Source organism: Thermobaculum terrenum ATCC BAA-798, assembly GCF_000025005.1.
GTDB classification, from domain to species: Bacteria; Chloroflexota; Chloroflexia; order Thermobaculales; family Thermobaculaceae; genus Thermobaculum; species Thermobaculum terrenum.
Genome location: NC_013525.1, coordinates 57,672 through 288,357, shown reverse-complemented (window position 1 = coordinate 288,357; position 230,686 = coordinate 57,672). Strand labels below are relative to the sequence as shown.

215 protein-coding genes, 5 tRNA genes, 1 other RNA gene and 3 other annotated features (2 of these 224 only partly in view) are annotated in these 230,686 nt (G+C 47.1%); of the genes, 87 read left to right on the top strand and 134 right to left on the bottom strand.

What is annotated here, in order from left to right; translation table 11 throughout:
* The 4 genes in view from TTER_RS01340 to TTER_RS01325 are tightly spaced (at most 49 nt apart) and all read left to right on the top strand, a layout consistent with a single transcriptional unit that may run on beyond the window.
* A protein-coding gene (locus TTER_RS01340; RefSeq protein WP_012874227.1) for a C-terminal binding protein crosses the window boundary here: on the top strand, positions 1-404 show its 3' end. Its footprint begins 571 nt before the window's first position; only the last 404 of its 975 coding nucleotides appear in the window; its start codon lies beyond the left edge, outside the window; it ends in the stop codon at positions 402-404.
* Between the two features lie 16 nt (positions 405-420).
* Positions 421-1,263 (top strand): fumarylacetoacetate hydrolase family protein, encoded by an 843-nt coding sequence (locus tag TTER_RS01335; RefSeq protein ID WP_012874226.1) that lies wholly within the window; start codon positions 421-423, stop codon positions 1,261-1,263.
* 6 nt (positions 1,264-1,269) lie between these two features.
* A complete protein-coding gene (locus tag TTER_RS01330; protein WP_012874225.1) occupies positions 1,270-2,022 on the top strand; it encodes an SDR family NAD(P)-dependent oxidoreductase in 753 nt (250 codons plus the stop codon).
* A gap of 49 nt (positions 2,023-2,071) precedes the next feature.
* Positions 2,072-3,400: an L-fuconate dehydratase gene (locus tag TTER_RS01325; protein WP_012874224.1), complete on the top strand. Its 1,329-nt coding sequence runs from the start codon at positions 2,072-2,074 to the stop codon at positions 3,398-3,400.
* A gap of 69 nt (positions 3,401-3,469) precedes the next feature.
* Here TTER_RS01325 and TTER_RS01320 read toward each other — a convergent pair whose 3' ends face one another.
* The 8 genes from TTER_RS01320 to TTER_RS14475 form a co-directional block, all read right to left on the bottom strand.
* A complete protein-coding gene (locus TTER_RS01320; RefSeq protein WP_012874223.1) occupies positions 3,470-5,719 on the bottom strand; it encodes a spermidine synthase in 2,250 nt (749 codons plus the stop codon).
* 95 nt (positions 5,720-5,814) lie between these two features.
* A complete protein-coding gene (locus TTER_RS01315; RefSeq protein ID WP_012874222.1) occupies positions 5,815-7,347 on the bottom strand; it encodes an extracellular solute-binding protein in 1,533 nt (510 codons plus the stop codon).
* A 128-nt stretch (positions 7,348-7,475) separates the two neighbouring features.
* Complete coding sequence (locus TTER_RS01310; protein ID WP_012874221.1) at positions 7,476-8,399, bottom strand: carbohydrate ABC transporter permease; 924 nt, start codon at positions 8,397-8,399, stop codon at positions 7,476-7,478.
* Between the two features lie 24 nt (positions 8,400-8,423).
* On the bottom strand, positions 8,424-9,377 hold the full coding sequence (locus tag TTER_RS01305) for a carbohydrate ABC transporter permease (protein ID WP_012874220.1): 954 nt from the start codon (positions 9,375-9,377) through the stop codon (positions 8,424-8,426).
* A 117-nt stretch (positions 9,378-9,494) separates the two neighbouring features.
* The gene (locus TTER_RS01300; protein ID WP_012874219.1) at positions 9,495-10,718 is read right to left on the bottom strand and encodes an outer membrane protein assembly factor BamB family protein; all 1,224 of its coding nucleotides are present in this window, start codon (positions 10,716-10,718) and stop codon (positions 9,495-9,497) included.
* A gap of 17 nt (positions 10,719-10,735) precedes the next feature.
* On the bottom strand, positions 10,736-11,902 hold the full coding sequence (locus TTER_RS01295) for a hypothetical protein (protein ID WP_012874218.1): 1,167 nt from the start codon (positions 11,900-11,902) through the stop codon (positions 10,736-10,738).
* Between the two features lie 157 nt (positions 11,903-12,059).
* Complete coding sequence (locus TTER_RS16180; protein WP_012874217.1) at positions 12,060-12,188, bottom strand: hypothetical protein; 129 nt, start codon at positions 12,186-12,188, stop codon at positions 12,060-12,062.
* 66 nt (positions 12,189-12,254) lie between these two features.
* The gene (locus TTER_RS14475; protein WP_169302599.1) at positions 12,255-13,373 is read right to left on the bottom strand and encodes a site-2 protease family protein; all 1,119 of its coding nucleotides are present in this window, start codon (positions 13,371-13,373) and stop codon (positions 12,255-12,257) included.
* Positions 13,374-13,412: 39 nt separating this feature from the next.
* Here TTER_RS14475 and TTER_RS01285 point away from each other — a divergent pair, with 39 nt between their 5' ends.
* Positions 13,413-15,134: a cation:proton antiporter gene (locus TTER_RS01285; RefSeq protein WP_012874215.1), complete on the top strand. Its 1,722-nt coding sequence runs from the start codon at positions 13,413-13,415 to the stop codon at positions 15,132-15,134.
* Between the two features lie 2 nt (positions 15,135-15,136).
* Here the strand turns inward: TTER_RS01285 and TTER_RS01280 are convergent, their stop codons facing one another.
* Together TTER_RS01280 and TTER_RS01275 are read right to left on the bottom strand one after the other, a co-directional pair.
* Complete coding sequence (locus TTER_RS01280; RefSeq protein WP_012874214.1) at positions 15,137-15,757, bottom strand: acyltransferase; 621 nt, start codon at positions 15,755-15,757, stop codon at positions 15,137-15,139.
* Entirely contained in the window at positions 15,747-16,907 is a 1,161-nt protein-coding gene (locus tag TTER_RS01275) for a pyridoxal phosphate-dependent aminotransferase (RefSeq protein ID WP_012874213.1), read from the bottom strand. The genes TTER_RS01280 and TTER_RS01275 overlap by 11 nt, the downstream gene beginning before the upstream one ends.
* A gap of 90 nt (positions 16,908-16,997) precedes the next feature.
* On the opposite strand from TTER_RS01275, the gene TTER_RS01270 reads away from it, so the two are divergent.
* From TTER_RS01270 to TTER_RS01255, 4 genes are all read left to right on the top strand, one after another.
* Positions 16,998-18,206, top strand: coding sequence for a M20 family metallopeptidase (locus TTER_RS01270; RefSeq protein WP_012874212.1), 1,209 nt, complete (start codon positions 16,998-17,000; stop codon positions 18,204-18,206).
* Positions 18,207-18,265: 59 nt separating this feature from the next.
* Positions 18,266-18,778, top strand: coding sequence for a ferritin-like domain-containing protein (locus tag TTER_RS01265; protein WP_012874211.1), 513 nt, complete (start codon positions 18,266-18,268; stop codon positions 18,776-18,778).
* A 120-nt stretch (positions 18,779-18,898) separates the two neighbouring features.
* A complete protein-coding gene (locus TTER_RS01260; protein ID WP_083768742.1) occupies positions 18,899-19,984 on the top strand; it encodes a methyltransferase domain-containing protein in 1,086 nt (361 codons plus the stop codon).
* 104 nt (positions 19,985-20,088) lie between these two features.
* The gene (locus TTER_RS01255; protein ID WP_012874209.1) at positions 20,089-20,622 is read left to right on the top strand and encodes a flavin reductase family protein; all 534 of its coding nucleotides are present in this window, start codon (positions 20,089-20,091) and stop codon (positions 20,620-20,622) included.
* 13 nt (positions 20,623-20,635) lie between these two features.
* Here TTER_RS01255 and TTER_RS01250 read toward each other — a convergent pair whose 3' ends face one another.
* A complete protein-coding gene (locus TTER_RS01250) occupies positions 20,636-20,956 on the bottom strand; it encodes a hypothetical protein (protein ID WP_012874208.1) in 321 nt (106 codons plus the stop codon).
* Positions 20,931-22,106 (bottom strand): DUF429 domain-containing protein, encoded by a 1,176-nt coding sequence (locus TTER_RS14470; RefSeq protein WP_012874207.1) that lies wholly within the window; start codon positions 22,104-22,106, stop codon positions 20,931-20,933. The genes TTER_RS01250 and TTER_RS14470 overlap by 26 nt, the downstream gene beginning before the upstream one ends.
* A gap of 129 nt (positions 22,107-22,235) precedes the next feature.
* On the opposite strand from TTER_RS14470, the gene TTER_RS01240 reads away from it, so the two are divergent.
* Positions 22,236-23,147: an NAD-dependent epimerase/dehydratase family protein gene (locus TTER_RS01240; protein ID WP_012874206.1), complete on the top strand. Its 912-nt coding sequence runs from the start codon at positions 22,236-22,238 to the stop codon at positions 23,145-23,147.
* Between the two features lie 26 nt (positions 23,148-23,173).
* Positions 23,174-25,069, top strand: a complete 1,896-nt coding sequence (locus TTER_RS01235) for a S9 family peptidase (protein ID WP_012874205.1) — start codon at positions 23,174-23,176, stop codon at positions 25,067-25,069.
* Positions 25,070-25,084: 15 nt separating this feature from the next.
* Here TTER_RS01235 and TTER_RS01230 read toward each other — a convergent pair whose 3' ends face one another.
* Positions 25,085-25,558, bottom strand: coding sequence for a cupredoxin domain-containing protein (locus TTER_RS01230; protein ID WP_012874204.1), 474 nt, complete (start codon positions 25,556-25,558; stop codon positions 25,085-25,087).
* A gap of 175 nt (positions 25,559-25,733) precedes the next feature.
* Here TTER_RS01230 and TTER_RS01225 point away from each other — a divergent pair, with 175 nt between their 5' ends.
* Together TTER_RS01225 and TTER_RS01220 are read left to right on the top strand one after the other, a co-directional pair.
* A complete protein-coding gene (locus TTER_RS01225; protein WP_012874203.1) occupies positions 25,734-26,360 on the top strand; it encodes a sigma-70 family RNA polymerase sigma factor in 627 nt (208 codons plus the stop codon).
* Positions 26,357-27,070 (top strand): anti-sigma factor domain-containing protein, encoded by a 714-nt coding sequence (locus TTER_RS01220; RefSeq protein WP_012874202.1) that lies wholly within the window; start codon positions 26,357-26,359, stop codon positions 27,068-27,070. Before TTER_RS01225 ends, TTER_RS01220 begins: the two co-directional genes overlap by 4 nt.
* Here TTER_RS01220 and malQ read toward each other — a convergent pair.
* On the bottom strand, positions 27,054-28,568 hold the full coding sequence (gene malQ / locus TTER_RS01215; protein WP_012874201.1) for a 4-alpha-glucanotransferase: 1,515 nt from the start codon (positions 28,566-28,568) through the stop codon (positions 27,054-27,056). The two genes, TTER_RS01220 and malQ, sit on opposite strands and share 17 nt — an antisense overlap.
* Before the next feature lie 184 nt (positions 28,569-28,752).
* Between malQ and TTER_RS15710 the strand changes: the two genes are divergently transcribed.
* Positions 28,753-29,061, top strand: coding sequence for a sigma factor-like helix-turn-helix DNA-binding protein (locus TTER_RS15710; RefSeq protein WP_041424301.1), 309 nt, complete (start codon positions 28,753-28,755; stop codon positions 29,059-29,061).
* A 6-nt stretch (positions 29,062-29,067) separates the two neighbouring features.
* Here TTER_RS15710 and TTER_RS01205 read toward each other — a convergent pair whose 3' ends face one another.
* From TTER_RS01205 to TTER_RS14460, 15 genes are all read right to left on the bottom strand, one after another.
* Positions 29,068-29,544, bottom strand: coding sequence for a YtxH domain-containing protein (locus tag TTER_RS01205; RefSeq protein WP_012874199.1), 477 nt, complete (start codon positions 29,542-29,544; stop codon positions 29,068-29,070).
* Positions 29,545-29,591: 47 nt separating this feature from the next.
* Positions 29,592-30,524, bottom strand: coding sequence for a cobalamin-binding protein (locus tag TTER_RS01200; protein WP_012874198.1), 933 nt, complete (start codon positions 30,522-30,524; stop codon positions 29,592-29,594).
* A gap of 21 nt (positions 30,525-30,545) precedes the next feature.
* The gene (locus TTER_RS14465) at positions 30,546-31,112 is read right to left on the bottom strand and encodes a peroxiredoxin family protein (protein WP_012874197.1); all 567 of its coding nucleotides are present in this window, start codon (positions 31,110-31,112) and stop codon (positions 30,546-30,548) included.
* 22 nt (positions 31,113-31,134) lie between these two features.
* Positions 31,135-31,290, bottom strand: coding sequence for a CcmD family protein (locus tag TTER_RS16315; protein ID WP_012874196.1), 156 nt, complete (start codon positions 31,288-31,290; stop codon positions 31,135-31,137).
* Positions 31,283-32,002: a cytochrome c biogenesis protein CcsA gene (gene ccsA / locus TTER_RS01190; RefSeq protein WP_012874195.1), complete on the bottom strand. Its 720-nt coding sequence runs from the start codon at positions 32,000-32,002 to the stop codon at positions 31,283-31,285. Before ccsA ends, TTER_RS16315 begins: the two co-directional genes overlap by 8 nt.
* Before the next feature lie 4 nt (positions 32,003-32,006).
* Positions 32,007-32,678 (bottom strand): heme exporter protein CcmB, encoded by a 672-nt coding sequence (locus TTER_RS01185; RefSeq protein WP_012874194.1) that lies wholly within the window; start codon positions 32,676-32,678, stop codon positions 32,007-32,009.
* A complete protein-coding gene (locus TTER_RS01180) occupies positions 32,675-33,391 on the bottom strand; it encodes an ABC transporter ATP-binding protein (RefSeq protein WP_169302598.1) in 717 nt (238 codons plus the stop codon). Before TTER_RS01180 ends, TTER_RS01185 begins: the two co-directional genes overlap by 4 nt.
* A 64-nt stretch (positions 33,392-33,455) precedes the next feature.
* The gene (locus TTER_RS01175; protein WP_041424510.1) at positions 33,456-33,875 is read right to left on the bottom strand and encodes a cytochrome c maturation protein CcmE; all 420 of its coding nucleotides are present in this window, start codon (positions 33,873-33,875) and stop codon (positions 33,456-33,458) included.
* Between the two features lie 63 nt (positions 33,876-33,938).
* Positions 33,939-34,898, bottom strand: coding sequence for a YihY/virulence factor BrkB family protein (locus TTER_RS01170; RefSeq protein ID WP_012874191.1), 960 nt, complete (start codon positions 34,896-34,898; stop codon positions 33,939-33,941).
* A gap of 22 nt (positions 34,899-34,920) precedes the next feature.
* Positions 34,921-35,772, bottom strand: coding sequence for a class I SAM-dependent methyltransferase (locus TTER_RS01165; protein WP_041424300.1), 852 nt, complete (start codon positions 35,770-35,772; stop codon positions 34,921-34,923).
* A gap of 49 nt (positions 35,773-35,821) precedes the next feature.
* Positions 35,822-38,176: a YfhO family protein gene (locus tag TTER_RS01160; RefSeq protein WP_169302597.1), complete on the bottom strand. Its 2,355-nt coding sequence runs from the start codon at positions 38,174-38,176 to the stop codon at positions 35,822-35,824.
* Between the two features lie 141 nt (positions 38,177-38,317).
* Positions 38,318-38,581: signal recognition particle sRNA large type (gene ffs, locus TTER_RS15210), an RNA gene on the bottom strand.
* A gap of 105 nt (positions 38,582-38,686) precedes the next feature.
* Positions 38,687-39,502 carry an ABC transporter permease gene (locus TTER_RS01155; protein ID WP_012874188.1) on the bottom strand — a complete coding sequence of 272 codons (816 nt, stop codon included), beginning with the start codon at positions 39,500-39,502 and terminating at the stop codon, positions 38,687-38,689.
* On the bottom strand, positions 39,492-40,319 hold the full coding sequence (locus tag TTER_RS01150) for an ABC transporter ATP-binding protein (protein WP_012874187.1): 828 nt from the start codon (positions 40,317-40,319) through the stop codon (positions 39,492-39,494). The genes TTER_RS01155 and TTER_RS01150 overlap by 11 nt, the downstream gene beginning before the upstream one ends.
* Positions 40,319-41,467, bottom strand: coding sequence for an ABC transporter substrate-binding protein (locus TTER_RS14460; RefSeq protein WP_049822916.1), 1,149 nt, complete (start codon positions 41,465-41,467; stop codon positions 40,319-40,321). Before TTER_RS14460 ends, TTER_RS01150 begins: the two co-directional genes overlap by 1 nt.
* A 187-nt stretch (positions 41,468-41,654) precedes the next feature.
* Here TTER_RS14460 and TTER_RS01140 point away from each other — a divergent pair, with 187 nt between their 5' ends.
* Positions 41,655-42,716 (top strand): GntG family PLP-dependent aldolase, encoded by a 1,062-nt coding sequence (locus TTER_RS01140; protein ID WP_012874185.1) that lies wholly within the window; start codon positions 41,655-41,657, stop codon positions 42,714-42,716.
* On the opposite strand, the gene TTER_RS01135 is transcribed toward TTER_RS01140, so the two are convergent.
* The gene (locus TTER_RS01135; protein WP_241215208.1) at positions 42,658-43,734 is read right to left on the bottom strand and encodes a threonine ammonia-lyase; all 1,077 of its coding nucleotides are present in this window, start codon (positions 43,732-43,734) and stop codon (positions 42,658-42,660) included. The genes TTER_RS01140 and TTER_RS01135 overlap by 59 nt on opposite strands.
* Before the next feature lie 143 nt (positions 43,735-43,877).
* Here TTER_RS01135 and TTER_RS01130 point away from each other — a divergent pair, with 143 nt between their 5' ends.
* From TTER_RS01130 to murA, 3 genes are all read left to right on the top strand, one after another.
* Entirely contained in the window at positions 43,878-44,828 is a 951-nt protein-coding gene (locus TTER_RS01130) for a tetratricopeptide repeat protein (RefSeq protein ID WP_169302596.1), read from the top strand.
* A 413-nt stretch (positions 44,829-45,241) separates the two neighbouring features.
* The gene (locus TTER_RS01120) at positions 45,242-45,469 is read left to right on the top strand and encodes a putative signal transducing protein (protein ID WP_012874181.1); all 228 of its coding nucleotides are present in this window, start codon (positions 45,242-45,244) and stop codon (positions 45,467-45,469) included.
* A gap of 193 nt (positions 45,470-45,662) precedes the next feature.
* Positions 45,663-46,994, top strand: coding sequence for a UDP-N-acetylglucosamine 1-carboxyvinyltransferase (gene murA, locus TTER_RS01115; RefSeq protein WP_012874180.1), 1,332 nt, complete (start codon positions 45,663-45,665; stop codon positions 46,992-46,994).
* Positions 46,995-46,998: 4 nt separating this feature from the next.
* Here the strand turns inward: murA and TTER_RS01110 are convergent, their stop codons facing one another.
* From TTER_RS01110 to TTER_RS01100, 3 genes are read right to left on the bottom strand one after another with little or no spacing between them, the layout of a single operon-like run.
* Positions 46,999-48,183 (bottom strand): site-2 protease family protein, encoded by a 1,185-nt coding sequence (locus TTER_RS01110; RefSeq protein ID WP_012874179.1) that lies wholly within the window; start codon positions 48,181-48,183, stop codon positions 46,999-47,001.
* A 56-nt stretch (positions 48,184-48,239) separates the two neighbouring features.
* A complete protein-coding gene (locus TTER_RS01105; protein ID WP_012874178.1) occupies positions 48,240-49,535 on the bottom strand; it encodes a lipopolysaccharide biosynthesis protein in 1,296 nt (431 codons plus the stop codon).
* A 28-nt stretch (positions 49,536-49,563) separates the two neighbouring features.
* On the bottom strand, positions 49,564-50,625 hold the full coding sequence (locus tag TTER_RS01100) for a DUF2304 family protein (RefSeq protein ID WP_012874177.1): 1,062 nt from the start codon (positions 50,623-50,625) through the stop codon (positions 49,564-49,566).
* Between the two features lie 459 nt (positions 50,626-51,084).
* Between TTER_RS01100 and TTER_RS01095 the strand changes: the two genes are divergently transcribed.
* Positions 51,085-52,986, top strand: a complete 1,902-nt coding sequence (locus TTER_RS01095) for a glycosyltransferase family 39 protein (RefSeq protein ID WP_277422776.1) — start codon at positions 51,085-51,087, stop codon at positions 52,984-52,986.
* Between the two features lie 39 nt (positions 52,987-53,025).
* Here the strand turns inward: TTER_RS01095 and TTER_RS01090 are convergent, their stop codons facing one another.
* Positions 53,026-53,568, bottom strand: coding sequence for a nitroreductase family protein (locus tag TTER_RS01090; RefSeq protein ID WP_012874175.1), 543 nt, complete (start codon positions 53,566-53,568; stop codon positions 53,026-53,028).
* Positions 53,569-53,710: 142 nt separating this feature from the next.
* Complete coding sequence (locus TTER_RS01085) at positions 53,711-54,745, bottom strand: Gfo/Idh/MocA family protein (protein WP_012874174.1); 1,035 nt, start codon at positions 54,743-54,745, stop codon at positions 53,711-53,713.
* A gap of 146 nt (positions 54,746-54,891) precedes the next feature.
* On the opposite strand from TTER_RS01085, the gene melA (TTER_RS01080) reads away from it, so the two are divergent.
* The 11 genes from melA (TTER_RS01080) (at position 54,892) to TTER_RS01030 (ending at position 67,997) form a co-directional block, all read left to right on the top strand.
* On the top strand, positions 54,892-56,217 hold the full coding sequence (gene melA / locus TTER_RS01080; protein ID WP_012874173.1) for an alpha-glucosidase/alpha-galactosidase: 1,326 nt from the start codon (positions 54,892-54,894) through the stop codon (positions 56,215-56,217).
* Between the two features lie 66 nt (positions 56,218-56,283).
* On the top strand, positions 56,284-56,673 hold the full coding sequence (locus TTER_RS01075; RefSeq protein ID WP_012874172.1) for a hypothetical protein: 390 nt from the start codon (positions 56,284-56,286) through the stop codon (positions 56,671-56,673).
* A gap of 20 nt (positions 56,674-56,693) precedes the next feature.
* Positions 56,694-58,064 (top strand): dipeptidase, encoded by a 1,371-nt coding sequence (locus TTER_RS01070; RefSeq protein ID WP_012874171.1) that lies wholly within the window; start codon positions 56,694-56,696, stop codon positions 58,062-58,064.
* A 69-nt stretch (positions 58,065-58,133) separates the two neighbouring features.
* Positions 58,134-58,673 carry an HdeD family acid-resistance protein gene (locus TTER_RS01065; protein WP_012874170.1) on the top strand — a complete coding sequence of 180 codons (540 nt, stop codon included), beginning with the start codon at positions 58,134-58,136 and terminating at the stop codon, positions 58,671-58,673.
* Between the two features lie 129 nt (positions 58,674-58,802).
* Positions 58,803-60,257: an aldehyde dehydrogenase family protein gene (locus TTER_RS01060; RefSeq protein WP_012874169.1), complete on the top strand. Its 1,455-nt coding sequence runs from the start codon at positions 58,803-58,805 to the stop codon at positions 60,255-60,257.
* 6 nt (positions 60,258-60,263) lie between these two features.
* Complete coding sequence (locus TTER_RS01055; RefSeq protein WP_012874168.1) at positions 60,264-62,699, top strand: GH116 family glycosyl-hydrolase; 2,436 nt, start codon at positions 60,264-60,266, stop codon at positions 62,697-62,699.
* Positions 62,700-63,563, top strand: a complete 864-nt coding sequence (locus tag TTER_RS01050; protein WP_148211859.1) for an MBL fold metallo-hydrolase — start codon at positions 62,700-62,702, stop codon at positions 63,561-63,563.
* 2 nt (positions 63,564-63,565) lie between these two features.
* Positions 63,566-64,507: a U32 family peptidase gene (locus TTER_RS01045; protein WP_012874166.1), complete on the top strand. Its 942-nt coding sequence runs from the start codon at positions 63,566-63,568 to the stop codon at positions 64,505-64,507.
* 222 nt (positions 64,508-64,729) lie between these two features.
* Complete coding sequence (locus tag TTER_RS01040) at positions 64,730-66,094, top strand: ABC transporter substrate-binding protein (protein WP_012874165.1); 1,365 nt, start codon at positions 64,730-64,732, stop codon at positions 66,092-66,094.
* Positions 66,095-66,147: 53 nt separating this feature from the next.
* Entirely contained in the window at positions 66,148-67,155 is a 1,008-nt protein-coding gene (locus TTER_RS01035) for a carbohydrate ABC transporter permease (RefSeq protein WP_012874164.1), read from the top strand.
* Positions 67,152-67,997 carry a carbohydrate ABC transporter permease gene (locus tag TTER_RS01030; protein ID WP_012874163.1) on the top strand — a complete coding sequence of 282 codons (846 nt, stop codon included), beginning with the start codon at positions 67,152-67,154 and terminating at the stop codon, positions 67,995-67,997. Before TTER_RS01035 ends, TTER_RS01030 begins: the two co-directional genes overlap by 4 nt.
* On the opposite strand, the gene TTER_RS01025 is transcribed toward TTER_RS01030, so the two are convergent.
* The 9 genes from TTER_RS01025 to TTER_RS00985 form a co-directional block, all read right to left on the bottom strand.
* Positions 67,977-69,410 carry an MptA/MptB family glycosyltransferase gene (locus TTER_RS01025; RefSeq protein ID WP_012874162.1) on the bottom strand — a complete coding sequence of 478 codons (1,434 nt, stop codon included), beginning with the start codon at positions 69,408-69,410 and terminating at the stop codon, positions 67,977-67,979. The genes TTER_RS01030 and TTER_RS01025 overlap by 21 nt on opposite strands.
* A 38-nt stretch (positions 69,411-69,448) precedes the next feature.
* Positions 69,449-70,510 carry a glycoside hydrolase family 130 protein gene (locus TTER_RS01020; RefSeq protein WP_012874161.1) on the bottom strand — a complete coding sequence of 354 codons (1,062 nt, stop codon included), beginning with the start codon at positions 70,508-70,510 and terminating at the stop codon, positions 69,449-69,451.
* Positions 70,511-70,619: 109 nt separating this feature from the next.
* Complete coding sequence (locus TTER_RS14455) at positions 70,620-72,776, bottom strand: sensor domain-containing protein (protein WP_012874160.1); 2,157 nt, start codon at positions 72,774-72,776, stop codon at positions 70,620-70,622.
* Positions 72,777-72,926: 150 nt separating this feature from the next.
* A complete protein-coding gene (locus TTER_RS01010; protein ID WP_012874159.1) occupies positions 72,927-73,871 on the bottom strand; it encodes an LLM class flavin-dependent oxidoreductase in 945 nt (314 codons plus the stop codon).
* A 17-nt stretch (positions 73,872-73,888) separates the two neighbouring features.
* Positions 73,889-74,863, bottom strand: coding sequence for an acetylxylan esterase (locus TTER_RS01005; RefSeq protein WP_012874158.1), 975 nt, complete (start codon positions 74,861-74,863; stop codon positions 73,889-73,891).
* A gap of 82 nt (positions 74,864-74,945) precedes the next feature.
* Complete coding sequence (locus tag TTER_RS16310; protein ID WP_012874157.1) at positions 74,946-75,131, bottom strand: C2H2-type zinc finger protein; 186 nt, start codon at positions 75,129-75,131, stop codon at positions 74,946-74,948.
* Positions 75,132-75,133: 2 nt separating this feature from the next.
* Entirely contained in the window at positions 75,134-75,469 is a 336-nt protein-coding gene (locus tag TTER_RS00995) for a cupin domain-containing protein (protein ID WP_012874156.1), read from the bottom strand.
* Positions 75,470-75,489: 20 nt separating this feature from the next.
* A complete protein-coding gene (locus tag TTER_RS00990) occupies positions 75,490-75,984 on the bottom strand; it encodes a DUF421 domain-containing protein (RefSeq protein WP_012874155.1) in 495 nt (164 codons plus the stop codon).
* 1 nt (position 75,985) lies between these two features.
* Positions 75,986-76,504 carry a hypothetical protein gene (locus TTER_RS00985; RefSeq protein WP_012874154.1) on the bottom strand — a complete coding sequence of 173 codons (519 nt, stop codon included), beginning with the start codon at positions 76,502-76,504 and terminating at the stop codon, positions 75,986-75,988.
* Positions 76,505-76,665: 161 nt separating this feature from the next.
* On the opposite strand from TTER_RS00985, the gene ilvD reads away from it, so the two are divergent.
* A complete protein-coding gene (gene ilvD / locus TTER_RS00980) occupies positions 76,666-78,366 on the top strand; it encodes a dihydroxy-acid dehydratase (RefSeq protein ID WP_012874153.1) in 1,701 nt (566 codons plus the stop codon).
* A gap of 77 nt (positions 78,367-78,443) precedes the next feature.
* On the opposite strand, the gene leuD is transcribed toward ilvD, so the two are convergent.
* The 15 genes from leuD to TTER_RS00910 all read right to left on the bottom strand — a co-directional run bounded on the left by leuD (position 78,444) and on the right by TTER_RS00910 (position 95,837).
* A complete protein-coding gene (leuD, locus tag TTER_RS00975; RefSeq protein ID WP_012874152.1) occupies positions 78,444-79,037 on the bottom strand; it encodes a 3-isopropylmalate dehydratase small subunit in 594 nt (197 codons plus the stop codon).
* A 3-nt stretch (positions 79,038-79,040) separates the two neighbouring features.
* A complete protein-coding gene (gene leuC / locus TTER_RS00970; RefSeq protein WP_012874151.1) occupies positions 79,041-80,450 on the bottom strand; it encodes a 3-isopropylmalate dehydratase large subunit in 1,410 nt (469 codons plus the stop codon).
* Positions 80,451-80,481: 31 nt separating this feature from the next.
* Positions 80,482-82,080, bottom strand: coding sequence for a citramalate synthase (cimA, locus tag TTER_RS00965; protein WP_012874150.1), 1,599 nt, complete (start codon positions 82,078-82,080; stop codon positions 80,482-80,484).
* A 23-nt stretch (positions 82,081-82,103) separates the two neighbouring features.
* The gene (leuB, locus tag TTER_RS00960) at positions 82,104-83,225 is read right to left on the bottom strand and encodes a 3-isopropylmalate dehydrogenase (RefSeq protein ID WP_012874149.1); all 1,122 of its coding nucleotides are present in this window, start codon (positions 83,223-83,225) and stop codon (positions 82,104-82,106) included.
* 62 nt (positions 83,226-83,287) lie between these two features.
* The gene (locus TTER_RS00955; RefSeq protein WP_012874148.1) at positions 83,288-84,256 is read right to left on the bottom strand and encodes a branched-chain amino acid transaminase; all 969 of its coding nucleotides are present in this window, start codon (positions 84,254-84,256) and stop codon (positions 83,288-83,290) included.
* 25 nt (positions 84,257-84,281) lie between these two features.
* Positions 84,282-85,463: a 2-isopropylmalate synthase gene (locus TTER_RS00950; protein WP_012874147.1), complete on the bottom strand. Its 1,182-nt coding sequence runs from the start codon at positions 85,461-85,463 to the stop codon at positions 84,282-84,284.
* A gap of 9 nt (positions 85,464-85,472) precedes the next feature.
* Positions 85,473-85,616 (bottom strand): hypothetical protein, encoded by a 144-nt coding sequence (locus TTER_RS15705; protein WP_012874146.1) that lies wholly within the window; start codon positions 85,614-85,616, stop codon positions 85,473-85,475.
* Positions 85,617-85,651: 35 nt separating this feature from the next.
* Positions 85,652-86,707, bottom strand: a complete 1,056-nt coding sequence (ilvC, locus tag TTER_RS00945; protein WP_277422775.1) for a ketol-acid reductoisomerase — start codon at positions 86,705-86,707, stop codon at positions 85,652-85,654.
* Positions 86,682-87,206 (bottom strand): acetolactate synthase small subunit, encoded by a 525-nt coding sequence (gene ilvN / locus TTER_RS00940; protein WP_012874144.1) that lies wholly within the window; start codon positions 87,204-87,206, stop codon positions 86,682-86,684. Before ilvN ends, ilvC begins: the two co-directional genes overlap by 26 nt.
* Positions 87,203-88,933 carry a biosynthetic-type acetolactate synthase large subunit gene (ilvB, locus tag TTER_RS00935; RefSeq protein WP_012874143.1) on the bottom strand — a complete coding sequence of 577 codons (1,731 nt, stop codon included), beginning with the start codon at positions 88,931-88,933 and terminating at the stop codon, positions 87,203-87,205. Before ilvB ends, ilvN begins: the two co-directional genes overlap by 4 nt.
* Positions 88,934-89,182: 249 nt before the next feature.
* Positions 89,183-89,400, bottom strand: a binding site (T-box leader).
* 99 nt (positions 89,401-89,499) lie between these two features.
* Positions 89,500-90,405 carry a carbohydrate ABC transporter permease gene (locus TTER_RS00930; RefSeq protein WP_012874142.1) on the bottom strand — a complete coding sequence of 302 codons (906 nt, stop codon included), beginning with the start codon at positions 90,403-90,405 and terminating at the stop codon, positions 89,500-89,502.
* 4 nt (positions 90,406-90,409) lie between these two features.
* On the bottom strand, positions 90,410-91,402 hold the full coding sequence (locus TTER_RS00925) for a carbohydrate ABC transporter permease (RefSeq protein ID WP_012874141.1): 993 nt from the start codon (positions 91,400-91,402) through the stop codon (positions 90,410-90,412).
* 44 nt (positions 91,403-91,446) lie between these two features.
* A complete protein-coding gene (locus TTER_RS00920; protein WP_012874140.1) occupies positions 91,447-92,736 on the bottom strand; it encodes an ABC transporter substrate-binding protein in 1,290 nt (429 codons plus the stop codon).
* 213 nt (positions 92,737-92,949) lie between these two features.
* Entirely contained in the window at positions 92,950-93,546 is a 597-nt protein-coding gene (locus TTER_RS00915; RefSeq protein ID WP_012874139.1) for an O-methyltransferase, read from the bottom strand.
* A gap of 23 nt (positions 93,547-93,569) precedes the next feature.
* The gene (locus TTER_RS00910; protein ID WP_012874138.1) at positions 93,570-95,837 is read right to left on the bottom strand and encodes a glycoside hydrolase family 3 C-terminal domain-containing protein; all 2,268 of its coding nucleotides are present in this window, start codon (positions 95,835-95,837) and stop codon (positions 93,570-93,572) included.
* A 145-nt stretch (positions 95,838-95,982) separates the two neighbouring features.
* Here TTER_RS00910 and TTER_RS00905 point away from each other — a divergent pair, with 145 nt between their 5' ends.
* The 8 genes from TTER_RS00905 to TTER_RS00870 all read left to right on the top strand — a co-directional run bounded on the left by TTER_RS00905 (position 95,983) and on the right by TTER_RS00870 (position 104,714).
* Complete coding sequence (locus TTER_RS00905; RefSeq protein WP_012874137.1) at positions 95,983-96,462, top strand: GNAT family N-acetyltransferase; 480 nt, start codon at positions 95,983-95,985, stop codon at positions 96,460-96,462.
* A gap of 21 nt (positions 96,463-96,483) precedes the next feature.
* A complete protein-coding gene (locus TTER_RS00900) occupies positions 96,484-97,488 on the top strand; it encodes a phosphotransferase (protein WP_012874136.1) in 1,005 nt (334 codons plus the stop codon).
* Between the two features lie 121 nt (positions 97,489-97,609).
* On the top strand, positions 97,610-98,875 hold the full coding sequence (locus TTER_RS00895) for a M16 family metallopeptidase (RefSeq protein ID WP_012874135.1): 1,266 nt from the start codon (positions 97,610-97,612) through the stop codon (positions 98,873-98,875).
* Complete coding sequence (locus TTER_RS00890) at positions 98,859-100,115, top strand: M16 family metallopeptidase (protein WP_012874134.1); 1,257 nt, start codon at positions 98,859-98,861, stop codon at positions 100,113-100,115. Before TTER_RS00895 ends, TTER_RS00890 begins: the two co-directional genes overlap by 17 nt.
* Positions 100,116-100,236: 121 nt before the next feature.
* Positions 100,237-100,490: a binding site (T-box leader), on the top strand.
* A gap of 32 nt (positions 100,491-100,522) precedes the next feature.
* Positions 100,523-102,127 (top strand): methionine--tRNA ligase, encoded by a 1,605-nt coding sequence (gene metG / locus TTER_RS00885; protein WP_041424295.1) that lies wholly within the window; start codon positions 100,523-100,525, stop codon positions 102,125-102,127.
* A 65-nt stretch (positions 102,128-102,192) separates the two neighbouring features.
* A complete protein-coding gene (locus TTER_RS00880) occupies positions 102,193-102,786 on the top strand; it encodes a type 1 glutamine amidotransferase domain-containing protein (protein WP_012874132.1) in 594 nt (197 codons plus the stop codon).
* A 152-nt stretch (positions 102,787-102,938) separates the two neighbouring features.
* Positions 102,939-104,324, top strand: a complete 1,386-nt coding sequence (locus TTER_RS00875; protein ID WP_012874131.1) for a DUF7125 family protein — start codon at positions 102,939-102,941, stop codon at positions 104,322-104,324.
* Between the two features lie 30 nt (positions 104,325-104,354).
* Positions 104,355-104,714: a response regulator gene (locus TTER_RS00870; protein ID WP_012874130.1), complete on the top strand. Its 360-nt coding sequence runs from the start codon at positions 104,355-104,357 to the stop codon at positions 104,712-104,714.
* Between the two features lie 11 nt (positions 104,715-104,725).
* Here TTER_RS00870 and ftsH read toward each other — a convergent pair whose 3' ends face one another.
* Complete coding sequence (gene ftsH, locus TTER_RS00865) at positions 104,726-106,666, bottom strand: ATP-dependent zinc metalloprotease FtsH (protein WP_012874129.1); 1,941 nt, start codon at positions 106,664-106,666, stop codon at positions 104,726-104,728.
* 125 nt (positions 106,667-106,791) lie between these two features.
* Between ftsH and TTER_RS00860 the strand changes: the two genes are divergently transcribed.
* From TTER_RS00860 to TTER_RS00850, 3 genes are all read left to right on the top strand, one after another.
* On the top strand, positions 106,792-107,532 hold the full coding sequence (locus TTER_RS00860) for a DUF6062 family protein (protein WP_277422772.1): 741 nt from the start codon (positions 106,792-106,794) through the stop codon (positions 107,530-107,532).
* A 56-nt stretch (positions 107,533-107,588) separates the two neighbouring features.
* A tRNA-Glu gene (locus tag TTER_RS00855) sits at positions 107,589-107,665 on the top strand.
* 42 nt (positions 107,666-107,707) lie between these two features.
* Positions 107,708-107,781 (top strand) — tRNA-Glu (locus tag TTER_RS00850).
* Positions 107,782-107,797: 16 nt separating this feature from the next.
* Here the strand turns inward: TTER_RS00850 and TTER_RS00845 are convergent.
* A complete protein-coding gene (locus TTER_RS00845) occupies positions 107,798-108,988 on the bottom strand; it encodes a class I SAM-dependent RNA methyltransferase (protein ID WP_041424293.1) in 1,191 nt (396 codons plus the stop codon).
* A 23-nt stretch (positions 108,989-109,011) separates the two neighbouring features.
* A complete protein-coding gene (locus TTER_RS00840) occupies positions 109,012-109,941 on the bottom strand; it encodes a decaprenyl-phosphate phosphoribosyltransferase (RefSeq protein ID WP_041424292.1) in 930 nt (309 codons plus the stop codon).
* 62 nt (positions 109,942-110,003) lie between these two features.
* On the opposite strand from TTER_RS00840, the gene TTER_RS15700 reads away from it, so the two are divergent.
* Positions 110,004-110,168, top strand: coding sequence for a hypothetical protein (locus tag TTER_RS15700; RefSeq protein ID WP_012874125.1), 165 nt, complete (start codon positions 110,004-110,006; stop codon positions 110,166-110,168).
* Between the two features lie 6 nt (positions 110,169-110,174).
* Here TTER_RS15700 and TTER_RS14450 read toward each other — a convergent pair whose 3' ends face one another.
* The 3 genes from TTER_RS14450 to TTER_RS00825 all read right to left on the bottom strand — a co-directional run bounded on the left by TTER_RS14450 (position 110,175) and on the right by TTER_RS00825 (position 111,782).
* The gene (locus TTER_RS14450) at positions 110,175-110,675 is read right to left on the bottom strand and encodes a DnaJ family domain-containing protein (protein WP_012874124.1); all 501 of its coding nucleotides are present in this window, start codon (positions 110,673-110,675) and stop codon (positions 110,175-110,177) included.
* The gene (locus TTER_RS14445; protein ID WP_012874123.1) at positions 110,672-111,190 is read right to left on the bottom strand and encodes an NUDIX hydrolase; all 519 of its coding nucleotides are present in this window, start codon (positions 111,188-111,190) and stop codon (positions 110,672-110,674) included. Before TTER_RS14445 ends, TTER_RS14450 begins: the two co-directional genes overlap by 4 nt.
* 73 nt (positions 111,191-111,263) lie before the next feature.
* Positions 111,264-111,782: a shikimate kinase gene (locus tag TTER_RS00825; RefSeq protein ID WP_012874122.1), complete on the bottom strand. Its 519-nt coding sequence runs from the start codon at positions 111,780-111,782 to the stop codon at positions 111,264-111,266.
* A 42-nt stretch (positions 111,783-111,824) separates the two neighbouring features.
* Between TTER_RS00825 and TTER_RS00820 the strand changes: the two genes are divergently transcribed.
* Positions 111,825-111,898: transfer RNA gene (locus TTER_RS00820), tRNA-Leu, on the top strand.
* A gap of 8 nt (positions 111,899-111,906) precedes the next feature.
* Here TTER_RS00820 and TTER_RS00815 read toward each other — a convergent pair.
* From TTER_RS00815 to TTER_RS00795, 5 genes are read right to left on the bottom strand one after another with little or no spacing between them, the layout of a single operon-like run.
* Complete coding sequence (locus TTER_RS00815) at positions 111,907-112,812, bottom strand: ROK family protein (protein WP_012874121.1); 906 nt, start codon at positions 112,810-112,812, stop codon at positions 111,907-111,909.
* Positions 112,813-112,827: 15 nt separating this feature from the next.
* Positions 112,828-114,018 (bottom strand): pyridoxal-phosphate-dependent aminotransferase family protein, encoded by a 1,191-nt coding sequence (locus TTER_RS00810; protein ID WP_012874120.1) that lies wholly within the window; start codon positions 114,016-114,018, stop codon positions 112,828-112,830.
* A gap of 28 nt (positions 114,019-114,046) precedes the next feature.
* On the bottom strand, positions 114,047-115,390 hold the full coding sequence (locus TTER_RS00805; RefSeq protein ID WP_012874119.1) for a (Fe-S)-binding protein: 1,344 nt from the start codon (positions 115,388-115,390) through the stop codon (positions 114,047-114,049).
* Entirely contained in the window at positions 115,391-116,656 is a 1,266-nt protein-coding gene (locus TTER_RS00800; RefSeq protein ID WP_012874118.1) for an FAD-binding oxidoreductase, read from the bottom strand.
* Entirely contained in the window at positions 116,656-118,107 is a 1,452-nt protein-coding gene (locus TTER_RS00795) for an FAD-linked oxidase C-terminal domain-containing protein (RefSeq protein ID WP_012874117.1), read from the bottom strand. Before TTER_RS00795 ends, TTER_RS00800 begins: the two co-directional genes overlap by 1 nt.
* A 277-nt stretch (positions 118,108-118,384) precedes the next feature.
* Here TTER_RS00795 and TTER_RS15205 point away from each other — a divergent pair, with 277 nt between their 5' ends.
* Positions 118,385-118,705 (top strand): zinc-ribbon domain containing protein, encoded by a 321-nt coding sequence (locus tag TTER_RS15205; RefSeq protein ID WP_012874116.1) that lies wholly within the window; start codon positions 118,385-118,387, stop codon positions 118,703-118,705.
* A gap of 52 nt (positions 118,706-118,757) precedes the next feature.
* Here the strand turns inward: TTER_RS15205 and TTER_RS00790 are convergent, their stop codons facing one another.
* The 16 genes from TTER_RS00790 to TTER_RS00715 form a co-directional block, all read right to left on the bottom strand.
* The gene (locus TTER_RS00790; protein WP_012874115.1) at positions 118,758-120,110 is read right to left on the bottom strand and encodes a PQQ-dependent sugar dehydrogenase; all 1,353 of its coding nucleotides are present in this window, start codon (positions 120,108-120,110) and stop codon (positions 118,758-118,760) included.
* A gap of 27 nt (positions 120,111-120,137) precedes the next feature.
* Entirely contained in the window at positions 120,138-121,001 is an 864-nt protein-coding gene (locus tag TTER_RS00785) for an SDR family NAD(P)-dependent oxidoreductase (protein ID WP_012874114.1), read from the bottom strand.
* A 35-nt stretch (positions 121,002-121,036) separates the two neighbouring features.
* Positions 121,037-122,227 carry a Gfo/Idh/MocA family protein gene (locus TTER_RS00780; protein ID WP_012874113.1) on the bottom strand — a complete coding sequence of 397 codons (1,191 nt, stop codon included), beginning with the start codon at positions 122,225-122,227 and terminating at the stop codon, positions 121,037-121,039.
* Positions 122,228-122,262: 35 nt separating this feature from the next.
* A complete protein-coding gene (locus tag TTER_RS00775) occupies positions 122,263-123,261 on the bottom strand; it encodes a sugar phosphate isomerase/epimerase family protein (protein WP_012874112.1) in 999 nt (332 codons plus the stop codon).
* Between the two features lie 177 nt (positions 123,262-123,438).
* On the bottom strand, positions 123,439-124,056 hold the full coding sequence (locus TTER_RS00770) for a D-sedoheptulose-7-phosphate isomerase (RefSeq protein WP_012874111.1): 618 nt from the start codon (positions 124,054-124,056) through the stop codon (positions 123,439-123,441).
* The gene (locus TTER_RS00765) at positions 124,053-125,096 is read right to left on the bottom strand and encodes a GHMP family kinase ATP-binding protein (protein ID WP_012874110.1); all 1,044 of its coding nucleotides are present in this window, start codon (positions 125,094-125,096) and stop codon (positions 124,053-124,055) included. The genes TTER_RS00770 and TTER_RS00765 overlap by 4 nt, the downstream gene beginning before the upstream one ends.
* A 29-nt stretch (positions 125,097-125,125) precedes the next feature.
* Positions 125,126-125,869 (bottom strand): SDR family oxidoreductase, encoded by a 744-nt coding sequence (locus tag TTER_RS00760; protein WP_012874109.1) that lies wholly within the window; start codon positions 125,867-125,869, stop codon positions 125,126-125,128.
* Positions 125,856-127,163 carry a glycosyltransferase gene (locus tag TTER_RS00755; protein ID WP_148211858.1) on the bottom strand — a complete coding sequence of 436 codons (1,308 nt, stop codon included), beginning with the start codon at positions 127,161-127,163 and terminating at the stop codon, positions 125,856-125,858. The genes TTER_RS00760 and TTER_RS00755 overlap by 14 nt, the downstream gene beginning before the upstream one ends.
* A complete protein-coding gene (locus tag TTER_RS00750; RefSeq protein ID WP_012874107.1) occupies positions 127,160-128,104 on the bottom strand; it encodes a glycosyltransferase family 4 protein in 945 nt (314 codons plus the stop codon). The genes TTER_RS00755 and TTER_RS00750 overlap by 4 nt, the downstream gene beginning before the upstream one ends.
* A 13-nt stretch (positions 128,105-128,117) precedes the next feature.
* Complete coding sequence (locus TTER_RS00745) at positions 128,118-129,176, bottom strand: glycosyltransferase family 9 protein (RefSeq protein WP_012874106.1); 1,059 nt, start codon at positions 129,174-129,176, stop codon at positions 128,118-128,120.
* A gap of 18 nt (positions 129,177-129,194) precedes the next feature.
* Complete coding sequence (locus TTER_RS00740) at positions 129,195-130,241, bottom strand: glycosyltransferase family 9 protein (RefSeq protein ID WP_012874105.1); 1,047 nt, start codon at positions 130,239-130,241, stop codon at positions 129,195-129,197.
* The gene (locus TTER_RS00735; protein ID WP_012874104.1) at positions 130,238-131,323 is read right to left on the bottom strand and encodes a glycosyltransferase family 9 protein; all 1,086 of its coding nucleotides are present in this window, start codon (positions 131,321-131,323) and stop codon (positions 130,238-130,240) included. Before TTER_RS00735 ends, TTER_RS00740 begins: the two co-directional genes overlap by 4 nt.
* Positions 131,324-131,325: 2 nt before the next feature.
* Positions 131,326-132,813: a D-glycero-beta-D-manno-heptose 1-phosphate adenylyltransferase gene (rfaE2, locus tag TTER_RS00730; RefSeq protein ID WP_012874103.1), complete on the bottom strand. Its 1,488-nt coding sequence runs from the start codon at positions 132,811-132,813 to the stop codon at positions 131,326-131,328.
* Positions 132,814-132,840: 27 nt separating this feature from the next.
* Positions 132,841-133,455, bottom strand: coding sequence for a D-glycero-alpha-D-manno-heptose-1,7-bisphosphate 7-phosphatase (locus TTER_RS00725; RefSeq protein WP_012874102.1), 615 nt, complete (start codon positions 133,453-133,455; stop codon positions 132,841-132,843).
* Positions 133,445-134,041: a D-sedoheptulose-7-phosphate isomerase gene (locus TTER_RS00720; protein WP_012874101.1), complete on the bottom strand. Its 597-nt coding sequence runs from the start codon at positions 134,039-134,041 to the stop codon at positions 133,445-133,447. Before TTER_RS00720 ends, TTER_RS00725 begins: the two co-directional genes overlap by 11 nt.
* A gap of 113 nt (positions 134,042-134,154) precedes the next feature.
* Complete coding sequence (locus tag TTER_RS00715) at positions 134,155-135,315, bottom strand: PucR family transcriptional regulator (protein WP_241215207.1); 1,161 nt, start codon at positions 135,313-135,315, stop codon at positions 134,155-134,157.
* A gap of 157 nt (positions 135,316-135,472) precedes the next feature.
* On the opposite strand from TTER_RS00715, the gene TTER_RS00710 reads away from it, so the two are divergent.
* Together TTER_RS00710 and TTER_RS00705 are read left to right on the top strand one after the other, a co-directional pair.
* Complete coding sequence (locus tag TTER_RS00710; RefSeq protein ID WP_012874099.1) at positions 135,473-135,700, top strand: hypothetical protein; 228 nt, start codon at positions 135,473-135,475, stop codon at positions 135,698-135,700.
* 2 nt (positions 135,701-135,702) lie between these two features.
* Positions 135,703-136,137, top strand: a complete 435-nt coding sequence (locus TTER_RS00705; protein WP_012874098.1) for an HIT family protein — start codon at positions 135,703-135,705, stop codon at positions 136,135-136,137.
* A 6-nt stretch (positions 136,138-136,143) separates the two neighbouring features.
* Here TTER_RS00705 and TTER_RS00700 read toward each other — a convergent pair whose 3' ends face one another.
* The 5 genes from TTER_RS00700 to TTER_RS15695 all read right to left on the bottom strand — a co-directional run bounded on the left by TTER_RS00700 (position 136,144) and on the right by TTER_RS15695 (position 141,398).
* A complete protein-coding gene (locus TTER_RS00700) occupies positions 136,144-137,124 on the bottom strand; it encodes a carbohydrate kinase family protein (RefSeq protein ID WP_012874097.1) in 981 nt (326 codons plus the stop codon).
* Complete coding sequence (locus TTER_RS00695; protein ID WP_012874096.1) at positions 137,117-138,181, bottom strand: SIS domain-containing protein; 1,065 nt, start codon at positions 138,179-138,181, stop codon at positions 137,117-137,119. Before TTER_RS00695 ends, TTER_RS00700 begins: the two co-directional genes overlap by 8 nt.
* On the bottom strand, positions 138,182-139,138 hold the full coding sequence (locus TTER_RS00690; RefSeq protein WP_012874095.1) for a 1-phosphofructokinase family hexose kinase: 957 nt from the start codon (positions 139,136-139,138) through the stop codon (positions 138,182-138,184).
* A 66-nt stretch (positions 139,139-139,204) separates the two neighbouring features.
* The gene (melA, locus tag TTER_RS00685) at positions 139,205-140,524 is read right to left on the bottom strand and encodes an alpha-glucosidase/alpha-galactosidase (RefSeq protein WP_012874094.1); all 1,320 of its coding nucleotides are present in this window, start codon (positions 140,522-140,524) and stop codon (positions 139,205-139,207) included.
* 553 nt (positions 140,525-141,077) lie between these two features.
* Entirely contained in the window at positions 141,078-141,398 is a 321-nt protein-coding gene (locus TTER_RS15695; RefSeq protein ID WP_169302594.1) for a hypothetical protein, read from the bottom strand.
* A 97-nt stretch (positions 141,399-141,495) separates the two neighbouring features.
* Between TTER_RS15695 and TTER_RS15690 the strand changes: the two genes are divergently transcribed.
* Positions 141,496-142,107 (top strand): hypothetical protein, encoded by a 612-nt coding sequence (locus TTER_RS15690; RefSeq protein ID WP_241215206.1) that lies wholly within the window; start codon positions 141,496-141,498, stop codon positions 142,105-142,107.
* 9 nt (positions 142,108-142,116) lie between these two features.
* A complete protein-coding gene (locus tag TTER_RS00675; protein WP_012874092.1) occupies positions 142,117-142,875 on the top strand; it encodes an MBL fold metallo-hydrolase in 759 nt (252 codons plus the stop codon).
* Between the two features lie 3 nt (positions 142,876-142,878).
* Here the strand turns inward: TTER_RS00675 and TTER_RS00670 are convergent, their stop codons facing one another.
* Positions 142,879-143,421, bottom strand: coding sequence for a hypothetical protein (locus tag TTER_RS00670; protein ID WP_012874091.1), 543 nt, complete (start codon positions 143,419-143,421; stop codon positions 142,879-142,881).
* 124 nt (positions 143,422-143,545) lie between these two features.
* Here TTER_RS00670 and gcvPA point away from each other — a divergent pair, with 124 nt between their 5' ends.
* From gcvPA to TTER_RS00655, 3 genes are read left to right on the top strand one after another with little or no spacing between them, the layout of a single operon-like run.
* Positions 143,546-144,913 (top strand): aminomethyl-transferring glycine dehydrogenase subunit GcvPA, encoded by a 1,368-nt coding sequence (gene gcvPA, locus TTER_RS00665; RefSeq protein ID WP_012874090.1) that lies wholly within the window; start codon positions 143,546-143,548, stop codon positions 144,911-144,913.
* The gene (locus tag TTER_RS00660) at positions 144,914-145,216 is read left to right on the top strand and encodes a MoaD/ThiS family protein (RefSeq protein ID WP_012874089.1); all 303 of its coding nucleotides are present in this window, start codon (positions 144,914-144,916) and stop codon (positions 145,214-145,216) included. It begins immediately after the preceding gene.
* Positions 145,182-145,598: a molybdenum cofactor biosynthesis protein MoaE gene (locus tag TTER_RS00655; protein WP_012874088.1), complete on the top strand. Its 417-nt coding sequence runs from the start codon at positions 145,182-145,184 to the stop codon at positions 145,596-145,598. The genes TTER_RS00660 and TTER_RS00655 overlap by 35 nt, the downstream gene beginning before the upstream one ends.
* Positions 145,599-145,682: 84 nt before the next feature.
* Here the strand turns inward: TTER_RS00655 and TTER_RS00650 are convergent, their stop codons facing one another.
* From TTER_RS00650 to TTER_RS00635, 4 genes are all read right to left on the bottom strand, one after another.
* Complete coding sequence (locus tag TTER_RS00650; protein ID WP_012874087.1) at positions 145,683-146,804, bottom strand: DUF3048 domain-containing protein; 1,122 nt, start codon at positions 146,802-146,804, stop codon at positions 145,683-145,685.
* 161 nt (positions 146,805-146,965) lie between these two features.
* A complete protein-coding gene (locus TTER_RS00645) occupies positions 146,966-147,982 on the bottom strand; it encodes an inorganic phosphate transporter (protein ID WP_012874086.1) in 1,017 nt (338 codons plus the stop codon).
* The gene (locus TTER_RS00640) at positions 147,975-148,613 is read right to left on the bottom strand and encodes a DUF47 domain-containing protein (RefSeq protein WP_012874085.1); all 639 of its coding nucleotides are present in this window, start codon (positions 148,611-148,613) and stop codon (positions 147,975-147,977) included. Before TTER_RS00640 ends, TTER_RS00645 begins: the two co-directional genes overlap by 8 nt.
* Positions 148,614-148,685: 72 nt before the next feature.
* On the bottom strand, positions 148,686-149,723 hold the full coding sequence (locus tag TTER_RS00635; protein ID WP_012874084.1) for a zinc-dependent alcohol dehydrogenase family protein: 1,038 nt from the start codon (positions 149,721-149,723) through the stop codon (positions 148,686-148,688).
* Between the two features lie 127 nt (positions 149,724-149,850).
* On the opposite strand from TTER_RS00635, the gene TTER_RS00630 reads away from it, so the two are divergent.
* The 3 genes from TTER_RS00630 (at position 149,851) to TTER_RS00620 (ending at position 153,134) form a co-directional block, all read left to right on the top strand.
* Positions 149,851-151,284 (top strand): ABC transporter substrate-binding protein, encoded by a 1,434-nt coding sequence (locus TTER_RS00630; protein WP_012874083.1) that lies wholly within the window; start codon positions 149,851-149,853, stop codon positions 151,282-151,284.
* A 66-nt stretch (positions 151,285-151,350) separates the two neighbouring features.
* Positions 151,351-152,259 (top strand): carbohydrate ABC transporter permease, encoded by a 909-nt coding sequence (locus TTER_RS00625; protein WP_012874082.1) that lies wholly within the window; start codon positions 151,351-151,353, stop codon positions 152,257-152,259.
* A gap of 140 nt (positions 152,260-152,399) precedes the next feature.
* Positions 152,400-153,134 carry a carbohydrate ABC transporter permease gene (locus tag TTER_RS00620; RefSeq protein ID WP_169302592.1) on the top strand — a complete coding sequence of 245 codons (735 nt, stop codon included), beginning with the start codon at positions 152,400-152,402 and terminating at the stop codon, positions 153,132-153,134.
* Positions 153,135-153,163: 29 nt separating this feature from the next.
* On the opposite strand, the gene TTER_RS00615 is transcribed toward TTER_RS00620, so the two are convergent.
* Positions 153,164-153,445 (bottom strand): hypothetical protein, encoded by a 282-nt coding sequence (locus TTER_RS00615; RefSeq protein WP_012874080.1) that lies wholly within the window; start codon positions 153,443-153,445, stop codon positions 153,164-153,166.
* Positions 153,446-153,607: 162 nt separating this feature from the next.
* On the opposite strand from TTER_RS00615, the gene TTER_RS00610 reads away from it, so the two are divergent.
* From TTER_RS00610 to TTER_RS00585, 6 genes are all read left to right on the top strand, one after another.
* A complete protein-coding gene (locus TTER_RS00610) occupies positions 153,608-154,048 on the top strand; it encodes an OsmC family peroxiredoxin (protein ID WP_012874079.1) in 441 nt (146 codons plus the stop codon).
* A gap of 50 nt (positions 154,049-154,098) precedes the next feature.
* Positions 154,099-154,335 (top strand) — a binding site (T-box leader).
* Between the two features lie 47 nt (positions 154,336-154,382).
* Positions 154,383-156,173 carry a threonine--tRNA ligase gene (gene thrS, locus TTER_RS00605; protein ID WP_012874078.1) on the top strand — a complete coding sequence of 597 codons (1,791 nt, stop codon included), beginning with the start codon at positions 154,383-154,385 and terminating at the stop codon, positions 156,171-156,173.
* A 26-nt stretch (positions 156,174-156,199) separates the two neighbouring features.
* Positions 156,200-156,745, top strand: a complete 546-nt coding sequence (locus TTER_RS00600; protein WP_012874077.1) for a GNAT family N-acetyltransferase — start codon at positions 156,200-156,202, stop codon at positions 156,743-156,745.
* Between the two features lie 2 nt (positions 156,746-156,747).
* Positions 156,748-158,046, top strand: a complete 1,299-nt coding sequence (thrC, locus tag TTER_RS00595) for a threonine synthase (RefSeq protein ID WP_012874076.1) — start codon at positions 156,748-156,750, stop codon at positions 158,044-158,046.
* Positions 158,043-158,954 carry a homoserine kinase gene (gene thrB, locus TTER_RS00590; RefSeq protein ID WP_012874075.1) on the top strand — a complete coding sequence of 304 codons (912 nt, stop codon included), beginning with the start codon at positions 158,043-158,045 and terminating at the stop codon, positions 158,952-158,954. The genes thrC and thrB overlap by 4 nt, the downstream gene beginning before the upstream one ends.
* Before the next feature lie 83 nt (positions 158,955-159,037).
* Positions 159,038-162,013, top strand: coding sequence for a sigma factor (locus tag TTER_RS00585; RefSeq protein ID WP_012874074.1), 2,976 nt, complete (start codon positions 159,038-159,040; stop codon positions 162,011-162,013).
* 8 nt (positions 162,014-162,021) lie between these two features.
* Here TTER_RS00585 and TTER_RS14440 read toward each other — a convergent pair whose 3' ends face one another.
* The 8 genes from TTER_RS14440 to TTER_RS00545 all read right to left on the bottom strand — a co-directional run bounded on the left by TTER_RS14440 (position 162,022) and on the right by TTER_RS00545 (position 167,163).
* Entirely contained in the window at positions 162,022-163,446 is a 1,425-nt protein-coding gene (locus TTER_RS14440; protein WP_012874073.1) for a protein O-GlcNAcase, read from the bottom strand.
* A gap of 78 nt (positions 163,447-163,524) precedes the next feature.
* Positions 163,525-164,328, bottom strand: a complete 804-nt coding sequence (locus tag TTER_RS00575; RefSeq protein WP_012874072.1) for an alpha/beta fold hydrolase — start codon at positions 164,326-164,328, stop codon at positions 163,525-163,527.
* 62 nt (positions 164,329-164,390) lie between these two features.
* Complete coding sequence (locus tag TTER_RS00570) at positions 164,391-165,431, bottom strand: sigma-70 family RNA polymerase sigma factor (RefSeq protein ID WP_041424288.1); 1,041 nt, start codon at positions 165,429-165,431, stop codon at positions 164,391-164,393.
* A 183-nt stretch (positions 165,432-165,614) separates the two neighbouring features.
* Positions 165,615-165,698 (bottom strand) — tRNA-Leu (locus TTER_RS00565).
* Between the two features lie 6 nt (positions 165,699-165,704).
* A tRNA-Ala gene (locus TTER_RS00560) sits at positions 165,705-165,780 on the bottom strand.
* Between the two features lie 66 nt (positions 165,781-165,846).
* A complete protein-coding gene (locus TTER_RS00555) occupies positions 165,847-166,467 on the bottom strand; it encodes a uracil-DNA glycosylase (RefSeq protein ID WP_012874070.1) in 621 nt (206 codons plus the stop codon).
* Positions 166,464-166,823: a hypothetical protein gene (locus TTER_RS00550; RefSeq protein WP_012874069.1), complete on the bottom strand. Its 360-nt coding sequence runs from the start codon at positions 166,821-166,823 to the stop codon at positions 166,464-166,466. Before TTER_RS00550 ends, TTER_RS00555 begins: the two co-directional genes overlap by 4 nt.
* Before the next feature lie 4 nt (positions 166,824-166,827).
* Positions 166,828-167,163, bottom strand: a complete 336-nt coding sequence (locus tag TTER_RS00545; RefSeq protein ID WP_012874068.1) for a hypothetical protein — start codon at positions 167,161-167,163, stop codon at positions 166,828-166,830.
* A 110-nt stretch (positions 167,164-167,273) separates the two neighbouring features.
* On the opposite strand from TTER_RS00545, the gene TTER_RS00540 reads away from it, so the two are divergent.
* A complete protein-coding gene (locus tag TTER_RS00540) occupies positions 167,274-167,600 on the top strand; it encodes a gamma-butyrobetaine hydroxylase-like domain-containing protein (protein ID WP_012874067.1) in 327 nt (108 codons plus the stop codon).
* Here TTER_RS00540 and aroC read toward each other — a convergent pair.
* From aroC to TTER_RS00510, 6 genes are read right to left on the bottom strand one after another with little or no spacing between them, the layout of a single operon-like run.
* Positions 167,597-168,751 carry a chorismate synthase gene (aroC, locus tag TTER_RS00535; protein ID WP_012874066.1) on the bottom strand — a complete coding sequence of 385 codons (1,155 nt, stop codon included), beginning with the start codon at positions 168,749-168,751 and terminating at the stop codon, positions 167,597-167,599. The two genes, TTER_RS00540 and aroC, sit on opposite strands and share 4 nt — an antisense overlap.
* Positions 168,744-169,613, bottom strand: a complete 870-nt coding sequence (locus TTER_RS00530) for a shikimate dehydrogenase (RefSeq protein ID WP_012874065.1) — start codon at positions 169,611-169,613, stop codon at positions 168,744-168,746. The genes aroC and TTER_RS00530 overlap by 8 nt, the downstream gene beginning before the upstream one ends.
* 9 nt (positions 169,614-169,622) lie before the next feature.
* Positions 169,623-170,942, bottom strand: coding sequence for a 3-phosphoshikimate 1-carboxyvinyltransferase (aroA, locus tag TTER_RS00525; RefSeq protein WP_012874064.1), 1,320 nt, complete (start codon positions 170,940-170,942; stop codon positions 169,623-169,625).
* A gap of 59 nt (positions 170,943-171,001) precedes the next feature.
* The gene (locus tag TTER_RS00520; protein WP_012874063.1) at positions 171,002-171,874 is read right to left on the bottom strand and encodes a prephenate dehydrogenase; all 873 of its coding nucleotides are present in this window, start codon (positions 171,872-171,874) and stop codon (positions 171,002-171,004) included.
* The gene (locus tag TTER_RS00515; protein ID WP_012874062.1) at positions 171,871-172,197 is read right to left on the bottom strand and encodes a hypothetical protein; all 327 of its coding nucleotides are present in this window, start codon (positions 172,195-172,197) and stop codon (positions 171,871-171,873) included. Before TTER_RS00515 ends, TTER_RS00520 begins: the two co-directional genes overlap by 4 nt.
* 9 nt (positions 172,198-172,206) lie before the next feature.
* Positions 172,207-172,980, bottom strand: a complete 774-nt coding sequence (locus TTER_RS00510; RefSeq protein WP_041424473.1) for a dolichyl-phosphate beta-glucosyltransferase — start codon at positions 172,978-172,980, stop codon at positions 172,207-172,209.
* A gap of 224 nt (positions 172,981-173,204) precedes the next feature.
* On the opposite strand from TTER_RS00510, the gene dprA reads away from it, so the two are divergent.
* Positions 173,205-174,167 (top strand): DNA-processing protein DprA, encoded by a 963-nt coding sequence (gene dprA / locus TTER_RS00505; RefSeq protein ID WP_241215205.1) that lies wholly within the window; start codon positions 173,205-173,207, stop codon positions 174,165-174,167.
* A 2-nt stretch (positions 174,168-174,169) separates the two neighbouring features.
* On the opposite strand, the gene TTER_RS00500 is transcribed toward dprA, so the two are convergent.
* Entirely contained in the window at positions 174,170-174,400 is a 231-nt protein-coding gene (locus tag TTER_RS00500; protein ID WP_148211857.1) for a hypothetical protein, read from the bottom strand.
* Between the two features lie 271 nt (positions 174,401-174,671).
* Here TTER_RS00500 and TTER_RS00495 point away from each other — a divergent pair, with 271 nt between their 5' ends.
* Positions 174,672-174,965 (top strand): hypothetical protein, encoded by a 294-nt coding sequence (locus TTER_RS00495; protein WP_012874058.1) that lies wholly within the window; start codon positions 174,672-174,674, stop codon positions 174,963-174,965.
* A gap of 23 nt (positions 174,966-174,988) precedes the next feature.
* Here the strand turns inward: TTER_RS00495 and TTER_RS00490 are convergent, their stop codons facing one another.
* A complete protein-coding gene (locus TTER_RS00490) occupies positions 174,989-177,088 on the bottom strand; it encodes an ADP-ribosylglycohydrolase family protein (RefSeq protein WP_012874057.1) in 2,100 nt (699 codons plus the stop codon).
* An 89-nt stretch (positions 177,089-177,177) separates the two neighbouring features.
* Between TTER_RS00490 and TTER_RS00485 the strand changes: the two genes are divergently transcribed.
* The gene (locus TTER_RS00485) at positions 177,178-178,509 is read left to right on the top strand and encodes a glycerate kinase type-2 family protein (protein ID WP_012874056.1); all 1,332 of its coding nucleotides are present in this window, start codon (positions 177,178-177,180) and stop codon (positions 178,507-178,509) included.
* A gap of 107 nt (positions 178,510-178,616) precedes the next feature.
* On the opposite strand, the gene TTER_RS00480 is transcribed toward TTER_RS00485, so the two are convergent.
* From TTER_RS00480 to pdhA, 9 genes are all read right to left on the bottom strand, one after another.
* On the bottom strand, positions 178,617-179,903 hold the full coding sequence (locus TTER_RS00480) for an MFS transporter (protein WP_012874055.1): 1,287 nt from the start codon (positions 179,901-179,903) through the stop codon (positions 178,617-178,619).
* Between the two features lie 81 nt (positions 179,904-179,984).
* Complete coding sequence (gene lipB / locus TTER_RS00475) at positions 179,985-180,680, bottom strand: lipoyl(octanoyl) transferase LipB (protein ID WP_083768734.1); 696 nt, start codon at positions 180,678-180,680, stop codon at positions 179,985-179,987.
* 8 nt (positions 180,681-180,688) lie between these two features.
* Complete coding sequence (gene lipA / locus TTER_RS00470; protein WP_012874053.1) at positions 180,689-181,600, bottom strand: lipoyl synthase; 912 nt, start codon at positions 181,598-181,600, stop codon at positions 180,689-180,691.
* 12 nt (positions 181,601-181,612) lie between these two features.
* Positions 181,613-182,875 carry a dihydrolipoamide acetyltransferase family protein gene (locus TTER_RS00465; RefSeq protein ID WP_012874052.1) on the bottom strand — a complete coding sequence of 421 codons (1,263 nt, stop codon included), beginning with the start codon at positions 182,873-182,875 and terminating at the stop codon, positions 181,613-181,615.
* A 32-nt stretch (positions 182,876-182,907) separates the two neighbouring features.
* Positions 182,908-183,894: an alpha-ketoacid dehydrogenase subunit beta gene (locus TTER_RS00460; RefSeq protein WP_012874051.1), complete on the bottom strand. Its 987-nt coding sequence runs from the start codon at positions 183,892-183,894 to the stop codon at positions 182,908-182,910.
* Positions 183,895-184,929 (bottom strand): thiamine pyrophosphate-dependent dehydrogenase E1 component subunit alpha, encoded by a 1,035-nt coding sequence (locus TTER_RS00455; protein WP_012874050.1) that lies wholly within the window; start codon positions 184,927-184,929, stop codon positions 183,895-183,897.
* Between the two features lie 51 nt (positions 184,930-184,980).
* Positions 184,981-186,222 (bottom strand): dihydrolipoamide acetyltransferase family protein, encoded by a 1,242-nt coding sequence (locus TTER_RS00450; RefSeq protein ID WP_012874049.1) that lies wholly within the window; start codon positions 186,220-186,222, stop codon positions 184,981-184,983.
* A 32-nt stretch (positions 186,223-186,254) separates the two neighbouring features.
* Entirely contained in the window at positions 186,255-187,229 is a 975-nt protein-coding gene (locus TTER_RS00445) for a pyruvate dehydrogenase complex E1 component subunit beta (protein WP_012874048.1), read from the bottom strand.
* On the bottom strand, positions 187,230-188,210 hold the full coding sequence (gene pdhA, locus TTER_RS00440) for a pyruvate dehydrogenase (acetyl-transferring) E1 component subunit alpha (protein WP_041424467.1): 981 nt from the start codon (positions 188,208-188,210) through the stop codon (positions 187,230-187,232).
* A 334-nt stretch (positions 188,211-188,544) separates the two neighbouring features.
* Here pdhA and alaS point away from each other — a divergent pair, with 334 nt between their 5' ends.
* Both alaS and ruvX read left to right on the top strand, forming a co-directional pair.
* Positions 188,545-191,184 (top strand): alanine--tRNA ligase, encoded by a 2,640-nt coding sequence (alaS, locus tag TTER_RS00435; RefSeq protein WP_012874046.1) that lies wholly within the window; start codon positions 188,545-188,547, stop codon positions 191,182-191,184.
* 17 nt (positions 191,185-191,201) lie between these two features.
* Complete coding sequence (gene ruvX, locus TTER_RS00430; RefSeq protein WP_083768897.1) at positions 191,202-191,642, top strand: Holliday junction resolvase RuvX; 441 nt, start codon at positions 191,202-191,204, stop codon at positions 191,640-191,642.
* On the opposite strand, the gene TTER_RS00425 is transcribed toward ruvX, so the two are convergent.
* Positions 191,639-192,580: a P1 family peptidase gene (locus TTER_RS00425; protein WP_012874044.1), complete on the bottom strand. Its 942-nt coding sequence runs from the start codon at positions 192,578-192,580 to the stop codon at positions 191,639-191,641. The two genes, ruvX and TTER_RS00425, sit on opposite strands and share 4 nt — an antisense overlap.
* Before the next feature lie 10 nt (positions 192,581-192,590).
* Complete coding sequence (gene ruvA, locus TTER_RS00420; protein WP_012874043.1) at positions 192,591-193,169, bottom strand: Holliday junction branch migration protein RuvA; 579 nt, start codon at positions 193,167-193,169, stop codon at positions 192,591-192,593.
* Positions 193,170-193,280: 111 nt separating this feature from the next.
* Between ruvA and TTER_RS00415 the strand changes: the two genes are divergently transcribed.
* Positions 193,281-193,772, top strand: a complete 492-nt coding sequence (locus TTER_RS00415; RefSeq protein WP_012874042.1) for a deoxyuridine 5'-triphosphate nucleotidohydrolase — start codon at positions 193,281-193,283, stop codon at positions 193,770-193,772.
* Between the two features lie 45 nt (positions 193,773-193,817).
* Here the strand turns inward: TTER_RS00415 and dcd are convergent, their stop codons facing one another.
* The 7 genes from dcd to TTER_RS00380 all read right to left on the bottom strand — a co-directional run bounded on the left by dcd (position 193,818) and on the right by TTER_RS00380 (position 208,922).
* A complete protein-coding gene (gene dcd / locus TTER_RS00410) occupies positions 193,818-194,420 on the bottom strand; it encodes a dCTP deaminase (RefSeq protein ID WP_012874041.1) in 603 nt (200 codons plus the stop codon).
* A 27-nt stretch (positions 194,421-194,447) separates the two neighbouring features.
* Positions 194,448-201,170 (bottom strand): tetratricopeptide repeat protein, encoded by a 6,723-nt coding sequence (locus tag TTER_RS00405; RefSeq protein ID WP_012874040.1) that lies wholly within the window; start codon positions 201,168-201,170, stop codon positions 194,448-194,450.
* A 118-nt stretch (positions 201,171-201,288) separates the two neighbouring features.
* The gene (locus TTER_RS00400) at positions 201,289-202,599 is read right to left on the bottom strand and encodes an NAD(P)/FAD-dependent oxidoreductase (protein ID WP_012874039.1); all 1,311 of its coding nucleotides are present in this window, start codon (positions 202,597-202,599) and stop codon (positions 201,289-201,291) included.
* Between the two features lie 96 nt (positions 202,600-202,695).
* Entirely contained in the window at positions 202,696-204,810 is a 2,115-nt protein-coding gene (locus TTER_RS00395) for a sodium-translocating pyrophosphatase (protein ID WP_012874038.1), read from the bottom strand.
* A 75-nt stretch (positions 204,811-204,885) separates the two neighbouring features.
* Entirely contained in the window at positions 204,886-205,839 is a 954-nt protein-coding gene (secF, locus tag TTER_RS00390; protein ID WP_012874037.1) for a protein translocase subunit SecF, read from the bottom strand.
* A 20-nt stretch (positions 205,840-205,859) separates the two neighbouring features.
* The gene (secD, locus tag TTER_RS00385; RefSeq protein ID WP_012874036.1) at positions 205,860-207,407 is read right to left on the bottom strand and encodes a protein translocase subunit SecD; all 1,548 of its coding nucleotides are present in this window, start codon (positions 207,405-207,407) and stop codon (positions 205,860-205,862) included.
* A gap of 165 nt (positions 207,408-207,572) precedes the next feature.
* A complete protein-coding gene (locus TTER_RS00380; protein WP_012874035.1) occupies positions 207,573-208,922 on the bottom strand; it encodes an NAD(P)/FAD-dependent oxidoreductase in 1,350 nt (449 codons plus the stop codon).
* A gap of 133 nt (positions 208,923-209,055) precedes the next feature.
* Here TTER_RS00380 and gltX point away from each other — a divergent pair, with 133 nt between their 5' ends.
* The gene (gene gltX / locus TTER_RS00375) at positions 209,056-210,534 is read left to right on the top strand and encodes a glutamate--tRNA ligase (RefSeq protein WP_012874034.1); all 1,479 of its coding nucleotides are present in this window, start codon (positions 209,056-209,058) and stop codon (positions 210,532-210,534) included.
* Between the two features lie 2 nt (positions 210,535-210,536).
* Here gltX and TTER_RS00370 read toward each other — a convergent pair whose 3' ends face one another.
* Positions 210,537-212,537, bottom strand: a complete 2,001-nt coding sequence (locus tag TTER_RS00370) for a hypothetical protein (protein ID WP_041424285.1) — start codon at positions 212,535-212,537, stop codon at positions 210,537-210,539.
* Positions 212,538-212,628: 91 nt separating this feature from the next.
* Positions 212,629-213,111 carry a DUF456 domain-containing protein gene (locus tag TTER_RS00365; protein WP_012874032.1) on the bottom strand — a complete coding sequence of 161 codons (483 nt, stop codon included), beginning with the start codon at positions 213,109-213,111 and terminating at the stop codon, positions 212,629-212,631.
* 150 nt (positions 213,112-213,261) lie between these two features.
* Between TTER_RS00365 and recA the strand changes: the two genes are divergently transcribed.
* The 18 genes from recA (at position 213,262) to TTER_RS00280 (ending at position 229,244) form a co-directional block, all read left to right on the top strand.
* Positions 213,262-214,296 carry a recombinase RecA gene (gene recA / locus TTER_RS00360; protein ID WP_012874031.1) on the top strand — a complete coding sequence of 345 codons (1,035 nt, stop codon included), beginning with the start codon at positions 213,262-213,264 and terminating at the stop codon, positions 214,294-214,296.
* Positions 214,289-215,050, top strand: a complete 762-nt coding sequence (locus TTER_RS00355) for a regulatory protein RecX (RefSeq protein ID WP_012874030.1) — start codon at positions 214,289-214,291, stop codon at positions 215,048-215,050. The genes recA and TTER_RS00355 overlap by 8 nt, the downstream gene beginning before the upstream one ends.
* Positions 215,051-215,119: 69 nt before the next feature.
* Complete coding sequence (locus TTER_RS00350; RefSeq protein WP_012874029.1) at positions 215,120-215,767, top strand: MBL fold metallo-hydrolase; 648 nt, start codon at positions 215,120-215,122, stop codon at positions 215,765-215,767.
* Between the two features lie 19 nt (positions 215,768-215,786).
* Entirely contained in the window at positions 215,787-217,466 is a 1,680-nt protein-coding gene (locus tag TTER_RS00345) for a CTP synthase (protein ID WP_012874028.1), read from the top strand.
* 87 nt (positions 217,467-217,553) lie between these two features.
* Positions 217,554-217,817 carry an AtpZ/AtpI family protein gene (locus tag TTER_RS16305; protein WP_169302591.1) on the top strand — a complete coding sequence of 88 codons (264 nt, stop codon included), beginning with the start codon at positions 217,554-217,556 and terminating at the stop codon, positions 217,815-217,817.
* Between the two features lie 14 nt (positions 217,818-217,831).
* A complete protein-coding gene (gene atpB, locus TTER_RS00340) occupies positions 217,832-218,677 on the top strand; it encodes a F0F1 ATP synthase subunit A (protein ID WP_083768895.1) in 846 nt (281 codons plus the stop codon).
* 45 nt (positions 218,678-218,722) lie between these two features.
* On the top strand, positions 218,723-219,034 hold the full coding sequence (gene atpE / locus TTER_RS16255) for an ATP synthase F0 subunit C (protein WP_012874026.1): 312 nt from the start codon (positions 218,723-218,725) through the stop codon (positions 219,032-219,034).
* Between the two features lie 106 nt (positions 219,035-219,140).
* Complete coding sequence (atpF, locus tag TTER_RS00330; RefSeq protein ID WP_012874025.1) at positions 219,141-219,668, top strand: F0F1 ATP synthase subunit B; 528 nt, start codon at positions 219,141-219,143, stop codon at positions 219,666-219,668.
* Entirely contained in the window at positions 219,661-220,200 is a 540-nt protein-coding gene (gene atpH, locus TTER_RS00325) for an ATP synthase F1 subunit delta (RefSeq protein WP_012874024.1), read from the top strand. Before atpF ends, atpH begins: the two co-directional genes overlap by 8 nt.
* 26 nt (positions 220,201-220,226) lie before the next feature.
* Positions 220,227-221,753, top strand: coding sequence for a F0F1 ATP synthase subunit alpha (atpA, locus tag TTER_RS00320; protein WP_012874023.1), 1,527 nt, complete (start codon positions 220,227-220,229; stop codon positions 221,751-221,753).
* A gap of 64 nt (positions 221,754-221,817) precedes the next feature.
* Entirely contained in the window at positions 221,818-222,693 is an 876-nt protein-coding gene (locus TTER_RS00315) for a F0F1 ATP synthase subunit gamma (RefSeq protein WP_012874022.1), read from the top strand.
* Between the two features lie 41 nt (positions 222,694-222,734).
* Complete coding sequence (gene atpD / locus TTER_RS00310) at positions 222,735-224,150, top strand: F0F1 ATP synthase subunit beta (protein ID WP_012874021.1); 1,416 nt, start codon at positions 222,735-222,737, stop codon at positions 224,148-224,150.
* 82 nt (positions 224,151-224,232) lie between these two features.
* The gene (locus TTER_RS00305; RefSeq protein ID WP_012874020.1) at positions 224,233-224,655 is read left to right on the top strand and encodes a F0F1 ATP synthase subunit epsilon; all 423 of its coding nucleotides are present in this window, start codon (positions 224,233-224,235) and stop codon (positions 224,653-224,655) included.
* A gap of 122 nt (positions 224,656-224,777) precedes the next feature.
* On the top strand, positions 224,778-225,791 hold the full coding sequence (gene mreB / locus TTER_RS00300) for a rod shape-determining protein (RefSeq protein WP_012874019.1): 1,014 nt from the start codon (positions 224,778-224,780) through the stop codon (positions 225,789-225,791).
* 37 nt (positions 225,792-225,828) lie between these two features.
* Complete coding sequence (gene rodA / locus TTER_RS00295) at positions 225,829-226,950, top strand: rod shape-determining protein RodA (protein ID WP_012874018.1); 1,122 nt, start codon at positions 225,829-225,831, stop codon at positions 226,948-226,950.
* Positions 226,951-226,995: 45 nt separating this feature from the next.
* Positions 226,996-227,292, top strand: coding sequence for an Asp-tRNA(Asn)/Glu-tRNA(Gln) amidotransferase subunit GatC (gene gatC / locus TTER_RS00290; protein WP_012874017.1), 297 nt, complete (start codon positions 226,996-226,998; stop codon positions 227,290-227,292).
* Positions 227,282-228,766, top strand: coding sequence for an Asp-tRNA(Asn)/Glu-tRNA(Gln) amidotransferase subunit GatA (gatA, locus tag TTER_RS00285; RefSeq protein WP_012874016.1), 1,485 nt, complete (start codon positions 227,282-227,284; stop codon positions 228,764-228,766). The genes gatC and gatA overlap by 11 nt, the downstream gene beginning before the upstream one ends.
* A gap of 61 nt (positions 228,767-228,827) precedes the next feature.
* Positions 228,828-229,244: an FtsB family cell division protein gene (locus TTER_RS00280; protein ID WP_012874015.1), complete on the top strand. Its 417-nt coding sequence runs from the start codon at positions 228,828-228,830 to the stop codon at positions 229,242-229,244.
* Positions 229,245-229,750: 506 nt separating this feature from the next.
* Here TTER_RS00280 and eno read toward each other — a convergent pair.
* Positions 229,751-230,686 carry the 3' portion of a phosphopyruvate hydratase gene (eno, locus tag TTER_RS00270; RefSeq protein WP_012874013.1) on the bottom strand. The gene runs 360 nt beyond the window's last position, so the window shows 936 of its 1,296 coding nt (coding positions 361-1,296); its start codon lies off the right edge, out of view — the gene reads right to left on this strand; it ends in the stop codon at positions 229,751-229,753.

The window sequence follows — 230,686 nt, the reverse complement described above, 5'->3', positions numbered from 1 at the left end:
ATCTAAGAGATCTATTCATGAAGAGTAACGTGGTATCTTTACACCTGCCGCTAACGAAAGAAACGAGCAACATGGTCAACAGAGAGTTTCTTGCCCTGATGCCCGTTGGAAGCTACCTGGTAAATACTGCTCGTGGTGGGCTGGTGAATATGGAGGATCTAATATACTTTCTGGATAGCGGTCATCTGGCAGGTGCAGCTCTAGATGTGCTACCTAAGGAACCTCCTGTAGCTGGAGATCCCATTATCCATCACCCAAAGATCATAATCACTCCTCATGTGGCTTGGTACTCTGAGGAGTCCGAGAAGGAACTAAGATATAAATGGGCCATGAATGTAGTAGCCTTTCTGAAGAATGGCAGTCCTTTATATCCAGTAGTGATGCCAGTAGAAAGATCAAGCTGAATATAGGAGACTAGGTATGATCCTTACACGACATTGGGATGATGACGGCCCTAGGTGGGCCCTTGATGGATACTATATGCCTAGGGCATTCAAACTAGAGATGCTCATGCAGGTTCCTGCCGCCAATTTACAAGAGGTGCTTTACCGCCTGTCCACAGGTCAAGAAGCTGATGGACATATATTGGCCCCTATAGAACCTAATCAAGAAGTCTGGGCCAGTGGGGTGACTTACCTAAGAAGCCGCGAGGCAAGAAAGGCTGAGTCCGAGAGGGGTGATATATACGATGATGTCTACGATGCAGAAAGACCTGAATTGTTCTTTAAGGCCATTGGCTGGAGGGTAGTTGGTGATGAGGGTACTGTTGGCATAAGGTCTGACAGCGCCTGGAATGTTCCCGAACCTGAATTGGTGCTGTTGATCAATAACCAAATGGAGATAGTGGGTTACACTGCAGGTAATGACATGTCGTCGAGAGATATAGAAGGAAGTAATCCCCTGTATCTTCCACAAGCCAAGGTTTATGAGAGATCGTGTGCGATAGGCAGGGGAATCAAGATAAGCCCTGAGGGAGAGATCAGCAGCATTGATATACGCCTCACTATATACAGAGCGGGCAGCTGTGTGTTTGATGCCGAAACTAATACTGCTCAGATGAAAAGAACCCTGAAAGAATTGGTGGCCTATCTGGGCAAATCTATGTCCTTTCCCTACGGCGTGTTTCTGATGACCGGTACAGGGATCGTTCCCGATGAGGACTTTACGCTGCTAGAAGGCGATGAGGTTCGTGTAAGGGTGGGTGAGATACAGCTAACCAATAGAGTCATAACCATACCAGATAAAACTAGATTGACGAGGTGATAAGCCATGAGGCTTGAAGGTAAGAGGGCTATAGTCACGGGGGCCGGATCAGGGATAGGTAAGGCTATTGCTAGCAGATTCGCTCAGGAAGGAGCCCGAGTAGTCATAGCTGATATAGATCTGGAAGCTGCAGAAATAGTTGCCAAAGAGCTCGGTGATAACACAAAGCCCTATAGGGTTGACGTGAGTAAAGCAGAAGAAGTGCATAAACTTATAAATCATGTCGTGGACGAATGGGGGGGATTGGACATAATGGTCAACAATGCTGGAGTGGGTGTAGCTGCGACCACCACCGAGACATCTGAAGAAGACTTTGACCGCATAATAGCCATAAACCTCAAAGGAACCTTCCTTGGCATGAAGTACGCGATTCCGGCTATACGGAATTCTGGTGGTGGTTCCATAATAAATATTGCCTCCGTGGCTGGCCTTGTGGGTGTCCCGGAGAGGGCTGCTTATTGCGCATCTAAGGGGGGTATAGTGGCTCTTACTAGAGCGGCTGCTATAGATCATATATCTGAAGGTGTGCGTATAAATTGCATCTGTCCGGGCACCGTTCTGACGCCTTGGATTGAGCGCATAACGGCTAATTACCCTGACCCCGAGGCTGCGAGAGCTGCTATGGAAGCACGGCAGCCTCATGGCAGGTTCGTGATGCCTGAGGAGATAGCTGCCATGGCAGCCTTCCTGGCTTCTGATGAGGCCGGATCGATCGTAGGCGCGGCCATGGTAGTTGATGGTGGAATGACGGCTAAATAGGCTGATCATATATAATTTTGCAATCCACTTTGTAAGGAAGGTGCCGCAAGTGTCCGTCACTATAACTGATATAGAGACTTATGATATCAGGTTCCCTACGTCTAGAAATCTCGACGGTTCTGATGCTATGAACCCCTCTCCAGATTACTCGGCAGCTTATGTGATACTGAAAACCGATAGCCCTGATGGTCTGGAAGGACACGGCTTAGCGTTTACCATAGGTAGAGGCAATGAGATAGTGGTAAGCGCTATTCAAGCACTCAGCTACCTGATACGTGGGCTAACCCTGGAATACATAACTTCGGATATGGGTACCTTCTGGTACAGGTTGGTTGGTGATAGCCAACTACGCTGGATAGGTCCCGAGAAAGGAGCTATACACCTGGGACTTGCCGCGCTGGTAAATGCTGTCTGGGACTTATATGCAAAGGCCGAGGGTAAACCCCTCTGGAAATTGTTAGTTGACATGACCCCAGAACAAATAGTGTCCTGTGTTCCTTTTAGGTATATCAGAGATGTTCTCACTCCCCAGGAAGCTCTTGAAATACTCAAGTCTAATGAACCCACTAAGCACATAAGGGAACGCGAGATGCTTGAGAGGGGCTTTCCCGCTTACACTACTTCCGCGGGCTGGCTGGGCTACTCTGATGATAAGCTTGCGGCTCTCTGCAGGAGATGCGTGGAAGAAGGATGGTCGCACTTCAAGATGAAGGTGGGCGCTAATCTTGAAGATGACATAAGGCGTGCATCCCTAATTAGGGACATAATAGGCTATGATTGTGCGCTAATGATGGATGCCAATCAGGTCTGGGATGTCGACCAGGCAATAAGTTGGATGAAGGAGCTTTCCAAATTCAATCCAGTATGGATTGAAGAGCCCACTAGTCCGGATGATATTCTTGGGCACGCCAGGATAGCCAGAGAGATAGCACCTGTGGGTGTAGCTACTGGTGAGCATTGTCACAACAGAGTTATGTTCAAGCAATTCATGCAGGCTAACGCTATTGATTACTGTCAAGTTGATGCCTGTCGGCTTGGAGGGGTAAATGAGGTGCTGGCTGTACTACTCATGGCAGCCAAGTTTGGAATTCCTGTTTGTCCTCACGCTGGTGGAGTGGGCTTGTGTGAGTATGTTCAACATATATCAATATTTGACTACATATACGTGAGCGCCTCACTTGAGAACAGAGTGCTCGAATACGTTGACCATCTTCACGAGCACTTTGTCGATCCAGTAGTTATCAGAAATGGTAATTACATGCCTCCTACATCGCCAGGATACAGCATAACCATGAAGAAGGAATCGCTGGAGCAATATCAATATCCCACGGGAATAGTTTGGTCTCTAAGCGAATCCCAGTCTAGAAAGACTATGTAATCCTCTACTTGTGTGGCCTATAGGACCCTTCTACTTGATAACAGGTCCTATAGGCCACCTTGCGTACAGCTATTTCGCTAATTGAAAACTTTGCAATATGACCCCGTCGTCCATTGCTGGTAAGAAGAAGGCTTTATCATCAGTGACTATACTACCCGATGAACTGTACTTTCTAACTTGATCTTCATTCATTAGGTAATTGCTAACAAGAGTTCTGGAGTCTATCAAGTCATCTCTTATGCCTCTTTTATCTATCAACGAATCAAGAGCCAGAACTTCCTGCGTGGATAACTTATGGGGGGTCGCCACAAGTAACGTATGCGTACTGCCCACGTACCATAGAGTTGTGTGTGGAAACACACTTTGAAATGTCTTGATGATACTTATGTAGTCTTCTTTGGATATATCGTGGATAGGTAACCACTGCACCATAACACCATCCGGTGATAAGTGAGATCTAGCTAGCTTGTAGAACTCTTGCGTGAACATGGCCCAACTACTACTGTTTGTGGGATGAGTAGCATCTGCAGTTATTATGTCGTACTTTTTATCTGACCTGAGTAGATAATTGCGAGCATCTTCTATTGTTATATTCAGACCAGGATACGACAACACGTTTCTGTTCTCAGGTTGATAGAATCTGGCTGCTTCTACTTGTTGTGCAACTATCTCGACAGCATCTATATGCTGTATTTTGTGTCTGGATAGAGCTCCTGTTGCTATGCCGTTACCGAAGCTTAGTACTAGAGCAGATTTGGCATCTGGTTTGAGTAATGCAGGTAAGTGTCCCATAAGGTAGAAAGCTCTCATGCTATATCTATCTGTTGGCACTTCGTTTCTACCATTGACGAACGAGATCTTCAGCGGCGGATTAGGTACTATGAATACTGATACGTTGGCATCTACACCTTCCTTGTAGTACACGAGGTAAGGGTTGGTGCCTTCTCTAAATCCTAGAAAAACTCCCTGCGGTAGAAGTAAGGCTCCTATGGCTGCTGTTCCTAGCAAAGCATAAGCTTCTATTTTGGGGGGATCGCTTATTTGTAATAATGCTGCTATGCCTATGAGAATGTTTACTAGGGCTAGCATCAGAACAGATTTTTGTAGTCCCATAGTAGGTATGAGTAGGAAACCTGCTACTAGGGAACCTATCATTGAAAATACAGTATTAGCTCCATACAACTTACCGGCAGGATTACCTATCTTATACACATTGCTATTGGTATAGATCCTGGCTGCTAAAGGAAAAGTAGCACCAATGAGAACTGTGGGTACAAATATAGTAAGTGCAGCCGCTATGACTTCGATGGTTATCTCCTGTAAAGCACTGGAAGGTAAACCTATTCTAAGTAGGATAGTTGGTAATCTGTGGAATACATAGAGAGATAAAACTGCTGATACCCCTATGCCAAGCTGGATAATTGCAAAAGCAGATATTGGTGACTTGGCAGAATCTACTAGCCTTGAAGCTAGAAAACTACCTATCGATAGTCCCAGAATAAATATTGAGAGAAGGACGGTGAATGAATATACCGAGTTGAGTGTGAAGTTGGATAGTATCCTAAACCATACTACTTCGTAGCCAAGGGATACGAAGCCAGATAATGCAAATCCCCAAAAAGCTATATTGACCAATCTCTTTGGATATAGATCTATATTTTGCGGATTAGCTTGAAGTGTTCTTAGGTCCTTGTTCTGTTTCACTATCCTAGAGGAAATAGCGAAAGCTAACGCAGCTAGCATAAGATCTATAATTCCCGAAATTAAAATAGTATCTCTAGTGCCTAAGAGCCTTATAAGTACTAGTCCAGATAATAGAGCTCCTAGTACTGATCCTATAGCGTTGACTGAATAGAGACTTCCAAGATCTTTGCCGCGTTGGTTGTATATCGTATAAGCCTGACTAACCGCTGGGAAGGTCATTCCTATAAGTGTAGTCGGCCAAAGAAGGACCATACATGCTAGCCCAAATCTAAGAAGATTGAATAAGTAGAAATCGGGATTGTACTCATTGTATAGGCTGGTGTATATAGAAGGCATGAACTTGAAAACAACAGGTGTAAGGAAAGCGCAACAAGCTATTAGTAATTGCAAGCACGCATAGAATTTGATTGCGTCGACCCTCTTTATGATCTTGCTTCCTAACCAACCTCCTAACGCTAGACCTCCCATAAATGCACTTACCACTGCCGCTGCTGAATAGGCACTAACTCCAAGGGTCAAGCTGAGTTGCCGAAACCAGCTCACCTCATAAATTAGCGAGGTGACTCCCGACATAAAAAACATTATCAATATGATCCCACGGACCTTTATTCTCATACTACCCCTTTCTAAATTACGCCTTAAAGGGAGTGAGGAGGGATAAGCTCCAATTATCCCTCCTCACTACATGATTTGTCAGAGTATAGCTAACACTACTGACCTTCTTCAGCCTTGATGCGTTTGAGGGCGCTATTGAACTGAGGCTCTATCTTCTTCAGGACATCTTCGGCCTTGGCATTTGGATTGTTCCAGAAAGTTGCCAGACCATTGTCCCAGATCTGGTTTAGCTCATCGAACTTCACCAGCAGGTGGTTAGAAGACTCTCTACCATGAGAGAACGCACCCTCAAACACTTCCTTCATATCCTCAGGCTTCATGCACTTGGAGAACTGCTTATAGTACTCCTGCATGAGCTTGGTTTGCGTTGGGGGAGTGCCAGTAGCTTCCATATACTTACGAGCCTGATCTTCACTTACTAGGAACTTAATGAAGGTCCAGGCGAGATCCTGTTCCTCTGGGGAGAGGTTAGCTGTTATGACCCACGGATCCGTGAAGAGCACGGCTCTTCTCTTGGCATCGGGAGTACCCATTGGAAGAGGCGCTGCACCCCAGCAGAAGCCGTTCGGGTCATCTATCAACGGATGATATGACCAGTGCCCCCAACCACCAGTCATGAACATGGCTACTCGTCCAGACTCAAACACTCCACCTAACTGTGTAAGAGCAGACACAGCAGCGTTGTTAGGAGCAACCTTATCTTTGTATACCAGGTCGTGCATTGCCTGGAAGGCCTTTATGGTTCTATCGTTGACAACCTGTACACCATCGGAGAAACCAGTCTGTTGAGCTTCGTCTGGGATAATCCAATAGCCCCATAGGGCTCCTATAGCATCAACAGGTGGCCACAAACCATTAGCTGCACCGAACTGTGCCTTGTTCAGGTTGTTGGTGTTCTTGGTAAGCTTTTTAGCGGTAGCAATGAACTTATCCCAAGTCCAACTCGTATCATCCCAACTAGTAGGTGGATATGGTACTCCGGCTTTATCAAAGAGCTCCTTGTTGTAGTAGACGAAAGATCCTGTAGTCAGGAAAGGTAGCGCCCAGGTCTTCCCATCTATCTGATAGATCTTGAGTACGTTCGGATCAAACACACTAAGATCAAAATTATCCCTTTGAATTAAAGGGGTGAGATCAGCGATTAGACCACGGATGCGGTCGCTTGCAAACCCATCACCACCCCAGTTAGGCGACCAAACGTGTAGAGGTTCGCCGGCTGCAATCATTGCCTGGCGCTTAACGGCTATATCATCCTGGTTTATGCTAAGAATCTTCAGACATATCTCAGGATGAGCTTTCTGGAACTCAGGGCGAACTATATTGGCCTCCCACTGGTTCTCTACCGGACCATTACGGACCATCCACACTAGTTGCTTTTGATCAGGCTTGCATTGTATATCTGGAACGCCTGTGGCCTGTCTTGCGATGGCAGGTGGTGTAGCAACTATGGTTGGAACTGGGGTATTACTAGCCCCCATCTCGCCTGTACTAGCTGCTGGTTGCGATGCAGTAGGGGTGTTAGATCCAGCTCCTCCGCCACATGCAGCAATGATCAACGCTACTATCATTAGATACACAAACAAAACTGGAAATTTGTACTTGGTATACCAGTTAGTGAGTTTTGGCATTAACACTACCCCTCCTTCGAATAATTAGAAGGCTTATGGTTTATACAGCGTAGTTGTCACTTTCTTTTGATATGCATAGCAGAAGGCAACCCGATCGATCACCCCCTTCTCAAGTCTCTAGCGAAGTGTTAGCCCTTCACTCCGCTGATGACTATGCCCTGTATAAAGTACCTTTGAGCCACAAAGAAGACTATTACTGGAGGTAACACAGTTACAAGAGAGGCGGCCATTAATAGATGCCAAGCTGTTCCTCCAAAAGGTGCTCGGAACTGTTGCAAACCTAAAGATACGGGATACTTTGCGTTGTCATTTATATAAAGCAATGGTCCCATGAAGTCGTTGTAGTGATACATGAAGCTTAGGATGGCTACAGCTCCAAGCGCAGGTTTAGAGAGAGGCAATATGATTCTAGCCCATATATTTAGGTAGTTTGCTCCATCCATAATGGCAGCTTCTTCATAATCCTTAGGCAACCCCCTATAAAATTGTCTCAACATAAATATTAGATAGGAGCTACCAAAGAATTTGGGCACAATTAGGGGGGCGTAACTATTTATCCAGTCAAGTCCAAGAAAGTGCATGCGGTCAAGTTTTACGAACATAACATATTGCGGGATCAGAGTTACCTGCCAGGGCAACATCATAGTAGCTAGTACCAGCAGGAAGAGTATATCCTTTCCCGGAGCCCTGAGGCGTGCGAACCCATAGGCTATGAAAGCACAGGAGAGTGTTTCTCCAATCATAGCCATTAAGGCGTAGAACATAGTGTTCTTGAAGTATGTAGGGAATGGGTTCTCAGTAGAGAAGAGAGCATCCCTAAAGTTTATCCACTGAGGATCCGCTGGTATCCATGTAGGTGGAAACCTGGCTACTTCCGCTCTGGTCTTTAGAGCGGTTGATAGCATCCATGCAACGGGAAACAGGATTATGATAACCCCGATTATGCATAGAATAGTAGCCCCTATAGTGATGGCTCTATCTTGAAATTTCTTGTTCTGCCAGAAATTTACCTGTGGCCTGGCAACTGTTGGTCTAGTAGTTATCTCTGCCATTAGCTTCTCACCCCTCCGACGGACTTAGAACCTTCCACCTTCAGAAGTCTCGTAGTAGACAAATCGCCTAGAAGCCCATAGGAACAAAATGGTTAGTGCAAGTATTACCAGGAAAAGTAGCCATGCTTGTGCAGCTGCAGTCCCCATCCTGTATCTACGGAAGGCATTAAGGAAGAGATACAATACATAGAACATTGACCAATAGTCCGGTGCTCCCGTACCTCCATTGACTACCCAGGCCTGTGTAAACACCTGGAAGGACCCTATAATCCCAGTAATGAAGGTAAACAAAATCACTGGGGATATCATGGGAATAGTTATGTGCCAGAAACGCTTGATTCTACCCGCGCCATCTATAATGGCAGCTTCATAGAGCTGCGTGGGAACTCCTTGAAGCGCTGATAGGTAGATAAGCATGGGACCGCCGAAACCCCATAGCGATATTAGCGTGAAGGAAGGGATAACCCATTTAGGATCCCCTAGCCAATCTGGTCCATTCCAGCCGAGTGGGATCAAACCATTGGTGCCAAACAGTGATCTTATGACATAATTTACGATTCCGAAATCAGGGTTAAGTAGCCAAACAAACAATAATGTGGCTGCTACGGCAGGCAGAATTGCAGGCAAATAGAATAAAGTCCTAAATACGCCTAATGCTGGCACTTTTTGGTTTAGTAGTACTGCCAGCATTAGAGAGAAGAATATTCCTAGCGGCACACTCAAGAAGGTGTAATAAGCTGATACCTTGAGTGACTTCCAAAAAATGGGATCTTGTAGTAATAGCTGATAATTAGCTAGACCAATAAATTTAGGCGGAGAAGCAATATTGTACCTGGTGAGGCTCAAGTAAAAGGACGCTAATATGGGACCCAGAGTAAACACTAAGTAACCAAAGACCCATGGAGATATAAAGAACCAAAACCAGAGAGCTTCGCGACGGGCAAGTTTGCCCTTTGGCAATATACCTAGCATAGCCATACTACCCTAACCCTCAGCAGTTTCTATTTCCAGCTATGGGTCTAATTTTAGACTCATAGGATGGAGCAAAATATAAGCCTACTTTTTTCTCTTGTCAAGACCTTATTAGGTGAGTTTCTACCCCTGAGGAGAGAAAATTATTACCTGCCCTTTAGAGGTTCTTACGTATAATTTGCCGTCCGATAACACAGGGGAAGCGTTCGATAAATTTGGATAGGAAAGGCTCCACAAAACTTTGCCCGTGCTTTTCTCCAAACACCTTATGTGGGTTTGCGCAGATACTCCACTTACAACAAAGATATTAGTTTTGGTTATCACAGGCATAGAGACAAAGTTGCCATCTTTATAAGCCCAAAGTTCCCTTCCCGTTTTCAAATCGAAAGCTCTCAGAGTCCAAGATGATTTCGCAAAAGCTAGTTTGCCATCTGTTCCAACTGGTATCAGTGTTTCACCTGCAATTGCCTTGGTCCACACTTGCTTGCCACTCTGTAGATCAGCTACAACTATAGATTTGTCACTGGTTGCTAGGATATATCCTTCAGCGATCACTGGGGAAAAGAATACTGAAAACTTGATAGGTGTCTTCCAGATCAACTTGCCATTGTTTTTGTCTATTGCATATAAGTATTGGGCATCTGATATTACAACTTTGTTTTTGTCTACTGCAGCAGATGAGGATACATAATCTGCCATATCGTATTCCCATAAGATTGTGCCGGTGCCCGCATCTAGTGCGTAGAGTTCTTTCCCGGCTCCTATGAAGACCTCGTCATCCACTATTACTGGAGACGTGATGTGTCCTCCCCAGTAGTCATTACTTGCGCTGCTTATTCTACGAGGTTGAAATGCCCATCTAATTCTCCCAGTTTGTACATCTAAGGCTAATACTTGGCCTTGATTTGCACTCTCGGATCTAATTATCACTAATCCTTTGTATAGCGCTGGTGATAGATATTCTCCTGCTAAGGGCAATGCCCATAGCTCTCTGGCTTTCCTTTCGTCTATAGCTCTTAGTGATTTGTTAGAGTCGATGAATAAAGTGTTGTTTGCTATAGCTGGTGGAGATCCTGTGCCAACATCATCTCTCAAGGATATTACTTTGATCTGTCTAAGTGGCGGAGATAATTCATAGTTCACACTTCTTGTTCTAGCCGGGTTGAATCCTTCCATGGGCCAGGATTTACTAGAAGTTATTTTGCTTTTCTCGTCTGTTAGAGCATGAGGTAAGGTAAAGCTCAAACCAGTTCTTAGGATTGCATATAGTAAGGCAACCACAGCTATAATGCCGAACAAAATCAGCTTAGTTTGTGAGTATGCAGATCTAACGAATTTGCTTATCATTTTTCAGTGACATTCCTTTATAGGGCGTGTTTAGATTCTCTTGCTCTGTAAGATAAAAAGGTCACCAGTAAAGAAGTCATCGCTAGTGAAACACAAAAACCGATCAAAACTGCTAATACCAATGCCAAGCTGGTGCTACCATCAACTGCTACGAACCTGATGAGTCCACCTTCTCCCGATATCAAAGATGCCTTTACCAAGAAATCGCCAGGAGCATTGCCTTGTAAGGGCAGCTTTACACTACTATAGCTATTTGGACTTTCGGATAATTTCATCGTGTTATTTTGGATTATCGAGTTTTGATTCTTAGTCAAAACATCGAAGTTAACATTTCCTCTCCCTGCAACATTGGAGGCTACTACAAATTCAGGATCTTGCTTGAAACTAAATAAAACTTCTCCTCTTGGTGAGTCCTTTGTGATCCATAGTTCTGAGGTGATTAGTTTGGAAGAGTGATAAGAGTAAGCTTTCAAAAGGGCTACAGTTGCTATAGCAGCAAGCAAGACAAATGCTATACCAATCTTTGAACTACTATTGCCTCTTGAGTAAGTTGAGGTGTCGAATGATGTTGCTGTATTAGTCTCCCCAGTAGGTCTGTGTGTGCCGAAAACTCTGCACCAGAAGTCTTGCCACCATATCCAGGATATCCATATCAGATAGGAAAATGCCAAAGATGTAAGTATAGCCATAAACAGCCAAGTAGTATTTGATACTAGTAGGCTACGCAGGTCGTAGAATAAGCCAGGATTGTTGGCTAGTCTCTCTACTGCCTTTTCCTGCCAGATAAAAGCACCAGTAGTTGTGGAAAAGGATAAAATTGCTACTAATACTACCAAACCCAGATTTTCGGCCCATAATAACCTCAATCTATTACCTGTCTCGTCTATGAAGGCGAGTATGATGCCTAATATTCCCATTACAAAGAAACCATTTCTGGCGCTCCAGAGGTAAGATGGAAATGACAGTAGGGTTTGCTTAAGCGACTGGAGGAGTAAGCTCCAGAATGAGTGTCCGCTCCTTATCTGGAAAGAGACATCTCTGAGCGTCTCCCAAAAGCCACCAGTAAATACTAATAGCGCAAAGATGAGTAGCAGGAATAATACGATACTTATTCCTGCCAAAAAGCCAGCAATAAATCTCCTTGGATCTACTCCCTGATATGAGGTTACTCTTATACCGCTCATTAGCTTCTGGCTCCAACTGACGGTGTAGAAGGTTATCAGATTTTACTTGTAGATCCATACAAAGTTAAGAGCACATCTAAAGCTAGATGTGCTCTTGGGTCTAACCTCAGAGGGTTAAGATTAGAATCTTCTATATGTGTAGCTAAGGAGCGACTTCCTAGGATTTAGTTTCGCCTTCGGGGCCGAGTATCAGATCAGTTATGTAGGCAGCCAACCAGGTTGCAACGATCCCCAATACTAGACCCAAAAGGCCTTTCAATAGCCTTCTTCTCACATCTTCTTCCATGGGAAAACCTCCATTTCTTTGCTCAAGGTTAGATCTCTGCCTTTTACTAATTGCTATTCGTCCCCATTATACCCTCGACGTTGTTCTGCCAAGAACATGTACAACAGTGTCTCTTGTGACTATTCCTTCTATTCGGTCATCGTCAATCACTAAGAAGAGATTATGCCCTGTTCTCTCGAACAAGTTCATAGCGTCAAACAAAGATAAATCGGCAGGTAATCTGCCTACAGAAGCTAAGTTTATCATGATAGATCTTACTGGTGTGATATGCCAGAAGGGTTGCGGCAATCGGAGTATTTCGTAAGGTGTGAGTAAACCTACAGGTTCACCATGGAAGTCCACTATAAAAAACTGTCTTCCAGAAGACCTTATATAGTCCGTAAAGAGATCGCTTACTAAAGTATCTTCTTCAACATGGACAAGCGGTATGTACACGTCCGCTAGCTTGATGTTGGACAATTTGTGATAAGTTAGTGATTGTCTATAGCTTTGTCTGGCCAGAATTATAATGAAAGCTCCTAAAAGGACCATCCATAGATATCCCAGATATCTATCCAGAATGGCAAATAGAACCCCAGCAGCTATAAGCAGGTAACCAAACAATTGGCCTCCTAGCGCTGAGATCCTCGTAGCACGGATATAGTTGCCGCTTATACCCCATACGATTGACCTAAGTATCCTTCCTCCATCTAAGGGAAAACCAGGGAACAGATTGAATAAGGCTACCCCTATATTGAGTAATGCTAGTAGGCTTAGAAAGGATCCTATTGCAGGCATACTTGATGTAATGATGTCTGACAATCCCCAAAAAGTCAGAAATAGCGCAAAGCTTACTATCGGCCCAGCTATGGCTATCCAAAACTCCTCTCTTGCTCTTCTAACCTCGCTCCCAAGCTGGGCTATACCACCAAACATGTGAAGCGTAATGGATCTGACAGGAATACCAAAACTTTTTGACACCAAGCTGTGACCCAGTTCGTGGGCAGTAAGAGACAGGAAGAACAGCAAAGTGCCTACTATAGCTGCCAACCAGTAAAATAGATTACTCGATCCTGGTATGAACTCCGGTAACCTGTCGCTTGCCAGCGAGTAGACGATTAAGGCAAACACCAGAAACCAGGTAGGGTTTACGTAAATAGGTATGCCAAATATCTTACATAGTCTAAATCCGCTTAGAGGATTCATGCTCATACAAGTATAGCCCAGCGGAAAGGAAAAGCTTACATGCATGAAGCTGACTTGTTAACCAACCTAGTACTAGCTTTATCCGTAGCTGCAATTGGTGGATTGGTTTCTACAGCGCTCAAGCAGAGTCCAATAATAGGCTACTTACTGGCGGGCATAATAATTGGCCCTTTTACCCCTGGTCCAGTAAGCAATGTGGAGATCATCAGTCAGCTGGCTGATATAGGTGTGATATTTCTTATGTTTGCTGTTGGGGTGCACATATCTATCAAGGAGATCCTAAGCTACGGCAAGTTAGTGCTTATTGGTGCTCCTTTACAGGTATTGGCTGTAATTCTCATAGCCATGGCTATCGGGCGCCTGATAAGGATGGATACAGGCACATCACTTGTCTTAGGGTTTGTGGTAGCTATCTCTTCCAGCGTAGTTATAAGCAAAGTGCTTGAGGATAGTGGTGAAGGCTCTACAGATCATGGAGGTATAGCTCTAGCCTGGGGAGCTATACAGGATATTGTGACTATTATCATGGTTGCAGTTATGCCGCTCTTTTCCTCTGTAGGTACAGACAACAACTCGGTACTTCTTTCAATGGTCAAAACTTTTGGCTTCCTCGTAATTGCCTTTGGTGGGGGGTTCTTTGTTCTGCCTTGGTTCATGAATAGGCTAGCGCTCTTGCGTAATCGAGAAGTATTATTGCTGGCGACCGCAGCTGTAGCATTGATAGCAGCTGTGGGGGCTTCGATGTTTGGACTCTCAGTAGCTCTGGGAGCCTTTGTCGCTGGGCTGATAGTTAGTGAGTCTGAGATCTCTCACCAAATACTGGGAGATATCGTCCCGATAAGGGATGTTTTTTCAGCGCTCTTCTTTGTTTCCATAGGTATGCTGCTTGATCCGAGGATGATCATCTCTGACTGGCACCTGGTAGTCCTGGGGTTAGTGTTGATCTTGATTGTTAAGTCGTTGATATCTACAGGTATCATGCTCGCCATGGGTTATGCTATAAAGACCTCTGTACTGGTGGGTTTGCTGTTGGCACAGTGTGCAGAGTTCTCATTCCTGCTAGCGTCTATAGGTCGTGATCTGGAACTTCTTTCTGAAAACTCCTTTAGGTTGATGTTAGCCACTACCACCATCAGCGTTATAATTAATCCTTTTATTTATAGGCTCAGAGCGCCAATTGTAAGTTTTGTTAACAATCTGATATCTGCCAATAACATTCCACAACCCACTCAGTATGCAACACCTGACATTGACCTCCCAGATAGGCGTCACGCTGTGCTATGTGGTTATGGCAGGGTTGGAGCAGTAGTTGGAGCTGCATTAAGGAGAAGGGGATTCCCCTTCGTTGTTATAGAGGAAGATCCCAGGATTATCAAAGAGCTTCGTAGAAGGGGTATCCCGGCAATAATTGGTAACGCAGCCAACATGAGTGTGCTAAGTGCTGCCAATGTGGAGTCAGCACGTATACTGATAATAGCTATATCTGATGCAGTCGCTACCCGTATAGCAGTTGAAAACGCTAAGGCTCTCAATCCGAACATAGATATCGTGGCTCGTGCCCAAAGTGCTAAGGAAAGAGACTACCTTAGACATAGAAGAGTATCCCATGTAGTGCTCGGCGAGATGGAGCTTGCGCTTGAGATTACAAGATTTACTTTGCATAGATTTGGGGTAAGTGGAGGCGAAGTGCAAGCTATCTTGCAAGGGCTGAGGGAAAGATCCGAGGCCGAACTCGGATCAGGTAGCCTATACGACCTGTGATCTCATGAATGTCTGCTCTCTTCGCTGATCTCTCTTACGACTCTCGCTGGGTTACCAGCCACTATTACACCTGCGGGGACGTCCTTAGTAACCACGGCCCTAAACCCTACTACCGAGTCATCCCCTATATGCACGCCAGGAAGTACCGCGCACTGGCCGGCAAGCCATACGTTTTTGCCTATTTTTATAGGAGATTTTCTTACCGGTGCATCTCGGTTCGTACTTCTGTCCTTATGAACGGAGTGAAAATCTGTGTCGAATACTACAGCTGAACCAAGAATGCAAAGATCTCCTATCTCTATCTGTCGACTAGCTATTAGGGTGGGACCGTTTAATCTGACGTTGTTGCCTATTATGATCTTTGCCTCCTTATCGGCGGTGATGAGCATAGTGGGCTCCTGATGAGCCCAGGCATTTACCCAGTCGCCTATCACCACCTTTCCAGGTCCTGATATCCTCAAACGCTGATTACATATAAAACCCCGTCCTATCCTAAGCCTACCGCGCATCGTTAATCTGTATCTCAGGAGGATGATTTCGGTAAATATCCGCAGCAGCGGGTAGAATCGGGGTTTGTTTATCCTGGGATGGAATATAGAAATTGGTCTTGATTTATCGCCCAACTACAGCTCGCTTCATCCTGTCGAAAGCTTTCTCTAGAAGGTTGTAATCAGTCGCGAAGGAGATCCTTACATGACCCTCTCCTGTAGGCCCAAAGGCGATGCCTGGTGTAAGAGCTACGCCTGCCTTCTCGAGCATAGCATCCGCGAATTTTATACTGTCACCATCCACTTTGGGGAATGCATAGAATGCTCCCTCCGGAGCTTTGCATTCGATCCCAGGTATAGCATTAAGAGCCTCTACAACTAGAGCTCTGTTCTTTTCGTATTCTTTTACCATGTATTCTACTACGTCCTGAGGACCCTCGAGTGCACAGGCAGCTGCTTCCTGTGTAAATGTAGCTGCGGCGGTAACGGAGTGCTGGTGTACCTTGAGTACTTGAGATGCTATCTGCCTGGGAGCCGCAAGATACCCCAATCGCCATCCCGTCATTGCATAGCTCTTGGAAACCCCATTGATAGTAACTGTGCGCTCTCGCATTCCGGGTAGCGTTGCTATACTTATGTGTTCGTGCCCATCAAATAGGATTTTTTCATAGAGCTCATCAGAGATCACCAACAGATCTCTTTCTATGGCAAATTCTGCCACAGCTTCGATCTCTTCCTTAGTAGCCACTCTACCAGTAGGATTGTTGGGCGTGTTGAATATAAGCACTTTTGCTCTTGGGGCCTCCACAGAGCGGAGTATCTCTGGGGTTATCCTGTAGTCTTCCGGCTCCAGGGGTATATATACTGGTCTGCCCCCTGCTAAATACACAGATGGCTCATAGCTTACCCACGCAGGTGATAGCAGTAGTACTTCATCACCATCATTTACCGTAGCCACAAGCGTGGCATAGATAGCGTGCTTGCCACCAGGTGTCACTATTATCTCTTCCAGGGAGTATTCCAGGCCGTTCTCGGATGCGAACTTCTTCTGTATTGCCCTTAGCAAGTTAGGGGTACCTCTACTTGGAGAATAGTGAGTTTCACCTCGGTTTATGGCTTCAAACGCGGCCTGTACTATATGCTGTGGAGTGGGGAAGTGGGGATCGCCGCCAGAAAGGTCTATTATATCCTTGCCATCTGCTTTGAGCTGCTTTGCCTTATCTGCAATGCTTATGGTGGCGGAGGGCTTTACTTGTTGAAGCCTTTCAGCTATGAAACTGCGCATGGGAAGCTCCTGTAAAGATCATGTAATATCTTTTTCAAAGTGTATCACTTTGGTACAAGCGGTTTGCAACCCCAAGTAGGAGGGTAAGAAATGACTATTGATAGGCTAAGAGAAGTTGCGGCCTCTCATCGAGATAGAATTGCTGACTTTTGCTCGCGTCTTATTCAAACTCCTAGCTTGCCCGGTCAGGAGATGCAAGCTGCAGAGCTAATAATGAGCGAGATGAAGGCTCTGAGATACGATGACGTGTGGCAAGATGAGGTCGGTAATGTGATCGGTTTGATAAAGGGTGATAGATCTGGGAAATCGGTGATGCTGAACACACACATGGACCATGTCGATATCGGCGACAGGTCTAGTTGGGATTATGATCCCTACTCTGGAGAGATACGTGATGGTTACGTGTGTGGTAGAGGTGCTGTGGACATAAAAGGTCCTACGTCATCGCAGGTATATGCTCCTTTCCTTGCTAGGGAGGCGGGATTGCCAATCTATGGAGACGTATATGTTGTTGGTGTTGTACAGGAGGAAGTTGGTGGCCTCGGATCGATAGAATTGGGCAAATCCTTGCGTGTGGATTGTGCTATCGTAGGTGAGCCTAGCAGCAACACTCTTAGAAGGGGAAACAGAGGCCGCATAGAAATAATAGCTATCTTTAGAGGCAGGTCCTGTCACGCTAGCATGCCGGATAAAGGTATCAACCCTCATTATTCTATGGCTAACTTTGTCGCTGCTCTTAGGCATTTAGACAGGGTCGAAGATCCTTTCCTGGGTAGTGAGACTTTTACCCCAACACTTGTCTATGCAGATCAGACTTCATCTAATGTTGTCCCGTCCGAACTAAGACTGCATATAGATTGGCGCACTGTACCCCAGCGATCGCCTGATGAGATCAAAGAGATGCTTGCTTCCTTGTTAGAAAAATCGTTAGTAGATGGAGCTTGGGGTGAGATTAAAGTAAAGGATATTACCCTTACTACTTATACTGGGGCAACTCGTAATGTGCCTGCACACTTTCCTCCCTTCCTGATAGATGAGGAGCATCCTCTCGTAAGAATAGCTCAGGAGGCTCTAAGTGAGTCCTTTTCTAGGAAGGTTGAGGTCAAGCGTTGGGATTTTGCAACCGATGCGGGACATTTAGTGGCTGCAGGTATACCAAGTATTGGTTTTGGCCCTGGTGATGAGACCTTGGCTCATACTAACCAGGAAAGGATCTCGATTGAGGAGATGGTTGAAGCATCTATGGCATATGCCTTTTTGTGTCACAGGCTGACTAATCCTGCTGCCTGGGCATCGTAATTGCTGTTACGACAGGCGGAAGATTAATTTTGCCTTTAAGGCTATTAGGAGGTCCACACATGGCTATGCACACTACCTCTTCTCACAGCATATATGCTGAAGAAAATGCTGCTAAGAGAGAAAAGATAATCCAGCTCTTAACCAAGGCTTATTGGATGGAAATTGAGTCTGTGATGAATTACATAACCAACTCCGTCAACCCGGACGGTGTGAGGGCAAGAGAGATCACTGAAGCTCTATCTCAAGATATACAGGAAGAGCTCGGGCATGCACAGATGTTTGCTTCTAGAATAAAGGAGTTGTACGGTGTGGTGCCTGGCTCCATGGACTTCAAGCCTGAGCAGAGTTATCTACAGCCTCCAGAGAACCAGACAGATATCGTCCATGTCATTAAAGGGGTAATAGAGGCGGAGAAGGGAGCTATAGAATTCTACACGCAGATACTACATGAGACTGAAGAAGTAGATCTGGTGACTCAAGATATGGTCATAGATATACTCCATGATGAGCAGGGACATCTTAGGCTATTTGAGGGCTTTCTTCGAGAGTATGAGGCAGAAGGAAAGGCCTAACGCTTGGGCTAAAGGCTAGCATTCTTTTGAATTTTGTACTGGGCAGGGTTGGATTTCCGACCCTGCTATTATTTTTACTATGGTGCTCCTCATAACGGACGTACTAATACTCGGAGTACTATGTTGAAGCGCGAGCGCTCTAAGCCTTCCAAGTTAAAGCCCGCTCCCATTCAGAATGTCTTCTATGAGGTGGAATTTGTCCCGGGACTGGAACCTTTCGTACTCGAGGAGCTACACGAAAAGTTGGTAAATCTAGAGGAGATCTATCCCTATGTAAAAAGCGGCAATTTCCAGTTCAATTTCTATGGTGACCCCAGACAACTATTGAAGCTGCGTTCCGTTGGTAGCGCCTTCGTAGTAAAGCTGTTTGAAGTGCCAAGGCCTCTCGCGCTATTAGGGCACCAAAACTTCAGCCAGCTGCTTACCCTGATAGAGAGTGTCCTGAGTTTACATCCTGAGGGGAGTTTCAAAACTTTCAGGATAAGCGCTGCAGGTAGCGATTCTCCTGTCTTCAGGAGGATATATAAGGAGCTAGAGTTATCGACAGGGTTAATACCTTCCCAGGATGGGGATTTATTCCTCAGAGTGCGTAAACCTATAGTCCGTGGGGACGGCTTTGAGGTATCCATTAGGCTAACTCCCAGGCCTCTCTCTGTACGTCCCTGGAGGGTATGCGATTTCCCTGGTGCCATCAATAGCACTGTTGCTTATGTAATGGCCAGGCTATCTGAGCCTTCTGCCGGGGATGTAATAGTCAACCTAGGTTGCGGTTCGGGGACTATCCTTATAGAAAGGTTGGAGATGCTACCTGCTAAGGCGGTAGTAGGAGTGGATATCGATCCCGAAGCTCTTGCATGTGCTCGCAGAAATGTCTATGCAGCTGGCTTGACCGGCAAAGTAGACCTGCTACGTGGTGACATGCGGAGTACGGGGCTCAATAGCGGCTTTGCAGATGTTATTTATGCGGATCTACCCTTTGGTCATATTCTAGGCTCACATGCCGATAACATTCATCTATATCCTGATACTTTGAAGGAGTCGGCTAGAATAGCACGGGAAGGTGCTAGGGGAATATTTATCACAAGCGAGATTCGCCTTATGAGAAAGGTTATTGATCTATGCAAACATTTATGGAGGCAGGAGGGAGAGGTAAGGCTTGAGATGGATAAACTAAGGCTTATGATATTCGTTTTGTCTCGCCTGTAATGCAGGTTGGATGCTAATTTGACACTTTGGTTAGCCCAACCTAAGATTTATCTAAGACGATAATTGAAGTTCTGTTTGCTCAGAAACACTCAGGAGAGTTGATAGTGCCTATTGATCCCTTTCTATTTCGGCGGGTAATGGGGCAGTTTGTCACTGGGGTTACATTGGTTACCACGCTGCTTGAGGATGGTAAGCCCTGGGCTATGACAGCTAACTCTTTTACATCCATATCATTAGAACCTCCCATTGTGATGGTAGCGATAACACGTGGCTTGACCACTAATAATGCTGTCAGGAGCTCGCGAGTTTTTGGGGTCAATATTCTTAGGGCAGATCAAATATGGATAGCAAGGAGATTTGCAAGTTCAAACAGACCTCCTGACCAGTTTGCTGATATCGACATGAAGATTGCCACCACTGGTGCTCCCATCCTTGAAGAGTGCTTAGCCTGGCTAGACTGTCGTGTTACAGATTTTGTGGAGCAGGGAGATCACACGGTCTTCTTTGGTGAGGTACAGGAACTATCGCTGGGATCTGTAGGCGATCCCTTGCTTTATTACAATAGCGCCTATGCTCGCCTTATTCCTGAAATGGCGAACTTTGATGAATTTATACCTCGCCCAAGCAACAAAGAGTAAGGTTTGTCAACACTTACTCTTCATCAGCTCTTACTACTCTGTAGGTTAAGGTTTCATGCCCAAGTCCTGGCGTTATTACTCGAAGCCTGGTCATCTGTATGATAAAGGACCTTTTCTCGTGGGCAGGAGGTTGTTTTCCATTTATTATTAATCTTCTTACAGTATTGCTGACTAAAGCTCCTCCTATCGCTCCGCCTGCTATTAGTGCTGCCGGGACACCTACTCTACTTGATATCAGTCGGGTAAGCAGTCCACGTGAGCTGGTCCTAAGGGCGGACTTGAGTGGGACCAAAGCCTTACTCTGGTTACTAATGCTTGGTACTATCTCTTTCATGGGTAACCTCCTCTGCAGGATTATCCAAAAGTACCTCTACAATGTGTCTCAATTCGTGACTGTGATAAGCCTTTTGAATCTTATCCTGTCTAAATTGTAATAGTGACATACATCTTACATCTTTGCCGGTTGATCTATTGGATATGCGGTACACTACACATATCTTTGAATCCTCCCCGACTATATCTTCAAAATCCAGGTGCAATCCTAGCCCTCGTAGGCTACTGACGGTCTTGTAAGTATCCTCTATGTTCAGGGTTCTGCCGTTGGATAGTTCGACCCCTTGATAATCCTGAGGTAACATTCTTTCTAGGGTTGCGATATCAGCATCAACTAATGCCTTGAAGAACCTGATAGCCTGTTGCTTGTATTCGGATACAAGCCATTTAGGAGTTCTTATCTGGGACTGTTGTGGCAGTCTCTCGTGAGTCGTTGGTATAAGAATAAAGCCTTCGTGGACATCGCCTATGACTTCGACTCTGCCGTCTTCCTTCCAAGCTAAATAGCCAACGTAGGCAGCCAGCACCGCATCCAAGATATCTGCTATATGCTTTAGTTGTCGAGGAGTTAGCGTTTCAAGTCGCGCTGGGTCTTCAATAGGAGAACGGATCCACCTGATTGGTGGATCAAGCGCTTCCTGTATCAGCCGGTTGAGGTGTAGTATTCCGTGAGCTAGGACTGATCTCTTGGCCTTGGAGCCCTTATAACTAGGTACCTTGCCAAACAATCTGCTAATAGTGGCTCGCGGATAAACCTCTACTATTGCCTTTGTGGGCTCGCCGGGACTTATACTATCTTGAATCCTGAAGCCATGAATCTCTAGCTTGTGCGTGAGGATCTCTCCTCTTATGCCTCCCAGATTTTTCTCAAGGAGACTTCTATTTGATGGGTAGACTGGTATCTTCATGCTCTGAAGCGCAATCTCGCATCTTCTTGATCCCTCAAGGTTGGGCACAACTATGGGAGCATCTATAGCTACGATTGCGCCCTCTTGATCGATGTTGCTGAGCACAAAATCCAATATTGATTCGTCGGTACTTAGGTTGGCCTGCGATAGAATATTGCCGGACTCATCTATAACTGCTGCACCTGTTTCTGGTCTGTCAGCATTTATCAGGCTCCACGCTAAGTCTATGCCAATAAACCTCATACTGTTATCCTTATTCTCAAATAGAGATTAGTGAATGGGTTTGGATTTATTATTGTAAATGCTGCTAAATTACACTCCATGATAGTTGTTTTATACAAACGATATCCGATGAACTAGGATGAGCGAATCATGTCTAAAGTACTAATTACTGGGGCGGCTGGCACTTTAGGACAGGCATTGATACCTGTAATAGCAGGTGCTGGATATCATCTGGAACTCGTTGATATACAACCGATTGAGTCTGAATATGAATTTCACCAAATAGATATCTTGGATGCGGATGCTCTGTCCCCTGTTATGGAAGGTGTGGATTTTGTAGTCCACGCTGCTGGCTTGCATGGTATACATCTTTCTACTCGTAGCCCAAGAGAATTCTATTCTATAAACTTGACAGGCACGTTTAATGTCTGGGAAGCATCAGCCCAGGCTGGAATCAAAGGGTTTGTATTCTGTAGTTCCGTATCTGTTTACGGGGAAAGCAGACGTCCTCCAAGGGAGGATGCTGTAGTTGCATTAAGTGAGAACATGCCTCTTCTCCCAAGTGACATCTATGGATTAACTAAGTTTCTTGGAGAGGAGATGTCTAGATATTATGTGCGTCGCTATGGGGTGCCAGCTGTCGCGCTTAGGTTAGGTATGTTTACTCCAGAACCTTTCTTCAGACACGGTATTCGCTTACTCTATGGTGGTGTTGATCCTCGAGATGTTGCTCAGGCTGTGCTCAAGTCCATCCAGGCTATGGAAGCAGGTAAGATAAGATGGGAAGTGCTAAATATAGCCTCAGAAGTGCCTTTTACCAAAGAAGATGGTCCTCAGCTTAGGAAGAATCCTTTGCCTGTGCTTGATAAATACTACAAAGATGCTGTCAACTTGTTGAAAGAGAGAGGAGTTGAGAGGCTATATCCAATTCACGAATTCATCCCAATAAGTAAGGCTGAGGAGAAATTGGGTTTCAGGCCAGAGTATAACTTCTCTTGGTGGCTGCAAGAGTTGGAGCAGCATCCAGACTACAGGACACCTAAGAATCCGCCCTGGCCTTAGTATCTTAATTAGGAGAGTGTTGTTGAATGGGTCAAGCTGATTGGACTATAGAGGATGTGTTAAATCTAAGGCATGTTGAGGATGCGCAGATATCTCCAGATGGCAAATACGTGGCTTATGTAATCAGAGATGCTTACAGGGAAGAGTTAAAAGTTAGGTCTTCCCACATTTATGTGGCTGACATAACGACTGGAGAATCAAAACAGTTTACTAGTGGTCCTGGGGCGGATGCCTGCCCACGTTGGAGTCCAGACTCCAATAAACTAGCTTTTATCTCAGATAGAGAGGAAGAGGCCAGATTTGATCTCTTTACTATCGATGTTCACGGTGGTGAGGCTATCAAGCTGGCGGATTTGGAAGGTTCGGTTTTGGACCTAAGATGGTCCCCAGATGGAAGATATATAGGTCTGTTATTAGAAGTTAGTAGGAATCCACATGAGGATTCCCCCATGGTGTTTGAAGAAAAAGATCAGGCGACTCGAATCTGGAAGGTAGCCTCATCAGGTGGAGATGCTGAGCCTCTATCACCTGAAGGGCTGCATGTATGGGAGTTTGAGTGGCTGGAGGACTCTTCTGCCTTAGTTGCTGTATGTTCAAGATATCCATATGAATGGAGCTGGTATGAGCCTTTTCTTGCTCTAATTGATGCTTCATCAAGCGAATATAAAGTTCTATACTCACCAGATAAGCAAATAGCAAATCCAGCGCCCTCTCCGGATTCGAAGCATATAGCCTTCATAAAGGGTTCTTTTAGTGACAGGGGTAGCGTTGGAGGTGAGGTATGTGTGGTAGATCTACAAGGTGGTATGTATAGGTCTCTTACGGAGGACTACCCAGGAAGTTTCTGCTCAGTACGTTGGTTGAACTCTTCTTGTGTGCTGGCCATAGGTTATGAGAACGGCAACGCATGTCTATTAGCGCTGTCTCTTGATGGTAATAGACGCAGACTTTGGTTGGAAGAATCCATGGTGTCCCATCGATGGTGCGCTCGGTTTACTCTGAATAGACACAAGAACTTTGGGGTGCTAATAAAAGAGTCGCATTCTTCACCTCCTGATGTATGGTCTTTTGCCCTTTCTGATAGTGATATTAGTGAGTGGAAAAAGATTACAGATGTTTTTCCAGATCTACGATCTAAGTACAATGGAGAACCCAAGACCATAGTCTGGAAAAGCAGCGACGGCTTAGATATACAGGGTATATTTTTGCACCCTAGAAACTTTAGCGGGGTAAAACCCCCCCTAGTGACCATCGTACATGGAGGGCCTAGCTCCATGTACCATCATAGCTTTTTGGGCAGCTACTTTCTGGCTCCTGTCCTGGTATCGAACGGTTATGCAGTTTTCTTGCCTAATCCCAGAGGTAGCTATGGCTGGGGAACCGCCTTTGCAGAAGCTAACCTAGGCGATATGGGGGGTATGGATAAGGAAGACATAATCTCAGGTATAGAGTATTTACTAGAGTTAGGATATGTTGACCCAAGCAGATTAGCCATAGCTGGGTGGAGTTATGGCGGGTTCATGACAGCTTGGATGATCACCCAAACAGACATATTCAAAGCTGCAGTCATGGGAGCTGGTATTGCTAACTGGAGGAGTTTTCATGGCGTTACCAATATTCCTACCTGGGATAAGCTCTACTACAGAGATGATCCATACAAGCTAGGTGGCCGCTTTGATAAATTCTCTCCTGTTAACTGGGTTAGCAGTGCTAAGACTCCTACCTTGATACTTCATGGAGAAAAGGATGCATGTGTGCCTGTAGGACAGGCTTACGAGATGTACCGAGCCCTAAGGGAACACCAAGTGACAACCAAGTTAGTCGTTTATCCGGGGCAAGGGCACGGCATCGATAAGAAATCCTACGTCCGAGATATGTACGAACGTATACTGGATTGGTTTGGGGAGCACCTAAGAGAATAGGTGCTCCCAGAATAATTATGATATGCGGTTATATTTGAATCTCAGTCCTAGATAGAGTATGACTACCCCTACTACCAGCAACAAAATGGGGAGTAAGCTCTCGTGGTTAGCCATACCCCCAGCTCCCGTTTGGGCAGGTCCAGACATTACTACTACAGTGCCTGCCATACCTACACCGCCTGCGGCGCCATGATACTTGCAGTAATAAGCATATTTACCTGCTTTAGTAAATGTGTGACTAAAGCTATCTCCAGAATTAAGGTTTCCTGAGTCGAAGCTACCGTCGTCAGCAGTTACTGTATGGGGATTCTGACCTTCGTTTTCCCACTCGACGGTGTCGCCCACACGTATGGTGATAGTTTTGGGTTCAAAATAGTTGTCATCAACCTCCACTTTATGAGTAGTATTCGTGGTAGCTGACACTTTGGAAGGCATTGCGACTAGCAATAGGATTAGAAGTGCTATAAGAGGTTTAATCCAAGTCTTCATGTATCTCCTCCTGCAAAAGAACTTTACTGGCTTCTCAGTTTCTGCCTTGTACAAACAGGTGCTTGTATCCCCTGCATTCCTTAATACGAGTGTGGAATTGGAAACGGTTTTATCCTTGTCAGCTCACTTGATGTACGAGTAAGATACATAGGAAAGTTTGAAAACGAAGACTTGATTGAAGAGAGAATTGCGTAAGCTAATAGATAACGAAGACTCTGCAAACCAGAGCAATAGCTACTCTGATCACGACGACGAATATCTTTTGTACTTAATAAAAGAGCGAGACCATCAGGCTCTGGCAGAAGTCGTCAATAGATATGGCAGGTTAGCTTATTCTCTGGCGCTACGTATATTAGGTGATCAGGGATGGGCTGAGGAAGTACTTCAAGATGTGCTTGTAAAGTTATGGCAGAAGCCTGATATGTACGATCCCAAGCGTGGGGATCTCAGGCGTTGGTTGCTTAGTGTAACTCACAATGCGGCTATCGACAACTTACGAGGTAGACATGGCAGTGAGCAAAAGTATGAGGTAGGTTTCGAGAAATTCGATATCCTGCCGGATGGTTATGAGGACCCTTCAGAGGATGTTGTCAGAAAGTTACAAGCAGAAGAGGTAAGAGGAGCATTAGCTTTAATCCCCAGCGAACAGAAGGAAGTCATAGAGCTTGCATACTATGGCGGTATGACTATATCGCAGATAGCTAAACTTACTGGCGCCTCGACAGGGACCGTCAAGACGAGAATGCGCTTGGGCATGATGAAGCTTAGGCAGATATTAACTAGCTCAGGGGCCTCCGAATGAACTGTGAAGTTGTAGAGGATAAAATCCCAGCTCTAGCCCTTGGGGCTCTGGACGATTCCGAGCTTGAGGAGATCAAAGCTCATATACTCGCGTGTAACAAGTGTAAGTCTGAATTGCTCTCATATACACCCGTGTTAGATGCCTTAAATCTATCAGTCGATGAGTTTGATCTGCCGACGGGTTTCAATCGCAGGCTTATGAAGAGGATCAATCCTCAAGCTGTAAAGAACAGTAGACAAGGAGAAACTGTGCAAGTACAGCAATCAAACTTTACCTCAAAGCTCGTGGTCGCTTGGGGTGTGGCTATAGTGCTGTTGTTTGTAGCTATTCTCTTAGGCGCCAGAGCTTGGACTCTGGAGAAAAGCTTGGCGGAGCAGCACAACTATGATGAGCACATGGTAGCTCTCATGACAAGCGATAACGTGCAGACTCTGGACCTCCGTGCTCAGGGTACCGATGTGCGAGCCAAGCTATATCTGAGTCAGGATGGCCGCGAAGGGGTATTGATGGTAAGTAATCTGACTCCAGACAGCACATATGAGGTTTGGCTTGTTGGCTCTGATGGAAGGGTGATGGCAGCCACCTTCACTCCTCTATCTAATGGTACTGCCAGAGTATATTTGGATCCTGAAGGTGGTTTATCTAAATATCAGAGAATAGATATAGTAGTGCAAGGTTCTTCTCGCCAGGTGATTACTGGGGATTTGTAATCTGTTGCTCTTTCTCCTCTGGAGGTACCCTATTGTACAGCTTGCATAGATGCTTTATTCTGCCTGCAATTTCCTCGGATAGCGCACTTTCAGGATAACTCCATTCCCAGTTTCCGAACTCTGTACCAGGGATGTTCATCCTCGCCTCTGACCCGAGAGTTAGAAAATCTTGTAGCGGGAAAATTGCATACTTTGCAGTCGAGGAGATCCCCATTCTAATAAGCTCCCATACTAAATCCTTTCCAGTTTTTCTCCCTACATAGCTTCTAACTATAGATTTATGTTTGCTGTCTAGCTCTTCCCACCAACCCAGTGTAGTGTTGTTGTCGTGCGTGCCGGTATACACTACACAGTTGAAGGTTACGTAGTTGTGAGGCAAGTACTGATTTTGTGGGTTCGTGAATGCAAACTGTAGTACCTTCATGCCCGGGAAGCCAAACTTGTCACGCAGCGCTTCTACTTCCGGAGTGATAACCCCTAAGTCTTCAGCTATTACAGGCAGTGAACCTAAAGCTTTTATGGCTGTTCTGAAGAACTTTGCCCCAGGAACCTTTACCCACCTACCATTTACTGCGGTTGTTTCTCCATATGGTACTTCCCAGCAAGCGCAGAAACCCCTGAAATGGTCTATCCTTACCATGTCAAAGAGCTTAAGTGACCACTTGAGTCTATCTATCCACCAAGAATAATTTTGAGCTTCTAGCATCTGCCAGTCATAGAGGGGGTTGCCCCATAGCTGCCCGGTGCTGCTGAAATAGTCCGGTGGAACACCAGCTATCATGCGTGGGTTACCATCTGGTTTGAGCTTAAATATTTCTGGATGAGCCCAAACATCTGCGCTGTTATGAGCAACAAATATGGGCAGATCTCCTAGGATCTTAACGCCGCGAGAATTACATGCCTTCTTTAGCTCAAACCATTGCTTGAAGAACAAGTATTGGGCGAACTTATGGAACATTATCCTTTGCTTATGCTCTCTACTTAATCTTTCTAGCGTCGTCTTGTCTCTTCTGGAGATATCAGTGTGCCAAAGGTTCCAGGGCCTACCATTATTCAGCTCAAGGAGTGTCATGAACATTGCATAATCATCTAGCCAGTAGCTGTATTCTTCGCAAAAGGACTCAAAATCCTTGGTAGGGGTAAACCTTGAGAAGGCTTTCTGTAGAATGAGTGACTTTATCCTTCTTGCGAGGGCATAATCTGTCCGCTGATGCTTGGTATTAGGCTCTTTTGGTAAGTCTGCTGTTGCCAGTATTCCCTCCTCGAGCAGCAGATCTGGACTTATCAGTAGGTGGTTGCCGGCAAAGGCCGAATAGGATTGGTACGGAGAATTAGATTTTCCAACTGGACCTACCGGTAACATTTGCCATATGCTTAGCCCGCTACTTGTAATAAAATCCAGAAATTCATAAGCTTTGGGCCCCATATCTCCTATAGAGTACTTGGTGGGGATTGATGTTAGGTGAAGTAACACACCACTTCTTCTGTGATCATTCATTCCCTGCTCCTGAATGCCCCTTAGCTGTGCAATTGCTCCAAGATACATAGATAATTTATACCTAGGAAAGGGGTGTTTTGTTATGGGGTGTAGGTCAGCAAAAGGTCATGTATGGCAGAGGATCAATGTTAGAGGTAGTGTTTGGAGATGCCTTAGATGTGGAGCCACTCAGATAAGTTCGCAGATGCCTCGGCTGGAAACGAATCCCAAACAGATATCTGAGGAAAATAAGCAGAAGGTAAGTAGATTGTTGCCCATATATAAAGACAAGCTGAAGGACACATGGGTCTTTGCTCTTGAGATGCGTTATGGACTCAACGAGGAATCCCGCGAGTACTCATACGAAGAGATTGCTCAGGTTCTTGGTCTTAGCAAACTAACTGTACAAAAGATTATCCGTGGAGCTATTCATTCCTTGGAAGGGCTCGAAAGAAAAGACCGCTGGAGATCCTCCATCAAGGAGGATAAATACAAAAATATTATGGATGCCTAGAAGATACTAGCTTTGTTCATTATGATCATCCTTCAGCCTAGGCATCTGGTTTAGCTGGCTTCTGATATTCTCTTGCTTCTCCTGTATAGAATCTTCTTCTGTTTTTATGATCCTTCTTGATTCTTCCAGGGTGGCTTCAACTTCACCTTGAGTCTCATCGATCGCCTGATCTATAGCTTGGCTTACGTTGTCTCTAACCTGTTTATCAAGCTGCTCTTGTGCTGATTGAGCTTTATCTTCAATCTCTGCTAAAGGATCCCTGGTGATATTCCTATGATCCCTCTTTTCACTAGTATTAGCTTGCTGTGTATTCTCTCGAGGGTTATTGACTACAGGGGTATCGTTCACTTGGGATGCATTTCCATGCATTCTTAATCTGCTAAGCAGGATCGATCTAGTTTCTCTGCCACTTCTTGGAGCAAAGAGTATAGATAATACAATGCCTATCGTAAACCACTTTAAGGCTGTGTAGGCTCTGCTCATGGTGCTAACCTCCCTTGTTTTCAGGGAGGTGAACGCATTTTCTATGCCTAGACTAGAGATGCGGCAGCCAGAGGTCTAAATCTTCTGAATTGAGTTCTGTCTGGCTCTGGGAACAACTCTGGGTGTATGGCGTGCGCAAGCATCTCAAGAGAGTCCACTATTCTTGGACCAGGACGCGCGAAGTAAGCCGATCCGTTGGATACCCATACATTACCGTTCCTAACAGCAGGCAGCGATTGCCACTCTTCCCTTTCATTGATTAGCATCAGCTCCCGCTCGGTTCTATCGGCATCGAACCCACAGGCCATTACTACTACTACTTCAGGTGCAGCCTGAGCTATTTCTTCCCAAGAAGCTCTGCTCGAAGGGATGCCCTCAAGACCAAAGACCTCTTCTCCTCCGGCTATCCTAACCATCTCAGGGATCCAATGGCCAGATTTATAGGGAGGGTTTACCCATTCCATGCAATATACCTTGGGTTTGTGGGCTACGGACGAGGCCTTAGACTCTACCGCTCTGATGCGTGTTATCAGTTCATCTATCAGCTTCTGTGCTCTTGCTTCCGTACCGGTAAGCCTGCCTACAAGTAGGATGGTCTCAAGTATATCGTATAGCGTGTTAGGCTCCAGGGATACTACTGGTGTTTCAGCGGGTAGTATGCGTGCAGCCTTCTCTACAACGGTATACGACACTGCACAAACGTCACATAGTTCCTGGGTCAGGATTAGATCGGGAGATAGCTCTCTAAGTAGTTCTTCATCTAGTGCGTATAGTGTGCGGTGCTCATGTAGGCTCTCTACTACTTGCCTATCTATCGAATAACTGTCTTGAGTAGTATCTATCAACGACCTGGTAAGTATAGGCTTACCCATTACTTCTGGAGGGTAATCGCATTCATGTGTAACTCCCACCAGGCTATCTATGAGCCCGAGGGAGCAAACAATTTCAGTAGCACTTGGCAGCAGGGATACTATACGCACTCCGTACTCCTTAACATGCAACTACTTCGAGCTTAGTCCAGCCTCAACCAAGTTTGCAAGTTCATGATCTGTCAGCGGTCCTCTCCACCGACGTATTACTTGCCCATTTTTGTCTATCACATAGGTTTCAGGTATACCTGTCAGGCCGTACTCTGTAGCTGTGCCAGTTTTAGTAGTGCCGTTGATGTAGGTCAGGTCGTTATCTTCTATAAATTGCTCAGCATTTTGTGGATCATCCCACAAGTTAACGCCGAGGAAAACCACGCCCTCATTTTTGAATTTTTGCCAACCTGACTCGAGCGTGGGAGCTTCTTCGGCACACGGTGGACACCAGGAGGCCCAGAAGTTAACTATTACGACCTTACCTTTATAATCGGACAACTTTACCTGCTTCCCATCAAAACCCTTTAGAGTGAAGTCTGGTGCTGGGTGAGGCTCTATGGGCACATCTCCGCCTACAGATACGATCCTAGCTCCTTGCTCGAGGGTATCTCCTTCCCTCTGCTTAGCAAGTCCATAGCCGAACAATATCAGTAGTACTAAGACGCCGGCAAGTATACCAGCTACCAGCCATCTAGCAGCGTTCATAGATCTTCAGATACTCCAACGTTTACTGATCTTCCTTCGTATTTTGGTTTTCTCGAATTTCAACTTCCGATAGTTGCTGACGGAGGTCGTTGAGTTTCTGACCAATGTAGTAGATATAGACGAAGATACCTATCCATACGACAAGTAATGCAGCGAAAAGAAATCCAAAATTATCCATTTTCTATACTCCTGATTTCTAGCTCATCCTCTATTAGCGCTATTCTTGTTCTTATGATAAGAATCCATATAAAGAGCAAGGTGAAAGCTAAGAGAGATACCATAAATGCCTGTAGCATCTCGGGAGGCATGCTAACCTGGCCAGGCTCTACGACCTGTTGTGGGTGGAGGGTTCTCCACCACTTGGTAGACATATAGACTATAGGTACGTCCACGAAACCAACTATCCCTAGCACTGCGGCATAGCGCGCGCCTTGTTGTTTGCTGGGAGCATAAGCTCTTAGCATGAGGTATCCAAGGTAGATGAACCACAGGATTAGAGTGGTGGTCATTCTTGGATCCCAACTCCACCATGTACCCCATACTGGCTTGCCCCAAAGGGATCCGGTGATGATCATAATGGTTGTAAAGACAAGACCCACCTCAGCAGAAGCACGCGCCAATGCATCCCAAAAGCGACTGCTCTTGAAGAGGTACACGACGCTAGCCACAAACACTAGGAAAAATGCCAGGAAGCCGTTCCATGCGGTGGGAACGTGATAGTAGAAGATACGTTGCACGTCACCTTGTGTGGCATCTGTGGGGGCATATATCAATGTCATGTAAAGAGTTAGTGCCATGAGTGGCAAGGTAACAAACGCTAGCACTTGGCTCAGCTTGTCTACCCAGCCATAATAACGTGTAGATTGTACTGCTGCTGTTATTTGTGCCAAGGTCTTACTCCTCTAAGACTTGATCAAATAATATGTAACCAGCGCATATGAATAGCGCATCAAAGGCTATTAGAAGGCCCGTCCATGGAGCTCTGTTCATAGCTGTTGTGCCAGTCAAGTGATTAGCTGTGGCTTCCACAGTAGCTATGGTTACGGGTAGAAGTATTGGGAATATAAGTACTGGCAGCATGATCTCTCTTGCTCTGGTACTAGCTAGAAGCCCTGCGAACATAGTGCTTATCGATGCAAACCCTATAGTGCCTAATATCAAGACAGTTATTATAGGCAGTGTAATAACCTGCAGATTGAACAACACCACAAACATCGGTAGTATCAGGACTTCTGCAAACAACATGAAAAGGATATTTCCTATAAGTTTAGCAACATACAAAGCCCCTAACTCCAAGGGGGCTGTTATAAGACCTTCCCAACCTCCGCGCTCTTTCTCGAGAAATATGGTACGCCCCACGTTTACTGCGCAACTAAAGAATATCGACACCCAGATTACTCCGGGTCCTATTGATTTTACATTTTCTACCCGAAGATCGAAAGCGTAGTTGAATATGACAAGTATCTGGAGGGCAAAGACGAACATTGAGATAATGATTTCTTTTCGCCTTATCTCGAGAACCAGGTCTTTGTGAACTAAGGCTAGGACTTGTTGCCAAAATTTCATGGTTGGATGGTTAGTTTATGCCTTTGTGTGGGATGCTGTAGATCTATTGAGTCGATCTCCTGTACGCTCTTATCTGCTATTATGCTTCCATTAGATAATACCAATACACGATTGCCTACACTTAATCCAAATTCAAGGTCGTGGCTGCTGAAGACTATCGTGCCATCGTACTGGGCAAGAACCTCTTCCAGTTTGTGAGTAGACTCTGCATCGAGTCCTGTGCTGGGCTCGTCCAACAGTAGTATTTCTGGTTGATGAATCAGGGCCTTGACGATCGCTAGCTTCTGTTGCATGCCTCTGGAGTAGTTGCGCACTCTGGAATCTAGAAAAGATACCAAGCCAAAAGTATATATCAAGGGCATGTAGAGGTTTTCAGGGTTCTTTACTGAGTAAAGCTTCGAGTACAGGTTGAGATTTTCCCTTGCAGTGAGGTCGTCATAGAGGGTTAGGTTATGACCTAGATAACCTATTCTATTTCGTAGGTCACGCTTGTACTTTATCGCTTCAAGTCCAAAGAGCTTTAGCTCCCCCCTGCTGGCTCTGGACAGAGTAGCCAAAATCCTTAGCAGAGATGTTTTGCCAGACCCATTTGGTCCCCATAATAGAACCCTCTCCCCAGCAAAGACTTTGATATTTACGTTCCTTAGTGCCCAACGTCGGTTATAAAGCTTTCCTATACCTTGGGCTTCTATAACAGGTACGGGGTCACTCATCGATTGTGAGGGTTTGTTGGAAAACATACATGTACAAGAGGTTTTTCTCTATGTGATATGGAAATCACTGGGCATATCCTTGGGAGGGTTTGGACTGGAACTTGGAGGGGCACTTGGCAAGCAGGGTGTGGGCATGGAACACCTGCCCATCATAGGTGCCCTCCACCACCACATCAGCATTGTCCTTGAAGATGTCCGGCACCACACCCTGATACTCCACCCTCATCCTGCCAGAACCATCATAGGCTGTGAAGCTGAGCTTGTCTCCTTGCCTGGAGATGGAGCCAGGCAACACCTTGCCTGACACCCTGACCTGTCCCCCATGATAGGAGGACTGCAGCTCGGAGACCTTCAGGTAGTAGACGGTGTTGGCCGAGAAGTTGGAGACCACCAGATAGAGGATGGCGGCAGCTGCCACCAGTCCCACAACTAGCAGTCCCAGGTTTCTTCTCCTTGTGGTGTCTACCGCTACAGCTTGTGCCATTCCCTTGGCAGTATACCACATGGAGGCAGAAAGCCGAGAGGACTGTTATTTATACGCTTTTATTTATACGCTTTGCTTAACTTCCTCGCTGGTCTTGCTGTAGGTCTCTACGACATGGTTGACCTCGCCACCCATTAGGAGTATGTAAGAGGAGTAATACATGTAAAGCATCAGTAATATGGCTCCGGCCAACGTTCCGTAGGTCTTGTTGTAGTTACCAAAGTTGTTTACATACAAGGAGAATATAAGTGTGAAGACTAGCCAGCCAAGAAGGGCTAAGATCGAGCCTGGTGTTACGAGTCTGAGTGGCTGCTTGATATCTGGGCCGTAGTGATAGATAAGTGCAAAGGCTAATAGAGCTATAAGTATAAGCAAGGGCCATTGAGCTATCTTCCAGCTCCAGGCAAAGAGCGTTCCTAGACCGGTGGTACGAGCCAGCCAATCTGCTATCTTAGGTCCAAAGACTGCTAGTATGCCTGCGCTCAGCAGTAATAGTACAGCAATAACAGATAGCATTATCGATATAAGGTACTTCTTCCAGATCGGTCTTGAATCTTTTATCTCGTACACTACATTGAGAGATTCCATGATCGACCTAAAGGCCCCCGATACTCCCCATAGGGCTAAGAGTACGGATACTATGGCACCTGTAGTAAAAGTTCCAGGTCTTATGTTACCTATAAGTCTATCTATCTGTTGCTGTACGAAATCTATGACCTCTACTGGTATAGCTTGCCTGACCTGGGGGCGTGATAAGAAGTCTTTTATTAGCTGAGAGGTGTCAAATACGCCCAGCACTTTGTCAAATATTCCCAGCATAGATATTAGGAAAGTCAGAAAAGGGAAAATGGCAAATATGCCATGATAGGTCAGGCTGGCTGCAAAATCCCCCAAGTGATCTTCCGAGGCTTCCTTCCAGACTTGCTTTAGCAGATCTGCGATTCCTATGTGTCTTGCCAGTGGAACCCTAATCTTGTTACCTAGCTGTTCCAGCTTGTTCAGATACGGAACCAGAAATGACATAATGTTTTGTTCTCCGCTGCACCTATATCTTTCTGGCTATGACCGTCATGATATCTCCAAAGTTCAAAGGAACCTTAAGATCATGTATCTTTAGGAGATGAGCAACGGTATGAGCAGCTCTATAGGCTGCTGGACTGTAGGCTTTTATCTTGGAGAAGAGATATCTTAGGCTAACAACCCTAATGTGATGCTTGATTTCCAGAATTCTGAACCCTGATTTTCCAAGTATTTTCTCCATTGTGTCTGGCGTAAAGTAATATAAGTGCATTAGCATATACCAAGGATAGTGCTTCCCCAATACCTTGGCGAACACGGAATCTACGTTCATAGTGGTGATTGCCAAAATGCCGTCGTCTCTTAGCAACGAGTTTGCTCTTCTGAGTTCCTTATAAGGATCTGTAAGGTGCTCTATAACATCCCACATGGTTATTACTTCGAAGCTACTATCCTCCAGATTTGCCTCAGAAAGGCCGCATTCCTGTACCTCTATGTTTCTCTTATTCCTGCAATACTCAGCTGCCCACTTTGATGGTTCAAGCCCGTAGACCTCATAGCCATAGTCTTTAGCTATATCCAAAAATGTGCCAACGTGGCATCCCACATCCAGCAACTTGCCCTTTCTTTTATATCTGGAGATCTCAGCAAGGTTGTTCTTGAAGGTGGCTACTCGTCCCTCTTCTTCGGCAAGATATACATGATCCTCTACTTGTGAGTAGATCTCGATTATTTTCTGTGGAGAAGGTCTGGGATTGGCAAATATCAGGCCGCAATTATTGCACCTCACAATAGGTCCATGTTTGCTATGGTGGATGCTTGTACAAGCTAGAGCGTTAGCTGAGATCTGTGAGAAGTCAGTGTTTGCTGGCAGAAACAATGAGTGACTCTTGCTTCCACATAGGTTACAGTCGATATATTCAAGATCACTAGTTTCTAATATCAATACTCCTACCCCTTATGTTATCCATAGTCCTGGATTTTGCATATGTTAACAATTTCGACAGTAGCAAGGAAGCTACCAGCAGGTAAAAGCTTATAGAGATTATAAGCCCGTACTCCAAAGACTTAGATTCATACCTGAACTCTATCTTATGTTCCCCTGCCGGAATGGTTACAGCACGTAGTAAGCCGTATGCGCGGTAGATGTTCACTGGCTTTCCATCTAGATAAGCTCGCCAGTCGGGATAGTAAACCTCGCTCAGTATAAGCATTCCTGGCAAGTGAGACTTAGTGGTTAGTGTTATTCTAGATTGTGAATAGTGATCTATAGTTACGGCGTCATCTGAAGGATTTATGTCTTGTATGTGGCTTTCAAGACCTTCTACCAGTGCTATCTTTCTGAAATCTAGGGCGTTGTTTGCCAAGATGTGTAGAACCTCTTCGTATGGGGCATTCTGCCAGGAATGTACTATCCATGCTCTGGGCAATGCCGTCTGGCGTTCCCATATACGAATCGTTGAATCTTCATATACCAATCTCGAGGTTTTCTCTAGAGATTCGTATTCCGGAAAATTGGGGCCGAAGCTCCTTAGAGTGATCACGTATCTCGCATTGAGCAGATCCAGTAGAGGTGAAGAGAGCCCTCTCTGTAAGACGTAAGTGCTTCTATATTCCTGCGATTGGCCGTTTATTACTCCAAAAAAGGAGTCATAACTCGATAGTTGTAGAGGATTGTACCCTTGGATATCTTGAATACCAGTCACGAGAGCTCGGTTGTTAACTAGCAGGATTTTGGTTCTGTAGTCCATCCACAGGTATCTATATAGGATCCCGGGGGGCGGAATACTTGGATCGGCTTTGCCAGGGAACCAGCGTAGCCTTGGGTCGTATCCGAAAAACCTAAATGTGTAATTAGGGCCTTGAGACCTCAAAAACTTAACAGCTTTTGTAGAACTGTAGTAACTCTCTAGATTAACCTTTCGGAGTGCGTAGACCATACGGGTCTGCAGTCGCTGTGCTTGTACATGGTTGTTGACTATGTATAGGTCTGCGAACACACAGGCTAAGACCAGTAAAGTCAGAAGTATTTTATTTTGAGCGCTTGGATTTACTATATATATCCCAAGTCCTATTGAGAATACGAGCAATATGATGGAAACGTATATTGTTATCTGTGAGGCTGCATAAGCAGTTATGAACGCTAATAAAATGGGTGGGACCAAGATTAGCCAGTAAACCTTTCGCTTGATCCGCTTTCTGTCTAGTTGTAATAAGTATGTTATTGTTGATCCTGCCAATAATGATGGGGCTATATAGAAAGTCATCATTATCCGCTCAGGATCATGGGGATGGAGAGATCTGAACATGGGTAGAAACTCATACAGTATGAGGTGCAACAGGGTCTGAGATCTGCTGGCTAAGACTAAGCAAGCAAACATCCATACTATCCAGAATGGAGTCATGTACCTAGTACGCACTAAGAAGGGTGCGGCCAATGCTAGCGAAAATACGGTAACCCCTAAGTACCATGTAGTAGGGCCCAGCAGGGAAAGAGATTCAAGAATCGTCCATCCGCTATGTACTCCAGCTTGTTGCAGAGTGTAGCCGCTGGCAAGGTTAGATTGGCTTAGGAAGCTTAGCTTAGGGAGGATGTCTGCGGCTCCCAGCCCAAAGGCCAGTATACCCATAATTATTCCGGTTGATAGTAGCTGTGTGATGCGCGCAATAATGCCCGATCTATGTTCTGGGAAGACCAAGATCCTAAATGTCAGATAGCTTGCTATCAACAGGAATCCATAGTAGAAACCTTGCCCTGGCCATGCGGAGAAGATTTGTGCCAGAGAGAAGCTGGAGATTGCGATCCAAATCCACTTATTCAAAAGTTCTCTAGTCTTGATTGCACGCTCACAGCCAAGGAGGGCTACGGGAACCCATGTGTATACACCACTGTAGGCGAAACAGCATACTGTTCTTTCATAGCTGAAGCCATTTATCGAGTAGGCCACGGATGCTAGTACACTACCTGATACGGATAATCCTAGGTCGCGTGCGAGGACGTATACGGCGATAGCAGAAACCACCCAATGAAAAAGGATGTACGTTTTGGCTGCTTCTGATAAAGACAGTAGTGTGAAAAATGCCATAGCTGGTAAGTACATCCAGCCTGATTGCGGACTTGCAGCGAAAGGGAAGCCAGAGAACAGAAATGGATTCCAAACTGGTATCTCTCCGGATCTTAGGGAGCTTCCTAGGTAATGATACATAGGGTAGAAGAAGACTGCTGAGTCCAGCCCTACAGCTGTGCCCTTGATTACCATGTGGGCTACCGCAAGCAGAGTCAAGGATACAGCACCTAGCGCTCCTAGAACATCAAGCTTTCTTAGCTCCAGGCTGAAAAAGGAAGGTAAAGTTCTTTGATGTGCCCGAACGTACCTTAAAGCTTTCATGAATTTGTACGAGAGCATGAAGGACAAAAAAATAGGTCGTGCACCCCTTGTTGATCTCGACCCTCCAGCTTAGCTCTCGCTAGCTAGCTCCGGTTAGGCTACCCCACAACACCCGGAAGTGACCGCTTACCGTTGCTTCCTCCCGGACCTGGCGGGGTTCGCGGGCTTCCGCCGTGTGGGACCCAACCATCATCGCCGCTTGGCGGAGCCAGTCCTAAAGGGCCGGACCGCGAAGGGGAATTCGACCCCGCTATAGCGGATTGCGGGTACAGGGCACCGCTAGTTCCCCGTCTAGCACGACCACTAACATAATAGTAAGCAATCTAATAAAGCGTCAAGCCCGAGATCCTGCATGAGCAAGTAGAGGTGCATCGGCTCATGTAGAACTATGCGTTTGCTAAGTTTCTACCTGTCTTCCCGCCAGATAAGTGCTCGGGCTTCAAGCCGACCCAAAAGGGCAAATATAAGCATGATAATAGCCATTATAAGAACTACTGTCGACAGCATTAGGTCGGCGTTTTGACTGTTCTGTGCAAAGTTGAGCATATAGCCCAGACCTCTACTGGATGCCATGTACTCACCAACGATAGCTCCCGTAAAGGCAAATCCTACTGTAAGTCTCAAGCTTGAGAAGATCCATGCCGCAACAGAGGGGACATAGACATTGAGTATAATGTCTCTCTCGTTTCCTCCTAGAAGCCTGATTCGATCGATCAGATCTTTATTCACCTCTCTAATACCTGTGTACACGGCGAAGAAAAGCACTACGAACACCAGTATAAAAGCCACAGCTATCTTGGAGGCGATTCCTATTCCCAGCCACATGATGATCATAGGCGCGATCACGATGCGTGGCACTGAGTTGAAGAGTGTCATTACAGGCTCTACTATCTGGCTTAGCGTCTTGAACCTAGCAGCAAGCCATCCTAAAGCTGCGCCAGCTATGAAGCCATATATAAGTCCAAAGATAGCTGCCTGCATGGTAGCTGCTAGATGTTTCCATATGGCTCCGGTGCTGAACTGTTGAATGAGAGTTTCTATTATCCTGCTAGGGGAACTATAAAAGTATGTATCTATAAAACCTGTTCTGGCTCCTAGCTCCCATAGCGCCAAAAATACTAGCAGCAATCCCCACCTAAGGATATATACGGATAGGTACTTACTCTCCCCGCTCTCCTGCTTCTGCGCAACACTTATATTAGATACCTGCTCACTTGCCATAGGACTTGTTCACCTCTTCGTAAAGTTGATCCCATAGGAAGCGGGTTATCTGACCGAACCTTGGATCGGATCTAATAGCAAGTAGGTCTCTTGGCCTCTCTATATCTACATCGACGATTGCCTTGACTCTACTGTGAGGACCAGCAGCCAAAACGACTACAGTGTCTGCCATGGAGGCAGCTTCTTCTAGGTCGTGAGTTACGAATATGATAGTTCGTTCACCAGATCCAGCCAATGACAGCAGGTCCATCTCCATCATATATCTGGTCTGTGCATCCAGTGATGAAAAAGGCTCGTCCATCAGGAGCAAGGGGGGATCAAGAATAAGTGTCTGAGCTATAGCCACTCTCCTGCGCATACCCCCAGAAAGCTGGGCCGGATAGTGATTGCGAAACCTATACAGATTTACCTTCCGCAGCCAATCCTCTACCCTTGATTTAATCTCCTCCGCAGGGAATTTTCTGAATCTGAGTCCTAGAGCTACGTTTTCAAATACAGTCTTCCATGGGAGAAGAGTATCCTGTTGCTGTAGAAAGCCTACTATTTGGGGCATGACACCCGCTACTCTTTGGTCGTTAATCATTACCTCTCCAGAACTTGGCCTGTCTAGCCCCGAGAGTATTCGCAGCAGTGTAGATTTACCGCAACCCGATGGGCCCACTATTGCCACGAACTTTCCAGCAGGTACCTCTAGGTCGACACCACCGAGAGCTGTATAAATATCACCATTCTTGGATCTGAAGTTCTTGGTAATGTTCTTGAAAACCACTCTAGGGGGTTGTAACTTCGTGCTAGTAGCGGCGGTGCTTGCTCGCATTAGCCCTCCACGTACTTATTAGTGTAAAGTGTGCTTATATCTATATTCTCGTTCTTTAGCAACCCAGAAATTTTCTGTGTTTCTACTACTCTTCTTACGGCATGTTCTTCTATCACGCCGTCGCTTGGGTAAAGGCTCTCCTTGTATTTATCAAGAGCTTTTGCAAAGATCTGGATGTCATCCCCGGGCGCTAGCTCTTGTGGGGCAGCCTTTACGATTTCGGACCCTGTGTGGTTCAGTATCCACTGATTAGCCTTTACCAGTGCTCTGGCCAGCTTTTCGACCACATCTGGTTTGGAATCAAGCACATCCGGCCTTGTGTTTAGCCCCATAAACTGGTAGTCGCCACCTAGTACCTCGTTTGTCTGCTGCCTGTCCATGAAATTTACTAGTACTCTAGCACCCTTTTGGGAGAGTAAAGTCAGTGCAGGTTCCTGCACCATCCCTGCATCTACCTCACCCCGGAGCAGGGCGTCGTATAGATTTGGACCAAGCGCCACGCTATCTGTACTATTGGGATCCAGATTGTTCTTTGCTAGTAGCGCCTTCAATAGAAGATCATCTGTAGTACCAAGGTTATTAACCCCTACTCTCTTGCCTTGCAGGTCACTAATCTTGGTGATCTCTGAAGACTTACCAGGCGATACTACTAATGCGAAGAATGGCAACCTGGAGGTTGAAGCAACCATTATTACCGGCTGGCCTTGATCCACCGATCTAACAATTAGATCCATCGGAGTACCCACAAAGTCGACGCTCTTTGAAATGAGAGCATTTATAGCCAGCGCACCACCCTTCATGTATATTAGGTTTACATCGTAACCCTCATCCGCAAAGTACCCTTGCTGTCTTGCTACTTCGAAGGGCAGTATACACAGCACCTGGCTACAAAACGCTAGATCCAGCTTTGTCAGTCCTTCTCTGGAAGGAGCGGTTGGCTGACTGCTGACTATACTTGTGGGGACTGGGCTCTTCTGTGCTTGTGGCCCGCCAGCCTGCCCGCAAGCAGCAATAAACCCCGTAAGGAGGAAGCCCCCCATGTACTTTAAGACTTGTCTACGAGTTATTGGATGAGTTTGAATTTCGGGAGCGGTTTGAGAATCATCTAGTAGATCTATACCATCACAGGGGCAAATATCCCTCTCCATAATATTTCTGTTGCAACAATCAGACATACTGTTCTTCACCTCATCAACTATTCATGATACTTGTACTCCTTATTAGGATATCTAATAAGATGGAAGTATGACGTCATCTGGCGCCGAATAACGGGAATCATAAAAAGTAGTTATATGATATGAGAGGTTTATAATTTACATCTCAAAGGAGAGATAAATGCATGTAATAGACCTTAGGAGTGATACAGTCACTCTACCCACAGAAGAGATGCGGAAGGCCATGGCGGAAGCCGAAGTCGGCGATGATCAGAGCAGAGAAGACCCTACGGTCAACAAGTTGGAGGAGTTAGCTGCTGAGATCATAGGTAAGGAAGCAGCTTTATTTGTACCTAGCGGCGTTATGGGTAACCTATGTGCAATGCTAGTGCACTGCGAGAGGGGACAAGAAGTGATAATGGGAGATCAATCCCATATCCTCTGGTACGAAAGTGGTAGTGGGGCTGCCCTAGGGGGATTAGTATATCGATCGGTGCACAACGGCAGGTTCGGAGAGCTAAATCCATCTGAGGTAGAGGAAACTATACGCCCCGAACGACTGGGCTTCCCTAGAACTGGGCTTGTGTGTCTTGAGAACACACATAACAGGTGTGGAGGGACGGTACTCAACTTGCAACAGATAGAGGGTATAGTCGATGTAGCTCATAGACATAATGTGCCTGTACATATGGATGGTGCCAGGATATTCAATGCTGCTATCTATTTGGGAGTCCCTGCAAAGGAGTTGGCAAAGCCTGTAGATAGCATAGAGTTCTGCCTTTCTAAAGGATTGTCAGCGCCAGTTGGAAGTATTGTGGCAGGTAGTGAGGGCTTTGTAAGAGAGGCCAGAAGAGTAAGAAAACTTCTTGGAGGAGCGATGCGCCAGTCAGGAGTTATAGCCGCTGCAGGTATAGTCGCTCTGGAGAAAATGATAGACCGTCTTCATGAGGACCATGTAAATGCCCGTAAAATCGCTGAAGGTATAGTAGATCTTGACGGTATACGCCTGGATCTAGAAACGGTACAGACTAACATAGTGGCTTTTGATCTTGTATCGCCTGACTGGACTCCCCCTAAGCTTATTTCTGAACTGGAAAGCCGAGGGTTGCGTATAAGCAGCTATGGTGGGAGAAAGATGCGTATAGTGACTCATTACGGAATCAGTGATGATGAGTACGATCAAGCTATAAAGATATTTCGTGATGTTCTAACTGGGACCTATGTTTCTTATCCTCAACACTGAACATCTGTCTATAATGACATAGATCAGCCAGGGACACGTTCCCGCCACATAGCAGCAATACTAGTGTGCTTTGAGGTGTAAAAGCGCTACGAAGCCTTTCTGCAGCCGCAAGCGTACATGAGGCTGCGGGTTCTGTAAGCACTTTCGCCCTTTCTAGCAGAAATTCCAAAGCCTGGAAAGCTTCCTTATCACTTACTACAGTTACTGACTCTACAAGCTTTCGAGTTATAGCGAGCGTGTTCTCCGAGACCGAAGGAGCTCCTAGTGTCTTAGCTATGGAGGTAATGGCAGGTAGTTCTATGGGATGCCCAGCCCTAAGTGCTTGTGACATGCTGTCTGCCCCCGCTGTCTCAACTCCCCAGATACGCACATGCGGCTTTTGGCTCTTTATGGCGGTTGCAACGCCGGATATCAATCCACCTCCGCCTATACTGATGATTACATCTGTGACTTGGGGTAGATCCTCAAGTATTTCCAAACCTATTGTGCCCTGCCCCGCCATAACCTGATTGTCAGCGTATGGGTGTATCATGACCTCTCCATACGCCTGTCTTTCAGCAGCCAATTTGAATGCCTCAGCTATATCTGATGTCAGTACTACTTGTGCACCATAGTGTTCAGTGGCTTCTATATAGTTTTCTGGAGTGTTTCTAGCCATAAAAACTGTGGCCTTAATGCCTAATTTTGAAGCTGCGTAAGCCACAGCCTGAGCATGGTTGCCTCCGCTAACTGCAACCACTCCGCGATTCTTCTCTTCGGGGCTGAGCGAGAGCATCTTATTGAATGCTCCTCTTATCTTGAACGCACCGGTGGTTTGGAACATCTCAAGCTTAAGGTAGACCTTTGCTCCTAATCTATTGCTTAGAGTATGACTTTCTTTTAAAGGAGTTCGTTCAATATAGGGGGATATGCGATCCCTAGCCTCTAATATGTCATTTAGTGTTAGCATTCTGTCTTCATCTCCACAGAGCACTTCTTTTCCCGAACCCGAAGCAGTATACATCAGTTTGAGTATCATGTAGTGCCTTTTGCAAACAAAGCTGGTATCTTTGCCCAAAAGACGACAAAATCATTACAGATCATTTTTGATCACACAATTGAGCTTGGGTTACAGCAAGAGTATAATGCGTGAGAGAAGGGTTCATGCCTTTGGAGAACAACATGTCAGACAATTATTTTGATAACACTGACTCAGGCGAGGTAACCATTTTCGATCTTAGAGATGGTGAATCGCGTGCCAAAAGACTTATTAGGGCAGGTCGCAGACATACTGATGAAGGCAGATTTGAAGAAGCTGCTCGAGCTTTTGAGCAAGCAGTAGAGATTTCTCCAAAAAAGGCGGAATATAGAGTTGAATTGGCTGCTGCTTATCGCAACCTAATTGAATCAGGTGTTGTGAGCGAGCCTGAAATGGTGGAAGCACTTCTCGAGAGGGCATATAGCCATCTCATGGAAGCGGTGCGTTTGGATCCAGAGTATGCTCCATCCTATAGGTTGCTAGGCTACGTTTATGAGGCTATGGATGCTCCTTGGCGTGCCAAAGAGATGTGGAACTTCTATCTTGAGATGGATCCTAACGGTCCATACTCTTCTGAAGTTAGATCTGCATTGGAAGAGCTGGACCGCGTACAGAACCTTCACTATATGTTTGAAGAAGCTTCTTACCTGGTGAATCATGGAGATCCTGAAAGAGCGTTGGAGATACTCTCCGAAATTTTGGAGGAAGAGCCAGATTGGTATGAGGCGTGGTTCTGGCGTGGTCTGGCTTGTCGTGAGATGGAGATGATCAGTGATGCTATAGAGTCTTTCGCCAGGGCAGTGGAATTAGACCCAGAGAGTACATATGCCTATCATGAGTTAGCCTCACTGCTGGCTCGTAAAGGAGAGGTGGAGGCAGCTGAAGGGTTTTGGCATAAGGCCTTGGATTTGGATCCCGAAGAGCCTTGGATAATGACTAGCCTGGCTTTACTACTTTGGCGAGATGAGCGTCGAGACGAAGCCGAGAAATTGTTCCTTCGAGTTCTAGATATAGACCCTGCAAATCGTAAGGTGCGTAACTACCTGCGTAACCTGCGTGCGGGTATGCCTCCTCCACATCTTGTTGAGACCTGATTCCGGACTCTAATTCATGTCCACACGTTGGAGCGAGAAAGATTTATACCTCTTGGGTAGTTCTGCGTCTGTCGACATAAAGCTGGTGTCTGAGTTATCTCCTGACGAATCTAGGCACGTTATAAGAGGGCTATGGGACAGTAGGGGATTTATTGGCCTAAATCTAGGAGGCTATCCTGTAACCAGCTTGGTGGTGGATAGCCTGGATTTGGCTTTCTGGATATCTGAGTATATTCGGGCAGTTGTGGGCAGATATATACCTCCCAGGAATCTGAAATCAGGGCTCATATGGGTTGGTGTTTCGGGCAGGAAATGCCTCCCTTGGCTTCGATATATCTATGATCAGTCTAATTTTGTCTCGGCAGATAAGTTTTCTAAGGCTAAAGAGCTTATTAGCATATTAGAGCAATGAAATGAAGCTGGTTGCTGTCGGTACGTTTTCAGATGCCATTCTAGCCGAGATGTATGCTGAGCTGCTCAGACGACAAGGTGTACCAGTAATGGTACAGCCAGTAGGAGCTCATCTGGGTGGATGGGCTGTGGGAGTGGCCTCTATGCATCGACTGCTGGTGCCTGAAGATTATTTTGATCGTGCCAATCGAATACTTCTAGAGTATCTTGCAGGGGATGAAGAGAGTTAATAGCTTAGGGAACCAGTTATAAATTTGGGTTTTACCTTACATGGTGAATGTAGCTTAAGGGAAGAATACTAAGATATGTGCTAACGTATTAGCTAGGTGCAGAAATTGCGAATAGTCTACTTAGGTTGACCGCGATAGTAATAATATGACAAACTAGCCAGGTTATTGTTCACGTTAATAAAAGGGGGTTACTTTGCACACGCTACTGATAGAAGGGGGAGTACCCCTTAGAGGAGAGGTTAGGATAGCAGGGGCTAAGAATGCTGCTCTTAAGATGATGGCAGCTGCTTTGCTAACTGAGGAGGAGGTACATCTTTCTAATGTGCCTCATATCAGCGACGTATACGTCATGTCAGCTCTACTTCAGACGTTAGGGGTAGAGGTGAATTGGAATGGCCCTAATACTCTCAGGATCAGAGCTAAGGATATTCGACCTGTTAGGTTTGGTATTGACGTGGCCGCTAAAATAAGGGCTTCATTTGTGGTAATGGCGCCCTTGCTGGCTAGATGTGGAGAAGCTAGTGTGCCTAATCCAGGAGGCGACAGGATCGGGCATAGACCGGTTGATAGACTTGTAGAAGGACTTAGGCACTTTGGTGTTTGTATAGATTATGATGGTGCTTATTACAACGCTACTTGTGATAGGTTGAGGGGATGCGAGTACAGATTTAACAAGAACTCGCATATGGGTACAGAGCACCAGATAATGGCAGCTGTGCTGGCTGAAGGAAGATCAGTTATATACAATGCCGCGCAAGAGCCAGAAGTTGATGACCTGATAGATATGCTGAACTCTATGGGTGCCAGAATAAAGCGAGTTGAACCTAGGACAATAGTCATAGATGGAGTACGCAAACTCGGTGGTACTCATCACACGGTAATGCCGGATCGGATAGAGGCTGGGACCTTCGCAATAATGGCGGCGGCTACAGATGGCGATCTGTACCTGTCAGGAGCTAACCCCGATCATATGCAGGCTTTACTTGACAAGATGAAAGAAGCTGGGTGCAGGATTGAGGCAGACCCGGAAGGTATTCGCGTACGTCGAGGTGAGAGCCTTCGAGCAGTTAATGTAATCACAAGGCCTCATCCTGGGTTTATGACCGATTGGCAAGCTCCCTTTGTTGTCCTCCTGACTCAGGCAAGTGGAGTCAGTTTAGTACATGAGACTATATTCCCCAACAGGCTTGGATATACAGAACAGCTAAACCTTATGGGGGCTCACATAGAGTTATTTAATCCTCCGGTGCCTGATTGCGGTTATGAGTGGAATGAAAAGGATGATTCTCCAGACTATTTTCACGCAGCTCGAATCTATGGCCCTACCCCTCTAAGGGCTGCTAATCTTACCATACCTGACCTTAGGGCTGGTGCAACACTTATCATAGCGGCTCTGTGTGCTGAGGGGGTAAGTAAAGTCAGTGGTGTGCAGTGGGTAGAGCGTGGCTATGAGCACTTCGTGGAGAGGCTTAGATCTCTAGGTGCGCGTATAGAGGAGAGTCTACCTGCAGAAGCAACAGCCTAATGTCTTACCTGGCTATTTGAGAATGTATCTGTAACCATCGTAGTAGGTCGCGCCTACGTAGTAGTCCCACAAGGGTATCACCAACAACCACTGGAAGTTGGTTGACGTCGATTCTTGCAAGTTGCTCAAAGGCCTTGGCTAGATCATCATTAGGCCCTATAGTTATCAACTTATCCCTGGGAGTCATGATTCGACTTACGGGAACTATAGGCCATTCTTCCCTAGCCACTTTCTTCAGATCTTCGATGCATACTAGTCCTACGAGCCTGTCCTCCTCAACTACTGGGAACGATCTTTCATCTGAGTTGATAAGCAGAAGCCTCACGAGATCTTCTATGGTCATATAGGGACTTGCCGTGGGGATGTCCGTCCGCATGATCCTGTTAACTGGTACGCCTTCTAATATATGGTGTATGACCAGCTGCCTATAGCTTTGAGATGCCGCACTGCTAAGAAACCACCCTATAAAGATCAACCATAAACCACTAACCAGTCCTGTCCCGAAAAATGGTATGTGAGCCCCAAATATCATCGCTACGCCCGCCAATATCATTAGCCATCCAATTGCTTGACCTATGAATGACGCAATTCTTGTAGCTAGTCTTAAGTTGTTAGATATGGCCCAGATGATGGATCTTAGTATCCTCCCTCCATCCAATGGAAAGCCTGGGACTAAATTGAACACAGCAAGCACTATGTTTATAGGGCCTAGCCATAGGAATATGGTTGATAGAGGATTAAGCTGGGCCAGCAAGCCTTCCGGATTATATATCGACAGGTTCGATATACCTGCTATTGCTGTGCCTATCACCAGGAATACGATACCTAGTACCAGGCTTGTTAATGGTCCCACTACCGTAATCAGGAATTCAGCTCTAGGGGATGGTGGCTCTCTTTCTATATCTGCTACTCCACCGAACATGAAGAGGGTTATTCTTCGGACAGGGACTCCTTGAGATCTCGCAACGAGGGAGTGCGCAAGCTCGTGAGCAAGCACCGATCCAAAAAACAGCAAAGAAGCTGCAATTGCCACTAACCATATAGTGGTAGTGCCCCATTCAGGATGTACGACAGCTAATGCACCGGCTGCTAAGTTCCAAGTGACAAGTAGAAAGATGAATATCCAGCTAGGATCTATATAGATCCTTATACCGAATATACGACCTATCGGTATTCCTGGCCCTAGCATTAGATCTCCTTTGATGTTTGAGTATAACCTTCAACACGAAGTGTGCCAAGAATACTCTACATCTGCGAGGGACGTGTGACTAGATGGCTTAGAATTAGAAAGATAGATGTGGATAAGGTGCCTATAGCTAGTGCATATGCCACCCTATGTAGCGGATCGGCGCTTATCATTAAGGTGGCAGCAAGGGTGACCACTATGCCAAGTATCCAGCTCAGGGATGCAAGCCTGGTCCTGGATTTAGCAAAGAGCACCTGGTTCATGAACTCATTGAACAGGTAGCATGCGGCTCCCAGCGCTAATACAGTCAGCAACCCTCTGCTAAGCCTGTATTCTGGCTTGTACATAAGGGACATAGCGAAAGTTCCCATTAGCCAAAATCCTGCTACAAGGATACCGCCCATTGCTCCAAGTGCTAAAGCAGCTATCTTTACGAAATTGTTGAATTTTCTATGATCACCTTTGGCTATCATCTCGCTTAAGTGGGGGAGCAAATTGCTCATTACAGGGCTTAATACGTATTGAGGAATCCTGGTCAGAACCAAACCTGCGAGTAGCAATCCTGCTTGTGCTTGAGCGTTAGGTCCTCCAAGAGCACTTATCATTATAGGTCCGCCGTTAGCCAGTAATTGGGCACATGCCATGCAGATCAACACTGGAGTAGCAAACCTGAACGCTTTACCAATGCTAAAGTGCTCTGAGCTGCCGGCTTGTGGGACGTCTATCTTTGTTCTGACCAGTAGCACGCTGAGGAAAGGAGCTATGGCTATTCCGATACCTGGAGCTGTTAACCCTAATCCTATCAACAGCAACCCTACGCTAAGCAGTAGCCGACTGCAGGACTCAGTAATGAACATCAATCCTACATGAGAGAATTTCTTGTAACCACTAAGCACACCTCTTTTGAAGTAACTAAAAGAATACCCAGCTACTGCCATTATGAACACAGCAGTAATGATCGGTTTGTGGGCAAATATTCTCTCCGTCAGTAGCGGAAATGTAACAAGGGTTACTAGTATGAAGATCGCTAGAACTATATATTGAAGGTGTCTAACACTTCGTAGTACTGGCAGCCAGCTTTCGGCTTTAGCTTCTCTTTCTGGTATGTACTTGGCCAAAGTCTGGGTGATACCTATCCAAAGTATCTGAGCCACCAGAAAGGTTGCTGACCATAAAGTAGCTATAACTCCATAGTCCTCTAGCCTGAGGAAATAAGCGGATAGTATTTGAAATCCGTAAGTAAAAACACCAGTTATTCCCAAAGAAAGCGCCAGGTAGATTGACCCTGCTCCTACCCCCTGGCGCGAAGAGATAAGCTTTTGCCCTCGTATCTTCTCTACTATAGGTATGCTCAATTGAATGTTTAAAAACCTCCAGAATATGCTATCTCAACCAAGTTTGTACTATCACACGCAGTACACCGAGAGGGTATCTTAATCTCTTTGGCTTCTTGCTCTCTCCTTCTGCCCTCTTGAGTACGGAGATTGGAACCTCCATTAATCTCAGCCCCTTCTTGGCAGCCTCTATTATCATCTCCGTAGTATGGAACTGCTCCTCCTTGAGGTGTAGCTTCTCAAGGTCACGCACTCTAATAGCTCTGAATCCGTTAGTGCAATCTGTAACCTTGAAACCTATGAGTATAGAGATCATGCGTGAGAAGAAGACTACCCCAGCATGGCGTATGCTTCCTCTCTCTTCATAGTACCCATAGAAGCGCGAGCCCCATACGAAGTCTGCTTGGTTGTTGATTATCGGTGTTACCAAGCGTTCTATCTCTTCTGGTCTATGCTGACCGTCTGCATCCATATTGACTACAATATCTGCACCGATCATCTTGGCTATATCAAAGCCCGTCTTGTGAGCAGCGCCCCCGCCACAGTTGATTATGTGCGTAGCTACGCTGACTCCGGCCTTGCGGCTGACCTCTTCAGTTCTATCTGTAGCTCCGTCTACTATGACTAGGGTGTCTAGTCTGTACCCTAGCAACTCAGATGGAATTCGTGGTAACACAGTTTGTATGGCCACTTCCTCGTTGTAGGCAGGGATAGTTACCAGTATCTTGCCTTGATTACCGGAAGCCGCGTTGCCCGTTTCTCGATTGGCAAAGCCAAACTCTTCCATATACTTTTGCTTTGCCAAGGCCCTGATAGTATCTATATTGCGCATGTTTATGGATCTTATCTGGTTCAGAGCGTAGAAGAAGAGCCCAAACAACAGGAGGTTTGTAAATACCAGTATGGCGAATAGCCTATTCTTCAGCCCAAACGCTGACATCAAGATATTGCCTACAGGAGGAAATATCGAAACAGTGGCAACCCCCGCAGAAACTAATAGTGCTAGGGTTAGGTCAAACCTGGTCCATTGCCCATTGCGATATTTGGATATACCGTAGTAGGCAAACAGTACAGCTACTAGTACTCCTACTATTCTTACGCTATATAACATCCTAAGTAGAAATCCCCCTTGTAGCGACAAAAGAATATGTCGAGCTAATATTATCAGTTAATGTTTTGCCCTTACCAGTAAGACGGATTGTTAATTTACGCAACTATTATAATCTATTTATTGTATACCTTTTCAGATGAACCTGATTGCTTATAATGGCGTTAAGTATTTGAGCTTTCTACTGGGGGTGAGAAGCTGTTAGGAAAGACTGAAACCATTGAGGAGAGGGACAAGTACGATAAAGTTCGTAAGCCCTGGACTGCGGCTAGGGTCTCTCCTAACTACAACAAACTGGCTTTTTGGGGGGTATTAGTACTCTCATTACCGCCTTTGCTCTGGTTTGCCCACTCCTGGAGGGTACCGCCTGATGCTTCCTGGTACTTGCTACACGGACTGAATATCATAAGTGGTAAGGGGTATGTAGATATCCAGGGTGACCCACAAGTCGTTCGTGGCCCTGTGTTTCCTGCTTTTTTGGGCTTCATCATGCTTCTGCTGGGCAAGAATATAGACCAGCTGGCTTGGGCAGTGAGATTGTTTGCGCTGCTGAATCCCCTGCTTCTCTATCTTTTGATAAAGAGGCTGCTTGGGACTAGAGAGGCGTTAGTGGCTGCTCTCTTCCTAGCTTACTTTGGGTATACAAGTACTTTATCTCAGGCTTTCAACATAGATGCCTTCCTTCTTACTGAGTACCTGCTCACCGCCTATTTGGTACTGACTGCTGTTGATCGCAGATCTAGCTGGTTAAGTCTGCTTTCGGGCTTTATGCTCGGACTGATGATCCTTACTAAGGAAACCAGCATAGTGGTTCTCCCTACAGCTGTAGTAGCCGCCCTTCTTCTGGGGTGGACTCTAAAAGATGTGTTGCTGCACTACTTGGGAGTGCTAGTTATATGTGCCCCTTGGTGGGTGTGGGTGTGGAATGTAAGTCAAAGCGTGTTCCTGTTAGGTAAGGTTCCAGTCTACTTTCTATATCTAGTGGTAGCGGTATCTCTAATTGCCGTTATGGTATTCTACTTGGCTTACAGATTGGGGGTGTTTCATAAGCTAGCGATATATTTGCAAGCTAATAGGGAAAGATGCGCCTGGGTTCTTGTAATTGGATGGACGCTTGTAGCTTCTCTAGCCATGTTATCCCAGGTGAACGACTTGAGAGTAGATCAGTCTACTGCAAAGTATCTTGTCAACCAGGTAATGCGTGGTACGCCTCTGTGGTATGTCCTTCCACTAGGTGGGTTGTTCGCCATATGGAAGTCCATAAAGGGCAGCAGAAACTGGGCATATTTGCTTGCAATGGGGATTCTATGGGTGCCGGTTTCTCTGGTTGCTCTTGTGATGGAGATATCCATCAGGCAGTGGATGATCCAGCAAGCATTAGGTTATGCTTCCCTAGCCGGCCTGTACATAGCTGCTCCAGAATTCTTTTCCAGACTAAAGGATTGGGACTGGAAGATAGTCCTGAAAGGTATACCTTCTAGATCACAGGTCATAGCTTTCGTGAGTTCGCATTACCTACTCAACTATGCTCTTACCTGCGTACTTATACTTTTCCTTATATGGGGAACCGGAGTACAAACCAGGATTCTGGCAAATGGCATAGCTTCTAATACTGCTAATGACAATCCAGTGGCCACCGATATAAATCCTGCCGTGTTGGATATGAAGAATTGGATTGATCAGAACATCCCCAAGGGGGAAACCATACTTGCGACCTGGCAGTACTCATATCAGCTAGCTTTCCAGGATGACTTCAAGCATAAGTGGAAAGCTTTCAAGATGAACTGTGCTTCTGGCCCGGAGTCTATATCTGCATCTTCATGCAGATTGGATATACAGGTAACTCCTGTCTGGCCGCCGACACAAATACCCTTCTGGATGCATATGGATAATGCCTGCAGGCCAACCATGGTCACTTTCTCTGATTTGATCAGGGAGATGAAGAAGGATGAAGCTTCTTATCTTCTTATGACGAGGCAACAGGATTTTACGGCAACTAACTCTTGGACTCCAGCATTAGTTTCAAGTGGAGCTTTTGAGCTGATGTATCAGACCTTTGTTAGAAGAGGGTCTCCATCCAACCAGATATCGCTTTCTATGCTGAGGATAACGGGTAGAGAACCTAGAAATCTGCCAACGCAGATGAGTGCGGAGAGCGTTATAAATCTAGCTCAATGCGAAAGGCGGAGAGTAGGTGAGGACAAGTACGTACAGTCCATCAGGTCTATACTCCCTTATGGTATATGGCTTGTAAGTGATCCCAATGACAACACTGCTTATTCAGCTGAACGTGAGAGGGAAGCGAGGGAGATCATAGAGTCTATATATGGCTATCTGCCTAAGATGCCGTCACAAAACAGCTAGGCAAGCACGAGCATTATAGCTCGTGCTTGCCTTAATTGGTTATCTGTTATGTTGGCCGTACCGCTCCCAATGTACGATCTCAGATAGAGGCTTCCTTGGCTGCTCTCTCCTGGGTCTATTCTTCCTGACCTCGTAGTCAGGGTAGCCGAGAGATATAGCTGTCCTAACAAATTTATTATCTGGTATGCCCAAGGCGGCTTTCACCTCCGATCTACCGTTTTCGCCGAACCATCCTATGCAGCCTCCTACTCCGTGGGCCCAGGCTGCGAGCATTATTCTCTCAGCAAGCCTTCCCTCATCATATGTTTCGTGTTCGAAACTCTCTCCAGCCATAACCAGTACTATACCAGTGGCAGCTCCAGCTAGATGTCCAGCGTGCCCTTCGACGGTAGCCAGCTTCTTCAATGTGTCTTTGTCTCTTATCACTATGAATTCCCAGGGCTGCCTGTTCACTGCACTACCGGACCATCTTGCTACTTCCAGTACATCGTCTATGACATCATCCGGTATCGGCTGCGGTGTAAACTCCCTTATGGCTCTTAGACTCTTGAGAAAGCTTATCTTATCGGAAGCAGTGGTCATGTTTTGATCCTCCTTTCACAACGTTTTATATGTGATGTCTAACTTAGAGCTTCCAGCACTCCTGATTGGAGGTTCTAGGGCAATCTTTGCACGACAATGCAGGTTGTTACTTGCCTTCAGCCACTTCAATCTACCCATGATACTACTTCTGTAACAGACCAGCAGACTTGTACAACTCTAGCGTTAGTGCCAAGCTTCTTCTTCCCTCTGAACCGTCTATTGAGGGGTCCCTATTTTCTTGGATTGCAAGAATAAAATCTCTAAAGAGCCTAGTATGGTTCTCTGTGCTTATTCCTCTTGGATCTGCTGCTGCACCTGCAGAGGCGTTCTCCGCAACTCCCGGGGCTTTGACCCGAGCCTTACTAGGCTCGGCAAGCTCCCATCGGCGTATGCCTTCTCCTTCAAGCTGTATGCCACCATGAGTACCGTATATCTCTACGGTGTGTGGAAATCCTGGAGAGGTAGTGGTCGTGGCTGTTATTGTTGCCATTGCCCCATTGCTGAACCTTATAATCCCCACGAGTGTATCTTCAACCTCTATATCCCTACTTAAGGTATCGGCATAGGCGCTTACCTGTTGGGGATCTCCCATGTACCAAACTAGTAGATCAACCAGGTGTATACCTTGGTTCATGATAACGCCACCTCCGTCAAGAACCCATGTACCCCTCCAGGCTGCTTGATCATAGTAGGTTTGAGGGCGAAAATATGGGATCTTGACTAATCCTAAGGTCAACCTTCCGAGATCACCAGCATCTATAGCCTGCTTGACTGCTTGAAAGGTAGGATCCATACGCCTTTGAAGTACTACTCCTAGTTTCACTCCCTGAGATCGAGCCAAGTCTATCATTGAGTCAGCATCTTCCAGGTTTAGAGCCATTGGTTTTTCTACCAACACGTGCTTTCCTGCCCTCATAGCATCTAAAGCCTGGGATGCGTGTTGACCGCTAGGGGTACAGATAGTTACTACATCTACATCGGGATGGGCTAGCAGGTTTTGTACAGAGATGCAGGGTACGCCAAATTTGGTGCTTATCTGTGAGAACTTGGAAGGATCGTAATGTCCTATAGCTATCAGCTTAGCTCCCAAATCCGAGTTAGCTTCTATCGCTTTCTTGTGATATTCGGCGATCATACCTGCCCCTATAATGCCGAAACCCAAGGTACGTCCAGGCAATTGGATCCTCCTTTTTTCGAGATACTATTACCTCAAAGTTTGCAAGTTTTTCGCTGTGATGGTCAATAACCCGGACCGCATATACTGTTCCTGCAGGTAAGTCTTTGAGATAATGTGCTCGAAGACCATTAGAGAGGAGGGGCCAAGTGCCAAAGATTGCTTTCATAGGGGCAGGCAGTGCTGTTTTTACGCGCAATCTGTTGGGCGACTTACTAACTTATCCGGAGCTTGATGGCAGCACCATATCGTTAATGGATATTGATGCTAATAGATTGAAAGCTGTAGAATCCCTGGCAAAGAAGATGGTAGAGCAGGAAGGCTCTAAGATGGTAATAGAGGCTACCACGGACCGCAGCCAAGCGCTTCAAAACGCGGATTACGTGGTGATAACTATCCAGGTAGGAGGGCTCAAAGCTTACGAGCTCGACATAGAGATCCCTAGAAAATATGGGGTTGAGCAGTGCGTGGGAGATACTATTGGCCCTGGTGGTGTATTTAGAGGGCTACGTCACTTGGCAGTAATAGAGGAGATATGCAACGATCTGGAAGAGTTAAGTCCTGATGCTTTGATACTTCAGTACACCAATCCCATGGCTATATTGTGTTGGGGTATTAGCTCTATGTCATCTATCAGGTTCGTAGGGCTTTGTCATAGTGTGCAAGGCACTTCGGAGGAGCTGGCGCACATAGCAGGAGTGCCCTACGAAGAGTTATCTTATTGGGTGGCCGGTATAAACCATATGTCCTGGTTTCTAAGGTTGGAGCATAAGGGGCGTGACCTTTATCCACTGTTATTTGAGAAGATGAGCGATCCGGATACTTATGCTCTTGATCCAATTAGGTTTGACCTAATGAAGCACTTTGGTTATTTCGTAACTGAGTCCAGTGGGCATGCTTCCGAGTATTATCCTTATTTCCGTAAGAGACAGGACGTGTTGGAGCAAACCTTAGCCAAGTTCACCCATCCTAGGCATGGTTGGTTCAAATTTGGTCAGACGGGAGGTTATCTCAAGCATTGCTTCGAAGTTGCAGACCATTATTACGAGGATATAGAAGATCAGCTCAAAGCTGACAAGATAGAGATCAGGAGATCCAGAGAGTATGGAGCACAGATAATCCACTCCATAGAAACTAATACCCCGAGAAGAATCAATGGGAACGTTACCAACTACGATCTGATAACCAACCTGCCTTACGGTTGTTGCGTGGAAGTACCATGCTTGGTGGATAACACGGGCATCAATCCATGTTATGTGGGGGATTTACCGCCTCAGTTGGCAGGTTTGATACGTACAAACGTCAATTTGCAAGAACTTGCGGTGTTGGGTCATATACATCGGGATAAAACTCTTGTGAAACAGGCGATCAAGATGGATCCGCTCACCGCAGCTGTGTGCTCACTGGAGGAGATCGATAACATGGTCGATGAGCTGTTTGATGCTCAGAAAGAGTGGCTACCCCAGTTTGATTAGGAAGACATTAGAGTGGCATCCAGGTTGCGAACTCTAAGGCTGACGAACAAGTTAGGAGAATGTTCAATGCCTGGTATAGAAGAACTACGTAAAAATGACATGATGGCACATTTGATAGATTCACTGGAATCGGGGAAGGATATAGGACACTATGGAAGGTTAGTCTTTGTCATGGTAGCTAGATACTTCTTATCTGAGGATGAGATAGTACGACTGCTTAAGAACGATCCCGACTTTTCGGAGGAGGATGCCAGAAGCCTCTATAAACAGGTTGTATCAAGGGGTTATAACCCTCCGAAGAGGGAAAGGGTACTAGAGTGGCAGGATCAGCAGGATTTCCCTATATGCCCTAATCCAGAGGATCCTGGTTCTTGTAACGTCTATAAAGATCTAAATTTTCCTGAGGAAGTATACGAACAGATCAACGAGTATTATGATCAGAAAACAGAGTCGTAATTGGTGGGAGTTATGTATCTATGAGCGATGAGGTGTTCTCTAGGATAGATGCCAGTAGCCATAAATATCTTGAAGACCTCAAGGAATTTCTAAGGATACCAAGCATCAGTGCGCTGTCGGATTACAAGGCAGAGGTAGCTAGATGCGCCCAGTGGTTGAAGGAGCATATGATTACGATCGGTCTTCAGAAGGCAGAGGTGATCCCTACATCTGGGCATCCGATTGTGTATGGTGAGTGGATGGGGAGCGACTCTGGAAGAACAATACTAGTATATGGGCATTATGATGTTCAGCCTCCAGATCCTCTCGACCTTTGGCAGACTCCTCCTTTTGAACCCTCAGTAAGAGAGGGCAGGATCTATGCGCGGGGAGCTGTCGACGACAAAGGTCAGGTCATGATGCACCTAAAGGCGGTGCAGTCTCTTTTGGAGGAGTATGGGAAGCTTCCTGTCAACCTGAAGTTCATTATTGAGGGGGAGGAGGAGATTGGAAGCCCCAGCTTGGATGAGTTCCTGGTTCAAAATAAAGACAGATTATCATCTGAAGCGGTTGTTATAAGTGATACTGGGTGGATAGCTCCTGGGGTGCCGTCGATCACGTATGCCCTGAGAGGACTATCCTATATTCAAGTCGACGTCTACGGTCCGAAGTCCGATCTGCATTCTGGCTCTTATGGTGGAGCTGTTATGAATCCTGCTGAGGCAATAGCATGTATTATAGCCTCGCTTAAAGATGATAAAGGAAGGATCAAGGTAGATGGATTCTATGATAAGGTAGTTGAATTGACTTCTCAGGAGAGAGAAGAATTCTCAAAACTACCCTTTGATGAGGAATCCTTCCGTCAAGCTCTTGGTGTAGATCAGCTGTATGGCGAGGAAGGGTACAGCACACTTGAGAGGCTATGGGCAAGACCAACTCTGGATGTAAATGGCATATGGGGTGGATTTACTGGGGAGGGTTCCAAGACAGTTATACCTGCTGAGGCCCACGCTAAGATAAGTTGTCGTTTGGTACCGGATCAAGATCCTGAAGAGATCTCAGATCTTCTGGAGACGTACATACGCAAGATAACTCCTCCAGGGGTGCGCGTTGAGATTCAGAGGATGCATGGAGGTAAACCGGCTATAGTGCCTATCGACCATCCAATTAACCAGGCAGCTGCTAGGGCTCTAGAGAAAGCTTTTGGTAAGAAAGCAGTTTTTATCAGGGCAGGTGGCACCATACCGGTGGTGGCTAGCCTAAAGGAGATCCTTGGCTTACCATCTATCCTTATGGGTATGGGGCTGCCTGATGAAAACGCTCACGCCCCTAATGAGTGGTTCTTGCTGGATAACTTCTACGGAGGGATTAAGAGCGTTGCAGCTCTATGGCTAGATCTAGGTGCGGCCTGAAATACTATTGTCATGGCATAGAATCAGCTAACACCTCCTTAGGACAATTATCTGAGGAGGTGTTTTTCTATGTTGATCCTGGCCAGGAACTGGTGGTCTCTTGTTCTAAGAGGTGTCATTGCTATTCTATTTGGGATATTAGCCTTTATTTGGCCTGGTATAACAGTGCTAGTGTTTGTTGCCTTGTTTGCTGCTTATGCCATCATAGATGGTATCCTGGCTATCATCTCGGCGTTTCGTGACTCTAGAAATTGGCTAGCTCTTGTAATAGAAGGTGTTTTGGGATTAGCGGCTGGTATAGTTGCTATCTTATGGCCTGGGATAACAGCTTTGGCTCTGCTTTATCTTATAGCAGCTTGGGCAGTGGTCACAGGTATATTTGAGATAGCAGCTGCGATACGCCTTCGTAGAGAGATTTCCAATGAATGGTTGCTTGGGTTAGCTGGACTGCTCTCTATAGTTTTTGGGATAATCCTCTTCTTATTCCCTGGTTCTGGTGCACTGGCGGTGGTCTGGATTATAGCCTCGTATGCGATACTGTTCGGCATACTGCTGATAGCGCTAGGACTAAGACTTAGGAGTCTTTACAATTCTCTGCGAGCGGCTTAGTGCAACCTCTTGCCTATAACCGGGGCTTCCTGTTACCCTCATGTTTGCAGGGAGCCCCAATGCAGTCTTAGTGTTTATGGCAGTTTGATTAGTGTGCACAAAGATAAGTTTGCCTAAGAGGAGAGAGTGATGGAGATTCTAGCTCATTACATAGCCGGTGAGTGGATAAGTAGTACCTCTGAGGAATATAAGGATGATGTAAACCCCTCTGATTTCGGTCAGGTGTTGGCAAAGATTCCTTTGGGGGATGAGTCTACCGTACAGAGAGCTGTAGAGGCGGCTAATAACGCCTTCAAAGGCTGGAAGCATACGCCTGGCCCTGGTAGAGCAGAGTTTATGCACAGGGTAGCTAACTTGTTAGCCCAACATCGCCAAGATGTTGCACGAGTTGTAGCCTTAGAAGTTGGTAAACCTATAGGAGAGGCCCTAGCAGAGGTAGATAGAGGAGTAGTTATACTCCGCTATTATGCAGAAGAAGCGGTGCATCCAATGGGGAGTGTTATTCCGTCACAGGTCCCTGGGAGTCTCCAGTTTACAGTGCGTGAGCCAGTAGGTCCTCTGGGAGTGATTACTCCCTGGAACTTCCCGGTGGCTATACCGCTCTGGAAGATATCACCGGCCATTGCTTTTGGAAATACCGTTGTCTGGAAACCAGCAGAGACATCCTCGATGGTGGCTGTGCACTTGATGAAAATATTTGCCGAGGCTGGACTCCCTCAGGGAGTAATCAATCTTGTGCTGGGTAGTGGGTCGAAGATAGGCAAAGCACTGGTAGCCTCCGATGGAATAAGGGCTGTTACATTTACGGGCTCAGAAGGCGTTGGTATGGGTATAGCTCAGCAGGCTGCTCAGCGTAACATCAAATATCAGCTCGAGATGGGAGGCAAAAACGCAGCTATCGTGCTTCCTGATGCGGACCTGCGATTGGCAGCAAGGCTAATAGCTTCAGGAGCCATGAGGTATGCAGGGCAAAAGTGTACTGCAACGAGTAGGGTAGTAGTGGTAGCTGATGTGATTGATAGCTTTATTGATCACTTGACTGAAGAGGTGAAAGCTCTGCCTGTTGCGCCAGCAATAGACGCCAATAGTGCGGTTGGCCCGCTGATATCAGAAGATGCCCTTTCCAAGGTCAGTTATTATGCTGATGAGGGGGCAAAGTCCGGCGAGGTAGTTCTAGGTGGGAAGAGGGCCCAGGGTTCCCTCTTGGATAGGGGTTATTTCTTCGAGCCAACAGTAATTCGTAACGTCTCTCCTGATGCAAAAGTTGCTCAGGAGGAGATCTTCGGACCTGTACTTGTGGTGCATGAGGCCAAGGGTCTGGATGACGCAATAAATATTGCCAACAACTCCAGATATGGGCTGAGTGTATCTATGTTCACTAGAGACATAAACGCTATACTCTCCTACATACCGAATATAGAGGCTGGGATGGTGAGAGTTAACGCTGATACAACTGGCGTGGATCCACACGCTCCCTTTGGCGGGATGAAGTCTTCAAGCTCACATTCTAGAGAACAAGGTCCTGCTGCAGTTGAATTCTTTACAGATACAAAGACTGTACAGATAAATCCAGTAACCGGATAGAGAGTTATGGTTTATTCAGAGGATGAGCTTTACGGTATGCACCCTCAGAGGGTATTCCCAGGAAGCGCTTCAGCTGTGGCTTTCCCGCTTGGGGGTATTGGCACAGGTAATGTCTCACTAGGAGCCAGGGGAGAGCTGAGGGATTGGGAGATATTCAATAGGCCAGCTAAGGGATTCTCTCTCCCCAACACTTATTTTGCTCTGTGGGCAAGACCTGAGGGCGAATCTCCAGTTACCAAGGTCTTGCAATCTCTTCCCCCTCCGCCTCATACCCAGTCTCATGGCTACCATCCTACTAGTGGTTTAGGGCTTCCACATTTTACTTCCACGTTATTTCGAGGTGAGTATCCTATAGCTTGGGTCTATTTCGAGGATTCTGATCTGCCTATAAAGGTTACTCTGGAATCCTTCACCCCTTTTGTTCCTCTGAATGCTGAGGATTCTGGCATACCGGGAGCGTACTTGATCTACAGGGTGGAGAATATATCTCCTAAGAGGATAGATGTGGCCATAGCTGCATCTATTACTAATCCTGTGGGTGAAGTAAGGCGAGACAGATTTGGTGGTTTCTCTGTAGAGAGAGGGGGTAATGCCAACGACTTTCGACGTCAGGGCCGTATATTAGGTCTGTTTCTTCGCTCTAACAGCTACCCTCTATACGACCTTAGATATGGAGATCTATCCCTGGTAACTATGAATAGCCACGTGACTTTCAAGCGAGTCTGGCTTCCCTCCAGATGGGCTTGCGATTCGGTTGAGGAGTTCTGGAGGGATTTTAGCACTGATGGCAAGCTGGAGGACTTGGGAATAGAAGATCCATCCGAGGAGGGACAAACCTATACAGGCTCGATTGCTGCTATGGAGACAATAGCTCCGGGCGAAGTAAAGGATTTCGTTTTCATACTTTCATGGTTTTTCCCTAACAGGATAAAGAGTTGGGATAGTGATGCTGAAGACCTTGAGGATGTAGAGATAGTTAGAAATCACTATTCCAGAAGATTCTCCAGTTCTTGGGACGTGGCAATGCATCTTGCCAGAAGGTATGACGAGTTAAGATCTATTACTCTCAGCTTTCATGATGCTCTGTTCAATAGTACCCTTCCTACTCACGTTATAGATGCAGTAGCTAGTAATATCACTGTTCTGCGTAGCCCTACTTGCTTTTGGCTTGAGGATGGTAGCTTCATGGCATGGGAGGGGTGTTTTGATGATGCCGGGTGCTGTGCTGGGACTTGCACTCATGTCTGGAACTATGCTCAAACTGTAGCCTTCTTGTTCCCTGATCTTGAAAGACTTATGAGGCGTAGCGAGCTTCTGGTTGAGACCAATCAGGAAGGGAAAATGAACTTTCGGGGTTTGACTTCCTTAGGCCAGATTTGGGACCACGAGGCGGCGGCTGACGGTCAGCTGGGGACAGTGATAAGAGTATACAGGGAATGGAAGTTTTCAGGGGATGATGCTTTCCTGAAGGAACTATGGCCTAAGGTTAAGTCTGCCGTCAATTATTCTTCCCTATACTGGGATAAAGACCAGGACTTCATTCTTGAAGGTAGACAACATAACACTTACGATATAGAGTTCTACGGTCCTAATCCACTCACTGGGATTTTGTTTCTGGGAGCCCTTAGAGCAGCCGAGGAGATGGCAAAGTATCTAGGTAGTGAGTCTGCAAGTTCCTATGCACAGGCTTTTGAGGCTAGTTCTAAAAAGCTGGATCAACTGCTGTGGAATGGAGAATATTACATCCAGAAATTGGATGATCCTAATGAGCATCGTTATCAGCATGCTAGCGGTTGCCTTTCTGATCAGCTTTTTGGTCAGACATTGGCTAGCTTAACCGGGTTAGGATATTTGCTTCCCAAGGAACACATTAGCAGGGCTCTGGAATCTATATTTGCTTATAATTTCAAGCCTAACTTCTGGAACCACACAAATACACAAAGAGTATACGCTCTTGGAGATGATGCTGGATTGGTAATGTGTACCTGGCCTTTTGGCGACAGACCGTCTTTCCCGTTCCCATACTCCGACGAGGTTTGGTCAGGGACGGAGTACCAAGTTGCTACCCTCATGATATATGAAGGACTGCTTGATGAGGCGCTAACGATCATCAGGGCTACGAGGGATAGATACGATGGCTTCAAGAGAAACCCGTGGGATGAGGTAGAGTGTGGTCATCACTATGCCCGTTCGATGGCAAGCTGGGGATTGCTCATAGCCCTCAGTGGTTTTTATTATGATGGGCATAGTAATACTATGACTTTTGATCCTAAGATCAATAAGGAAAACTTTGCCTGCTTTTGGAGTACTTCTAAGGCTTGGGGGACTTTCAGCCAGACAACTGATCCACAGACCGGCAATATAATTCCTCGTGTAGAGGTTTTATATGGTGATGCTCAAGGCATGAAAGTGTTAGCATGTGGTCAGGAGATAAACTTGTAGGTGCAGAGGAGTAATGTAATGGGGCTGTCGGAGGAGATAAGGGAAGCCATAGTACCGGATGGTATGGTGTCTATATGGTGGTTAGGCCAGGCCAGCTTTGTGTTAAGGACCAATGATCAGACTATCTATATAGATCCTTTTTTGTCAGAATTTGAAGGCAGGCTTATCCCACCTCCATTCTCGCCAGAGGAGGCCCCACCAGCTAGCGCTGTCTTAATAACACACGATCATATAGATCATTTGGATCCTGAAACTATCCCAGGGTTGATAAAAAACTCCCCTGAAGCCAAGTTTCTTGTTCCAAATCCTATATCCAGCCAACTGTTAGATATAGGTGTTCCATCGGAGCAAATAATAGGTGTTCAACCAGAGGATAACGTATCTCTGGGTTCTATAGCTGTTCATGTGACGCCTGCTATGCATGGGGAGTCGTTTCCTCCTTATGCCTATACATTTGGTGATCCCCAAGAAGGCTATAGATTTGTAGGTTACGTGTTGGAATACGGCGATACTCGTATCTATCATGCTGGTGACACCATAGTCTTTGATGGCTTAGCGGATATGCTCAGAAAACTGAACGTTGATGTGGGACTTCTCCCTATAAATGGGAGGAACTACTTCAGGGAAAAGAATAACTTGGTAGGGAATATGGACGAGCGCGAGGCAGTAGAGCTCGCGGCCGAGGCGCATATAAGCACCATAATCCCCATGCATTACGATATGTTTGAGCCAAACCTGGGCAGGCCAGATGCTCTAATATCTTACCTTCAGAGGTTTCATCCTGAGATAACCTGTGTATTCCTAGCAAGGTTCCAAAGGTTTAACTACTTCAAATCTCCACAAAAATTACCTGAGGTACAGTAGGCATGAGCTCCATCGAGGATACACGACTGTTCCTGAGAAGTCTAAATTTGCCTCCAGGTGACCTTTACGATCTTCCTACTAGCACTAAGAGGTTCCCTGATGGAGCACAATATAGAATTGAGATTCCAAGCACAGAGGGCCCTGCGTGTTTGCATGCAGTAATAGAGGAGGCTGAGCGTCTTGGAGTAACCATACATAGGGTATCTCAGGGTAGCGGGGTTCTAATGCTAACAGATGATGAGATAGATGAGATGGCCTCATTGGCTTCTGCCAAAGGTATGGAGGTGAGCCTATTTGCCAGGCCTAACGCGAGCTGGGATACTAGTGCCATGAGTCTTGCTAGCGCAGGTGGTGTAGTGTCTCCACGTGCGCGAGGTCAGGATCAGCTCATCTATTGTCTAGAGGATATCAGGAGGGCTGCAGACCATGGGATAAGGAGTGTCCTGTTGGCTGATGAAGGTGTGCTGTGGGTCGCAGCCAAAATGCGCTCTGGAGGAGAACTCCCAGCAGATATGCAGTTTAAGATGAGTGTGATGATGGCTTCAGCCAATCCAGCATCAATCCGTCTTATGCAGGATCTAGGAGCTGATACCTATAATATCCCCACAGACTTGACCCTTCCTCAGATAGCAAGTATACGTGCAGCCGTGGATATACCGCTTGATATATATGTGGAGGTACCTGATGATGTGGGAGGCTTTGTCAGGTTGTATGAGATTCCTGAGTTGATAAGGATCGCGTCTCCGGTTTATATCAAGCTGGGATTAAGAAATGCCCCAAATATATATCCCGTAGGCAAGCATCTGGAATCCGTAGCTGTTCTAATGAGCAGGGAAAGGGTGAGAAGAGCCAAGATAGCTGTAGATATAATACAGCGGTACTATCCAGATGCCGTGCAATCTGCTGCAGGAGCCAAGGGATTGGCGGTACCTAGAAAACCCTAATATCAATATCTCCGCAAGAATTAGTCTCCAGCCCGACCAAGTGTCTCGCTGACTCACCTACGCTACCATATATAGCCTTCCCATCTGGTTTATGGGCAGAAAATCGTTCCCTTATATCTGGGCAAAAGAATTGCTGACCTATTTACTTGGATAGATTTTAGTGCTATATTGCTGCGGACTTTTGATGCCGTAGTTTCTATATTTTCATAAGGAGGTGTAAGTGTGCGCAGTAAGATATCTATCTTAAGTATTTTCCTTATATTTGCATCCATTCTGTTCATTGCTTGTGGTGGACAAGGAGGTACTCCTACTGCCAGCACAGGAGGTACTTCTCAGTCTCCAAGTCCTTCTCCTGCAGCTTCAGCACAACCCACGCAACCTGCCAATCAAGGAAGTAGTGCTGGAGAGAACAAGCTTGAGATATTCAGCTGGTGGACTAACCCAGGAGAGGCTGATGGTTTGAAGGCTCTATTTGAGATCTTCAAGAAGCGTCGACCTGGTGTTGAAGTAATCAATGCTACGGTTGCTGGTGGTGCAGGTACCAACGCGAAGGCTGTGCTCGTTACACGTATGAGGGGTGGCGATCCTCCCGACAGCTTCCAGGTTCACGCAGGACAGGAACTTATCGGTACGTGGGTGGTTGCAGGCAAGATGGAGCCTATTACCGACCTCTTCAAGCAGGAAGGTTGGGATAAGGTAATGCCTAAGACCCTTCTAGATCAGATAACGTACAAAGGGGAGATATATTCTGTACCCGTGAACGTCCACAGGTCGAATATGTTGTGGTACAACATCGAGATATTCAAGAAGAATAACCTACAACCTCCAAAGACCATTGACGATTTCTTCAAGGTGGCAGAGAAGCTCAAAGCTAAGGGTATTACTCCTCTTTCGGTAGGTGGCAAGGATAAGTTTGAAGTGCCACACCTCTTTGAGAGTGTGCTATTGGCCACATTCGGACCGGAGGATTATCCTAAACTTTTCAAGGATCCCAGCATGTGGGAGAACGATCCTCGCCTGGATAAGGCTATAGACACGCTCAACAAGATGTTGGACTATGCTAACGAGGATAGGGCTTCTTTGAGCTGGGCTGATGCCGCACAGCGTGTTATAGATGGTGAGGCTGCAATGACCATAATGGGTGACTGGGCTGAGGGATACTTTATCAACAAGGGAGCTAAACCTAATAAAGACTTTGGATGGGCTCCAGCTCCTGGTACCAGTGGCTCCTTCCTATGGCTAAGCGACAGCTTCGGTTTACCCAAGGGAGCTCCTCATAGAGAGAACGCCATAGAGTGGCTCAAGGTCTGTGGCTCCAAGGAAGGTCAGGATGCCTTCAATCCAAAGAAAGGGTCGATTCCAGCTCGTACAGATGCCGACAAGAGCAAGTATGATGTCTACCTGCGCTGGTCAATAGATGAGTTCAAGAGAGATAAGCTTGTTCCTAGCATAGTCCATGGAGCCGCAGCAAACGAGGCGTATATGACTGATTACGATAATGCCCTTAACCTGTTCTCTGCTAACAGAGATAAGGAAGAGTTGAAGGGAATGCTCTTGGATGCTGCGAGTGAGCTACAGTCTCAGTAGTTGGTAGGTAGGGGCTGGGAGTTTATCCCAGCCCCCCTGTTCAGGAGGTGAGTATGGCAGAAGCTACTACTTCAGTCGTAGAGAAGTCTGCAGAGAGAGCCGCACCTAAGAAGTCGCTTCAGCTCAATGAGAAGCTGATTGGTATCCTGATGATTTCTCCGTCTGTTATCGCTATTGCAGTGTTTGTCTATGGCTTTATCGCCTGGACTGGTTGGGTGTCGCTCAGTAGATGGAGAGGTATCGTAGCTGATCTGAGTTATGCTGGCTTCGAGAACTATATAAATGTCTTCAAATCTTACAGGTTCCAAACGGATATCAGAAATACGATAGTCTTTACCCTGTTTTTCCTGTTAGGTTCGCTGGTAATAGGGCTTCTACTGGCCATGTTAGTTGACTCAAGGGTGAAAGGGGAGTCTTTCTTTCGTACGGTGTACTTGTTCCCTATGGCTCTATCTTTTGTTGTAACAGGTACTGCTTGGCAATGGCTCTTCTCTCCCGGTACTCCACAAGAGCCTCATGGCCTGAATCAGCTGTTCCACATGTTTGGCCTACATGTATACCAGAACTGGAGCACTACATCCTATGTGTGGCCGGGAGGCGGTTGGCGACCAGACTGGCTAAGGATACCTGTAGGCATTCCTGTGGCTATGATCCCTGTTATAGTGGCTGCCATATGGCAGATGTCCGGATTCACCATGGCTATGTATCTTGCAGGGCTAAGAGGCATTCCCGAGGACCTAAAAGAAGCCGCGAGAGTGGACGGGGCTAGTGAGTGGCAGATATTTAGAAAGATAACTCTTCCTCTGTTGCAGCCCATAACTCTGAGCGCAGTGATAGTCCTGGGTCATATATCTCTCAAGATCTTCGACCTCATAATCACGCAGACGGGTGGTGGTCCTGGTTTCGCCACGGATGTGCCTGGCATATACATGTACGAAACCACGTTCAAGAGCAACAAGTATGCTGAGGGTGCAGCTGTTGCGATAATTATGCTCTTACTGGTTTCGGTGCTGATCATTCCCTACTTGATATACAACATGCGATCGGAGACTGAGAGATGAGTACCAAGCCTATGCAGTTGCCAAGAATTAGATATTCGCGGATCATCATCTACCTGGTCATGATTGCATTTGCGGTTTTCTACCTGTTGCCAGTGTATTTGATGCTTATCACCGGAATGAAAAGCTTTGAGGAAGTTAGCATAAGCCGTATGTGGGCTCTGCCATCTTCCCTTAGCTTTGATAGCTTTGCTGCCGCTTGGGAACGGCTTGATGTAAGCTTCCTAAACAGCATAAAGCTCGTTATACCTGCAACTGTCATCTCCAGCGTCTTGGGCTCCATGAATGGCTATGTGCTTTCTAAGTGGAAATTCAAGGGAGCAGATACTATATTTACGGCCATACTTTTCGGAATGTTTATTCCTTACCAGAGCATACTAATACCCTTGGTCCTAACACTTCAGAAGATAGGACTTTATGGCTCCATCCCTGGATTGATACTTACCCATGTGGTGTATGGAATACCGATCACTACGCTAATATTTCGTAACTACTATGCGGGTATACCTGGAGAGCTGGTTGAGGCTGGCAAGGTGGATGGTGCGGGATTTTTCGGCATATATCGACATATCATATTCCCGCTATCCGTCACTGGCTTCGTAGTGGTGGCGATATGGCAGTTCACATCTATATGGAATGAGTTCCTGTTTGGGTTAATAATCACTAATTCTCCAGAGCAACGGCCTGTGACCGTAGCTTTGCAGAATATAGCAGGAAGTCAATATACGCTCTGGAACGTACAGATGGCAGGGGCTCTACTTGTAGCTATTCCTACTCTGGTGGTCTATGTACTTCTAGGACGTTACTTCCTGAGAGGTCTGCTATCAGGTGCCCTGAAGGGGTGATCCTTGGCAGCACGGTAAGCTCATAAAGAACAGGGTGCCTACTGTCCAGACCGTAAACCAGCAGGCTGCTATCAAGAAAAGCAGCCTGCTGTATCTTTGGCTGTAGAGCTGAGTTATAGATAGCAATGCCAAGGCTGGCAGTAAGTACCATGGGTATGCTGTGTAGAAGCATACGGGCAGCAAGAACATGAAAGTACCCCATATCAAAACTTCTTTTCTATAGCCCCTTGCTTTTCCTAGCAGTAATTCAAAACCCTTTCTAAGGCTCCAGTACACTAGCGCCAAGCTGGCCAATGCCGAAGTGGTCGCTGCCCAAGGCAATGCGAACTTTCTAAAGAACATTATCGCTACTACTGCCAAGGGTATGAGTCCTGATGGACTAAACCTCTCTGAGGATAGAAAACCAAAGGTTTCAGCTCCATGCCAGAAAGGATAGTAAGTGATGAATGCTAATATAGCAGCTACAATTAGATACTTAGCTAGCTGGAATACTTTGCTGAGTAACTTAGATTCTTCTTGCATGCGTGCCGCTACAAAGAACCCTAGTAGAGGAACTGTAGTGGGCTTTATCAAAGCAGATGCACATAACGCCAAATACCCTGGTAGCTTCCTGTTACTAATCAGCAGTAACACTGTAAGTACCAGTAGTAGTGCTATGAAGGCATCTAGGTGGGCGTTTACCGCTGCTTCTACAAGCACTATTGGGTTCATTGCGTATAGCATGGCGGCCTTATGTGAAGGCTGTAGCGAGATCTTGCTTGATATCTTTTGAATTAGGAAGGCCGATAGGAGAACAGTGCTGCCACACAGGATCTTGAAGGTAAACGTCGAGGCAAAGGGGCCTGTACCAGATATGAACACTACAGCACCGCATATCACTGTCCAGATAGGCCCATATGGAAATGTAAGAAATTTCCAATCAGCGTAACCATATAGAGGGCTTGCTGGCAGAGCTGATGGTGGAGTTGAATATGGGTTCATCTTGTAAATAGATGTCACTTCTCCGGAGATGGAGTAGTAGAACACATCTCTAGAGGTTACAGGTGGGGTTAGAACCGCTAGTAGCGTTACGGCAATTGCCAGTATCCAGTTCTCCCTGCTGTTCTCGTAACTGAGAGTTCTTATCTTAGCTATGTAGCTGCTCCACAGACACAGCATGATCAGTATGTGTGATATTCGGAACAGCATGGTCGTCATTGGGATGTAAGGAGTGTGCAGAACAGCCCTGTACATTTCGGATATTTGGGCAGCGGGGTGCCCTGACGGAGTATTAGAGTAGAGCAGTAGTAGGAAGAAGTATGTGGGGAGCAGCGTCCTGCTTAGGAGGGTAGTTACACTATCTCCCCCAAACCTAGAACTGATTCTAGGAAATCTAGATTCTCTTAGTAATTCACGACTTGTATCTACAAACATGCTGCTTTATGGTAGCAGTTTTAGCAGCTTTCATGCCCCTAGTTTGCAGGTAATCTCTCTGGCAGAGTCAGCCTTGCTACTCCTATACGCGTGTCGGCCATGCCATAGTAGATGTCGTATTGTCCATTGCCCCTATCATCGATACCTGTGGGGAATACTACGTGAGGTACGACTCCACTTTTCTCTTCGTCCATTTGAGGTTCCAATATGGGGCGATCAGTTCTGAAAATTGTCTTTTCAGGATGTTCCTTGTCTAGGAATAATAATCCCGCACAGTACTTTCTGCCGGTTGTTGAATCCCCAGACTCTGAGACACCGTGATACACGTGCATCCAACCGAATTGGGTCATTACTGGTACAGTGCCTCCACCTATGCGCAGACTCTCCCATTCGTACTCAGGGTCAATTACTACCTTATGCTTACGTACTACTTGAAGTGCTTTGAGGTCTTTGCGAACTTCTTCCAGGGAGCAGAAGGAAACCCATATACTAGGTCTAGGATCCAAAATAGTCTTAGGTACATCCTCTTCGTCATATACTGGACGGTGAAGTACAGCTAAGGACTCCTTTCCATCAGGATCTAGTACTGGTAGGGGGAAGTAAGCTGCGTCTTTGTTGTGATAGTCATCAAAGTCGACTAGGTATACGGGATCTGGGTCTGGTTCGAAGTTCAGTAACCCAAGCCTCTCCCAGTGAAAAAGATCCTCGCTTACAGCAATAGCTATTCTCGGCCCCCCTGGGCCCCAAGCTGTGTAAGCCATAACGAACATGTCTATGGCTTGTATATAAGTGACCCTTGGATCTTCGCATCCCCCAGTGTTTTCTTCGGGTCTGAGCTCATACCATTCTTTGGGCTCCAATGCGTATCCCAGCCTTTCGACTGAAGTTGGTAAACCATCATCGTCGAATATCACCCGTGCTATCCCCACGCGAGAGTAGTTTCCTCTTCCTACTACGCGCGGAAATAAGTACAACTCGCCATCCCTGCCTCGTACAGCAGCCGGATTGAGTACTCCTTCCACTTCCTCAGGGATGTTAGGGTCTGGAGACATGATAATGCCTAGTCTCTCAACCTTGAACAGTGTTTCTTCTTCCAACATGTGGAGCTCCAAAGCGAGATTTTATTTGGTGCCATCGAAATTATTGTACATTCTGCTGGGGATACTCCCAACGCGGGTTGCTTCTTCTATGAGCCTTGAAATTACTGCTTCACTTGGGGGATGTGTGGCCTAATATTAGCTTGATGCTCTCTAGGTCAACTGGGTGAGATATTAGATTTCCCTGTATGAACTTGCAGCCCATGGATAATAAGATCTCCCTCTGTGACTTTTCCTCTACGCCTTCCGCGATTATTTCCAGGTCAAGGGAGCAAGCTAAGGAGATAATTGTGTAAATTATTGCTCTATGTTCCTCATCATTAGGTAGCATTTTGACGAATGATTGATCTATCTTGATGAGATCAATTGGCAATTTTCTGAGATAGCTTAGGCTTGAATACCCAGTCCCGAAATCATCTATTGCTATCCTTATTCCTAGAGTCTTGATTTCTTTAAGCGCGTTCGTTATGCATTCTACCTCTTCTACCAGTGCGTTTTCGGTGATTTCCAACTGTACATCTTTTGGCTGTAAGTCATACTTGTGAAGCATAGATTCTAGATTGTTAGTGAAGTGAGGTTGCCTAAGTTGTTTTGCAGATACGTTTATACTTGTTATGAACTTAGCTCCGGTAGTTGCTTTCAAATATGCAGTCTGCTCACATGCTTTATTAAGCACTAATTCTCCTAGTGTGTTGATTAATCCAACTTCCTCAGCGATGGGGATAAACTTGTCGGGACTTAAAATCCCATTGGGAGAATTCCACCTGAGCAAAGCTTCTATCATTTCTACCTTGCCTGTGGCAGCGTCCACTATGGGCTGATAATGCACTATGAACTGGTCGTTTTGTATGGCCGTTCTCAAGTTGCGCTCTAGTTCCAGTATCTCTGAGGCTTCCTGTTCCATGGATTGATCAAAGATGACATAAGTGCCTCTTCCCAGTGACTTTGACTTGTACAAAGCAATATCAGCTTTTCTTAGTAGTGATGAGGCGGAATCTTCTGAAGAGGAGCATAGTGCTATCCCTATGCTGGTGGATGTATATACGCGTTCCCCAGCTATATCAAATGGCTGACTGATGGATTCGATGATCCGCTTTGCTATTGATACGACATAGTCGATGCTCTTCACCTTTGTAACCACTACAGTGAATTCATCCCCTCCAAATCGCGCTGCAAAGTCGGTTGGGCGTAGGTTAGCACTGAGCCTGCGGGCGACTGCAACTAACAGAGAATCTCCTGCTTGGTGTCCCAGGTTGTCATTTACTGCTTTAAAGTTATCTAGGTCCAGAAACAAGACGGCAATGCTGCGGCTTCTGTTGGAGGCAAGGAGCTTCTCGAGTTGCTGCCCTAGCATTACCCTGTTTGGAAGACCAGTTAATGGGTCATGGAGAGCTTGCCTAAGTAAACTCTCTTCGTTCACCTTCTGCTCGGTCACATCCTGAACCGTGCCTGTAAGTAGCAGGTGTGAATCAGCCCCTTTTACTATTTGAGCTTTACTGTGTACTACTCTTATACTGCTGTCTGGAAGTAGTATTCTGTAAGAAACGTCGTATGCGCTTAAAGCCTTTATAGAGTCCCTATAGGCACTATCGACACGATCCCTGTCATCCGGATGTACTATTCTAAGTAGATACTCATAGCTTGGCTCCAGGGATCCGGGTTTGAGTCCATAAATCTTGAAGGTCTGATCGGACCATACCTCTTGACCCGTAGATGTATCTCTTTCCCATAGTCCCAGGTTTGCAACTCTTTCTGCTATCTCTATCTTTGCATGCTCGATTTCTAGCTGCACTCTTAGAGATTCTGTTAGCGAGACATCCTGTATTAGCATCAATATAAGATTGGAAGGCAGCCTGCCGGAGTAAGCTCTAACCCTAATCCAGCCATCTCCGGCCCTACGTAGTTTTACGTCAGCCTGTGAAACCTCATGAGCTTGATTCTGCTGAAGTATTAGCTCCTTAGCGGTTTCTTGATCCTCCCTGTGGATTAGCTCTAATAAACTTGCCCCTATTAAGGCTTTGGGGACGAAGTTGATCAAGTTTTGTAACGATTTACTAGCATAAGATATGCTGAGGTTCTGATCTATTATCAACATGGGTATATTTGCTGCATCTAGGCATGCTTCTAAGTGAGTTAAGGCAGTTGCTGATACCAGCTTTGAGCTCTCTTTATCCGAGGTCCTCGTTCTCTTGCTTGCTGATATACCTAATATTGTGGCTGTTCCTAATACTGCCAGCAGGATTATAATCAGTACTTCATTCTGTAACATTTTGTTTTTGTATACCTGGATTTATGGCTAATTATGCACCAAATAGTCAATAAGGTCTAATAATTATTATTGCCGCGAAGATATAATTACAGCCCTGGAATGTAAGAAAATGCTCCAGAGCTGTAAAGTACTGAGTGCTGCTTAGTAATTTTATGGTAGGAAGCGAGGTATAACTTCCCTACCAAAGAGTTCCATGCTTCTGGTGCTTGGAAAATCTGCAAATCTTAGCTGAAAGTGCTGCACTCCGGATGATATGCGTGCTTCCACCTGCCTAGCCACTTCATCGGGAGTACCAAAGATCGCGCTGTCTTCGCTGTAGAAGGGGCTGCTTCTGGCTATTCTCTCTGCCTGGCTCGAGCTGTCTGCTACAGCCACACAGGAGCTTGACCAGCTCTTTACTATACTGTCGTAACTCCTTCCAACATCCTCACAGTGTCTTCGTAGCACCTCGAGTTTATGCCTGAAGGTTTCTATACTCCCCCCAGATAGGTTCCACCAGTCTGCGTACTGAGCAGCTACTCTCATAGAGAGTTTCTCTCCAGCTCCACCTACCATAATTGGTGGCAGCGGGTCAGGCTTAGGGTTGACCGTAGCCTCATGTATTCTGTAATGTTTGCCCTCAAAAGTTGCATTAGATTGCGTCCACAATAGCTTGGCAATCTGTATAGCTTCCGCCATTTGGGTTATCCTGACTGATGGTTTAGGAAAAGGAAAATTGTATTCAATGTATTCCTTCTCTTTCCAGCCCGCTCCTATGCCGAATATGTATTTTCCTGGATTGAGTGCACAGAGTTGTGCGAAGGCCTTAGCTAGCGCCGCTGGGTTTCTGTAAGATTGACAGAATACGGTGGATCCCCACTTGATCTGAGGGTATAACGCTGAGTAATAGGAGATCGTAGTAAGACATTCTATAGTGGGCGTATCTTCTTCCTGCCAATCAGGCCAGGGAATAAAATGGTCTGCAACCCAGGCACTGTCGTAGTTGTAGCTAACCAGTACATCTAGGTTTTCACGTATCTGCTGAGTGAAATCAGAGAAGCTACTACCATCTGTAGGAAAATCTGGGAATCTCCATCCGAACCCTATAACATTCAAGTCGCTCACTCCTGCTTTTATTCGTCAAGCAAATTGTGTAGAAACTTAATCTTCTCTAGAGTCTGATAATTGCCTCCACCTTCGTGGTGGTTGTATGTATAGACCCTGATCTCTTTAGGGCCAGCATAATGGTTATAAGCAGCAAATACAGTGGACGGTGGACAGACCTCATCCATTAGGCCAACCGAGAACAGTGCAGGACATTTTGCTCTTGCTGCAAAGTTGACTCCATCGAAGTAAGATAGTGTGCTAAATACCTGATCGACTTTGTCTCTGTGTACCGCGCAGTACTTTGAGATCTCTATGTAGGGTGCTGAGTCTGTGATCTCAGTAGCTCTTCGATAGTGGCATAGGAATGGAACATCAGGCATCGCAGCAAACACGTCTGGCACTAGCCCCGCAACCGCGAGCGTTATACCTCCGCCCTGGCTTCCGCCTGTGACTATGATCTTATCTGAGTCTACGTCTGGGTATTGCTTTGCGACCTCTACTGCTCTGACAGCGTCGGTGAATACTCTACGGTAGTAGTATGTTGTAGGGCTAAGGATTCCTCTTGTCATAAATCCTGGAAACTGGGGATCAATAGCAGCGTCTGGATCGTCTGGAGTATCACCCTTTAGGAAACTGCTGCCTTGCCCTCTGGTGTCCATTACTAGATGGATATACCCTGCGCTGCTCCACGTTAGCCAGTCTATAGGGAATCCTCGTCCTCCACCATAACCTATAAATTCCACAACACACGGGATCTTTCCATTTTGCCCTTTGGGCTTTAGCAGCCACCCTTTGATATCCTGACCACCATAACCTTTGAAAGTGACATCATAAGTCTCTACATTGCGCAGACCAAAATCTATAGGCTCAAACCTGGCGTTGATGGGAATAGCTCTGGCTTCTTGGAGGGTGTTATTCCAAAAATTGTCAAAGTCTGAAGGTTCTTGTCGTGGTGGTAAGTATTTCTGTAGCTCATCTAGTGACAGATCAAAGAAGGGCATGCCCAACTCCTCCATAATAAGGTTATGACAGCATCTACTGTCAGCAGGTTATCAGAAAGTATGGATGGACTGCTAGAGAGATTTACGGATGGTAGTTCTTGCGATGCTTCTCTAGTTCCTCTAGGGTTGCAAACTTCTTATTGCAGGTAGGGCAGGGATAGTCTGGACTAGAGACCTCATGAGCTTGTCGTCCGTGCTCTTCAAGTTCTTCGAGTGTGCGGAACATGGAGTGACAGACGTCGCATTTATACTTATGGTCCTGCTGCATGCCTAGCTCTCCTTACCGGTATCGTATCTGTGGCCCTCAATGCATACTACTCCCTCAGACCCAACGATCGCATCATGTACGATGCCTGGGGGTAGATCGAGTCTATCACCTGGATGCATCTCGATCTTGGTTTGTGTTTCTGGAAAACCAAATGTTATGGAACCTTTAGCCACATACAATACCTTGTGGTAAGAATGAGAGTGCGGAGCATATACGTCGCCAGGAGAATTCGACCAAGTATAAAATGGGAGGTTTTCCCTTCTCATAATCTGTTGTATCTGCTCGTCTGTTGGAGGGGTATCGCCTGGCCACCTAGTGACTTTGGGGTTGCTGTTCATGAGACACCTCCTGTTGACTGTCACATTGTACCTGCCATGTCCTCTTCTGACTGGCTTTGTTGTGACTGTTGATCGCCCTGGCTTTGTATGAAGCTTATTCTGCCTTTAGGTTCTATTATGGCCCACGCCACGTTGGATATGTTAGCTATACCGGCTAACCTCATCTCGGACTCTACCTCTGATCGCGTCACCCTGGCATTTCGCATGTTAGGTTCTATATATCGACCGTCTCTGACTATAACTATAGGCTTACCATCAAAGAATTGCTCGAACCTTCTAGATAGATATGTTGCCCAGGAGATGCTTGCTGCCCAAAAGCCGAATGTCGTAATGGCTATAAGCGCCCCGGTTAGTGAGAAATCGTTGTGAGTTATGCCCTGCTGTATAAGATCTCCCATCACGACCAGCACTATAAGTTCAAAGGGAGTCATCTGTGCAAGCTCTCTTTTCCCAAGTAGCCTTATGAGAATATAAAGTCCCCAGAATATAACTGTTGCTCTAATGACTATGTCCATCTTACGGCCACACCATTATGGAGTAGTCAACTCTGTTGATTTCTGCACCGTTGCTAAGCAATCTGATAGTGCCATGGTTTTGCCCCCTCAAGCTGGGGTTTATTTGCAAGTCTACTTTTACTAGGAACTCTTTATTACTGCTGAGGTTGCCGAACAAAAATCTAAAGTTGCCATTTTCGGAGGACTCCTCCTGTGGAGCTGGAGACATTGTGTTTATGGTCATATCCTTCCATAAATCCGCAGATACACTTAGCACAGTGTTCTTCAACTCCGTTCTTGGAGTTATGTGTATCCTCATCTCAAAGATCTCTCCTGTGCGTATGAACCTTGGACCTTCGATCTCCAGCACCGAAGTGTTGTTTTGAGACGTCGCTCTGTGGCGCATAGGGCCTAATATTCCAGATAAGCTTACTATTATGATCAATGAGAGTATAATCAGCGGGGTCGGATTAGCACGACTATGTATACTTCTGCGCTCTTCCCAATGAGACAGCTCTATACCATCAGGCGGAGAACTCATAGACGCTGAATATCCTTTTTGATAGATCATAGTCTCTGCCTGTCTAGTTTGCATCATGTAGAAGTTGGGGAGTGTGAAGTTTAGACTTTTAGTCCTCAAATAGAGTAAAACTTGTACAATAAACCTGTACCTCAAATTTCTAAGATCTTCGGAGGCTGCATATGAGCGACGCATCGACTGGATTTGATCCTAGGCACAAAAGCAGAACCATAGTTGAGGGGCGTGAGAGGGCAGGTGCCAGATCCATGCTACGGGCCATAGGATGGACCGACGAGGATTTCCATAAGCCCGTTATAGGAGTAGCACACTGCTGGATAGAGACAATGCCCTGTAACTATGGTCATAGAGAGCTCGCAGAACATGTCAAGCGAGGGATTAGAGATGCCGGAGCTGTGCCTGTAGAGGTAAACACCGTCGCTATAAGCGATGGTATCACTATGGGCACTGAAGGTATGAAGGCCTCCTTGATAAGCCGTGAGGTGATTGCCGACTCCATAGAACTGGTGGGGCGAGGGCATATGTTTGATGCCATGGTCATCCTTGTGGCTTGTGATAAAACAATCCCAGCTGGAGCTATGGCCCTAGCGAGGTTGGATATACCGGGTTTTCTTATTTATACAGGTACTATCTATCCAGGCAAATACAAGGGTAGAGATGTGAACATCCAGGATGTTTATGAGGCCATAGGTGCGGCGGCAGCTGGCAAGATTACGGATGAAGAACTTACCGAGCTTGAAAAGGTAGCTTGCCCAGGTATTGGTGCCTGTGGAGGGCAATACACTGCCAATACTATGGCTACAGTTATAGAAGCCCTGGGTATAGCCCCTGTTGGGTCTGGATCTACCCCTCAACCTCATCCGGATAAGAAGAGGATTTGCTACGAAGCAGGTAAATTGGTGGTTGATCAACTCAAGAGAGGACTAAAGCCGAGCGATATACTCACCAGGCAAGCTTTCCTTAACGGCATCGCTGCTGCTACCGGAACTGGAGGGTCTACCAATGCAGTACTACACCTGTTGGCTATAGCGCGAGAGGCAGGAGTAGAGTTGACTATAGATGACTTCAATGAGATAAGTGAGAATACTCCAGTTATCACTGACTTGAGGCCGTCTGGTAAGTACACAGCGGTCGATGTCTATGAAGCTGGTGGTATAGAGTTGATACTGAAGAGGCTTATCGAAGGCGGTAAGATAGATGGTAGTCAGCTAACACCCACAGGCAGAACACTTGCCGAGGAAGTCGCAAACGTTCAGGAGAGGAAACCTGGCCAGCAAGTTATATTGAGCCTTGATAATCCTAAGAGTCCAGTGGGCGGGCTAGTGATACTCAAGGGCAATCTCGCACCTGAAGGCGCAGTGGTAAAGATAGCTGCGAGTGGTAGGACATATCATAAGGGCCCAGCGAGAGTATTCGACTGTGAAGAAGATGCCATGGATGCAGTAATCAACAAGCAGATAAATCCTGGAGATGTTGTAGTGATTAGATATGAAGGGCCAAAAGGTGGTCCTGGGATGAGGGAGATGCTAGGTGTCACTAGCGCGATAGTAGGTGAAGGCCTTGGAGATTCGGTAGCACTCCTTACTGATGGAAGGTTTAGTGGGGCTACTCGTGGACTGATGGTGGGACACGTTTCTCCTGAGGCTGCAGTAGGTGGTCCTATAGCTGCCCTACGAGAGGGAGATATAGTAACCATAGACCTTGATAATAAGAAACTGGAGGTAGACCTACCTCAAGAGGTGATCACGGCTAGAATGCAGGAGTGGAAAGCACCTGCCCCTCGTTACACATCTGGTGTGTTTGCCAAGTATGCGGCTCTAGTATCTTCAGCCTCCGAGGGTGCTGTAACCAAAGCCTTTCTCTAGACTCCTCACATAATGAGGCAGGGGAGATATATCTCCCCTGCCTCATGTTCGGACTAGGTTTAGTTATAAATTCAAGGTTAGCTCAATATAGTAACAGGCTTGAACTCGGGTCTTCTTGCCTCGTAAGCATCTATATCAGCTACATGCTGCAGAGTTAGCCCTATATCATCCAGCCCGTTGAGAAGTCTATGCTTGACAAATGGATCTATATTGAAGTTGGCCCTCAGGGTTCCAACCTCGACGGTCTGAGCCTCCATGTCTACCTTGCCAGTTATTCCCGGATTATCTAGAGCAAGTTTTATAATCTCCCTGACCTGATCTTCAGGAAGCTCTACGCATAGTAGACCAATCTTGGTGCAGTTGTTTCGGAATATATCCGCGAAGCTTGGAGCTATAATCACATCAAACCCCATATCCTGTAGTCCCCAGGGAGCATGTTCCCTGGATGAACCACATCCAAAGTTCGGTCCAGTGGCTAATATCTTAGCGTTCTGGTACTCTGGTCGATTCAGAATAAAGTCAGGCTCTTTTCTCCAGTCATAGAATGTGAATGGACCGAAGCCTGTACGCTCGATTCTCTTCAGGAACTGCTTAGGCATTATTTGGTCGGTATCTATGTTAGGTCTGTCGAGGGGTGCTACTATGCCCTCTACTTTGTTGATAGCTTTCATCGGTTATTTAACCTCCCATTCGCGCACATCAACCAGGTGGCCGGCAACAGCTGCAGCTGCAGCCATAATCGGAGACATAAGGTGGGTTCTACCACCCGGTCCCTGTCTTCCCTCGAAGTTTCGGTTGGAGGTGGATGCGCTTCTCTTGCCAGGCTCCAGTATGTCTGGGTTCATACCAAGACACATTGAGCATCCAGAATCTCTCCACTCGAACCCAGCTTCTTTGAATATCTTGTCAAGTCCTTCTCTTTCAGCTTGAGCCTTGACTTGCATGGAGCCGGGTACAACCATTGCACGCACGCCTTTAGCCACCTTGCGTCCATTAAGGATCTTAGCTGCAGCCCTTAAATCTTCTATACGTGCATTGGTACAAGAGCCTATGAAGACAGTATCTATCTTGATCTCTGTCATGGGGGTGCCAGGCTCAAGCCCCATGTACTTAAGTGCCCGCTCCATAGCTTCCCTCTCTGCAGGCGTCTTAGCTTCGCTGGGGTCGGGTACTCTCCCAGTGATCTTCACCGACTGTCCTGGGTTTGTACCCCATGTCACGTACGGCTCAAGCTGGCTTGCATCCAGCTTCACCACTTTATCGAACTGGGCTCCCTCATCCGTAGGCAGGGATTGCCAATACTCGAGCGCCTTCTCCCATGCTTTGCCTTTGGGGGCATGGGGTCTCCCTTCAATGTATTTGAAAGTGGTATCATCAGGCGCTATCATTCCTGCTCTCGCACCGGCCTCTATGGACATGTTGCATATGGTCATTCTCTGTTCCATCGAGAGTGAGCGGATGGTATCGCCTCTATACTCGATTATGTGGCCATTACCACCATCTACGCCGATTTTCTCGATGATGCCAAGGATAATATCCTTAGCGGTAACACCTATAGGCAGCTCTCCGTTTACTTCTATGGCCATCATCTTAGGTTTTCGCTGCCAGAGACATTGTGTAGCCAGTACGTGTTCAACTTCGCTGGTCCCGATTCCAAAAGCTAGTGCGCCAAAAGCTCCGTGTGTGGAAGTGTGGCTATCTCCACAAACTATGGTCATTCCAGGCTGTGTCAGTCCCTGTTCAGGACCTATGACGTGGACTATGCCTTGTCTGGGGTCTCCCATCCCAAATAATCTGATTCCAAAATCTGCACAGTTTTTCTTCAGAGCCTCTACCTGAGCTCTAGAAATAGGATCTGTTATTCCAAACTGAAGGCCGGTCGTAGGTACATTATGGTCCATCGTAGCCAGAGTTAGATCTGGCCTACGGACTTTACGCCCTGCGAGCCTTAGCCCTTCGAATGCCTGAGGAGATGTAACTTCATGCACGAGATGCAGATCAATATAAAGCAGGTCAGGCTCTCCTGGTGATCTACGTACTACGTGATCTTCCCAAACCTTCTCTGCAAGTGTCCTTGGTGCCATAGCGTCCCCCGATTCCAGAAGATGATTTTGATTATCTTAGCCTACGCTTGCTGATTGATCGGAGTGGATACTCCAAGCTATCAGCAAGCGCCAACCAGCTAGCTTCAATAATGTTGGTTGAAGAACCAACGGTATTCCAAGTGCTCTTACCGTCAGTGGACTGGATCCATACGCGTACTGTAGCAGCAGTTCCAGATTCGTTATCCAATACTCGTACCTTATAGTCCGTAAGGTGTACTGGATCAAGTTCTGGATAGAATGGCGCAAGTGCCTTGCGCATAGCCCTGTCCAAGGCATTTACAGGGCCGTCCCCATCTGCCGCTGTGTGCATCACTTCGTTACCTACCTTGATCTTCACAGTTGCCTCGGACAGAAACTCGCCGCCATTACGGCTCTCGGATACGACCATGAAATCCAGTAGCCTAAATGGTGGTTCATAGTCTGGCTGTGCTCGAAGAACCAGCAGTTCGAATGAGGCTTCAGCATCTTCGAATTGAAAACCCTCTTTTTCAAGCCTTTTTACCTCTTCGAGCACCTGTCTTACCTGTTCCGAGGAGGTATGCGCCTCCAGTCCGAACTGAGCCATCTTCATGAGTACGTTGGATCTACCACCCAGCTCGGATATAGTTACTCGCCTGGTGTTTCCGACTAGCTCAGGTGGTAGGTGTTCGTAAGTCTCAGCCGATTTGGCTACAGCGTTGACATGCAGCCCAGCTTTATGTGTAAAGGCTTTTGCCCCAACATAGGGTAGTCTTTCGTCATGAGCCATGTTAGCTACTTCAGCGAAGTACCTTGAGACAGACGTAAGCTCCTTTACCTTTTCTCGGCCAATAGTGTGGTAACCGTATTTCAGTTCCAGATTGGCTATTATCGAGCAGAGGTTAGCATTGCCTATACGCTCACCATAGCCATTTATAGTCCCTTGGACCTGGGTAGCGCCTTTTTGCACGGCTATCAAGGTGTTGGCTACTGCCAATTCAGAGTCGTTGTGGGTGTGTATGCCGACGTCAAAGGGCCTTGTCGCTGCTATTGCTCTCGTCTCTTCTACGACCTTCTCAACGGCCTGCGCTATCTCCTCGGGCATTCTACCCCCGTTGGTATCGCACAGCACTACAGCATCCGCCCCAGCCTCTATAGCCGCGTGTATACATCGCATAGCGTAGTCAGGATTATTCTTGTATCCGTCAAAGAAGTGCTCTGCATCAAAGAATACTTCCTTGCCGTAGGACTTACAGAATGCTATGGAATCTTTGATCATAGCTAGGTTCTCTTCTAACGAGCAACCTAGCACCACGTGTACCTGCATGTCCCAACTCTTGCCTACCAGAGTTATGACTGGAGTGCCAGCTTCGATCAGCATCCTCAGGTTCAGGTCTTCCTCAACGGATGCGTATGCTCTTCGCGTTGAGCCGAAAGCTGCCAGCTTAGCATTCTTGAGAGGAATGTTCTTCATCCTCTCAAAGTATTCGGCGTCCTTAGGATTGGAACCTGGCCAGCCCCCCTCAATGTAATGAACTCCAAGCTCGTCGAGGCGCCTTGTCAACTTCAGCTTGTCCTCGACAGAGAAGGAAATCCCCTCCATTTGAGAGCCATCTCTTAAAGTAGTGTCATAGATCTTTATCTGTCTCAATTCTGGATCTCCTTCAAAGAGGCTTATACTCCCGTAGTAGACTTGGAGTTCTCGTAGATGTAGTTGATTATTACGTCGGTCATCTCTCGGGTTGAGAGTGCTTTGCCATCACGTACGATGTCTGCTGTTGCCTTGCCTTCCGACAATGCCTTGGATACAGCCTGTTCTATAGATGAGGCCTCATTTTCAAGACCAAACGAGTATCTGAGCATTAGGGCAGCGCTGAGAATGGTAGCTGTCGGATTGGCTATGCCTTTCCCAGCTATGTCTGGAGCGGAGCCGTGGATAGGTTCGTAGAGCCCTGGGCGTATCCCATTTTCCTTGACTCTTGCTCCCAAGCTTGCAGATGGCAGCAGCCCTATAGAGCCAGTAAGCATGGCAGCCTCGTCCGTAAGGATGTCGCCAAACATATTCTCGGTTACTATTACATCGAAGCTCTTGGGAGCTCGCATTATATGCATAGTCATTGCATCTACTAATATGTGCTCCATCTCTATCTCTGGGTATTCCTGGGCTACCTCAGTGGCTACTTCTCGCCACAACCTGGAACTGGATAGTACGTTTGCTTTGTCGACGCTGGTAACCTTCTTACGTCTGCTCATGGCTATGTCGCATGCTGTACGTACGACGCGCCGTATTTCCTCTTCGCTGTAGTAGAGGGTATCCACAGCATGTCTCTGGCCGTTTTCCTCCCATCTTTTGGATGGCTGGCCAAAGTATATGCCGCCGGTTAGCTCTCTGACGACGACTAAGTCTACCCCCTTTACCAGCTCGGGCTTGAGTGGAGAAGCGTCGAGCATAGAGTCAGTGACTTTTACTGGGCGCAGGTTGGCGAACAGTTCCAAGCCTTTTCTAAGCCAGAGTAATGCCTGCTCGGGCCTAACCTCTGCTTTAGGGTTATCCCACTTAGGGCCACCGTTTGCCCCAAACAATACTGCATCTGCCTGCTTGCACTTCTCTAGATCTTCGTCTCTTAACGGTGTGCCATACGCGTCTATGGCTGCGCCACCTACGAGCATCTCCTCAAACTGGAAACTATGCCCATATATATCAGCTATGGCCTTAAGAACTCTGACAGCTTCGGGCACGACTTCTTGTCCTATTCCGTCTCCTGGCAGAACTGCTATGTTATAAGCTTTGCTCAACTTTCAACTCCGATTTGCATTTATGTTTTGATCTAGATTAGCAAATAGGGAAGGTGTAAGTTTTAGTAAACTGGCGTGACCCAGTGCATATACTTGTCATTGTCTCCCCGGGCAGCGGCAAAGTAACGCTTTTGAATCTCCAAGGTGAATTTACCTGGAGTGCCATTACCTATAGCTCTGTCATCTATACGTGTAACAGGCGATACCTGTACTCCTGTGCCGCAGAAGAAGACTTCGTCTGCCTGATAAAGTTCTGACCGATCGATCGGTCTCTCAATTACTCTCAACCCCAGATCTTCTTCTGCGCTGACCAGCTCAATAATGGCGGCACGCGTTATGCCCTCCAGTATGTCTTCAGTGACTGCCGGAGTTATAAGCTCCTTACCTCTAATGATAAAGAGGTTACAAGAGCTGCCTTCAGACACGTTACCATCTTTAGTAAGGAATATGGCTTCATCGAAGCCAGCTTGCAAAGCATCATCTACGGCCAGTGCGCTGTTTACATAAGCGCCACATATCTTGCCTCTAGCCGGTATGGCATTATCATTGATTCTCTGCCACGAAGAGATACTGACGTTTAGCCCGGACGATATATCTACGTAGTTCCCCATAGGGAAGGTGTATATAGTTACTTCGTCTTCCAGCCCACTGAGCATAAGCTTGATGGTGGGCGTAGCCTTAAAGGCTAGAGGTCGGATATATACATCCTGCTTGTATTGGTTCTTGCGTAAAACTTCGAGTGTGATATTGCAAAGATCTTCCACTGTTTGGTTTAGCTTAATTTTGATGAGGCCACAGTTACGGAGGAATCTCTGGTAGTGCTCCCTCATCTTGAGCACATACATCTGCTGCTGGTTGTCATTCCAGTAGGCTCTTATCCCTTCAAAGCATGCTGTGCCATAGTTTAAGGCATGGGTAGCTACGCTCACCTTGGCGTCAGCCAAAGGCATGATCTCCCCTTTGAAATAGCACCAGTTCGTCTCAAGGTCGGTAGGTATTGGTTTAGGTTTTTGTTCTGCTTTGACCGTCAACTCTTTGTCCTCCAGGTGGTCAAACCTAAGTTATGCTAACTTCTTGCCTGCTGGCTCTAACGCTCTTTATAAGATTTACTAGATCATCATCTGTTATATGCTTGCGCTCGTCTGTTAGGCGCTTGAACTGGTTGTAAGCGATATCCAGCTCCTCTGGGCTCAGTTGTATACCCATTTCCGATAGCCTGGATGCAAAGCCATGCCTACCGGAATGCTTACCCAAAACGATCTTGCTGTTTTGCCAACCGACTGATTCTGGTGTCATGATTTCGTATGTCAGCGGGTTTTTGAGCACGCCATCCTGGTGTATACCTGCCTCATGAGCGAAGGCGTTGGCTCCCACTATAGCCTTGTTGGGCTGCACTACCATGCCGGTTAGCTGACTGACAAGCTTGCTAGTAGGTACTAGCTCACGAGTATTGATACGCGTTTTCCTGTTGTTGAAGGCTGCCGGCTTCGTTGCCAGCGCCATCACCACCTCCTCAAGAGAGGTATTACCTGCTCTCTCTCCGATGCCATTTATAGTCACTTCTACTTGTCCAACACCTTCGCGAATAGCTGCCAAGGTGTTCGCGGTAGCCAGACCCAGGTCATCGTGGCAGTGGACGCTTACGACGGCTTTGTGGATATTGGGAACTCTTTCGTAGAGGGTACGAATCAGTGCCGAGAACTCGTTTGGCTCAGCGTAACCTACGGTATCGGGCACATTTATTACTGTAGCACCCGCGTTGATAGCAACTTCGTACACCTTGCAGAGGTAGTCAGGATCTGTTCTGGAGGCATCTTCAGCTGAGAACTCGACCTCTTCTGTGAACTGCTTAGCGTATCTTACCGCTTGTTCGGCTGCTTCGAGCACCTCATCTCTTGTCTTGCGCAGCTTATAGTGAATGTGTAGGTCAGAGGTGGATATAAATGTATGGATCATCGGCTGCTCTGCTCCCTTTACAGCCTCCCAAGCGGCGTCTATATCCGCCTTGTTAGCTCTGGCCAGGGCTGCTACTACCACACCCTTGACTGTGTTGGCTACCTGGCGTACGGCCTCGAGGTCTCCGGGAGAGGATATGGGAAAGCCAGCTTCTATGATATCCACCCCAAGTCTGACAAGCTGCTCAGCTATGAGCACTTTCTCATGAGCGCTAAGGTTTACTCCTGGTGACTGTTCCCCATCTCTCAATGTTGTGTCGAAGATTCTTACTATCTCGCTCACTTGTGCCTCCTATTCGTAACACCATGCAATAGCTTGCGTGCACTCAGCTTCCTGATCCTGATCCTCTTCCTGCTGTTGGGTCTCCGTTAATGAGGCCCAGATCATGCTTGCGAATTCCTGTGCGTCCTGCCACATATAGCTGTACTGTGTCATTTTCCTGCCTCCTGGGGCCGGTACTACATTTGTTGCTACCTGTTAGCTGGTTGTGGTTGTGTCCAGCTCATCATTGCCCTAAGCTTCTGCCCTACTTGCTCGATGAGGTGGTTCCTGTCCTGCTCTCTCATCTTCTCGAACTCAGGTCTACCCTTCTCGTTCTCCTCTATCCATCTTCGTGCGAAGCTTCCGTCCTGAATCTCCTTTAGGATCTGCTTCATGTTTTCTCTGACATGCTCATCGATTATTCTGGGCCCTGCTACGTAGTCCCCGTACTCAGCGGTATCGCTTATGCTGTATCGCATGTAACTGAGCCCTCCCTGATAGATCAGGTCTACGATGAGCTTCATCTCATTCAGACACTCGAAGTAAGCTATTTCGGGTTGATAGCCCGCTTCTACTAGAGTCTCAAATCCGGCCTTGATCAGTGCGCTAACACCACCACAGAGCACTGTTTGCTCACCAAACAGGTCAGTTTCAGTCTCTTCTTTAAATGTGGTCTTTAGCACCCCTGCCCTAGTACATCCTAGTCCTTTGGCATATGCTAAGCCTGTCTGTTCGGCCTGACCACTAGCATCCTGATATACAGCCAGCAGTGCTGGTACCCCTATTCCCTGAGTGAACAGGTTACGCATAATGTGGCCGGGGCTCTTTGGGGCTACCATGACTACATCAACTTCTGCGGGAGGTTTCACCTGTCCGTAATGGATGCTGAAACCATGTGCGAACATCAGCGTCTTTCCAGCTCTCATTGCTGGCGCTATGGATTCCTCATACACTTTCTTGTGTATAGTGTCAGGGATGAGCATCATGATAATATCTGCAGCTTCTGCTGCCTCTGCTACGGATCTAACTTCCAAACCGTCGTTCCGAGCCTTTTCTGCGCTCTTGCTACCTTCATGTAGTCCTACTATTACATTGCAACCAGAATCGTGCAGGTTTAGAGCGTGCGCATGCCCTTGACTGCCATAGCCAATGATCGCTATGAGCTTATCCTTGATAACGTTTATGTCAGCATCTGCATCGTAGTAAACTTGTGCCATAAATCTCCCTCTATCGAAATTTTTAGGCGCTGATGGCGCTTCTCTCAGCCGAAGATGTATCTGCCATGTCTCTTGCCATTGCTACTCTGCCAGTCCTCACCATTTCAGTTATTCCAAATGGCTCGAGTAGCCTTACCAAGGAGTCTACCTTAGATTCCGAGCCTGTCATCTCCAGGGTTATAGAATGATGAGAGATATCTATAACTTTGGCTCCGAAGAGCTTTGCGAGCTCGGTGACCTCTGTTCGCTTGGTTCCATCTACCGCGACCCTTATCAGGGCTAGCTCTCGCAGGAGTGGAGCCCCTTCGCTTATGTCTTTGACTTCGATGACTTCTATGAGTTTGGATAGCTGCTTTACTACCTGATCCACTTCGGAGGCATCTCCGTTGACTACTATAGTCATGCGGCTAACGCCTGGCTTTTCCGAGTGGCCTACTGCCAAGCTCTCGATGTTGAAGTTTCTCCTGCGGAAGAGTCCAGATATACGAGTTAGGACTCCAGGATGATCTTGTACCAGCGCTACGAGTGTTCTCCCTTGAGTACTCATTCATTTGCCTCCGGGTCCAGGATCATGGTCTTGACCGATCCCCCTGAGGGGACCATTGGATAGACGTTAGCTTCCTGCTCTATCTCAAAGTCCAGGATCACGCAGCCGGGTTGACTCATGGCCCACTCGACTGCTGCTTCTACATCCTCCTTGCGAGTGACCCTGCGTCCTTTAGCGCCATAGGCCGTGGCTATCAGGGAATAATCGGGTGATGATATCCTGGTCTCGGAGTAATTCCTGTTATGGAAGAACTCTTGCCATTGCCTTACCATTCCTAGATAGCCATTGTTTATGATGGCCACCTTTATATCCAGGTTTTCTTGGACAATAGTACCCAGCTCTTGGATATTCATCTGGATACCACCATCGCCAGCCACCACCCATACCGGATCTTCTGGGCATCCTGCTTTCACGCCCATGGCAGCCGGAAGCGCATAGCCCATAGTTCCCAATCCGCCCGAAGATATGTGGCTGTTGGGCTTTTCCCAACCATAGAAGCGAGCCGCCCACATCTGATGTTGCCCCACGTCAGTTACGATACGAGCTTCGCCATTGGTGGCCTTCTTGATCGCCTTCAGGACATCATAAGGGCTGATCTTGGTGGTCTTCATAACAGAGCGCTCCGGTTTCTCACGGCGTTTGATCTCTTCAAGCCAGCCGGAATGCTCCTTCTTTGACACCAGCTCCGTCAGCTTGGCAAGAGCTTCCTTCGCGTCGGCGACTATACCCACTTCCGGCTTTATGTTCTTTCCTATCTCTGCCGGGTCTATGTCGATGTGTATAAATCGCGCGTTCGGAGCAAACTCTTTGAGGTTACCAGTTACTCGATCGTCAAACCTCAATCCTACACCTACAATCAGATCTGCTTCATCTATAGCCAAGTTCACGTGAGCAGGGCCATGCATGCCGGGCATTCCTAGTGCCAATGGGTGGTTCTCTGGGAATGCGCTCAGACCTAGCAGGGTGGTTATGACCGGGATGCCGGTTTTCTCTGCAAATGCACGAAGTTCATCATAAGCCTTAGAAATGATGATTCCGTGCCCTGCCATAATGAGTGGTCTTTGTGCTGAGTCGATTATTCTTGCGGCTCTTATATATTCATCTGTATATGCAGAGCCGTTGTCGGAGTTGCGCTCCTCCCAGGTCTTCTCGGGGGGAGTATACTCCCCCTCCTCGAACTGCACGTCCTTAGGCACGTCTATGAGCACTGGGCCCGGCCTGCCTTCACGAGCTATCCTGAATGCCTCGTGGATAACTTCTCCCAGGGAGTCTGCCGATGTTACCAAGAAGTTGTGCTTGGTAATGGGCAAGGTTATCCCTACTATATCGGTTTCCTGAAACGAGTCATGACCTATGAAAGGTCTAGCTACTTGTCCAGTTATGGCTACTATGGGTACGGAGTCCATGTAAGCTGTTGCCAAGCCAGTTACAAGATTGGTTGCGCCAGGGCCTGATGTAGCTACGCACACACCTACCTTACCAGTCACTCTGGCATAGCCATCTGCTGCGTGGGCTGCGCCCTGTTCGTGACGAACTAGTACGTGATGGATTGAGGGATACTCAGGCAATACATCATAGAACGGCATTATGGCTCCGCCTGGATAACCCCATATGATTTCTACTCCCTCGTTCACGAGGGCCTCGCACATGATCCTGGCGCCACTAAGCTTCTTAGTTTCCTTCTTCTTAGTTTCTTCTATCTTGGGTTTATCAATTGTAATAGCCATGTCCTCCGTCCCCTTTCAGATATTTGGTGCCTATAACTTGAAAGCCTCCCTTTGTTGGGAGGCTTTCTTATCTAAGCGACTTATGTGTTTGATGTCAGCCTCCCAAGATATTTGCGACCCTAAGGAGCACAATAAGTCCTAGTACTAGAAGGCTAAGGATAGCCTTCTGCAAGGCGAAGATGATATCAACTTGTGTTTGTACCTGTATTCCAAGCATTTCAAAGCTCTTAAGCCAGAAGCCCCCGTCCCTCAAGGGACGGGGGCTTCCCGTGGTACCACCCTTGTTGCCGCCACTTTATTAGTGACGACCACTCGTATGCGCTAACGGGCGCTAACCGTTCGACCCTACTAAGATTTCAGGCCGACCGCTCCAGGGCGAGTTCGGGAGATTACAGCGTCCGAGTCACACCAACCCTCGGCTCTCTGAGCGCTTCCTCTTCCCTACTACTCCCTTTCGCAGCGTTTGTTTTTGTAAAGCTGAAAAGAATGTAACACACCAGCTCCTGGGCTGTCAAGTGTTTCTGCGTTTTTCTGCGTATTTTCTCGGGAATATGTGTCTGTGTATCTTAGCCTTTGACAGCACCTACGGTAATTCCTTCTATAAAGTACCTTTGAGCTCTAAAGTAGAGAACTATTATAGGTATAGTCATGAGCACAGCCATGGCCATCATCATGTTCCATTTGGGAGCTTCGGATCCTCCAGCCAGTGACTTGTTGAACTGATACAGGCCTAGCGGTAGAGTAAATTTCTCCGGAGTGCTCAGGTAGATTAGGGGTGAGAGGAAATTGTTCCAGTTACCTGTGAAGCTGAGTATGGTAATTGCTAGCAGTGCCGGCCTGACCAAGGGCAACATTACGTATCCGAATATCTGCAATAAATTCCCTCCATCTATGATGGCTGCCTCTTCTATGTCCCTGGGTATTGTGAGGAAAAATTGCCTCAACAAGAAAATGTAGGCTGGTCCCCATGCAAACAGTGATCCAACGGTGAGGGGAGAATAAGTGTCGTATCTTCCTAGCCATCTGGCCCATATGATAAATGACGGTATTAGCGTAATGATGCTTGGGAGCATCATGGTCGCCAGCATGATGCTAAAGAGCACTCCTCGACCAGGAAACCTAAAGCGTGCGAAGCCATAAGCCACAAGCGCTGAGGTAATGATCTCACCCAATATGGCCAGTAAGGTGACGAATACACTGTTGGCGAAATATCGTGCTAGTGGAACTAGTTGCCATACCTCTATATAGTTGCTCCATTGTATTGGGTCAGGAAACCATTGTGGCGGTATGAGAAACAGGGCAGTATCGGTTTTGAGTGAAGTTGCAATCATCCAGTATATAGGGATGATGACTATTGACAAACCAAGTAGCAGAACCATGTAAACGAGGACTTTGACGGCAAGGCTCTGTACTTTATATAGATACGTAGGCTTCTCGGCAGCGCTTGTTCTTGCTGTTGTCGTAGTCGCCATGGTTCTATCTCCTCTCCCCTTCGTAGTAGACCCAGAGGGCGGAGCTTCTGAACACCAGCGCCGTAAGGATAAGTATGATCAGAAGCATAAGCCAGCTCAAAGCAGATGCATACCCCATTAGTGCTCTTGTGCCGAATGCGTACTGATATACAAGTACCTGTAGGAATGTACCAGTGGCTCTGGGTAAGTTGATGAATACTCCTGGTTCGAACGTCTTGACTGCGCCTATTATCCCCAATACCAGCGTGTAGAACAGCGTTGGACTCACCATCGGAAGGGTAACGTGCCAGAACTTAGCCCAAGCCCCTCCGCCATCTATGGCTACAGCCTCATAGAGCTCTCTAGGGATGTTCTTTATACCTGCTAACAGGATCACGGTATTGGCGCCAAATACCCCCCAGAGACTCATGATTATGAGACCGGGTAGAGCATAGGTGGGATCTGTAAACCAACTGGGCTTCTCCATCCCAATCAGGTTGTATATTGGACTCAGTATTTGGTTGACCAGTCCATTGGTCGATAACAGCCATATCCATAGCACCAGAGTAGCTACCGTAGGTATAACCGCTGGTAGATAAAACATAGTTCTCCAGAAACCTATAAAGCGCACATCCTCTCGCGCTAGCACCATCGCTATCAACAGAGCTAATGTGAGTCCTATAGGCAGGCTTATAGCTCCGTATAGCAGTGTCATTCTAAGAGAAGGCCAGAAATAAGAACCTCTCTCCAGAAGGTTCTTATAATTTTCCAGTCCCACCCATCTGGGAGGTTGCAAACCGTTGAAATCTGTAAAGCTGTAGTAGAGGGATGCCAGAATTGGGTAGGCGGTCCATATTATGAACCCCAGTAGCCAGGGTACAATCAGCGTATATCCAGAAGCTGTTTCAGGCTTGACGCCAAACTTCCTGAGAATGTTATAGGTTAGATACATCGCACTGCCTATCAGTGCTGCGGCAATTAGATAGTCCGCTAGAGTGCGAGCGTAGTCGGATAACATATCTGCCACCTCTTGCTTTGGTTGGGTGAGCAGGGGTCAGTTTGTTATGGCCCCTGCAATATGGCCTCGAGCTCAGGCCTGACTTTCTTAGCCAGCTCCTCGGGAGTGCCTTTCCTGTGGAAGAGCGGGTCGAGGAACTTTTCTGAGAAAGTGGTATCCCACTCGGACTGTTGCGGAACTACCCTGAACGTTCTCATATCCTGTGCTGCTTTGATTATTACATCGGCCGATTTAGCTTTTTCAGGCACAGCTTGAATTATTGTTTCCTTATTAGCCAAGGACTTCCTGGGCGCTAGTACCTTCCAGTGATGGATACCGTCAGTTAGGTCAAGCAAAGCTTGGCAAGCAGCTTCAGGATTAGCTGTCTTGGCATTGATGGCCATTAGCCCAGTCCAGGCGAATGTAGTCCTGCTCTTGGGACCCTTAGGAACTAGGGCTGCTTTCATCTCAGCAAACTTTGGATCTTTCGCATGAGCGTAATCTAGATCATCTGCAGCTCCACCGAAGAACATCGCCACCTTGCCATTCTTGGCGAGATCTGCGAATCCTTGTTCGGCTATTATGTTCTCGGGCGCTGCATACTTGGGGTTATACACTATCTCTTGGTAGAACTTCTCCGCCTGTATGGCCTCTGGAGAGTCTATTGGAGAATGCTTCAGATCCTCGCTTATTACGTCCCCGCCAGCCTGCCATATAAACATCTGGATAGGCGGCCAACCGTTGAAAGCTGTCCCATATATCCCCTTCTTGGGATTTGTTAGCTTGGCTGCCGCTGCCTTGAAGTCGTCCCATGTCCAGTTCTCGTTAGGTTCTTCCACACCAGCTTCTTTGAACAACTTAGGGTTGTAGTAAAGCACTACGGGCTGAGATATCCAGGGTAGTGCGTACAGCTTGCCCTCGAACTTGCCGACGTCAAGTATGCTCTCGAAATAGTCATCCAGCTTGGCAGCTGGCTTATCACTGTGCTCCTGCACACATTGAGTGAGATCCATGAGCGCGCCCCGCTCAGCATACCCAGGAACGTATTCCTGAGAGAGCCACATCAGATCTGGACCTTTACCTCCGCTTATAGTCGTTTGTAGCTTTGTGTAGTAATCTGCTGGCTGGGGCTCATGTACTATCTTGTAGGTATTGGATTTGGAGTTGAGTTTGTCTATGATGGCCTGGAGTTCCTTGGACTCATCTACACCCGCCCAGGTTGATAGCCTAATAGTCACCTTCCCTTGGTTGCCCGAGCTTCCCTGTTGCGGAGTGCTTGCTGTTCCACCGCCACCGCAAGCTGTGACAACAAGTGCGAGTACCAGGAACAAGTGCAACTTGAACCTACATAACATAATTGCGCCTCCTTCCACTTTGTTTTTCAGTTGTTGCGAACTATTAGATGTAAAGGCAAAAAAGGTGAAGCGGTCTTTGAACAGAGGCCACAAGGGGCCTAGCACTCTTTATGCCACAGTGTACGGATATGAAAGGGTTTTAGAAGGAATCTAAGCTTGGGATTAGACCAATGAGATTCTACTACAAAAGTAGACTGTTCGCATGTTGACAGTTTATTGGGTAACTTTGGTTGCCAATACCAGACCTGTAGAGCAGGCTAGCTTTGCAATAACAAGATCGCTCCTGCTTGCAAGCTCATTTAGCAACCATCTGACGCTTGCCTCATGCCCTTCCGGCCAGTTAGGTTGAGGCAGCATGTCATCTATTACGTAGATGCCTCCGAGCTTGAGTATGCTTAAAGCCTCGTTTAAGTGGCTGTATTTACCTGGCCAGGAGTCAGCAAATATTAGGTCAAACTCTTCGTGCTGGTTTTGCTCTAGCCAGGTTCCTGCATCTACTAAGTGGAATGTGACTCTGGGATCGTTCCCAAGATACTTACGAGCTATGGAGGCGAATTTATCCTCTTTCTCTAAAGTTATCAAGATAGAATCTTGATCCATGCCTTGTAGTAGCCAGGAGGTAGCAATTCCAGTTCCAGTACCAATCTCAAGGAATCTACCTCCCGGCTTTGAAGCAACTAGTGCACGTAGTAGCGAGCCCGTTACGACATCCGAACCCATGGTAAACCCAAGCTGGTCAGTTTCTACCAGTATCTTGGATAGTACCTCTGGTGTATTGGGCTCTGATGCAAAGTAATCTTTGATATCCACCCGTGCACCCCTTGTGCGTCTTATTAACTAGCTGAGTTGAGCTGGTCTAATAAGTTATTAAGATCATCTTCGCTGAAGGCTCCACCACTGAAGTTCACAAGTGCTCTAAGCGGCATATACCTTAGAAGGGCCATTATCATTTCGCTGTTGAACTCTCCTGATGAAGCGAACGGTGTGTTCGCCAATCCCTGCTGCATCATTTGGTTGAAGAGAGCAGCGGCTTTAGGATCCTCCTGCAGATCCCCTATCAATGAGTTGCGATGGTACCTCTTTGGTATTACCTGTGTGGAGTCGACGTGGATGATCTCGGTAAGGACAATATCTCTAGAGGATCTCCCTACGCAGATCTCAAATTCCCCTGTCTCCACGTACCAATCGCTAAGGTCCACGTTGTAGTATGCAAAAGCCCTTTTGTCCAACGTGAAATTGACTGTTTTCTCTTCTCCAGGCTGTAGCTCTACCTTCTCAAAGCCTTTGAGCTCTTTTTCTGGCCTTCTAACGCTTGAAGCTAGATCGCTTACATAGAGCTGTACTATTTCTTTCCCGGCGAATTTGCCAGTGTTCTTAACAGTTACTTGTACGTTAACGACCTCGTTATCTTTAATGCTCTTCTTGTCTACGGATAGATCACTATACTCAAACGTGGTATAACTCAGACCATGACCGAATGGGAACAAAGGCTCGATTTCCTTTGTGTCGTAGTATCTGTATCCAACGAATATACCTTCGCGGTACTCTACTTTGTCGTCTTCGCCTGGGAAGTTGAGGTATGAAGGATTGTCACTTAGCTTTTGTGGGAACGTCTCAGCGAGTTTGCCGCACGGGCTAGCCTCCCCAAATAACAGATCAGCTATAGCGCTACCAACAGCCTGCCCTCCCAGGTAGCACTCTAGCACAGCGGGTACATCATGCAGCCAAGGCATCTCTACGGGTGCACCATTGCATAGCAGCACCACAGTATTTGGCTGAGATTCGCTGACTGCTTGAATAAGCTCCAGGTGACTCCTAGGCATCGACATATGGACCCTATCATAACCTTCGGACTCATAATTCTCAGGTAGTCCTGCGAATATTAGTGCTACGTTCGCCTGAGAGGCAATTTGCCTGGCTTCTTCGATTAAGGACTGGTTTACTTCGTCGCTTCCCAGTTGGTAACCATCTGAATAGAGTAGCCTGGCGGAATCACCTACTGCCTTTTGGATCTCATCATAGGGTATGTCGATCCGAGTGGGGTTGACGTGTGAACTGCCTCCTCCTTGGAATCTGGGATGTTTGGCGAATGCTCCTATAACTGCTATAGTTCCTTCTTTCCGAAGGGGTAAGATAGAGTTATCGTTCTTGAGGAGAACCATGCTTTCCCTGGCAGCCTTTCTTGCTAGTTGATGGTGAGCGTCAGCGTCGTACCGGAAGTTCTCCTTTCTATTGTCAACGGCTTGGAAGATTAGTTTCAGGATACGCTCAACTGCTCTATCCAAAACCTCTTCTGATAGCTCTCCAGAGCAAACTGCTTCAATGATCTTGCGATCTCCAACGCCGCCGTTACCGGGCATCTCCAGATCTAGGCCAGCCTCGAGTCCCTTTACCCTCTCGTTGACTGCTCCCCAGTCAGAAACTACTAATCCTTCATATCCCCAGTCTTCTCGCAAAACCTTCGTGAGCAGGTAGTGGTTCTCAGAACAATAATCGCCGTTCAACCTGTTATAGGCGCACATTACCGTCCAGGGCTTGGATTTCTTTACTGCTCCTTCGAAGCTCGCCAGGTAGATCTCTCGTAAGGTCCTTTCGTCAACTATTGCGTTGACCGACATCCTGCGGTGTTCCTGATTGTTAGCGGCAAAGTGCTTGATGGACGTGCCAACCCCTTGGCTTTGTACGCCTTCTATATAGCTGGCTGCTAATTCCGTAGAAAGAAATGGGTCCTCTGAGAAGTATTCGAAGTTGCGTCCGCATAGAGGAGAACGCTTTATATTTACTCCAGGCCCCAAAATCACAGATACACCTTCAGCTTGGCATTCCTCTCCCAGGGCGATGCCAATCTCTCTTACTAAAGATCTGTCCCAGGAGCAGGCTATAGTAGCTGCTGTTGGGAAACAAGTGGCAGGCACGCTGTCGAAGAAGTTTTGGCTCCCGGGGACTTGCTTTCGTAGTCCATGAGGGCCATCAGTCATGACTATAGAAGGTATTCCTAGTCTCTCTATGGGTTTGGTATCCCAGAAGCCTAGTCCTGAGCATAGGCTTGCCTTTTCCTCCAGGGTCATCTGAGCGATCAAAGACTTGATATCTCTGGTCAAACTATTACCTCCCTTGTGTTTGGAATAAAATTCCCTCAAAGATTAGGGTGGTGCAAAGTAAACATGTGCATGTGAATTGAGCTTATTATAAGCTTGAATGATCTGAATACAAGATCTGTGCTGCAATATGTCAGGAGCATTCCAATTGAAAATCCGCAGGATGATGCAAGAAGATATACCCTCGGTAAGGCATGTAGCAGAAGTTACCTGGCACCATACCTACAAGAACATAATCCCGGAGCATATAAGGACCGAGTTTCTGGCTACGGCTTATTCGGATAAGTCGCTGAATTATAGGATGAGGAATAATGTCCTGCTCGTTGTGGAGGATGCAGGCCACTTAGTAGGTTTTGCTGAGTTTACACCTCTTCAGGACTCTTCCGAAGTGGAGCTATCTGCGATATATATTCTTCCCAGCCACCAGGGTAAAGGTATAGGCACTCAGCTTCTTCAAGAAGGGATCAAGAATTTCCCAGATGCCAAGGTGATCAAGCTCAGGGTGGAAAGCAGAAATGCTCCCGCTAAAAGCTTCTACCTAGCCAAAGGCTTTTTACCTACGCGCGAATATACCATACTGATTCATGGTTATAGCTGTGAGATTACTGAGATGGAAAAGCATTTGTGAAGTTACTGGAGTTTTTCGCACTTGAAGTTTCGACCAAAAGACCTTGATCACGAAGATCTTACGCTTTTTATTAGCCTGATCTATGGGTTGTCTGTTGTGAACATTGAATTCCTCCCAAAAGGAGAGGATTCATGGTGTTACAAAGTTGTAACCGCTACAGAGAGCTTCTTATTGCAGCTTAGAAGGATTGCTGAAGATACAGCGTTGTGTAAGTTCGTTGAACATGTTCGAATGTTGCATGACTCAGGGTTCAAATCAGCTGTTGTTCCTGTTGAGACTCTTGATGGTTGCCCACTGGCCCAATATGGATCCTATTGTGTTCTGCTTTATCCATTTATTGGGAACGGCAATAGTTTGTACGATAAAATGCAGCCATCTACTTTGTTGGAAGAAATCCCTCTAGACAAGGTTGTTGAAATAATTGCTGAGCTGCACTCAACTAAGCTCTTGATCCCAACGCGAGACATATTTGAAAACCCCTTTGAGTCAAGGATAGGGAATAACCTTAGGGCCATCAACAGTAGCTCTGAGGGTGGTCGAATTCGGAGTATGCTCCAAGAGCTTATAAGAGAGAATATTGACGACATTTTAGATACAGCACGCTATACAAGCCTTCTGGGAAGAATTCTCGCCAAAGACCAAGATGATTTTGTGCTAACCCATGGCGATCCTAATCTAGCCAACTTTATCCCTGGGGATGACGATCGCATATATCTGGTTGACTGGAGCAGCATCTCTATGGGTGCCCCAGAAAGAGATCTGTCATCTTATATCGATCTAGATTGGCCGATGTTCTGGAATGTGTACAAGTCTCTAACTGGAAGGAATAGGTGCTTGCTGCAGAGATTCAAGTTTTACAGCTACCTTTGGATTTTGCAAGAGATAGCTGATTATACCTCGCGCATTCTAGGAACTGATGAGATTCTCGAACAGGAGTATGCCTTGGATGAACTTCGGCCTTACCTACCCATACCTCATGATCAGATCAATGCTAGACTTGACTTCTTAGCACGATATGCGGTGTAGATCTCCAAAAGAATTGCTTGTATTACCATCCACTGGACATTTTAAAAACACACGGCTACACTTTTGCTAATGGAAGCACCTTTAGATTTCTGAATGATCAACGATTGGAGTTTTTGTTCCTATGCCCGAGCAATATAAGGATGTTTTGCCTAATGGCTTGACTGTTCTTGGAGAAAGACTCGAGGGTGTTAGATCTCTGGCTCTAGGCTTTATAGTTGGAGCTGGGAGTTCTTATGATCCTGATGATAAAAGTGGGCTCGCCCATTTCACCGAAACTATGCTCCTAGAAGGTACCACCAACAGGACTTCTCGCCAGATAAGCGATTCACTTGACTCCTTGGGAGTGAGCTACGGTACTTCCTTGGATGCCGAAACTATAGGGCTCTCGGGAGTGATGGTTAGCTCCAGACTAGAACCTGCACTGGAGATATTTGCAGACATACTTCAGAACCCAAGCTTCCCAGAAGATGAAATGGAGCAGACCCGATCTTCCATATTGCAGGAGCTTCGGCGCGAAGAGGATGAACCTATGGTAAAGGTTCGGGATCTGCTACGGAGGGTCTACTACGAGGGACATCCCTATTCTAAGAGGCCAACAGGGGAGCCGGATGTTATCAGTTCCCTTTCTTCTGCTGACTTGAGGGAATATCATGCATCTTACTTCAATCCTGCCAATACAGTCTGTGCAGCAGCTGGGGACCTAGATTGGGATCTGTTCAGATCTCTGGTAGAGAAGTTTCTTGGAGGTTGGAAACCTGGGACCAAGGCTCCCGAGATAGGGCCACCTCACCCTCGTCCACAATTGTATGTGGAAAATCAGCAGACTCAGCAAGAACATATCGCTGGTGCGGCGCCGAGTGTTCCATTCGGACATGACGATTATTACGCTGCTATTATTGCTGCCGAAATCTTGGGTGGAGGCATGAGTAGCAGACTTTTTGTAGAGGTGCGTGAGAAAAGAGGTCTGGTATATTCGGTGGGCGCATCTTATTCTCCCGGTAGGTATCAAGGTTCATGGAGAATATATGCAGGGACTACTCCTGAAAGGGCTTCTCAGACTTATAGCGTGTTGATGGAGGAGCTGCACAAGTTAGACTCCGAGGGTGTGTCCGAGGAGGAGTTTAGAAGGTTCCAAGCGCTAACTCGAAGCCATGTGCTTATGGCCGGCGAAAGCACGAGTGCGAGGCTTAGATCTCTCTTGACCTCATGGTGGTATGAGGGCAGGATAAAGCCACTTTCCTACATACGTGAGAGGATAGATGCTGTCACTGTTGATCAGGTGAACAAGGTTGTTAGGGAATGGCCTTTGAGCTCCAATTTGGTGTTGTGTGCTCTAGGCCCAAGTACAAAAGAAAGCTTGGTGGGTGAAAATGTCAGTAAGGTCTAATGAGCTGCTAGGAGTCGAGAAACTTCCCAATGGTCTGACGGTTGTAGGGCAGAGGATGCCCGGAGTGGAATCCGTAGCCATATGTTTCCACGTGCGTACAGGGTCTCGAGATGAGCCCCAAGACATAGCTGGTGTTTCCCACTTTCTAGAGCACATGATGTTTAAAGGCACTACAAGAAGGTCAGCGGTCGATATCTCCAGAGAGTTCGAGGAGATGGGAGCTGAATTCAATGCTTTTACCTGGGTAGAGAGCACTGTGTACTATGCTAGAGTGCTTGGTGATCAGCTCCCTAGGGCTGTGGACCTGCTGGCCGATATGATGCGTCCTGCTCTTGACGAGAAAGAGTTCGAAACAGAGAAAGGCGTGATCATAGAGGAGATAGCGCGCTCTGAGGATCAGCCAGCACATGAGCTTATACACCAGCTTTTCGCTAACTTCTTCGAATCTCATCCTTTAGGTAACAGTGTTTTGGGAACTCAGGATACCATTCGCAACATGCCCGTACACAGGATGCGTGAGTACCATCAAAGAAGATATGGGGCTAACAACATCATCTTTGGTATAGCAGGCAACTTTGATTGGGACAAACTGCTCCCAATGTTGGAAGAGGTTACGCGTGGATGGGAACCTTCTGAGGAGGGGCATCAGAAGGTGGAGTTCAAACCAACTCCAAAAGTGAGGGTTGATCTCAAGCCTCAGTTTCAGCAGGAACATATAGCTATAGCTTCGAGTGCGCCTAAGCAGGATGAGGATGATACTTGGGCAGCTGAACTCGTAGCCTCTGTACTAGGGGATTCAACTGGGTCTCGTCTCTTCTGGGAAGTCACACAGAAAGGACTGGTCGATTCAATCGAGACTGAGTATTACGGTTTTGATGACGCGGGACTTTACCTTACATACTTCAGTACTTCTCCTGATAGGGCTGAGGAGGTCCTTAGAGTAGTTAGGCAGGAGATGCAGAAGCTACAGCAAGACGGTGTAGATCAGGATGAGCTAGATCGGGCGAAGGTGAAGGCCGTCGCGGATATCGTGATTGGTGGGGAGGCTTCTCACCGCAGGATGTTTGAGCTGGCGAGCTTGTACGTGGCCAAGAGCAAGGCTATGTCCGTTGACGAGATCGTTGATAGTATCGAAAGTGTATCCCAGGAGGATATACGTCGAGTACTTGAACGATATCCCTTTACTGAGACCTTTACGGTACAAGCTGCTGGTCCCCTTTCTGATCTGAACGTTTCGTAGCCAGTACACAAATACACAGGCGCTCGAAAGGGTGATCGCCGCACGCGTAGACAGCGATCACCCTTCCTTGATTTTTCGATCTATATCGCCTTACAATCGAGAAACAACATCTAATAAAGATCTAAAAGCTGAGAAGAGGATCGGTAGGACGGTTTAGTTAGGTCACAGAGAGCCGGGTTGCTGAGAGTCCGGTACCTGACTCGTCCGACATGGCCTCGGAGCTGCTATCCGAAAATAGTGATTTTGACAGCTATGAGTAGGTGCTGACGTCTCGCCCGCGTTATAGGGTTGTAGGCCAGTTAGATGGCCTCAGAGTCCTGCAGTGTAAGCTGCAGGAGAACCAGGGTGGTACCACGAGTGGTCCTCGTCCCTAGGGCGAGGGCCATTTTGATTTTAGTAATGGAGTAATGGATGGAGGTGTTGAGGTGAGCGGTTCTCGGTATTACATTACAACGGCTATACCGTACGTAAACGCCAAGCCTCATATCGGATTTGCTCTTGAACTGGTACAGACCGACGTTCTTGCTAGATACCACAGGTTGATAGGGGATGACACGCGCTTTCTTACAGGTACTGATGACAACGCCCTCAAGAATGTACAGGCTGCGGAGGCAGAGGGGATTTCTACTAAGGAGTTAGTTGACCGCAATGCGGAGTTGTTTAAGGCGCTAAGAGAACCCCTGGCTGTGTCCTTCGATGACTTCATAAGGACGTCTGGTGAAAAGAGACATATAGATGGAGTGCAGAAGCTGTGGCGTGCGTGTCAGCGATCAGGGGATATATACAAGAGGGTTTATAAAGGACTATATTGTGTTGGTTGTGAGCAGTTCTACTCGGAAGAGGAGCTGGTCAACGGCTTGTGCCCGGAACACCTCACGCGTCCAGAACTGGTTGAGGAAGAGAACTATTTCTTCCGTCTTTCAAAATACACCGATCGCCTTATATCAATAATTGAGTCTGGCGAATTGCGTATTCTGCCCGAGACGAGACGTAATGAGGTGCTTAGCTTTATTAGACGCGGGCTCGAGGACTTCAGTATATCTAGAGCTAGTAGCAGAGCCAGAGGGTGGGGTATACCGGTGCCGGATGATCCAGATCAGGTAATGTATGTCTGGTTCGATGCTCTTGGCAACTATATCACCGCACTAGATTATGCCTACGATGGAGAGCTTTATCGGAGATACTGGCTCGAGAATCCACATAGAACTCATGTGATAGGCAAGGGCATACTTCGATTCCACGCTGTCTATTGGCCTGCTATGCTGCTCTCGGCGGGTGAACCCCTGCCCACTACGATCTATGTGCATGAATATCTCACCATTAACGGTCAGAAGATTAGCAAATCTCTTGGAAACGTCATAGATCCTATTAGTATCGTTGAAAGATTCGGTACCGATGCTCTGCGCTATTGGTTCGTGAGGGAAGTGTCTCGAACGGAAGACACGGATTTCACTTGGGATCGACTAGTAACGCGTTATAACGCCGATTTAGCTAATGACCTAGGCAACCTCCTTAACAGAACAGTTAGCATGATCAGGCGATATAGGGAGGGTAAGGTGCCATCTCCATCCGACAGCACCGATCTAGAGCAAGATCTCAGGCAGATAGCTGAGGGCATCCCTGAAAAGATTTATAAGTATCTGGACGAATTTGACCTAAGGGCAGCCATAACTGCCATATGGGACTTGGTGACTAGAGCTAATAGGTATGTAGAGGAGAGCGCGCCCTGGCTACTTGCTCGGCAGGAGAAGAATGGTGACGGTGCGGCTTCATCGCGTCTAGATACTGTGCTCTATTCTTTGGCTGAAAGCTTGAGAGTGATAGCTGTGCATCTGTCTCCGTTTCTACCTTTGACTTCAAGTAAGATCCTTGAGCAGCTAGGCATCGGGGCAGATTCTCAAACTAAGTGGCCTGATGTAGCTGCCTGGGGAGGACTGCAACCCGGTACTCTTGTTGGAGAGCCCAAGCCCATATTCCCGAGAGTTGAATTGACTACTTCAGAGATTTCCTAGACTGCTGGCATAAGAGTTGCGAGCTTAGCTAGCGTCAAGGTTGCAGTTTGGAAGGAGGTTTCTGAATGGCTGGCAAACTCGAAGGGAAGAAGATTGCATTTCTTGCTACTGATGGTGTCGAGCAAGTAGAGCTGACTGAACCCTGGAAGGCTGTTACCCAAGAGGGCGCAGAGGCTCATCTTATATCTATCAAGTCGGGCGAAATCCAGGGTGTCAACGGTATGGATAAGGCCGATACATTCAAGGTAGATAAAACTGTGGATCAGGTCTCAGCTAGCGAATACGATGCTCTCGTGCTGCCGGGTGGGGTGGCAAATCCCGATAAACTTCGCATGAACCAGGATGCTGTAAGGCTTGTGCGGGAGTTCGTAGAATCCGGAAAGCCTGTAGCAGCTATATGCCATGGTCCTTGGACCCTAGTTGAGGCCGATGTAGTTCGTGGAAGGACGCTCACGTCTTATCCTAGCTTGAAGACCGATATAAAGAACGCTGGTGGTAATTGGGTTGACCAAGAAGTGGTTGTCGATCAGGGTATTATTACCAGCCGGAATCCTAATGACCTACCGGCCTTCTGCGCCAAGCTCATAGAAGAAGTGCAGGAAGGTATACACGAGGCTAGAGCACAGTCAGCTGGCGAGTTCACTACTCCTCAGATGTAATCCTCCGGGGCGTGGGGTCTTTCCCATGCCCCTTACTTTTCCTAACTGCGGCAACTGGCTTTTAGTTTATGCTTTGGATCTAGATCTGTACCCTTGCTACGTGTTTATAATGTTTGCGACACTGCAAGCCTAATTTACAAGGTAGGGTAGGGGTGGACAAGATAAGTACGGGTATTCCTGGCTTTGATGTGCTCCTTGGTGGGGGTATACCTAAGGGTTCATTTGTGCTGGTTGGAGGTCCTCCAGGCGTTGGCAAGACTATATTGGTTACCCAGATGGCCTTTCACCATGCATCTCAGGGCAAGAAAGTAGTTATGCTTACTGCCCTTACTGAGACTAACGCTAAGCTTATAGCACATCTTAGTACCCTGGCCTTTTTTGATGATGCCTTGCTCGGTAATACCCTTCAGATTCTGAATATACAAAAGCTGCTGCAAGAAGAGGGCTTAGATAAGACTCTTGCCGAGATAAGGAGCACAGTGATCGAACAGGGAGTAGAACTTCTAGTAATAGACTCATTTAGAAGTCTTTTCACCCTCACTGGAGATGCAGCTGCCGTACAAAACTTTATTTTCAATCTGAGTTCGGCGCTATTCATGCTTGGATGCACCACCCTGATGGTTGAAGATCAATACAGGATGGATGGCTTCATTCATCCGGAACAGGCAATAAGCGACACCATCATTCATCTTAGCTTGTCAAGCCTGAACAGTAGTGCTACTAGGAAGATAGAGGTACTCAAGATGAGGGGAGGTGATCCTATCCCCGGCAAGCATTACTTTGAGATCACACCCTCTGGTATTGCAATATATCCAAGGATAGAATCCTTAGCTAGCAAAGTTTGGCCTTGTGATACGAATAAAAGGGTGAGCTGGGGGGTTGCTGGATTAGACGAGATAACGGGAGGTGTCCCTGTTTGCTCATCTAATCTGGTACTAGGCCCTCTTGGAGTTGGGAAGAGCTTGTTGTCTTTGCAGTTTCTAGCAGCAGGTATAAGGGAAGGCCAGAGGGTCTTATTCGCAACTTTCTACGATACTCTTGAAGATTTATCTAGACGTCTATCCAGTGTGGGAGTAGATCTAGAAGATGCTTTGAATAAAGGTAATGTCATCGCCATTCAGTTCCCCTTCTCTGATATAAGTGCAGACAAGCTAGTACATCAGATTATCTCTCAGTTACCAGAGTCTTCCTCATCTCGACTCGTGATTGACGGCTTTGAGGTTGTAAGGGAAGAGCTGGATAGAGATGGGCGATTTATGCCTTTCGTTGGTGCCTTGGCCCAGATAATGCGTTCACGCAATGTGACTACTCTTATCACATGCGGTGATAAAAGCATGTCGCTGTGGGCTGCCTCTCCTGAGTGGGCACCAATGGATAACGTCCTGACCATGGACAGGATAAATTTGAGTGGGGAGTTGAGGAGAGTACTGACCATCGTGAAAATGCGTGGCATTGAGCATGATAACACGGTATACGAGTTTACAATTACGCCAACCGGTATAGAGATAAAAGATAAGGTTGAGGAGATTGGTCGCTAGCGCACTCCAACTTCTCTGAGTAGAGCAATAATGCTTATGAAAAAAGTGCTTATAGTTGATGATGAAGCTGAGATAGTTGAGCTAATTGTGATGGTCCTTGATGATGGCCAAGTTCAACTGCTCACAGCCTATGATGGTGAGCAGGCAATGCGTATCATCAAGGAGCAGAGACCCGATGTTGTGCTTACAGACGTGATGATGCCTAGGCTGGATGGCAGAGAGCTTTGTAAGATGGTCAAGTCAGATCCATCAATCTCCGATACCAAAGTTATACTCATGAGCGCTATACATCGGCTGGATAAGGGTGATTGTCCAGCCGATGGCCTTATCCACAAGCCTTTTGACATAGTTGCCATAGTGGAAGCGGTTCACAAATTTCTAGACCAATAATCTGGATAATCCTAGGCAGGTTCTGGTTGCTTTTCTCCAAGCCCTACGATCTCTCGTATCTGCTGCTCGTCTAAGGATTCTTCTCTAAGTAGAGCCTCCGCTAAGTTATCCAGCCTTTGTCTCTCCCTGTTCAAGAGAGACAAAGCTTCTGCATAACACTCATCGATTATTCTTCTCGTCTCTCTATCGATCACAGTTGCTAGTGACTCACTGTATTCCCTTGAGGTTATTGGATTGGGGCCCAGGAAATCTTCCTGACCATCTGGTGATAGATATACAAGTCCCACCTCCTTGCTCATGCCCCATCTTGTGACCATCTGCCTAGCTATCTCAGTCACCTGCTTGAGATCATTCTCTGCACCTGTAGTTACAGTTCCAAAAACTAGTTCTTCCGCAGCTCTGCCTCCCAAGGCGGCGGTTATCCTGCTCCGTAGATATCTCTCGGTATAGTTATATCTATCGTCCTCAGGAGTTTGGTATGTAACACCTAGGGCTTGCCCTCTGGGGATAATAGTTACCTTGTGTACGGGATCAGCCTCGGGTAGTAACAGCCCTAACAAAGCGTGTCCAGATTCATGGTAGGCCACGCGCCTGCGATCTTCTTCACTGATAAGGAGCTTACGCTCAGCACCAAGTGTTATCTTCTCCAGTGCGTCAAAGAAATCTTCTCTGTCGACGTAATTCTTACCGCGTCTTGCCGCCAGCAATGCCGCCTCGTTGACGAGGTTCCTCAGATCAGCACCGACCAGTCCAGGAGTGGCTGCAGCTATCTCCGAAAGGTCTAGATTTGGATCAAGAGGTACGTTTCTAGTATGCACTTGTAGTATCTTGAGCCTGCCTACCTTATCTGGGCGTTGCACTACCACCCTGCGGTCAAACCTCCCAGGGCGCAGTAATGCTGGATCCAGGACGTCTGGGCGGTTAGTAGCTGCAAGGACGATTACTCCTTGCCTTGAGTCAAAGCCGTCCATCTCTACCAAAAGCTGGTTGAGAGTTTGCTCTCTCTCGTCATGTCCTCCAACGTTGATGCTACTACCTCTTCTTCTGCCTATGGCATCTAGCTCGTCCACAAAGATGATGCAGGGGGCTTCCTTCTTAGCCTGCTGGAATAGCTCTCGTACTCTTGCAGCTCCCACACCCACGATCATCTCTACGAACTCGGAACCAGACATACTGAAGAAAGGCACACCAGCCTCTCCAGCTACCGCTCGGGCCAAGAGAGTTTTGCCAGTACCTGGAGGGCCTATCAATAGAACACCTTTCGGTATAGTACCGCCTAATCTTTGGTACTTCTGTGGGTTCTTGAGGAAATCCACGATCTCTGCAAGTTCCTGCTTGGCCTCTTCGATGCCAGCTACGTCATCAAAAGTAACCCTTGTAGATTCTGTAGCGTTGTATCTCTTAGCTCTGCTCTTTCCGAGACCAAAAAGCCCTTGTTGAGAAGACTGTGCTTTGGAGATAAGCCAGAGGAATAGTAAGAAGAAGAGTATCGTGGGCCCAAAGCTGATCAAAATGCTTAGCAGCAGGGAACGTGTACTGCTTTCTGGCTGTACATTTACTATGACGCCTTTCTGATCAAGCTGGCTCATCAGCTGATCATCGCCGAAGGCTGGTATATGGGTTACAAATCTCTTGACTGGTTGATCAACTCCTGGTACCTTGACAGCCTGCTTAAACTCACCAGTTATCTTATCCGCTTGGGTAGTGACCTCTGCGACGTTGTTGTTCTCAAGTTGTTGCTTGAAGCTGGTATATGGGATGGATACCGCTCCCTTGCCCTCGGGGAATAAAATAGGAGCTACTAGCCAGTTGAGTAGCAATGCTACAATTAGAACTATCCATGCCCAACTGGGTATAGGCCCCCATCTGTTTCTGTTGTTCTTGTCGTTGTTATCGAACCTTCTAGATTCGGGTCCAGGTGGTCTAGGTCTATCCGTCTGATTGTTGGTCAAAGCTGTAACACCTACCAGAGAATATTCTCAACAAGATTGTACCTGAATCCTATACAAACCGTAATTTGACTAAAGCAGGAATAGGGGTAGAATCTAATTTGACATATTATTCGCGGGTGTCTGCTATGCACGTCAACACCTACTATGACCTTCTTACAGCTTTTCGCCTAGAAGGCTGTCCAATATGTCGTCTTGTCCGTTTAGCGGTAGATTCGTACTTGGATAGCCTAGATTATGAATTTATAAATGATGCCAAGGTTAGGAAGGATTTAGTTGTCTCCTTTGGGTTCTGCAAGGACCATGCTGAGCAATGGTTTGAAAGACCAAGACTTCTAGCGACATGCATTCTCTACCGGGATGTGGTTGCCTACCTAGGCTATCATCTTCACCTCAAAAGAAGAGAGTTGTTTGAGAAGAGATCTTCGAGAGGATGGAATCGTAGGTTGAGGAGCAGCTTGGAGAACATAAGGAGGCTCATCAAAAGCAAGCCGGTATGTCCGGTTTGTGACTTTCAACAAGAGGAGGAACATAAATACCTGAGCGCTCTTCTTCAAGGGTTCGAAGATGAGTCGTTTGAAGAAGCTTATATGAAGTCTCATGGCTTGTGTCTTCTTCATCTGTTTTTGGGGCTTGATATAGCTGCCGAAGACTCAAGCGTATCTATTCTTCTTATAGATAAAGCGCTTATGGAGCAGAGAAAGCATATGGATTTAGTAGTGCAATGCTTGCAATCCCAAAGCTACAACTCTGTTGCTGCTTATACACCCAAATCCTCGGAGATCTACTCTATAGTTCAGCACCTCTGTGGTGATCCAAGGTTAGATAGAAAGCCCCAGATACATTGTGAAAAGAACACATTGGCCTAAGGGTAGAACTTGACGTCTGGCTAATTAGTTCGCTAGAATATGCGCGTCACACGCATGGCGCATTCGTCTAGTGGCCTAGGACACCACCCTCTCAAGGTGGAGATCGCGGGTTCGAATCCCGCATGCGCTACCAAAGATCTGCGGGGCAGCATAATCGCCCCGCTTTATAATTCAAGCCCCCATAGTCTAGTGGCCTAGGACGTCACCCTTTCAAGGTGAAGATCGCGGGTTCGAATCCCGCTGGGGGCACTTCATTTTCCCTCTCTTATAGCAGCTCCAGCGAAGCTATAGTTTCTATGTGGAAGGTCTGTGGGAACATGTCCACGGGTTGTACTTTCTTAAGTCTGTATGCTCCAGTTGAGCATAGGACCTTTAGATCTCTTGCCAGAGTTGCCGGGTCGCAGCTCACGTAGACTATCTTCTCAGGAGCAAGCTCTAATATGGTTTCCAGAGCTTCGGGTTCACAGCCAGTTCTAGGTGGATCCAGTAATAATCTATCTATGTTATTTGGCAATCTACCCAGCTCCTTCTCAGCTCTTCCCTCTATTAACTTTGCCTTGAGCCCTTGCATGTTGTATCTAAAGTCGGCAGTAGCTGAAGGGGATTCTTCTATCCCTATCGTAAGTTCGGCTCTCTCCGCTATAAAACGAGTGAAAGTTCCCACTCCACAATAGGCATCAACGACCGTTTTGCCTTCCAAGGGTTCAAGTTCATCTAGCGCTATTCTTATAAGATTTTCAGCCTGCAGCGTATTTACCTGAAAGAAGGATGTTGCGGATACTCTGAACTCCCTTCCTAGTAGGACCTGAGTATGGAACTGCTGCCCAGTTTCTAGGTCTACGGATAGCTTGGGCCATATTACTAATTCATCTTTTTGTCTGCTGTATCTTACCCTTACGTTTTCTCCAGGTAGGCCATGTCCCTGTATGTGCTGGAGCACTTCGTTAATCTTTTCATCCATTATTGGGCAAGTATCTACTTTTATGAAACTGTTGCTTCGCCAGTCAGTAAACCCTAGGTCCCCTTGCTGGCCACAGAGAAATCTTGCGCTATTGCGGTAATAGTACTCTCTTGGAGAAGGAATGGTGGGGAGTACTTTTATATCTCTGAAGCCTCCAATTCTGGACAGTAGGGATTCTACTATGTGACGTTTGATCTCAAGCTGCCTGTCATATCTTATATGTTGGTAATGGCATCCACCGCATACTCCGAAATATGGACACTTGGGTATTACCCTGTCCTGCGATGGGGTGATAATGTCTATTATCTCAGCTTCTGCATATCTCTTGTGCTTGTGATATATACGCGCTAGTACTCTTTCCCCAGGTATGCCAAATGGCACGAAGACAACCATGCCTTCGTGCCTACCCAAGGCTCTACCACCGTGAGCCATATCATGAAGCTCCAAGTCAACTGTCTGATCTATACTGGTTGCTGGAGAGTCGTTAATCCCCATCATTTTTCCAACGCTATTCCTAGTCATGCCCATGGTCTATAAAGTATCAGAACTACAGCAATACCCCATAGTACTATTGATATGAGCAGTGGCTTATCTTGTAGAAGAAGAGTCTCAGGATTACCTCCCTCATTTTGTTGGTATATGAGATATAGGTATCTAAAGATAGCGTAGATAACGAAAGGGATTGTGAGCATCATAGACCTATCGTTAGGTAGGCTGGCAGCAGAAAAAGTGTATAGGGAGTAGGCTATGATGGTGGAGCTGGTGACCACAGCCATGAGCTGATCCAGAAAAACCCTTGAGTACTCGTTGAGTATCTGTCTGTGTACTGAAGCTTTCTCTTCAAGCAGTAATAGTTCGTGGCGTCTCTTGGCTAGTGCCAAGAAAAGCGAGAGCAACAGCGTGCACAGTATCAGCCATGAGGACAATGTGACATTTATTACAAGAGTCCCTGCAACTGCCCTCAACACAAATCCTGATGCTACCGAAAACACATCGAGAAGTACTACGTTCTTCAAATAGAAACTATATAGAACCACGATCAAGAAGTAGAGTACAGTCACTAGTGCAAAAGACCATGAAAGAAGGAATGAGGCTATCAAGCTGCATATCAGCAGCAAAGATGCTATTGATATAGCCGTGGGCTCGCTGATCAAGCCCGATGCTATAGGCCGTAACCTCTTAACGGGATGTAAACGATCTCTCTCCACGTCCGCAAGATCGTTGATGATATAGGCTGCAGATGATACTGCACAGAAAATTACGAATGCAGCAGATGATCTTAGCAAAGCAGGTAGACTAAGCATGTTGTGGCTGAAGACTAATCCTGCAAACACTAGCAAGTTCTTGGTCCACTGCTTAGGGCGAAGTTCTACTATAATTGTGTAGAGGTGTTTGAACAAAGCGCTGTTTATATATCTGTTTGTTGTCTGAATTTTCGACTGTTTCATGACAAAGTTATTATGCCATTGATAAGGCAAGAGCTCTAATATTATCCTTACTCGGAGTGGTTATGATAGCGGATCTGCTTTACTGGATAGGGACTTTATTGATCATAGGCTTTGTCTTTTTGTGTGTTCCGATACTGTTCATGCTTATAGTGACTGCCCACTATTATCTTGCGGAAGGGGAGCTGAGAAGATCTTTTCGAAAAGCCAGTGAGGTAAGAAGGCTATAGAGATCTTTATCTTTCCAGATATCTCGATAACAGCGGGAACTCCCTTGAGAAGCTTTCTCTCATTTTGTCTATGCTTATAAGAGGCTTCTTTAGGCTATCTACTGGCACTATGGCGTTGAAGTAGGTTATCTTGCTGTTGATCTCTCGCCATCTGGTCTCTAGTCGCTGAAGAGTGGTGTTCCTTGACCTGTCTATTTCTCTTATGGTCTCTGCAAACTTGACTACCTTAACGTTCTGAGCGCTTTTAATCTGCCGTTGGCGATTGAACCTATAATTTTCCCAGACTCTTTCCGCCTGAGAGATCTCTTCGTCTATCTGTTTCATAAGCTCGATCCACTCTGGACAAAAGCCGGCGTTCTTGAGCATCTTATAGGCAAGGCGCATCTCAGGATCTTCGAAAGGGTTCTCTTGTAGATCAATTGGCGCACCCTCGCCTTTGATGTTTTTGAACTTACCCTCTACCTGAGCTTCCCTTATACGCCTCTCAACCAGATCGCCAAAGTTCATTTTATTAGTCCTCTCTTTTTCCCGTGCAGATATAACGATGGAGGTATCTGCAAATATGGATTGGGATCGAGTCCGGCTGCTATAGGTCCTGCTATCTCGTCATGCAGGGTCTGTAATGCTAGTCTCTGACCAATCCATACGAACCTTCTTACTGCAACCTCTGGGGGTACCCACTCCCAGTTTACATGCATGGGCGTAAGTTCAATCTGAGCGCTTTCTGATACGTGTACTCCAAAGCAAGGTACCAAGTAAATTGTATCCTCTTCAGGAGAGTAAAACGTGTTGACAAAATCAATGTTCCAGACAGCTGTAGGATTAAGCCCTGTCTGCTCTTGAAGCTCTCTCGTTGCAGCCTGGACAGCAGATTCTTTCTTCTTTATACGACCATGTACGGCTTGCCAAGTGTTACCAAGTTCAAGCCCTGGAGTCCTTAGCAAGGTCAGGTAGTAAGCTCTATTTTCTGATATACAAAATGGATATACATCCACCACATCGCTAGCAACTATCTCGGGCATCTATATCACCACCAAGAAGCTAGTTAATCAATCTTCAGGGTATCAAAGGCGTTGCCATCCAGCAAGCTGACAGTCAACGCACAAAAGAGAGTATTTCTTCCACTATAGTGTAGGGCGATTTGTTATCTGTCACTATGCATAAGTGTGCCTGAGAGTAATACCTCTCTCTATTCTGGAGCATATTCTCCAGTCTACGCATCAAGTCGTCACCTGCAAGCAGTGGCCTTATCTCTTTAGTATGTTTCAGCCTGTTGGCTATAGTTTCTATGCTTGCCTGCAGCCAGATAACCGTGGATAAATCCCATATCAGCTTGCGGTTCTCTTCCAGCAGGACAGCTCCACCCCCAAGCGAAACCACGGCCCTTTTACCCTTCAGGGCTCTATTTATTTGATCACTTTCCAATTGCCGAAACTTCCCTTCTCCAAACTTAGAGAAGATCTCCTCTATCGGCATGCCTGTGTGCTTTTCAATTTCCCGGTCGGTATCTATATAAGGTAGCCCCATCTTGGAGGCCAAAAGACACCCCACGGTACTTTTGCCACTACCGCTTAGTCCTATGAGCACGATATGTTTTGAATTCACGTTTTGCATATATGGCGAGTATCGAACCCTAATTAGTATAATTGTAAGCGAGGGGGCGTAGTCCAATTGGCAGAGACACACCACTTAAAATGGTGTCAGTGTGGGTTCGAATCCCACCGCCCCCACCTCTCTGTTAGTCCCCGACAGTATCCTGCGCTAGTGCAATCGCTCCGAGCACGCCTGCCCTGGTTCCTAGTTTAGGTGGGACTATATATTGATCAATTCGCTGTAGAACGTCATCTGCTTGTATATATCCATTAAGCAAATGCTGAACTCGCTGGCGAATAAGAGGGAACAGATGAGATTGTTGCATTACTCCGCCTCCCATGATGATGCGCTGGGGGGACAGTGTGTAGATATAGTTTACTAGGCCAAAAGCCAGGTACTTAGCCTCCAGCTGCCATGCTGGATGATCCGCAGGGAGGTTCTCGCCTCTTACTCCCCACCTGGATTCGATAGCTGGTCCTGAAGCTAATCCCTCAAGACAATCCTTATGGAACTTGCACCAGCCTTCAAAAGGGTCTTCCTCTTTGTCGTGGGGAATAGCAAGATGCCCCATCTCGGGATGAAGCATCCCATGAATAAGCTTGCCGTTGACTAGTCCTCCTCCACCTATCCCCGTGCCCACAGTCAGATAGATAAAGGTTTCAAGTCCCACTGCTGCTCCCCATCTGTGCTCTCCCAGCGCTGCAACATTAGTATCTGTATCAAATCCTACTGGAACTCCAAGGGATTCTCTGATATATCCTGCAAAGTTGGTGTTGGCCCATCCTGGCTTAGGTGTAGATGTGATGTACCCGTAAGTCGGAGATAAGGGATTAGGATCTACTGGTCCAAAGGATGCAATTCCTATGGCTACTAGCGTCAAACCTTTAGTAGCCTGCCTGAAGAAGCTTACCGCTTTTTCCAGAGTTTCTTCTGGATAGGTGGTCGGAAAAGTAATAGATGACCTAATATCATCCGGTCCAGTACCTACAGCGCATACAAACTTGGTACCACCTGCTTCTATTCCCCCATAGACTTGGTTGTTCGAGCTCAATACTTTCTTTCCCTCCTACAGAGCTGTTTCATAGACTTTCATTGCTGCTGCTACTGAACACCCTTCTGGTACGGGTCTTCCGTGCTTGCGCAATATTGATTCTAAGGCTGCAAGCAACTGGATGATAAACTCTCTTCTTGATCCGTAGCCCATTAAACCAATCCTCAGCAGTTTGCCTTGGAACGGTCCTATACCACCTCCTACCTCTATTGAATAGTCGTTGAGCAGTTCCTGTCTTATGGTTCTCTCTGCGATGTCTTCCGTGGTCTTTATAGTAATCAGCGTATTGAGTCTATGATCTTTCTCAGCTAGAAGGTCCAAGCTTAGGGCTTCTACTCCAGCCAGGAATGCTCGCTGGTTTATCTCATGTCTTTTCCACCTGTTTTCTAGTCCCTCTTGCTGTATTTTGTCGAGAGCTGTGTGCAGGGCATAGACGAGCGGTGCGGATATAGTGTGATGATATTGCTGGCTATCCCAGTAATTGCGCAACAGGTTCAAATCCAGATAAAAACTTGAGACAGGGGTTGTGCGTTTGTTGATCTTATCTAAGGCTAGCTCCCCAAAGGTAATTGGTGAGAGCCCAGAAGGAGCCCCAATGCACTTCTGTCCTGCGCTGTAACATACATCTATTCCCCAATCGTCTACCTTCACGGGCTGTCCACCTAGCGATGTCACAGTATCAACTACTAACACGGCCCCAACTTCATGGGCCGCAGAGGAGATGTGTTCTATTTCTGGCTGGACGACCCCGGTAGATGTCTCCGCATGTACAAGACAGACCACTTGGGGAGTTACCTCTTTTATGCGAGCAATTATCATATCCGGGTCAATAGCTTTCCCCCACTCTGCTTCAACTCTGATTACTTGGCCTCCCAGCTTGGCAGTTATTTGAGCCAGGCGATCACCAAAATAGCCCATTATACCTACGAGCACCTTATCGCCGGGCTCAATCACATTAGCTAAAGCTGTTTCCATGGCAGATGTGCCCGTACCAGAAACAGCTAGAGTAGCCTCATTCCTGGTCACGAATGTGTATTGCAGGAGCCGCTTGATATCCTGCATTATCTCCACCATTGCTGGATCGAGATGCCCTAGAGAGGGAAGAGATAATGCTCTCGCAACCTCGGGATCAAGCTCACTAGGTCCTGGCCCAAGAAGTAATCGCTTGGGTACTGTGATCGTCCTTGGCTGAATCCCAACTGTCATGATTTCTACCTCCAAGAAGTCTACAAGCTTATGGTATTCCTTTGCCCAATATTGAAGCCTCCAGGTATTCAACTGGGTGTGCTATGTGAAAGGACTGATTATGTAGCTGTGCGATTGAGCTTATTTGTAATGTGCATCCAGGATTAGCACTTGCTACATACTTTGCTCCAGTAGAGCTTATATTCTTTAGTTTGCGCTCGCCTAATTCTCGAGCAGCCTCGGGATTGAGAAGGTTATATATGCCAGCACTTCCACAACATATGTCTGCCTCGGGGGGCTCTACAAGTTCGAGCTCAGGTATACTCGTGAGCAGCTCTCTGGGTTCCTTCCTTATACCTTGGGCATGCCTAAGATGACAGGCGTCGTGGTAGGCTACCCTGATTCTTAGCGGGTGACGCTTAGCCACTGGACCTAATTTGACTAGGAGTTCCGACACATCGACAATCTTGCCTGCGAATTCTTTGGCTCGATCCCTATAGATAGCATCTTTCTGGAGTAGTAGGGCATATTCCTTGAGCGTCGATCCGCATCCGGCGGCGTTGATCACTATATAGTCGAGATCCAGGCCTTCGAAGGCATTGATGAGAGATCTAGCAAAATCTCTTGCAGCGTCCTTATTTCCTGAATGTAGTGCAAGGGCTCCACAGCATCCCTGAGACCTAGGTATGTAGACCTCGCATCCCTCTGCTGATAACACATTGATAGTAGCTCTATTTACATGGCTGAAGAATATCCTCTGTACGCACCCCGTGATAAGCCCTACTTTAGCTCTTCGTTTGCCTTTAGCAGGTATCTTCTCTGGGTATTTATATGAGAATTGCGATGGATCAACCTCTGGGGCAAGCTCGAGAAGATTCCTCAACCTGGATGGAATTAGTTTGCTGAGGAGGCGCGACTCCAACACTTTAGACAATGGACTGTGTCTGTAAAAGAGTAAAAGTGGCAGAATAGCTCTAAGCCTGTTGGGATGTGGGAAGATTTCGAATATTAGCTTTCTGAAGGCCCTGTCGGCAAGGGCCCGGGGATAACGCCTTTCTACTTGATACCTCGTATCCTCTATAAGCCTGTCGTACTTGACGCCGCTCGGGCAAGCTGTAACGCATGCCATACACCCTAAGCAGAGATCCCAGTGGAGGACCATGCTATCTGTGAGTGGATCACCGTTTAGAGCGGCTTTCATAAGATAGATCCTGCCTCGAGGGGAGTCCATCTCCTCTCCCCAGAGTAAATATGTTGGGCAAGTAGGTAAGCAGAAACCACAGTGTATGCAGTCGTCTATCAGTTCTCTAGATGGCGGCTCATGGGAGTCGAATGCCGGCTTAATGGTTGTGTTTCCAAGGTTACCTTTGGATCTATCGGTGATTCTAATCATTTATATTCCTCCCACGAACCTGCCTGGGCTGAGTATCTTTGCAGGATCGAACTGATCCTTGATCCTCTTCATAAGGGGCAGTGCATCTCCAGCATATCCCCATACATCTATCCTCTGCTTGAGGGGTAAGCTTGCCTCCAGGACCATAGCAGAGTCTTCGGATGTCAAAGCTTCCCTTATTGATTGAATCAATGATACCTGAGCATCTACAGGTAGGTTTTTGCCTCCCTTTACGGCTAGATAAGTTATGCCTGATCCTGCATGGCTCCTAAGCTCAAACTCGCAACCATGTCGTTGAGATGTCGACCTGGCCAGCATTGCTATGGGTTTGAGTCTGGAGATGGTAGAGGAGAACTTTATGCCGAGATCATCTGCTTCCCATGGATACTGCCTGAGATTATTATAGACTGCTGGGTCTTCTTCGAGATCAAAAACCTGACAATCCCCATAGTTACTCAGTATTTGCCGTAGGGCTCCAGCTGCTGAGCGTGCTATATTCTCTGAAGAGCCCTCTACCATACACCATAAAGAGACCTCGCCTGTACTGCTACAATGAGCTTCAAGAGCTGATATCACTAGATATGAGTTTAGAACTTGTTGTATACATTGTTCCGCTTGATCAAGATCTTTGAGGTTCACTTTCAATATAAAGGACTTGGTAGGTAAGGGATGCAACCTAAATACTGCCTCTACGATTACTCCTAGCGTCCCTAAGGAGCCTGTGAACAACTTACAAAGATCATAACCAGCCACGTTCTTGACGACTTTGCCTCCGCCGTGCACAAGATCGCCATTAGTTAGAGCTACGGTTATTCCTATAAGTAGATCCCTGGTAGTACCATACCTGAGCCTTCTAGGACCAGAGGCGTTTGCAGCTATTATCCCCCCTATAGTAGCGGACTTTTCTGGGGGATCTAGGGCAAGCATCTGATTGTGTTTTCGCAGCTCTTGTTGCAGCTCTTCCAGCTTTATACCTGCCTGCACCTTGACTATGAGGTCGTCTGGGCTGTACTCAATGATCTTGTCAAGTTTTGCGGTGTTGATCAGCAGGTCGCATCTCTGGGGAGGATTACCCCACCCTAACTTTGTCCCAGAGCCGAAGGGTATAACACCGATTCCTTTCTGATGTGCATACTTGAGTATCTCTACAGTATCCGTGGGGGATTCTGGTTTAGCTATATACTCTGGTTGCACCCCATCTATATTGGTTGGTGTGTTTTCGATCTCTATATTGGGTAGTTTGTCTGTTATATCGAGTATTGCCATCAGAAGATCTCTGCCAAACCTGCTTCCTGCAGTGGGTGTATTTTACCTGGGCCTGGTCTCTCACCACACAGACGTGGTGTAGGAAAGACTTTGCCAGGGTTACATATGCCTTCAGGGTCGAAAGCACATCGCAACATGTGCATAGCATTCATATCTTCTTCTGAGAACATCTTGGGCATATACTTCTTCTTATCTACTCCTACCCCATGCTCACCAGTAATGGATCCTCCATACCTGAGACAGATTGATAAGATCTCTCCTGCTACCTGCTCCGCTTTCTCTTCCTGACCAGGTATGCTGGCGTCGTATAGCACTAATGGATGCAGGTTGCCATCGCCGGCATGAAAAACGTTGGCTACTCTTATGCCGCTTTGGGCACTTATTTCTTCTATCTCTCGCAGCACGTCTGGCAGTGCCGTTCTAGGGATAACGCCATCCTGTACATAGAAGTTAGGACTTATCCTGCCGACTGCAGCAAAGGCTGATTTGCGTCCCTTCCAGATCAATACTCTTTCCTCTTCATTACGTGCAATTCGTATCTCTGTAGAGCCATTGTGTAGACAAATATCCTTTACTTTATTGAACTGATCCTCAACTTCTAGGAGTGGTCCATCCAGTTCTACTATCAGCACTGCTCCAGCCTTGGGATAGCCAGCATGTACCGCCGCCTCTACGGCCTCAATTGAAAGTGGATCCATCATTTCGACTGCTGCAGGCACTATGCCCGACGCTATGATCTGCGATACTGCTGCCCCAGCTTGCTCTATAGTGGCAAAAGCGGCTAGAAGTGTGCTTACCATCTCCGGCTTGCGAACTATGCGAAGCGTTATCTTTGTGACTACCCCTAATGTGCCTTCGGATCCTACAACAGTTCCCACAAGGTCGTATCCTGGTGTGTCTAAAGCTTTTCCTCCGATGTGTATAATCTCGCCATCTGGTAGCACGACCTCCAGACCAGTTACATGATTAGTGGTGAAGCCATACTTCAGACAATGAGCTCCTCCTGAGTTTTCAGCTACATTTCCCCCTATCGAGCAGATCAACTGGCTAGAAGGGTCGGGTGCGTAGTAGTAACCGTACTGTGATACTGCCTGGGTGACCCATAGATTTATAACTCCAGGCTCGACTACTACTCTTTGGTTGGGAATGTCGACTTCCAAAATTCTCCTCATTCTGGAGAGGGAGATAAGTATCCCCTCTTCGACAGGCATGGCTCCACCTGAAAGTCCTGTACCTGAGCCTCTAGCTACAAATGGAATCTTATGGCGGTGACATAACTTGACTATAGCTTGTACCTGCTCAGTAGTTTCTGGCAGAACTACAGCTGTAGGTATAGCTCTATAGTTAGCTAAGCCATCACACTCATAAGTCCTAAGCTGTTCTCTATCGTGTACTACTCCTTGAGGTCCAACGATCGTGACCAATTTTTTTATTAGCTGCTCTCTATTCATGGACTGTACTCCGTGTTTGGGTAGGCAAGAGCTAGGCTAATTGTAGTGCAATTTCTGTAATTTTCCCTAAAATTATCGCTATTTCCGTTCGACTGATGTATACTAGCACTAATGCTACGCAACAATATGAAAATTCTTCATAAGCTCCAACCTCGAAATTCTCCTGTGTTTCCCGCAGAGAATTAGGCCGCATCGCTGGTTGGCACTTATGGGAAGATCGTGTTGAGGCGTGGTAAGAAGAAATAACTGGTTTCCATTTTCGGAGGAGAAATAGACCTTGGTATACGCGGATAAAACTCTAACATGTAAAGACTGTGGTGCAACCTTTGTTTTCACTCAAGGAGAGCAAGAGTTCTACGCTAGTAAAGGGCTAATGAATGAGCCCAGCAGGTGTCCCGATTGTAGGAGAGCTAGAAGGGCTGCTCAGAACGGCTCCAGCTACTCCAACAGTGGGCCACGCGAGATGTATGAGGTAACCTGCGATTCTTGCGGCCGAGTCGCTAGAGTTCCTTTCCAGCCCAAGGGTAATCGCCCTGTGTACTGCTCTGATTGCTACAGGCAACAGAGAGAGTCCCGTTCTTCAGGCTACGGTTACTAAGAGGAATTGGTTGGGATTGGGGGAGGTACACCTCCCCCAATCTTGTAAACCTCTAGCTTGAGGCTACTAACATATATATGCCACCACCAGCTAGGTCGGTGATATATATTTCTCCGTTTTTGTCCTCACCAAATGAGCTGATACTTAGGTCCGTATCAGTTTCTTCCTTCATAACCCAGTTGCTGTTTTCTGCTCTTTGCAAGCTCCAGATTCTGCCTGTGCAGTAGTCACCAAAGAAGTACTTTCCTCTAAGAGCAGGAAATCTCTTTCCTCTATAGACGTACCCGCCTGTAACCGAACATCCTAGTTCGTGGCTATACTCAGCAACTGGCAGTGTAAGCCCTTCCTGATTACATTGGCTGGAGGATAGACAGTGCCTGCCCTCCATAATTGGCCAACCGTAGTTTTGACCTCCTTTCGATCCAGCTCTCTGATAGTTGATTTCCTCCCACTGGTTTTGCCCCACGTCCGCGATGTAGAGATCTCCTGTCTGCCGATCGAAGCTAAACCTCCAGGGATTTCTAAGCCCCCATGCCCAGGTTTCAGGTCTGGCATTGTCGCGACCAACAAAAGGATTATCCTTAGGAATCGAGTATGGATTACCTCGATCTACATCTATCCTGAGGATCTTTGCAAGGAGGGTATTCAGATTTTGCCCGTTGCCATAGGTGTCGTTAGCACCCCCTCCATCTCCTAGTGCTATGTATAGATAGCCGTCGGGCCCAAAGGCTAACATGCCCCCGTTATGATTGGCAGCTGGTTGTTCTTGTCTTAGTATGACTTTTTCAGAGTTGGGGTCTGCTCTTCTACCATTGTCTATGGCTCTGAACTCTGCAACTACCGTGTTGCCGTTAAGGTCGGTGTAATTTACGAAGAACCTCCTGTTCACCCTATAGTTCGGGTGGAAAGCTAAGCCCAGCAACCCCTGCTCGGATCCACCAGAACCTACCCTATTAGTAATATCCAAGAAAACCCGACCATCCAGGAATTTTATTTTCCCGCCCTTCTCAACCACGAAGAGACGGTTGCTGTTATCGTTGGCGTAGGTGACGAATAGAGGTTGGTCGAATCCTGATGCGATCTGTCTAATACCTACTCGTACGTTGCGATTGACTTCGCGTTCTTGGGTGGCTGAAGGGATCGGATTTGGAGTAGTTTCCTTGGCGGGTTCTTGGCTAGGTTTGGTCGTTTCCTCCGTAGCTACCGGTGTTGGGGGACTCTGTGAAGCTGCTATTGGAGTTGGGGTGGATGAGGGATTGTTAGCGCTTGGGGAAGTGGGAGCAACTGATGGAGAAGGAGAGATTACAGTTTGAGTGGAAGTTGGCGATTGCTGCTCGCCACCACATGCAGTTACTAGCAGCACCAGAATCAGCGCCAAAGTAAAGGTTATTTTTTGTGCAACCATTTAGTGATCCTTTCTTAAGGCTTCCTATTATCCTGTTCCTATTCTTCCCTCTCGCTCGACGAATTCGAAGTCGGGTGTTGGACTGTAACAAGTCCATCCTCCATCTACGAGCAGCACTGTACCTGTAATCCATTCGGCCTCATCTGATGCAAAGAACAGTACAGCAGAGGCTACATCTTTAGGATAACCAGCTCTCCCCATAGGTACAACTTTGGCCCATTTAGTTTCGTATTCAGGGTCGTCGTGCAGGTTACGCTCGTTGACTATAGGCCCCGGTGCTACAGCGTTTATGGTGATCCCGTAAGGAGATAGCTCTAACACGAGGTTACGGGTGAGCATCTGCAGTCCCCCTTTGGTCATCGCATAAGCTGAGAGGTAGTGCACCGCCTGGTTGCCCGTAACGGAGGACGTGATGATTATCCTCCCACCACCTCCCTGTTTGATCATCTCTCGGGCGGCAGCTTGAGCGGTGAAGTAAGTTCCTTTAAGGTTGGTGTTTACCACAGCATCAAACGCTTCCTCGGTATAGTCGAGGAATTTGCCCCAGCTCGTTATTCCTGCATGGCAACAGGCTATATCTATCCTCCCGAAAGTTTCTACGGTCTTGCTGACCAGCATTCGGCATTGATCTACAGAAGAGATATCTCCCTGTACAGCTACGGCATTGCCTCCCGCCTCCAGTACCTTCTCAACAGCGATCTCCGCTCCTCTGCGATCTGTATGGTAATTAGCTACCACGGCAGCACCAGCTTTGCCCAGTGCGATTGCCAATTCCTGCCCAATGCCCTTGCTTGCACCTGTAACTAAAGCTACCTTGCCTGATAGGTCGAACATATAGGCCCTCCACAATAAAGTTCTAGTTACCATAAGGGGATGGCGAGACCTCGCCATCCCCTCTACTCCTATATGCTTTGTGCTGCAATGATCTAGAAGGTTACTTCTACCCTCTTGCCCTCCTCAGCGGATTGAAGAATTGCATCGCATATCACTGCATTGCGGTAACCATCTTCGAAGGTGGCCCCGTAAGGAGCTATGTCCTTATCGTTCACTATACAATCTAGGAGGTGAGCTATCTCATGTACAAAGGTATGCTCCCAACCGATTATGTGGCCGTGAGGCCACCAGTTGGACCAGAAGGGATGATAGCTCTCTGTAACGAGTACATCCGTGAAGCCTTGAGTATGCTTAGGAGCATCGGTCCGGTATACTTCCAGTTCGTTCAATCTCTCCAAGTTGAACCTTATAGATCCCTTGGAGCCATTTATCTCGAACACTTGGTGGTTCTTTCTACCTGTAGCAAACCTGGAAGCCTCCAGGGTGCCAACAGCTCCGTTCTCAAACTCTACTACGGCCTCGAACGCATCATCCACCTCTACCTTACGCCGCTGACCTGTCTCGGGGTCGTTGCGCTCTGGAATGAAGGTTCTGGTCATGGCCATCACGGACTTAACCTCGCCGATCAGATGACGGCCAAGGTCGATTATATGTGCGCCAAGGTCTCCCAGCGCACCGCTGCCTGCAAGTTCCTTATCTAGTCTCCATATGTACGGGAATTCTGGATCTGTGATCCACTCCTGGAGGTACACTGCCCTGAAGTGATAGATCTCTCCTAGCTCGCCGTTCTTAATCATTTCATAAGCCAGGCGTACTGCTGGCACGAATCTATAGTTAAAGCCCACCATCGCCTTGACGCCTGCTTGATTGACCGCATCCAGCATCGCCTTAGCTTCTTGGGCGTTTCGTGCCAGAGGCTTTTCGCACAGGATATGCTTGCCCTTCTGTGCTGCCGCTATACAAGGCTCGGCATGGGCATAGTTCGGGCCTCCGTTATCGAATAGCTGGATACGATCGTCGTCAAGCATCTGACGCCAGTCAGTATAGTAACCTTCGTAGCCGTACCTGGAAGCGGCCTCTTTGACTGCCTCCTCATTTCGACCAGCTATAGCCACTAGTCTGGGAATGGCTGGTGGTGGATAGACTATGTATGGCAGCTTCTTGAAAGCATTAGTGTGGGCCTTGCCCATAAATGCATAGCCGAGCATACCTACACCTACTTCTGGCGCCTTGGAGGTAGCTCTTTGGCCAGCCATGGTCACGAAGCCTACTTGTTCAGACATGTTCGCACTCCCTAGAGTTTTTGGTTAGGTGTAATTTATTCTCGAGCGAAAGCTGCATCAAAAGCCACAGCAGAAGCTGGGAAGTCTACCTTGCGCACGAAGGCTAGTGCGTCCTGAGCACCCCACTCACGGTCCATGCCTGAGTCTTCCCATTCTACGGAAAGCGGTCCGTTGTAGCCTATGCGGTTCAGCGCTCTTATCATAGCCTCAAAATCAACATCTCCATGTCCAGGAGAGACAAAGTCCCAGCCTCTTCGCCTGTCACCGAAGTTTAGATGCGATCCCAGTATGCTCTTCCTGCCATCTAGGAATTTCTTGGAATCCTTGATGTGCACGTGGTAGATGCGGTCAGCGAACTCCTCTATGAAGTCCACAGGATTGAGAAACTGATGGGCAAAATGGCTGGGGTCGAAGTTTATCCCGAACCCTTCCCTATTGCCTATCGCGTCTAGAGCCTTCCTGGTGGTTACGAAGTCATAAGCTATCTCGGTAGGGTGTACCTCAAGTCCGAACTTTACACCTTCCTGTTCAAATACATCTATAATGGGTCCCCAGCGCTCGGCGAATTCCTGATAACCCTTTTCAATCTCATTGAAATCGTTGGGTGGGAAGGAGTAGAGTAAATGCCAGATGGGTGAACCTGTGAAGCCATTTACCTGGGTAACTCCGAACTTGGCAGCTGCACGAGCTGTATCCATCATTTCTTGTGCAGCTCTCTGTCTGACGCCTTCTGGGTCTCCATCACCCCACACATGTGGAGGCAAAATAGCCTTGTGCCTGGAATCTATGGGATCACAAACTGCCTGCCCTACCAAGTGATTGCTTATCGCAAAGCATTTGAGACCATAGTGATTCAGTATTTCCCATCTAGACTGTACGTAATCAGGCTCCTTGAGGGCTCTCTGGACCTCGAAGTGATCTCCCCAGCAGGCTAACTCTAACCCATCGTATCCCCATTGACTTACCTTTTTAGCCAGCTCTTCCAGGGGAAGGTCCGCCCACTGGCCAGTGAAGAGAGTTACTGGTCTACCCATAGCCTCCTCCTTTCATGTTTGATGTTTGCCCCATTGCGGGTAAAAAGGCAAGCAGGACTTTTTCCCTTGCAAGCCGCATTCTAAGAAATTTTGCTGTTTTTGGCTAGCCCCTTTTATAAAGTGGGACTTTAAAGCCCACCCATGGAGCTTTGTGTCTATTGGGGGTGATCCCGGGGATCAGATGTTGGCCTGAAATACCTGTTGCAAAGCGCTATCCTCTATTTTGATAGTTTTGTTAGTAAGATATTCCCTAATTGAGAAGCATATACAATGAGCCATGACTAGATGTGCATCTTCCACCTGCTCAATATGCTCGGTAGGCACTGTAATTGTCAGATTTGCTATGTTCCGCAGCTTGCCCCCATCTTTGCCTGTAAGTCCTAATACCCTTGCTCCCAAATCCCTTGCTACCTGGGCAGCAAAGACTACGTTAGGAGAATTGCCGCTTGCGCTGATAACTATCAATAGATCCCCTTGCCTGATCATTGGTCTTAATTGTTCAGCAAATACGTGTTCAAAGGACGAATCATTAGCCCAGGCAGTAACCAAGGACATATTATCTGTAAGTGATAATACTCTGAAAGGAGTTTGTCCTGGAACTCTTGCTCCTTTGGACAGGTCACATGCAAAGTGCGAAGCCGTAGCAGCGCTCCCGCCATTACCTACGATGTATATGTTGTTGCCGCTGTTATGACATGAGATTATCTCCCAGGCCGCTGCTTCGATAGCCTTGAGATCAACTTTTCGTATTGATCCAGTTATACCGTTCCAGTAATCCTTGATCGTATCAATCATCTTTGATTGCTCCTTACGATGAACCAGCCTGACTTAAGTAAGCAAGCTCCTTCGAAGTCGAAACTAAAGGGCATCTCGCGAACGCCGAAGGCTTCTAGTTTGTCCTTTATCTTGGGTTGGCTAGTCTGCGGCACGTAGAGCATTAGGAAGCCAGCACCACCAGCCCCTGCTAGCTTTCCTCCCAGAGCTCCTAGTTTGAGTGTGAGCTGATAGATCTCATCTATGTGTGGGTTAGAGATCTTGTCAGATAAGCCCTTCTTAAGCTCCCATGCATGGTGCAACATTGAACCAAATTCGTTCATTTGGCCTCTACGCAGGCTATTTGCCATATCTAGAGCCAATTGTTTTAACTGGTGCAGGTGGTCTAGCGTCTGCATGTTTGATTGCGTCGCTTGTTTCTGCTCTCTTAGAATCTCAGAGGCTTTACGTGTACCTCCGACATAGAACAGGAGAAGATTATCTTCGAGCAAACGTAGCCTTTCAGGGGCTATTTGCATGGGCTCAACCAGAGTCTCATTCCTATAGAACCAGATAAGATTTAGTCCCCCAAAGGCCGATGCATACTGGTCCTGCTTGCCTATAGGGGATCTAAGCACATCGATCTCAAGTCTACATGCTGCTTCGGCTAAATCATACTTACTGTAGGGCACATTGGATGATGTAAGTAGCGCTTGCAGCACGGATACGGCCAGTGCGCTTGAAGATCCCAGCCCAGTGCCACTAGGTATCTCAGAGGTTGTGAAGATATCTAATGCTTGCTTGCCTTCGTAGCACGTTGCAATGGCTGACTTCTGTATGGCCAGCCTATCTTCAGTGTATATTTTAGGTATGCCTTGGAAACACTCCCACACTATCCCATCGATAGCAGACTTCAAGTGGAAGCTGTCATCCAAGCTTTGTCGCAGGATCGTGTAGCAATACTTGTCAATGGCAGTGCTAAGTACGACCCCTTCGTACTTTTCGTAGTATTCCGGTAGATCTGTACCTCCGCCAGCAAAGCTTATTCTAAATGGTGCTCTTGAAAATATAGTCTCTTGCATAAAACCTAAGGTCTCGTAAGCTATAAGGATTAGGGCCAGCTTGTCTCGGTAAGTGGTGTAACTATGACCTCTTGCATGCAGGACTCTTCAGGCATGTTGACCGCAAAGAGTATGACTTTGGCCACATTTGCTGGGTCCTGCAGGTTGGCAGGATCTGGCATAGGGATTCCTTGCTCAACGAATCTATCGAAGAAGTGAGTCTTCATGCCTCCTGGAATAACGTTCGTAACCCTTATGTTGTCTGGACGTCCCTCTACGCCTAGAGCTCTGCTGAAACCTCTGAGTCCCCATTTGGATGCATGATAAGCGGCGGCGTTTGCCCAAGCCCTGGTGGCTGCAGTAGATGCTATGTTGACGATGTGTCCGTATTTTTGACTCTTCATAATTGGGAGCACTGCCTTAGCTATCAAAAAAGGACCCCTAAGGTTCACTGATATGACCTGGTCCCATTGTGCTATAGTCATGTCGCTGACAGAGAGTGTATGGTCCACAGCTGCACAGTTGACCACAACATCTATCCTCTGGAAGGTATCGAAAGTTTTTTGGACTGCACTGAATACGTCATCTTCTTTTGATACATCACATCGGATAGCAATGGCCTTTGCTCCATTCTCATTCAGTCTGTTGGCGACGTTTTGAGCTGCTTGCTCATTGATATCTAGGCATGCAACGTTGAACCCATCTTGAGCAAAGGTGCAGGCTGTGGCTTCACCTAGGCCGCTTCCAGCTCCTGTAATAATAACCGTGCGGATATGAGTTCTATCTGTATTCATAATCTGACTCCTTTCTGTAGTCCGTGTTCGCGATGTGAAGTTTCTTGCTTAGTGCTTTTACGTACAACTGGGCCGTCAGCTCCGCTGCTCTTTCCCAGGTAAACAACTTCACCACCCGATGTCTGGCGTTAGAGCCCATACGTTCCCTGAGATCATCTTTATCGAGGAGCTCTATGATGCGAGCGGCAAGCGTCTCCGGTGACTTAGGAGGCACAAGATAGCCAGTCTCACCATCTGATACGGTAAAAGCTATTCCTCCCACATTAGAGCCTATTACCGGCCTACCGCAGGCCATAGCCTCAAGTGGTGTTAATCCAAATGGCTCATACCAAGGAGTTGTAACTATTAAGTCAGCGGCTGAATAGTAGGCATAGAGCTCATCAGGTTGTCTCTTGCCTATGAATATAACCCTATCCTGCAACCCCAGCTCCAAGATCATAGATTGGAGAACTCCGATCTCAGGGGTTGCCTTAGGGTCGGGCTCTCTAGTCTCGCCACCTACTAACATTAGCAATGGATTGAGATCTGGTTTGTTTGTGATGACCTTATGAAGTGCCAGTACGATGTTTCTAACATCCTTCCTGGGTATGATGCGTCCCACATACCCAATTACAGGGCCTCGCCAATCTAGTCCTATGAGTGTTCTCGCAGCTTCTTTACCTATTGGGCGGAACCTCTCTATGTTGACTGCTGAAGGGATTATTACTACCTTTGCAGGATCCACTCCATAATCTTCGGTTAGTTCCAGCTTTTCGCTGGGGCACTGGGCTATCAGGTAGTCCGCCTCCGAAGCTACGAGTTGCTCGATAGTAATCCTCTCTGTAGGACTAGTGTCCATATCTCCCTGGTGTTTGCGCTTAGTCTTACCCATAGCGTGAAATATATGGATCATTGGGATGTTAGCCCGATGTTTCAGCTTGGTAGCTGCCCAGCCAGACATCCAGAAGTTACTATGAATTAGGTCATATCGAATGTTATTGCGCTTGATAAAATCCAGCATGTTTCGGGTGAACTCTGGCATAAGAGTCCATAGATCGTCTCTGAATACGTGCTGTTTTGGTCCCGCTGGCACGTTTATAATTCTTACGCCTTTACTCCAGTTCCGCACCCCTGGAGATTCTGGAGAGTCCAGACGAGTAAAGATATCTACACTGATGCCCATTGCTCCTAGATTACGACTTATTTCATCCACGTACACGTTTTGCCCACCTGCATCTACACCTCCAAGGAGGGCCGCTGGACTTGCGTGCTCACTGATAAATGCAACCTTTGGTCGCTCAGCTAAGTGCATCATAGACCTCCAGCTACCAGATCGAAGGCTTTATTCCAATCCCTCCTGAACCTATCTAAGTTGAATCTCTCCTGTGCAGTGCACTTTGCATTCTGCCCCAGTCTTTTTGCCTCTTTGGGATTGTTCAAAAGGAATAGCATTCTGTCTATAAGGAACTCGACGTCACAAGATACGTAGCCGTTGTAGTCGTTCTGTATCATAGTAGGTAGTTCCGTGGTGGCCAGTGCTATCACAGGCATACCTATGGTCATGGCTTCTATTACCGCCAGTGGCAAGCTGGTGTACCTCATGGGACTGAACAGAAAGCGATATCTTGCCATCAAGCGATGCAGATCTCGGTACTTGATGTCCCCTAGTCCGCCTATCTCCTCGCTCTTTATGCCACAAGTGTCCAAAGGAACGCTTTCACGAGCCTTGCAGAAGATGTCGTAGCCCGAGATACGTCCACGGCGTTTCATCTCGTTGATTACGGTTATACCTTTATCTCGGTCGCCAACATACTCTATGGAGGGGTCGATAGCCACGCTGTGCTCAATAACCATAGTGGGCGTTCTACCGCTATCCCACATAAGGTTGTTGAAGTGGGTTACATGTACCAAAAGGACATTAGGGTCGTCTATGGGATGCTTCGTATCAGTGGGATGCTGGCGCGGACAGTTGTGTTCTAGGTAGATCTTAGGTAACTTTTGTTGTTCGGGGCTAAGTATCGCAGGGATATCTTCGTAAAAGTTTTTGGGAGTCTGGCATATTATTATGTCCAAGTCCAGGTTCCTAACTTCTTCTGCTGGTACCTCGCGTACATATGGAGGCATTCCTGGACGTCTACCACCATAGCCTTCACCTCTGTCAGGTGTTACTGGAAGGTACCAATCTTGGTCTATTTGTGCCAAAGCGTCCAGATAGCTACCATGTATGTGCCAACAAAGTATTTTGTATCTACGCATCGCTAGAAACACCTCAAAATGCTGTAGATGGTTTTACGTAGTAGTTCTGGAGCATGTAGATACATGCATCCAGCACTGGTTCAACCGGTAGCTCCCATAGAGGACTACCACTGTAGGATTGCACGTGCTCATAAGCTTTCACTGCCTTATGTAGATCCTGGTTTATGGGCCCGAATTGCTCAGGTGTGGTGGGCCCAAATAGGACTACGCTGGGTGTGCTAGTGGCTGCTGCTATATGTGAGGCTCCTGTGTCGTTGGTAACTAGAAGATCCATCGAGGATACTACCGCTGCGAAAGTCCCTAAATCTGTTTTGCCTATAAGATTGACTACGTTGCTTCCAACAGCTGCTTCTACTTCCTTTGAAAGCCCTATTTCCTGGGAAGTTCCAGTAAGTACTATGGTGGCATCAAAAAGCTTGACTAGGATCTTTGCCAACTCTCCAAACCTCTGTGCCGGCCACCTCCTGATGTCTTCTTTAGCACCCATGTGCATGCCGACTATGGGACCGTTGTTATACAGGGCGGGCCGGATTAGCTCTTCGGCTCGAGCTCTTTCGTGTGGATATATAGGGAACTCCAGGTCTGGCGTGCTGTGTGCACCTAGCAGGCTTACGAGATCTAGCCATCGCAATATCTCATTTTTGATTGGTCTCTCGGTAAAAGGGATACTTATCGTCAGTCTGTCGTCTCCATTGACGGCATGTCCTAGGCTTATTCTGGCACCTAATTCGGCAACGAAACCGTTGCTGGTTGTTCCATTGCCTTGCATCTGGATAGCCAGGTCGTAGCCGTAGTCTCTGGCCTGTATAAGAAATTCTTGAGTTCTGGTGGGATTAACATCCACCTCAATGATGCCTGGATATCCTGGGAACTCGAGGAACCGGTCCAGATAATGTCTGAATCTAGATACGAACTCTTTTGCCCAGGGCAATCCTATAAGGGTTATTTCAGCGTTTGGGAACCTCTCCCTTAGTGCTCGGAATGCAGGTAAAGTAAAGAACAGATCGCCTAGAAACAACGCTCTGAATATCGCTATTTTCTCTATGTTGTCGAGTGCAACTGGATGATTCATGTTGATCTCCGTTTTGAATTACGAGATGATCCTCAATACGGCCTTGGAGACCTCGTGAGCTGGTATGTCTAAGCAGGGCTGGCCTATAGGGCATTTGAATAGATAACAGGGGTGGCAAGGAGTAGGCTTCCTCATTAGTAGGGCTCTGGTATCTCTTGGTCCCCAGGCACTCTCCTCATCTGTGCCTGAGAAAAGAACTACAACTGGCACTCTTAGCGCATCTGAGAGATGCATCGGGAGGGTGTTATTGCATATCACGGCCTTAGCCATCTTCAATACTGCTGCATATTCAGATAGTGAGGTGACCCCTACCAGGGTTTTGACTTCCGGTGCGGCATTTGCGATCTCCTCTACCAAAAGACGCTCCCTATCACTACCAGTTACAACCACATGTATGCCTTTCCTGGTTAGTTCCTGAGCTATCACGGCGAATCTGTCCACGGGATATCTGCGAGCACTTGCACTTGCACCAGGATGGATAACCACATACCCTTCATCGACTCTGATGCCCATTGATCCTAGCTTTTCATGGGCAGATAGAGATGCTTCTTCATCGATGAATATCTTTAGACTGCGATCTCTTACTTTGAACCCTAGAGACTCTATTAGCCTGAGATTTCTCTCGACTTGATGGACGTTGTCGGGGACGCTCTTTAGTTCATGTGTGAGCACGCTCCCTCCGAATTCCTTGGATTCACCTGCACGCAGTGGGATTCCAGCCAGGTAGCAAACATAACCAGGAACATGCGGATCCTGGCTGAAGGAGGTGAAGATTATCGCTCCATCGAAGGCATGTTCTCGAAGCTTTTCTACTAATTCAAGCTCTCTAGCGGGATCAAAAGGCAGATCTCCTAGATCTTGCCAAAGAGATTTCCACGCTATAACTTCATCGATCCAAGGTAGTAATGGGGCGGCACTAGCTCCTCCGGGAGAGAGCAGCATGGTGATCTTCGTCTCGGGCAGGTTTTCTTTTATCGCACGTAGCGCTGGTCCCGTCATTACGACGTCGCCTATGTTATCCAATCGAACAGCTAGGAGGTTTTTGACATTTAGCCACTTGCTCATGCGATCCTCCTTTGGGCTGACCCTTGTAGCAGATCTATCGAAGCCTGTAGTACTTCTTGAGGCGACACCGGGGCGAGACACTCATGCTCAAAGGGACATATGCGAGAGTAGCAGATGCGACAGTCAACCTCGTGGAATAGAAGCTTATGAGGAACTTTCCAAGGACGCCACTGCTCTGGAGGGTTGGTCAATGCGAATAGGGCTACTACAGGTGTCTTTAGAGCCGCTGCTAAGTGCATCGGTCCAGTATTGTTGGTAATGACCAGATCTGCATGTTCGATCAATGCACAAAGTTCAGGCAGACTTCTGCCATAGAAGAGCTTAGGTTCTGTTGCCATGCGGCTCTTGATATGTGTAAGCAAGTCCAGCTCTGTTTCTGCTCCAGTAAAGACAACTTCTGCTCCCATCTCAATCTTGATGAGATCAGCTACTTGCGCATAGGACTGCCATGGGTACGTGCGTGCAGGCATACTGCAGCCTGGATGAATCACTACGAGTGGTGATTCTGGAGACTTTATCGACATATCTTCAAGCCATCCACGGACTGCACGTCTAAATGCAGAGGGAACTTCTATTACCAGATCATCTTGGGTGCCCGAAAATCCTACGGCTGATACAAGCTCGAGTCCTCTCTCCACCTCGTGTATAAGCGTTGTTGGTGGCTTATGCCTGGTAGTGAGCAGGGACCCTGCCCCGTCGCTAGTGGATCCGAGCCTGAGGGGTACATCTGCCAGGTAGCACAAGTAGGCAGCAGGCAAAGGGCTTTGATGATAAGAGGTGAAGATTATCGCTCCATCGAACTTGTGGTTTCTTATCTGCTCTATTATCTTCATCTCTCGTGCACTGTCTTGAGGTAGTCTCTGCCAGGGGTCCATCCATGGTGCGCTATAGATGATCACGGAATCTATATCTGGGTTGACTTCGGCTACCTGTGCTCCTACTGGGCTGGCCAGGAGAGTAATTTGACATTCAGGTAAAGTTTCCTTGATCGCTCTTATCGCAGGAGTGGCCAGGACCACATCTCCAAGGTTATCCAGCCTCACGATTAGTATTCTCTTGGCTTGAAGCCAATCTATACTCACGTCTACATGACCTCGCTTGTTAGTTGTTGATTGGGAGCAGAACTGAGGATTCTTTCTATCAAGCTGGATGTACTGTAATTTTCCGTGAGAGGAACTAAAACAAGCTTAGTACCTATATCCTGAAGTATTGGAGCTTCTGGAATCTCCTGTCCCTCGTAGTCCGCCCCTTTGACAAGCACATGAGGCCTAATCGTCTTGATCAGTTGTATAGGGGTGTCCTCGTCGAAGAGCACTACATGGTCTACTGGCTCTAGCGAAGCTACAAGCTCCAGCCGGTGTCTTTCATCGTTTATTGGCCTGTTAGGACCTTTGAGTCTGCGAGCGCTTTTATCGGAGTTGATGGCTACTACCAATAGATCACCAAGCTCTTTGGCTTTCCTAAGCAGGTTTACATGTCCAGCGTGGAGCAGGTCGAAAACCCCATTGACCATAACTATGACTTTGCCTTCTCTACGTGCTGCCTCCAGCTCTGCGATAAGAGATTCATATGGCTGGTCGCTTTGTCTATCTAGAGTGCTCATCCTAAGGAGGAGTTCTCTATGTTCTACTACGGCAGTCCTCCGCTTGAGCACAGCCAGCCTAGCGTTCTCGACCCCTATGCGAGTAGCCTCTGCAATATCAGCCCCTACAGCAAGCGACAAAGCTGTTGCTGCCAGGAAAGAATCCCCTGCACCAGCAACGCTGGCTTTGGGAATAGGGTAGGCCGGTATATGGAGAGGTTCGGCTTTTTGCCCCAACAGTAGTACTCCCTCGCTGGCCATTGTGATGGCTATAAATTGACAATCCATGCAGTCAAGGAGTTGTTTGCCTATACCCATCATTTCCTCAATATCAGGAGGCTTGATACTTGCTGGTCGACCAACAGCAGCTCGAGCTTCATGATGGTTGGGCGTTATCAAGGTCGCGCTAGCCTTGCCGTATGAAATAATGTTCTTGGAATCGACCAGGAGGGGTATATCTTGGGTCCTGCGAAAGTCCTTTATTACTGATGTTACATCTTCAGATACAGCTCCATAGCTGTAGTCTGATACTACAATTACGTCGCACTTCGTTAGTGCTTGCTCCAACTTGTATAGTAGCTCCTCCCTGGAGGATTTCGAGTAATTGGTCGTGTCGCCCTCGTCGAACCTGACCACGTACTGCTCGTCTGCTAATATCCTCATCTTGTGTATGGTGGAAATATTAGGGTCCTCTACCAGCCACCCATCGTCGATGTCGTATCTTCTAAGGGCAGTCCTGAGGTAGGCAGCATTTGCGTCTCTGCCCACAAATCCTAGAAACATAACCTGCGCTCCAAGAGCTCTGAGGTTTGAAGCAGTATTGGCAGCTCCCCCAGGGACCCTTTCCTCTCCACTTTTAGTTACTACCGGCACTGGGCCCTCGGAACATAGCCTGCTTGCTGTGCCCTCTAGGTAGCTGTCGAGCATCGCGTCTCCAATTACCAGCGCCCTAACTTTATGGAAGTTGTTTACAATGTCTACTTTCAGCATCTTGGAGCTCCTTGCTGGACTCTCGGGCTACACAGCTGCCTTCCAGGAAGAAGGAATGTAGTCAAGATCGACGTCTTTTCTTTGCCCCTCCAGGCTTTGGATGATCTGGAGGGCATGCTTTGTGGTTCTTGCGACATAATCAGGAGTTCTATCCGGACTGCTAGGCTTAGACTCAGTACCGAGGTCTACCAAGATAGTCTTGCAGCCAGCTTTTCTGCCCGCCTCTACATCGTTGAGTATGTCGCCTACCATCCATGACGACGACAGGTCCAAATTCATATCTTTGGCGGCCTGCAATATCATTCCTGGTTTTGGTTTCCTGCATTCGCATTCACAAGCCAGATGGGCTAAGTTTCCCTCTGGATGGTGCGGACAGTAGTAGAAAGCATCTATACGCACTCCAAACTCAGAGAGCTGATCTTGGAGGCTAGTGTGCATGAGTTCTAGGTCCCGCTCCGTGAAGTAGCCATGAGCTATGCCTCCTTGGTTGGTGATTACAACTAGTTTGAATCCCATTTGCTGTAGGATTCGCATCTCTTCCGGCAAGCCTCGGTAGAGTACTAGGTCCTCTGCTCTGGAAGGATAATGTCTTGGATGTACTAGCGTGCCATCACGGTCTAGAAATACTGCTTTATTGCCCATCAACCACCTCTTTGGATAAGTGCTCTTCTACAACCTCGCATAGAATGTGTATGGCTAGTAAGTGTAGTTCCTGTATGACGTCTGTCTCTTCGGCTGGGAAGCGTACTACAATGTCTGCCAGATCCTCTACCTTGCTAGGCTTCTTGCCTGTAAATGCCACTGTTTTGAGCCCTTTCCTGCGGGCCGTATTAACAGCTGCAAGCACATTAGGCGAATTTCCACTGGTGCTAAGGATCAACAGCACATCTCCATCATTGCCTAAAGCATCGACCTGTCGCAGGAATACTTCTTCATATCCAAAGTCATTAGCTATAGCCGTAGTCGTAGCCATATCAGTGCCCAAGGCTAAGGCTGCTATAGGAGCCCTGTTCTTCTTGAAACGCCCGATCAGCTCTCCTGCCATGTGCTGTGCTTGCGCGGCGCTTCCACCATTCCCACATATCAGGATCTTCTTATTCGAACACAAGCTTTGGATTAGTGTGTTGGCCACGCTCTCTAGCAACTCTGAATCTCTAATGAGCTGGTTTATGGCCACATTTAGTTTTTCCTGTCTTTTCTGGAGTAAGTTATTGATACTTATGGTCATTCCTGTCTCCTGCTGATAATCCTAGTAGGTACAGATGTATTACTGCATCGTGCATATGCACAGAGTATCAAGATGCATATTAGAATGCTTTGTGCGAATGCATAATGGTGCTTCTATTCGTTTCTGCTGGAAGCCTTGAGGGTGAGTGCAAGCCTCAGCTGGACAGCGCTATCAAAGTCACGAGGGTCAAGCCCTGTCAAGGAGGCTATCTTATCGAGGCGATAAGTTAAGGTATTTCTGTGTATGCAGAGTTTTTTAGATGCACTTGTGGGACAACAATTCTCATCAAAGAATACCTCGAGAGTTTGCATCAGCTCTGGGTATTTCTCAAGAGGCTTAAGTAGATGTGTAGCCAAATCATTCTTTGTGCGTTCATCTGATATGCCGACAAATGCTGGTATGCCAAGGCTGTCCAGACAGTGGACCTTGTTAGGACCATAGAACTTAAGCCCAAGCGAGAGCGCTGCGCGAGCATCCTGATAGGAAGCAGTGAGCCCCAGTATACCAGGATGGTATCTTCCGATCCCTATAGTAATGGGTTGCTTTGTCTCAGATCGTAACTTAGACAATAATGCGTTAGCCGCCCTCTTTAAGGCCGCCAAATTTGCCCATGAAGAAGGACTAGTATCTAGTTTCTCTTTCGGTCGCAACCAGTTGGCAAGGTCCCTTGAGCTACTGGCTTTGAGCACTACGACTTCCCCCTCGCCTATATAGCCGCATATCGTATCCGAGGGCAACATAAAGAAGTCTACAATGCTCCTTATTATAGTGTTCACCTTTTGCTGTAATTGTCTATCATCTCCCCCCAGGATGTATTTGGAAGCATCTATCAGCAGCACAGCTCGTGGCAAGTTTAAGTCCATTCCCAAGATTTGAGCCTGCCTGATTATTGAGGTCTCATCGCTAGAATTACCATGCAGAAGATCATATATCAGCTTGTTCTTCAGATCGGATTGGTTTGGAAGGCTTTCAACCAGCATTATCTGATTGATCACCATCTCCACGAGAGCCTCCGCCATCCTTGGAGGCACAGAAGGCTTGTTGGACTCGATAATCATCAACTGCCCGCACTTATCTCTTATTTTTATCGGCACTCTAAGTTGGTGAAGCATACGGCGGCTGGGACTAGTATCGAGATTCTTCCCCATAAATCTTCTGTCCGTACTAGCTATTACCCAGCCCCGATCATCTGCCACTATAACTTGTTGATCTAGCAGACTACCAATCTTTTTGACTACGGTATTTGCCACCTCTCGAAAGTAGTCTTGTTCCATCCCCATGGCTTCTTATCCCTTAAAGCTACATCCCTAATCATTTCTAGTTCCAGATCGCAAGTTATTCGTGACCCTAGAAGAAGCAAGATATTTGCCACTTCTCCTGTTACAGTGGTACTGTTACTGCTAAATTTGCTGCATTTTGGAGGTGTATGTAATGGCAGAAGAATTGATAGCAAGCGTAGAAAGATCCCATGATCTACTGATGGAAGCCTTTAGGATTTTGGAATCAGTGTTTCTGAAGCTTGAGGAAGGGCAGCGTAGGGAGATGTCCTTTACTGATCTTGATGCCTTGCAAGAAAGGTTACATGATGCTGAAGAGTATGCAGAGGACTGTAAAGAGACTGCACGCAAAGCGATAGAGACTATCGAGAATTGGAAGTAGTTATGGGAACAGAAACCAAATGCAAATTCTGTCTTATAAGCAGTGGCGAATCCAATGCTAAGATAGTGTATGCTAATGATTTCTGCCTTGGATTTCTTGATATAAGGCCTGTTTTCCCAGGGCACGTATTAGTCATTCCTAGAAAGCATTATGTTACTCTGCCAGATCTGCCTAACGATCTTGTATTACCTTTATTCAAAGCCGTGAGAACCCTTTCTGAGGCTATACCTAAGGCGATGGAGGCTGAGGGGACCTTCGTGGGAATAAACAACAAAATTAGCCAGAGCGTTCCACATCTGCACGTACACGTCGTTCCTAGAAGGAGAGGAGATGGGCTTAGAGGCTTCTTCTGGCCCAGGCAAAAGTATCCGAACGAAGCAGCTATGGAAGAAGTAGCCAGGAAGATAAGGGAAGCGGTAGACGCGATTGTAAACTGAAACTCCCTAAAAGTCCCAGAAGTTATCATGAGTTTTCTTTTGAAGAAAGTTGAGCACCTCTGATAGCTTCGGGTATTGGCGGTCTCTATGTTGTGATATGACCATTGCGGCAAGAGCGCACGCGAACTGTAACCTTTGGTAAGGCGGCCAACCACACCTTCGAGCATACAAGTATCCTAGATCAAAAACATCCCCTGCCCCCACCGTGTTTACAGCTTCAACTCTAAAGCCTTCAAAATAGATCTCTTCGCTCTTGTTTATATATAGAGCTCCTCTTTCTCCCATCTTGATAACGGCTTCGCCTGCGATCCTGGGTCGTATTTCTTGTAATGCCTCATCTAAACTATTCTTAGCTGTAAGGTGTAGGAGTTCCTCCTGGTTGGGTAAATAAACATCTACGTGTTGTAAGAGGGAGTAAGTACTTTTCCTTGTAACATCTGTCCACCCACTAGGATCCCAGCTAGGATCAAAGAATACAATTTGTCCTCGCTCTTGCAACTCCTTAGCGAAATCTTGAATGTGCGAAGGGGACATCAGAGGTAACAGATAGTTACCACAGAGGAAGATCTCTTCACAAGAAGATATAAGAGAGTCACGACTTCTAACTAAGGTTAGGTCCATCTTGCTGTGGGCTCCCAGTGTGGATAGTATTCCCCTCTGCCCTTTGTCCCCGACGAATATGATCCCTAGGGAAGTTTCTTCCCCTTCCATTACGATCACACCTTCGCAGGATAGCCCGTGATTCTTCATCTCTTCTAATAGAAAACGCCCAAATGCGTCATTTCCTATGGTAGATATGGTAAATGTAGGGATTCCTAGCCCCTTTGCCGCGAGCATGATATAGCCGGCGGTACCTGCAAGAACCATTTGGGCGGAATCAACTACGAGCTCTTCGTCCCATCTAGGGAAACGGCTAACCGTTCTTACCCAAAGATCGACGTTCAGATTACCAACTATTGCTAATGGCCTTGAGAGCTTACTATTCATCCAGTTTTACTACCTGCGAAAGGTTTCTCGGCTGATCTGGATTTAATCCCAATGAAACTGCCCTGTAGTAAGCCAGGTATTGCAGGAATGGCATGTAGAGCGCACATCTGGGTACATCTGTTAGCTCCTTCCCCACGAGCAGGTGCATATCAGATCCATCGATGGGATAAGGAGAGCAAGATGCGACGAAAGCACCTACTTCCTTAAGATCAGTTACTAATGACGGTACGTAATCTCTTTCTCTGTTGCCGGCAAGCAGGATTATTGCAGAGCCTTCTCTTACTGTTGATATTGGACCATGCCTGAACTCCAGCGGATTGTAAGCCTCGCAGTGGACCTGGGTCATCTCCTTAAGCTTTAGGTTGCCCTCCTGAGCGAGGCCATAGTTGGGGCCGAGCCCTAGATACACAAAATGATCTAGGTTTAAATTCTCCCCTAGCTCCTGTGCTTTGGATTCAAAACTCCTGATGTCTCTCTGTAGGTAGGTGCTCAAGGAGGAGATCTGGTCTATGACCATCTGATCTCCTGCTAGGGATGCAGCTACGTACTGCAAAGCTATCAGCATCGAGGTGAATGATTGAGTCATAACTACTGATTCCTCGTGTGCATGAGGAAGTTGAATGCTAAATCTAGTCCTCTTGGTAAGCTCAGTATCACTGTTGCAGGTTATCCCAATTGTAGTTACGTTTGATCTGTTAGCAGCCAGATAGTCAGCCGCAAGTAATGCTTCGGTGGTTGTACCAGAACGAGAGATTATGAAAGCTATTACCGGATATCTGGAAGGTACAGTAGATTTGGCGGACAGGAACACTTCGGAGCCGGGCACAGCTAATGATGTATAGCCAGTTATCTCCTGAAAACACTGAGCTGCACTCTGAGCTATATACAGAGATGTGCCACATCCTACGAATACATAATGAGTATCCGGGGTTATCGTCAGCTGAGGCTGCAACTCGGCCCATTGTGAAGATATTGCGTCAACGGTTGTCTTCCAGGAGACGGGCTGATTAGTGATCTCGTTATAGGTATGAGAGTGTGCTGTGCTTGTTTCTAACACTTATTCTGCTCCTAATAAAAGTGTTCTAACATTTACCTGAGACATTATTAGGTCTATATCTTGCGGGTTTACACTTCCTGCGGTCTTTTGTAGAGCTGAGGCTGTCCCTACCGCTACAGCATACTTTAGCATCAGATCAGGGTCTTTCCATACAGACTGAGCATGCAAAAAACCTGCTAGCAGTGCGTCACCTGCCCCGACTGGGTTTACTACCTTTATATCAGGAGGTATTGCTTGCAGCACAAGCTCTTTTGTTAGCAATATGGCACCGTCCTTCCCTAGCGTTAGCAATACTATTGCATCTGTGGATAGGTACTTAGCTAGCAATTCTTGCCTGCAGAAAGCTATTATCTCTTTTACTGGGGCATCTCTACCCATCAGATCTTGTATCTCTTTTCTATTGGGCTTTATGATGTTAGGCTTCCCTCTTATACCCAACCGTAGGGATTCTCCACTGGTATCTAGAACCGTCTGCACATTCAAGCCCTTGAGCTGTGATAACAGGATCCTGTAGTAGTCGTCTGGAACTCCCTTGGGCAAGCTACCCGAGAATACTACTGTATCCACCTCTGTTGCCAGTTGCTTAACCAGCTCTAAGAGCTTGTCAGATTCGTCCCTGGTAATATTTGCTCCTGGCTCCAGCAGCTCTGATACCCGGCCGTTTGCTTCCTCGATTACTGCTATGCACAGTCTGGAAGCATCTCTGGTTTTTACAAACTTGGGCACTATGCCTATAGATTGCAAAGACTCTTCTATGAACTGACCCGTATATCCCCCTACAAATCCTGTGGCTATTACATCATCACCAAGAATATTTAGGATCTTGGCCACATTGTTGCCTTTACCACCAGGGGAGTAGATCTTCTCGTGTACGCGCAATGACTCGCCTGGCTGTAGGTAAGGCAGAGCATAAGTTATATCTATGGCTGCATTAAGTGTTACAGTCAGAGCTTTCATAATCGTCTTTATCTTTAGATAAGGGGAAGGGGTACCCCTTCCCCTTAGAAAAGTGATCCTAGTTTATTAGTGATATTCTGGCAGCCAGTCGCCATGGGCAGCTATGAGTTCATCTACCAGAGAATATATCTGATCCGGATCAAGTTCAGCTGCAGTATGTGGGTCGAGCATCGCCGCCTGATAGATATACTCTTTCTTCCTGGTTAGTGCTGCCTCTACAGTGAGGGCTTGCACATTGATGTTGGTCTGCATTAGTGCTGCCAGCTGGATTGGCAGAGAACCTATCTTGATTGGCTGGATGCCATTTCTATCTACGAGGCATGGAACTTCGACGCAGCATCCCTGAGGAAGGTTGTCGATCAAGCCGTTGTTAGGTACGTTACCATAGATTACACGGGTGTTACCCTTTTCATCCAGTTTGGGAATACCTGTCTCTATGCTATGTATGATGTAAGAGGCGAACTCGTGTGTCCTTTCGACTTGTATGGGCTCATCGCTCTCGTAACGCTTGCGTAGCTCTTCCCAGCCAGCGATTTGTGCCTCGCATCTTCTTATATATTCGTCGAGAGGTATGTTGTATTTCTCTATTAGGTCTGGTCTGTCTCTCTTTATATACCAGGGAACGTATTCGCTGAAGTGCTCGCTTGATTCCGTCACAAAGTATCCAAATCTCTTGAACACGTCATATCTCACGCGATTATGTTCCGGTACTCTTCCTTCTTCTATGACCTTTCTTATTAGCGGATATAGATCTTCTCCGTTCCTCTCGAACTTAAGATAGAACGCCATATGGTTTATGCCGGCACACACGAAGTTGATCTCTTCAAGGGGCACTCCTATGTCTTTCGATAGCTCCCATGCCGTTCCCTGGACGCTGTGGCATAGGCCAACAGTCTTTATCTTGCTAGCACGGCTTATCGCCCAGCAATTCATCGCCATGGGATTTACATAGTTAAGGAAGTACACATCTGGACATAGCTCCTCCATGTCCTTGCACATATCTAGGAGCACAGGTATGGTCCTGAGGGCCCTCATTATGCCGCCAATACCTAAGGTATCAGCTATGGTCTGCCTTAGACCGTACTTCTTGGGGATCTCGAAGTCTATAACTGTTCCTGGCTTGTATCCAGCCACCTGGATCATGCATAGGGCATAGTCAGCTCCATACAGTGCCTTCCTGCGATCAGTAGTAGCCTCTATCTTGGCAGGTGCATTGAGGGCTTGCTTTATCTTGTTAGCTACTATCTCTGATGTCGAGAGCCGATCTGGGTCTATATCAAATAGACATATAGTTGAGTCCTGTAGCTCTGGAAAAGAGAGGATATCTCCTATGAGATTTTTGGCAAAGACGGTACTCCCAGCTCCGATAAATGTGATCTTTGGCATACTTGGCCCCTTTCAGAAAAACGTTTCTTTCTGTGCGATAGGGTACCAGATTTGAGGTGTAAATAGTGAGTAAAAATACTGGAAACTAAGTATTAGCTGTATCGGTTTATATAATTAGATGCTTGCCTGTAGTTTGTTGTTTTACGCGTCTAGTTGCTTATAGTAATAACTTGCAACTTGTAACATATAATACCTCTGCCGTGTCTGCACCTTTAGAGGTCTACGGTTTTGGAGGTGTTTGCTATTTGCAAGCTATTAAGGCTTTACAATAGAGGATAGTTTGATCTTCAATACAGAGATGACCATGTGATTGGAGGAGCAGGTTGATTTATTGCGGCGAGTGCGGTGCTCTAAATGATGAGCACAGCGAGCGCTGCCGAGTGTGCAACGCTAAACTTACCCTACCTGCAGAAGAAAGCATTTCTGCTGATGTGGAATATGGGCGGACAGCTGGATCCGGCGTTGCTAGACGATATCTGGGAAGATACATCCTGACAGTCTTTTTGTTAGTCTTGTTAGCCTCTATTGCATGGGCTGTTAGTCATATAGATAATCAGTCTATAGCTAATGTTTCTGGCCCTACTCCTACTATTCCTTCTGAGCCAGCTGCAAGTGCAACAGTACCCGCAACTGCCGTTCCAACGTCAGTCTTACCAGTACCTACAGCTGAGCCTACGTTCACACCGCCCGTTCCAACTCCTACTTTGGTTCCGACTCCAGAACCCACTATGCCAGCTTCTGATGATGTAATCGTAGCTCCTTCTGGCCGTATAGCGTTCAGTTCAGATAGGCCAGTGCCGGGAAGAAACAATATAAGAAAGAACAGGGATATATATTCTATAAGAGCGGATGGAACCGGTCTCGTCAGACTCACAGGCGAGTCCTCCTTCGATGGTATGCCGAGCTGGGCTCCAACTGGGGAACAAATAGCTTTTGTTTCGGATCGTACCGGTTCTCTACAAATATGGATTATGAATTCTGATGGGAGTAATCCTTATCAGCTGACCTACGGGAAGATAATAGCTCAAGATCCAGATTGGTCTCCGGATGGCAAGTACATAGCTTACACTCTAGGACGGGATACTGGGATAGCTAAGATCCCAGCAAAGGGAGGTAAACCTATAGTTTTGACCGATTTGAGCTATCCTCAATCTGCTCCCGCCTGGTCCCCAGATGGCAGCAAGATCACTTTCATGGGCAAGCCTGGTAAATATTGGCAGGTGTTTGTGATGAATGCGGATGGCTCTGGCCTTCGCCAGATTACTCATGATCCTACAGACCATAGGTTCCCAAGATGGATGCCTGATGGTAAGCGCATAGTATATAACACTCGTAAGAGTGAACATGTTATAGGTCAGATATTTATAATGAATGCGGATGGAACTAATGTTAAGCAGATTACTATGTCAACAGAGGGGGAGAACGGTAGACCTTTTCCATCTCCTGACGGCAGGTATATAGTATTCAACTCAAATCGCCTGGATAATAATTGGGAAATCTACATAATGCGTCCGGATGGGTCTGAGGTAAAGAGGCTTACCAACACCATTGGGGATGATTTTGAGCCTTGTTGGTCTCCATGAGGTAGGAGTATGTCTGTGAAGCTTACTTTTTTAGGTACGGGCGCTAGCTTTGGCGTCCCTATGCTGGGGTGCAAGTGCCGTGTCTGTAGATCAAATAACCCCAGGAATAAGCGTACTAGAACGTCAGCGCTGATAAGCTTTGACGGGCATAACATACTTATAGATGCCTCGCCTGATTTTAGATGCCAAGCTCTAATTAATAATGTGGACTCTTTAGATGCAGTTTTGTTCACGCACTCCCACGCAGACCACACTTTTGGCATAGATGATCTTAGGGCCTTTAGCCTTAGAGAGCCTATAACCTGCTATGGGGATGAGAGTACTGTAGAAGCGATAAGGCGACGTTTTGATTATATATTTAGTCCGACACCTCACCTTGGTTCGAGGCCGAAGTTAAGGCTTCATTCTATAAAAAACAACTTTCGAGTTAGCGGTTTGGAGTTTGTCCCTTTGCCTATAAGGCATGGTTTGGATTGTATAACCGCCTATATGTTCGAAGGCATAGCTTACATAACTGATGCGAGCGAGATCCCAGAGGTTACTCTCCAAAGGATAAAAAGTGTAGATGTGCTTGTATTGAATGCTTTGAGGTTTGAACCTCATGCTATGCATCTTGGCCTGTGGCAGGCGGTAGATTTAGCTAAGACTGTTGGAGCTGAACGTACTTACCTGGTGCATCTAGGGCACGACCTAGACTATGACGAGGTTAGCTCAATGCTTCCTGATGGAGTACAACTGGCTTACGATGGCCTACAGATTGAGGTCTAAAGCTTATCTCGATAACCAGTTGCCTCTTAGGTCTATATCAAGGTTTAGCCTTCCTTGGTTCGTGTCCACGGACTCTATCCAGTACTTGGATGTATCTTGACTGCTCTCAAGCTCTCGATTTAGCTCTCTAGAAAGATTGTCGAATAGCTCAACAGGTAGCCTAAGCCCCCCATAATCCACACTTTCTATTGTGGCATGAACCCGACCGGAGTTTGTGTACAAGCTTCCTCGTATTCTCACTTGTACTGGGAGATCAATAATCGGAATTCTGGTTTGGGCATCCATAGTTACCTGGTTATCGGGCTGTAGGTACCATTTGGGATTGCTTAGCCCGTACTTGCTAAGGATGTCCTTAGCCTCTGAATTAGCTTGTTGCACAAAGATCTCTTGAGATATGGATAACCTCATATCTGGACTTTGACCACTATTACTAGCACTTGGTGTTATTTCCGGTTGTGGCCTAGTAACTATGAATACTAGAGTGATGATTGCTCCAAGAACTATCCCTATGAGGATGAATATGAAGTTCTTGATTATGTTGTACACTTTACTTGGTACCTCTATTGACTGGGTGTATTATGTATTGACCTAGGAATGATAACATTCTGCTGTAGCGTTCACCTCAGTAGCGAAACTAAAAGTTCTGTAAGTTTTGCAGGAGAAAGCTAAAGTGCCCTATATACCTCATACAGACAAAGAAAGGCAAGAGATGCTGAGCCGTATAGGAGTCAATTCGATTGACGAGCTCCTAACGGCCATACCTGAGAGATATAAGTATCCTCAACTAAGGATTGGCCCTGGACTATCAGAAGCAGAGGTGGCCAAGAAGGTAAATGCTCTATCTGAGCGGAATCTTGATGTGGACCATGTAGCCTGTTTCGCAGGTGGGGGGGCATATAATCATTTCATCCCAGCTGCCGTAAAGAGTGTTACTTCTCGAAATGAATTCTATACTTCGTATACTCCTTATCAGGCAGAAGTGAGCCAGGGAACTCTCCAGAGCATATATGAATTTCAGACCATGATCGCGGCACTTATGGGAATGGACGTGGCTAATGCCTCCATGTATGATGGGGCCACTGCTGCTGCTGAGGGCGCTCTTATGGCAGTGCACTATACCCGACGGCCTAAGATAGTTATAGTCCCAACATTCCATCCGGAGTGGGTGGAAGTTATAAGAACTTTTACTTCTGGCGTAGAGCTAGAGATAGTGGTCGCTGGAGAACTGCCCGATAACTTCAAGTCTACGCCTCGGGATATTGCTACTTACGTAGATGAGCGAACTGCTTGTGTACTGGTACAGTATCCCAACTTCTTCGGAAGTATAGAGGATATAAAAGGGTATGCTGATCTTGCTCACTCTGTTGGAGCTCTCCTTGTGGTCGCTGCCTATCCTATAGCACTCGGGTTACTCAAGCCTCCAGGGGAGCTTGGGGCAGATATAGCTGTGGGGGAGGGACAATCTCTTGGTAATGAGCTTAACTTCGGCGGTCCATATCTTGGCCTCTTTGCGACACGTAAGGATTTTATTCGGTACATGCCAGGTAGGTTAGTGGGAGCTACTAAGGATGTGGACGGTAAGAGAGGTTATGTTCTTACCCTGCAGACTAGAGAGCAACACATAAGGAGAGAGAAGGCTACAAGTAATATATGTACTAATGAAGCTTTGAATGCTTTGGCTTCCACAGTATACCTTTCTCTGATGGGGAAACAGGGGCTTGCAAAGGTGGCCCAGCTATGCGTTAACAACGCCCACTATTTGGCCGGTGTGCTGAGCGCTGTGCCGGGATGGGAGGTTGTAAGCGCAGAGCCCTTCTTCAATGAGTTTGTTCTCAAGTGTCCAGTACCAGCTTCGCAAGTGGTATCTGCTCTTATTGACGAAGGGATACTGGCAGGGATAGATCTAGGAAGGTTTGATTCCAAGCTAAGTGAGTATCTATTAGTATGTGCCACTGAAATGAACACCAAGGAAGAGATGGATAGATATGCCAGCTTGATATCTAATGTGAAGGCTGTTAAGGAGTTGGAGAGAGTATAGATGAATATTGCAGGAGGCAGCTTTGAGATAAAGCTGCTTCTTTTTGCTCAGTTTCGTGAGGTGATTGGCCAAAAAGAGCTCCTTTATAAAGTGACAATTGGCTCTACTCCCGCTAGCGTGCTCCGGTCTCTTATAGGGGAGTATCCTGATTTGGCGAGGCTGGAATCTGTAACCAAGTTTATAGTTAACGAGGAGTTCGTGCCTGGAGATTATAAACTCTCCCCTGGCGATACTTTGGCTTTTATTCCACCAGTTGCTGGAGGCAGAGATGATAGCAGTGACTCAAGATCCCATATCCATTGATGAGCTTATAAGCTCTGTATCTCACCCTGGTGCTGGGGCTATCGTTATTTTTCTGGGAGTGGTTAGAGATAATAACGAAGGGCGTAAGGTAAGGTATCTAGAGTATGAATCCTATGAACCTGCAGCAAAGGCAAGTATGCAGAAGATCTGTGGCTTTGCCAAGGATAAATGGCCGGGGGTGAGAATATCCGCCGTACATAGAGTTGGGAAATTGAACATAGGTGATATTAGTGTTGCGGTAGTGGCCAGTGCCCCACACAGGCAGGAAGCTTTTGCCGCTGCCAGGTTCGTTATCGACTCTATAAAAGAAGAGTCTCCTATCTGGAAGAAGGAGATCTTTGAGGGTGGCGAGGTCTGGATAGGCGATCCTTCTCCGTCTTAAAGCTCATGAGGGAGAGTATACTCTCCCTCATGAGCTGGTATACATGCAGATGATGAATTTTCCCGAGAGTAGTGAACTCAGTTCTTACCTATAATCGATCTTGCTCCCTTCCTTGGGGACTATCTCTATCCAGACCTGTCCTGGCTTGAGCTCTATAGGCTTACCATCATTGGTTTCATATTTAGTAATCGTATCTACATCCTCTTTTTCCCACTTGCCCTTGAGGACTTTCCCATTCTGGAATACTAGTATTGGGCCCGAGGCGTTAGTGAGATCAACTTCCCTTCTACCATAGGCGTCGCCCTTTATTTGCCACATATCGACCGTCTGCACGATAACTGCAGATGCAGCTATCTGTCTCTTGGTCTCACGATCTAGATGTGGCTTCCCTACCATGTAACGGTTATATAGACCGGTCTGTGGATCATATTTAAACGAAGCCTGGTATCCCTCAGCGTAAGTCACTGAGACTTCTTTACCACTCTCGCTGCCTATGGTTGGATTGTTTGACCAGTGGATTGGCCCCCAAGTGCCCTTCTTGCCTTGTAGGTTTTTGTCTTTGGCTATTAGCTTGCGTATCTCTGTAGTACTTCCATACAGATTATGAGGTGCATCTCTATCGGTGCTTCTCCAGAATGCCTGGGGCGCATAGTATCTGAGAGCATCTATATGCTGTAGTCCCAGTTGGTCTATTAGCCTAATGCCTTGTGGGCTTCCGCCCGCATGTACGTAGACAGGGTTATATTCAGATGCCCAGGAGACATAATAGGTGCGTGCCGATCTTATCGGCCCTACTATCTTGGATTCCTTGTTTACGAAGATGGCCATGAATCTGGGTATACCAAATTCTGCAGGGGCTTCATATATGACATCTGCATTTATGAGCCCCGACTGGGGCCTTGCGTCCGGATGGTTCTCAACCATTATCGCGATGGGTCTCTTCCTAGGGCTTAGCAGGTTCTTATCAGTTCTTTTTTCTTTATGCTCTGGAGTAGACGTGGGTTGTGGTGACGGCATCTGTGTAGGAGGAGTGCTCGCAACCTGAGTGGGTGTTGGCTCTGGAGAAGGTGATTGTAGGGTACTACTTTCAGGTGTAGTGGGTGTTGGCGAATTTTCATTAGCACTGGAACCACTACCACAGGCAGTGATAAATGCTATCAGCAAAAGGACCAACGTAGTATAAATCAGATTATGCGTTTTCATCATAGACGTACTCCGTATTATCCTTCCTCAAAGCTTTCAAACATGTTTCAGATTTCAGAGTAGAGGGATGGGGATTTCGTAACAAGGTGCTATCCTAGAAATTGCATAAAAACCGCACTAGTTAGAATCCTCTTATTAGGAGATAACTTGGAATGCGGTTTAGGTTACGAAGCTCCAGTCAAAAGGTGCAGTACTTCGTATACAGCCCAACCAATTGCTATACAGGCAGGTATGGTCACTATCCAGGCTGTCACGATTCTGCCAGCTATCCCCCACTTAACTGCGGATAATCTCCTTGTGGCTCCCACTCCAAGTATGGAGCTAGAAATGACGTGGGTAGTTGATACAGGTATCCCCAGGCGGCTTGCGACTTCGATTACTGTAGCTGCTGTAGTTTCCGCTGCGAAGCCGTGAATGGGCCTTAGTTCCACCACCTTTAGCCCCATGGTTCTGATAATACGCCAACCTCCAGCGGCAGTACCTAAGGCCATAGCAGTAGCGGCAGCTAGGATAACCCATAGAGGTACGGCCCATTCGCTCCCGCTCCACCCATAATAGCTGGCGACGGCCATGGTGATTACGCCCATAGTCTTCTGTGCGTCATTGCTTCCATGACTGTAAGCCATATAGGCTGCCGAAAGTACCTGTAGCCTACCGAATATACGGCTTATGGCTTGGGGCTTGGCTCTGGCGAACAGCCATAGTAGTATGGCCATCACCATGAACGCCACCGCAAAACCTAGAGCTGGAGAAGCTACAAGGCCTGTAAGTACCTTGTTCACGCCGTCAAACTGTATCTCCTGCCAGCCGCGCGAGGCTACACCAGCACCTACTATTGAGAATACCAACGCGTGGCTGGAGCTAGACGGTATGCCATACCACCAGGTTATAAGATCCCAGATAATGGCCGAAATCAGCGCTGATATTACTAGCAGTTGGGTGGAATGTTCTGGCTTGATAATCCCTTTGCCAACAGTCTGAGCAACAGCTGTACCAGTAAGAGCTCCTACGAAATTAAGGACTCCTGCCATAATAACAGCCTGTCTGGGACTAAGCACTCTGGTAGCAACCGATGTTGCAATGGCATTAGCGGTGTCGTGAAAACCATTTATGAAATCGAATGCCAAGCCAAGAAGTACGATAACTCCGAGCAAGATCAGAGCTGAGTTTATATCAGGCATTCTTTAGTACTATTCCCTCCAGAGCGTTGGCTATGTCTTCTGCCCTATCGGTAGCATCCTCTAGCAGCTGGTATAACTCACTCCATCGTATGGCCTTTATCAAGGAAGGTATATCTGGCACATCATCGTATATATGAGCCATTGCTTGGTTCAATATGTCGTCGCCTTCGTTTTCTAGTCTGTGTATCTCTACGGTGTTACGAAGTAACGTATCCCTCTTCTTAGCGCTTTCAAGAAGTGGGATGCTATTAGCAAGTATCTCTGCTTGTTCATCTATCACCCTGACCAACAGTTTAGAGATCTCCGTAGGGGCTCCCACTTTATACAGATACATCCGGCGGGCAGCCTCTTCAATGTAGTCCACGAACTCATCCAGTTCGCTGGTTAGTCTCTGTATGTCTTCTCTATCAATCGGCGTTACAAAAGTACTGTTCAGGGCGTTAAACACCTGGTGGGTAATCTCATCACCAATATGCTCCAAATCGCGCAGCTTCCTGACTTTTCTCTCTATATCTGCGTTAGTTTCTACTATGTCCCTCAGGAGAGCTGCTGAATCCCTGGCGTTGGTTGCAGCATCTCGGAAGTATTCAAAAAACCTCTCATCATTTGGTAGGAATCGAGCAAGTACCATACTTTGGAGCTCCACTTTGCCTGAATTTGCCAAGCAAAGGTTATCATATAATCACCTAAATATGTAGCTGTACTAATCCCAAGTAATCACTACTTTGCCTGACTTGCCCGAGTCAAACAGCCTGTAAGCTTCGTCAGCATCTTCCAGAGGGAACTTATGGGTTACTATTTGCTCGGGATGAAGCTCTTTTCTGGAAAGGAATCCTAGTAGTTCTTCCATCTGGACCAAGCCGCACACCCAAGAGCCCATAAGAGTAAGTTGCTTATGGATCAACAATGGGCTGGGTTCGAATGACACTGTATTACCTTCCCCTACAAACACTACCCTACCCCACTCTCCTGCTATCTCAAGACATAGATGCCTACCAAGTGGATTACCGGAAGCATCTATTACTACCTCTACCCCTTCCCCTTTGGTGAGGTCCATTATCCTCTCAGCAGTGTTATCTCCTGAGAGGAATGTGTGTTCTGCGCCTATTTTTTGTGCCATCTCCAAGCGTTCTGGGATCACATCTATACCTATAACCTCCGCTCCTGAAGCTCTAGCGAGCATCAGTATTCCCAAACCCACAGGTCCTAGCCCTACCACTGCTACTCTGTCCCTACCAGACACACCTGCTCGGAGTATAGCCTGATAACCTGTTCCAAGACCACACGCTGCTAACGCACCATCAACGAATGTAAGATTATCAGGCAGCTTTATGAGGGTTCTTTGTTCGGCCAACAGGAAGTCAGCATGGCCTCCGTCTCTTTGCCATCCATAAGCTGCGCGGTAGGGATAAGGTGCTTTACAGTTTATCATCCAACCTGCACGGCAATCTTTGCACACTCCACAACCTACGATGTGGTAGACAACCACTCTGTCTCCTGGGCTAAAGTGCTCTACTCCAGGGCCTACTTCCTCCACGATACCACATGGTTCATGTCCTGCTATACAGCCTTTATAAGCTTCTGGTCCTGTGCCTAGCCATTCTCTGTAGATAGCTCTAATATCGCTGCCACAAATTCCCGAAGCCTTCATTCTTACTAGCACTTGTCCATATCCTGGCTGTGGTGTTGGGAATTCTCTTAGATCGACGGTTCTGTTGCCTGGAAGAACAACCCCTCTCATATTATTCCTCCTATAAACATTAGGCCACTTACTTTTTACTATTGTATTCGATGGATGTAGGTTTTATACTTCGCCTATCATTCGACATAGATTTACTTATAGCATCAGTGTGGCGGGGGATGAGGGTATGTCTCGAATTAATAAAATGAAGATTTTTTCAATCATAATCCTGCTTATGTTATCTATATCATGCGGCCCAGGCAGAGAAAGTTCAGGTCCTCCTGGGGTGGAACAACCTACACCTACAGCGAATGTTCCTGCTCAGGAACAGACTCCAGTGGGGTTTGATATCAGCAAAGTTACACCTGAGACTAAACCCACTCCTATAGTAAGAGGGGCTTGGAAGGATTATGATGGACCAACAGTTACAATCTCTGTATGGATGTATCCTCAGGATGAAGACTCTTTGAAGGCTTATAAGGACGCCTTTGAAGAAAAGCACCCTAACATCAAGATCAAGTATGTAGTTTACCCGGAAGATAACTATCAAACAAAAATCAATACCGCTTTACAGGCGCATAAACCTCCGGATGTTGCTGTAATGGAAAATAAAGCTTGGATGAAAGCTGGTAAAGTAGTTGATCTAACTCCCTATTACAAGCAATGGGGTATATTTGTAAATGATTTTGCACAGGGTGGTGTTGCTAGATTTACTCTTGAAAAGGGACCATCCCAAGGTATTTTTGGAGTTGGAGATTTCTTGGGAGGCAACATAATTGTCTACAACAAGGACATGTTCGATGAGGCGAGAGTATCCTATCCTCCGGCTGATAAATCATTGACTTGGCCACAATACGCCGAGATATGTAAGAAAGTTGCCAAGCCTGATCCTAACCCAACTAAAAGGATATACGGATGTTCAGTTCCTCCTTGGGGATTTGGTATTTGGCAAAAGTGGCTATTTGGCCCTAATGGTAAACGTGCTTTGGGAAATATGAATTCTCCAGAAATGATTGAAGCTTGGAATGTGGGTACAGAGTTAGTTAGAGAGAAATATGCTCCTAGTGGTAATGTTCTTCAGACCTTGCCTAATGGGGAGCCAGACCTCTTTACACAAAAGAGAATAGCTATGACGTGGACGGATTTCACCTTTGTTAAGGATTACAAGGCAGCGGGGATCGACTTTGGAATAGCTCCGTGGCCAGTAATACGTGGTTCCGAATCCTTTGTCGACACATGGACGGCTCCATGGGGGACTTTTACTGAGTCAGAACATCAGCATGCTGCGCTAACGTTCCTCAAGTTTATGGCCACAGATGCTCAACGGATCAGAGGAACAGTCTCTGCAGATCCCCCGCTATCTTTTAAGGTAGCTGAGCAGATGAAGTGGGGACAAGGAGATCCCCTCAAAGAGCAGTACCTACAAGTGCTCAAAGTTGCAGCGAAGGCACAGCCTTTTGTTCCTCCATTGCCTGAGGGAGGTTATAACCCAGATGATATATACAACAAGATGACTGTTCAGGGAGTAAAAGATGCCAAGCCACTATTAGACGATGCTGCCAAGAGAACTCAACCTTTGCTTGATAAAGCATGGCAAGAGTGGGAAAAAATAGGGAGATAATCCCTCTTCAGGATGTTTCATGGATACCAGCACAAGACTGGCTAGAATTGTTCTGAAAACAAAAACATGAGTAAGCATAGCCCTCTGTCTGCGCGTGAAGAAAAAGCAGCGTATTTGTTCCTTACGCCCTGGTTTATAGGTTTAATCTTCTTCCTTGCGGTCCCTCTAGTTTGGTCTTTGTATATAAGTATGACTGATAAGAGGTTGATTTCTGCAGGAGGTGAGCACTTTATAGGGCTTCAAAACTATATGTACATGTTTACCCAGGACGGATATTTTTACCACTCACTTTATGTGACCTTGAAGTGGTTAGTACTTACGACTCCTCTTTACTTATTAGCTGGTTTGTTTATCTCTTTACTTCTAAATCAGAAACTACCTGGTATCCATTTATTTAGAACTATTCTGTATATCCCAGCGGTTTTATCAGGAGTGGCTGTAGCCGTGTTGTGGCTACAGCTTTTTAACCCTGAGCTGGGAGCAATAAATTACTTGTTGTACAGGATTGGCATAGATAATCCACCTTACTGGCTGCAAGATCCAAGATGGGCTATGCCAGCTGTGATTATTATGGGACTATGGGGCGTGGGAGGAACAGCTATTATTTATCTAGCAGGATTGCAAAATATACCACCTCATTTGTATGAGGCGGCATCTATAGACGGTGCTGGTTCTATTGCTAAGTTCTTTTATATAACATTGCCTATGTTATCTCCTACCATCTTCTTTTTGTTGGTGAATGCAATTATAGATTCGTTACTCATATTTGGACCTGTGTTTGTCTTGGGTGGAGATGGTGGGCCTGAGGATTCGTTGCTTTTCTATATGCTTTATCTTTATAGAAGAGCTTTTATTCAGGGGCTAATGGGTTATGCTACGGCTTTGGCATGGGTACTAACTATTCTTGGCGTAATATTAGTTTTCTTGATGTTCAGGTTCGAGCGAAGGTTTGTTTTCTATGAAGCTGCAGAATAAGCAGTATACAGTATAAATGAAGTGTGTCAAAGGTTTTGACTATGGTTGGTAGGATTTTACATTCGACATCCGTATACATTATGCTAATTGCTTTGAGTCTATTTATTTTAATGCCTATAGGTTGGATGCTTACAGCAGCTTTGAAGCCTTCTACAGCGCCTGTGTTTACTTATCCTCCGGAATGGTTTCCTACTAAGTACTGGGAATGGAAGACATTTCGGGATGCCTTATTTGAAGAGAACTTCTTCATTTATACTCGTAACACAGTTATCCTTGTTCTGCTTAATGTGGTAGGTGCACTATTTTCTTGCTCAATGATTGCTTATGCCTTTGCAAGATTGAAGTTTAGAGGCAAAAATTTGTTATTTACAATCCTTGTAGCTACGATGTTGCTACCCGGCCCTGTATTGTTAATCCCACAATTTCTCTTGTTCTACAGGATAGGTTGGTATAACACGTACTTCCCATTGTTTGTGCCAGCGTTTACGGGAAATGCCTTTTTTATATTTCTGCTTAGACAATATATGAAGACCTTACCTATAGAACTTGATGAGGCTGCACGTATAGATGGTGCTAGTTACTGGGGAATATATTGGAGAATAATATTACCTTTATCTATACCAGCGCTTACTGTGGTAGCAGTTTTTCAGTTTCTTGCTACATGGAATGATTTTTTCGGTCCATTAATATATTTGGATGATCCAGACAAATTCACGCTAGCCCTTGGTCTGGCCACTATGGTAAGACGTGTTGGGACGGAATGGAATGAAGTTATGGCAGCTAACCTAGTGGCCGTAATACCTGTGCTTATAGTTTACTTTTTGGCGCAGAACAAACTGATAGGTGGCATAGCTTCTGTTGGCCTGAAGGGATAATAAGAATATAATTTTACAAATCTTGTGAACTAAATTCCTACGGTCGGCCCTTCTTGCTCTCCTGTTGAGGTGTCCTCATGTTCTGCCTCAGCTAGTAGTCTCTTGCGGAGTAGTTCCTTAGCTCTTTCAGCTCGCCTTTTGTCTTCCTCTTGAAGCTCCTGGAAGAAGCTTACAAGCTCTTTGTCCTGACTAAAGTCAGCATCTTCGCTATATATGACATAGGTCTCTGCTGCTTGCAGTGTGTGATAGAGAACGCTTATAAGATCATAGACTTCATCTCTTGTTCCCGTAATCTTTCTTCCATAGCTCATTCATCTATCCTCCTCGCAAATATACTTCGATTTTACAGGGCGCATATTCTATGCCAAGTGTTTAGGGAGAATTGGCATATAATTTGCAGGTGCTCTTTGCATGAAGGGTTAAATTTCTAAACCCTTGCTTATATCCACTTTCTAGGAGGGTGTTTTATAAAAATGGCTACTGCGCAAAGTAAGGCTCATGTTGATTGGTCAGGGGATCTTCTGCAGGGTAATGGGCAGGTGAGTGTTGGAAGTGGCTCTTTTGGTCCACTACCAATAAGCTGGAGGACGCGTACTGAAAGGGGAGGTGGTGGTACCAGTCCCGAAGAGCTAATTGCTGCAGCACATGCCGGGTGCTATGCCATGGCGCTATCCAATACCTTGGCTAAGCATGGGTCACCTCCGGAAAACTTATCTGTGGATGCAACTTGTAACTTCGAGTTCGGGGAAGGTGGAGCTCGAATAACTAGTATAGACCTAAATGTGACGGGTAGAGTGCCTGGTTTGAGTGAGGAAGAGTTCAAATCTATTGCTGAAGAGGCAGAAAAAGGCTGTCCGGTGTCTAATGCTTTACGCAATAACGTTGATATAAGACTGAACGCTCAATTAGCCTAGATAGTTGACTTTTGTGTAGTAATTGATATACTTGGCTTACAAGTGAAAACGTAAAGGCTGTGAGCAGGACAAGTACGCTTGTCAAGCAACTGACAGAGAGTGAGGGTCAACGGCTGAAAGCCCTCTAGTTGGCTCCAAGCGGAAAACCACCTGTGAGCCGGCGCCCGAAAGCGAAGGCAGGCAAGTAAGGTGTCCCGGAGTTTCCGTTATAACTAATGAGGGGAAAACTAATTGTTGTTTTCCCGAATTCGGGTGGAACCACGGAAGGGTGCCCTTTCGTCCCGTTTGGGATGGCAAAGGGCACCCTTTGATTTTAGGTACTGGAGGTGGATCCATGAGCACGAAGGCTAAAGATGCCGAACAGCTGGCTTATCATGGAGCGGAGATGGAGTCTGGCTCCTTGCTCTCGACTATGCGTCATTCCGCTGCCCACGTTATGGCAGCCGCGGTGCTGCAGATGTTTCCTGACGCTAAGTTTGGTATCGGCCCCGCGATAGAGAATGGGTTTTATTATGATTTTGAGTTACCACGTCCGATAACCCCAGAAGATTTCCCTGAAATAGAGGAAAGGATGCGCCAGCTAATAGAGGAGGATCATCCTTTTATAAGAGAGGAGATCTCTCGTCAACAAGCCAAGGAAATGTTCAGGGATCAACCCTACAAGCTGGAGATCATAGATGATCTTCCAGAAGATGCCGTTATTAGTATTTATAAAATGGCGCATTTCACTGATCTATGTAGGGGCCCTCATGTCGAGTCAACAGGTAAAATAGGTCCTTTCAAGCTGCTTAGCGTTGCCTCCGCCTATTGGAGAGGAGATGAGAAGAGGCCGCAACTACAAAGAATCTATGGAACAGCTTTTCCCACACAAGAGGAGCTTGACGATTACCTGTGGCGCTTAGAAGAAGCCAAGCGTCGAGACCACAGAAAGATAGGCAGGGACCTAGAGCTGTTTATGATAAGCGATGAAGTTGGCCCTGGGTTGGTGCTATGGCTCCCCAATGGGTCGATAATTCGCCGCGAGTTGGAGAACTTTATAGTCAAGGCCGAGGCAAGGGAAGGGTATCAGCACGTGTATACGCCTCACATTGCCAAGCTTGGCCTATACAAGACCAGTGGTCATTGGCAGCACTATAGGGACGCGATGTTTCCCCCGATGGTCCTTGAGGATGGCGAGGAGTATGAGCTACGACCGATGACATGTCCTCACCACATCATGATCTACAAGCACTCACTGAGGTCTTACCGAGATTTGCCACTGAGGATAGCTGAGCTCGGAACTGTCTACAGGTATGAGAAATCGGGTGAGCTCACAGGTATGTCTAGGGTTAGAGGGTTCACTATAAACGATGCTCATATCTTCTGTCGTCCCGATCAGCTCAAGGAGGAGTTTATAAGAGTAATCCAGCTGATGCATGAAGTGTATAGAGCCGTAGGTTTCCACGACTACGTATACAGACTCTCCCTCCGAGATCCGTCGGATAAAGAGAAGTATGTAGAGGGAGATGAGATGTGGAACAATGCAGAGAACGCTATTCGGCAGGCTCTGGATGAACTTGGGGCCGACTATGTGGAAGCTGAAGGCGAGGCTGCATTTTACGGTCCTAAACTAGATGTAATGGTCCGTGATGTTTTGGGTCGTGAGTTTGCTGCTTCCACAAACCAGCTGGACTTTTATCTCCCAGAAAGGTTTGATTTAGAGTATATAGATGCTGATGGCGAGCGCAGGCGTCCAGTTATGATCCACCGAGCTCCCATAGGTTCTATGGAGCGCTTCTTTGCTTTCCTGACAGAACAGCATGCTGGTGCTTTCCCTGTTTGGCTATCTCCAGTACAGGTAGTGGTAATACCTATAGCCGATAGACATATACCCTACGCTGAGGAGGTGGCAAGCGCTTTCTCCCGACATAACGTGCGCGTGAATGTGGATGCCCGCAATGAAAGGATGAATGCTAAGATCAGGGATGCTCAGATGCAGAAAATCCCCTATATGTTGATAGTTGGGGACAGGGAGGCTCAAGCCGGTACAGTTGCGGTTCGTAAGCGATCTGGAGAAGATCTAAAGGGGCAGCCTGTACAGGACGTTGTACAGATGGTTCTTGACGATATTCGAGAGTATAAGTGATTTTCCGGGTATTGGAGAAGAGGATCATGTTGGGACCAATTATTGTAGGTGACAGAGTGAGGCTTGTTCCTCCTACTGAGGATATGATTCCCATTTTCTGTTCCTGGTTTGCTGACACTGAGGTTACAAAGTTCTTGAATATCAGGTTTCCTCCTTCGCTAAGCGCAGAGAAGGAATGGTTCGATAGAGTATCTCGTAGTAATGAAGATGTCCTCTGGGCCGTGACTTTGGAAGATAAGCTCATAGGTACCACAGGTATTCATCAGATAGACTGGCGAAACAGACACGCTATAACTGGTAATTTGATAGGCGACAAATCTGAGTGGGGCAAAGGCTATGCCAGTGAGGTTGTAGCTTTACGAACCAGGTTTGCTTTCGAGTCACTAGGATTAGAAAAGCTCAAGAGCCAGGTCTTCAGTGGCAACCTTGCCAGCCGAAAGGTGTTAGAAAAGGCGGGCTATAGACTTTGTGGTACCTTTCGTCGAGAGGCTTTTATAGATGGCCATTGGTATGATTCATGGCTTTTCGAGATCTTAAGAGAAGAATGGCTGCAGATACAGAGTATGGAGTAGGTATGTCCAGTTCTATGGCTATAGATCGAGACCTAAAAGTAAAGCCTAAGGTAAGGTGCATACAATGTAGTGCAGAGAAGAATCTCTGGACTACAGTCTCTTCCTGTGAGTGTGGGGGGTTGCTAGAGATTGTTTGGCCTCTTGGCGAATATGAAGCTTCTTGGCTCAAGGATACATGGGCAAGCAGAATGGGTTCTCTATTGGCTATTGATCGAAGTGGCGTATGGAGGTTCCGGGAACTAGTCTCACCAGTCGATGGTGAAGCTATCATTACTCGGGGTGAAGGGAATACGGGACTGTACAATGTGCCTAAGCTCGCTGATTGGGTGGGTGTCGATACCCTTTATCTGAAGCATGAGGGAGAGAACCCTACCGGATCCTTCAAGGACAGGGGAATGACCGTGGGGGTGAGCGTAGCTCGCCACTGTGGAGCAGCTATTGTCGCCTGTGCCTCCACGGGCAACACCAGTGCCTCTCTAGCTTCTTACGCAGCTATAGCCGATATGCGTTGCGTGGTGCTGCTGCCGGCGGGCAAGGTCTCAGCTGCAAAGCTCTCCCAGTCTATAGCTTATGGCGCAAAGACGATAGCCATCAGGGGAGATTTTGATAAGGCTTTGAGCCTTCTACAGTCTACTGCTCCTCAGTTAGGACTATACATACTAAATTCTGTAAACCCTTGGAGGCTTGAGGGCCAGAAAACTGTTATGTACGAATTGCTTGAGTCTCTGAGATGGGAAGTTCCCGACTGGATATTTCTCCCAGGTGGTAATCTTGGGAATACCTCAGCATTTGGTAAAGCTCTTCTAGAAATGCGAAGCTTAGGGTTGATAGATAGTTTACCTCGAATTGGTGTGGTTCAAGCTGAAGGTGCAGCTCCCTTTGCCCATGCTTATAAATCTGGATGGCAGAGCTATTCTCCGGTCAAAGCAGAGACTGTAGCCACTGCTATACGTATAGGCGATCCTGTAAATTATCAGAAGGCTAGGAGAGTGGTACAAGAGCTTGATGGATTAGTGACATCTGTCAGTGATCGAGAAATTCTGGATGCCAAGGCTATGGTGGATGGTGCTGGGGTGGGATGTGAACCTGCAAGCGCGGCCTCGGTTGCTGGTATACGAAAGTTAATGTCCGAAAGAATAATCTCTCCCGATTCTAAGGTTGTGGCTGTCCTCACCGGACACATACTCAAGGATCCTGATGCTACTTTCATGTATCACACTTCGGACAATAGGTTCTCTAACAAGATAATTGAGGTTGATGCTGATCCTAAATCTATTATCTCGGTGGTAGAAAGTTTATGAGGATTCATGTACGTGTTCCAGCTGCAAGTGGTAATTTGGGCTCAGGTTTCGATTGTGCTGGTATGGCTCTCGCGTTGTACAACGAGGCTATTTTAGATACTGATGCCAAAGGTGTGGTTATAGAAGGCGAAGGAGCCGACTTCCTCCCGAGGGAGGAAAGTAATGCTTGCCTTAAGGCTATGATGGAATTAGCTTCCAGGCTTGACTGCCAACTACCAAGCTTTGGCCTAAGGCTTATCAATAGGATTCCTATAGGAAGGGGGTTGGCAAGCTCAGGTGCAGCAGCTCTGGCTGGCTTATTGCTTGCCAACGAGCTGTTAGGTTGTCCAAAGGATAGAGAACAGATAATGGAACTGGCTACCGAACTCGAGGGACATCCGGATAACGTGGCCGCGGCTTTGCTTGGAGGGATAACTATCAGTGCTTGGGATGGAAGCAAAGTACACACCGTGCGTATAGATCCGGATCCTTCCATGAAGGCTGTTTTATGGGTGCCTGATTCTCAGGTCTATACGAAACATGCTAGATCTATCCTCCCCAAACAGGTAAGTATGCAAGATGCTGTCTTCAACTTGAGTAGAGCAGCTCTTATGGCAGCTTCTTTTGCGAGAGGTGAGTACAACCTCCTGCAGGTGGCTACTCAGGATAGATTACATCAACCATATAGGGCTTCCCTAGTAAAGGGTTTGCAAGAGTCAATGCTCTCAGCACTTGAAGCAGGCGCTTTGGCTACATGGATATCTGGTGCAGGTCCTTCTGTGCTCGCTCTCTGTATAGATAATGTGCAGGCAGTTGAGCTCGCCTTGTGGCATATAGCCAGTAAGTACAATGATGGTAAGGTTATGACTCTAGAGATAGATACTTGCGGGGCACAGGTCACTAAGATGGCGGAGGAAGTAGAGGTATAATTTCTCCCCTAGCAGATAAGCAATTTGAGAAATATTGAGCTGTCGTCGGACTAAGTGTATCATCAAATATGGAGGGCGTTGTCATGTCCGACGATAGCCATGCCAGCCTGACTGTAGCTGACTTTACTTTGGCTGATCATTTGGGCCTAGAAGCTCTGCAGGTGTTGGTGAACCCAATCTTGCCTCAGCTATATGATTTTATTGCCAGAAGAACTATAGATGGGCAAGAGGCAGAGGATGTCCTCCAGCAGACCTTATGGCTCGCTTTCAAGACTTGTTATAAGTCTGATCAGGAATTGGGTCTTCTTGACTGGCTACTGTCTATAGCAACTCGAGTCCTATTGAACCGCGTCAATTCTGATCCTTTATGTGAATGTGGTCTTGGTTTTCTGGTCCAGGATGATAGTGGTCGCACTAATGATAAAGTAAGTAGGCTGTATGGTAGGCTTTTAGCCTCTGAGATCTCTCATTTTGCCAAGACTCAGCGATTTATATTAGGGCTTTTTGTACATGAGCGGTGGTCTATTCATAGAATAAGTACTGTTCTTGGGATTTCTCCACATAAAGTTGAGTCCTCTATATCTACCACTGTTCTCCAAATATTGATCGACCTGTGGCCGGAGGAGCCTGAGAGTCGCCTGAACAGAAATGATGTTTATCTAATTACTCGAGAAATACTTCTAGGCAATATATCAGGATCTTATCCTAGGATAAGATCATTAATTGATACACTTTCCGTAAAACATACTACATTCTCCATGCCTCCTAATTTGGAAGCTCGTCTCTGGAAATCTTGCTCTGCTGATTTTCCCCAGCAGTACGTACCACCGCTAGCGGTGGGTAACGATAATATCCGAGTGTATCTATGGGCGGTCGCAGCTTGTATTGTCTTGCTATTTGCTGCAGTTTTGGGAGCTAACTTTTTCGGGATTGATTCCTCCGCCAAGCCGTCCCAAGTTAAGACCGCGGAGAGACTGGTAAGTGATCAAAATGTTAGTAACCGAAGCGACGATTCTACCAGCAATATAGCTGCCAGGATCAATGGCTTTGTAAGGGATAGATATCTTTCTGGTAGGTTAGTACTCCTGCACTATGGTCCAGATGGTAATAGTGTGGGAGTTGTGGATTTCGACACAGGTAACATAGCCCGAGATGTCTTCACCGATCTCAGCCCCAATGTTGTCTTTGCTATTTCTCCCTCTGGAAGATACTTGGCATATGGAAAGCAGGATGCGGTAATGTTATCGGACATAATTGATAGATCCCCGCCCAGATGGCTAATAACTTTGCAGTCTCCGAATACAGATAGATGGAGATACGAGATGGATCGTACGCCCCATCGCTTTCGTGTGGCTGCTCTAGCTTGGCATCCTAACGAACAGATATTGGCGGTGGCTAGCGAACCTATCTACTATCGAGGATTAGAACATTCCAGGGTGCAGTTAGTGAGAGTTCGTAACTCGGGAGGGGAGACGATCAGTACCATAGTTACGCTTCAATCTTTTGAGGATGTCGTAAGCCTAGATTGGAGTGCGGATGGTACTCAGCTTCTTATAGGAACCGATCGCAGAATATTGCTAGCAAGCTTTTCTAGGTTTGGTTTTTGGGATTTGAAGCAGTTACCTGGTCGAGGTACTGCCACATGGTCGCCTGATGATAAGTTGGTGCTTTGGGTATCACCATCGGACTCTGCTTCTGGCAGCTCATTATTCGGGGTGACTAATCCCTCGACGGGTAAGTCTAGCACGCTTGGCACATGCGACTACGCTAGATGGGAAGATGATCCTAACTACGTGGTTTTTCTGCAGGGCGTAAGTAACCATAGCGATCGTATAGTTCTATCCCGTATGAATCTATCTTCAGGAGAGGTAGATCAAGTTCTACAAGTAGCATTCAAAGGCAACTTTGAATCTAATGCCTTGCTATCTCCTGATGGTAGGTACCTGTTATATAACGACGAAGATGGGCTACATCTATATGATGCTAAGTTTCAGGAGAGTGTTTGGAGGCTCGACTATCCACCGAAGGAGGTCATATCTCCGTTGGTATGGATGTCGGGATGGCAGTCTTATGATCGGGAGTTCGAGACTCTTTCAGGAACGATAATCTACCCTAAGAAGAGCGGGAGCAAAGTTTCTTTGGTGTCGTTAGATCTTAGAACAGGGAGTACTAGACAGATTGCAGCCGCATCAAAGCTATCATATACGGTTGGTGATCAAGCACTAATGGTGAGAACAAGTAAAAGCAACGCTCTGCTCTATACTCAGGAAGGTATTATCAAGCTTTACATTCCTCCCAAGATGCAAGATATTACTGCAGTTGAGTTGACTTCTTCCGGTAGTACGATCGCGTATGCTACCAGGGAGGGGAGAGGTGTAGCGATTTGGGAGATCACTCCGCAAAGAAGTAGGGTCAATCTAGCGAGATCCAAACCTATTGCACACCTTAGGACTATACCATTGAGCTTGGATTTCTCTCCATCTGGTAGGTGGATACTAATAAAGGACAGAAATAACGTATGGCATCTTTTCAATAATAAGTTCAAGAGGATCAAGATTCTCCCCAGGGCAGATCGTTACTCCTGGATGGTGCTTGACGGCAAGGATGTTTTGGTACAGCTCAAAAATCTCAACATCAGTATTTATACACCGAGAGGTAAGACCGTCTATGAAATAAACGGCTATGTTAATGCTTATGCTCCCTTAGATGATGGATATATAGCTGTATGGACAATGGATGATGACCTAAGAGTTTATGACTTGCGTAAAAAGGATTTCGTGACTTGGGGATCTATGCTTGGCATGGATTATTCTGAACTGGATGATTCCAGCTTAGTTCAGATTGTACCTATAAGTGATGGTGGAAGCTGGATAGCGCTTCGTTTGCGTGATTCGGTATATATGCTGGACCTTTCTAATGGCTACCAGTATCCCCTGCAGATCAAGGCTACATCTGCAGGGGAGCTGACTTGGCTAAGTGGAGATCCTAACCCACAGTTCAGAAGATATGTTGACTGGGATTCCTGCCACGAGGTTCCCCCAGACAAATGCCCTGCATAAGGCGGGCTTCAGTCTCGAACTATACCAGGTGGTAGCGCTGTCCACTCTTTGCCTTCAGCTTGTAGCTCAATAGATACAGTTGATCTCAGTACCTGTTGAAGGAAGTTACGAACTACGTCTCCGCATACTCTGGTACGAAAATCAACTGCGTCCTTCAGGACTTCTCTTAGATATGTCCTCCCCTGTAGAGCTTTCTGCAAAGACTCTCTTGCTTGCTCTTCATCAGCTGTAAAGAATCCTGTAAACAAGTTGCTGAAAGTAATCATGGCTTGATCAAGATAATCAGTCCACAACTTATACTCTTCTAACCATGGTCTTATTTCCCAAAAGAACTTACTGTCCTGGGTGGAAAGCCTTGAGTAGGTGGTCTGCATGCTGATTATCTCTTCTCTAAGGGTGCGTAGTCCTTGCTCGAATCTAAAGGAGGCAAAATCTTCTTGTACTTTCTTAAATAGGTTTGTTAGGTAAGCAGGCTCCTCAGGTTCTAAGCAGCTGATAGTGTTGCTTTGATAGAACTTTTCCATGGCAGATAAGTTGTCTTCGCCAAGCAAGGTGCTTACAGCCTGCCGCCAGGAATCTTGTGGGTTGTACTGGCTTGGAGAATTTAGATACTGAGCAAAGGTATAAAGAGGTAGCTTGGAAGCTTCTGGTAGAGCCATAGGATTGGCGTATATACCTACCACGTGTGTATGAAGCTCAGGATCCCTGTGATCGTAGGGTCCTATATGCAGCTCAGGCATCATACCGCCGTCATTCACTGGGTAATTGTCCCAAAGAGTAGCTGGCCTCTGCAGAGACTTTTGGACCTCCTGCATATGACTTGTCGTGATCTCATGGGAGCAAACGTTAGGCCCTGTCCAGAAGACGTCGATGTTCTTAGGTAACCTCTGCCCAAGTATTCTAAGGTATTCCAGGTTGGGATCGTTGCAGTAGAAGGTCGGGCACATTATGATTTGAGGGGTACTTATAGTGCTCTCCAACCTTTGGAGAACTCTCGTAAGAAAGTCTGCCTGAGCTTCTGCTAGGTTAGAGTAGCTATTTCTGTCTTCTTCGTGAATGAGGTCAAAGGGGACATCATCAAAGAATATCCCTATGCTATGTACTCCCATCTCAAGGAACGGAGTTATTTTTCTGATCAGGGTCTCAAGCTCTTCCTCGCTTGAGTACACCAATGAGAGTCCAGGGCTGATAGCAAACGTAAAGTTTATGCCACAGCTGCCGGCTTTCTCTATGAGCTCTTTGAAGAGTTGTAGCTGCTCTTCTTTATACGGTTCTCTCCAAAGCTCTCGATGGTATAAGTCTTGTTTGGGGGCGTATATGTAGGCATTCAGGTTATTAGCTTGCATGAACTCGAACATATCGAGCCTTTCCTGATGCTCCCACGGTTTACCGTAGAAACCTTCTATGATTCCCCTATATCTGAAGTACTCCATAGCCTGTACCTTTTGTTCTTTATTGTTCAGATGCTAGCTGCGGATTGATTTTAATACAGACTTTTAGTTACTACACTACTATGTCTCTAAATAGCTTTCCAGGAAAGATCGAACTCTGTTATTGAACTCTTTTTGGTTCTCAAGGTTTACCGAGTGGGCTGCACCTGGAATAATTTCCAACTCCGCATTAGGTATCAGTTCAGCCAGAAGTTTGGAATGAAGAGGGGAGACCAGTATATCTTGCTCGCCAGCTATTATGAGCGTAGGGTTACTAATCTTCTCGAGTCTGTCCGCAGTATTATGACTTAGTACTGCCCTCACTTGACGCTGATAAGCGTCAGTTTCCTGGGGATTGGGCTCATGCTGGATGTATCTTCTGAAGGCTCTGATGTTTGACGGCTTTTCTAAATAACTGGGGGAGAATAACCAGGGTTCGACCTGCTTATAGAAAAGCTCTCGGTTGACCTTCCCGTAAAGCTCTCCCCATGCGGCGTTAACGGCACGGATTCTAGCATCCGGGGTGGCAAATGTTGACACTAGTACGAGCGACTTTACCTTCTTGGGTGAATTTAGTGCTAATTCTTGTGCTATGGCTCCTCCCATAGACAGCCCTATGATATGAGCACTATCAACATTAGCACTTTCCAGCACGCAGAGTACATCCTCTGCCATATCTTTGGTCGTATAATCCGCATTAGCTCTGGATGACTGCCCTACGTCTCGATTGTCAATGAAAATACACCGAAAGCGTTGAGAGAAATGAAACTTCTGTACGTTCCAGGCAGTGTTGCTAGCCCCCAACCCTTGTATCCATACAACAGGATCTCCTTTGCCTACCTCCTCGTAGTAGATCTTAAGATCCCCATTGGAAGCAAACGGCAACTTTTACCTCCAGAAAATAATCAGGGGGACTGGTTAGTCCCCCTGATGTTGTAGTTGGGTTTTTATGCTACGTGTGATGCAAGGAATTGCTTGGCATCGCTCTGGCGTAGCCTGTTGAGGGCTTCCTGCTCTATCTGCCTTGCTCTTTCTCGGGTAACGCCGAGCTTGCGACCTGCGGCCTCCAGAGTCATTGGTTGACCACCGTAGAGTCCATAACGCATGATAATTATGGCTCGCTGCCTCTCATTTAGCCTCTCGAGTGCGCGCTTGATGTCCTCCCCAAGCATCGTATGATCAGCTATGTGCTCAGGGTTGGCTGCCTCAGTATCCTCGAGGACCTCGCCCAGATTAGTTTCCCCGTCCTCACCTAGAGGAGCCTCAAGCGAGAGTGGAAGTCTAGATGCGTTCTTGTATTCGTCAATGCGCTCGGGACTTAGGCCAGTTGCCTCTGCCAACTCCTGGTTGGTAGGCTCACGCCCCAGTTCTAGAGATAGCCTCTGAGTTTCTCGTCCTATCTTTGTTAGAGCCTCACCTACATGGACTGGGAGCCTTATTGTTCTGCCACCTTCGGCCAATCCTCTGGTGACTGCCTGCCTGATCCACCATGTAGCATAGGTGCTGAATCTGAATCCTCGCCTCCAGTCGAACTTCTCGGCAGCACGCATTAGACCCAAATTGCCCTCTTCTATCAAATCGGCCAGGGGCATTCCATGCCCTACGTATCTACGGGCTATAGATACCACAAGTCGGAGGTTGTGCTCTATAAGCTTGTGCCGAGCAGCTTTGCCTTCCTCTACTGCTTTCTTAAGATCATCAAGCTCTTCTGGAGAGATATCATCTGATTGAAGTCTCTGCTCTGCTTCTTGCCCTCTCTCTATAGCCTGGGCTAGAGCTACTTCCTCCTCGGCTGTCAGAAGCTGAGCTCTGCCTATCTCTCTGAGATATATGCCCAGAGAGTCGCCTATGAGCTCACGATCCATCTCCTCCTCAAGCAGAGAGGCCGGGGACAGATCCGCTTCAAGATCCTCAAGTTCTGAGTCGAGAATAATTTCATCTAGGTTATCTAGAATATCGAAGTCCTTACCAAGCTCTTCCAAAGTCATCTTCCTTACATCACCACCCACGATTTTTATTGTCGATGTTTAGAACAAATTTGAAAACAGTTTTATGCCAAAAAAATATGGCGCACAAAGCGCCTTACCGGCCATTTCGGTGGTCGTACAAAGATATTATACAACAAATAATCTTTATATCAAGTTATTACTAGGGGTTGATTGTAGAATCGGTGCCGAAGGGGAGAGTCGAACTCCCACGGGCGCATGCCCACTACGCCCTGAACGTAGCGCGTCTGCCAATTCCGCCACTTCGGCTCGCTCTGGTGGAGATGAGGGGAGTCGAACCCCTGACCTCGACACTGCCAGTGTCGCGCTCTCCCATCTGAGCTACATCCCCACGAACTTGCGTAAGCAGTATAACACAGTAAAGTAGCTAGCCGCAATCCCTCTAGAAAAATATTCCTTATCGAGAGGCTAGCATCTTGGCTTTTTTGAGATCCTGGAGGACCAGTCCCTTGGCTCTTTGGTAGGCTTCTGTATCAGTACTCAAAAGGCGTAATAGGTAGGCAGGATGAAGGGTAGCTATGTACCTAATACCATCCTCTTTCTCGTACACATCTCCTCTCTGATCACTAAGTCTAAAGTTCTTATCAATCAGGGTTTTGGCTGCCGGTGCTCCCACGCACACGATCACTGATGGTTTCACTAAATGAATCTCAAGCCACATCCAAGGCTCACATGCAGATACTTCCCCAGCTCTTGGGGCTCTGTTTGTTATTTTGCCTTGAGTAACAGCTGTAGGGCGACACCTGATGATATTGGTGATATAGGTGCTCTCTCTACCTATACCAGCTTCCTCTAGCAACTGGTCTAGCAAGATCCCAGCGCGACCAACAAATGGTGTCCCAGTTCTGTCCTCGTCTTCACCAGGAGCTTCCCCTACAAACATAATCTTACTGCCTGCTTTTCCGGCGCCAAAGACTACCTGTGTTCGAGTCTGCCATAAGGTACATCTTTGGCAGAATAAAGCTTCTTCCCTGACTCTATCTAGCTCATACTGGTCTGATACAGCCGATCCCTTCATGACTTACTGCCGATCATCCTATCTAGCTGCTCGAGCAGGGTTTTTCTGTTCTTATGTTTCTTCTCGTAGGATTCTATCTCTTTCAGAACAGAAGCCGACAGACCCTTGGATTTACTCAGGATCTCATCAACTGTGAGATTGTCGTAGTTCTTGATAGGTAGGCCACGATCTGGTGAGCTTCCTTCCTTGTCTTCAGCTTTGGCCTCTTTGGTTTCCCCATATTCACGTCTTTGTTTATTAACAATCCTCGCAGCTACCTCTTCTTCTCTGCCTTTATAGCGACCTTCCTCTTCGAATTCTTCCTTGAGTTCCTGGTATTCTTTTTCTCTTTCTTTGGACCATTGATTCCTGGGCATGTTTCTACTCCTCCTCTATGGTCATATCCTTGGGCAGACCTCGTTCTTCCATCTGTTGATCTGCTGCCTGCTCATCCCTCTCGCTGTCGGCATGACGTGCGACTATATCTTCAGAAGGCTCACCTCCAGTACGATTGCCTTCTTCTGCTAGTGGGGTGGGTTCTTGGGGATTTTCAGCTTCGGGTAGTTGTGCTGTTTCCGATAGAGCAGATATAGCATTTGGTGTGTTTCCAGCAGTTGGGTCGTTATCAGGCTCTGCCCCAAAATTACCAGCTCCCTCTGCCTCTGCGTCTGGCAATCTGGTTACTTTTCTATCTTCTTGCTTATTAGTGTTTTCCAATGCTGGTACCCTCGCCCTCTATAGATTTACTCGAAACTGATAGATTGCAAAACCCTTGCCATGAGCTATTCAGTATACTTTGAGAGGAATAATTCTCTGGGAGGATCACTTTGGAGGTTATCGAGCCTGTTGATATAAGGCTGTCAAATGATGGTAAGTCTTTGGAGATCGAATGGACGGATGGACACGTTACTACTACCGATCTTCGGACGTTGAGGTGGAACTGTCCCTGTGCTATATGTTCGGGAGAAATGGGGAGCAAGGGGTTATTGTCCCAGGTGAAGGAACTTCCAGATGATGAATATATATTGGAAGGAGTGCAGCCTGTAGGTCGCTATGCACTCCAGCTTGTGTGGAAGAGTGGTCACGACAGCGGCATCTACACGTATGAATTGCTTCGTGACCTATGTCAATGTCCAGAGCATGCTACCTCTTAAGACTGGGCAAAGTTGCCCAACTTAAGTGATTCTATATACCCTTCGTAGTTTCTGCGTATCTCGCGTAGAGAATCTCCTCCGAACTTTTCCAGGAACGCATCCCACAGAACTATGGCTAGCATTGCTTCTCCGACCACTCCGGCCGCTGGCACTACACAGATATCGCTTCGCTCATAACGAGCCTTCATAGGTTCCCTGGTTATAAGGTCTGCAGAATCCAGAGGCTTGAGTAGTGTACTTATAGGCTTGAGAGCAGCCTGTACTACTATAGGTTCTCCGTTACTTATGCCACCTTCCACTCCACCGGCTCTGTTTGTGGCATGTTTGAGATTCCCTTCTTCGTCTGGAATGATGACATCGTGGACCTGTGAGCCGGGCAAAGAGGCCGCTTCCCAGGCCGCACCTATCCCTACACCCTTGACAGCCTGAATGCTCATGAATGCCTGTGCTATTCTTCCGTCTAGCTTGCGGTCCCATTGCGTATGAGATCCCAACCCAACTGGAACTCCTTCAGCTATCACCTCAAAGATTCCCCCCAGAGTGTCCCCGTTTTCTCTAGCTTCATCTATAGCTTTTACCATCTCTTCGGAGTGGCTAGGGGCCCTAACTGGAGATTCCTCTATCTGTTGCCAATCATAAGGAGGTGTAGCATCTGACCTTATAGGGCCGATACTACGAGTGAGACTGTGAATACTTATTCCAAATTCTTGCAGGCACTGTTTGGCAATAGCTCCAACCGCTACTCTAGCTGCTGTTTCTCTGGCGCTAGCCCTCTCAAGTACGTTGCGAACATCATCGTGGCCGTACTTAAGAGATCCAGCCATATCCGCGTGTCCAGGTCGTAGCCTTGTGACCTTCTTAGGTTCTTCCCCAGGCTCCACTCTCATCACGTTTTGCCAGTTTTCCCAATCTAGGTTCCTGATCATTATGGAGATAGGGCTTCCCAGGGTAGTACCATTTCTTATACCTGACAGCACATGAGCAGTGTCCCTCTCTATCTTTTGACGACCACCTCTTCCGTAACCACCCTGTCTGCGGCGCAATTCCTTGTTTATTTCATCTATGTTTATCTTGAAGCCCGCGGGCATACCATCTATTAAAGCCACTAAAGCTTGACCATGAGATTCTCCAGCAGTTAGCCACCTAAACATCTCTAGATTTTTCCTCCATTGCTTTTATGGCAGCTTTGCGCATGATATCCACAGGAGGCTCTTGTCCTGTCCATAGCCTAAAAGATTCTGCCCCCTGGTAAATGAGCATCTCTATGCCGCTAATAGTAGAGGCTCCTACATCCTTGGCGTAGGTAAGCAGGGGCGTCATTATTGGGTTGTACACGACGTCAAAAACAATAAGATCACTGCTTAGGTCTTCTTTACTCACAGGAGATAAATGCTCCTGATCAGTCCCTTTCATTCCTATGGGGGTTGTATTTATGAGAATATCAGAATTCTGGATCTGCCGCCTTATCGAATCTTTCTCCCAAGAATGACCGGTTACTGTTACTTGCTTATGCTCAAAGAAAGGTTTTAACTCGGATATAAGAGAATGAACTTTATCCTGACTTCTACCTATAACCGCTATGCTTTGAGCCTCGCAAATAGCAAGTGCATAGACTACTGCCCGAGTGGTTCCTCCGCTGCCTAACACCACAGCCCTTTTAGACTTGATCTGGAATCCATTTTCCTCAAGAGCCAAAATGAATCCTGATATATCTGTGTTATGGGCCTTCAACCTACCATTCATGCTAATTATGGTGTTGGCGGCTCCCGTAAAGGATACTTCTTGAGATCGTTCATCTGCCAGCTTCGCTGCAGCACTTTTATGTGGGATAGTGACGTTTACGCCTAGCCAGTTACCATTTCTTAGATTGAAGAAAAAGCTTCTTAGATCTTCAGGTGGAACCTCGTAAGCTTTGTAGATAGCTTCTATCCCTAAAGCATCAAACGCTGCCTGCTGAAAGACTGGAGATATGCTGTGTTTTATTGGGTATCCGATCACACCGACCTGTTTCATAGCCATAGCCTATACGTTAGTTTTTGAATCTGACTGTGTGCCGCTTAGCTCTACGCCTAGAGATGAGAGATGATCCCAGAAGTTTGGGTAGGATATTGAAGCACATTCTGCTCCTAAGATAGTGGTTTTGTCCTCGGCTATAAGTGAGGCTACAGCTAGAGCCATAGCTATTCTATGGTCGTGATCTGGATCTACCTTAGCGCCCTTTAGTTTACAAGGCCCATGTATCTCGAACCCATCTCTCATCTCTCTAATATCGGCTCCCATCTGCTGTAGCGCTCTGCACAGTACGCTTATGCGGTCGGTTTCTTTGATCCTTAACTCTTCGGCGTCCCTTATGACTGTTCTTCCCTTTGCCTGTGTAGCCAAAACGGCTAGTATAGGTATCTCGTCTATCAGAGTGGGGATCTCCGTCCCCCCTATCTCTATGCCATTTAGTTCTGATGTGGAAGCCTCTATGTCACCTATGGGCTCCCCTGAAGATTCTCGTTCATTGTGAATTTCTATGTTAGCCCCCATCCTTTCCAGCACGTTTAAGAACCCTATTCTAGTTGGGTTAAGGCATATGTTGCTTGTTGTAACTTTTGATTCAGGTACTATAAGGGCTGCTGCCAGAATGAAGGCTGCTGATGAAGGATCGGCAGGGACATGGAAAGTGGTTGCCGACAACCTGCTGGCCACCAGTCTGACTGTTGTTCCATCAGACTGTATTTGAGCCCCCATGGCTTTCAGCATACGCTCTGTATGATCCCTTGATTTGGCAGGCTCTGTTACAACAGTTTCCCCTTCAGCTCTCAAACCAGCTAACAGTATGGCGCTCTTGACTTGTGCGCTAGCTACAGGAGTTTGATAATGAATGCCCTGAATCTTGCCTCCCCTGATTGATACTGGTGGATATCTGTCTTTGTTTCTAGCGTAATATCTAAGTCCCATATCACCTAGGGGTTTGAGTACCCTGTCCATGGGTCTCTTTGTGAGGCTTTTATCCCCGATAAGCACAGCATAGAGGTCCATGGGGGCTAGGGCACCTATTAGCAGGCGCATAGTGGTTCCTGAATTACCGCAATCTAGTATACTTTCAGGCTCTTTGAAGCCTGTATCTCCCACGCCCTCCACTCGAATATAGTTGCCATCCCTGCGTATTCCGGTGCCAAGAGATAGAAGGCATTCTAGCGTAGATTGGCAATCTCGGGCTGGGGAGTAATTATAGATATCTGTGGTGCCCTGGGCTAGCGCGCCAAAAATTGCTGCCCTATGGGATATACTTTTGTCTCCCGGCGGCATAATATTGCCGTGGACCGATCGTGCTGGAGATATGGTGATATCCAATTTGTCAACCTCATCATTGGTTTTGATAGAGAATTCTATGAAGGTCCCTGGACAAAGATCTAATGAGTATTATCTTTATAATACCGATTTCTCCGGATGTTGGCCGCTTCTTCCAGGAGAGATCGCAGTTTGCCCTCATCTCCTGCTTCTATGGCATCTGCCATTCGCTGCAGCTCGTGTGCAAACATATTTATGGCTTGGAGAATATTTCGAGAATTAGTTAGTATGAGGTCTACCCCCATTTGGTGGTCGCCTGCTGCTAAACGGGTGCTGTCCCTAAAGCCTGTTGCTGCCAACTTATGTGTAAGTTCTGTATCTGCCTCCTCAGCAGCTAGTACTAGGGCTGCAGAAGTGAGTAGTGGCAAGTGGCTGATGTAGGCGACTGCCAGATCATGCTCTTCGGCGTCTAGCCACAGTACGTTGGCCCCACATAGCTTTGCTAGTTCTTCGCATATGGATTTGGATTCTTGGTCTGATCTTTTGGTTTCGGTGAGTACCCAACGAGAGTTCAGGAAGAGATCCTTCTCAGCTGCTGATATACCAGGTGTTTCCTTCCCTGCCATTGGGTGCCCACCAACAGCCCTTAGATGTCTTGGAAGCTGATTCATTGCTCTGACCACGTCAACTTTACTACTACATACGTCGGTAATTACTGTGCCCTCTTTAGCTAGCTGAGCCAGATCGGTGATAAGATTTATGGAGGTTCTTGTGGGAGCTGCCAGTATTATCAAGTCCGCATGTGGTGCCTCGTCCTCCAGCCTGGTGGAGCCTCCAGTTATAGCTCCCCTTCTCAGAGCCTCTTCAAGCGTACTAACGCTCCTGGTCACTCCTCGGACCTCAACCCTGTTGTCGGTCAGCGCTAGACCTATAGAGCCTCCTATGAGTCCGAGCCCTACTATCAATACCTTTCCAAATGAAGGTTCCTTCTTCACTCTCCGCTAGATTCTCCTTGCAAGCGGTTGTATTCCTCGGCAGATATCTCGGTGCCACCTTCTATATTGCTCTCTATGATTCTCTTGGATTTGTCGAAATACCAAGTGCCTCTTATCAATCTGAAGCACCGGTTGCCGATTATCTCCTTATTGAGCTCATAGCCGCTAGGATCGTCTCCAGGACCTTCATAAAGAGGGTTTAGGTCTGTTGATGGGTTTACCCTGATACGTATGGGTTCCTGGCAGTAATTGCACTTGACGTAGAGGTACAACCCATCTTTGTCTGCCTGTTTGCCAGAGAAGAACCTTCTGAAGATACCCAATTTCATCACCTACTTCTTGTCGTACATTCCCCGTAGATCGTTGAGCTTTATCCGGATTATATCCTTAAGCATTCTATATGAATCCAAAGCAGGTCTGACTTTGCTACCGGAACTATAGTGCCATTCGACCGGCACTTCAGCAACTTTATAACCCCTCCTGGCTGCTATCTGAAGCACTTCTACATCCAGACTTGTAACCATAGGACCCTTGATGGCCGGGGCTGTGCTACCGTAAAGCACTAGGTTTGAAAAAATGTCCTTAGCTGCATGTTTCCTGAAGAGCTTGAAACCACATTGAGTGTCATTGAAGTGCGCCAATGTTAGTAACCTGACAAACAGGTTGAATACTCTCCCCATTAGGTGTCGATAGAAGGGTTCCTTATACCTTCTAGCTCCCACTCCTTCTCTGCTCCCAATAGCTATGTCGTATCCTTGCTCTATGCGTGCAAGTAATTTGCTGAGTTGAGAGATTGGAGTAGAGAGGTCAGCGTCCGTAAATAGTACTAGATCACCCGTGCTCGCTAGCACGCCTTCCCTCACCGCAGGACCTTTACCTCTATGTGGCAGCTTAAGCAGCCTAATGGATGGGTATTCTTTACTCAACTGGCAAGCTATCTGTTGCGTTTCGTCTGTGCTCCCGTCATCGACAACTATTAACTCGTATTGCCATCCCTGCGAGCTGAGGAAGCTAACGATCCTAGGGATCGTAACTGGCAGGCGTTTGGCCTCATTGTAAGCAGGGATAATCACAGAGATGAAAGGTCGACCTTCTGTCAAACGCATCTCCTGGAGACTTTGCATTGCAGGATTATACCAAGAGTTTTGAGCTCCTTAGCAGTCTAGGTCCCTATTGTCTCTGCTATAATTACGCCATGTCTTCTTGCGAAGATTTTCCCGATCTACCTTATTGGATAGCTTTCAGCCGTATTCCCAGTATAGGCCCTGCGAGAATAAGGAAATTGCTAGCCCATTTTGGTGGTTTGCAGCGTGCCTGGGAGGCTAATGCTTTGGAGCTGAAAGCTGCTGAGATGGATGACAAATCGATAGGCATTATCCTTAAGGCCAGGAAATCGATCAATCCACATTTGGAGCTGGAGAAGCTCGAGTCTAGAGGGATTAAGCCTTACGCATATGATTCTCCTGGCTATCCTCGGTTGTTGAGCTACGTACCTAATCCACCAGTGGTGATCTATGTCCAGGGAGACATCGTTCAAGAAGATGAGTGTTCTGTGGCGGTGGTAGGCACTCGTAAGGCAACAGCTTATGGGAGGGAGGTAGTATCGAGAATAGTTACGGGCTTGGTAATGAATGGTGTGACGGTAGTAAGTGGGCTTGCAAGGGGAATAGATTCATATGCTCATAGAGCTGCGCTTGAAGCTGGTGGCAGGACGATAGCTGTTCTTGGTAGTGGTTTGGATCAGGTATATCCTTGGGAAAATAAAAAGCTAGCAGATGATATAGTAAGGTCAGGTGCTCTCGTCAGCGAGTATCCTTTGGGAACAAGACCAGAAGCTCGTAATTTCCCCCCACGGAACAGGATTATCACCGGTCTTAGCCTCGCAGTTGTAGTAATAGAAGCTGATATGAAGAGTGGAGCGCTAATTAGTGCTGGCTTCGCAGCTCAACAAGGAAGAGAAGTAATGGCTGTTCCCGGCAGCATACTTAGTCCAACTAGTGCGGGTACGAACTATCTTATCCAACAGGGTGCCAAACTAGTTAGTCGTGTGGAAGACATATTGGAAGAGCTAGATATAGATCGTGTCAGCTTAGAGAGCAATTCTAGATCTATTGTTACAGATGATCCCACTGAGCAGGCGCTTCTTGATGTCCTGGGGACCGAGCCAAAGCATATTGATGATATAGCTTTCGAAAGTAACATGCCCATTGCTGTAGTAAGCGCTACTCTAACCATGATGGAGATCAAGGGCATCGTTCGGTCTAATGGCATGTTTTACTCGCTGGCTACCTAAAATTAGTTGTGTCTGTATTTACTACTAGCAGGTCGATGGGAGCCAATGTTATTTATCTTATGTGTCATAATCAGCCAGGATGCTCTCATCAAGCTATCTTCAAGTGTATGCAGGAGCCTGACTTGTCTGGCATCCAAGTTCTGTAGCCCTCCGCGCTTCAGTAACTGAGCAGCCAGTATAGCTCTTGTCAGTTGAGTTCGGACTTCATGATAGTATTTTTCTCTCGGGATCATCTCCATTTTCTCCACCTCATTGCACTATTCTTGCTAGTAACACTGGTAAGCAGGATCTGTTCCTCAGTAATAGATCAAGCGCTATAGACTACACAAAGAGAGGAGATGATTAGAGGAGAAGCTGTGTTATATATAATATATAAACAAACGTTTTTGCGTTCTTTTGTCTCTAGACAAACGTTTAAGTTAGTAGTATAAGTACATGGAGCCACTTGAGGATAAGGTTGGCATGGGAATTGCAAGGCTCCAGTGCAGAAGGGAGGTGTGGTAAATGATAGCCGATAACGGCAACGCTGTTACTGGTACAAGGGATGTGGTTTACGACCTTATTAGTGTTATCTACCACGCTCTAAAAGGCGCGGAGACCTATTCCTCCTATGTAGAGGATGCGGATTTCATGGGCGATCAGGAGCTGGTTCAGTTCTTCCGCAGGGTCCAAGAGGAGGACAGGAGGAGAGCTGAGGAAGCCAAGCGCTTGCTACGCAAGCACCTTGCTAGAGAAGCTGCTGAGGACTGGAATCCTGTAGAAGCCCATGTAAAAGGCATCTCGTTGGATGTGGTGTAGGGCCTAGGCCCTACACCACATTTTTATGTTGTAATGCTTAGAGCCTTGCAATCGACTCTACCCTCGGTACAGACCAGCCCAATGAATCCTGATCTTAGAAAGGTGTTTGACAGTCTGTATTCAAATGCTTCGTTTTCCAATGTTACGTAGACTGTATCATCCTTTATGCTGATGGTTATATCGTAGTACCGATCCAACTCAAGCTTTTTCTCGAAACTGTGTAGTACTGATATGTGGTCATCGAACCTGCTTATTAGCTCTACCCTGCCACTCCTTGGTTTGAGTAGGAGAGCGTAATACCTGTTTATTCCCCTTGCCCGGAAAGCCAAGCCTGCAGCTTCAGCCATATGTATTGATATAGAAGCGCGAAGAGTATAACCCCGCCAATCATCACATCCTTGAAGAAAGAGTCCTGTATCTTTGTCCTGTATGAGAGCGATACCACCTGATGGTGGATATAGAACATGATCTACAGCATCGATCCATGGTAGCCTCGAGTTTTGCTCATCCGGGAATATCAGGTTGGCGCTAGGAACGCCTTCCCATGTCAGGTAGTCAAGATATACTCTTCCTGAGGAATATCTATCGCTGGAGATCTCGACTCCCACTGCGTATATAGTTTGGTTGTTGATGTTTGGTACCCTCCAGTCGATGGTGGCCTGTTGTCTGGGCATCAAAGGGATAGATCTGGATTTGAATAATTCTGTGGAGCCATCGGATCGATACGTCTTTACTATCAGCGACAAATTTGCCTCGCCTGATATATCAGAGGCTAGGAACGACGCCCGAATAGTTTGGCCAGGATATAGTTGTGGGGAAGCCATTAGCCTATATCCCGGCATGTCCAGATCATCGGGGGGTATGAAAGTAGGAGTCAATGCTCTTGCGCTCTGTCCGGGACATATGTGTGCGAATTCCAGCTCCAGGGCTCTATTCCCATGAAGTTGCTCAATAGCACTGTTTCTTATACTCACCGTCTGGCAACAACCATCGGATTTGTCTACGTAGAATCCCTGCAGAGCCCCTGGGGCTTCGAAATGAAACCTGGCTCCTCCTTTGGGTGACACAGCCTCCATTCCCACCAACCGCCTGCCTATATTGGCTATACGATAGGACTCTCGCACGGCGTCGGTCACTACTCGCCCTCCGTCAGCGGAGGCTATGTACATTCTGTCCGCTAAGGGACTTCTCCAGTCTGGTCCTAGGTCGATACCTTCGAGGCCATTCTTTATGCCCAGAATGCAGCCGACATTACCAGAGTTACAGTCAGTGTCCCACCCGCTAGTGTTAACTATCATAAGGGACTTCTGGAAATCACCCTTTCCATATAGAAGGGCATTGATAATCAACGCATGGTTGGGAACTACGTGGCATCCTCCTCCATATTTGTCGTAACCATATTTTTGCTCTATTAGCTCTCTTGTTTGCTCCCAGTCATCATATGCCGTGTACCAGTTTCTTATATCAGTTATCAATCTGTAGATAGTAGAATCTTGGGGTATGAATGATATTCCACAGTCTATTAACTTCTCGATGTTGTCTTCTACAAATGCTTGAGCTTCGATAGCTGCTATAACCTGTGCCGCGTATATTGCTTCACCATCATGGCTTACACAGGCAGCTCTTCTAGCGAGATCAGCAGCCATCTCAGGATCTCCTGGAGAGACCATTCCCCAGCCATCGATGAATATTTGGGCGCCTATTTGTTCAGCTACAACTTTGCTGTTGGTTTCTATTGATCCACTTTGTGGGGGCTTGAGTCCTTGCTTGAGGCGTAGATATGCCGTATGCTCTGTGGAGTTGCCTAAACCTCCCCACCATAGTATGGTTCTGTTCTCGATGATATAGTTCAACCAAGTGTTGCCGATCTGCTCTGGTGATAGATCCTTGCTGCACCCATAGTCCTCAAGTGCTCTTATGAAGGTGAATGTCCCGGATATATCATCATCGGTTACTATCAGTGGTTGTTTTAGCTTGTTATTTACGTAGTACCATATGTACCCGAGCTCAGACTTGATCTTATCATAGGGCCATCCTTCGAAGGGTCTTCCAAGGTACACTCCGATGATCTTGCCCAATACACCAGCGTATACCCTCTCCAGGTAGTCCTCAGGTAGGCTCATGCTCATCCTCCCGTAAATTTCGCTTAGAATGCATACTACTCCAGAAGCTGAATACTATGTAATAGCATAGAAAACTAGAGGGTATCAGTGTGATCTCAATAGAGACTCTTAGGAATGATGCTAAGGATATATTGATGGCTGGTGTAAAGGCATGTAACGCTCGAGATGCTGTAAAGAGGAACCTTCAACTTGTGGATGGGGAATTAAGATGCGGCAATTCTACAGTTCTTCTTGATGAATATAAGAGGATATTGGTTGTTGCGATAGGCAAGGCAGCTGCTGACATGGCTCTCGGTGCGCATGATGTACTTGGAGACCTCGTGCACATATACTTCGTTATAACTAAGTACGGTCATGGGAAGGATATAGATAGACTAGGTATGAGGCTATTTGAGTCTGGACACCCTGTCCCAGATGTTGCAGGGGTGACAGCCGCTACGGAGATGATACATCTCCTGGAGGAGACTTCTGATAAGGATTTGGTGATATTTCTTATTTCAGGTGGAGCCTCGGCTTTATGTACTTTGCCGGAAGATGATATCACCCTAGAAGACCTCCAGGAGACCACGAAACGCTTGCTGTTAGCTGGCGCTGATATTAGAGAGCTTAACACCGTTCGCAAACACATCTCCAGATCAGGTGGTGGCAAGCTTGCTGGAATAGTATATCCATCCAGAGTAGTGGCACTTGTAGTGTCAGATGTTATAGGTAATGATCTGGATGTTATAGCATCTGGACCTCTGACTCCGGATCCTACTACGTACCAAGATGCGCTTGAAGTCGTCGATAGGCTTAGAGTAGAACTGCCTGTATCTGTCAAGAATTATTTGCTGATGGGGATTGCGGGGGATGTACCTGAAACTCCTAAGCCAGGCAGTCCGGAGTTTGAGAACGTATCCATCAGGGTTATAGCGGATGTTTTCCTGGCGCTCCGCGAAGCAGCATCTCGTGCAGAGGCACTAGGGTACGAGTCTTTGATCCTTACTTCAAGACTGGAGGGAGAATCAAGAGAGTTGGGTAAGACTGTAGGTAACATAGCGGTCAATGTAGTAAAAGAGAATGTCCCCTATAGTCCACCTGTTGCTCTGCTCCTTGGTGGTGAAACTACAGTTACAGTGAGAGGCAATGGTGTAGGGGGAAGAAATCAGGAGCTAGCTTTGTCGGCAGCTTTGGCCATGCAGGGATGTGAGAACGTGGTAGTAGCATCTATGGGCACAGATGGAACGGACGGCCCAACGGATGCTGCTGGAGGCATCGTGGATGGCCTAACTGTGGCTAGAGGTAAAGTTGCTGGATTGGATGCGAAGCGATACCTTGCTAGGAATGATGCTTACAACTATCTCAAGGCGACCGGTGACTTGATATTCACAGGACCCACTGGTACCAATGTAAACGATCTGGTGCTGGTGCTTGCAAGGTAAGTTTATGTGGGTAGCCTTTATAGGTAGGGCAAGAACGGATCTGGCTTCAACGATGGGACCCTAAGCCAATAGCTACCAAAGATGCGCAATAGGTGGCGTTAGAAGTTCTAGGCTATGGCAAGCTCAGGTTCTGAGGAGCTCTTGTACTGTCGTAGTGATGGATACTTAGCAGCTACCCACAATGTAATCAGTACGGTGGCTACACCCCCACTTACGATAGCAAATGGCACTCCCAGCACTGAGGCTACTAGCCCAGCCTCTAGTTCTCCCAGCTGTGGCCCACCCATGAAAAATATCATATTGACCCCAACCATTCGGCCTCGAAGATGGTCTGGGGTAAGTATCTGCCGTACTGTGCCTCTAATCACCGTTGAGACTGTATCTCCAGCTCCAGTCAGTGCAAATAGAATGTACGAAAGTATGAAGATCTTGGAAACGCCGAACAATGCAGTAGCTATACCGTAGATCGCAACACTTACTAGTAGGACTATACCCTGATGGTGTATCTCTCTTCTTAGGGAGAGAATTAAGCCCGCGATCACCGAACCCACAGATTGTGCTGTAGATAGTACGCCATAACCTACAGGCCCTACTTGCAGGAGATCCCCAGCTACTATGGGCAACATGGTTCTTGCTGATGAAAAGAATGTAGCCCAAAAGTCAAGGATCATAGTGCTCCATATGATGGGAGTGTTGCGTACAAATCTGAACCCCTCGAACATAGCCCGCAGATTGATGCTTGTTTCCTGAGCAGCTGGCTTTCCTCGGAAACTCATCATAAGAATGAGAGCAAGTACCATGAGGTATGCCAATGAGTTGATAGCATAGACCCAGCCTATGCTTAGAGAGGCAATTAGTGCTCCGGCAATAGCTGGCCCTATGATCGTGCCTATCTGCCAGTCCAGGGTGTTCAGACTTATGGCATTAGTTAGATGCTCTTTGGGCACAAGTTGAGGGACTATTGCCTGCCTGGCAGGAGTATCAAATGCGGAGACGGCTGCACTAAGCGCTGTCAATAGATAGATAATGCCAAGAGATATATTACCTGTGAGGGTCGTTATCGCTAGTAGTGCGGATACTAATGCCCCTCCAAGTTCTGTCCACAGCAGTATTTGTCTTCTGTCATGTGTATCGGCTACCATGCCTCCGAGCATGGAGAAGAAGATTATGGGGAGGACTCTTATCATGCCTAATATCCCCAACCCTAAGGCCTCAGCTCCAAGCTCGAAGTGTCTCCCTAAGATGTCTATGGAATAACTTGTATTGCTGAGTAGCCTATATATATGCCAGTTGATAGCGGTAAAGCTCATTTGCGAGCCTATGGTTGATATCAGCTGGCCGATCCAAAGCAGCCTGAAATCACGATGGCTAAGCGCAACAAACCTGGTACTCAACTTAGAGGTCCTACAATGAAAGACTTACAGGAAATAAGTGCTCATATATATTACATGATATGAGCAATATAAATCTAACTATTATCTTGTGATCTGGACCTCAAATACCTCTGAAAAGTGATGTTCTATGTGGTCCATAACTTCTTCCAGGGGAATTGTGCGACCTAGAAGAACCTGTAGACTGGTGACACTCCTACCAGTGATGCCACAGGGAATTATCATGTCGAAATATCTGAGATCCGTGTTGATGTTGATAGCGAAGCCATGCATTGTTATACCTCGGCTTATCTTGACGCCAATAGCTGCTATCTTGGCTTTCCCGATCCACACGCCGGTGTATTGCTCATCCCTGTGGGCTGAGAAGCCGTAGTCGTTCAGGGTTCTTATGAGCACCTCTTCAAGCATGCGGAGATATTTATGCACGTCGCTACCTATATTCCGGAGGTTGATCAGAGGATACCCCACGATCTGTTCAGGTCCATGGTATGTTATATCACCGCCCCTATCGGTCTCTATAACTTCGACATTCATTGCCCGAAGTTGCTCTATAGAAGCCAGAAGATGGTCATGTCCACCTTTCCTACCTATGGTATATGTGTGGGGATGCTGAAGCAGGATTAATGATTCCGGATGTTCATTTGAGGCTATGCTAGCTACTAAGCTCTTTTGTAGCTCCCAAGCCTCCATGTATGGGACAATGCCCATACGCAGTACCTTTACCGGCCTTCTATCGAGAGAATGTTTGTAGCTGTGTGTCGGAGGTACGGGAGTAATCATGGTGAAGATCAGACGGCTTTTTGCAGGAGGGAGGATACCTGCTGATCGGCGTGGTAGGAGGAGCGCACCAGGGGACCTGACTCCACATGCTTGAACCCCAGCTCCAAAGCCTCCTGCTTGAGCTCCTCAAACTCCTGGGGAGTGTAGTACTTCTCCACAGGCAGATGCTCCCTGGAAGGTCTCAGATACTGCCCCACCGTCAATATCTCCACCCCCACACTCCTGAGATCCCTCATCACATCCCTCAGCTCCTGCCTGCTCTCCCCCAAACCCACCATCAACCCACTCTTGGTCAACACCTCTCCCCCAAGCTCCCCTGCCAGCTCCAACACCCTCAGACTCCGCTCGTACTTGGCCTGTGGCCTCACACGCCTGTGCAACCTCGGCACAGTCTCCACGTTGTGGTTGATGATCTCTGGCCCTGCCTCCACCACCTTCCTGATCGCATCCTCCTGCCCACGAAAGTCCGGGATCAGCACCTCCACCGAGCAACCAGGTACCCTCCTGTGGATGGCCCTGATGGTGCGAGCAAAGATCTCAGCTCCCCCATCAGGTAGCTCATCCCTGGCCACGGAGGTCACCACCACATGCCTGAGCCCCAATCTGGAGACGGCCATCGCCACCCTGCCAGGCTCCAGCAGGTCGTACTCTGGAGGCCTGCCAGTCTCCACCGCACAGAACCCACAGGAGCGTGTGCACACCCTGCCCAGGATCATGAAGGTGGCTGTGCGCCTCTCCCAGCAGTCCCCTATGTTGGGACAGTGCGCCTCCTCGCACACCGTGTGCAGCCCCAAACCCCTCATCAACCCCTTGAGCTCCTGGTAGTTGGGGCCACTGGGTATCCTGGCCTTGATCCAACTGGGCTTGGGCAGCTCATAGGCAGGCCTGCCATCGCTCATGTGCTCTACGTCTGGCTTCATGCTAATCCTCCATTATCTGTAGCCAACCCCCAATTTGTCGGGGTCGAATGTTTCTAACTTCTTCTTTACGCTTTGCAGGAACCTGGCTGCCTGTAGGCCATCCAGGATTCTGTGATCGAATGATAAGCACATATACATCATAGAACGTATTGCTATAGCATCGTTAATTACTACTGGACGCTTGATTATAGCCTCCATGGTCAGTATAGCAGCCTGAGGCTGCACTATAATTGGAGTCGATATTATCGTGCCAAATGTCCCAGGGTTGTTTACTGTGAATGTACCACCCTGGACGTCTTCAGGAGATAGCTTACCTGCCCTAGCTTTATTAGATAACTCGTAGATAGTCCTTGCTAGGCCAACGATATTTTTCTCATCAGCTTGCTTGATCACCGGTACTAGCAGACCGTCTTCTAAGGCCACAGCTATGCCTATGTTTATCTGCTTATGTAGTACTATACCCTCGTCGCTCCAGGAAGAGTTGAGTATTGGATGCTCTCTTAGACTTTGTGCTACGGCAGACACAACAAAGGGGAGATAAGTTATAGGTATACCTTCGTGTTTTTGGAAAGCGTCCTTAATGCTTTCCCTATACTGTACGATACTGGTCATATCCACCTCTATGACTGCTGTGACATGCGGAGCCGTATAGACGCTTTGCACCATGTGATCAGCTATAGCTCGCCTCATGTGAGTCAGGGGTATAATCTCATCCCCTGGAAGCATATGCAAAGGCTTGGGTGCAATCTCTTGAGGCTTGTAAGCTGCGACCTTAGCGCCTTCAGGTTCGTTCCTCTTAATGCTTTCCAGGGTGTTTATATAAGACTCGACATCTTTCTTAGTAACCCTGCCCCCTAATCCAGACCCCTTGATCTTTGAAAGATCCAGCTTGTATTCTTCAGCAAGCCTTCTTACAGCTGGGGAGTACCTATGAGGCTTACCCTTATCCCTAGTTAGGTGAACGGTCAAGGTATCCTGCTGTTGAGCCGATTCGTCAGGCTCAGAGCGAGTGCTAGCTGCAGTTGCTTCTGGCTCCTTTTCGGAGATGATTTCTACTTCGGCTATCTCTGTGCCTACTGGCACAGTTTGCCCCTCAGGAACCAGTATCTTGACTATTTTGCCTGTGATTGGCGAGGGGTAATCGGCACTGACCTTGTCAGTGATAACCTCGAGAAGGGGTTCATATTCCTGAACGGTTTCCCCCTCCTTCTTGAACCACTTACCGATAGTACCTTCTACGACGCTTTCCCCTAGCTGTGGCATGGTGATACGCATACTGACTCCTCATATATAGGCAAGCTAGTGGTTTAGTACTTGGCAAGGTTACGAATAGCCTCCGCTATTTTATAGGTGTTTGGTAAGAATGCTTCTTCGAGGGTGCTAGCGAATGGAATAGCAGGTACATCTGGTCCTGCCAGGCGGGTGATGGGGCCGTCCATATACTCGAATCCTTCTGAAGCTATAATTGCCGCCACCTCAGCCCCGAAACCACCAGTGATGTTATCTTCGTGGACTATCAAGGCTTTGCCTGTCTTGGCCACAGAGTTTAAGATAGTTTCCTTATCTAGAGGCGATAGAGTCCTAAGGTCAATCACCTCGGCTTCTATCCCCTCGTTCGAGAGTAAGTTGGCAGCTTCCAGTGATTGATGAACCATGAGCCCGTATGCAAATACGCTCACGTCACTCCCTTGACGCACGACTTTGGCTTTGCCTATAGGTACTTTGAATCGGCTTCCCTCAGGTACCTCTCCCTTTATCAACCTGTAGGTCTTCTTGTGTTCTAGAAATAATACGGGATCCGGGTCATCTATCGAGCTACGGAGCAGTCCTGCTACGTCGTATGGAGTGCTTGGAGCAACGACTTTTAGCCCTGGAACATGAGTGAAAAAGGCCTCTACGCTCTGAGAATGATAGAGCGCTCCATGAATACCACCGCCCCAAGGGCAGCGTATAACCATCTGTACATTCCATGCGCCATTAGATCTGTAACGTATGCGAGCGGCTTCGTTTACTATCTGATCAAAAGCCGGGTGTATAAAATCTGCGAATTGTATCTCTGGAATGGGGAGTAAACCGTTTAAGGCTGCTCCAATCGCCGTACCTATGATGGCCGATTCTGCCAGGGGAGTATCGATCACTCGCCATTCTCCAAATCTTTCTTGTAAGCCTTTCGTAGCTCCGAATACTCCACCAGCCAGACCGACATCTTCCCCAAGGATTATGATTCTTTCATCGCGCTCCATCTCCTCAAACAAGGTGTCTCTAATAGTCTGTATGACGGTTTTGGTTGCCATTCATTTTGCCTCCTCAGCAAAAACATGCCTAAGTAGTGATGATGGAGATGGAGGGGAGGCTTGCTCTGCGAATCTAGTAGCATCATCTACGATTGACAATGCCTCGCTCTTTACCTGATTTTCGAATTCTTCGGACCATATACCCTGGGCCTGCATGTAGGTTCGTAGCCTTTCGATAGGTCCCTTTCTCTTCCATTCCTCAACTTCTACCTTGGTTCTGTATCGGCTCTCATCATCATCTGAGGAATGGGGTACTATCCTATAAGTTTTACATTCTATAAGTGTCGGACCTTCACCAGCTCTTGCTCTTTCAACAGCAGCCTTCATGGCTTTGTATACATCCAAGACGTCATTGCCGTCAGTTACTACGCCTGGAAAGCCATATGCACAGGCTTTGTCTGCCACATTGGGAACGGCCATCTGTTTGTTTTGGGGAACAGAGATAGCGTAATGGTTGTTCTCGCATATAAATATGACGGGAGCCTTTATCACGCCTGCAAAATTAAGACCCTCATGGAAATCACCTTTGCTGCTTGCTGCCTCTCCAAACCATACAGCAGTGACGACATCTTCATTCTTGATCTTGGATGCCAGTGCTATGCCCACGGCATGAGGTATCTGGGTGGCGATAGGGCTCGATCCCGTTACGATCTTCAGCGGTTTGTAGCTGTAATGACCCGGCATCTGTCTGCCTCCGCTAGCTGGGTCATCAGCTCGCGCAAATAGGGACAGCATGATCTCTCTTGGCGTTACACCAGCGTACAGGCAAACTGTCAGATCACGGTAATACGGGACGAAAAAGTCCACTCCAGGTCTTAGAGCATAAGCTGTCCCTATCTGAGCTCCTTCCTGCCCCTGCCCTGATATAACGAAGTGTACTTTGCCCTGTCTGTTGAGTATCCACATGCGCTCGTCGAGTGTGCGCGCAAGTACCATAAGACGGTACATCTTCTTCAAGTCTTCGGCGGTTAGCCCGAGTTCTGTATGGCGGTCCTGGGAATTAGTTGCGGAGATTTCATCTTGGGTGGTTGCCATTATATTTACCTCCAAACATGCTACCCACCCATCACCGGTTTATCGTATTCCTTAGAAGGCCAGCAGCAGAGGATTTTCCAGGAACTTCCTTAACTCATTGAGAAACTCTGCTGCGTCGGCTCCGTACAGAACACGATGATCCGCTGAGAGAGTTACTCTCATACGATTACCTATAACTATCTGTCCATCCTGCACGACCGGCTTCTGGGTGATTGCCCCAACTGCAAGAATCGCAGCCTCAGGCTGGTTAACTACGGCTTGAAACTCCTCAACACCATACATTCCCAGATTAGATACTGTGAATGTTCCTCCAGACAGATCCTGGGGGCTGAGCTTATTTTCTCTAGCTTTGTTTATCAGAGCCCTGGTTTCAGCAGCTATCTGCCTGAGGTTCTTCTTGTCAGCATCTCTTATTACAGGGACATACAGAGCCCCTTTAGTAGCTACGGCAAAGCCCACATTTACTTGTTCGTTATACTTTATACCTCCATCAACATAAGAGGCATTAGCTAACGGATAGTTACGCAGCGCCAAGCCACAGGCCTTTATAACCATATCGTTGAAGCTTACAGGTGGCTCACCTAACTGATTGATCTCCTGTCGCAAAGCTATGGCCTTAGACATATCCAATTCAATAGTGATATAGATGTGTGGTACCTGCGTCTTGCTTTGCACCATCCTCTGAGCGATGATGCTCTGAATGCGAGTAAAGGGCTCTACTCTGCTGGGTGGTGCTGCCTCTGCGGCAGGTATCTCTTCAACTTTGGGTGCCTGAGTCCTTGATGCAGCTGCTCTCTCTACATCTTCTCTCTTGATCCTGCCGTTAGGGCCTGTACCTTTGACGGTGGCAAGGTCTATACCTAGTTCCTGTGCGATACGTCGAGCAAGAGGCGAAGCCTTTATACGGCCTTGAGGGCCAGCAGTCCCCGCCTCCTCACGCGGAGCGATCGGAATCGGGCTTTCAGCTGGCTGAGGAGTTTGCTCCTGCACAGGCTCTTGGGGTTTAGTTTCATGCTTTGGTTCTTCTGTAGTGGGTGTCTCAGAAGGTCCTGGCGCCTCCGATGGTGAGCGGATGATTGCTATTGGCTCTCCTACTGGTACGGTTTGTCCTTCCTGGACGAGTATCTTCTCAATGACTCCATCCTGAAAGGCCTCAAGCTCCATGTTAGCTTTATCTGTCTGTATCTCGGCTATTGCCTCACCTTTTTTGAAGGAGTCACCTTCTTTCTTGAGCCACTTACCTACGGTGCCTTCCTCCATGGTATCGCTAAGTCTAGGCATCGTTAGGTTCATATCAGCAATTCACTCCTGATCTCAAATATGCTTTACTCGAGTACTTCTCTGACTCTCGCAACTATCTTGTCTACTGAGGGCATAGCGGCCCTCTCCAGGGGTTTGGCATAGGGCATTGGCACCTCTGCTCCACCAACTCTTAGTACTGGGGCGTCTAAGTAGTCAAAAGCCTGCTCCATTAGTCTGCTGGCTACCTCCGCCCCCACGCCAAAGCTCAGCCATCCTTCCTCTACTGTGACTGCTCTATTGGTCTTCTTCACGGACTCTATTACCGTCTCCATGTCGAGAGGTCTTAACGACCTAAGGTCTACTACCTCCACGCTCACGCCCTCTTTCTCAAGCTGTTGCGCTGCTTGCAAGCACCAGTTCACGGCCCTTGAGTGGGAGATAAGAGTTACGTCTGTGCCTTGACGTTTTACGTCAGCCTTGCCTAGAGGCACAGTATATTCTCCCTCAGGAACTTCGCCCTTAGTGTTATAGAGAGCTAAGTTCTCCAGGAAGAAGACAGGGTCTGGGTCTCTTATAGCGGTCTTGAGCATCCCCTTTGCATCAGAGGGACTCGATGGAGCCATGACCTTTAGCCCTGGTGTGTGAGCAAACCATACCTCGAAACTCTGTGAGTGCTGGGCAGTCAGCTGCTGGCCTGCACCACCTGGAGCACGTATAACCATAGGTACGGATACTTCGCCACCGAACATGTAGCGTATCTTGGCTGCGTGGTTGATGACTTGATCCATGGCCACGAGGATAAAGTTTATGGTCATGAACTCCACTACCGGCCTCAGGCCAAGCATCGCGGCCCCTATACCAGCCCCAAGGAAGCCTGTTTCTGATATGGGGGCGTCTCTGACTCTCTTAGGTCCGAACTGAGCTAAAAGCCCTTGAGTTACTCTATATGCTCCTTCAAACTTCCCAACGTCTTCTCCTATGATGAAGACATTGGGATCGCGTTCCATCTCCTCTCTAAGAGCTTCGTTGAGTGCTTCGCGATAGGTCTTGACAGCCAATTACTCACCGTCCTCTGTATATACGTATTTGTAAAGATCGCTGACATCAGGGTCAGGACTCTCTATAGCGAACTTTGTTGCCTCTTCTATTTCCTGTTCAACTTCGGACTCTATCTTAGCCTTAAGCTCGCTATCCAGAACACCCATCTCCTCGAGCCTACGAGCGGTCAAATGTATCGGATCTCTTTGCATCCACTGCTTGACCTCTTCCTGCGTTCTATATCTGCCAGCATCGGCCATGGAGTGACCTCTAAACCTATAGGTTATAGCCTCAAGAAACATTGGTTCACGGGTTTCTCTTACCTTCTCCACCATGCGCTGGGTGACCTCGCGTACTGCGAAGAGGTCCATGCCATCTACCTTCTCCGCCGGCATATTATAAGCGCATGCTTTCATCCACATCTCAGGAACTGCGGAATCTTCATCAACACGTGCGCCCATTGCGTACTGGTTATTGACGCAGAAGAACAACACTGGCAGATGATACACCTTAGCCAGGTTGAGCGCCTCATGGAAAGCACCTATATTGGTTGCACCCTCACCAAAGAGGCACATCACAATACTGTCCTCACCTTTATATTCGATCGCCATGGCAGCACCCACAGCTAAGGGTAAGTGTCCTCCTACAATACCGTAGCCTCCGTAGAGTCTATGCTTTTTGTCAAACAGGTGCATAGAACCCCCGCGACCTTTAGACAGTCCTGTAACCTTACCACATAGCTCAGCCATGACTGCCTTGGGATCGCTACCAAGAGTCAATGCATGTCCGTGCTCTCGGTAATAAGTGAAGACGTAATCATCTTCTCTTATTGAGGTTAGAGCGCCAACTACTGTAGCCTCTTCTCCCACATTGAGATGGCAGTAGCCACCTATATAGGCTTGTGTATAGAGTTGGGCAGCTCTTTCCTCGAAGTGTCGTATGAGGAGCATCTTACGATATAGCTCGAGGAGTTGCTCTTTGTTTTCTGTACGTGTTTCCATTTTGGCCAAAGCTCGCTCCTAATATGCACCGTGCAACAAGTGCCGGACAAGTATATTCCTAACTTTTATACACGTCAATGTTAGCATGTACTCTAAGTATTACACGAGACCAGCAATTTTTAAACCGTTAGAACAAATCATATAATAACATGTCTTATTGCTCTATAATTTTAGAGCCTATTGTAAGTATGCTTTGTGCTATTTCCAAGTCCATATTACCAGTGTTGATTACAGGATTGAGTTACAGTTTACGTAAGCCTATCGATTTGCATTATTTCTGCCATACTTATACAGGGATTACAATAGGGGTTTGTTTGAGAGGATTCCAAAAAGGATGAAGAGTAGCGAAATTAGATCCAAGTTTCTTGAATTCTTTGAGGCTCGTGGCCACACTGTCGTACCTAGCTCTTCGCTAGTTCCGGCCAAAGACCCCACCTTGCTGTTTACCAACTCTGGAATGGTGCAATTTAAGGATGTCTTTTTAGGCAGGGAGTCTCGATCTTATACCAGAGCGACCACAGCCCAAAAATGTATGCGGGCGGGTGGCAAGCATAATGACCTGGAGAATGTTGGTCCCAGTGCCAGGCATCTGACTTTTTTTGAGATGCTGGGCAACTTTAGTTTTGGAGACTACTTCAAGCGTGAGGCTATTGGTTACGCTTGGGAATTTGTTACTCAGGTGCTGGGTCTTGAACCTTCCAGGCTGTGGGCCACGGTGCATTACACAGATGATGAAGCCGCGTCCTTATGGCAGGAGGTAGCCGGTCTCCCTGAGAGCAGAATAATACGGATGGGAGATGAGGATAATTTCTGGCAGATGGCGGATGTTGGTCCGTGTGGACCGAATTCTGAGATATTCTATGATCGTGGCCCGGAAAAGGGATGCGGAGATCCAAACTGTACTCCTGCGCATGATTGTGGAAGGTTTTGGGAGTTTTGGAACCTGGTCTTTATGCAGTACTACCAGGATGAGTCAGGGAACAGGACTCCACTGCCCAAGAAGAATATAGATACAGGACTGGGCTTGGAACGCACCTCGGCAATCATGCAAGGTGTTGACTCTATATTCGAGACCGACCTCTTTGTACCTATTATGGATGAGGTCCAGCGAATAGCTGGGCACAGCGATGAGGATCGCCGAAGAGAGATAGTTGCTTATAGAGTTATTGCCGATCATAGTAGATCTCTTGCGTTTTTGATAGCAGATGGAGTTACCCCGGGTAATGAGGGGAGGTCCTATGTCCTGCGAAGGATTATCAGAAGGGCAATACGTTTTGGTAGGCGAATTGGCATCGAAGGACATTTCCTTAGCGACACTGCCAGAGTAGTAGTCGACATAATGGGTCATCATTATACTGAGCTCGAGGACCAATGGAGTTTCATTGATAAGGTTACAAGGGCAGAAGAAGAGCATTTCTCCAGGACCTTGGCCAGGGGAGTGGCTCAGCTTGATGATTTGATCGACAAGCTGTCGGCAAGTGGCCAGAAGGAGATTCCCGGAGAGGATGCATTTCGTCTTTATGACACATATGGTTTCCCACTGGACCTTACTCTGGAACTTGCCAGGGATCGTGGTTTCTCGGTTGATACCGAGGGATTCAAACGTGCCATGGAGAGGCAGCGAGCTCAGAGTCGAGCTGCAAGTACCTTCACTGCAAAGATGCCCGCTGCCTATGCTGCGCTGAGCGGTGAACCCACTCAATTTACCGGCTATACCACCCTAGAGGATACCGGCAGGGTCATGGCCATTATCCGAGAGGGTGAGCTTGTCGATAAGGTCGAACATGGACAAGAAGCTGAGATACTCCTCGACAGGACACCTTTTTATGCCGAAGCTGGTGGTCAAGTGGGAGATACTGGCGTTATAACAGGTCCGGAGGGTGATTTCCATGTATTGGATACTCAAAGACCTGTCAATGGCTATATCCTGCATAGGGGTAGAGTACTACATGGCTCCATCAGTGTGGGGCAGAATGTTGATCTAGTGGTAGATGCCAGACGGCGCCAGGATATCATGAGAAACCACACCGCGACGCATATCCTGCACAAGACTTTGAGGGATGTGCTAGGTCCTCACGCTCGCCAGGCTGGTTCGCTAGTAGCTCCAGATAGGTTGCGATTTGACTTTACACACCCTTCGCAGCTATCAGATGAGGAGTTCTTCGAAATCGAGAGAATAATCAATGACGTTAGCCAGGATGACAGAAAAGTCTATGCACAGGAGAAGCCTTACACTGAAGCGATAGCTTCTGGAGCTATGGCTCTGTTCGGAGAGAAATACGGAGATATAGTGAGGGTTGTAAGTATAGAGGATTATGGTAGCGAGCTTTGTGGTGGCACGCATGTGCATCATACTGGCGAGATAGGTCCTATATATATCACCAGTGAGGGGAGCATAGCTAGTGGAGTAAGAAGAGTTGAGGCTGTTACTGGTAGAGGAGCAATCAAGTACGCTCGAGAGAGGATGGAGCTGCTCGAGCGCTTAGGAGCTAAGCTAAAAGTTCCCACTTCTGAGATAGAGAGGCAGGTTGCTCTGCTCCAAGAAAGACTTAGAGAGCAGGAGAGACAGATAGAACAGCTTAGGAGACAGCTTGCTGCTGGTGAGATAGATCAGATGCTGCGCAACGTTCGTCAGGTCGATGGCACTAAGCTGTTGGTGGCTCAGACGAGCCTCGATAGCCGGGAAGCCATGTCCGACCTTGCTGATAGACTTAGAGATCGACTAAGATCCGGAGTGGTAGTGGTAGGCTCTGTCCTTCAGGGCAAGCCTAGTATAGTGGCTGTAGTCACCCCGGACCTAGTCCAGAAGGGTGTGCATGCTGGCAAGCTCGTCAAGGAGATATCTGCTCTTGTTGGTGGAGGCGGAGGTGGGAGACCCGATAGAGCCGAGGCTGGAGGTCGTTTCCCTGAGAAGCTTGAGGAAGCTCTTGGCTCTGTTGATGAGGTGCTCGCAAGGCAGCTTGAAGGTAAGTAAGAGATACTATGGTTGTTATGGGGATAGATCCTGGCAGGAAGAGAATAGGAATAGCCTTGAGCGATCCTACGGGTTTATTGGCCACAGCCTATAAAGTTATTCACAGGACTACTTCCGATAGAGATCTGGAGGAGATCAGACGCATAGCTGAGCATGAGAATGTGGAGAAGATAGTGGTAGGACTGCCTCTCCACATGTCGGGGTACGAGGGTGAAGAGGCGGTCCGCGCCAGGGAGCTGGCAAAGCAGATAGAGACTGCTACGGGGCTACCAGTTGAGCTTGTAGATGAGCGTTTGACCTCGGTAGAGGCTGAGAGAAGGCTATTAGAGTCGCGACGCAAGCTTGGTAAGTTGGGTAGAAAGAAACTTGCTATTGATGCTGAGGCTGCTGCGGTCCTGTTGCAGGACTATTTGGATCAGGAAAGATTACGTCAGAGAGCGATCGATTCGAGTCTCTAACGATGATTTACCTTTACCGCTACCGCGTCCAGGATTGCCCGCTCTACGGCTCTTATAGCTCCAACACCTAGAGCTATCATTTGATCTGTGGTAACTACCTGATTATCTGCAGTCGTAGAGAGGGCAAAAACCACGTCTCCATCTACCAGTGTATGCGCAGGACGAATAACTCTGGCTAGGCCATCATGTGATATAGAGGCGAGCCTGTTTGCTTGTTCCTTAGATAGAGGTGCGTCTGTAGCAACTACGACCAGGGTAGTGTTTTGCCCTTCATTTGATGTGCTTGGTCTTCCCTCTAGAAGGACGTCCTCTGTACTTATGAAATTCCCTGTTAAAGGATCTTTTGGACCTGCTATTATCTTGCCACTATTAGGATCAACCACATCTCCCAGAGCATTAACCACTACTAGCGCACCTACACGGAAACTTCCTACCCGCTCACTTGCTGAGCCCAAGCCCCCTTCGGTGCAGTTCTTGGGACCAAGGATCTTCCCTACGGTGGCGCCAGTTCCAGCCCCCACTCTACCTCTGCTCATTGTCTTGCTGGTAGCTTCCCGACAGGCTTGATATGCCATCTCGGAGTGAGGCCAGCCTACTCTACCTACATTTAGGTCATAGATGGCAGCTGCTGGAACTATTGGAACCCTGGTTGCTGGAGTATCAAAACCAATTCCTCTCTCCCATAGGAAACGCATTACACCACTTGCTGAATCCAATCCAAAAGCGCTACCACCTGTCAGGAGGATTGCGTGTACTTTGCTGACTAGATTACCGGATCTGCATAGATCTGTTTCTCTCGTAGCTGGAGCAGCTCCCCTAACATCTACCCCTACAGTAGCTCCCTGCTTGCACAGCACTACTGTGCAACCGGTACGAATGGTTTGGTCTTCAGAGCTACCAACTTCGATACCCGCTACATCTAGTATGCTGTCTTGCATCAGTTTCCTCCTAAGGAGTGCTGAAATAGGAGAGTGCTAGTCTAAGCTTCTCCTCCATAGGGAGCTCTTTATCTGTAGGGAGGCTACGGACAGCTGCTTGTGCCTCTCCAAGTGTGTAGCCAAGCGCTAAGAGTGCGGAAACCAGCTCCTCGTCTTTGTGACTGATTATCTGGACTGCCTCGCCAGAAGGTTCCACTTTGCCCTTCAGCTCTAGAATTATTCTCGCAGCTAGTTTCTTGCCTATTCTTGGTATGAGTGAGAAGAACTGTGCGTTCTCCTGAGCGATAGCGGTCTGTATTTCCTCTACACTTGCCGATGATAGTATGTTTAGGGCGTGATTAGGTCCCACTCCAGTTACTGATATGAGCAGCTCAAACAATCTCAGCTGTTCTCTAGTGGAGAAGCCGTAAAGCGTCAGGGCGTCTTCCCTGACCATCAGATGGGTATGCAGGTATACCTCATCACCAATCTCCCCAATCTCTCTAACCATCGAGGATGGTGTGAATACCCTTAGACCAACACCTCCAACCTGTACAATCAACCCATCGTTTAGCTTGTATTCTATATGTCCCTTAATTGATGCGATCATGCCCTCTTGCTTTGCACTATCATAATAAATGTTTTCATTACCACGAGTTTAGCTGATTGTGTGGGCCCAATGAGGTATTTTATCTTGAGTAAAGAATGTTGGAGATATGGTATGTCTGAGGAAGTAGATACCAACGCAGCAGATTTTATTAGGGATTACATAGACCTTGAGGAACAGACGCAGCCCAACGGTGTAGAACTTACACTCGCTTGGGTGGAGCGTTTTCTGGAAGCTGGCAAGCTGGCATTTGATAACAGCGAGAGAGTCTTGCCACGGACTGAGAGGCTTGAGTTTGACTCAGAAGGCTGGATATGGCTACCACAGAGCTCCTACAAGATTGGTTTCAATGAGTTTGTGACTATTCCTGAGGATAGGTTTGCTATTGCGAGGCCTCGATCCAGCCTTCTAAGAATGGGGGTGTCGGTTGGAACGGCCCTATGGGATTCAGGTTTTAGGGGGAAAGGCGAAGCTATTCTTTGTGTGCATAATCCGCATGGATTTTGGGTACGTAAGAATGCTCGCGTAGTGCAGTTAGTATTCTTCAAACTACCTACTAGGGCACACAAGCTGTACGAAGGACAGTACAAAGATCGCACGTGGTAGCAATACTACTCAATACGATTGCTACCACGTGCGGCAAGAGAATTCCTAGCTTTCCCCTACTTTTATCTCGCCTCTTCTGAGGAATTCTACGTCGTTCTTGATCCTGCTGGGAGTGGGCTCCCTCTGCCCCTGATACTTGCTGCCCCTTAATGGACCGTATGGGCGAGCTACAGGTCCTGTATGCATAAGAGTGAGCTGGCATATTCTAATACCAGCTCTTAGGGCAACTGGTATCTTCCCGATATTGCTGATCTCGAGAGTTATATTACCCTCAAATCCTGGGTCTATGAATCCAGCTGTGGAATGTACAACTACCCCCAACCTACCGAGGCTGCTTCTACCTTCAAGTCTACCAACTAGATCAGGAGGTATTTTTACATATTCCATCGTAGATCCGAGTACAAATGCGCCTGGATGCAATATGAATGGCTTGTCTTCCAGTCGCACGATCTGGGATATCGAATCAAGGTCTATGTCTTCGGTCGGATCTATAACTGCCTGCTGTGCGTAGTTGTAGACCCTGAAGGTGTTGCCAAGCCGCAGATCAACCGAAGCTGGCTGGACCTGTATGTCTATGTCAACTGGTGGGTCAAAGGATACCCATCCAGTCTTTATCGCGTCTATGATCATCGTGTCAGATAAAATCATGTTGCTGCTCCTATATGTCTGCTCTGTTTAGGAAGCTCGTTCTTTGCCAAAGCCCCTGGTAATGAACGATAGTGTGCTTACCGTGGTCAGCTCCTTATAAGCATCGGCGTATCCAGGTCTGAGCTTGACAGCCTGTCTCAGTTCGGATGCAGCCAAATCGTACCTCTTGAGCTTCTTATACACAACTCCGAGATTGCGGTGATAAAGGGCTTCGTCTGGTTGAAGTCTTACCGCTATCTCGTATTGTTCTCTGGCTGCATCTAGGTTGCCCATAGCTTCATAAAGCATTCCTCTCTCATTGTAAGCTGCAGCGTTCTCTGGGTCGAGATCCAGGGATCTCTCCAGCGCCGCCATAGCCTCCTCGAACCACCTGAGCTGTCGGCAAATAGACGCAGCCCGCAGTTCGTAGATAGGATTTTTCGGATCTAGCCTGATAGCTTCTTTTTGTTCTCCAAGAGCGAGTTTAAGCTTCTCTTGAGCTTCGTATATTAGCCCCAACTCTGAGTGCGTCTCAGCATCATCTGGATCCAGCTCTAGTGCTTTTTCTAGAGCTTGTGCTGCCTCTTCCAGCCTATCCATATCGGCATATAGCTTTCCAGCTCTACGGTAGAGATCAGCTCGAGAGCTATCTAGAAGCAGAGCCTGAGCTATGTGGCTGATAGCCTCCTCTGGTCTACCAAGCTTTTCCATTACTAGGCTGAGCTGCTCGTGTACGTCAAAGTTATTAGGTTCTATTTTAGCTGCATCCATTAGGCGTTCTAGAGCCTGATCGTACTGCTCAAGGTTTATTAGTGCAATCCCTAGTTTGAGGTGAGCCTCTGCTGATTCAGGCTCTATCTCTAAGCTCTTAGCTAGCTCCTCGGCAGCTGGTGCAAAGTATTCCATGTCCAGGTACATGCATCCAAGCTTGAACCTCCATTCGTAGTTTCGAGGTTCCAGCTTGAGTGCGTATTTGAGGCATTCTATTGCCTCCTCTTTCTTGCCCATGCGCTCGCATACTTCTGCAGCCCTGAAAGCATATATGGCGCCGTCTGGGTTGAGCTGCATAGCTTCGTTATACTCTGCAAGCGCTTCCTCATACTGCTCAGAGGCCTCCAGCAGAGCACCAAGCTCGAAGTGCCATGTTGGCTGATATGGCTCGAGCATAACAGCGTGTTGCAGCTTCTCTATGGCTAGCTTGGTTTGCTTGAGATCCTGGTGAGCTATAGCTGCATTGCGATTATAAGTAGCGTTATCTGGCCTGAGCTTCAGTGCGTGTTCAAACTCAGCAAGCGCTTCTCTGTGCTTACCCTGAGCTCTGTAGGCTAGCCCTAGCTCATTATAGATCTCTGGATCTTGAGGATCGATCTCTGCAGCTTTTTGCAGAATGGAGATCGCATCTTTGAATCTCTTCATTTGTCTGTAAGTTGATCCTAGCCGCCTCAATGTAAGACCATCATCGGGTCTGATTTGCAATGCTCTCTCGTAGTTGATCAAAGCCTCAGAATGGTTCCCGACCATGTTATAAGTGGCTCCAAGCTCTGAATAAGCCTGAGCAAATTCAGGGTCTAGTCGAACTGCCATCTGAAATGCGCGAATTGCTCGATCGTAATCTCTAAGCTTTTTGTATATTCTGCCTTGATTGTACTGGAATAGTGCACAATCAGAGTCGATATCTGCGGCCCATCTGAAGTGGTGCAGGGCACTCTCATAATCGTCCACCAGTTCGTACAATTCGCCCAGGGTATTGTGCCAGTCAGCGTGATTGTGCTCTATCCTAAGTGCGGCTTCTATCTCCTCTATGGCTTGTGCGTAGCTTACCTGAGATGAGCTAGCGAGCAGGCGTGCACTCCTTAGCTTATCTTCGCGTTCCTTAAGCCTCATGATAGCCAAACCATAATGGAATCTGTACGTCGGATTATCCGGAGCCAGCTGTGTTGCTTTCTGTAGCACCTTGCAAGCTTCGTCAAACCTGTCTGTCTGCAGGTAAAGCTGCCCTATCTCAAATAGGGAATCAGGAGCGTTAGGGGCAAGATCTATAGCCTTCTGCAGTGACTGCAAAGATTCTTGGGTTTTGCCCAGCTGGCGGTAGATAGATCCGATCTTGCGATGATAATCCGCGTTGAGGGGGTCTAACATAGCGGCTTGCTTGTACAGGGCTAGCGCACTGGTAAGCTCTCCCAATGCTTCCTGCACGCTTGCAAGCTCGGCGATCGCCTGAGGCTCATCCGGTGCGCACTTTAGAGCCTGTCTAGCACTTGCCAGAGCTTGATCCAAGTCCTGTGTCTCTCTAGCAATTACAGATAGTTGACGATGATATCTGTAGTTATCTGGATCAAGCCGAGAAGCCTCTTCAGCTTCTTTGCGAGCCTTATCCAACATCCCTATTTGGAAGTAGAGATCAGCCAAAGTAGAATGCCACTCGGCATTGTTTGGCTGTATGTCTATAGCCTTGGATACCTGGTTTATGGCATCGTGTAGATCTCCTTGAGATCTCATTAGTATCCCAAGGTTGTAGTGGTAGCGAGGATTATCCGGAGATAGGCTTATGGACCGTTGAAAGAGATCGTATGCATCATCGAATCTGCCCATGTCCTGCATAACTAGCGCCATCTGGTGATACGGTTCTGCGAAATTACTGTCAAGCTCGATGGCCTTTTGCAGGTGCTGGAGAGCTAAATCATGCTTTCTCTGCTGCCTGAGGACATTACCAGCGTTACTTAGGTATACAGGCTCTCCAGGTTGAAGCTCAATTGCTTTCTCAAACGCTTGCACAGCTTCGTGTAGCCACCCTCTGCGTTCATAGCATATTCCCAGGTCGTTGTACCAAGCTGCGACGTCAGGGGATATCCTGACAGCTTCTTCTATTTCCTGGCACGCTGCGCCGTACTCGGATATGCTCCTGTATGCTATCCCTAGGTCGCGATGATATTGTGCTACGCTAGGGGCTATTCTTACAGCTTTTTCGAACGCCTGCACGGCTTCTTCATACTGGCTCAGACCCATGTGGGCCCTACCCAGAGCATGATAGTACTCGGCTGCTTCAGGGTTAGCTTGTATAGCTGTAAGTATGGTATCTATGGCTTCGGCATATCTCTTGAGATGGATAAGTGCTAGCGCCATTCGATACTTATACTCTGGAGACCTGTCATCTAGTGAGCATGCGATCTCATGGTGCCTTAGCGCCTTCTCCTGTAGCCCCAGATCCATGTAAAGCATGCCTAGTTCGCTATGGGCTTGTGCAGATTCTGGGTGATCGTCTGTACACTTGAGCAACAGGTCTTCCGCGTCTTGATATTCGCCATACCTACGAAGCATTGACCCTAGCTTGACCTTGTAGCTCACATTCGTGTCGTCCAGACGTACTGCCTCTTGCAAGTTCTGGATAGCCTCATCCCTTTTACCTGCTATTTCAAGAGCTTCTGCATAGGTTACGTATACATCTGCTCTTCTTGGATCTAGGGCCAGAGCTCTCTCCAGAGTCTTGATAGCATCCTCTGTTGCATCCGTGTGCAAGCAAGCTATGCCGTACATATGAAGATAGTCGACGTTCTGCTCATCAATGAGAAGAGAGGCTCTAAAGTGGGCAAGCGCTTCCTCCCATTGACCTCTGCTCCCCATGAGCATACCCAGCTCTGCATGTGCTTGACCGTTATTGGGGTCAAGCGACAGAGCCTTTTCGAGCCATGTTAGACCTTCGTTGACTCTCCCCAGTTTGCTAGCACAAGCTCCTAGATCAAGCGCGTATTGAGCATTTCGGGCATCAAGTCTAGCTGCCTTACGAAAATGGCTTAGTGCTTCCTCTTCCTCGTTCAGGGCAATCAGCAACATAGCCGTCTCGTGATGAGCGACTGGGTTGTTGGCATCAAGTCTTAGCGCTTCCTCACAAGCTTCTTTTGCTTCATCAAGCCTTGTCAGGTATCTGTATGCTTTACCAAGATGGGCCCAGAAATCTGAGGTTTCAGGAGAAAGCTTGGTTGCCTTGAGGAAGCACTCGCTAGCCTTCTGGTAATTTCCTCTTACAAATTCAATGGTTCCTAGCTCATCATGTATGAGCGCTGATTCGGGCATCCTGGAGAATGCATCCCTTATTAGTTCGTCAGCCTGGAGCAAGTTGCCTGATAGTCGAGCGGATCTGCTTACTGCAACAATAAAGTGCTCGTTATCAGGCGATAGTTCCAGTGCCTTCCGATACCTCTCAAGGGCAAGTATATAATCGCCTTTCTGTTCAGCGACCATGCCAAGCTCGAAGTACGCAGGTGCCAAGCCGGGATTATTCTGGATGACCTTTTTGAGTGATTCTTCAGCATCCTCAAGCATACCCGCTTTTCTCTGTACTATGGCAGCGTTGAGCAGGTATTGAGGCATACCACCACTCAGCTCTATAGCCCATCTATATTCCTCAATAGCTTCCGTCAAACGTCCAGACTGGCAATAAGTTTCTGCAAGTATGGCCCGCTTATTTAGGTCTTTGGGATCCATGGACAGTGCTATCTGCAGGGCTGTTATGGCTTTTGCTGGCTGCTTAAGAGCTCTGTAGGTCAAACCCATCTGTAGATAGTATTCTGGCTGTTCAGGTGAGTATTGGATAGCCTTCTGGAAGTTCTCAAGGGCAGCCAGATGCTTGCCCATATCCATATACAGGCTGCCGAGTTCGTTATAAGCATCTGCATACTTGCTGTCCAATTCTATAGCGGTAACAAGCTCTCTCTCTGCCTCTTCTACCCTGCCGAGCTTTCTAAGAATTGCCCCAGCGTTACGGTGATATAGGGGCTCTTCTGGCTGAATCTCGGTTGCCTTCTGGTAGTTGGCTAATGCAAGGTCCAGTTTGCCCTGCCTTTCCAGTACTGCAGCTAGCTCGTTAGCTGCGGGTGCATAATTAGGATCTAGATCTAGTGCCCGTCTTAGCTCCCTTTCTGCCCCCTGGTCATCTCCGCAGGCTGCTAGTACAGAGCCCAAGCTAGTCAGGTAAACTGCACTGCTGGGAGACATGGTGGCTGCATCTTGAAACTGCTCGAGAGCTTGCTGCAACCTACCTTGAATCTTATATATGTTGCCTAGCTCGTGCTGGGTTAATGCACAATCTGACTTGAGTATATCTACCACTTCTCTCAACTTAGCGGCAGCTAGATCGTACTTGTTGCATAGTGCCAATGCCAAGCCAAAACTACGGCGATAGTTGACGTTAGAGGGGTCCCTCTCTACGGCTAGCTCGTACTGCTGACAAGCAAGCTCATACTTTCCTTCGGCCTCGTGAATCTTACCCAGCTGGTAATGCACGTCAGCACTATCCAACTTCTTTTCGATAGCTCTGTTTAGCTCGTTGGATGCATGTGCGTAGAAGCCGAGATCCGCAAAAGCGCGTCCAAGGTAGTAATGAGCTTGAGCATCTAGGTCTCCTTTTGACGTTATGTAGGACCACTTCTCCTCAGGCTCGTTCTGAGTTATGCATGTTACTGCTAGCCTGACAAGGGGTAAACTCTGGCCATCACCTAAGATGTCTGAGAGCAGCTTTTCTTTGTCTGAATGAATGCCATAAAGAAGGGATACTACACCTCCCCACTTCTCTCTCTTGCTTGAGTCGCTTATGTAGTCCTTCAGGTCACCGCCAGATTCTAGATGAAGGGAGATTGCATAGGCAGCAAACACTTCTAGGGTTAGTTCATCCCTGAATTTGATTCTCCTTCGGGAATCTGAGCTTTCTATGATTCCTGATGATAGGAGCACCTCGAGCAGCTGTTCGGAGGATGCACTATCGCCCGAGGATGCTGATACTATGCCTCTAGCTTGATCCCTTGAAAGATCTTTGACTGAGTCTGTTTTCAGAGAGAAGGCCAATGCTGCCAGTAACTTCATCAGGGTACGGCTTTGAGCTCCGGCGAATCCCTCACGGTTTCTCTTCTTACTCTCAGCTTCCATCAAAAGCTTACGGCTACTGGCTAGTACTAGATCCCCTATGCTGTTTACGTTAGATCTAGTGTCATCAAGCTCTTGCTTGGCTAGATTAAGTACCTTTATTGTGGAAAGCACCTCAAAGGCTCTAGGATGGGAGAGAACTCTATCTCTCCTCTTGGGATCGGCACAATCCTCCAGGAATAGCCTTATCTGTGATTCGTTGATGGGCTCTATTGATCTGATCTCGCAACGCTCAAACCAGACCCTGTATAGGGGGAATTCATCTTCCTTGCAGGTAATCACGAATCTATTAGCGCTACCCGGTTTGGAAACTAGAGAAGCTATTTCGGCTGCGGCTTCGAGCTTAATATCGGGTCGAATCTCATCTAACCCATCCAGTACCAAGAGTAGAGGGAAGTTCTCTACAACTCTCTGTGGAAATTCCTCATCGGGGAGAGTGATACCTGCTTGCTGGAATGCGCCAGCCAGCATATCATGAATCTCTACGGACTCGAGAGACTGAAGCTGTACCAGCACGGGTATACGCTGATCATCGATAGAAAGAGACCTCTTGCCTGGTTCGGCCCCAAAATGCGAACGTAGAGATCTGCTAGCTATATGCAGTACAGCTTTTTTGGCCAGGGATGTTTTTCCAGCTCCAGCTTTGCCCAGTATGATCAAGCGTCCATAGGATTCGACTGCCTGTTCAAGACTCACACCTGGTTTGTCTTCTTCCGTAAACGCTTTTATAAGATGAAGAGGAATCTCTCTGCCGTGAGCATTGAATCTTGTTAGTACCTCTTCAAGGTAAGCCCGGATGTAGTGATTGTCAGCGCTTCTCTTCTCTTCGGTTTGCTTGGAAAAGTATGTGGTCATAGGTTCCCCCTTGGCCCATTTCAACCAATTCTGTAACTCTACTTAAAGCATTTCCAGGGAGAACCTAACAATGGATTTTCGTAAATATATCCTAAATAGCTCTGTGGCGCATTTGTTATCAGGATTCCAGGGCTAGTCTCGCCGCCTTCCTCCCTAGATCAACACTATAGTTGGTGCCTCTGTCCTGAGGATATATCTGGGTGGTGTTAGCTAATATGAGGTTCTTCACAGGGGTTTGCATCTCTGGTATTCGCTGTGAGTAGTTCGGAGGCACTATAGGTTGGGCTGCTGCCTCCCTGAAGACTTGATAGGAATCGATCCATGATCTTTCGAACTCTGGATTAACCCTTTGCAGGAAAGGTATATAGGCTTCCAATAGCTCCTCTTTGCCTAGTTGCCAATAATAATCCTCTGTAGAAAGGTAGTTACTTATATACAGGACGTGCTTTCCCCCATACCATTCCTTAGGTACTAAATTCGTATGTTCAATGAGTCCCACGAACGGGAAGCCTTCTTCACCTATGTTGAGCCAGTAATAATCCGATAGCTTGTTGTGTAAGGTCATCAGCATCACGAGGGCGCCTTGGTATCGTCCTGATCTCAATTTCTCTTCGTATGCTTTCCCGACGGGAGGGGCGATGTCTAGGAATCTGTTGGATGGAATAGTGGATATGATTTTTTCAAATTCCTGTAATCCCTCGCCCGTACGTATGCCTACAGCGGTCAGCTCCCCACTTGGAGATGTCCGCGCTTCGATCTTCTCTATGCTGGCACCTAGGTGGATATGCCCTCCCATATCCCTTATGGCTTTCTCCAGCGCATCGACTATGATCTTGAAGCTTCCGGTCGGATACCCAAGAACCTCCTTGTTGATCGAAGATCTGGAGGTGGTTCTAAGATGTATCTTGCCCCACAGCCACGCCATGGAGATATCTTCGTGTCGGGTACCGAACTTACCCTTAAGTAGAGGTCTCCATACTTGTTCATAGGCGTTATCGCCTGCCCATTTTCTCATCCATAGAGTGGCTGTTGTCTTTTCCAGAGCCTTCCAATTTTTATAGCGCTGTAGGAACAGCACTACTAATCCTAGTCGCAGTCTATTCCAGAGCCTTAGAGGTTTGAAGCGTAGCAGATCCATAGGGGTAACGAACGGATATATTTTGCCACCTTTGAACCATCCAACTTTTGATGGGTACCATTCCAGCTTGTCTATAATGCCAAGCTCAGCCATTAGCTCCTGCATCACTACATCGCTAGTGAATAGATGGTGATAGGCTAATTCTATAGGGGTACCATAGAGTGGTATTGTCACTACTTGGCCCCCAAGAAAGTTTGATCTCTCAAAAAGATGGACCTCTTGACCTGCCTTAAGTAGCTCGTATGAGGCAGATAGTCCTGCGATACCTCCGCCTATTACTGCTATTCTCACCCCTATAGATCCTTTCTATAGCCTCTAGAAATTATAGGGGGCTATAAGCCCCCTATAATTTGGAACTAGATTTTACTAAGCAAAGTTCCTACTACCTTATCTGATGAACAGAGGAGCAAGTACCAGAGTTACGGTAGATAGCAGTTTGATCAGCACATGCAGAGACGGTCCAGCTGTATCCTTGAAAGGATCACCTACCGTATCACCCACCACTGCCGCTGCGTGGGTAGCTGTTCCCTTTCCTATAGGCTTGCCTTCTTCATCTAGCAGCTGGCCGGATTCTATCAGTTTCTTGGCATTGTCCCATGCGCCACCACCGTTGTTGAGTACTAGGGCTACCAATATGCCTGTCATAGTACCGACCATCAGAAGGGCTGCTACAGCTTCAGCTCTTAGTATCAGTCCAACCACTACGGGCATTCCTACTGCCAGGATACCAGGTAGGACCATCTCTCTAAGAGCAGCTCTAGTGCTTATATCCACAGCCTTTGCATAGTTGGGACGTACTGTGCCTTGCATGATGCCTGGTTCGCTTCTGAATTGGCGACGTACCTCTTCAATCATATCTCCTGCTGCACGTCCCACTGCCCTGATAGCCAGCGAGCTAAACAGGAACACTAACATACCACCAAGGAAGCCGCCTATGAATACCGGTACGCGGGCTAGATTGACAGCTTCTAGTCTTGCGTCGGAGAGATAGGCTGAGAACAGGAGGAAAGCAGCCAAAGCAGCGGAACCTATAGCATAACCCTTGGTAAGAGCCTTGGTTGTGTTACCTACTGCATCGAGTGCATCTGTACGTTCTCTCACTTCCTCTGGCTGGTTGCTCATCTCTACGACGCCGCCAGCATTATCTGTAATAGGACCGAAGATGTCCATGGCCAGCACATAGGCCACTGTCATAAGCATTCCCATAGTTGCTACAGCAGTTCCATACACTCCGTTCACGAAGGAGTTGTCGCTAAAGCCCGTTCTGGTGCCGAAGAAGTAGGCTGTACCTATAGCCAAAGAGATGACTATCGCTGGCAGAGCGGTGTTTTCAAAACCGATAGCTATACCAGAGATGATGTTAGTTGCTGGGCCTGTCTTGGATGCCTCAGCTATGGTCCTGACTGGTCTGTACTTCTCGGAGGTATAGTACTGGGTCATGAGCAGGAAAAGTATCGATGTTATGATACCTACCAGCCCACAACCAAATAGCCACCAATTACCGTCTAGTACCCAAAGAGTGGCGATGAAGAGTCCGATTATAGACAGGACTGCTGTTACTGCAAAACCTCTGTTCAGGGCACCCATTGGGTCTGCGTTAGCGCTTGGTCTGACAGAGAGTACTCCTATCATGGAGGCTATAAGCCCCATAGCACCAAGTACAAGCGAGAGGAATATAAAGCCTGGGTTATCCCTTCCCGTTGCCAGAAATATGGATACCCCAAGGATCATAGCTCCGATGTTTTCAGCCGCAGTGGATTCGAACAGGTCCGCTCCGCGTCCAGCGCAGTCACCTACGTTATCACCTACAAGGTCTGCTATAACAGCGGGGTTTCTGGGATCGTCTTCAGGTATTCCTGCTTCCACCTTACCTACCAGGTCAGCTCCTACATCTGCAGCCTTGGTATAAATACCTCCTCCAAGTTGTGCGAAAAGAGCAACAAAGGATGCTCCGAAGCCAAAGCCTACTATGAGAAAAGGAGCTCTCTCAGGCTGATTGAAGCCGTTGTAAGCGTAGAATATGGCCGCAACGCCCATTATGGAGAGCGCGATTATGAAGAATGCTCCAGCAGCACCACCTCTTAGGGAAACGAGTAGTGCATCTCCTAGGCTTCTTCTAGCTGCGGCGGCAGTCCTCACGTTAGATTTGACTGCTACAAGCATAGCAATGTATCCAGATACTCCTGAGGCTAGGGCCCCAGCCAGGAAAGCTATCGCAGTCATTATCGCCGCCTGAGGTCCCGGAAGATCCATAGTCTCGCTGCCTACTAGGGCGATAATGGCTCCGATAATAATTGCTGTGATAACCGCTATGCTTGCTATCGTAGTGTATTGACGGTTCAGATAAGCGATTGCCCCCTCATATATTGTGTCGGCCACGGCCTTCATCTCTGGAGTCCCAGTGTCTCGACTGAGGACATACCTGGCCATTGAGAGGGCGAAGATAACTGCCAGTATTCCAGCACCAAATATAAGTATTGCCCATAATACCTCGTTGCTCATGAAACCCCCTCGTCCTCTGTATATTTAGTTATCGACCCTGGTTTAAGCTAACCAAATTTTAACCCAAGTTTCCTTTTAGGTGGCTGCTGCTTCTGGCTCGGTCCTTCTAAAGATTCGAAGGAAGTCTTTGTTTTCCCAGGAGACGAGCAGTAAGCTGGCATTGAATATAGAACTGTATGTACCACTTACGATGCCGATTAGAAGTGCCAGCACGAAGTGTTTGATCGTTGTGCCACCAAAGAAGTAGAGAGCTAGCAAGGTGAAGATCACCGTCATAGAGGTGTTCACGGATCTTACTAAAGTCTGTAGAAGGCTTATATTGACTATTTGCTCAAAGCTTTCACCGTATCTTCTAAGCTGATTTTCGCGAATTCTGTCAAATACAACTATAGTGTCGTGTACAGAGAAACCTATTACCGTTAGCAAAGCGGTCACGAATAGAGCATCTATCTCCACGCCGAAGTGCTTACCAAGAATGGCAAATATGCCTACCACGACCAACACGTCGTGTAGCATCGCGATGATAGCGCAGATTCCGTATCTGAATGGATGACTTACTTTACGAAATGCAAACGCTATGTACCCTAAAATTCCCAGGGATGCTAGCGCAATCGCAACTATGGACCTGTTCCTGATTTCCCTGCCAACTGCTGGGCCTACAGATGTGAACACCAGCTCTTCGTAGTTCCCGAATCTAGATTTCAGTATCTGCTCGAGTTTGGCCTTTTCCGGAGAGTTCTCTTTTATCTCGGGGAGGCGCATTGACACACCCCTGGTTACAGTGCCCTGTGCAGTATTGGATTGCTGTCCAAAACTTTGAACGAAGGCTTCGTTGTAACCTGCCTGAGCCAATGCAGATCTAACATCCTCAATTCTGACAGGTTTTTCAAACTGAATCTGCCAAAATGTACCTCCCTCAAAGTCAATACCCAGTCTCAATCCGAACAGTAGTAGATATATAGTACCTGGGATGATTATCAAAAGAGAAAGCAGATAGAAAGCGTATCTCCACCTAACTATATCGATCAATTAGCAAAGCCCTCCACTAACTAAGCCTGAGTAGTTCTAGAGCTCTTAGCCGGTTGTAAAGTTCTGCCTTCAGGTTCGGGTAATTGATTCTTTCCTATACCCCAAATCCACAAGTTTCTGGTATGCACCATTGATAATACTACCTGTAGCAATGTCCTGGTAACGAAGATGGCTGTGAACATGCTAACTATGACACCGATTGCCAGGGTGATAGCAAAGCCCTTGATCACGCTTGCTCCAAACCTAGAGCCAAACCATATGAGTATTGCGCATGTGATTAGAGTGGAAATATTGCTATCCCGGATAGAGGGCCAGGCATTTTTGAAGCCCACGTCTATGGCCTGGATCAAACCTCTACCGCGACGTAATTCATCTTTTAATCTCGCGAATATAAGCACATTAGCATCCACGGCCATGCCTACGGATAGGATAAAGCCAGCTATACCTGCAAGTGTTAGTGTTACAGGTATAAGCTTGAAGAGTGCGAACACTACTGCAGCGTATATTGCTAGGGCGACTACAGAAACGAACCCTGGAAGCCTGTAATAGAGGATCATAAAGAGTGCAACTGCTCCGATGCCTATTAGCCCAGCACGGATGCTTCTCTGCACAGAATCGTTGCCAAGTGTAGCTCCTACCGTGTTAGAGCTTATGATATCGAGTGGCACGCTGAGAGACCCAGACCTGATTTGAATTGCCAATGTACGTGCTTCCTCGCGTGTTACTCCTGTTATAACTCCCCTACCGTTAGTTATTGGGTCTCTGATCTGAGGAGAGCTGATGATCTTCTTATCTAGTGCTATTGCCAAGTATTTGCCCACGTTCTGGGTAGTGAAATCAGCGAACTTCTTGGCTGCCTCGGGTTTCAGCTCAAATGAGACTACGGGTTCCCCAGTGGTCGGATCGAAATCCGGCCTGGCATTGGCTATGTCGTTTCCAGTTATTACTGTGGTATATGTCCTTTGTAGCTGCTCTGGAGGCGTTGCCTGTAGTGCTTGCTGAAACTGTGGGTCTTCTGGGGTTGGGGTTACGTTTGCAGCTACAGGTGTTTGGTTGGCCTGAGGAGTGCTCTCTGGGGTCGGGGTAGTACCAGGAGTAGGTGTACCATTCTTAGTTGAATTCTGATTTTGATTACCATTCGTTATAGCTGGACCTAGAGTAGTATTGACCAGGGTTCCCACTTGCAGTGGTGTATCACCAGCGTCTATGAACTCAAGCAAGCCTGTACCCTGGAATGTTCTAATTGCCTGTTCAGGATCTTTTACTCCCGGAAGCTCAACGACGATACGATCTGACCCCTGGAGTTGTACTACGGGTTCAGTTAATCCCAGGCTGTTGACTCGTTGTTCAACAACCTGCCTGACCTCTTCCATCTGTTCTCTTGTAGGGGCCTTGCCACCAACGTGGCGGGCTTGGAGCAGTACTTGCAAGCCTCCTTGAAGGTCCAATCCTTCAACAACTTCTGCTTGCCGTCCAAATACGTTTCTAGATCCTGGAAGGTCTACCCATACTGCAAATGCGGTCAAAATAATGATAAATATCAAGCTGTAAAGTGTAGAGCGCCTCATTCAAGCTCCTTGTTGGAAATATACAACTCCACAATCACAGATAGAGCGGAGGTGACTCCCTCCGCTCGTATAAGGTTACTCGCACTTTTTACTATATTACCACTTGCTGCGTCCCATATGAATACTAGTCATAACTATAATATGGGTTTTGCGTAGAGATTCTCTTTACTGTATACCCTCCTTGAGTACGCCAGGTGACAGCCTCAGCTGACCGGTCTCTCTGCCGAGAATCAATGATAGTAGCCAGTGAGTGAATAGATAAATTCTGTTTTGCCATGAAGGTATGTGTATTAAGTAGTATGAGTGCCAGATAAACCAAGCTGGTATACCGGTAAAGGTAAGTGGTCCAACTTCTGCGACACCGGTGCGTTGTCCCAGTAAGGCTAGATGACCTAGAGGCTTGAAAACGAAGGGTTTTATGCTTCTATTCTGTATAAGACTTGATATTGTTCTGCCGACGTACCGGCCCATGTGCTCAGCTGCTTGTGCTGTGGGAGGTATAGGGTCGTTAGTTCTTGCATCGAATGCCCATGCAGAGTCTCCTACAACAAAGACGTTTGGGTATTGGGGAATACGCAAAAACTTATCTACGATCAAAGATCCATTTCTGGCGTGCTCCACAGGCAGATCCTTTACAACCTTTGGCGCTGTTATACCGGCAGCCCAAAAAAGGGTACGAGCCTTTATAGTTCCTGCAGAAGTCTTTACCTCATCTTCAGTTACTGCTTCCACAGATGTGTTATTCATTACCTCTATGCCTTCGTGTTCAAGTACCTCCTGCACGGTCTTAGATATATGTGGTCTGCTTTGTGGGACTAGTCTACTGGACCTGCTTACAAGCACGATTCTAGCTGGCTCATTCTCTAGCCAGGGATATTCGGCAAAGAGTCCCGCGTATATGTATTCCTTGAGTGTGGCAGCCAATTCGATGCCGGTATCACCACCTCCGCCGACCACGAACGTAAGCCAAGACTTACGTGCTTCGGGATCTTGTTCTTTATGAGCCATTTCAAGGGCATCTATTACTTTGTTTCTTAGCTCTATAGCGTCTGCAGGGCTCCTAAAGAGTAGTGCTCTTTCTCTTAGCCCTGGTAGGTCCGGGATAGCAGTTACGCTGCCCAAAGCGATCACTAAGAAATCGAATGGCCTATCCTCTCCGTTGTCAAAGTAGACCACCTGGTTCTGTAGATCGATATGTTTGACTGCGGAATGCATGACGTGAAAGCTTCTTCCCTTTTGAAACTTCCTGATAGGGACAGTAGTATCATCTGGGCAGTTCTTGCCGGAGGCTACGGTCCACAGTAAGGGCTGGAACAGCTGGGTATTGTCCCGATCCACTACTAGGATACTAACATCCTGCCTCTTACCTAGGTGTTTGTCGAGCTCTATGGCCGCCTGTATGCCCCCAAAGCCGGCTCCTAGTATGAGTATCTTATAACTAGCTTTTCTGTATTCTTCCTCAGTTTGGCTTCTATGTCCCTTGCTTAGCAGATCAATACGGGCACCAACAGTCATTGATATAGCCTCTCCTAGGTTATTGTGTCCAACAGCTAAACTTTCAGCAAGTTTGAGGCCGTGTAGCTTAGTAACTATAATGGCTGAGGACTTACTTATTAGAAACACTGTGTAGGGGTGAGGTTAGGTGTCTTTGAATAGCGAGGTTAGGGTACGCTTCCCGCCAAGTCCTACTGGATACTTGCATGTAGGTAACTTAAGAACTGCTGTCTTCAACTGGCTGTTAGCTAGGCATCATGGAGGCAAATTTATTCTAAGAATCGAGGATACAGATCGCGCTAGAGTCGTGCCTGGTGCCGTAGAAGTAATTTATGAAACTCTGCGTTGGATAGGTATTGATTGGGATGAGGGACCAGATATTGGTGGACCTCATGCGCCCTACGTGCAATCTGAGCGCAAAGAGATATACAGGGAATATGCCGAGCTGCTCATCTCCCAGGGGAAGGCTTACAGATGTTTCTGTTCTCAGGAAAGGCTAGAAGCTCTAAGGGAGGAACAAAGGAAGAATAATTTACCCACGCGTTACGATCGCAAATGCCGATATTTGGGCCCAGAAGAGGCCAAAAGATTAGTCGATTCAGGACAGCCATACGTAGTAAGGTTTGCCACGCCGCTTGAGGGTACTACCACCATGGTTGATCTTCTGCGTGGCCCTGTAACATACCAGAACGATCAAATAGATGATTTCGTCATCCTGAAAAGTGATGGTTATCCTCCGTATCACTTTGCAGTTGTGGTAGATGATCATCTGATGGGCATAACCCATGTGCTTAGAGGAGATGAGTATATAAGCTCTGGTGCAAGAGATATTCTCTTGCACGAAGCTCTTGGGTGGAATCCGCCTCTATATGCTCACACAGCGATCATATTAGGTCCTGATAGGTCGAGGCTAAGCAAGAGGCATGGAGCCTTGCCAGCACTTGAGTATAGAGATATTGGGATAATTCCTGAGGCTATGTTTAATTACCTTGCTTTGCTTGGTGCCTCGTACAGTGCGGATAGGGAGATATTCTCAAGAGAAGAACTGATAGAGCTGTTTGACATCGACAAGATGAGTCCTTCTCCTGCGATATTTGATGCTAATAAACTCGAGTGGATGAATGCCTATTACATAAACCATGTGCTCAGCGTTGATGACCTGGCGAGTAGAGTCAAGCCTATCCTTGAGAACGCTGGCCTAGTGAAGACCGAAGATCTCGATGAGGGTTATTTGATTGAAGTTATAGGGCTGGTAAAGGATAGGATCAAGCTTCTACCGGATGTAGTAGAGCTTACGGACTTCTTCTTTAGAGATCCGGATCCATCCGCGGAAGAGATTGCTGGAAAGAAGCTGACTTTGCAGGAAGCGCAAGAACTCTTGCAGAAAGTAAAAGATAGAGTATCGCCTATAGATAATTGGTCAGAAGAGATACTTGAGACTGAGCTTAGATCTATGGCATCTGAGCTTGGTGTGAAAACTGGAACGCTTTTCATGCTCATTCGGGTTGCTATAACCGGAAAGACTGCGTCTCCTGGACTATTCGAGACTATGGCGGTCTTGGGTAAAGACCGAACTATATCCAGGATAGGTAGAGCTATTGACAAGCTCGATTTGGTAGTCCATGGGGGATAAGCTTATCCCCCATAATTATTTTCTACAACGAACAGCCCTGTCTTATTCAGCCTACGTAACAGATTCGAGACCTCACGCTCATAGTTATCTTTGGGAAGGAATAACAGCACCTTGGTCTCGTCTATGATCATGGGGTGAAAGTGCTGAATAAAAGATAGCTTTTGAAGATCTCTAACAGCCTCTGTGCTGTCCAGGGTAAGAACCAACCCTTGTGCAAAACTGACCTTATAAGGCTCTTTCCCCCACTCTTCCAACTTACTGGTAATAGAATTAGGGAGCTTTTCTTTGGAGTGCTCTTCCAGAAACTCAACTATTCCAGATGGACTAAGGTTTACTCCCCTAGCCCTGGCTACAGTTCTACGATCTGCCACGTATATTCCCAAACCCGACTCGTGCCACTTATGGGGTCTGGCAAAGGCAGATAGAGTCCAAATGAGTGATGATTCTGGCCTGGGTACTCTAATTTGTAGACCGGAGTTATGGCCTTGGATGGACAAGGATTTCGCAAGCTTGGACTCGTATTTAGTCTTTGATTTACCTATAAGAAATGCACCATCCGGTGTAAGGGAGAATGCTGGATTGAGTTCATCAGAGGATGTCTCTACTACGTGTAGCCACGTAAGAGGCCCTTGGAATAAGAGTGTTATCCAACGACCTTCATACCTTGGCCATTCTTCTAAGGCCTTCTGTGCCCCCTCTAATCCTAGTTCTCTAACTAGTCGATTGTTGGTCCTTATGATATAAGGATGTTCTTGCCTAATTATCTCGGATACCTGCTCTATACTGTACCACTTATCCACATGACATGCGGATAGTATCTCTATTATCTCCAAACGCGCCTTTTTCAATAATTCCTGGCTGTCGCTGTAGCCAGGAGCTTGCTTAAGAAGGCCATGAGATTCATCGTATTTCGTCTCTATCCATGCTTTAAATATCCTCTTAGCTTGGACTTCGATTGGTAGCTTTATCCAACTCTCAACCGCCTTTGTTGTGGTAATCATGCCTGCATTTTCAGATACTAGTCCCAGGTCGCGGCTTAGATGGAATAGCAGCTTGGCGTGCGAGGCTTTGTCCTCGGAGTTGGTAAATATGAGACTGCTCAGTCTATTAAACAGCGCCTCTTCTATTTCAGTGTTATTGGGATAAGGTAGATCATATAGCTGGTATGCACGTAGTAGGTGTAGCAAGTCCCATGCTGGGGCATAGTCAGGGTTTTTTACTTGCTTACGAGGCGTATAAACTTCAGGAGGGGAAACGTAGCTCTTAGACTTGGTTGTATGTATCAATCCTCTGGTTGGGAAGATCAACCATCTGTCGTTGTATATAGCTTCCTGCACAAGAATGTTCTCGGTCAGCTCTATTACAGCCTCTCGCATTGCTGGAAGAGGCAAGTTCAGACTCTTGGCAAGTTCGAATCCGTAAGCTTTACCTTCTTCTAATAGAGATCGATAGACCATTAGAGCGTTGGTAGTAAGCTTTTTCAATACTCTTGATGTGGGAGTCTTTTCCAGCTCTTCTAGCAGAGATTTGATTATCTCTTCTCTGGTGTAGCTTCCGGGTTCATCTGCCAGACCCCAATTTAGAGCTACAGCCTCGAGCTCACCAGTCCCCATGCCCTCTAAGTAAAACTCTAATGGCTTGTCCGACGTGTCGCCTTCCTGAAGTTTTCTCTTTAGCCTCGTGATCATGCGTATTAGCTCTCTTGGGATTAGCAGATAAGGATCGGAGGAAGTGGTATGTGTATAGACTCTTTCGGACCTCAGATCGGCTTCGCTCAGCTTCCATACCATTCCTGACGCTATTAGGTCCCTGAGTGCTGGATCGTCCTTACTGGCTGGCAACTGTGAGAGCCTCAATTCAGAATGTTCAGCTATTCTTAGTAGTAGGTCTCTAGGCTCGGGACCTATTCTTTCCCAATACATATACAAAGATGTATCGGACCTCAGGATCTCCCTTGCGAGTATAGTTGCCTGCTCCGATCTAGTCCCGTTTGGGAGATCCACACACCACCAAAGTGCGATATCCCTTAGCTTTTCTACTTCTAAATTGAGTAAGAGCGACAATAAGCTTCGAGGCATGTTCCCTTACCTGGTCTTAGGAGATTGCCGTCAATAGATATATTGCCAGGATAGCTATTCCAGAGGTTAGATCTACTATCAGGGCTAGCACAAAACCTACGACAGCACCTGTCCCACTTCTAAGGGCCTTGCGTATAGATCTGCTCACTGGTAGGTCCGTAAGCGCAGCGCCTCCGAATGCTCCAAGCAATGCACCAAAAGCTCCAAGATATAGTGTGCCTAGTATTCCACCCAGTAAGGAACCAAAAGAGGCTAATCTGGAGCCACCGAATTTTCGGGCCATGATAGCTGAGAGGATAAAATCTAGGCTTATAGATATTAGGGCTATAAGAGTTATAATTAGCATCCATGGCCAAGTGAGCTCTCTAAAACCAGTCATAGCGCCATAGACTAAGGCACCCAACCACATAATTGGTATACCGGGTATGAACGGTATCATTATCCCTACTAAGCCAACAAGTATAAGTGTCAGACCCAGTAGAAAGGCTATTTCATTCATAGTAGAATACCCTTGTGTTATGGACGATTATACTTGGCATGGTTTTATTTTGCGTACTCAACGTTATTTGACAGAAAAACAGTCTCATAAATATAATTGTATTAGCTTATAGAACATTTTTTCTGGGAATTAATCACAGGAGTTTTATGCATGAGCGATAGAGATAAAGCCTTGGAGAGTGCTATAGCTCAAATAGAGAGGGCTTTTGGTACAGGCTCTATCATGAGGATGACGGGTGATAGGGCCAAAATGCAGATAGAAGCAATTCCTACGGGCTCAATAGCCTTGGATATAGCCTTAGGCGTTGGCGGAGTTCCAAGGGGGAGGATAGTTGAGATTTATGGGCCAGAATCCTCTGGTAAAACCACTCTGGCGCAGCATATCATAGCAGAGGCTCAGAAGCTTGGCGGTACTGCTGCCTATATCGATGCTGAACATGCTTTCGATCCTTCTTACGCTGAGAAGTGTGGTGTTCAGCTCAGCGATCTGCTCATCAGCCAGCCCGATACAGGTGAGCAAGCTCTTGAGATCGCAGAGACGCTAGTAAGGAGCGGTGCGGTTGATGTAGTGGTGATAGACTCTGTGGCTGCATTAGTCCCTAGAGCTGAAATAGAGGGCGAAATGGGGGATAGCCATGTTGGCCTCCAGGCTAGGTTGATGAGCCAGGCTCTGAGAAAGCTTGCAGGAGCTGTAAACAAGAGTAAGACCGTACTGATCTTTATCAACCAGATCAGGATGAAGATTGGTGTGATGTTTGGTAACCCGGAGACAACAAGTGGCGGAAACGCCCTCAAGTTCTACGCTTCAGTGCGTCTGGAGATAAGAAAGGTCGAATCTATAAAGCAGGGTCAGGACGTTGTCGGTAACCGGGTACGTGTCAAGGTTATTAAGAACAAGGTTGCTTCGCCTTACAGGACTGCTGAGTTCGATATCATGTTTAATGAGGGTATCTCCAAGGAAGGTAACCTCATAGACGTTGGGCTATCTGTTGGAGTCCTACGTAAGAGCGGCTCGTTTATATACCTTGATGATGAGCGCCTTGGCCAAGGTCGAGAGAACGCTAAGGAATATCTCAGACAGAATCCGGATGTCGCGGAGGAGATCGAGAGTAGAATCAAGGCTGCAGGCAATCTTGATAAGGTATTGATCGGTAGTAACGGTGGTCTGTCGGATATAGATGTGTAGTAGCGGAAAAACAGAGTTTTCTGGCAGGGGTTCCTCGAATATACCCGATAACAATCGGGAAGGAACCCCAACCTCTTTAAATGGCGAGAAAAAGCTTGTTGTTACTGGCATAGAACGGCAAAAAGGTAACCGGAACAGATTTTCCATTTATCTGAATGGAAGGTATGCATTTAGTCTAAGTGAGTCATTAGCCTGGGAGTACAGGATCGAAGAGGGTAAGACTCTCACCGAGGCGGAAATCGATGAGCTGGTACACAAGGATAAGTTCGACAAGGCTTTTGATGCTGCCGTTCGCTTGTTAGCTGTAAGGCCTAGGTCCGAGTCTGAGCTTATCCAAAGGCTAAGACGTAAAGGTGTTGACGAGAACGTGATAGATGAAGCAATCGATAAACTCAGGACCTTGGGATACGTAAACGATGAAGACTTTGCGCGTTTCTGGGTACAGAACAGGGAACAATTCTCGCCTATGGGGTCTAGAAGGTTAAAGTTCGAGCTTCGACAAAAAGGGGTGGAATCAGATACTGTAGACGAGGTCCTAGAGGATGAGGTTGGACCAGATGAATATGAGCTAGCTTATAGAGCAGCAAGATCGAAGCTTAGGTCTTACACTGGTCTGGAATACCAGGACTTCTATAGACGTATGGGTGGGTTTTTATCCCGCAGAGGGTTTGATTATGAAACTTCATCGAAGGTCATAAAACAGTTGTGGCGTGAATTACATGCAGACCAAGATGAAAGAAGTGTAGAAAATTGACCTATTAGGTTGGATGCTAGTTGATAATTTGATAACTTTTCCATGTAACAAAAACTAGGAGTGGTCTAGTTGGAGATAACTTGGCTTGGACATTCTTGCTTTAGGATCAAGACGAAAGAAGCTACCGTGATCATGGACCCATACTCTAAGATGGAGGGTCTGGATCTAGGCAGGCCCAAGGCTGATATAGTCACTGTAAGCCATGACCATCCGGGACACAACAATGTAAGTTCTGTAAAAGGTGGAGATGATCTCAAAGTAATAACAGGTCCAGGTGAGTACGAGATCAAAGGGCTCTTTATCACTGGCGTCAGGACATATCATGATAAGCAGCTTGGCAAGAAGCTAGGTAAGAACACAGTTTATCTTATCGAGACCGAGGGGTTGGTTCTGGCGCATCTTGGCGACCTGGGGCATGTGCTAGATGAGGAACAGGCTGACCTTATGTCCGAAGTGGACATACTGCTTATTCCTGTAGGCGGAGGTAACTCTCTGGGTGCTGAAGAAGCAGTCGAGGTTATCTCCCAAATAGAGCCTTCTATTGTGATTCCTATGCACTACAAAACAGCACCCGGCCAGGCTAATCTTGAAGGAATAGAGAGGTTTTGTAAAGAAATGGGATTAACTAACTGGCAGGTTGAAGACAAGCTCGTTGTTCGCAAGTCTGATTTTGGCGAGCAAACAGAAGTCAAGATTCTTGCAGTAAAGGCGAACTAGGTTTCAGGAGGTTGACATCGTGCCCAAGTTCATCTTTGTAACAGGTGGAGTCGTTAGTTCGGTCGGTAAAGGTATAGCTGTTGCAGCTATTGGCAGGATACTCAAAAGTAGAGGATTGTCGGTCTCCGCTCAAAAGTTGGATCCTTATATAAATGTCGATGCTGGTACGATGTCGCCTTTCCAACATGGAGAGGTATTCGTCACTGATGATGGGGCCGAAACTGACCTCGATTTGGGTCACTATGAAAGATTCATAGATGTCAATTTGTCGCGCAATAGCAATGTCACTACTGGACAAATATATCTCGAGGTACTGACCGCCGAGCGAAGAGGGGATTATCTAGGAGGGACAGTACAAGTTATACCTCATATAACAAACACGATTAAGAACAGGATATGGTCTGTAGCTGAAACCAGCGGTGCGGATGTAGTAATAGTAGAGGTCGGAGGCACTGTTGGAGATATAGAAGGCTTGCCGTTTCTGGAAGCTATAAGACAGATGAGGAGGGAAGCAGGTAGGGAGAATGTGTTCTACGTGCACCTAACCTTCCTTCCCTATATAGCGGCTACTGGAGAGCTCAAGACCAAGCCTACCCAGCACAGCGTGAATGAACTCAGGCGCATTGGAATTAACCCAGACGTACTCATCTGTAGATCTGATCATCCAGTCACACCTGAGATAAGGCAGAAAATAGCTTTGTTTGGGGATGTGGATGTTGAGGCAGTCATACCCCTAGAGACAGCTGAGACGATATACGAGGTTCCTATATTACTTGAGGAATCGGGGCTTGGTACTTATGTAGTCGACCGTTTGAACCTCAACGCAAAGGAGCCGGATCTAACCGGCTGGAAAGACATGGTAGCCAAGCTCAAGGCTCCCAAGGATCATTCAGTCAACATAGCGTTGGTAGGTAAATACACAGAGTTGCGGGATGCCTACATAAGTGTTGCTGAAGCATTGCGCCATGCTGGTTTAGCTCACAACCTCCAGATCAACATAGACTGGATAGATTCTGAGTCCCTGGAAAATGAGGATGTCGATCAGAGGTTAAGCCATGTGTCAGGCATCGTTGTGCCAGGAGGCTTTGGCCCAAGGGGTGTGGAGGGTAAGATAGCAGCAGCCAAATACGCGCGTGAAAATAATATCCCCTACCTAGGTTTATGTTATGGCATGCATATGCTCACCATCGAATTCGCCAGAAACGTATGTGGATTGACCGGGGCTAACACGACGGAAGTAGATCCCGACACTCAGTATCCGGTGATAGACCTGATGGCAAGTCAGAAGTCTCTTTCTGACAAGGGCGGAACTATGCGACTTGGAGCTTACCCATGCTCTCTTGTTGCAGGTACTAAGGTTTCCAAAGCCTATGGCAAGTCGCTAATACATGAGAGACATAGGCATAGATGGGAGTTCAATAATAGCTATCGTGAGATTATGGAAAATCATGGTTTAGTACTAAGTGGCTTGTCCCCTGATGGTAATCTAGTCGAAATAGTCGAGCTTAAGGATCATCCTTGGTATGTAGGGACTCAGTTCCATCCCGAATTCCTTAGCAGGCCAATGAGGCCTCACCCTCTATTCCTCGGGTTCATAGAGGCGGCTAGCAAAGTCGTACTTGAAGGCCAGCAGCATGAATTGCCACTTGAGGAGGATGCTCTTCAGAGCCTGGAGGATGAAATACAAGTGGGAGTATGAAGAAGAGAAGAATTGTGAAATCTTGCACTAATTGGTATACTCACTATCGGTTCAACTATGATATAATCCGGCCTGGCTGGTGGTAATGTGAAATTAGATAGATCAACTTTACAGGCTTGGGCCTTAGCCAGCGAGGTCGGATGTTCAATAGCGATCTTTCTGGTAGGTTGCATAGTTGGAGGGGCCTTTTTAGATCGTTATCTACATAGTTCCCCAATATTTCTACTTATTGGTATATTTATGGGGTTAGCTTTAGCTGGTTACAACCTTTATAGACTAACCTTATTCAGGACTAGCAGAGAGATTCGGAGATCTCGTCATAGAAGATCGAACGATTCTGATCAGGAGTAAGAAAGGTGCCTTTGATGCTTGCTGAACAAAGAGTCGGTGGCCTAGCCAGGATACTAGCTCAAGAAGAAGAGCATGGCAAAGGTCTTCTAGGTACTCCTTTCCATCAGCCAACCTTGGCTCCAGAGACTCTCTTCCATATTGGCCCAATCCCAGTGACCAACTCTATGTTAATGACCTTAATAGTAGTTGTTGCTTTGTCCATAGCTGCTATATGGCTGAGTAGAGGTCTTTCATTGGTCCCTAGTAAGCGCCAGAACTTTCTGGAGGCAATAGTTGAGTTGTTGGATAACTTGGTGCAAACTACTGCTGGTAGAACTGCGGGCAGGGCAATACTCCCTCTTATAGGTACGCTCTTTATATACATACTTGTGGCTAACTGGGCATCTTTGCTGCCTGGTGTTGGTACTATTACCTGGCATACCGAGCATGGGGATGTCCCATTACTTAGAGCTCCCAATGCCGACCTGAACATGACCTTGGCTATGGCTATAGTAACTATAGTAGTCGTACAGATAGCAGGCGTGGCTGCACATGGCGTTGGAGGGCATTTCAAGGAATATCTCAATCCAATGCATCTGATAGATGAACTAGCTCGCGTTATCTCTCTATCCGTACGACTTTTTGCCAATGTTTTTGGTGGGGAAGTGCTTCTCACGGTAATGTTGGCCCTGTCGTTCCTTGGGGCTATAGCTATAATACCGGTTGTTATCCCTATGGCGTTCATGGGGCTGGAAATGTTTATAGGTCTAATACAAGCCCTGGTGTTTTCGTTGCTGTCGCTCATATACATTACGCTAGCAGTTGCTGGTCACGGCCATCCTGCGGATGCTGAGGATGCCGAATCAGCGACTCATCATTAGTAAAACTTCTCAATCTTAAAACACTAAAAGGAGGATTTTTCGAAATTGGATTTGGGTGTATTGACGGATCTAAGTAACACTATAGTTGCTGCAGCTCAGAATGCTCCAGCACTCCAGGAACAGGCTGCCAATCTAACTCAATTCAAGGGTTTCGCTTCGGCGATTGCCATTGGAGTGGGTGCTCTAGGCCCGGGACTTGGTATTGGTCTTGCAGTCCGTGGCGCTATGGAAGCCACTGGCAGGAATCCCGAGGCAAGTGGTGATATTCGAACTACTCTGATCATCGGTGCTGCTCTGGCAGAGGCTGTTGCTATTTACGCCTTCCTGACAGCACTACTGATCCTGTTCACAACCTAGTACTGTAATTTCTGGTTATAATCACTGAAAGTTTATTAGCTTGGTGCCAGGTGGAGAATCCTTCCACCTGGCATCGATAAAGAAAGAAGACTATAAGGTAGGGTAGATGTCAGCAGTACTAGAGAACCTAGGTTTACAGCTGTGGCCGTTTATATGGCAACTTGTAGCCTTTCTTATTCTGGTTTACGTTCTTAAGCGGTTTGCTTTTGGTCCTGTCACTCGTATCTTAGATGAGCGCGCTGCGAGAGTTCGTGAGAGCATAGAAACTGCTGAGCGCATTCAAAGAGAGGCCGCTGAGCAAGAACAGCGTACGAAGCAAATGCTCGAGGATGCTCGTCGTCAGGCACAAGCTATCCTGCAACAAGCTCAGCAGGCAGCTGAGCGTATTCAAAGCACAGCTCAGGACAACGCGCGTGAGCAGGCTAACCAGATTATCCAGAGAGCACAGGAAGATATAGATCGCATGAAGGCTGAGGCTATAGATGAGCTTCGGCGCCAAGTGGCAGATCTAGCTATTGCTGCTGCTTCCAGGATAATACGCAAAGAGTTGGATCCTGCCACTCACAGAGCGCTTATCAACGAGGTACTAGCTGAGAGCGTTGATCAATTCAGAGGAGGCAGACCAGTTGCCTAGTGTTGGATCAAGTGCTAGACGTTATGCTGAGGCTATATTTGAGTTGGCCCAGGAATCTGGCAACCTCGATGCATGGCACGCCGACCTCTCTTTGCTAGCATCTGTGTTCAGTGATGTGAGCGCTCTCAGGTTCTTCAAGAACCCTCGTAAGTCGATCTCTGAAAAGCAGGATATGGCTAAGCGGTTGTTTGAGGGTAAGGTACAACCTCAAGCTATGTACCTTCTGCAGATGCTCGTTGATCGGGATAGGGTCGAAATCGTTCCAGCAATACTAAGCAGGTTTGAGGAACTGCTACGAGAAGCGAGAGGCATAGTTGTAGCAGAAGTAACTACAGCCGTTCCAGTAGATGATAATGAAAAGCAACAAATAGTTGAGCAACTTAGTCAGATAACGGGTAAACAGATCGAGCTGCATACCAAGGTTGACCCCTCTATCATAGGGGGTATAGTTGTAAGAGTGGGTGATAAACTTGTTGATGGGAGTGTGGCTACTGCACTTACTCAGCTACACAGAAGCCTTACTCTGAGATAGTTATGTAGTTTCAGGAGTAATGGGTCATGGCAATTAAAACAGAAGAAATAGCTGAAATAATCAAAAAGCAAATAGAGTCCTTCGGTCAGCCTGTAGTCACCGCTGAGGTAGGTACGGTAGTAGAGGTTGGCGATGGTATAGCCAGAGCATACGGACTCAGCGGTGTAAAGGCCTCCGAGTTGGTTCAATTCGAAAATGGTGTGTATGGGCTTGCTCTCAACCTCGAAGAGGATAACGTCGGTATAGTTATCCTGGGCCCCTACACAGATATTGAGGAGGGGCAGCAGGTAAGGTCCACCGGGCGCGTGGTTGATGTGCCGGTAGGCGATGAGCTTATAGGAAGAGTTGTCAACCCTCTAGGAGAGCCTATAGACGGTAAAGGACCTATCAACGCTACCAAGCGTAGGGTGATTGAAAGAATAGCCCCTGGTGTAGTTGCTAGAAAATCGGTTGATACACCGGTACAGACAGGTATCAAGGCTATAGACTCTATGATTCCCATAGGTCGGGGACAAAGAGAGCTGATTATCGGCGATAGGCAGACAGGTAAGAGCGCGATTGCTATCGATACCATAATCAATCAGAAGGGCAAGGATCTTATCTGTATCTACGTAGCAATCGGCCAGAAGACCTCCAAGGTTGCTCAAGTAGTTGCGACTCTCGAAGAGTATGGCGCTATGGAGCATACCATAGTTGTGGCAGCCAACGCTGATGATCCTGCTTCCCTGCAGTACATAGCTCCATATGCTGGTTGTGCTATGGGTGAAGAGTTCATGGAGCAGGGAAGAGATGCGCTAGTGGTTTACGACGACCTTTCCAAGCATGCTGCTGCCTATCGCGAGATAAGCCTGCTCCTGAGGAGACCTCCTGGAAGAGAGGCTTACCCTGGTGATGTGTTCTACTTGCACTCTCGCCTGCTTGAGCGTGCTGCTCGCTTGAATGATGAGTACGGCGGTGGTAGCCTGACAGCTCTGCCTATTATTGAAACCCAAGCAAATGACGTATCCGCTTACATCCCTACAAACGTGATCTCGATCACTGATGGTCAGATATACCTCGAGAGCGACCTGTTCTATGCTGGTATCAGACCAGCTATTAACGTGGGTCTCTCAGTCTCTAGAGTAGGCGGAGCTGCTCAGACTAAGGCAATGCGCCAGGTGGCTGGTAAGCTGAGGTTGGACCTGGCGCAGTTCAGAAGCTTGGCGGCATTTGCTCAATTCGGTTCAGATCTAGATAAGGCAACAAGGGCTCAGCTAGAAAGAGGGCAGAGACTTACCGAAGTTCTGAAGCAGCCCCAGTACTCGCCTGTGCCCTTGGAGCGACAGGTGATGATCATATTCGCGGCCACGAACGGATATCTGGATGATATACCTGTTGACAGCGTCCGCGATTTCGAAAACAGATTCTATGAGTACATGGACTCCGTCCATCCGGAGATAGGTCAGGAGATAGCCGATAAGAAGGCTCTTAGCGATGAGCTTACTGAGAAGCTACGAGCTGCTATCGAGGAGTTCAAGCAAGGATATACTCCACAGCAGTCCGCGCCAGCATAGTACACATGAGAACTAGAGATAGGGTTGCCACCAGATAAACGGTGGCAACCCCCGGAGGTGTCTTGTGCCTAGCACTAGGGAAATAAGACGTAGGATACGTAGTATCAGAAATACAGCTCAGATAACTCGTGCGATGGAAATGGTTGCCGCCTCCAGAATGAGGAGGGCTCAGCAGGCTGTGACGGCATCGAGGCCTTTCTCAGAAAAGATAAGGCACGTGCTCGCTGACCTGGGTGCCTCCACTGGGGGTGGTGATTCAGTAATGCATCCACTCCTGGAAAGGCGTCCTGAGAACCGGGTTACGCTGATACTAATGACCTCCGATAGAGGGCTTGCCGGTAGCTTTAACACGAACATAATAAGAACGGCTATCAACTTCATGTTAGATAGGCAGGATCAGCAGGTCTCCGTAATAGCCGTTGGTCGCAAGGGACGCGATTACATGGTACGTCGTAGGAGGGATCTTAAGGCTGAATTTAGTAATATAGGAGATCTGCCTGGACTGGATGCTATAACTCCTGTGGCTCACATGATCATAGATGAATTTACGTCGGGTCAGACAGATGCTGTCTACCTTGCGTATACCGAATATATAACTACCCTTAATCAGCGACCAACACTCCTAAAGATATTGCCAATAGAACCTCCAGAAGTAGAAGAGGGAAGAGAGACAAAAGTTCCGGATTACATCTTCGAGCCCAACCCTGCAATGCTTTTGAGGGCTCTGCTTCCCAGGTACGTAGAGGTACAGTTATACCAGGCCCTACTCGAGAGTAAGGCTAGTGAACATTCCGCTCGCATGGTTGCTATGAGGAATGCTACCGATAATGCGAATGAGCTGGTAGAGGAGCTAACACTAACTTATAACAAGCTAAGGCAAGCTAACATCACGAAGGAGATCATCGAAATAGCAAGCGGCGCAGCCGCTCTTGAAGGTTAATTATTTTTCTTCAGTCGTAAGTTTGGGGGTGAAAGACTCAAATGGCAGTGCAAGCAAAAGCTAAAGGTAGGATAGTACAGATAACAGGTCCCGTGGTAGATGTGGAGTTTCCCGACGGCAATTTGCCCGAGATACTTAACGCCGTCCGAGTCGAGAGAGAAGATGGTGAGCCAGTAGTTCTAGAAGTGCAGGCGCACCTTGGGAACGACTGGGTAAGGTGTGTTTCCATGCGCAGCACAGATGGCCTCTACAGAGGCATGGAAGCTATTGATACGGGTGAGCCCATAGCTGTTCCCGTTGGCCCTGCTACCTTGGGCAGGATCTTCGATGTTCTTGGTCAACCGGTAGACGAGAAAGGGCCAGTCAATGCTGACGAGAGATGGCCTATCCACAGACCAGCTCCAGAATTCGAGGAGCAATCAACCGAGGCAGAAGTATTCGAGACTGGCCTTAAGGTCATAGACCTGATAGCACCTTTCACTAGAGGTGGCAAGACCGGTGTGTTCGGTGGAGCCGGTGTGGGCAAGACGGTTATCATCATGGAGCTCATCAACAATGTTGCCAAGCAGCACTCAGGAGTATCAGTCTTCGCTGGTGTTGGTGAGCGTACTAGGGAAGGTACTCAGCTTTACGAGGAGATGACTGAGTCTGGAGTGCTTGGCTCTACAGTGCTTGTCTTTGGGCAGATGAATGAGCCGCCTGGAGCCAGATTAAGAGTAGGACTTACAGGGCTAACCATGGCTGAGTACTTCCGAGATGTTGAGGGCAGGGACGTACTTCTGTTCATGGATAACATCTTCCGCTTCGTGCAAGCAGGATCCGAGGTGTCAGCATTGTTGGGTAGAATGCCCTCGGCAGTAGGTTATCAGCCAACACTAGCCACGGAGATGGGCCAGCTTCAGGAGCGAATTACATCTACCAAGAGAGGAGCTATCACCAGTGTGCAGGCTGTGTACGTGCCTGCAGACGACTACACAGATCCTGCTCCCGCAACGACCTTCGCGCATTTGGACGCAACCATCGCTCTTGAAAGATCTATCGCGGAGCGTGGTATATATCCAGCCGTGGACCCGCTGGCCTCTACTAGCCGTATCCTTGATCCTCGTATCGTGGGCGAGGAGCACTATGAAGTAGCAAGAGGTGTGCAGAGGGTTCTCCAGCGCTATAAGGACCTTCAAGATATCATCGCCATTCTAGGCGTAGAGGAGCTCTCTGATGAGGATAAGCTGATAGTCGCGAGAGCACGTAAGATCGAGAGGTTCCTCTCCCAGCCGATGTTCGTTGCTGAACAGTTCACCGGCCGTCCTGGTCAATACGTGAGGCGAGAAGATACCGTTAGAGGCTTCAAGGAGATTCTGGAAGGTAAGTATGACGATCTTCCTGAGCAAGCATTCTACATGGTAGGTACCATTGAGCAAGCCGTAGAACAGGCCGAGAGGATGGCAAGAGAGTCCTAATGGACTATTGAAGAAGAGGGGCAGGATTCTCCTGCCCCTTTATTGTGAATAGTAGAACAATTACAGGGCGGAGGTATTATGTATGCCGCTGCATCTAGAAGTGGTAACTGCAGAAAGAGTAGTTTTCTCCGATGATGTGGATATGGTGGTGGCCACCGGGTTGGAAGGCGCTTTAGGTATATTGCCTAAGCATGCCCCGCTAATGGCTGTACTGGATGTGGGGCCCCTCAAGTACAGAAAGGGCAATCAGGAAGATGAGATAGCTATAGGCGGGGGCTTCATGGAAGTACTCAACGATCGCGTCACAGTGTTGGCTGATACCGCCGAACGCTCAGAGGAGATAGATATCGCTAGGGCTGAGGAGGCTCAGCAGCGGGCGCAAAGGCTTTTGGCAGAGAGACCCTCGGCTGAAACTAGAGCGGCTATGGATCTGGCCCTGCGTAGAGCGCAAGTTCGTCTAAAAGTGGCCAGAAGACGCCGTAGAACTGGTCAACCTATACCCTAAAAATGCCTTTGTGCTACCGCTATAATTTTCATGACATATAGTCTCGATCCCGTAGGGCTGAATCTACGGGATCGAGATTTTATGCCTATAGTAATGCGAAGCTATCTAGTGGAGGATAGGGTTTGGTATTCTCAAAGCGCATAGGGATAGACTTGGGAACGGCTAACGTGCTGGTTTACGTCAAGGGTAGAGGCATAGTTATCAAGGAGCCTTCTGTAGTTGCCGTGAGTACTAAAGATGGCTCCATAAAGGCAGTTGGGGCCGAAGCAAGAGATATGCTCGGTAGAACGCCAGAAACCATAGAAGTTGTGCGGCCTATGAAAGATGGCGTGATAGCTGATTACGTCATTACCGAGGAGATGCTTAGACACTTCATAGGTAAGGCTGCAGGTAGGTTCTCTCTTGGCGGTCCAGAAGTAATGGTGTGTGTGCCTGGGGGGGTCACTACAGTTGAGATGCGTGCGGTCAGGGATGCTGCCCTAAATGCTGGGGCCAAACACGCCTGGCTTATCAGGGAGCCTTTAGCTGCAGCCTTGGGCGCAGGTATCCCAGTATCTGCCCCTAGTGGCAATATGGTTATAGACATAGGTGGGGGCACTACCGAAGTTGCGGTTATCTCTCTCAATGGAATAGTGGTAGGTAACTCTGTGCGCCTTGGGGGCAATCATATAGATGAAGAGATTATGAACTATATGAAGCGCAGCTACGGCCTTATAATTGGTGATCGTACTGCAGAGGAGATCAAGATTGAGATCGGAAGCGCGGTGCCTCTCCCAGAAGAAGAAAAGAAGACTATGAATGTCAAAGGAAGGGATCAGGTTACTGGCCTACCAAGAACGGTAACTGTGACCTCAGATGAGATAACGGAGGCCATAGCTGAGCCCTTGGATAGTATAGTCAATGCTGTCTTAGTCGTCCTCGAGGAGACTCCGCCAGAATTAATGTCGGACATAATTGACAAAGGGATGGTGCTGGCTGGCGGAGGTGCGTTGCTAAGAGGTATGGATAAGCTTCTGGCTGAAAGAACCGGGATTCCTTGCTGCATAGCTGAGAATCCTCTGGATTGCGTTGCTATTGGAACTGGTATGGCCCTTGAGCATTTGGATGTGCTCCGTGATAGCTTGATAGAAGACTAATACACCTTTTCCATGCGATTAGTAAGGAGAGTTGCCCTTGAACTCTCGCGAGGAGATCACAACTCCTTGGTGGCGTAAATTCGACTGGGTACTTCTGTTATGTACCTTGGCTCTTAGCTCTTTTGGACTTGTAATGATCTATAGTGCTACCAGCGACCCAGGGCCGCTGACTCTAAATCCCCTAGTGATTAGACAGTTTATATACCTGATAGTTGGTTTGCTCTTTATGAGCATAATGGCCACCGTAGATTACAGGTTCCTGCTCAACTGGAAATGGGTAATATATGGCTTGGTGCTTTTTCTCCTCACTTTGGTGTTTGTTATAGGCCATACGGCATACGGATCGACTAGGTGGATAGACCTAGGACCGTTCCCATTGCAACCTAGCGAGTTAGCCAAGCTGCTAATGGTCCTGGTATTAGCAGGGTTTCTTTGCGAGAAAAAAAGAGGTGAGCGGGACCTAAAGCGCTTGATAATTTCTATATGTATTATTGCTCCCCCAACAGCCCTGGTGTTCCTACAGCCGGATTTAGGTACTTCGATGGTGTTGGGAGCAGCGTGGGTATCTTTAGTGTTGTTTGGAGGCATACCTGTAAAGTACCTGATGAGGCTTTTCCTGCTCTTGATTCCATTTGCTGTGATTGGTGGTAGGTTCCTGCTCAAGCCCTACCAGATTGAGCGTATAGCTATATTTCTGAGACCAGAGGATAACCCTTTTGGCTCAGGATATAACATTATCCAGGCGACCATCAGTGTAGGATCTGGGGGATTTTGGGGACAAGGGTTCATGAGCGGATCTCAAAGTCAGTTGCACTATCTGAGAGTACAACACACAGATTTCATAGCATCTGTAATTGGGGAAGAGTTTGGATTTATTGGCATGATGGCATTACTAGTAGTCTACGGTCTTCTTCTTTGGAGGATTATAAGGATAGCCTCCAAGGCTCGAGACAAGTACGGTGAGTTGATAGCTGTAGGTGTTGCTGCAATCATACTATTTCAGGTTTTTGTAAACATAGGGATGAATATACAACTCATGCCAGTGACAGGTATACCTCTTCCCTTCATATCTTATGGAGGCAGCTCTCTAGTAACTTTGCTCACATCGGAAGGAATACTTCAAAGCATCATACTCAGGCATAAGAAAGTTAATCTGTAAGACTGGTATAATTTGCGTGTCAAAAACATTCTCTAAGGGAGTCACATGGGGCTTAGTAGTGAGCAGGTATTACACATTTCCAGATTGGCTCGCTTGGGCCTGACGGATGCCGAGGTAGAGCTTTTCCGTGATCAACTATCCTCGATAATTGAGCATGTAAATAAGCTTTCTGAGCTAGATACAGAAGCTATTCCTCCTACTGCTCAAGTCATTGAGCTTCTGGATGTCTTTGCTAAGGATGAGCCTTCAACTAGCTACTCCACGGATGAGATGCTAGCTAATGCACCAGAAAAAGAAGAAAACTGCTTCAAAGTTATAACGGTGTTGGGGTATGAAACATAGAGATAATAGAGATTTGGTAGATCTGAGTATTAGAGAACTTAGAAAGCTTCTTGATAATAAGCATGTAAGCTCTGTAGAACTTACAGAAGCTTACCTTAGAAGAATAGAACAAGTTGATCCTCAGATCAGATCTTACCTAACTGTTACTGCGGACTTAGCTCTTCAGCAAGCCCAAGAGGCAGATAAAAAGCTGGCTTCTGGGGAGAAATCCCCTCTGCTAGGTATCCCCATGGCCCTAAAGGACATAATATCTACAAAGGGCATAAAGACCACTTGTGGTTCTAAGATGCTTGAGAACTATATACCCCCATATGATGCCACAGTTTACGAAAAGCTATGCGCAGCTGGCTGTGTGCTATTGGGCAAGCTGAATATGGATGAGTTCGCCATGGGGAGCAGTACTGAGAACTCTGCTTATGGCCCTACAAAAAATCCTTGGGATCTTACAACTGTTCCCGGCGGTAGCAGTGGAGGTTCTGCCTCGGCGGTTGCAGCAGGCGAGGCAGCTTTTACTCTAGGTTCAGATACAGGTGGAAGTGTCAGGCAACCAGCTGCATTGTGTGGTGTAGTGGGACTTAAACCTACGTATGGTAGGGTGTCTCGCTATGGTCTTGTGGCTTTTGCCAGCTCTCTTGATCAGATAGGTCCTATCACAAGGACGGTAGAAGATCTGGCCGATGTGTTACAGGTTATAGCTGGTTATGATCCCAAAGATTCTACTAGTGTTCCAATAGATGTTCCTCAGTATGGGGATGCATTGAGTGAGGATATTAGAGGTATAAGAATCGGAGTTCCGAAAGAATACTTTGTTGAAGGCATGGAGCCTGGAGTAGAAAGGGCTGTAAGAGAGGCCATAGATAAGCTTGGATCATTAGGAGCTAAAATAGTAGATATATCTCTACCTAGCACTGATTACGCTCTAGCTACGTATTACATCATTGCCCCTGCCGAAGCATCGTCGAACTTGAGCAGATATACAGGGGTGGAGTATGGTCATAGGGCTCCTGATGCTGAAGACATAATCGATATGTATATGAAGACTAGAGAGGAAGGCTTCGGCCCTGAGGTTAAGAGGCGTATCATGCTTGGTACTTATGTGCTGTCCGCTGGTTACTATGATGCCTATTACCTCAAAGCTCAGAAGGTTCGAACTATTATCAAATCAGAGTTTGATGCGGCATTCAAGGAGTGTGATGTTATAGCAACTCCTACAAGCCCTACAGTAGCCTTCAAGCTTGGATCCAAGTTACAGGACCCATTATCCATGTACCTATCTGACCTGTTTACGATTCCTGCTAACATGGCTGGAATACCAGGCTTAAGCATCCCTTGTGGGTTTAGTGATGATCTACCAGTGGGACTCCAGCTTCTTGGTAAGGCTTTTGATGAATCTACACTACTGAAAGTGGGTTATGCCTACCAACAGAGCACCGAGTGGCACTTGAAGCGTCCGCAGATCCTGGCTTACTTATAGGTTGATACTTGTCTCTTTCCCTGTTTACACTAGACTACACGAAGAAAGGGGAAGTCTGGGATTGCTGAACCTAGACCTGATAAGAGATAGACGTTCTCAGATTGCCAGATTAGTCCTTCTGCTCTGTGCTGCTTACTTTGCTTTGGCCTTTGTTGCGCAGGCATGGAAGGCTAGGAACCTTAATCAGGTTCTGGTTCAAGAGAGGGCCAAGCTAGAACAGCAGGAGGCTAGGAACAGGGAGCTTCAAGAACAGCTGGAAATGTTGTCCGGGAAGGAATATTCCGTATACGTAGAGAGAGTAGCACGAGAAAAGCTAGGTATGGTGAAACCAGGCGACATTCCGGTATTTGTAGTTCCGAACCCACAAGCGCCTAAGCGACAACAAAAGGTGCTCACTGCAGGTGAAGAACAAACTGGTACAAACAGGCAATCTGATATACCAGTATGGCGGCAGTGGATTTCTGTACTCTTAAAGTAAGATTATGACGGCTGTCACGACTCTGCTGCTGGTTTTAGCTCCTCTGATATCCCTTGTAGGCGGCATAATCCTAATTTTTTGTGGGGTTAGATATCTTTTGGGTTATCGTAAACTTATCTGGGATCTAGAGATAGCCAACAACAATGCAGCTCTTGCTACCTGTATACTAGGAGTATCATTCGCTGGCCTTGGCTTGACTTATATACTTACTTCAGGATCGGTGGGGCATGACTTATTGTACTTTTTGTGGCTGGCAATGGTCCTGTTAGCAGGTATATTGACTTTCTGTATTCCAGGTAATAGCCACCAATAGGTGTGTTATAGCTGAAACTCAACTTTATTAGTTGTAGATCTAAGCCAACCCTGTCGAGTATTGGTAAATGCTACGACTCCTAACTTTGATTGGTCTTTTGTAATGATGCTAATTCTGGAGATGATCAACACCAGTAGTAATAGGCCACCAACTGGTGGCCTATTACTATGAGATTTCCTGATACCAGGCTAGTTTAGCGAGACAGTAAATCCTTCCTTCGAAGAGCAGACCATCCGGCGTAAATAGCATCATCACCAAGTTCGTGCTCAATTCGGAGTAGGCGATTATACTTGGCTGTTCTTTCACCCCTGGCAGGCGCTCCAGTCTTGATTTGTCCTGTCCCAAGAGCTACTGCTAGATCTGCTATGGTTGTATCTTCGGTTTCTCCGCTACGATGAGACATTATCGCAGTCCAGCCAGCCTTATGGGCAAGCTCCACGGCTTCTATAGTCTCAGTAAGGGTACCTATCTGGTTAGGTTTGATCAGTACACTATTAGCAGCTCTTCGAGCTATCCCTTCCCTGATGCGATCTGTATTAGTTACGAAAAGGTCGTCTCCGACTAGTTGTACGCTGTTACCTATGGCCTCGGTGAGCTGTGTCCAGCCCTCCCAATCATCTTCAGCAAGCCCGTCTTCTATTGAGACTATCGGGTATTGTCTTATCCACTCTTGCCAGAAGTCTACCATTTCAGAGCTAGTGAGAACTTCGCCTTCTTTCTTGAGGTGATACTGTCCACCTTGATAAAGCTCTGTAGCTGCGGGATCCAGAGCTATAACTATTTGCTCTCCAGGAGTGTATCCAGCGTTCTCTATTGCCCTAAGAATGGCCTCTATAGCAGTTTTGTTGGAGTCCAGCGAAGGAGCAAAGCCACCCTCATCGCCTATGTTGGTATTGAATCCTCTGTTATCAAGGTCCTTCTTGAGAGCATGATACACCTCAGAACCCCACCTCAGCGCTTCTGAGAAGGAGGAAGCACCGATGGGCATGATCATGAATTCCTGCATGTCTGTGCTGTTGTCCGCGTGCTTACCACCATTAAGTATATTCATCATTGGCACAGGGAGAGTCCTGGCTATGGCGCCTCCGAGATACATATATAGAGGTAGATTAAGATCTGCTGCCATAGC

Excerpts from the sequence above, each read along its gene's own strand:
- TTER_RS16180 (WP_012874217.1), bottom strand. The coding sequence starts at position 12,188 with ATGGAAGAAGATGTGAGAAGAAGGCTATTGAAAGGCCTTTTGGGTCTA.
- TTER_RS00825 (WP_012874122.1), bottom strand. The coding sequence starts at position 111,782 with ATGCAAAACGTGAATTCAAAACATATCGTGCTCATAGGACTAAGCGGT.
- TTER_RS14445 (WP_012874123.1), bottom strand. The coding sequence starts at position 111,190 with ATGCCCGAGATAGTTGCTAGCGATGTGGTGGATGTATATCCATTTTGT.
- TTER_RS01260 (WP_083768742.1), top strand. The coding sequence starts at position 18,899 with ATGTTGAAGCGCGAGCGCTCTAAGCCTTCCAAGTTAAAGCCCGCTCCC.
- TTER_RS00895 (WP_012874135.1), top strand. The coding sequence starts at position 97,610 with ATGCCCGAGCAATATAAGGATGTTTTGCCTAATGGCTTGACTGTTCTT.
- gatA (WP_012874016.1), top strand. The coding sequence starts at position 227,282 with ATGAAACATAGAGATAATAGAGATTTGGTAGATCTGAGTATTAGAGAA.
- TTER_RS00880 (WP_012874132.1), top strand. The coding sequence starts at position 102,193 with ATGGCTGGCAAACTCGAAGGGAAGAAGATTGCATTTCTTGCTACTGAT.
- TTER_RS01005 (WP_012874158.1), bottom strand. The coding sequence starts at position 74,863 with ATGCCCTTCTTTGATCTGTCACTAGATGAGCTACAGAAATACTTACCA.
- TTER_RS00700 (WP_012874097.1), bottom strand. The coding sequence starts at position 137,124 with ATGAATAGTAAGCTCTCAAGGCCATTAGCAATAGTTGGTAATCTGAAC.
- leuC (WP_012874151.1), bottom strand. The coding sequence starts at position 80,450 with ATGGCACCAAGGACACTTGCAGAGAAGGTTTGGGAAGATCACGTAGTA.
- TTER_RS00920 (WP_012874140.1), bottom strand. The coding sequence starts at position 92,736 with ATGTTATGTAGGTTCAAGTTGCACTTGTTCCTGGTACTCGCACTTGTT.
- TTER_RS00925 (WP_012874141.1), bottom strand. The coding sequence starts at position 91,402 with ATGTTATCCGACTACGCTCGCACTCTAGCGGACTATCTAATTGCCGCA.
- TTER_RS15690 (WP_241215206.1), top strand. The coding sequence starts at position 141,496 with ATGAATTCTGATGGGAGTAATCCTTATCAGCTGACCTACGGGAAGATA.
- TTER_RS00870 (WP_012874130.1), top strand. The coding sequence starts at position 104,355 with ATGCTTATGAAAAAAGTGCTTATAGTTGATGATGAAGCTGAGATAGTT.
- TTER_RS01055 (WP_012874168.1), top strand. The coding sequence starts at position 60,264 with ATGGTTTATTCAGAGGATGAGCTTTACGGTATGCACCCTCAGAGGGTA.
- TTER_RS00720 (WP_012874101.1), bottom strand. The coding sequence starts at position 134,041 with ATGACCATAAGTATCAATAACTTACTCCAGAAAAGACAGGAAAAACTA.
- TTER_RS00465 (WP_012874052.1), bottom strand. The coding sequence starts at position 182,875 with ATGCGTATCACCATGCCACAGCTAGGGGAAAGCGTCGTAGAAGGTACT.
- TTER_RS01140 (WP_012874185.1), top strand. The coding sequence starts at position 41,655 with ATGCATGTAATAGACCTTAGGAGTGATACAGTCACTCTACCCACAGAA.
- TTER_RS01250 (WP_012874208.1), bottom strand. The coding sequence starts at position 20,956 with ATGAAAGAGATAGTACCAAGCATTAGTAACCAGAGTAAGGCTTTGGTC.
- gatC (WP_012874017.1), top strand. The coding sequence starts at position 226,996 with ATGGGGCTTAGTAGTGAGCAGGTATTACACATTTCCAGATTGGCTCGC.
- atpF (WP_012874025.1), top strand. The coding sequence starts at position 219,141 with ATGTCAGCAGTACTAGAGAACCTAGGTTTACAGCTGTGGCCGTTTATA.
- TTER_RS00890 (WP_012874134.1), top strand. The coding sequence starts at position 98,859 with ATGTCAGTAAGGTCTAATGAGCTGCTAGGAGTCGAGAAACTTCCCAAT.
- TTER_RS00860 (WP_277422772.1), top strand. The coding sequence starts at position 106,792 with ATGCACGTCAACACCTACTATGACCTTCTTACAGCTTTTCGCCTAGAA.
- TTER_RS00755 (WP_148211858.1), bottom strand. The coding sequence starts at position 127,163 with ATGATGCACTTAGCTGAGCGACCAAAGGTTGCATTTATCAGTGAGCAC.
- melA (WP_012874094.1), bottom strand. The coding sequence starts at position 140,524 with ATGCCAAAGATCACATTTATCGGAGCTGGGAGTACCGTCTTTGCCAAA.
- TTER_RS01130 (WP_169302596.1), top strand. The coding sequence starts at position 43,878 with ATGTCAGACAATTATTTTGATAACACTGACTCAGGCGAGGTAACCATT.
- TTER_RS01320 (WP_012874223.1), bottom strand. The coding sequence starts at position 5,719 with ATGAGAATAAAGGTCCGTGGGATCATATTGATAATGTTTTTTATGTCG.
- TTER_RS01120 (WP_012874181.1), top strand. The coding sequence starts at position 45,242 with ATGAAGCTGGTTGCTGTCGGTACGTTTTCAGATGCCATTCTAGCCGAG.
- TTER_RS01070 (WP_012874171.1), top strand. The coding sequence starts at position 56,694 with ATGAGCGATGAGGTGTTCTCTAGGATAGATGCCAGTAGCCATAAATAT.
- TTER_RS01305 (WP_012874220.1), bottom strand. The coding sequence starts at position 9,377 with ATGGCTATGCTAGGTATATTGCCAAAGGGCAAACTTGCCCGTCGCGAA.
- TTER_RS00985 (WP_012874154.1), bottom strand. The coding sequence starts at position 76,504 with ATGAGTTCTCCGCCTGATGGTATAGAGCTGTCTCATTGGGAAGAGCGC.
- thrB (WP_012874075.1), top strand. The coding sequence starts at position 158,043 with ATGAGGATTCATGTACGTGTTCCAGCTGCAAGTGGTAATTTGGGCTCA.
- TTER_RS00845 (WP_041424293.1), bottom strand. The coding sequence starts at position 108,988 with ATGGGGATTAACGACTCTCCAGCAACCAGTATAGATCAGACAGTTGAC.
- TTER_RS00570 (WP_041424288.1), bottom strand. The coding sequence starts at position 165,431 with ATGACTTTGGAAGAGCTTGGTAAGGACTTCGATATTCTAGATAACCTA.
- TTER_RS00490 (WP_012874057.1), bottom strand. The coding sequence starts at position 177,088 with ATGAGCCTACCTGAGGACTACCTGGAGAGGGTATACGCTGGTGTATTG.
- TTER_RS00725 (WP_012874102.1), bottom strand. The coding sequence starts at position 133,455 with ATGGGCAATAAAGCAGTATTTCTAGACCGTGATGGCACGCTAGTACAT.
- TTER_RS00450 (WP_012874049.1), bottom strand. The coding sequence starts at position 186,222 with ATGAACCTAACGATGCCTAGACTTAGCGATACCATGGAGGAAGGCACC.
- TTER_RS00795 (WP_012874117.1), bottom strand. The coding sequence starts at position 118,107 with ATGAATAGAGAGCAGCTAATAAAAAAATTGGTCACGATCGTTGGACCT.
- leuD (WP_012874152.1), bottom strand. The coding sequence starts at position 79,037 with ATGAAAGCTATCAACAAAGTAGAGGGCATAGTAGCACCCCTCGACAGA.
- ruvX (WP_083768897.1), top strand. The coding sequence starts at position 191,202 with ATGGGGATAGATCCTGGCAGGAAGAGAATAGGAATAGCCTTGAGCGAT.
- TTER_RS01335 (WP_012874226.1), top strand. The coding sequence starts at position 421 with ATGATCCTTACACGACATTGGGATGATGACGGCCCTAGGTGGGCCCTT.
- TTER_RS00640 (WP_012874085.1), bottom strand. The coding sequence starts at position 148,613 with ATGGTACTTGCTCGATTCCTACCAAATGATGAGAGGTTTTTTGAATAC.
- TTER_RS00610 (WP_012874079.1), top strand. The coding sequence starts at position 153,608 with ATGGCTACTGCGCAAAGTAAGGCTCATGTTGATTGGTCAGGGGATCTT.
- TTER_RS00655 (WP_012874088.1), top strand. The coding sequence starts at position 145,182 with ATGATAGCAGTGACTCAAGATCCCATATCCATTGATGAGCTTATAAGC.
- TTER_RS01090 (WP_012874175.1), bottom strand. The coding sequence starts at position 53,568 with ATGACCACTGCTTCCGATAAGATAAGCTTTCTCAAGAGTCTAAGAGCC.
- TTER_RS00395 (WP_012874038.1), bottom strand. The coding sequence starts at position 204,810 with ATGAGCAACGAGGTATTATGGGCAATACTTATATTTGGTGCTGGAATA.
- TTER_RS01150 (WP_012874187.1), bottom strand. The coding sequence starts at position 40,319 with ATGCGAGCAAGCACCGCCGCTACTAGCACGAAGTTACAACCCCCTAGA.
- TTER_RS01135 (WP_241215208.1), bottom strand. The coding sequence starts at position 43,734 with ATGATACTCAAACTGATGTATACTGCTTCGGGTTCGGGAAAAGAAGTG.
- TTER_RS00555 (WP_012874070.1), bottom strand. The coding sequence starts at position 166,467 with ATGAAGGGATCGGCTGTATCAGACCAGTATGAGCTAGATAGAGTCAGG.
- TTER_RS00630 (WP_012874083.1), top strand. The coding sequence starts at position 149,851 with ATGTCTCGAATTAATAAAATGAAGATTTTTTCAATCATAATCCTGCTT.
- TTER_RS00460 (WP_012874051.1), bottom strand. The coding sequence starts at position 183,894 with ATGGCAACCAAAACCGTCATACAGACTATTAGAGACACCTTGTTTGAG.
- TTER_RS00380 (WP_012874035.1), bottom strand. The coding sequence starts at position 208,922 with ATGACTGTTGGTGCCCGTATTGATCTGCTAAGCAAGGGACATAGAAGC.
- TTER_RS01270 (WP_012874212.1), top strand. The coding sequence starts at position 16,998 with ATGACTATTGATAGGCTAAGAGAAGTTGCGGCCTCTCATCGAGATAGA.
- TTER_RS00500 (WP_148211857.1), bottom strand. The coding sequence starts at position 174,400 with ATGATCCCGAGAGAAAAATACTATCATGAAGTCCGAACTCAACTGACA.
- TTER_RS00790 (WP_012874115.1), bottom strand. The coding sequence starts at position 120,110 with ATGGTTGCACAAAAAATAACCTTTACTTTGGCGCTGATTCTGGTGCTG.
- TTER_RS01075 (WP_012874172.1), top strand. The coding sequence starts at position 56,284 with ATGCCTGGTATAGAAGAACTACGTAAAAATGACATGATGGCACATTTG.
- TTER_RS01155 (WP_012874188.1), bottom strand. The coding sequence starts at position 39,502 with ATGGCAAGTGAGCAGGTATCTAATATAAGTGTTGCGCAGAAGCAGGAG.
- TTER_RS00305 (WP_012874020.1), top strand. The coding sequence starts at position 224,233 with ATGCCGCTGCATCTAGAAGTGGTAACTGCAGAAAGAGTAGTTTTCTCC.
- atpA (WP_012874023.1), top strand. The coding sequence starts at position 220,227 with ATGGCAATTAAAACAGAAGAAATAGCTGAAATAATCAAAAAGCAAATA.
- atpD (WP_012874021.1), top strand. The coding sequence starts at position 222,735 with ATGGCAGTGCAAGCAAAAGCTAAAGGTAGGATAGTACAGATAACAGGT.
- secD (WP_012874036.1), bottom strand. The coding sequence starts at position 207,407 with ATGAGGCGCTCTACACTTTACAGCTTGATATTTATCATTATTTTGACC.
- ilvD (WP_012874153.1), top strand. The coding sequence starts at position 76,666 with ATGAGCGACGCATCGACTGGATTTGATCCTAGGCACAAAAGCAGAACC.
- TTER_RS01065 (WP_012874170.1), top strand. The coding sequence starts at position 58,134 with ATGTTGATCCTGGCCAGGAACTGGTGGTCTCTTGTTCTAAGAGGTGTC.
- TTER_RS15705 (WP_012874146.1), bottom strand. The coding sequence starts at position 85,616 with ATGACACAGTACAGCTATATGTGGCAGGACGCACAGGAATTCGCAAGC.
- TTER_RS00455 (WP_012874050.1), bottom strand. The coding sequence starts at position 184,929 with ATGGCAACCACCCAAGATGAAATCTCCGCAACTAATTCCCAGGACCGC.
- TTER_RS01045 (WP_012874166.1), top strand. The coding sequence starts at position 63,566 with ATGAGCTCCATCGAGGATACACGACTGTTCCTGAGAAGTCTAAATTTG.
- TTER_RS00715 (WP_241215207.1), bottom strand. The coding sequence starts at position 135,315 with ATGGAACAAGACTACTTTCGAGAGGTGGCAAATACCGTAGTCAAAAAG.
- TTER_RS01180 (WP_169302598.1), bottom strand. The coding sequence starts at position 33,391 with ATGAGTGACCCCGTACCTGTTATAGAAGCCCAAGGTATAGGAAAGCTT.
- atpB (WP_083768895.1), top strand. The coding sequence starts at position 217,832 with ATGCTTGCTGAACAAAGAGTCGGTGGCCTAGCCAGGATACTAGCTCAA.
- TTER_RS01295 (WP_012874218.1), bottom strand. The coding sequence starts at position 11,902 with ATGAGCGGTATAAGAGTAACCTCATATCAGGGAGTAGATCCAAGGAGA.
- TTER_RS00930 (WP_012874142.1), bottom strand. The coding sequence starts at position 90,405 with ATGGCGACTACGACAACAGCAAGAACAAGCGCTGCCGAGAAGCCTACG.
- dcd (WP_012874041.1), bottom strand. The coding sequence starts at position 194,420 with ATGATTTTATCTGACACGATGATCATAGACGCGATAAAGACTGGATGG.
- metG (WP_041424295.1), top strand. The coding sequence starts at position 100,523 with ATGGATGGAGGTGTTGAGGTGAGCGGTTCTCGGTATTACATTACAACG.
- TTER_RS00355 (WP_012874030.1), top strand. The coding sequence starts at position 214,289 with ATGTGTAGTAGCGGAAAAACAGAGTTTTCTGGCAGGGGTTCCTCGAAT.
- lipA (WP_012874053.1), bottom strand. The coding sequence starts at position 181,600 with ATGAAGCCAGACGTAGAGCACATGAGCGATGGCAGGCCTGCCTATGAG.
- TTER_RS01175 (WP_041424510.1), bottom strand. The coding sequence starts at position 33,875 with ATGGCACAAGCTGTAGCGGTAGACACCACAAGGAGAAGAAACCTGGGA.
- TTER_RS14455 (WP_012874160.1), bottom strand. The coding sequence starts at position 72,776 with ATGTTACAGAATGAAGTACTGATTATAATCCTGCTGGCAGTATTAGGA.
- TTER_RS01230 (WP_012874204.1), bottom strand. The coding sequence starts at position 25,558 with ATGAAGACTTGGATTAAACCTCTTATAGCACTTCTAATCCTATTGCTA.
- TTER_RS01220 (WP_012874202.1), top strand. The coding sequence starts at position 26,357 with ATGAACTGTGAAGTTGTAGAGGATAAAATCCCAGCTCTAGCCCTTGGG.
- TTER_RS14440 (WP_012874073.1), bottom strand. The coding sequence starts at position 163,446 with ATGGAGTACTTCAGATATAGGGGAATCATAGAAGGTTTCTACGGTAAA.
- TTER_RS01275 (WP_012874213.1), bottom strand. The coding sequence starts at position 16,907 with ATGCGCAGTTTCATAGCTGAAAGGCTTCAACAAGTAAAGCCCTCCGCC.
- pdhA (WP_041424467.1), bottom strand. The coding sequence starts at position 188,210 with ATGGAAACACGTACAGAAAACAAAGAGCAACTCCTCGAGCTATATCGT.
- TTER_RS00530 (WP_012874065.1), bottom strand. The coding sequence starts at position 169,613 with ATGAAACAGGTCGGTGTGATCGGATACCCAATAAAACACAGCATATCT.
- TTER_RS00635 (WP_012874084.1), bottom strand. The coding sequence starts at position 149,723 with ATGAGAGGGGTTGTTCTTCCAGGCAACAGAACCGTCGATCTAAGAGAA.
- TTER_RS01310 (WP_012874221.1), bottom strand. The coding sequence starts at position 8,399 with ATGGCAGAGATAACTACTAGACCAACAGTTGCCAGGCCACAGGTAAAT.
- TTER_RS00550 (WP_012874069.1), bottom strand. The coding sequence starts at position 166,823 with ATGCCCAGGAATCAATGGTCCAAAGAAAGAGAAAAAGAATACCAGGAA.
- lipB (WP_083768734.1), bottom strand. The coding sequence starts at position 180,680 with ATGATTACTCCCGTACCTCCGACACACAGCTACAAACATTCTCTCGAT.
- TTER_RS16315 (WP_012874196.1), bottom strand. The coding sequence starts at position 31,290 with ATGGATAATTTTGGATTTCTTTTCGCTGCATTACTTGTCGTATGGATA.
- TTER_RS00650 (WP_012874087.1), bottom strand. The coding sequence starts at position 146,804 with ATGATGAAAACGCATAATCTGATTTATACTACGTTGGTCCTTTTGCTG.
- TTER_RS01020 (WP_012874161.1), bottom strand. The coding sequence starts at position 70,510 with ATGTTGGAAGAAGAAACACTGTTCAAGGTTGAGAGACTAGGCATTATC.
- TTER_RS00365 (WP_012874032.1), bottom strand. The coding sequence starts at position 213,111 with ATGAATGAAATAGCCTTTCTACTGGGTCTGACACTTATACTTGTTGGC.
- TTER_RS01285 (WP_012874215.1), top strand. The coding sequence starts at position 13,413 with ATGCATGAAGCTGACTTGTTAACCAACCTAGTACTAGCTTTATCCGTA.
- TTER_RS14460 (WP_049822916.1), bottom strand. The coding sequence starts at position 41,467 with ATGGAGAGGGATATTTGCCCCTGTGATGGTATAGATCTACTAGATGAT.
- TTER_RS16310 (WP_012874157.1), bottom strand. The coding sequence starts at position 75,131 with ATGCAGCAGGACCATAAGTATAAATGCGACGTCTGTCACTCCATGTTC.
- TTER_RS01315 (WP_012874222.1), bottom strand. The coding sequence starts at position 7,347 with ATGCCAAAACTCACTAACTGGTATACCAAGTACAAATTTCCAGTTTTG.
- TTER_RS00770 (WP_012874111.1), bottom strand. The coding sequence starts at position 124,056 with ATGATTGATACGATCAAGGATTACTGGAACGGTATAACTGGATCAATA.
- TTER_RS00625 (WP_012874082.1), top strand. The coding sequence starts at position 151,351 with ATGAGTAAGCATAGCCCTCTGTCTGCGCGTGAAGAAAAAGCAGCGTAT.
- TTER_RS01185 (WP_012874194.1), bottom strand. The coding sequence starts at position 32,678 with ATGAAATTTTGGCAACAAGTCCTAGCCTTAGTTCACAAAGACCTGGTT.
- TTER_RS01170 (WP_012874191.1), bottom strand. The coding sequence starts at position 34,898 with ATGTCATTTCTGGTTCCGTATCTGAACAAGCTGGAACAGCTAGGTAAC.
- TTER_RS01100 (WP_012874177.1), bottom strand. The coding sequence starts at position 50,625 with ATGTTATATAGCGTAAGAATAGTAGGAGTACTAGTAGCTGTACTGTTT.
- ilvN (WP_012874144.1), bottom strand. The coding sequence starts at position 87,206 with ATGAGTACTCAAGGGAGAACACTCGTAGCGCTGGTACAAGATCATCCT.
- TTER_RS14475 (WP_169302599.1), bottom strand. The coding sequence starts at position 13,373 with ATGAATCCTCTAAGCGGATTTAGACTATGTAAGATATTTGGCATACCT.
- alaS (WP_012874046.1), top strand. The coding sequence starts at position 188,545 with ATGAAGAGTAGCGAAATTAGATCCAAGTTTCTTGAATTCTTTGAGGCT.
- TTER_RS00760 (WP_012874109.1), bottom strand. The coding sequence starts at position 125,869 with ATGAATACAGATAGAACTCATATCCGCACGGTTATTATTACAGGAGCT.
- TTER_RS14465 (WP_012874197.1), bottom strand. The coding sequence starts at position 31,112 with ATGAACGCTGCTAGATGGCTGGTAGCTGGTATACTTGCCGGCGTCTTA.
- TTER_RS01235 (WP_012874205.1), top strand. The coding sequence starts at position 23,174 with ATGGGTCAAGCTGATTGGACTATAGAGGATGTGTTAAATCTAAGGCAT.
- TTER_RS00660 (WP_012874089.1), top strand. The coding sequence starts at position 144,914 with ATGAATATTGCAGGAGGCAGCTTTGAGATAAAGCTGCTTCTTTTTGCT.
- recA (WP_012874031.1), top strand. The coding sequence starts at position 213,262 with ATGAGCGATAGAGATAAAGCCTTGGAGAGTGCTATAGCTCAAATAGAG.
- thrC (WP_012874076.1), top strand. The coding sequence starts at position 156,748 with ATGTCCAGTTCTATGGCTATAGATCGAGACCTAAAAGTAAAGCCTAAG.
- TTER_RS01025 (WP_012874162.1), bottom strand. The coding sequence starts at position 69,410 with ATGTTTGTAGATACAAGTCGTGAATTACTAAGAGAATCTAGATTTCCT.
- TTER_RS00415 (WP_012874042.1), top strand. The coding sequence starts at position 193,281 with ATGTCTGAGGAAGTAGATACCAACGCAGCAGATTTTATTAGGGATTAC.
- TTER_RS14470 (WP_012874207.1), bottom strand. The coding sequence starts at position 22,106 with ATGAGGTTTATTGGCATAGACTTAGCGTGGAGCCTGATAAATGCTGAC.
- TTER_RS01110 (WP_012874179.1), bottom strand. The coding sequence starts at position 48,183 with ATGCTAGGGCCAGGAATACCGATAGGTCGTATATTCGGTATAAGGATC.
- TTER_RS00675 (WP_012874092.1), top strand. The coding sequence starts at position 142,117 with ATGTCTGTGAAGCTTACTTTTTTAGGTACGGGCGCTAGCTTTGGCGTC.
- TTER_RS01060 (WP_012874169.1), top strand. The coding sequence starts at position 58,803 with ATGGAGATTCTAGCTCATTACATAGCCGGTGAGTGGATAAGTAGTACC.
- TTER_RS00615 (WP_012874080.1), bottom strand. The coding sequence starts at position 153,445 with ATGAGCTATGGAAGAAAGATTACGGGAACAAGAGATGAAGTCTATGAT.
- TTER_RS01265 (WP_012874211.1), top strand. The coding sequence starts at position 18,266 with ATGGCTATGCACACTACCTCTTCTCACAGCATATATGCTGAAGAAAAT.
- TTER_RS00805 (WP_012874119.1), bottom strand. The coding sequence starts at position 115,390 with ATGATTAGAATCACCGATAGATCCAAAGGTAACCTTGGAAACACAACC.
- TTER_RS00690 (WP_012874095.1), bottom strand. The coding sequence starts at position 139,138 with ATGAAAGCTCTGACTGTAACACTTAATGCAGCCATAGATATAACTTAT.
- ruvA (WP_012874043.1), bottom strand. The coding sequence starts at position 193,169 with ATGATCGCATCAATTAAGGGACATATAGAATACAAGCTAAACGATGGG.
- TTER_RS00775 (WP_012874112.1), bottom strand. The coding sequence starts at position 123,261 with ATGGGTAGACCAGTAACTCTCTTCACTGGCCAGTGGGCGGACCTTCCC.
- TTER_RS00495 (WP_012874058.1), top strand. The coding sequence starts at position 174,672 with ATGATAGCCGATAACGGCAACGCTGTTACTGGTACAAGGGATGTGGTT.
- TTER_RS00990 (WP_012874155.1), bottom strand. The coding sequence starts at position 75,984 with ATGGACATAGTCATTAGAGCAACAGTTATATTCTGGGGACTTTATATT.
- TTER_RS14450 (WP_012874124.1), bottom strand. The coding sequence starts at position 110,675 with ATGAACTTTGGCGATCTGGTTGAGAGGCGTATAAGGGAAGCTCAGGTA.
- TTER_RS00585 (WP_012874074.1), top strand. The coding sequence starts at position 159,038 with ATGTCCGACGATAGCCATGCCAGCCTGACTGTAGCTGACTTTACTTTG.
- TTER_RS00995 (WP_012874156.1), bottom strand. The coding sequence starts at position 75,469 with ATGAACAGCAACCCCAAAGTCACTAGGTGGCCAGGCGATACCCCTCCA.
- TTER_RS00810 (WP_012874120.1), bottom strand. The coding sequence starts at position 114,018 with ATGACAGTTGGGATTCAGCCAAGGACGATCACAGTACCCAAGCGATTA.
- TTER_RS00780 (WP_012874113.1), bottom strand. The coding sequence starts at position 122,227 with ATGTCTGAACAAGTAGGCTTCGTGACCATGGCTGGCCAAAGAGCTACC.
- rfaE2 (WP_012874103.1), bottom strand. The coding sequence starts at position 132,813 with ATGCTGAAAGTAGACATTGTAAACAACTTCCATAAAGTTAGGGCGCTG.
- TTER_RS00785 (WP_012874114.1), bottom strand. The coding sequence starts at position 121,001 with ATGGCGAGGTCTCGCCATCCCCTTATGGTAACTAGAACTTTATTGTGG.
- aroC (WP_012874066.1), bottom strand. The coding sequence starts at position 168,751 with ATGTTTAGGTGGCTAACTGCTGGAGAATCTCATGGTCAAGCTTTAGTG.
- TTER_RS00840 (WP_041424292.1), bottom strand. The coding sequence starts at position 109,941 with ATGAAACAGTCGAAAATTCAGACAACAAACAGATATATAAACAGCGCT.
- ilvB (WP_012874143.1), bottom strand. The coding sequence starts at position 88,933 with ATGGCTATTACAATTGATAAACCCAAGATAGAAGAAACTAAGAAGAAG.
- TTER_RS00705 (WP_012874098.1), top strand. The coding sequence starts at position 135,703 with ATGGGAACAGAAACCAAATGCAAATTCTGTCTTATAAGCAGTGGCGAA.
- TTER_RS00425 (WP_012874044.1), bottom strand. The coding sequence starts at position 192,580 with ATGCAAGACAGCATACTAGATGTAGCGGGTATCGAAGTTGGTAGCTCT.
- TTER_RS00740 (WP_012874105.1), bottom strand. The coding sequence starts at position 130,241 with ATGAGCAAGTGGCTAAATGTCAAAAACCTCCTAGCTGTTCGATTGGAT.
- TTER_RS00800 (WP_012874118.1), bottom strand. The coding sequence starts at position 116,656 with ATGGCAATACTCGATATAACAGACAAACTACCCAATATAGAGATCGAA.
- TTER_RS01205 (WP_012874199.1), bottom strand. The coding sequence starts at position 29,544 with ATGAGCAGAGCCTACACAGCCTTAAAGTGGTTTACGATAGGCATTGTA.
- thrS (WP_012874078.1), top strand. The coding sequence starts at position 154,383 with ATGAGCACGAAGGCTAAAGATGCCGAACAGCTGGCTTATCATGGAGCG.
- TTER_RS00750 (WP_012874107.1), bottom strand. The coding sequence starts at position 128,104 with ATGCGTAGATACAAAATACTTTGTTGGCACATACATGGTAGCTATCTG.
- TTER_RS01035 (WP_012874164.1), top strand. The coding sequence starts at position 66,148 with ATGGCAGAAGCTACTACTTCAGTCGTAGAGAAGTCTGCAGAGAGAGCC.
- TTER_RS00710 (WP_012874099.1), top strand. The coding sequence starts at position 135,473 with ATGGCAGAAGAATTGATAGCAAGCGTAGAAAGATCCCATGATCTACTG.
- TTER_RS15700 (WP_012874125.1), top strand. The coding sequence starts at position 110,004 with ATGATAGCGGATCTGCTTTACTGGATAGGGACTTTATTGATCATAGGC.
- TTER_RS01240 (WP_012874206.1), top strand. The coding sequence starts at position 22,236 with ATGTCTAAAGTACTAATTACTGGGGCGGCTGGCACTTTAGGACAGGCA.
- malQ (WP_012874201.1), bottom strand. The coding sequence starts at position 28,568 with ATGAATGATCACAGAAGAAGTGGTGTGTTACTTCACCTAACATCAATC.
- TTER_RS01330 (WP_012874225.1), top strand. The coding sequence starts at position 1,270 with ATGAGGCTTGAAGGTAAGAGGGCTATAGTCACGGGGGCCGGATCAGGG.
- TTER_RS01300 (WP_012874219.1), bottom strand. The coding sequence starts at position 10,718 with ATGATAAGCAAATTCGTTAGATCTGCATACTCACAAACTAAGCTGATT.
- TTER_RS00645 (WP_012874086.1), bottom strand. The coding sequence starts at position 147,982 with ATGCCTGATATAAACTCAGCTCTGATCTTGCTCGGAGTTATCGTACTT.
- TTER_RS00765 (WP_012874110.1), bottom strand. The coding sequence starts at position 125,096 with ATGCAAGAGACTATATTTTCAAGAGCACCATTTAGAATAAGCTTTGCT.
- TTER_RS15710 (WP_041424301.1), top strand. The coding sequence starts at position 28,753 with ATGCCTCGGCTGGAAACGAATCCCAAACAGATATCTGAGGAAAATAAG.
- TTER_RS00510 (WP_041424473.1), bottom strand. The coding sequence starts at position 172,980 with ATGCGTTTGACAGAAGGTCGACCTTTCATCTCTGTGATTATCCCTGCT.
- TTER_RS01030 (WP_012874163.1), top strand. The coding sequence starts at position 67,152 with ATGAGTACCAAGCCTATGCAGTTGCCAAGAATTAGATATTCGCGGATC.
- TTER_RS00405 (WP_012874040.1), bottom strand. The coding sequence starts at position 201,170 with ATGACCACATACTTTTCCAAGCAAACCGAAGAGAAGAGAAGCGCTGAC.
- TTER_RS00745 (WP_012874106.1), bottom strand. The coding sequence starts at position 129,176 with ATGAATCATCCAGTTGCACTCGACAACATAGAGAAAATAGCGATATTC.
- TTER_RS00600 (WP_012874077.1), top strand. The coding sequence starts at position 156,200 with ATGTTGGGACCAATTATTGTAGGTGACAGAGTGAGGCTTGTTCCTCCT.